The sequence below is a fragment of the Rhizomicrobium palustre genome, assembly GCF_011761565.1.
Classification (GTDB): domain Bacteria; phylum Pseudomonadota; class Alphaproteobacteria; order Micropepsales; family Micropepsaceae; genus Rhizomicrobium; species Rhizomicrobium palustre.
Map to the genome: position 1 here is coordinate 3,496,386 of NZ_JAASRM010000001.1, position 229,054 is coordinate 3,725,439.

Sequence of the window (229,054 nt, forward strand, 5' to 3'; positions counted from 1 at the left end):
GCAGCTTCCCACGGGGCAAGCTGGCTTTAACGGGCTGATCTCGTTGCGTGCCGCGATTGAAGCGTATGCGAATGATTTTCTATTCATGTTCTATCTGACCCTGATAATGTATCCTTTAATCTGGCTCATGCGGCGTCCGTCTTTCACCAGCGGCGCGCAGCGTCCTGCGGTTGAGGCGATGGAATAGCGCCATTTACAGCCGCGACGCGTAAATTGACCGGGTTTAAAGGTTCGCAGCCGCCATAATTTCGCCAGAGCGCGGGAGCGCGATAAGCGAGGCTGCCGCCGATGGATACATCACGCCTGTCGCCCGTTAGGAAGGCTGGAGGCAAAGGTAAGCATGATCATGGATGTACGGTCTACCGGGCCCAAAAGGCCCTATCACCACGGAGACCTTCGCAACGCCCTGTTGGACGCGGCGCGGGCGATATTGGAAGAAGAATCCCTGGGCGCGCTAAGTCTTCGGGCGGTGGCGCGCAGGGCAGGGGTGAGCCACGCGGCTCCCTACCGTCACTTTCCCAATCACGAGGCGCTGCTGGTTGAATTGGCGTCCGAAGGTTTCGCAGAGCTCAAGGCGGAGATTGTCGAAGCTGCCGCAACTCCAGGCGCGGAACCCGATCGTATCGCTGCGGTCGGGGCCGCTTATATGCGGTTTGTGGCACGGCGTCCGGCCCTGGCGCGCCTGATGTTCGGGCCGCAGCTCCCCAACCGTGAATCCTTCCCCAAGCTGGCGGAAGCGGCGGATTCGGTGGGGGACGAGATCGGCAAGGCGCTGCACGATTCCGCACTGGGTTTGGCGGTTTGGGCGGCGGTGCATGGTTTGGCCATGCTTGTTCTCGAAAACGTGATCGATCTGGGCCAGCGCCGCTCCGGGCTGGACGTCCTGCCATCACGCGCTGAGATCTTGCTGCGTTCGCTCTTTGCGGTCAGAGAATAGGAACGGGCTATTTCGGATTTTGGGGCTCGTTGAGCACCCACACCGTTTTGGCGCCGCTTTGCTGGAGCAGCACCACCGCCTTCGCGACGGCTTCCAGCGAGTCCCCGCGCTTGGCGGCGATGGAAAAGCCCATCCCGGGATGAAGGCGCTGTAGATCGGCCACCTTGGTCTTCAGCGCCTCGGGGCTGGTATAGAGAGTGCCCTCCAGCTTTATTCCGCCTTCCGCGGTAACAGAAACCGGCACGGAGTATTTCTCCGCGGCGACCGGAGCCTGACCGGGCATATAGCTGCGCAGAAGATAATAGCCATAGGCCAGCGTAATGGCCGTGAGGACCACTAACACGATCAAACGGTAGCGGTTGGCAGTAAAACGGGGCGTGGCCATTGGGATCTCAGGGTGCAAGGAGGTGTGCGTGCTGACGCACATACTCCAGATCGGCATCCGATTTCCAGATCAGCCAGCCCGTGGTCGCATGTACCGCACCGCCGCCGCCGCGCGTTTCGTCGCCCGCGTCGCCGCCCGCCGCCTCATTGGCGGAATAGCTGAACTTGGTGTCGGTGGTGGGCATCACGGGGCGGCCCTTCAGTTCAACATCGCCTTTGACGAGATCTTCGGTCTTTCCGCTTTTCAAAACCCAGCCGCCGCCATCGATGTGCATCAGCCGGTCAGGTGCGAAGGCGAGGGTAAGCAGATACAGCTTCATCGTCCCGATGGCTGCTTCCTCAGCTTGGCCCATCGCCGCCGCCTCGCTCTGACCGAAACCATGACCATAAGCGATGAAGCGGTCATCGCCTTCCCACAGCGTGTGGAAGGCGTCCTTGCTCATTGGAATGAGCAGCCCGTGGCCGAAATCGACCTTGTCGGGTTTGCCCGGGACGAGTTTGGGGCAGGGGCCACGCTTGAGCACCTCATAGGCAAGACTGGCATGAGCTGCGGACATGCTGGCGACTGCCGCCATAGTGATCAGACAATGGCGTCTGGTGTTCATTTAGGTCCCCCTCGCCAAACACGCGGATCAGCCCGCTTTGAGAAGCCTCGCTGCTTCCAACGCGAAATAAGTGAGGATTCCGTCTGCGCCCGCGCGCTTGAAGCAGGTAAGGCTTTCCAAAATGGTGCGTTCGCGTTCCAGGAAACCGCGTTCAATGGCCGCCATCAGCACCGCGTACTCGCCCGATACTTGATACGCATAGGTTGGCATCAGGAATTCATCCTTCACCCGCCGCACAATATCGAGATAGGGCATGCCAGGCTTCACCATCACCATGTCGGCGCCTTCCTTGATGTCGAGCGCCACTTCGCGCAAGGCTTCGTCGGAATTCGCCGGGTCCATCTGATAGGTGCGCTTGTCGCCGGTCAGCGATTTGCCTGAGCCCACCGCATCGCGGAACGGGCCATAGAAGGCCGAAGCGTATTTGGCGGCATACGCCATGATGAGCGTATTCTTGTGGCCGCCATCTTCGAGTGCTTCGCGAATGGCGCCGATGCGCCCGTCCATCATGTCGGATGGCGCGATGATATCGCAGCCCGCCTCGACCTGTACCAGGCTCTGCTTGACCAGCGCTTCAACGGACTCGTCATTGACCACATAGCCGTCTTTGATCAGCCCGTCATGACCGTGGCTGGTATAAGGATCGAGCGCCACATCACAGAGAACGCCGATACCTGGGGCGGCCTTTTTGATGGCGCGTGTCGCGCGGCAGACGAGATTATCGGGGTTGAAGGCTTCGCTCGCGACTTCGTCCTTCTTCGCCGGATCGGTGTAAGGGAACAGCGCGATGACCGGGATGCCGAGCGCTTCAGCTTCCACGGCTGCTTCGGCGACGAGATCGACCGAAAGCCGGTCGACACCCGGCATAGAAGCCACCGGAACCCGTTTGTTCTCTCCATCCACAACAAAAAGCGGCCAGATCAGGTCTCGCGCGGTGAGTATGTTTTCGGCAACCAGGGCACGGGACCAGGCATTCGCGCGGGTGCGGCGCATACGAGTCAAAGGAAATTGCGGCATGGAAATTCCGGATCAAGTGTTCTTGGTGGGCAGTATAGGCCACTGGGCTGGCCCAGCGCAGCCCTAAGGATATGCCCCGGAGCGCCGCTTGTGCGTGAATTTTGATCAACCTGTCAGCTTTGAAGCCAGCAGGTCGCAGGGGGGCAGGCTTGCGGCTCGCGGTCGACTGCGGCTTACTGCCGAACATCCCCGTTTCTGGTCCGTTTATTGAGGTGATAGCCGTGAGTGAACCCGAGATTCTGTTCGAGAACCGCGGCGTTGTCGGTCTCATCACCTTGAATCGCCCCAAATCCTTGAATGCCCTGACCCTCAATATGGTGCAGAGCATGACGGCCAAGCTCGCGGAATGGGCCGATGATCCGGCGGTTGCAACCGTGGTGGTGCGCGGGGCGGGGGATCGGGCGTTCAGCGCCGGCGCCGATATCCGCGCGGTGCGAGAATCAGGTCTTGCAGGCACCTCCTACGCGGAAGAGTTCTTTCGTGCCGAATATGCCCTCAATGCTCTGATCAAGCGCTACGCCAAACCTTATATCGCGATGGTGCATGGCATCTGCATGGGCGGTGGTCTGGGGCTGTCGGTGCACGGGCGCTATCGCGTGACGGGCTCGTCCTCGATCTTCGCCATGCCGGAAACCGCGATCGGCTTTTTCCCTGATGTTGGGGGAAGCTATTTCCTCTCGCGTCTGCCGGGGCAGGTCGGTCTCTATCTCGGTCTAACAGGGGCACGCGTGAAGGCGGCTGATAGTCTTTATCTCAAGCTCGCTACCCATTGGGTGCCATCTGAGTATTGGGACGGTGTGATTGAGGGAATGGCTTCGGGCGATGATCCGGCCGATGTGCTGTCTGAGATTGCGCGTGACCTTTTGCCGAGCGCGCCCATTTCGGATCGCCGGGTCGAGATCGACCGCGTTTTCGCGGGCTCCTCGGTGGAGGACATCCTGGCCGTTCTCGATCAGGACGAAGAGGATGAGGATGAATGGTCGAGTTCTACCGCCGCGCTTTTGCGTGGGCGTTCGCCGACCTCGCTGAAGCTCACCTATAATGAAATCCGCTTCGGCAAGACGCTCAGCTTCGAGGAATGCATGCGGATGGAATTCCGCATGGTCAAACGCATTCTCGAAGGCAAGGATTTCTATGAGGGGGTGCGCGCCGTCCTTGTGGATAAGGATAATGCCCCAAAATGGGACCCGCCGGCGCTCGGCGATGTCAGTCTCGATGACATACAATCCTACTTCGCGCCGATCGAGAAAGAGCTTGTTCTCTAAGGGTTATCCATAAATTCCATACGCAACGTCATGGTGCGGGGTGCGAGCTCCGCGCCTTTACGCTTTGTTTGCCGCGTGCAAAATTTGCCCGGCAGCAAATGCCGACACGTACAGATTTGCCGCGTGTTCGTCGCGAGTTTTACGGGTCTTTAAGACCTCCCGCCTACGCTGGCATCACAAAATAATTGGTGGGCCCCCAAAAAAATGGGGGGGAAGATGATGACGGCACTGGCAAGACCGCTAGCGGCGGCCGCGGTTGATGGCGCACGCGAGCAAGCAAAGTACTATCTCGAAACCCTCAACCTTGTTGAGCGCCTGCATCGTCAGTTGCTCGACGTGATCAAGGACGAACTCGACCGTCGGGACGAGCGCGAGATCAATTCCGTGCAGGCCCTGCTCCTGTTCAATGTGGGCGACCAGGAACTGACGGCCGGCGAGCTTCGCACCCGCGGCCATTACCTTGGCTCCAACGTCTCCTACAATCTGAAAAAGCTTGTAGATCTGGGCTATATCCACCACGAGCGCTCCGAAGTGGACCGCCGCTCGGTGTTGGTGCGTCTGACCAAGAAGGGCGAGATTGTGCGCGATATGCTGCGCGAGCTGTTCGGGCGCCATCTTGGCTCGCTTGAGGCCGTCGGCAACGTGGCCAATTCGGACCTCGAGAACATGAACGCCTCATTGCGCCGTATTGAGCGCTTCTGGATAGATCAGGTTCGTTTCCGGCTTTAAGCCCGAACGTGAGTTCCTGGTTGCTATGGCCCGCCTCCTTAAGTGGAGCGCGGGCCATAGTCTTATTCAGGGGCGTAATCGGCGCCGACTCATGAGAGGCTTCGCGAGTCACTTCTGGGGGAAGTCGCGTGCGTCTCAACAAGGCCCATCTCTATCATCACACCCGCTTTTACACGGCGGCCGCGGTGGGACTGGCTGTCTTCACGGGGGGCACGTTGTGGCATGGGCCTGAGCCCGTCGTTGCCGCGGGAGATGCCTTCTTCGTGGTTTATCTCCTCGGAGCTTTGCGGATGCTCCTGACCTATACCACCGCCGAATGGAAAAAACGGGCTGCGATGCAGGACGAGGGCATCCTCCTCGTGGTGGCGATCGCGCTCGGCGTGATCGGGATTGACATCGCCTCCGTCGTTCTCGCCCTCGATCACGGATCGGCCATGGGCACCGCCTCGCTCGTGCTTCTGGTTGCGGCGGCTCCGCTGGGATGGTTTGTATTGCATACCATCATGACCTTCCATTACGCCAACCTGCACTACTTCGATCCGCCGGGGCCGGGCGAGCCGGGCAGGGCGCTGCAATTTCCCGGAACAGAAGAACCCGACATATGGGATTTTGCCTATTTCTCCTTCGTCATAGGTATGACAGCACAGGTTTCTGATGTGCAGGTGGCGGGGCGTGACATGCGCAGGGCGGTGACCGGCCATTCCTTGGTATCGTTCTTTTTCAATACCGTGCTCATCGCGCTGGTGGTAAATGCGGTAGCAGGCGGGCATTAACGGCGAGCACAACCTCCCGCCTGTGACAATGTAGGCGCTTTCCGTAATTGCAACCTTGTTTTGAAACGATAAAATTCCAAATCGTACCGCCGTTCGGCTGAGAAGAGTAAAAACAATGGCCTATCCGTACCTTAGTCGGTTTCAGGAATCCCTTTCCGAGCTCAAAAATGAAGGGCGATATCGGGTTTTCGCCGACTTGTTGCGAAAGAGAGGCAATTTCCCGACGGCCGACTTTGTAGCCCCGGACGGCAGCCGCAAAACCATCACCATCTGGTGCTCCAACGACTATCTCGGCATGGGCCAGCACCCCAAGGTGCTTCAGGCCATGCACACCGCGCTGGAAGAGGTGGGAGCCGGGGCGGGCGGTACGCGCAATATCTCGGGCACGACTCATTACCACGTCGAATTGGAGCGAGAGCTCGCGGATTTGCATGGCAAGGAAGCGGCGCTGACCTTCACGTCGGGCTACGTCTCAAATGACACCACCCTGTCGACGCTTGCGAAGATCCTGCCCAATGTCGTCCTGATTTCGGATGCGTTGAACCACAACTCGATGATCGAGGGCATCCGCCGCTCGGGCGCCGAAAAGAAGATCTTCCGCCACAACGATGTGGCCCATCTCGAAGAGATTTTGCAGTCGATCGATCCCAGCCGTCCGAAAGTGATCGCCTTTGAAGGCGTTTATTCAATGGATGGCGATTTCGGTCCTACGGAAGCGATTTGCGACCTCGCCGAGAAATACGGCGCCCTGACCTATATCGATGAAGTGCACGCCGTCGGCATGTATGGGCCGCGCGGTTCGGGCGTGGCGGGCCGTGATGGCACCATGAGCCGCATCGATATCGTGGAAGGCACCCTGGGCAAGGCAATCGGCGTTATGGGCGGCTACATCACGGCGAAGGCCGAGATTGTCGATGCGATCCGCTCTTATGCGCCCGGATTCATTTTCTCGACCTCGCTGGCGCCGGTCATTTGCGCTGGCGCGATCGCCTCGATTCGCCATCTCAAAGAAAGCGATGCGGAGCGCGAAGGCCAACAGGCCGCCGCCGCCAAGCTGAAGCGGATGCTGAAGGAATCGGGCCTACCGGTGATCGAATCGCCAAGCCATATCGTGCCGGTGATGGTGGGCGAGCCGACCTGCTGCAAAGCGGTCTCGGATGCGCTTCTGCGCGACTACGATATCTACGTTCAGCCGATCAATTACCCGACTGTGCCGCGCGGCACCGAGCGTCTGCGCTTCACGCCGGGCCCACTCCACACCGATGCGATGATGCAGAAGCTGGTGGGCGCGCTGAACGAGCTGTGGAAGTATCACGCGCTGCGCCGCGCCGCCTGAGCTCGGCTGGTTTCGGCATTCAGACACAAAAAGGGGCGCTATCGCAGCGCCCCTTTTTCTTTAAGGCCTGATCTACTGATCTATAGGACTGATTAGCTCCGGCGGCGGCTTTTGGCGGCCGGGCGTCCAAGGCCGATCTTTTTGGCGAATTCCGAGCGGCGGGCCGCGTAATTGGAGGCCACCATAGGATAATCGGGCGGCAGGCCCCATTTGGCGCGGTATTGGTCGGGCGAGAGGCCATAGCGCGAGCGCAGATAGCGCTTCAGCATCTTCAGCCGCTTCCCGTCTTCCAGGCAGATCAAATAATCAGGCGTGACCGATTTTTTGACCGGTACGGCAGGTTTCTGGCCACTCGCTTCGGCGTCGGGCAGGGACGCAATACCGCCATTCAAGGTGCCCAGGGTGGCGTGCACGCTTTTGATGACAGCGGGCAATTCGCCGACGGGCAGAGGATTGTTACTCACATAGGCGGCGACAATGTCGCTCGCCAGTTTCAAAAGCTCTGAGCTTTTGCTGCTGTCCATCGGAAAACGCGCCTTACCTTCCGCACCCGTCGCCTGATGCTGAATGTTTGGTCTCGCGAATCAAGTACTCGCAAGATTTGAGTTTGGTATTGAGCGACGCAATGACTGTAATAACAGCTCGCTTGATTTGGCAAATCTTCCTATTAGTAAACGGAAATAATGTCCTCTATTCTTGCTAGAAATCACATCGGAAATGAATTTCCCTAAAGCTAGGGTTGTTTATTTCGATTCGGGCGAATCTGCGCGAAGCGGTAGCGTCCGGTGCGTTAGGGGCTGGCGCTAGATTTGGTAAAGAGGTACGCGTACCACCCCAACATGCTCCGTGGCGCATGAGGCCCGGGCATAAAAGGGTAGTAGCGGCGATTATGGAGGCGAGCGTGGCCGGGCGTAGCGCATTTTTCGAGAAATCTTTGGTTGAAGCCGATCCTGAGTTGGCATCCGCCATCGGTGACGAGCTCAAGCGTCAGCAAGAAAAGATCGAGCTGATCGCGTCCGAAAATATTGTCTCCAAGGCCGTTTTGGATGCGCAAGGCTCTGTTCTGACCAACAAATACGCTGAGGGTTATCCGGGCCGCCGCTATTATGGTGGTTGCGAATACGTTGATGTTGCGGAAGAGCTCGCGATCAAGCGCGCATGCGAATTGTTTGGCGCCACCTTCGCCAACGTCCAGCCCCATTCCGGCGCCCAGGCGAACCAATCGGTCTTCATGGCGCTTCTGCAGCCTGGCGATACCTTCCTCGGTCTCGATTTGTCCTGCGGCGGGCACCTGACGCACGGCTCACCCGCCAACCAGTCGGGCAAGTGGTTCAAGCCGTTGGGCTATAAGGTCCGCCGCCAGGACCACCGCATCGACATGGACGAGGTGGAGGCGCTCGCCAAGGAACACAAGCCGAAGATCATCATCGCGGGTGGCTCGGCTTATCCGCGTATTCCCGATTTCGCGCGCTTCCGTGCCATCGCCGATGAAGTTGGCGCCTATTTCATGGTCGACATGGCCCACTTCGCGGGTCTGGTGGCAGGCGGGGTACATCCCAATCCGCTTGATTTCGCACATGTCGTCACGACCACCACCCACAAGACCCTGCGCGGTCCGCGCGGTGGTATGGTGCTGAGCCGCGATGAAGCGCTCGGCAAGAAGATCAACTCCGCGGTCTTCCCCGGTCTGCAGGGCGGCCCCTTGATGCATGTCATCGCCGCCAAGGCCGTGGCCTTCGGGGAAGCCCTCAAGCCTGAGTTTAAGATCTACGCCAAAGCCGTTGTTGAGAATGCGAAAGTTCTCGCCGAGACGCTGCATGCTGGCGGTCTCGATATCGTCTCTGGCGGCACCGACACCCATTTGATGCTGGTCGATCTGCGCCCCAAGGGCACCAACGGCCGCGCCGCCGAGAAGGCGCTCGACCGCGCCTATATCACCTGCAACAAGAACTCGATCCCGTTCGACACCGAGAAATACACCATCACCTCCGGCATCCGTCTCGGCACGCCGGCAGGGACGACGCGCGGTTTCGGTGCCGTCGAATTCAAGGAAATTGGCAATCTGATCATCGAGGTCGTCGACGCTCTTGGCAAAAAGGGTGATGAGGGCGATGCCGAGGTCGAGGCCAAGGTGCGCGCTCGTGTCCGCGAGCTTTGCAGCCGTTTCCCGATTTACGCTTGAGGGTGAGACTCTAATCCGTCAGGCCCATCCACTCGGATAGTCCAAAGGTCCAACAATGCGCTGCCCCTTTTGTGGTCACGACGACACCCAGGTCAAAGACAGCCGCCCGAGCGAGGACAACTCCGCCATCAGGCGGCGGCGTCATTGCCCGGAATGCGGTGGGCGTTTCACCACCTTCGAACGCGTTCAGTTGCGCGAATTGATCGTGGTGAAGAAAAGCGGGCGGCGCGAGCCTTTCGATCGCGACAAGCTCGAGCGCTCCGTCACCCATGCGCTGCGCAAGCGGCCGGTGGAGCGCGAGCGGGTTGATCGCATGATCACCGGCATTGTGCGCCGCCTAGAAAGCATGGGGGAAAACGAAGTCCCGTCGCCGATGATTGGCGAGCTGGTGATGCAAGCGCTCTCCAGCCTCGACAAAGTCGCCTATGTCCGCTTCGCCTCCGTCTACAAGAACTTTCGCGAAGCCAAAGACTTCGAAACGATCCTCGGCGAAATCCACGGCGGGGTGGAAGACAAGGATTGACGACCACTTTTACCTCCCCCTTGCGGGGAGGTCGAAGCGCGACGCGCTTCGGGTGGGGGCGATGGGAGATATATGAATTTGTCCCATAGGGAACCCAGCCTATTCTCGAAGACAGCTTGGGCGGTGGTCTTTGCCCTATTGTTTTCTTCGGTCGCAATCGCCGAGCATTCTTATACGCCGCCGCAGGGATTTGTGCCGGACGAGCGCACGGCGATTTCGGTTGCTGAGGCCATTCTGACACCCATCTATGGAAGCAATAAAATCCGCTCTGAGCGCCCCTTTAAGGCGATGCTTAAGGGCGATGTTTGGGTCGTATCGGGCTCACTGCCGCGCGGTTGGGGCGGTGGCGTGGCGGTGATAGAACTTCGTAAAGACGATGGACGTGTGTTGCGTGTATCCCATGGTAAGTAGCTCCGCGTCTCCGCGTCTCCGCGTGAACCAAATACCGGTTGGGCCGTAAGATGGGGCAGGATAACCACCTTGATCTCCCCCACATGCAGCACGCCTTGCGCTTGGCGCGGCGGTCGTTGGGGATCGTGGCGCCTAATCCGGCGGTGGGCTGTGTTCTGGTCAAAGACGGCGTTGTGGTTGGCCGTGGGCGCACCGCGCGGGGCGGGCGGCCCCATGCGGAGACTGAGGCCCTGGCCCAAGCGGGCGAAGCGGCGCGCGGCGCCACCGCTTATGTCACGCTCGAGCCCTGTTCGCACATCGGCAAGACGCCGCCTTGCGCCAACGCCCTGATCGCGGCAGGCGTGGTTCGCGTCGTGGTGGCGATCGGCGATCCCGATCCGCGTGTGAATGGCCGGGGCCTCGCCATGTTGCGGGTCGCCGGAATTGAAGTGGAAGAGGGGCTCTGCCGCGCGGAGGCCGCCGAAATCAACGCCGGCTTCTTCCTCAAGACCCTTAAAAACCGCCCGCTGGTGACCCTCAAAATCGCCCAGAGCCTGGATGGCCGTATCGCCACCGCCACCGGCGAAAGCCGCTGGATCACTGGCGAGCCCGCGCGGGCTTATGGCCACCTTCTGCGCGCCACCCATGACGCCATTCTGGTCGGCTCCGGCACGGCGGTGGCCGATGATCCGACGCTTACCTGCCGCCTGCCGGGGCTGGAAGATCGCTCGCCGGTCCGGGTGGTGCTGGATTCCCGTCTCAAGTTGAACGAGTGGTCAAAGCTCGCCCAGACCGCTCAGCAGATCCCGACCCTGGTCTTCACCTCGGCCTCTGAGGGCGGCGGCGGCTTGCTCACCTGCGGGGTGGAGGTTGTGCGGGTCGGGCGCGACGCCATCGGCCGTCCCCGGCTGGAAGAGGTTCTCGCCGCGCTGGCGAACAGGGGCATCACCCGCCTCTTGGTCGAGGGCGGGGCGTCGATCCATGCCTCCTTCCTGGACCATGGTTTCGCCGACCGGCTGGAGGTCTTTTCGGCCCCCCTGATTCTCGGCGGATCGGGCCATCCCTCAGTGGATACCCTGGCGGCGCTGGCGCTTTCCGAGGCTCCCCGCCTCAAAATGACCGCTAGGCGCAGCCTTGGGGCCGACCTACTGGTAAGCTACGCGACCGAGGACTAGATAAGTACCCTCGGATTAGCCGTTTTTCTTCAACCCGGCGGCAAAGCAGGAAGCCATGTTCACTGGAATCGTTACCGATGTCGGCGAGGTCCGGCAGATTGAAAAGCGCGGCGATACCCATATCGTGATCGCCACCCACTACACGATGGATAAGCTGCCCATGGGCGGCTCGGTGGCCTGTGCGGGCACCTGCCTGACGGTTGTGGAACGCGGCCCTGATAGCGATCCTTGGTTCGCCGTGACGGCTTCTGCTGAAACCCTCTCCAAGACCGTGATCGGCACCTGGAAGACGGGTACCAAGGTCAATCTCGAGCTGCCGCTGAAAGTCGGCGACGAGCTTGGCGGCCATATCGTCTCCGGCCATGTCGATGGCCTCGCTGAGCTCGTGGAAATGCACACCGAGGGCGAATCCACCCGCATGCTGTTCGAGGTGCCCAAGCCGCTTGCCAAATTCATCGCCGAAAAGGGTTCGGTGGCGCTCGATGGCGTCTCGCTGACGGTCAACGAAGTGGATGGCAACCGTTTCGGGATCAATGTCATCCCGCATACCCAGGAGGTCACGACCTTCGGGCAGCTCAAGCCCGGCATGAAGGTCAATCTCGAGATCGATACCATCGCGCGCTATGTGGCGCGTCTGGTCAAGGGCTGAGCGGGAGCGCGCATGTATCGCCAGTATATTTCGCCCATCGAAGAAATCATTGATGCCGCGCGTAACGGCAAAATGGTCATTCTGGTGGATGCCGAGGATCGCGAGAACGAAGGCGATCTCTACATCCCCGCGCAGATGGCGACGCCCGAAGCGATCAACTTCATGGCCAAGCATGGCCGTGGCCTGATCTGCCTCACCATTACCCAGGATCGCGCCGAGAAGCTGCAGATCCCGATGATGACGCAGTTCAACGCCGCCCCGCACAAGACGGCCTTCACGGTTTCTATCGAGGCGAAGGAAGGCGTCACTACCGGCATCTCCGCCCATGACCGTGCCCATACCGTGGCGGTCGCCATCGACCCTTCCAAAGGCCCGGGCGATATCGTCATGCCGGGCCATGTCTTTCCGCTGGTGGCGCGCGAAGGCGGCACGCTGGTGCGCTCCGGCCATACCGAAGCCGCGGTCGATATTTCGCGCATGGCGGGGCTCAACCCCTCGGGCGTGATCTGCGAGATCATGAATGACGACGGCACCATGGCGCGTCTGCCGGACTTGGTGTCCTTCGCCCAGCTCCACGGGCTCAAGATCGGTACCATTGCGGATTTGATCGCCTATCGCCGCCGCTATGATCACTTCGTCAAGCGCAGCGCCGAAAGCGTCTTCGAAAGCCATTACGGCGGTGAATGGAAGATGGTGGTGTATGTGAACACCATGGAATATGCCGAGCATATCGCGCTGGTGAAGGGCGACATCTCCGGTGATGAGCCGGTGCTTGTACGCATGCACGCCATCAACGTGCTGTCCGATCTTCTGGGCGAGGCGCATGGCGCTCGCGATACGCTTGCTGAATCCATGCGCATCGTCGCCCATAAAGGTTCGGGTGTGGTGGTGCTTTTGCGCCAGCCGCGCCCCACTTTCGTCACGGATGTCGTGTTGAAGCGGCTCTCCGAAGACGACCGCCGCAATGTCAGGGAGTCGGGCGTAGGCGCCCAAATCTTGCTCGACCTCGGCGTAAAGAACATGATCCTCCTCACCGATACCCCCGAAAAGAAAGTGGTGGCACTCGATGGTTACGGTCTCAACCTCGTCGGCACGCACCCGATCCGCGGACGCGACTGACTTCAAGCCCAACATCCTGATTGTTGAGGCGACCTTTTACCCTGAGATCAGCCGCAAGCTGCTCGATGGCGCCACCGCGGCGCTGGAGCGGGGCGGGGCCTATTTCGACAGTGTGGCCGTTCCCGGCGCGCTCGAAATCCCGCCGACCATCTACTATGCGATGAAGGGCGGCGAGCATGGCGGCAAGCATTACGACGGTTATATCGCGCTCGGTTGCGTCATCCGGGGCGAGACCTTCCATTTCGAGATCGTGGCGGGTGAATCCGGTCGCGCCTTGATGGATCTCGGCCTCAATTACGGCCTCGCGGTTGGCAACGGCATTCTCACCGTCGAGAACGAGGAACAGGCCCTGGTGCGCGCGGATCGCGAGCAGGGCGACAAGGGCGGCGATGCCGCGCGCGCTTGTCTTGCATTGATTGGTTTGAAATCCCGTCTTGGTATGCGTCGATGATTAATAGTGACAGTCTGGCCCGCAGGGCGGCCCGTTTGGCCGTCGTGCAGGCGCTTTATCAAATGGAAATTACCGGCGTGGATGCCGACAGCGTTACGGAGGAGTTTTCCTCCTTCCGCTTTCGCCGCGAGCCCGAGGTGACGCCCGGCGAACCGGATGAGGAGTTCTTCGCCGACCTCGTGCACGGCGTGCCTGCACGTCAGGCTGAGATCGATGATGCCTTGAGCAAATGTCTTGCCGCCAACTGGCGCCTGTCGCGGGTGGATTCCATTGTGCGCGCGATCCTGCGTTCAGGTGCTTATGAACTGATCGCGCGCGCCGATGTTCCGGCCAAAGTCGTGATTGATGAATATGTCGAGCTCGCCAAGGGCTTCGAGGCCGAGCAGGAGATGCCCTTCATCAACGCTGCGCTCGACAAGCTGGCGCATAGGAAGCGCGCCGCAGAGTTCGGCGAGAAAGCCCCAGAAGGGGACTTCTAGAAACGTCGAGGTCTAGTCAGTTAAAGCAATGGCCGCCTCATCGGGCGGCCAAATCGCTTTTAGGCGCACAAAATCGCTGCGATGGCGCAAGAGCGCGATCAATACGTCCAGATGCCCAGTATCTGCATCAGCATCATGCCGGATACGATACCCACCGGGGTCAGGCCCATGGCGCTGACAATCACGGTACGGACGGGGTTCTGGCTATTGCTGCGGTTCATGACACTCTCCATTCTCCTTTGCGCTTTTAACGCCCCGATCTCGTCCTTTGTTTCACGCGCCGCTCCAACAGCTAGGGGCAAAAGCGTGGCGAAATATGGGTGCCAAAATGGCCTTCTGTGACTGCGCCGTTTCGCGGCTGGTTGATCCCGTTTAGGATGGCTTGGATATAAGGGCGGCAAGAGGCCGTTCAAGGCGCCAAGGTCTTCCAGAATTGAACCGCAGCATTTCCGAATTTGCACTGATCGCCCGTTACTTCGCGCCGCTGGCCACCGATAGGGCCGCGCTGGGGCTCAAAGACGACGCCTGCGTGCTCGAGGAAGAGGCAGGGCGCGAGACCATCATCACCGCGGATGCGCTGGTGGAAGGCGTGCATTTTCTGCCCGACGATCCGCCAGAACTGATTGCGGCCAAGGCCTTACGGGTCAACCTCTCCGATCTTGCTTCCAAGGGCGCCACGCCGCGCGGTTATTTGATGGCCCTCGCGCTGCCGCGGCAAATTGAGGAAAATTGGATTGCCGCTTTCGCGCGCGGTCTGGAAGCGGATCAAACCCGCTTCGGCATTTCGCTTCTCGGCGGTGACACAACGGCCACACCTGGTCCGCTCACTATTGCGATCACCGCGCTCGGCACAGCTCCCAAAGGCGTTATGCTCAAACGCGGCGGGGCACGTCCGGGCGAGGCGGTCTATGTCAGTGGAACGATTGGCGACGCTGGCGGAGGCTTGCAGCTTTTGCAGGGCAGAATCGCGTCTTCGCCCGGGAACGAAATTGCCTCCGGGAACTCCTTCCTTATCGAGCGCTATCGCCGTCCCACGCCGCGCTTGGCCTTAGGAAAAGAATTGCGTCGCCTGGCGTCAGCCGCGCTGGATGTTTCAGACGGGCTTATCGCCGATCTCGGCCACATCGCCGAGGTCTCCAAGCTCAGCATCGTTCTCGAGGCGGAGGCTATTCCACGCTCCCCCGAGCTTGCCGCGCTCTGGCCCGGTCAGGACGGAATCGTGCGCGCCGCGACCGCCGGAGACGATTACGAGATCGCCTTCACGGCACCTTTGAGTGCCGGGCTGCCTGCGGCATTTTCGTTAGGTGGGGTAACGGTCACTAAGATCGGTTACACCGCGCCGGGCGATGGCGTTGTGCTGCTGAACGCCGCCGGAAACGTCGTTCCGGTGCCCCGTCCGGGCTTTGTGCACTTCTAGAGTCAGCGGCGATTTTCCGTCTCGACTGCTGAGCAATTTTGTTTCGGTAACCCTCTGTTAGACTCGTTTTGCGAGGCTGACCGCATGCGCGCGCTCCTCTCTCCCTTTCTGGCCTTTGCCCTTCTGGTCTCGGCGGTTCTCGCTTGGCCTGCGCTTGCGTCCGGAGAGAAGGAAGAGGGCGGGGCCAAGGCCAAGAAGCCCGAACCCGGCACCACGGTCGAAATGCCCTATCTGGTCGCGCCCATGAGCCTGGATGGCAAATTGCTCGGCTATTCCTACATTTCCAGCAAGGTGGTCTGCAGCTCGACCGATGCGGCGATTGTCGTGCGCGAGAAGCTGGCCTTCCTTCAAGACGCCAATGTGCGCGAGGTGAACGCGCGCGCCATCAGCCTGGCGAGTGATCCCAAGGCCGTGGACAAGGACCTCTTGGCCCAGCGCCTCACCACCAACGCCAAGCGGATCGCAGGCGACAAGCGCATCGTCACGGTGATCTTCACCGAGATCAAATATGCCCCACTGCATCCCTCCGATTCGACCGATGGCGGGGTGCCGCCGCCGGAACAGGCGCCCGCGGGCAAAGCCGGCGCCGAGACCAAGCCGGGTGCTGAGGGGGCTGCGGCAAAGAGCGGTGCGGACGCTAAAACCGCTCCAAAAGACACCGCTGTCCAGAAGGGCGACACAAAGAAATCGCGTCCGAAATAAGGCAGACTCGTTGCGTCTGCTTTAGCCATTTGGCATACCAACTCCGCCTTCTTCCCGGCAGGATAAAAAACAGCACCCTGTCCCGGACCTCGGCTCTGGCCGCATGCGCCGGCCAAGAATACGACAAGTAAGGGGAGATCATGGAACTTTACATTTATGCAGCCTTGGCCTGCGGCCTGGCAGCGTTGGTCTATGGTTGGCTGACGGTGCGCTCGGTCCTGTCGAAAAGTGCAGGCAATGCCCGGATGCAGGAAATCGCCGGGGCCATCCAAGAAGGCGCACGCGCCTATCTCAATCGCCAATACACCACCATCGCCATTGTCGGCGTCGTGATTTTCGTTCTGGCGCTCATTCTGCTCGGCTGGCAGCCGGCGGTGGGCTTCTTGATCGGCGCGGTGCTTTCGGGGGCGGCCGGTTATGTCGGCATGAACGTGTCTGTGCGCGCCAATGTGCGCACGGCTGAAGCGGCCCGTCAGGGGCTCGCGGCTGGCCTGTCGCTGGCGTTCCGGTCCGGTGCGGTAACCGGTCTCCTGGTGGTCGGCCTCGGCCTCATCGGCGTGGCTGGCTATTATCTGATCCTGACGCAGGTGCTTGGTCTTGGCGCGGATGCCGCCAATGCGGAAGCTGATGCCCGTATCGTGCAGAATTCGCTCGTGTCCTTGGGCTTCGGTGCGTCGCTGATTTCGATCTTCGCCCGTCTCGGCGGCGGTATCTTCACCAAGGGTGCAGATGTCGGCGGCGATATGGTGGGCAAGGTCGAAGCCGGTATTCCGGAAGATGATCCACGCAACCCGGCCACCATCGCCGATAACGTCGGTGACAATGTGGGCGACTGCGCGGGCATGGCCGCTGACCTGTTCGAGACCTATGCGGTGACGACCGTCGCCACCATGGTCTTGGCCTCGATCTATTTCACGGGTGATCAGAAGACCGCGCTGATGCTCCTGCCGCTGGCGATCAACGGTATGGCGATCATCACCTCGATCATCGGCACTTTCTTCGTGAAGCTCGGCAAGTCCAACAACATCATGGGCGCGCTTTATAAGGGCGTTCTGGCCACGGGCATTCTCTCGCTCATCGGCCTTTACTTCCTGATGAACGCGATCCTTCCGGGCGGCGTCAGCGCCGATCTCGTTGCTGCGGGTACCAAGACCTTCACCGGCACCAGTCTGTTCCTCTGCGGTGTCGTCGGTCTGGCCGTCACGGGTCTGCTGATCTGGATCACCGAGTATTACACCGGCACCGGCAAGCGCCCGGTAACGTCGATTGCCAAGGCTTCTGTCACGGGCCACGGCACCAACGTGATCCAAGGCCTCGCCATCTCGATGGAATCGACCGCGCCGGTCGCCCTCGTGATCTGCGTCGGCATTATCGCCACCTATCTGTTGGCGGGCCTTTTCGGTATCGCCATCGCGGTGTCGACGATGCTCTCGCTGGCGGGCATGATCGTGGCGCTCGATGCTTTCGGTCCTGTCACCGATAACGCGGGCGGCATTGCAGAAATGTCGGGCCTCGAAGGCGATGTGCGCAAGACGACTGATGCGCTCGACGCGGTGGGCAACACCACCAAGGCCGTGACCAAGGGCTATGCCATTGGTTCCGCCGGTCTTGGCGCGCTGGTGCTCTTCGCCGCTTATACCGAAGACCTGAAATACTTCATCACCCAGAAGGTAGGCTATTTCGCGGATGTGACGCAGCCGACCTTCGGCCTCAACGATCCTTGGGTCGTGGTTGGCTTGTTCTTCGGTGGTCTGCTTCCCTACCTCTTTGGTGGTATCGCGATGACGGCTGTGGGCCGCGCCGCGGGCGCCGTGGTGGAAGAGGTGCGCCGCCAGTTCAAGGAAATGCCCGGCATCATGGAAGGCACCCAGAAGCCTGACTACGGCAAGGCCGTGGACATGCTGACCAAGGCGGCGATCAAGGAGATGCAGATCCCCTCGTTGTTGCCGGTGCTGTCCCCGATCGTGCTCTACTTCGTGGTCTTCTATGCGGCGGGCGGCGATTCTGCGGCGAAGGTGGAAGCCTTCAACGCGCTCGGTGCCATGCTGCTTGGCGTGATCGTGACCGGTCTCTTTGTCGCTATCTCGATGACCTCGGGCGGCGGCGCGTGGGATAACGCCAAGAAGTACATCGAAGACGGCCATTTCGGCGGCAAGGGCTCCGACGCCCACAAAGCCGCTGTGACGGGCGATACCGTCGGCGATCCCTACAAGGATACCGCAGGTCCTGCCGTCAACCCGATGATCAAGATCACCAACATCGTGGCGCTGCTTCTGCTCGCCGCGCTGGCGAATTTCTGATCATCCGTACACGTATAAATGCGAAGCGCCGGGCGAAACCCCGGCGCTTTTTGTTTGGCCGTAGAGAGAATTTGTCATCCCGGACGCGCCCATGCTGAGTTTGAAGTCCGGCACGCGGGCGCGATCCGGGATCCACTTTTGCGCCTGCGCAGATTTTGAAGTGGATCCCGGCTCTGCGCGCGGCTCGCTTTGGCTCGCACGCGCTGCGGCCGGGATGACAGCCAAAGCTAAGATGTCAGCCTAAACAAAAACGGCCCGCTTGCGCGAGCCGTCTGCCAGGTCGATCCGGAGCTTACCGGCCCGGACCGCCGCCGCCGCCAGGGTTCTGTTCCTGCTGGCTGCCATAGCCGCCAGGAACGCCCGGTGTGGCGTTGAAGAGCTGCTGCAGGAAGGTGAGCTCGCGCCCGCGCGTGGGCGTGGTGCGGGTCTCAAACGCGATCACGTTGCCGTCTTCCAGGCCGTAATGCTTCATGTCGCTGACCTTGCCTTCCTTGTCGAAATAGACGGCCAGGATGTGCCGGTTCAGCACCGAAGGCGTGAAGAAGGCGACCTGCTTTTCGGTCTGGGTGATGTAGTACCAGGCATCGCCACCAAAGGCCGCCTGCACGGATGGATCGCCGAGCTTCTGCTCTATGGCGGTCTTGGTATCGGTTCCGATGGCGACACCCGCTTCCGCGTCGAGATTCTGGATATAGCCGCGGTTGCTGACCACCGGCGTGCAGCCTGCCGAAAGGAGGCCGACCACCAGGACGGCTGTGGAAACGGAAAGGCGGTTCATCGAGTAATCCCTGTCAGGTGAAGTCAGGCGCACACTGTAAAACGCCATCCACAGCCTTGGAACGGCGGTAAATGTGCTAGCCTTGGGCCGAGCCTGTTGCAAGGCTTTCCCGTAGGCAAGACCTATCATGCTGAACGCGCTTCGCCAGAGCAAGCAGATCAAAACCCACGCGGCGCGGACCTATGCGGGCATCGTGGCGCGGTCGCGCGAACCTTTCTTTTTCGTCACCTTGGCCGTGCCGGATAGTTTCGATGGCCGCTTCGATCTTCTCACGCTGCACGCCTATCTTGTGCTCAGCCGGCTAAAGGAGGAGGGGCGCACAAAGCTCGCGCAAGCGCTGGTAGACCGCCTCTTTACCGCCTTTGACGAGGCGCTGCGCGAGCTTGGGGCAGGGGACATCGCCATGGGGCGGCGGATGAAACAGATGGCGGATGCCTTTTATGGCCGTCTTGCGGCCTATGAGGCTGCCACCGACCCAGCCACGATGGGCGAGGCGCTTGTGCGCAACCTCTATCGCGGAGAACTCCCCGCTTGCATCGGCGCTGTGGCAGATTACGTCTTAGCGGCGAAACAGATCCTAAAGGTGAGCCCGGACGGCGGCGTGGATTTCGGTCCCTTGCCGGGCAGCCCTTAACACTTAATCCGAGTACCTCTCATGGCTTCAGGCAGCGATAAAGACGTTGATACCCCCTTCATCCATATGTTCGATCTGGGCGATCTCACCCAGGCCGGCTCCGACATTAAGGTGGAGGCCCCCGCCGATGTTCTGAAGGCGCTTGCCGTCTGGGCCGATGTGCGTGAGGTGAAGCGGTTTTCCGCCGCCGTGCATCTGAAACGGATTGGCCAGAACCGATTTTCCTATGCCGCCGAGCTTACGGCGGACATCGTGCAGGCCTGCGTCGTCACGCTGGAACCAATCGAATCGCATCTCACCCGCGAAATCGCGCGAGAGCTGCATTTGATGCCACGTAAGGTAGAAGAAACCGGCGAATTGACCCTTTCCGCCGGCGATGAGGACGTTCCGGAGGTCATTACCAGCCTGGATTATGACCTTGCGACGCCTTTGCTCGAGGAATTTGTTCTTGCGATTGACCCTTATGCACGCAAGGAAGGTGCGGCTTTTGAGCCACCCCCGGCCACAGAAACCCTGCCAGAAAGCCCTTTTGCAGTGCTCAAGGCCTTAAAGGGCAAGGAATAATCGCAAAATAGACGGTGTTTTTGCCGCTTGAAACTTTGGGCCGTTTCCTGCTACCTCCCGCGCCTGCTTTTACCGCCCCCTGCCGCGAGGCACGGGGCACCGATGGAGTAGGTATCCGCCATGGCGGTCCCAAAGAGAAAAAAGTCGCCGTCTGCGCGCAACATGCGTCGGTCGCATCATGCACTGGCGCCGGTTTCCTACAATGAGTGCCCGAATTGCGGCGAGCCCAAGCGCCCGCATCATGTCTGCGGCTCCTGCGGTCATTACGATGGCCGTGAAGTCGCTGCTGAAGCGAAAGCCTAAGGACCCGGGTCGCGTCATGCGGCCCGCTTTAGGGGCCGCGGCCCTCATTAAGCGGCCCGCATAGGGACAGGTGAATCTTGGCCGGCGAATTGACGGTATCGATTGATGCGATGGGCGGTGATGCCGGCCCTTCGATCGTCATATCCGCATTGGTGCGCTCTTTGCAGCGCCACCCGGAGGTCAAGTTCATCCTGCACGGTGATGAAACCGTGCTGCATGAGCTGATTGCCAAGCGCAAAGGCAGGTTCAGCACGAACGTGTCTGTGCGCCATGCACCGACGCGCGTGGCGATGGACGAAAAGCCGTCCTATGCGCTGCGCCGCCGTCGCGACTCCTCCATGTGGCATGCCATCGAATCGGTGAAGACCGGTGAGGCCGAAGCGGTCGTTTCCGCAGGCAATACCGGCGCGCTGATGGCCATGGGCATGTACAATCTCGGCTTGGTGGATGGGATCTCCCGTCCTGCCATTGCTTCTGTCTGGCCCACCCAGCGCGGTCAGACGGTGGTGCTCGATTGCGGCGCCAATATCGAATGCGATGCCGAACAGCTCGTCGATTTCGCCGTTATGGGTGAAGCCTTCGCGCGCGCTGTGCTCGGCCTGCCGCGTCCCAAGGTTGGCCTTCTCAATGTCGGCTCCGAGGATATGAAAGGCCATGACGCTGTACGCGGCGCGGCTGCTATCTTGCGCGAAGCCAAGCTGCCGATGGAATTCGTCGGCTTCATTGAAGGCAATCACATCGCTGAAGGCGTGGTCGATGTCGCTGTCACCGACGGCTTCACCGGCAATGTCACGCTGAAGACGGTGGAAGGCACGGCTAAGCTGATCTCCTTCTATTTGCGCAGCGCCTTGAAACGCTCCTTCCTCTCGCGGCTTGGTGCCGTGCTCGCCTCTGGCGCTTTGCTCGCCTTGAAGCGTAAGCTCGATCCGCGCGCGGCGGGCGGCGGCTTGATGCTCGGCCTCAACGGCATTGTCGTCAAAAGCCATGGCGGTTCGGATGCGCTGGGCTTCGCCTATGCCATCGATACGGCTATCGATATGGCGGTGGGCGGCGTGAACAAATCCATCGCGGCCGACCGTGCGGGTGTAGTGCCCGAGGCGGCGCTGCCGTGACCCGCTCCGTGATCCGCTCGCATGTTCTTGGCTATGGCGCTTATCTGCCGGAGAACATCGTCACCAATAATGACTTCGCCCAGCGGATGGATACCTCTGATGAGTGGATCCGTACCCGCACCGGCATTCGCCAGCGCCACTTCGCGGCTGAGGGCGAAAAGACGTCTGATCTCGCGGTAAAAGCTGCAGAAGCTGCGCTCAAAAACGCGGGCTGCACCGCCGCCGATATTGATATGGTCGTGGTCGCCACCACCACGCCGGATGAGACCTTTCCGAGTGTCGGCACCATGGTGCAGGCGCGCCTCGGCATAACGCGCGGCTTTGCTTTCGATGTGCAGGCGGTGTGTTCGGGCTTCATCTATGCGCTCGCTACCGCGGATAACTTTATCAAATCGGGACAGGCGCGCAGCGCCTTGGTGATTGGCGCCGAAACCATGAGCCGCTTGCTCGATTGGGAAGACCGTTCAACTTGCGTGCTCTTCGGTGATGGCGCGGGCGCGATCGTGCTCAACGCGGGTGAGGGGCAGGGTACGGCGGCCGATCGCGGTATTCTCAATACGCAGCTCTTCTCCGATGGCCGCATGCATGACTTGCTCTATGTCGATGGCGGGCCGTCTTCGACCGGCACCACTGGCCATCTGCGCATGATGGGCAAGGAAGTCTTCAAGCACGCCGTCAACAACATCTCCGTCGCCATTGAAGCTTCCGCAAAAGCTGCGGGCGTTCCGGTGGAGGAGATCGACTGGTTTGTGCCGCATCAGGCCAACCAGCGCATTCTTGATGGTATCGCCAAGAAGCTGAACGTGGATGCCTCCAAGGTGATTTCCACCGTGGCGCTGCATGGCAATACCTCGGCGGCTTCGGTGCCGCTGGCGCTGGCCACCGCGGTCGGTGACGGGCGCATCAAACCCGGTCAACTCGTCCTGCTAGAGGCCCTCGGGGGGGGTATGACCTGGGGCGCCGGGCTGATTCGCTGGTAGCAGTTCGCAGAAACCTGTAAAGCCCCGTCTTAAACCTTTGATGTTGACGGAAAATCCCTGTTCTGTTTACGTTTACCTCCAGAACCAGGGATTCGGCTTCTGCCATGACCACAACTACTCTCACGCGTGCCGACCTCACCGAGGCGGTGTTCCAGGCGGTTGGGCTTTCGCGTAACGAATCTGCCCAGATGGTGGAAGACATTTTGGAAGAGCTGTGCTCGGCGCTGGTGCGCGGGGAAACGGTAAAGCTCTCCTCTTTCGGGACCTTCGCGGTGCGCCAGAAATCGCAACGCATGGGCCGCAATCCCAAAACGGGCGACGAGGTTCCGATTGCGCCGCGCCGGGTGTTGGTTTTCCGTCCCAGCCATGTGCTGAAGGCGGTAATCAACGGGCAAACGCCGCCCGATGGCTATGACGAGGCCGATTGATGTCGCTTGCGGTGGTAGCCGGCCTTGATGCGAACAAGGCCGCGTCAGTTAAATCTCCTGAAGCGTTCCGTACCATCAGTGAAGTGTCGGTGGAGCTGGACGTGCCGCAGCATGTGCTGCGCTTCTGGGAAAGCCGCTTTTCGCAGATAAAGCCGACCAAGCGCGCCGGTGGGCGCCGCTATTACCGCCCGGAGGACGTCGATCTTCTGCGCGGAATCCGAAGCCTTCTCTATTCCGACGGCTACACCATCAAGGGCGTGCAGAAGCTCTTGCGCGAGAAGGGTGCCCGTTTCGTTGCCGATGTCGGCCGCCAGTCGCTGGTGCCTGCCGCGCCGCGCCCCAAGAAAGAGGGAGCCGTGCTCGCCTTCCGCCGTGGCCGCGATCTGGCTGAGGAAGAGCGTGAGAAGCTCGAGATTCTCCTGGCTGAGCTGGTACAGCTCAAGGCGCGCCTGCGCCAGGCGCCGCGTTTCCAGTTCTGAGAAGCCCGCGTCAGATTTTCTCAAAAATCCTCAAAAAACATGATCTTGCGGCGGTTTCTGCGGTTGCCCTTCGAGGCATCGGCCACTATAGTCCGCCGCCCTTGAGGTACCCCTTCAAGGAATTTCCCCCGGCGGTCGCCCCCTCGAAAGAGGAGTGAGACCGTCAAATTGACCGGTCGCCCAACCAGCGAACCGGTCAGACCCGCGGGTTTCCCGCGATGAGGTCGGAGCGTGGCGCAGTCTGGTTAGCGCACCAGTCTGGGGGACTGGGGGTCGGAGGTTCGAATCCTCTCGCTCCGACCATTCCATTCAAACACATCCATTTCGCCGCCAGTCTGCCTGCGCTCAAGGCGTAGCAGCTCTTCCACGCATGCCCATTCCTTCTCTGGAGTGCCGCTGACGCCTTTGCCTATCTATATCTGACGCTAAATTCTGAAATTGGCCCTATGTGTCGCATTAAAATATCTAGCCTGAATGAAATCATGAAATTATAAGTCGTAAGCGAGGGCGGCGGCCGATCAGGCAGCCCATTCAGCCCATGCGTAATGTTTAGAGGAATGTGATGTCAGATTGGTCCGAGCATTATGCGACGCGTGTTTCCCATATGCAGGCGTCGGAAATCCGTGAATTGCTGAAGCTTCTGGATCAGCCCGACATCATCTCCTTTGCTGGCGGTATTCCGGATCCCGCGCTGTTTCCGCGCGAGGAGATTGCCCAAGCCTATCAGCGCATTCTCGGCGATCCGCAGCTCTCGGCGGTGGCGCTGCAATATTCCATCAGCGAAGGTTATCTGCCGCTGCGCGAATGGCTGGCGGGATATATGGGCCGGCTGGGTGTCGCCTGCACGCCTGAGAACATTCTCATCACCAATGGCTCGCAGCAGGCTCTCGATTTCGTTGGCAAGCTGTTCATTTCGCCAGGAGACAGCATGCTTGTGGCATGGCCGACCTATCTTGGCGCCTTGCAAGCCTTCAGCAGCTATGAACCGCGTTTCGATGTGCTCCCAGGGGAGAATTCCAATCGCACCTTGGAAAGCTATACTAGCCAAGGCGCCGCCAAGCCGAAATTCGGTTATGTGATGCCGGAATTCCAGAACCCGACCGGCACCAGCCTCAGCCTTGCCGAACGTGAGCGCCTGCTCGATACGGCGGCGGAACTCGATTTACCCCTGGTGGAGGACAGTGCTTACGAAAAGCTGCGCTATGACGGCGAACGCGTGCCGTCGCTCTTGGCACTGGCGGCTCAGCGCGCTGGCGGGATCGATCACTGCAAGGTGCTTTATTGCGGCACCTTCTCCAAGAGTATAGTTCCGGCACTGCGCATCGGCTGGATCGTGGCCGCCAAGCCGGTCATTCAGAAGCTGGTGCTGATGAAGCAAGCGAGCGACCTGCATGTCTCCACCTTGAACCAGATGGTCATGCATGAGGTTGCTTCGGCGCGCATTGAAGATCTGGCAGCGAATATGCGGCGGGTTTATCGCGCGCGGCGGGATGCCATGCTGGCCGCGCTCGACCGACACATGCCCAAAGGCATCCACTTCACGCGCCCGGAAGGTGGAATGTTCGTCTGGGTGACATTGCCGGAAGGGATCGATGGTGCAGAGCTTCTCAAGCGCTGCATAGAAGAGGGGCGGGTCGCCTTCGTGCCGGGCGCGGCGTTCTTCGCAGATCGCTCCTGCCGCAATACCATCCGCTTGAGCTTCTCCTTGAGCGAACCTGCCAAGATCGATGAAGGCATCAAGCGTCTGGCGTCGATCCTGAAGCTGGAAATGGCTGAGATGACGCACGCGGCTTGAAGCAAGGGAAGGCTAGTATGCGGTGTTGGATTTGTTGCGCATACGCTTAAAGCGCGTGAAGCCCAAATTCACCAAGGCCGCGGTATCGAATTCGGTCATGCCCTCCGCTGTCAGCCGCGCCTCGGCGTATTCCGGCACATGGTCCTGCGCGCACTTGAATTCCGTATTGGGCACCAGCTTGTTCATGCGTGAGATCGAGCCGTAACACTCCATCGTCGGGCACTGATACATGCAGCCCGCATTGACGAAGAGGCGTATGCGGGACTTGTCGGCGATGGTGGAAAGCCCCGCAAGATCGTCATTCATGATGGGATGCAGCACCACAACATCATAGTTTTCCAGGAAGCTCGAAAGCTTATCGAGCGTGCGCACCTGGTTGATCACGGAAGCTTCAAGTTCGAAATCCGGGAAGTCCTCGCGTATCCAGCGGGCGAGTTCAGCGCGCGCGACGATGACCGAATTACCCTTGCGGTGATATTTGGCAAGAAACGGCTTGCTCGAAAGATATTCCTCGCGCGACGTCACGATATTTTGCAGCGGAATGCGATAACCGATGCCGTTATCGTACATCCAATGAATGTCGGCATCGGAAAGCTCCGGGCCGTGATAGATGCGTCCACCATAGAGTGGGGTGTATTCCCGAAAGGCGAAGACCGACTTGACGGGGATGTCTTCGAAGAAGATAGCGAGAAAGGCGGCAATGGAATTCGACATGGTTTTGCCGCGCGCCGAAACCGAAAAGTCCAATGTCTCTGAAAACATATCGTTCCCCATCCGCATTCAGTCTTTATAGGTGGTCAATGCATCGCCCAGCGCTTCACGCAGCGGCGCAAGCCAGGGCACATAGTTCTGCCATTGGTCGAGGCCATTTCGGCTGATGGGCTGGCGCACTTGCTCGGAGCTTGGCGTTCGCACGCTGCGCCGCGTGTTGTGGAACTCTAAACAGGCTTGCTCGAACGGGAGCCCGGAATACGAGAGCAACCGCTGAACACTGCCTTCAAGGTCTTCCACCACATCCTCGTAGTGCAGTTTCAGAACCCGGTCCGGCAGTACGGCATTCCAATGGCGCATAAGATCGAGATAACTGCGATAGTACCGCGCGATGTGGCGGGCATCGTAGCTGAATTCCTGATTGGTCGTGCCGAAGAGCTGTTTCAGATTGCTGAAGCAACAGGCCATGGGCTCACGGCGCACATCTATGATGGTGGCACGCGGCAGGATCAGGTGAATAAAACCGATGTGCCAGAAATTATTCGGCATCTTGTCGATGAAGAAAGGGCGCCCCAGTTTGAGGTATGCGCGGGTCTCCGCGATGAAGCGCTCACCTAACCCGCGCACATCCTCGACCGAAAGCTCAAGCAGCGCCTTGGGGTTCGATGGCAGGCCGCAATGGCCGTCCTGACCGCAGATTTTGCCGATATAGCCCGCGATTTCCGTCAGTTCCTGCGTGCCTTCGATTTGGGAATGGGAGGCGAGGATCTGTTCGATCAAGGTTGATCCCGAACGCGGCAGCCCCACGACGAAGATGGGAGAAGCATCATCGCTGCCCCAATCTTTGCGCGCTGAGAAAAACTCCGCCGTGAAGGTTTCCTTCAGCCGTGTTACTGCAGCTTCGGCAATATCCGGGCGCCAGCGGCTGGTCGCCCGCCGCACGGCATTGCCCCGCTTGTAATATTGCCAAGAGGATTCAACGTCGCTCCTGTCTTCCAGGGCCTTGCCCAAGGCAAAGCACAGATAGACGCGATCCGTGTCCTCAATACCTTGCTGTGCTTCCGCAGCACGCAGGCGTGAGAGTTCGGTATCGCTGAAGTGATAGGTCTTCAGATTGGCAAGGCCAAACCAGGCCACGCCATAATCCGGCCGAGCCGCCAGAGCGGCGTGATATTCTGCGATGGCCTCATCTCTGCGGCCGATAATCTTCAGCGCATCTGCGCGCCACAAGTGCAAATCCGCCGCTTCCGGTCCTGTTGATGACTGCCCCGCAAGAAGTTTCCCACAGACATCGATGACTGGTTCGTGGTCGCCCAAGCCGATCAAAGCCATGCCGTATTGCTTGAGATAGGCGCGGTTTTTGGGCTCCAGCTTGAGTAGTTTCTCGGTCTCTTGTCTCGCAGCCAAGTGTTTTTGCCGCTCTAACAAAAGCGCGGCGTAGTCAAACTGTGCAGCATGGTAGTCCGGCGCCTGCACCAGCACCGCACGGAAGAGCGTCTCGGCCTCATCCAGCGCGCCGCGGGCTTGGCATATGCGTGCCAAAAGGCGCAAGGCGCCGACATTGCCACTATCTTTGCGCAGGTATTCGCGGATCACATCTTCTGCCGGATCAAGATCGCTATCGGCAAACAGGCTGTTTGCCACAACCACTTCCGGCGGAAGCTGTTTCAAGGTGGAGAGATTTCTTGCCGCCTGCTCAGCCTCTGCCGTGTAGCCCGCGAGCCGGTAAAGCTGTTCCAGCATATCCCAACTTGCTGGTAGAGTGGGGTTGAGGCGTACGGCTTCGCGCAGCGCTTCAAGGGCTGCTGGGCCATCCCTGAGGAGCACATGGCAATGGCCCAGCTCCTGATGGAGGCGGCTAAAGCGGGGATGGACAGAGTGCAATAGTTTGAGGGTGGTCAGAGCTTCCGGCAGGCGCCCTGCGGCGCGAAAGCCGATAGCCTTCTTCAACAGAGCGTCGCGCTCGGCAAAATCGATGGTGTTCATCATTTCCCCTCGAAGCTGTAGCCGAACAATTCCAGGTCTTGGGCATAGCGCGCAGCAACGCCATCGATCAGGTCGCGATCATAATATTGGCGATAATCGCCGCGCGTTGTGCTGTTCACGCGCTCGAGCGGGCGGGACGAAATTCCGATACGGGCGCAGATCCCCTCATAGGAATCCTGCATGTCTTCCACCCGGCCGACCATATCTGTCAGCAAGGTCTTGCCATCATCGTCCAGAAGCAGCGAGGCTTGCGCTTGGAAAAGAATGTGCTGTTCCGGCGGGTCGCGGAACAGGAAATGGCGCATCACCTCACGCGGCTGCTGACGAAAAAGATCCCCGCCGCGCAGCATGAAGGCGCAATAGGAGACGAAGCGGTCGAACGGATTTCGCACAAAGGCGAATTTGAAATATCTGCCGAAGGCATCCTGGCCGAGATGAGGGCGAACCTGTCGCAATGCAAGATGGCCATGTTGAAGCGCAGCCAGATCGGCCCAGGGAAAACGTCTGTCCACGAATAATCCCACCTGCTCGAGGTCGTCACCGCTCATCTGTTCGCGCAAAGCCCGGCGCACGGAATGCGTGCCGGTCTTGGGCACGGCGGCAAAGATGAAGTGATGGCGGTGGGAGATGATCACGGGGCACCTGATATGGGAAACGCGCCCCCTCGAGGGAGGAGGCGCGCTGAGAGTGTATTAAAGGTACATGTCAGAATTTATAGCTGATACCTCCCATATAGGTCGTACCGCTCTGGGTCTGATTATAGAGGTAGCGGTTCTGGCCCCAGAATTGTGTGTCTTTCTGGTTGGTCAGGTTGACCGCATCCAGCGTGGCCTGCAGCTGGTCCGTGATGTTGTAGAAGAGGGCCGCATCGACATAATTGCCGCCCGTAAAGCCCCTCGTATCGGCGCTCATTGGGGTGGCGCCGTGGCCCGTGAACCAGCTGCTACGATGGCTCAAAGACGCGCGTGCGCCCCAGTCGCTGGTTTCGTAATAAAGGGTGGCGTTGTAGGAGGTGTTCGAAATCCCGGTAATGGATTGCGGGAAGTCGACATAGGTGTAGTTCACCACCGCGCCAAGGTTGTTGAATGGTGCCGGCAGGAAGTCGAACTGGCTCTGTGCGGCCAATTCCACGCCGGTGATCTTCTTGGTGCCTGGATCATTGATCGGCATCGAGAAGGATTCGAGCAGTGTGTCAGCCGTCGCACCCGGGGTTGTCGCGGGCGAAATTTGAGCCTGGGCATAGGTCAGCGCATTGCCATTATCGATGCTCCAGGTCTTCGAGGTGATGAAGTTCTTCACGTATTTCTGAAAAACACCGACAGAGATCAGGCCGACTTTGCCGAAATAGTATTCCACGCCGAGATCCAGCGTAGTGTCCAGGAAGGGCTTGAGGTTGGGATTGCCGCGCGAAGCCGTGAAGTCGCAATTGCTCTTGGAGTTTGGCGCGGTGGGATCGCAAGTCGAAGTGTTGTTCTGGAAGGCGCTGCCTTGCGCCGCGATCGAGCCAAGGCTCGGGCGGTTGAGGTTTTGCGTTGCCGTGAAGCGCACCAGCACCTCCGGCGTCAGCTCCAGCACCGTGTTCAGGGCCGGAAGCAGGCCGTCATAGCTCCCCTTCACATCCGCAGTGCCGAGATAGGCGTAGTTCTTGCCCTGGATCCAGCCTTGGCTGCGGGTGTCGGTGCTATAGCCGCGCACGCCGATATTGCCGCGGAACGGCTTGCCGAACATTTCGCTGTCCCAGTCAACCTGCGCGTAATAGGAGACCGTCTTTTCGTCGACCTTGAAGACGTTCTCGATGTCTTTCAGCGCGCCGCCTGTGCCATCCGCCTTAGGCGCAAGACGGTGATATTCCTTGTACTTCGCAAAGGCCTTGTCGTAATCGCCGATCAGCCACGAGCCGTAGCTGTTGTGGAAGACTGTGGTGATATCGGCGACAGAGGTGCCACGCGTGATGGCCGTGGTGCCATTGTCGCCGCCGTCATAGTAGTACGACGCGCCGTTCTGCGAGAAATTGTGATAGGCAACACCCGCGCGCAGCGTCACATGCTCGTCGAGTTTATAGCGCGCGTTCAGCACGCCTTCCTTCAGCTCGGAGGAGTTATTGAAGGCGCGATAGTAGAAGTTATCCATCGCGTAATTGGCCGGATTGGTCGGGTCCCAGTTGGTGTACTGGAACGAGGCTGAACGCCCGTCCGTGCCGTAATTAGCAATGAGACCGCCCTTGGCGCGCATATAGAGCTTGTCGTCGTAAGGCGTCTTATAAAGCGACTTCTCGGCGCCGATATGGCCGTCGATGGTGAGCGCATCGGAAACGTCCCAGGTGCCGGTCAGGACGCCTTGGTTGAACACGTTCAGGTTCTTTTCGCGGCGATGTTCGCTGCCGAAGGTCACGTTGGAGGAATCGGTCATGGTGACATAGCCGTTCGCATCCACCGTGTAGTTGTTGAAGACCGTGGCATTCTGGAAGATGGCGGGCCAGGGCGAACCCTTGGGGCCATCCAAATTGGTCGAACCAAGGCCGTTGAGCGGGCGGGTGGCCAGATGCAGCTCATCGCGATGAACGGTGAATTCGCCGTGCAGCGCATCGAGGGTCAAGAGGATGTTGTTTGTCGGCTTCCACTGCACCGCCGCGGTGAGGCCCAAACGGTCCTGCTTGCCGTTCCAGGACGAGATGCGATTGCCATCGGGGAAATAGAGATTGCCCGCGAGGAAGCGCTGCTGCTTGTCGGCGGAAAGATGCGAGATGTCGACACCGGACGCGACGAGGTCGAGCGCCTTGCCGGTCTGCTTGCCGGTTTTCGCGTCTGTCGTGGTCGCCCCAAGCAGCGAATAGTTATAGGTGTTGTGGCCTTCTTCGGTCGTCCGGCGATGGCCATAGGCGACAGAGACGGCGATGCCGAACTTATCGTCCCAATTATAGCTCGCCAGCGCGGCGATGCGCGGCTGCAAGTCTCCCGTATATTGGTTGCTGCCCGCCTTGGCCGTCACCGCGCCCTTGAAGCCCGTATTGTAATCGAGCGGCTTGCCGGTGAAGAGACCGACCGTACCGGCCATGCCGCCTTCATTCTGCGAAGCCTGGAAGGTCTTTTCGACTTCGACCTTGGAGAACAGTTCCGAGGCAAAGATGTTAAAGTCGAAAGAGCGGTCGCGCGAACGCTGGCCGCGGCTGTCCTGCGCGGAGTCGACGTTCCCCAGCACTTCCATGCCATTCAGCTGCACGCGGGCGAAATCAGGCCCGAGACCGCGCAGCGAAATGCGGCGGCCTTCGCCGGCTTCGCGGGTAATCTGCACACCGGGCAGGCGCTGCAGGGATTCGGCCAGATTGAGTTCCGGGAACTTGGCCATATCTTCGGCGACAATCGCGTCTTTCAGGATGACGGATTCGCGCTTGATATTGCGCGCCGCGGTCAGCGATTCCTGATAGCTGCCGGTGACGACGACCGTCTCAACGGTGTTGCTTGCGACTTGCTGAGCTGATGCAGCAGATGACGTGGCGCCCGCAACCAGCACTGCCGCGCTGGCCATCAATACGCTCTTCAGGCTTGGGCGCGCGGCCCAAGCGAAATGCTCTCGAGACATAATTACCCCTCCACAACCGATGTGACCCAGCCGTTCGATGGAACGGCCACCTCAGGTCACGCCGAATGTGCCAAGCAATTACGGAGCATTTTGTTCTGTCTTATTGCAGGTGTGTGACATTATGTGGAAATGAGCGATTGGTGTGTGGTTTTCGTGTTGGTTTGCGTGATGCTTGCGTTGAGCTTGGGCGATGTTCTGCCTAGGATTGCAGCACCGCGCGGCCATTGCACCAGAGCCTACGCACCACGGGCGTATCGCCCACCTTGCGGAAGCACAACAAATCGGCACGCAGGCCTGGTTTCAGATGGCCGCGATCCGAAAGACCAGCAATATCGGCGATTTTCCAAGTCGCCATGGCGAGCGTCTGATGCAGCGGCAAATCGCAATCCCGTTCCAGTTTGAGGATTGCCTGCAAAAGGCTCGCGGGCACGTAATCGGAAGAAAGCCCGTCGAGCACGCCCAGCCGCGCCAGTTCACTTGCCGAAACGCCGCCGGAATGAGAGCCGCCGCGCACCACATTAGGTGCACCTGCCACCGTCGCCATGCCGCGCTCATGGGCGGCGCGCGCAGCCTCCACCGTGGTCGGGAATTCGGAAATCACCGCGCCCATTTTCTGCGCCTGCTCGACATCTTCTATTGTCGTGTCGTCATGGGTAGCCAGCGGGACGTTCTTGCTCGCTAGCATTTCGGCCAGCTTCGGCCAGTTGCGCGCCACATGGATGGGACCAGTCTGCATCTCCTCGCGCACGCTGGCTTCGAATTCCTCATCGCTCTCGACTTTGGAGATTTTGTTGTAGCGCTTGAGGTCATCAAGATTGCGCCATTGGCGCTGGCCGGGCGTGTGATCCATCAGCGAGACGAGGCGCACCAGCTTGTGATCGATATAGGGCGCGACATCCTCGATCAGATTTTCGCCGCTCAGCTCGCAGCGGATATGGATCAGGTGATCGGTGCGGAACAGATTTTTGGCGCTGCCGGTCGTGATCGCGTCCATGGTGTGGGCGAAGATCGAGCGGCGATACTCTTTCTTGCCATAGGGCGTGCCAGCCGAGACGCTGTCATAGACCGTGGTAATGCCAGCACCAGCTAGATCATTGTCATGGGCCAGCGCCGCAGCAAGCCCATCCGGCCAGAATACACCGGGACGCGGCATGAAGTGCTTTTCGAGGTTGTCCGTATGTACCTCGATCAGGCCGGGGCAAAGATAATCACCCTCGGCATCGATCGCGCTTGGCAAGGCCGTGCTGGTTTGGTCGATCGCTTTAATGCCATTCGCATCGAATACCAGGGTTCCGCGTACCGACTCGTTCTCCAAGACCAAGGTTGCATTGGTGATAACAGTCTCACGCATGATTGCTCAGCCTTATAGTACGAGTGGCAACGCGGTCGCTGACCGCCTCGTCGTGGAAAATACCGGCCATGGCTGCACCGCGTTCGCGGGCATTCGCGATGAGCTCGATCACGATGTCACGGTTCTCTGCATCGAGCGAGGCGGTCGGCTCATCCAGCAGCATCACCGGGGTCGGGTCGACAAAGGATCGCGCGATATTCACGCGCTGCTGTTCGCCGCCAGAAAAGGTCGCAGGCGCAAGTCCCCATATCCGCTCTGGAAGATGTAGCCGTTTCAACATCTCCGCTGCCCGGTCGCTCGCTTCGTCCTTGGGGACGCCGCGCGACAGCATTGGGTCCATGACAATGGCAAGCGTCGAGATGCGCGGGATGACGCGCAGGAACTGCGAGACAAAGGATAACGTCTTGCGGCGGATATCCAAGACAAGGCTGGCGCGCGCGCCGACGATATCGACCATCTCGCTTTGATGCCGAATCCGCACCGTTCCTGATACCGGGCGGTAGTTTCCATAAAGGATGCGCAGAAGTGTGGATTTTCCAGTTCCCGAGGGGCCTTTCAGCACCACCATTTTTCCGGCCGTGATGTCGAGGTCGATGTCTTGCAGCACATCCAGCACAACCCCTTGCTGGTTATGCAGTGTAAAGGTCTTTTTGAGGTTTCGCGCTTCAAGAAGGATGGTCATGGGCTCCTCACGCGCTCAGAACGGCAGAGGTAAGAAGCTGCGTATAGGCGTGATGGGGATCATCGAGAACCTGATCGGTCAGGCCTTCCTCGATGATCCTGCTATCTTTCATCACGATCAGGCGATCCGTCAGAAGCCGCGCCACGGCGAGATCATGGGTCACCACGATAGCGGCAATGCCAAGATCACGCACCAGCACGCGCAAGAGATCGAGCAGTTTCGCCTGCACCGAAACATCAAGCCCGCCGGTCGGTTCGTCCATCAGCACCAGCCGCGGTTCGGCCACCAGAACGCGCGCGATTTGCAAACGCTGCTGCATGCCGCCGGAAAAGCTTTTGGGATTATCGTCGATGCGCGCGGGATCGATTTCGACGCGCGCCAGCCAATCCTGAACGCTTGCACGGATGCGTCCGTAATGGCGCTCGCCTTTGGCCATCAAGGATTCGCCGATATTGGCACCGGCAGAAACTTCCAAACGTAGTCCATCGCGTGGGTTTTGATGCACCATGCCCCATTCGGTGCGCATCAGGGCACGGCGCTTGGATTCGTCCTGAGCATAAATATCGATGGGATCTTCGCCGTGACGAAAAAGGATTCGCCCGGTATCAGGCCGGTCCAGCCCTGCGAGGCTGCGCAGCAAAGTGGTTTTGCCCGAGCCGGATTCGCCCACAATGCCCAAGACTTCGCCCGGCCATAACGAGAGCGATATATCGCGGCAGCCGCCGTACCCGCCAAAGGTTCTGGTCACCTTGGTTGCGGTTAGAAGCGCGTCGTCCATCATGTCTGCGCTCCGGCAAGGTGAATGGCCTTGGCTTTTTCCAATTGCGGCCCGGTATGGCCTTGCGCGCGGCGGCTCTCGCAATAATGGCTATCGGAACAGACAAACATTCGCTCGCCCGCGTCGTTGATGATCACCTCATCAAGATAAGAAGTATCCGAGCCGCACAGGGCGCAAGGCTGGTCCCAGCGCTGCACCTCGAAGGGATGGTCCTCGAAATCGAGGCTTTTCACTTTTGTGTATGGCGGGATGGCATAGATTCGCTTCTCCCTTCCCGCGCCAAACAACTGCAGGGCAGGCGACATATCCATTTTCGGATTATCGAATTTCGGAATTGGCGTAGGACAGGTGAGGAAGCGGTCGTTGACTATCACCGGGTGGGAATAGGTCGAGGTGACATGGCCCGAATGCGCGATGTCCTCGTAAAGCCGCACATAGATCGGACCATATTCCGCCCAGGCATGCATTTTGCGCGTTTCCTGTTCGGAGGGCACAAGCTTGCGCAAAGGCTCCGGCAGCGGCACTTGGTAGACCAAGATCTGGCCCTCTTGCAGTGGCTCTTCCGGAATGCGGTGGCGTGTCTGGATGATGCTGGCCGCGCGCGTGTCTTCGGTTTCCGCCACACCGGTTACGCGCGCGAAGAAACGGCGGATGGAAATCGCATTGGTGGTATCGTCGGCACCCTGATCGATAACTTTTAAAGTGTCTTCGGGGCCGATGATCGCGGCGGTGATCTGAATGCCGCCTGTGCCCCAGCCGCGCGCCAAGGGCATTTCCCTGCTCGCAAACGGCACTTGATAGCCGGGAACGGCAATCGCCTTTAAGAGCGCGCGCCGGATCATGCGCTTGGTGGCTTCATCAAGATAGGCGTAGTTGTAATCGGGATCGTGGCGGCTTTTCATTCCGGCTCTCCGCCCTGTTCAGCCCGCATCCGCCGCACCAACTCCAATTCGCCCTGGAAATCGACGTAATGCGGCAGTTTCAGATGTTCCAGAAAACCCGCTGCTTCCACCGCATCGCTGTGATAGAGGACAAACTCCTGCTGCTGCGCGGGGTATGCGGGCGTTTCGCCGAACTTGTCGGTCTTCAGCGCCCGGTCGACCACGGCCATGCTCATGGCCTTGCGTTCATTATGTCCGAAGACCAAGCCATAGCCGCGGGTGAATTGCGGTGGCGCGTTTTTGGAGCCGGTGAATTGGTTGATCATCTGGCATTCGGTCAGGGTGATGTCGCCAAGCTCGATTTCAAAGCCGAGCTCTTCCGGCGCAAAACAGACCGCCGCATCTCCAACCCGGATTTCCCCGGCAAAAGGATGGTTGTGGCCATAACCGCGCTGAACCGAATAGGCGAGGCCGAGGAGAAAGCCTTCGTCCCCGCGTGTCAGGCTTTGCAGCCGCGCAGCACGTTCCGCCGGAAAGCTGATGGGATCGCGGGTGATATCTTCCGGCGCCGGATCGCCATCCTCTGGTGTTTCGGATTCGATCAGATCTTCCGCACCCAGAATATCAAGCACGCGCGGCATGGTTTCGCTTAAGGGGGCCGGCGCCACGGTTGCTTCCGCCCGGTCTCCGCTGGCTGTCAGGGAAAAATCGAACAGGCGGTGGGTGTAGTCATAGGTCGAGCCCAAAACTTGTCCGCCCGGTAAATCCTTGAAGGTCGCCGAAACGCGGCGGCGGATATGCATCTTGGCGGTGTCGAGCGGCAGCGATGAGCCGAAGCGGGAAAGCGTGGTGCGGTAGGCGCGCAAGAGAAACGCCGCTTCGATCACATCGCCTTGCGCTTGCTTCAAGGCGAGGGCGGCGAGGTCGGGATCATAGAGCGCGCCTTCATTCATCACCCGCGCAATCAGCAGGCTCATCTGTTCGCGCAGTTGCACGCAGTCGAGTTCGGGCACATCCACATTGCCGCGCCGTGTCTCGCTCAGGAGCTTGTGGGTTGCGTCGATCGCCGCTTCGCCGCCTTTGACCGCCAAATACATCAGGCGATCTCCCGGATAGTGCTCGAGCGCGGCAGACCGATCATCGCATTTCCCGCCGTCAGAAACACGTCTACCCCCAGCGGGAAGCGCGCGGCATTGGCTGCCATCTCCGCCCAGAAGCCGGGACGCGGCCCCGTGGGCGTAATGTCGACGGTATCGCGGATGCCCGGACCCGATAAACGTACCCTCGTGCCATATATAAAGTCGCGGCATTCTACGATCAGGGTGGCGGAGCGGTCGGGATAGCAATCCTCGCCCGCCGCGAAATCCCTCAGCAGTGGTGCAGCCGCGCCCAAGGCAAGCACGGCGAATTGCGCGTCTTTAGCTTTGGTTGTTGTGCGCGCGCCGGTGTGGAAGGCGAGCCAGGAGGCAGCCGGATGCTCATTGCCATGCGCCAGCCACACAGGCGTCGTGTAATCGGTCAAGCAAAGAAGAATGGCGGCAGCGGCGGGCGATAAGCCTTCCGCGCTGCCCGGGGGCGCTACAGACTGTGGCAAGCCCGGACGCGCCAAAGCGTCCTGCACGCCGCGAAACACAGCCTGGGCGTCGAAAACGGGATCAGCAAAACCGCTGCGCATCATTCATCGCCTCGGATCAGGGTGAAGAAATCGACCTTGGTGGCCGCGGCCTTGCGCGAGGCCAATTCTCTGGCTTCTTTTTCTTCTTGCGCCAAAGGCGTGATGATCTTGGTGAGCAGCGCCTCTTGCCGCTCCGGGTTTTGCAGCAAAGCATCCAGCGTGGCCGCGAGTTCGGCCTTGGCGCGGTCGCGCCCGAGCGCATAGGAAAATCCCAGCCGCCCATCGACGCGCACCACGCAGCGCGTCGCCGTCACCTCACCAATATTGAAGCGGGCGCCAGTACCACCCGCGCGGCCTTCGGCCATCACCGTGCCGGTCTCTGCCGGGCGCACGATCTCGGGGGCGGGATAGTCGCTAAAATCTGCCATCAAAGTCGCCAAATGGGTTCGGCTGGCGCGGGCCAAAACTGCCATCCAGTGCTGGCGTTTGGCCGTATCTGACGACTCCATCTGGCGGAACCTCTTGGAATTGGTCTATACATATAACGGCAGGAATTAAAAGGTCTAGACATTTTGGGCGAAGGTTTCGTGAAACCGCTCTGGCGGCAGATTGCGGATGATCTGGCGCGCGATATCGAGCGCGGCGCCTATAAGCCGGAAGAGGCCTTGCCCACGGCGCAGGAATTGTCGGCCCGCTATGGTGTGCACCGCCATACGGTGCGGCAGGCCTTTCAGTTTTTGGCGAGCCAGGGCCGCGTCTCGGTGGAGCAGGGGCGGGGCACATTTGTCACCTCGCCACGCATTCCTTATCCGGTGGGACGGCATGTGTCGTTCCGCACCAACCTTGCCAAAAGCGGCATGGAAAGCCGCAACACGGTGCTGGATGCCACGGTTACGGCGGCGGAGTTTGCCCCTGCGATCGGGCTCGATAATAACGCCCGCGCCTGGTGCGTCCGCATTCTGAGCGAGGCGTCTTCCATGCCCTTGTCGCTCTCCACACATTTTCTCTCTGTGGCGCGCTTCCCCGATTTTCCCCAGGCCCTGACCAATGCGGGCGGTTCTATCAGCGCGGCATTGGCAAGCTATGGCATTGCGCAATATCAGCGCCTCTCCACACGTCTTCATGCGCGCGCGGCCACAGCCATAGAGGCAAGGCTGCTGCACATTCCAGAAGGAAGTCCGGTTCTGCATTCCTCTGGCCTTGATGCCGCGCCCGATGGTTCCCCGCTGCAAGCCGTCGACACCGCCTTCGCCGGGGATCGCATCGAGGTCGTTGTCGAACCCGACTAAAGCCGCAAAATGTTGCAGTTCGTGGTTTAGTGCCCGAATTTTGTGGGAAATCTGCAAAATCGGCTGAAAACCAACACGCCTTCGCGCAACTGTCATGCTTTTCGGCTAGGCCTTGGTGCTGTGGTCGCGGTTTCCACAGCGGCTTATAGAACGATGCAGAAGCCAAAATGATGTGCTTGCCCCATGTCGCCGCGAAAAGTTTCCAAACCGTCCGCTCCGGCCAAACGGCTTGAACAGTCAAAATCCATGGACCAGAGCAGCCGTCTGCATGAGATTTTGGAGCTGTTGGAGGAGAATTCCTCCTGCTCCATCGCCGATCTCGCCCAGCGTTTCGAAGTGTCGGAAGAAACCATCCGCCGCGATGTGCGCCAGCTCGAGAATACGGGCCGCGTGCGCAAAGTGCACGGCGGGGTGCGCCTTCCCGATAATGTTTTCGAGGCCGCCTATCATCAGCGCATCAATGAAAACGCGCAGCTTAAGCGCCAGATCGGGCTGAAGGCGGCCGAGATGGTGAGCGACGGCATGACGTTGCTGATCGATTCCGGTTCCTCGGCCTATTGGGTGGCGAAGGCGCTTAATAAGGTGCGCAATCTCACCATCATCACCAATGCCATCGAAGTGGCGCGTGAAATGACCGGGCGCAACAATGCGCGGGTCTATTTTGCCGGCGGGGAGATCTACGAGAATTACTGCTCCAGCTTCGGGCCGGAAACGCAGAATTTCATGAAACGCTTCACGCCGGAAATCGCCTTCTTTTCCATTGGTGCCATGGAAGCCAAGCGTGGCCTGCTCGATTACTTCCTGCCGGAAGCGGAGTTGAAACAGGCCATCGCGCCTTTGGCCCGCAAGATCGTGGTGCTCGTCGATTCCACCAAATTCGAACGTCACGGTCTCATCCGCACCTTCGATTTCAAGGACATTCACGTTCTCGTCACCGATGCCGATCCGGGGCCGGAATTGCGCAAGGTGATGGATGGCGTCGAGATTTTGATTGCAGGCAAGCCTGACTGAATGTCGGTGCGTGCCCTTTTTCGTGGTGTTGCGTTGCGTGAAACGGTCAAGGGGGCAGGCATGAAGTTCAGCGGGATCGTCATTTGTGCCATGGCGCTGCTGCTTGGCGGCTGTCAGGAGCAAAAGCATAAGTTGGTGGTTTATACCGCCGCGGAAGCCGATCAGTTGCCTGCCTACGAGGCTGCATTTCACAAAGCCCATCCTGAAATCGAGCTTGTCTGGGTGCGCGATTCCACGGGCGTCGTCACAGCCAAGCTTCTCGCGGAGAAGAATGCGCCGCAAGCCGATGTGGTTTTTGCCTTAGCGGCGTCTTCGCTTTTGCAGCTTGATGCGGAAAAGATGCTGCAGCCTTACACGCCGAGAGGCGAGCCTGGTCGCGATGCGCGGTTCAATGATCCGCGCACGCCGCCGCATTGGAGCGGTGAGGCGCTGTGGTCGTCCGCGATTTGTGTCAATACCGTCGAGATCGCCAAGCGGAACGTCCCGGTGCCGCAAAGCTGGGAAGACCTCACCAAGCCGATCTATCGCGGCATGATCGTGATGCCGGATCCCGGCTCATCGGGCACGGGTCTTCTGACCATATCGGCCTGGTTGCAGATGTGGGGTGAAGCCAAAGGCTGGGACTATATGAATAGGCTCGATAAGAACATCGCCCAATATGTCCATTCCGGCTCCAAACCCTGCAAGGATGCGGCGCGCGGTGAAATCCCCATCGGCCTTTCCTTTGATTTCCGTGCGGCCAAAACCAAAGGCGAGGGCGCGCCTATCGAGATCGTCATTCCCAAAGAGGGGACGGGCTGGGATATTGAAGCCTCTGCCATCATCGCCGGAACCAAGCATTCTAAAGAAGCCGAGGCTTTCATGGATTGGGCGATGTCGGCCGATGCCATGCGGGTTTATGCCAAAAGCTTTGCCGTGGTCGCGGTGCCCAAGCTTGCCGCGCCGGTGACCAATTTGCCTAGCGATCTGCCTTCGCGCCTTGCCAAAGCGGATCTCAATTGGCTTGCCCAAAATCGCACGCGCGTCATCGATACCTGGTCTGCACGATACGCCGCGCATAAGGCGCCCACGCCATGAACGCGCATCAGGCCATTGCCGCAGAGCCTTTGCTGAAGCTGACCGGAATCAGCAAACGCTTCGGCCATCAGGATGTTCTGAAAGATGTGACGCTAGATGTTGAAGCGGGGTCCTTCACCTGTCTGGTGGGGCCGTCCGGTTGCGGCAAAACCACATTGCTGCGGGTTCTCTGTGGACTCGAAACGACCGAGCAGGGTGCCATTCTATGCGGTGGCCGGGATATCACATTCAGCTCTGCGGCTTCTCGCAATATGGGGTTGGTGTTTCAATCCTATGCGCTGTTTCCCAATCTGACGGTGGCGCGCAACATCGCTTACGGCTTGCCGCGCGGCTGGAGCCGCCGCCAGATCCAGGATCGTGTGGACGCGCTGCTGGATACGGTGGGGCTCGCCGGTTTTGCCAAGCGCAAACCCGAAGAACTTTCCGGCGGTCAGCAGCAGCGTGTTGCGATTGCCCGTGCTTTGGCGCCAGAACCAAGCGTACTCCTCCTGGACGAACCTTTATCGGCCTTGGATGCGCAATTGCGTGTTCAGTTGCGCAGCGAGCTTAAGTCTTTGCAGCAGCGTCTTGGGGTGACCACCGTGATGGTGACCCATGACCAAAGCGAAGCTTTGGCGGTTGCCGATCGTATTGCGCTCATGGAGCAAGGCCGCATTGTGCAGGCGGGGTCACCCTTTGAGCTCTATTGTCATCCTAAAAGCCGTTTCGTTGCGAACTTCCTCGGACGCATGAATTTTCTCGCGGCTAAGGTCCTTGCCGCAGGTGTAGTGCAGCTCGCCAGCGGCTTTTCCTTTCCGGCCGATACGGGCCCCATTTTGCCGGGGGTAGACATCGATCTGGGCATTCGCCCGGAAGACGTCGCGCTCGCCGAAGATGGCGCAGGCGTTGCACTCACCTTGCGTGTGCAGCGCCGCGAATTTTTGGGCAGCACGATGCGCTTGGAAGCCGTGGAACCGCAATCAGGGGCCATGCTCGCGTTGGACCTGCCGCAACGCCTTGGCCGATCCCATATAGAGGGGGCGGAGCTTCAGATCTTTCTGCCCGCGTCACGCCTGCATATCTTCCCGGCGGGTGCGCGTTGATGGCGCGTTTTCGCCTCTCTCTCGCGGCTCTTGTACTGGCGTGTCTCGTCTTGGCCGCAATGATCGCGGTGGCACTGCCCTTAGGGATTTTGGTCTATCGCAGTTTTTCCGGCCCGGATGGTTTCACGCTGGCCCATTACGCCGCGTATATCAAAACGCCCGGGCTTCTCACCGCGCTAGTCAACACCGCTTTTCTGGGCGGTGCGACTGTCGCTTTGGTCGTGCCGCTGGCTTTTGCATTTGCCTATGGCTTGGAGCGTGCGTTATTGCCGGGCAAAGCCATACTTTCGGCCATGGCCGCGGTACCGCTTCTGGTGCCTTCGCTTCTGCCAGCTTTGGTGCTGATTTATCTCTTCGGCCGCCAAGGGATTTTGACGCCACTCCTGGGCGGCGCGAATATCTACGGCTTTCCCGGCGTGCTCTTCGCGGATGCCATCGCCACGCTGCCGCATGCGATCATTATTTTGCGCACCGCGCTCAGAAACGCCGATGCGCGGCTTTATGAGCAGGCGACGCTGCTGGGGGCGGGCAGTTGGCGTAAATTCTGGACCATCACCATTCCCTCCGCGCGCTATGGCTTGGTTTCGTCGGCGTTGGTCGTATTTGCTTTGACCATCACCGATATCGGCGCGCCAAAAGTCATTGGCGGCGATTTCGATGTCCTGGCAATCGTTATCTATAAGCAAGTTCTGGGGCAGCAGAATTTCGAGCTTGGCGCGGTCGCTGCGATACTGTTGATGCTGCCGAGCTTCCTTGCCATTCTGTTCGAGCGTGCGGCTGCTAAGCGCCATGCGGCTTCGGTATCGGCGCGCGCTAAGCGCCTCTCGCCTGTGCGCCATAAGCTGCGCGATCGCCTTGTGGGGCTGGTGTGCTATAGCCTCGCAGGGGGGATTGGCCTTTTCTTGGCAGTCTGCCAGTTGGTGGCACTGGTGCGTCTCTGGCCTTACGATTTGTCGCTGACCACGGCGCATTACGGGCTTGATCGTTATGATGGCGGTGGCTGGGATGCGGTGACAAATTCCGTCATACTGGCTGGGGCGACAGCGCTTTGCGGCACCGCGATTGCGTTTCTGGGCGCTTATATTTCAGAGCGGATGAAAGAGGCAGCATTCCTGCGTGGCCTATTTTCGCGCATCGCCTTGCTTCCGGCGGCTGTGCCGGGATTAGCTCTCGGCCTTGCCTATGTGTTGTTTTTCAACGCTCCGGCCAATCCGTTGCATATTATCTATGGCTCCGTGGCGCTGCTTCTTATCGCCAATATCACGCATTTCTATACCGTGGCGCATTTGAGTGCCGTAGGCGCGGTGAAAGCGTTGGATAAGGAGCTAGAGCCTGTCGCCCAAAGCCTTGGCCGCAGCCGTTTCAGTGTCTTGCGTCTTGTTGCTCTGCCGGTTTCAGCGCCGGTGCTGATGGAAATCGCGCTTTATCTCTTCGTCAACGCCATGACCACGGTGTCGGTGGTGATGTTCCTCTATCCGCCGGGTTTCAAGCTCGCAGCCGTAGCGGTGCTCAATATGGATGACGCAGGCGATCTCGCGCCCGCTGCAGCCATGGGCATGGTGATTTTCTATGTGAATTTGGCCGCGCGCATTCTGGGGCATTGGCTCTTTGCACAGCGTGGCCGTTTCAACCGCCCGGAAATTCTCGTGAGTGAGGCCGCCGCATGATAGAGCCGCTCAAAATGGTGGTCTTTGATTGGGCCGGAACCATGATTGATTTCGGCTGCACCGCGCCGGTGAAAGCCATGCAGGCGGCGCTGGCTGAAGAAGGTCTCTCAATCGGCGAAGAGATTATCCGCGCCGATATGGGCCTTGCCAAAAAAGATCATGTGCGGTGTTTGCTGGGCCGGCTCTCCGACAGGTGGCGTGAGCTCCATGGCCGTCTGCCTGAGGAGATGGATGTCGAACGGATTCACCGCCGTCTCGAACCTTTGATTGCGGCTGCGGCGGTGGAAGCCTCTCAACTCATCTCCGGTGCGGCGGAGACCTACAGCGCTTTGTGCGCGGCCGGGCTTCGTATCGGTTCGACCACGGGATATTCCGCCGCGACTATGGGGCCAGTCATTGCCCGCGCGGGAGCGCAAGGCTATCGACCAGATGCAGTGATGTGTGCGGGTGATACGCGCGCCGGGCGGCCAAGCCCGTTGATGATATATCGTCTTGCGGCTGATCTCGGCATCTGGCCGATGCAGCATATCGTCAAGGTCGATGATGCGCCCTCAGGCATTGCCGAAGGGGTGAATGCGGGCGCGTGGAGCATTGGTGTCGCTGCCTCTGGCAATGGCGTTGGCCTTTCCTTCGAAGAATTGATGGCTCTGCCGCAACAGGAGCGGCTGGTCAAAATCGCTGCTGCGCGCCGCGCACTTGAATTGGCCGGGGCGCATTATGTCATTGAGACGGTCGCTGATCTTATGCCGGTGCTGCACCATATTGCCGCCCGGCTCAGGGTTGGTGCGCGTCCGTAAACTTCTCAACACACGGCATTGGGATGACCCAGGATATTTTCGATTTCGCCGAAGGCGACACCAATCTCAGCCCCAACAAGACGGGTTGGCTGAAGGATCATGTCAGTGCTGAGGCGCGGGGCTTGCTCGAGGAAGATGCGCGCTGGTTTATCCATCAATCTCTCTCCACGCCCTGCCTGGATGCGATCGCGGGCGCCGAAGGCATTTATCTCATCAACACGGACGGGCGGCGCATCATGGATTTCCATGGCAATGCCGCGCATCATGTTGGCTATGGTCATCCGCGCGTTGTGCAGGCCATGCGCGAGCAGATCGAGACATTGCCATTTTGCCCGCGGCGCTACACCAATGCGCCGGCGATTTCGCTGGCCGCGAAACTTGCGTCTTTGGCGCCCGGGGATTTGAGCAAAATCCTCTTTGCGCCAGGTGGTACCAGCGCCATCGGTATGGCCTTGAAGCTCGCGCGCCATGTTACGGGCCGCCACAAGACCGTTTCGATGTGGGATTCCTTTCACGGCGCTTCGCTCGATGCGATCTCCGTAGGTGGGGAAGCGCAGTTTCGCCGCGGCGCAGGTCCGCTTCTTCCGGGCACGGAGCATGTCCCGCCTCCCTCGCTGGCCCGGCGTTTTTTTGGCGATGATGCGGAAGCTCCGCTCCGGCTAGCCGATTATATCGACTATGTTCTGGGCGTGCAGGGTGATGTTGGCGCGGTGATTGCCGAACCGATGCGCTGGACCACGGTTGAGCCGCCGCCGCCCGGATTTTGGCAGCGCGTGCGCCAAAGCTGTGATCGCCACGGGGCTCTGTTGATCTTTGATGAAATCCCAAGCGGTCTTGGCCGCAGCGGCACTATGTTCGTGACGGAACAGACGGGTGTTGTCCCCGACATGCTGGTGCTGGGAAAAGGTCTTGGCGGCGGCATTTTCCCGTTGGCGGCGTTGATCGCTCGTGGCGATCTTGATGCGGTGTCAGATCGCGCTATCGGGCATTACACCCATGAAAAAAGTCCCGTGGGATGCGCGGCGGCGCTCGCAACATTGTCGGTGATCGAAGAGGAGGGGCTGGTCGCCAAAGCGGCTGATCTTGGCGCGTGGGCGCTCGATGATTTGCGTCGGCGTGTGGGCGCTCTTCCCGGTGTGCGCGCGGTACGCGGGTTGGGGCTTTATTTCGGCATCGAAGTTGAGAGTGCCGCGCGGGCCGATAGCGCAATGTATCGCTCCCTGGAACGCTGCCTCAGTTTCAAGATTGGCGGCGGCAATGTCATCACGCTCTGTCCGCCGCTGACGATCAGCGAAGCCGAACTGGCACAAGCATTCGATATTGTGACGGATGTCTTGCGCAACGAGGCTTAATCTTCTTGCCTGTTTGTGTGGGTATTTTGCCGCGGTAACGGCGATATCCAAAAAACTCCACATCACTGTCATACAGCGCGCCTAGCCTTCGCGCTGCATATAAAGGGTGAGGGCACGCTATGGCCGAAGGATCACGTAGAGGTTTTATCAAGCTTGCAACTGCTTCATTGGGCGCTGGTGCGGCGATGGCTATGCTTCCGCCGTCGATCCAGAAGGCCTTGGCTGTCGCGCCGAACCGCAAGACCGGCACCATCAAGGATGTCGAGCATGTGATCATCCTGATGCAGGAAAACCGTTCCTTCGATCACTATTTCGGCACGCTGCGCGGCGTGCGCGGCTTTTCCGATCCGCATCCGATCACGCTTCCTGGGGGCAAGCCGGTGTGGCAGCAGCCTGATGCGAAAGGCAAACCGCTGTCGCCGTTCCATTTTGACACCAAGGCGACCGATGCGCTGGTTGTGCCCAGCACCGATCATAGCTGGAAGAAAAGCCACGACGCCTGGAAGCATCATGACGCCTGGGTGCAAAAGAAAGGTCCGATGACCATGGGCTATTTCACCCGCGAGGATCTGCCTTTCCATTACGCGCTCGCGGATGCCTTCACCATTTGCGACAACTATCATTGCTCGGTGTTCGGCCCCACCAATCCCAACCGCCTGTTCCTCTGGACAGGAACCAGCGGCGTGAATGCGGGTAATGACGGCGAACAGGCCATCACGAATCCGGATGGTGAAAGCAATGGCACGGCCGATGCCGCGCTCGACTCCAAATCCTTCAAGGCCTGGGAATGGACCACCTATGCCGAGCGGCTGGAAGCAGCAGGGATCAGTTGGAAGGTCTATCAGGAATACGATAATTTCGACGATAATCCGCTGACCTATTTCAAGAACTTCCGCTTCATCGATAAGAACTCCAACCTCTATAAGCGCGGGCGCACTTATGCGGCAGGGTCCAATCCGGACACCAAGCTGACCTCGCGTGGTGAATATCTGTTGGCGGAGATGGAAGCGGCGCTGAAGAAGGGTGAGTTCCCGCAGGTGAGCTGGATCGTTACCTCGGCGCTCCTCAGTGAACATCCCGCGACCTCATCGCCCGCCTATGGCGAGGAATTCATCTCCAAGCTGCTCGGCCTTTTGGCTGCCTATCCCGATATCTGGTCGAAGACGGTTCTCTTTGTCAATTTCGATGAGAATGACGGGCTTTTCGACCACATGCCAATTCCGATACCCGCGCCGACGGCGGATATCGGCAAGAGCACGGTCGCGGCGACCGGCGAAGTCTATCATGGCGTGCCTTTCGGGCTCGGCCCGCGCGTACCGATGTTTGTCATCTCGCCTTGGACCAAGGGCGGATTTGTCAATTCGCAGCTCTTTGATCACAGCTCTGTTTTGCGCTTCCTGGAGCAGCGCTTCGGGGTGACGGAAACCAACATCACGCCTTGGCGCCGTGCGGTGTGCGGCGATCTCACCTCTGCCTTCGATTTTTCGAAAGCCGAGGAGCCGTGGGACGTCATTCTGCCCGACACCTCCGATTACTCGCAGCGTGTCGAAGCGGCAAAGAAGTTGCCGAAAACCACGCCGGTGCATGACGCGCCGCTGCCGCGCCAGGAAAAAGGCCAGCGTTTGGCGCGGCCGCTGCCTTATGCGCTGTCCTGCGACGCCAAGATTGAGAACGGAAAATTCGTTCTTCGCATGAGAAATACCGGCACTGCGGGTGCCTGCTTCATTGCTTACGCCGAAGGCCAGAAGGACGGGCCGTGGTTCTACACCGTGGAAGCGGGCAAGACGCTGGAGGATGAGATCGCGGTGAAAGGAAAATATCACTTCACCGTGCATGGTCCGAACGGCTTCTTCCGTGCCTATCAGGGCGAGGCGGGGGAAAGCCCGGTTCTCGCCGAATTGTCGGCCGATGCGGACGCTGTGGTTCTCACGCTGCGCAACACTTCAGCCAAGAATATTCCGGTCACCGTGGTGGATGACTATGCCTCGGGCAATGCGCATGTGCTTTCGCTTCTTGCCGGACAGACCATTCAGGACCGTTGGGAGATCGCAGCCCATGACCACTGGTATGATCTTTCCATCACGGCCGGGGCACAGCGCCTGCGCTTCTCTGGCCATGTCGAAACCGGCAAGGTCAGCCGCAGTGATCCCGCGCTCGGCTAGGCGCGATGATTAAGCGGCTTTGTATATGGTCGCTGCTGGTTGGCGCGCTGTCGGTTTCCGCCGCGCCTGACGGCAGCGACGGCCGCGCGTGGCTCGCGGGTGATCATCATGTCCATAGCCTGTTCAGCGGCGGCTATCCGGAAGGCGCGCGCAAAGGTGATGTCGCGTCCTATGGCTTGGGAACGGATGGTATTTATCCAATCTCGGAAAACGCGCGCCGCGGCTTGAGCTTCGGCCTGTCCTGGATGGCGATGACCGACCATGGCGGGCCCGGCCTTTCGCAATTGCATTTCCAGAAATCCTACGCTGCCTTGCTCCAGTCGCGTGCCGCGGTGCCGGAGGTAATCCAGTTTTACGGGCTGGAACTCGACTCCCCAGGCGGTGATCATGCCAGTTTGATTTTGCCCATCACCGCAGACGAGCGCGAGCGGCTGCTGCGGCTCGAATCCGCCTATGACGCGAACGAAGTCTATCCCCACGATCCGGCCCGTGATCGCACCGAGCTCATGCTGCAGGCTCTGCGGGAGATGAATGGGCTTTCGCCCAAGCCGCTGGTCTTTGCCAATCATCCCTCGCGCGGGTCCGCGTTCGTCGGCGATCCCGAAGGCGGTCATACGCCCAGCGATATGCGCGCCTGGAATGATGCGGCGCCTGAGGTTGCGGTCGGCATGGAAGGCGCACCAGGTCATCAGGCGGGTTCCATGAAGCCTGGGCCGTCTCCGCGTGGCCGTGGCCTTTATAAGAAGCTGCCGACCTACGGCGGTTTCGATATCATGACGGCTCAGCTTGGCGGCGTTTGGGATGCCATGCTGGGCGAGGGGCGGCATTGGTGGATCACAGCCAATTCCGATTCTCATCATAATCTCGCCGATGGTGGCGAGGATTTCTGGCCAGGCCAATACTCCAAGACCTATGTCTATGCCCGCCGTGATCCAGCCGACATATTGGATGGTTTGCGGAACGGGCGCATCTTCGTGACGACGGGTGATCTGATCTCCGCGCTTGCCGTTACAGCCTCGGTTGGCCGCTTACGGGCGGGGATGGGTGAGACCTTGGCTGTGCGCCAAAGTGAGAATGTCACGATTATCATCGCGGTGCGGGAGCCATCGGGCCCCAACGCGAAGGGTGCGCATCCCAAGCTCGCCCGTATTGATCTCATCATGGGAAAAGTTACCGGACGTGACGCGGATCCATCAGCCATCGCCAACCCCAGCACAAGGGTTATTCGCCGCTTCACCGCTAAGGATTGGACACGGAGAAATGGCGTGCTCACGATGCGTTTTGTGCTGAAGCACGTCTTTGCCAATTCCTATTTGCGCGTACGGGGTACGAATGGTTCAGAGTTGGAGCCGCTGCCCGACGCGCGCGACGAAAATCCCTGGACCGATCTATGGTTCTACTCAAATCCCATATTCCTCTCGTTGAAAGAGCAGTCCCATGCCTAGACTCTGGCTTCGTAGCGCCGCGATCGCGATTTTGAGCCTAGTCTCGATCCAAGTCGCGACCGCTGCATCCTGCAGCCCCGCCGCGCTCGAAGGGGCTTGTCCGGCATCGGGTGTACGGCTTAATGAGCTGCAAGTTGTGGGTACCCACAACAGCTACAAGCGCGCCATTCCACCGGCTGAACTTGCGGTGATCCGCAAATATTCGCCTCAGGATGCAATCGAGCTCGATTATGGCCACCGCCCTCTGGCGCAGCAGCTCGATATGGGGATGCGGGCCTTGGAGCTGGATGTGGTCTATGATCCGCAAGGCGGCCGCTATGCGCATCCGATGCTGCCGCAACGTATTTCTCAGAGCGGCGGGACCGATCCCTATGACGCAACCGCCATGGCCGAACCCGGATTCAAGGTGCTGCATGTTCCGGATGTGGATGTTCGCAGCCAATGCGCCACATTGGTGATGTGCTTGCAGCAAATCCGGGCCTGGTCCGACGCCCATCCCCGGCATGTGCCAATCCTGATCACCATGAACGCGAAACAAGGTAAGGCGGATGCACCGGGCGGGGTAGCGCCGCTATCTTTCGATGCGCAGGCCTTTGATGCGCTGGATGGCGAAATTCGATCCGCATTGGGGGCTGATAAGCTGATCACGCCGGATATGGTGCGCGGTAGCCATAAAACACTACGCGAGGCGGTGCTGGCAGGCGGCTGGCCTATACTGGAAAAGGCCCGGGGCAAGTTCCTCTTGGCGCTGGATGAGGGCCCAGAGGTTGTTGAGGTCTATATGCGTGGGCACGCCTCGCTAGAAGGATTGGCAATGTTCGTCAACTCTGTGGGCGAGGATGCGCCGCACGCGGCGTACTTCACGCTTAATGAGCCGATTGCCGAGGCCAAGCGCATCCAAGCGGATGTGAAGGCCGGTTTTGTCGTGCGCACGCGGGCCGATGCTGGAACCCATGAAGCCCGCATCAACGATGAGTCCCGTCGCGATGCGGCTTTTGCTTCCGGGGCTCAATACGTCTCAACCGATTACCCTGAACCAAGGGCCGATTTCGGTCCCTATGCGGTTGTTCTGCCGAGCCATGCGCCCGCACGCTGTAATCCTATCTCATCGACGGAAAACTGCGCGCGATAGCGGGAAAGATCGTCCTTTACCCATCCAAAATCTGCTGGCGTAAGCCGTTCATACACTCGGGTGTCTTGCTGCGTAATCCGCAACAAGAACGGCCAGAGATTCGCGCAGTTTATCCGCCGGAAGATTGCGCCCGATGAAAACGATACGGGAGCGGCGGTCGTCGTCGGGCCAGGCGGGGAGCGATTGCGAGGGGTGGAAGATGTGCTGCACGCCGTGGATGACCACGGGACCAGGCTCGCCAATGATGTTCACCATGCCTTTGATGCGCAGAAGGTCCGGCCCGCGAAAGGCGGCCAGCAGCCCCAGCCAGCCGTTGAACACTTCGGGATGAATGGGATCGTCCACCGTCACGCAGACGGCGCTGATATCCTTGCCATGGCGGTTGACGTCGTGATGATGGTGCTCGTCATGGTCATGGCCGTGCTTGGTTTCATGCTCATAGGCCTCTGCGCTCAGCCAGCGCTTGACGTCTTCCGTTCTGGCGGCCGGCATATGCAGACCGGTGCCGAACAGCAGGGCTGGATCGACAGCACCCTGTGTGGTGCGAACAATAGGCGCGGCGGGATTGAGTTCGTGCAGCCTTGCTTCGACGAACTCGGTGGTTTCGCTTGAGGTCAGATCTGTCTTGGTCAAAAGAAGCATGTCGGCAACGGCGGCCTGCTTGATCGACTCGAACTGGCGATCGAGCGTGGTCAGCGCGGTTGCGGCATCGACCGTGGTGATGACGCCGTCCAGGCGGTACAGCGTCTCGACCTTGGGATCCATCATCAGCGTGTGCATCACTGGAACGGGATCGGCGATGCCGGTGGTCTCAATCACCACGCGTTCGAACCAGCGTTTGCCGTTGCGGGCAAAGCGCCAGGGGGCTTCGCGCAGGGTTTTGGAAAGATCGCCGCGAATGGTGCAGCAAAGGCAGCCGCTCGACATTTCCACAACGACATCCTCGTTGGTGTGCACCAGAAGCGCGTGATCCAGCCCGATCTCGCCGAATTCGTTGATAATGACCAGGGCGTTGGCGAGGGCAGGGTGCTGCAAGAGATGGTTGAGGATTGTGGTCTTGCCGCTGCCAAGGAAGCCGGTCAGCAAGGTTACCGGAATTCGGCTGTCATCGGCGGCGGACATCGGTATTTCCTTTGATGGGGACGAGCGTAGTATGTTATAACATAACAGTGCGCAAGGGACACTCAGTGCTTTGCCTCGGCGGCGCAGGATTTGCAGCGGCCATGCAATTCCACGACAGAGTGGCTCAGTTTGAAGCCGGAGCGCCGGGCGAGCGCCATAAGATCATCTTGCAGCTTGGCGCTGGCGATTTCCTCGGCCTGGCCGCAATCGGCGCAAATCGAGAACATCGCGGTGTGGCTCTTATCCGCACACTCGCAAGCGATAAAGGCGTTGAGGGATTCAAGGCGGTGAACACGGCCTTCGCCCAAAAGCCGTTCCAGCGCGCGATAAACGGTGGTGGGCGCCGTGATACCCTTGGTCTTAAGGCGGGCAAGTAGATCATAGGCCGTCATCGGCTTGCGGCTGGCGTTGAGGGCCGCAAACACGGTCTCATGATTGGCTGCTTGTTCGCTGTTGCGCCGTGCCATGTCGTTCCCATCCACATATCCGGCCGCCGCGGCGGCTGTCATTCCTGAGGGCTGTTATGTTATAACATACTTCAACGGGGTGCTAGTACCTTGGAGGTTTCTATTGGGGGGGGCGATCTGATTGTGCGGCTTCGCCCGCCTTCGCCCACACGCACATTGGGAAGAATACCGTCAGGCCTTCATGGCTGCGACCAACCGGCGCGCCCTTCAAACATGCATTGACGATACCACAATGACCCGGCAGTAATTGGTATATTAAATACCACAATTAAGCTTGGCCGGGCCGGTGAAGAAGCCCGCCAACGCCAGACGGGAGAATCCGATGTTTTGCGTCCAATGCGAGCATACCATGCGCGGTGCCCAGGGACCGGGTTGCGCCTATGTCAAAGGCATGTGCGGCAAGACCTCGGAAGTCTCCGACTTGCAGGATATCCTGGTGCGCATGCTGCAGGCCGTTTCGGCTTATGCTGAGGCGGCGCGCAAGGCAGGGATCATCGATGCGGAAATCGACCGTTTCGTGCCCAAGGCGTTTTTCGCAACCCTGACCAATGTGAATTTCGATCCCGAGCGGATCATCGCTTTCGCGAACCAAGCCGAAGCCTATCGCGACCGGTTGAAGGCCGCCTGCATTGCCGCCGGAGTGGCGCTGCCTGTGGCTGCCGATTTCACCCTGCCCAAGGAACGCGCCATTCTTCTGGCCGAAGCCAAGCTTGTGCCGCTGAACCGCGACAAGGATCAGATCAACGCCGATGTGCTGGGTCTTCGTCTTCTCTGCCTCTATGGGCTGAAAGGCGCAGCGGCATACATGGAGCATGCACGCGTGCTCGGCCAGGAAGACAGTGATGTGGCGGGCGACTTCCACAACTTCATGGCCTATCTCGGCACCGATCCCGCCGATGGCGATGCGCTTCTGAAGACTGCTCTCGATATTGGCCGGATGAATTTCCGCGTTATGGAGATGCTGGATAAGGGCGAGACTGATACCTTCGGTCATCCCGTGCCGGTGCGCGTCAATCTGAAGCCCGTCAAAGGCAAGGCCATCCTGGTCTCAGGCCATGATCTTCACGATCTTGAACTCATCCTGCAGCAGACTGAAGGCAAGGGCATCAACGTCTATACCAATGGCGAGATGCTGCCGGCCCATGGCTACCCCGCGCTGAAGAAATATCCCCATCTGGTCGGAAATTACGGCACCGCCTGGCAGAACCAGCAAAGGGAATTTGCGGTTTTCCCCGGCGCCATCGTGATGACCTCAAACTGTCTGATCGATCCCAATGTGGGGTCTTATGCGGATCGTCTTTACACCCGCTCCATCGTTGGCTGGCCGGGTGTCGCCCACATCACGGGTAAGGATTTCAGCGTGGTGATCGAGAAGGCCTTAAGCCTTCCGGGTTTCGCGGCGGATGAAACCCCCGTCTATACCCACACCGGTTTCGCCCGCAACGCGTTGATGGGCGCCGCGCCTGCGGTAATCGATGCGGTCAAGGCTGGCAAGATCAAGCATTTCTTCCTGATCGGCGGCTGCGATGGCGATAAGAAACAGCGTTCCTATTACACCGAGATGGCCCAATCGGTGCCCAATGACAGCATCATCCTGACGCTGGCTTGCGGAAAGTTCCGTTTCAATTCGCTGGAGTTCGGCGATATCGACGGCATTCCGCGCCTGCTTGATGTCGGCCAGTGCAATGATGCCTATTCGGCGATCCAACTGGCCCTCGCGCTCGCGGAAGCCTTTGGTTGCGGTGTTAACGATCTGCCGCTGTCGCTGGTGCTCTCCTGGTTCGAGCAAAAGGCCATCGTGATCCTGCTGACGCTGCTCTCCCTCGGCGTCAAGAATATTCGCGTCGGGCCGACTGCACCGGGCTTCCTCACCCCGAACCTGCTTGCGGTCTTGAACAAGGAATACGGGCTGAAGCTGATCACGACGCCTGAGCAAGATCTGAAAGACATCTTGTCGGCATAATCACCTGAAGGGCCCGGGTTGTTCCGGGCCCCATTTTCTTGAATTTGGAACCGCCGCTCTCTCCCAAGCATTTGCGCTAGCAACACTTCGGAGAGAAACGCATGAAAAAGTTTTTGCTGACTACCGCCGCTGTCTTCGCGCTTACCACGGCCGCTTTTGCCCAGCAGTCGATGGAGAAGAAGGACAACACCAGCCCCAGGCCTGGCCAGAATTCGGAAACCATGAGCGCCGTAGAGGATACCACGGCGGCATTGGTGGGAAAGGTCTCCGCAGAGATGACCTCGACGACCAAGGGTTTCGTCACTGCGGCGGCTATCAGTGACATGTATGAAGTGGCCGCCGGCAAGATTGCGCTGGAACGGGCTCAGTCGCCGGATGTGAAGGCCTTCGCACAGAAAATGGTCGATGCCCATACCGGCACCACCACCAAGCTCAAGGGCATCATCTCCGCCAACAATATTCAGGTAACGCCGCCGACCACGGTCGACAGCCGCCGCCAGGGTATGCTGGACAATCTGAAAGGCGCCTCGGCTGCCGATTTCGATCACCGCTACATCACCCAGCAAGTGGCGGCCCATAAAGAGGCCGATATCCTGATGCGTGGCTATGCCAAGGATGGCGACAGCACCGCGATCAAGGCCTTCGCGGCGGATACCGATAAGGCGGTGAAGATGCATCTCGCCGATGCGCAGAAGCTGGATAAGGTGATGAAGGCCGCCAAGAAATAATTCGGCTATAAGAGCTCCAAGGCTTGCGCCCGGATGACGATCTCTTCCTGGCGCAAGCTGTCTTCCAGCTCTTGTTTCAGCGCTCGCCACCACGCGCGGTCGAAGTCGCGTGCCATGACTTCAACAACGATAATGTCATCTTTGGTGCGCATGCCGCCGGCTGACCACCAGCCTTCGGCAGGGGCGCGCGAATAGGCCGTCACGCCGCCGAAACGTTCGGTCAAACGGTGTTGGAGCCCCTGCATAAGCTGTTCGTCGTAGGGCTGGCCGTCATTATCGCTGAGCGGCAATAAAATCTGAATGAGGTACATTTTGGCCTCGCTGAGGTGGCCAGCATAGACCTCTCTCAGAGGAACATCACCTCCGAAATGCCGCGTTTGCCGCCGCGCCGCTCCAGTTGCACCACCACATCAATCACGGAGCGCGCGTAGGAAAGCGTGTCGGCGCGCGACAGTCCAAGTCCTGTCTGCATCACCACCAGGGCGAGCTGCTCCAGTGCCGCTTCAGGCGAATTCGCATGGATGGTGGTGAAAGAGCCGGGATGGCCGGTATTGATTACCCTCAGAAACGTCACCGCTTCCGCTCCGCGTATTTCCCCAAGCACCATGCGGTCCGGGCGAAGGCGCAGCGCGGCCTGCAATAGATCATCGGTAGTGATTTTGGCTTCGCCAAGCTCGCCTTTTACCGCCACCAACCCCAGGCCATTTTCATGATGCAGGTGAAGCTCCGGCGTATCCTCCACCAGGATGACGCGCTCGCTCTCGGGTATTTCGCGCAGCAGCGCGTTGAGAAAGGTCGTTTTGCCACTGGAGGTGCCGCCGCTGATGAGAATGGTGGCGCGCGCCTTCACCGCCCGGCGCAGTTGTGTGATGACGTCTTCATCCTGCCGCCGTTCCAGATCGCGTGCACGCGGAGGGCCATGATCTTTATAATCATCCAACGTCAGTTCGCATAAACGATGCTGGCGAATGGCGAGGCACCAATGGCGCACCGCGGGTGGCCCGATCATCTGAATGCGCGCGCCGCCAGGAAGACTTGCGGAGAGAATGGGCCGCTCGCGATTGATGCCTTGATAGGTTACGCGCGCCACCTGTTCGGCGAGCCGCTTCAGCAAAAGATCATCGATGTCAGGTGCGGCAAGCCGTTCTAGAGCGGCTGCGCCTGCGCGCTCAATCCATATCTCGCCGGGCCGGTTGACCAGGATTTCGGAAATTTCCTCGCGCGCCAAAAAAGGCTCGAACGGCTTCAGATAGGCGGCGAGATAAACGGATTCGCCCGCACTCACTTTTCTGATCCGCTCACGGCGAAAAAATCGAGGTCATGCGCGGTGAAGACGCGGATCGGTGTCCCCGCAGGCACGGTTATGGTGGGCGATATCTGGCTGTCACTTTGCGCGGCGACACTTGCGGCGCTCGAAGAGCCGGAAGAAAGGATAACACCCGCGCTGCCCACGGTGGAAAGAAGATTGATCGCCGACAGAAGCATGGCCGAGCCGAAACGCGCGAAGAAATGGCTATTGACCTCGCCGGGAAGCCCGGTCTCACCAGAAAAATCGGTGGCCGGAGAGCCGATGGCAATCGAAACCCCATCGGGCCGGATCAGTCGGGACCACAGGATATAGGCGCGGCGCTGACCGCTCGTCAGCGCGGTACGATATTGCCCGACGAGATGCGAACCGCGCGGGATAAGGATCTCGCCACCGGAGAAGGCTTGCACATCGCGGCTCACAATCGCGCGGGCATAGCCGGGAAGATCGCTGTTCAGCCCCGTCTCCAGCACGGCGGCAATCATGGTGCCTTGCGCCACGGTTTGCGCGGGATGGGCCATCGCGCTCGCGGTCACGGTCTCCGCCGCGCCATCTCCGGCGGTCGGGGGCGGTGCGGGGATGGCTGCGGGCGCCTCGGCCATGTCGATGATCAAGGCGGGGGTGGGGGCGCTGGGCGTTTCAACTGGTAAGACTGGTGCGGCGGCAATAGGAAGAGCTGGTGCTGCTTGCGGAACCGGCTTCGGTACTGCGCGCGCCTGCGGGGCAGGTTTTGGTTTCTCGGCTTGCGGTGCGTGTCCGGAAAGCGACCAGAAGGTGAAGCCGCCAAGCGCGAGAGAAATAAGAAGGCCTAAGGCAAGCCCGGCGCGGTCGCGTCTTTGCACATGGGCGGCAACGAGCGGAAACCCGTTGCGGCTGGCCGCTTCCAAGCTGGTATCATCGATGGTCTGGCGCGGGTCAACCACAAAACGCTTGGATACAAGCTCCATTTTAAGGCTCGCTCCTGATCGTAGCGTTGGTCAACGTCGCCACATCTTTGCCGAGCCGCAGCACCAATGTCTTCGCCGGGCCATCCACCGTCACCATCTCGCCGTCTACATGCGTGTTCACAGGTCCCTCGCGACCTTCCACGGATTTGCTCAAAATCGCGGGCAGGGGGGTATCTTTCGGCCAATGCAGATAGATATGCTTCTCATCGCTGAAGATCTCCGCCGGGAACAGGGCTTTGGCGCCGCTTTTTTGCCAGGCGAAATTGAAATCGCCCTGTGCGGGTTTTGCTTCGGGCGGCGGCGCGGGATAGGAAAAACGCAAGGTGTATATCCCCGCGCTCGCTTTTGCAGCCGTGAGAAGATCAAAGCTATAGACGCGTTTGTCGGTGACCACGGTCATATTTGTGCGAGCATGCGGCCCGAGCGGCTTCAGGAACAGCACCGAGGCGCGTTTGTTCGGCGTCACCTGCCAGCCAGTGCTATCGCCGACAGCGACGTTTTCGATTTTCTCATCGGTACCAAAGACCACCGCGGATTGATAGTTTTCGCGACCCGTCAACTGCACCACGGCGGTTTCGTCATAGGGCTGAGTCAGCACACGGTCATCGGCCAAAGCGGCCCCTGCAAAAAGGAACAAGGCGGTGAGGATTTTCATGAACCGGACTCCGGGCGCACCAAGCCGCGCACGCGCTGGCGGGTGTCAGAGGAGGACGCGGCAAGCGCAGGCGCCGCAAGGCGCATATGGGTGGAAGCCGCCGCTACAATTTGGCTGATGCGGGTATCGTGTGATGCGGAGCTTTGCTCCACGCGGGAGGCGAAGATCGAAGCCTCTGTCTGCTGTGGGTGGCCAGCAGGCATTGGAGAGGACTCTGGCGAAAACATCCGCCACTGCCCGACCAATATGCGCGCCGCCCAGAGCGAGAGAAGCATCAGGAAGGTGAACACGCTCGCATGCAGGAAGAGCGGTACTGCGAGCGTGTTGTGGTCGCTGCTCACGTGCAGGGCTTGCAACAGCGGCGCCATCAGGCGGAATTGAAAGAGTCCCAATACCACGGCAAAAAGCGGTGCCAAGGCGAAGAGCACGGTCGCCTTCAGCCAGCCTTCGAAAAGCCCTCTGGTTGCGGAAAAAAGAGCCAGGGCAACAAAAATTGGTCCCAGGCACAGTAAGCCCATCAACACGATTTTGCTGGTCACCATCACGCCTGCTGTGCCCAAAAGCATCATCAGAGCCGAAACCCAGACAAGATCGTCCGCCGGCATTCCAGATGCTTCTTTTTTCTCTTCCTCTTTGATCTGCTTGTCCGCCGGAATTTCCGAAAGCGATTGGAACACGCCATCCAGCTTACGGGCGAAAAGATCGCTGGCTGAGGCATTGGTGCCCGTGACGATGGTGGCGATTTGATCTGGCGCACCGCTCGCCAATGTCCACACCACTTGCTGATAGGCGCTCCAGGAGGTGCAGAAGGTCAGCACCAGCCCCAGCGTGATCGCGCGCGGCGTCAGGGCGGAAAGCCTCCCGCGCCCGGTCAGCATTGAAAAGGCAAGAAGCGCCACATAGAGCGTCAGCAAGATCGATAATGCCCCGGTCAGCATGCCATGCAGCCCGAACAGGTGCGCGAAGGCAAAGCTGGTGGCGTCGCCGGAAAGGCAATCCGCGTCGCGCAGCAATGCGGCGATGCTGGCGGAGGGCACGGCGGCGCAACTCATTCCGCGGCCTCCTGCAAACCGGATTCCGCAATCGGCCAAGGCGTGCCGGTCAGCGCGGTGTACCAACGGCACGGATCATCGCCGAGTTCGGCACGCAGCTGATCCAGTTTGCGCACCGTCGTCTCGCGCCCCGAAAGCACGGTCAGAATATCGGGCATGCCGGAAAGGTTCAGCCGTAGCACCACGGAGTTGTTGGCGTGGCGAAGCAAAAAGCAGCGGCTATGCGCGGGCAAAGCGCGGATGATGGAAAGCTCATGGCTGCTAAGCCCGAAGCCGCCGCAATAATCTTCTTCGCGCGCTTTGGCATTGGGCATGAACAGCATGGTCGCGGTTTGCTCCACCAGCGCGGCGGAGATCGCGCTGTCGAGGGCGTCGCGCGCGCTCTGGGTGGCAAAGCCGAGGATCGCGTTGCGCTTGCGCAAGGTTTTCAGCCAATCGCGAATGCGCGCGGCGAAAACGGCATCATCCAATGCTTTCCAGCCCTCATCGATCAGGATCATCGCGGGCTCGCCATTCAGGCGATTTTCCACGCAATGAAAAAGATACATCATCGCAGGCGTGCGAAGGGTGGGATTTTCCAGCAGCGCGGTCATGTCAAAGCCGGTGATCTTCTGGTCCAGCCCGACAGCATCCACGGCATTATCGAACAGCCAGGCATGTTCACCGTCGCGCACAAAGGGTGAAAGCCGCGCAGCAAGGTCGCCCTCTTCAGGCCGCCGCCCGCCGCCGAGAAGCTCCTGGAAATAGCGAAGGCGGCGAAAGGCGGGATCATGCGCGAAGGCCGCGTCCACCGCCGCCGCGATGATCGCCATCTCTTCGCTTGTACTTGCCTGCAGAAGCACTTGAAGCCAACCGCGCAAGAAGGCGCGTGTGCCGGGGCTATCTGGCAGCGCTAAGGGATTAAGTCCCGTTGGCGTGCCCGGCACCAGCCGCGTGTAATGCCCCCCTAGCGCACGCAAAAGAATTTCCGCGCCACGGTCTTTGTCGAAGAAAACCAGCTTGGGTGCGAAACGCTGTGCCTGGGCTGCGAGAAAGCCCATCACCACCGTTTTGCCGGAGCCGGAAGGCCCGATCACCGAGAAATTCCCAAGATCGCCTTTGTGAAAGTTGAAGTGATAGGGCGTAGCGCTGGTGGTCTCGAACACCGCCGCCGATGGCCCCCACAAATTTCCCTCCGCCTTGCCGGCGGAAAATCCGTGGAAAGAGAAAAAGCCCGAAGCTGCGGCAGACGAAATCAACCCCCGGCGCACGATATAAGCTTCATTTCCGGGAAACTGCGCCCAGAATCCGGGCTCCAGATTGGTGTCCTCGCGCACCGCCACCGCACCGATATCGGCGAGTACAGCGCCTGCTTCGGCAGAGACGCGATCCAATGCGGGCAGGGTTGGTGCCCGTAATAACAGGCTCAGATGATGGTCGCCAAAGCTGATGGCGCCTGTAGAAAGTGCGTCTTTTGCAGCGAATAATTCTGCATGTTCCGTTACCGCATCGGCATCGGCGGATTTGTGCCGCCGCAAGGCAAGGTCGATGCGTTCGCGTGCGATCTGCCGGTCGGCGGGGGCGAAGCTTTCGGTCAGTACGAATTCTTCAGGAAGGCGCAGCAGTGGATCGAGCAGCCCAGCATAGGTGCTCGTTGGATACTCCTTTATTGAAAGTAGTGCGCCATAACTGCCCCCTTGAGGGCCGCGTGTTTCCAGCGCGGAAAGTCCGAAACTGACCCGGCTATAGGGCAGGTAATGGCCGATATCGCATTCAGGCGGCGGTTCGCAGACCGGACGAAATTCGCCATTATAGAGCGCGGAGAGAAATTCCAGAATCTCCGAGCAACGCTGCGTACCGCGCATATAGCTTGAGAGGCTGCGCGCGCCATATGGTTCCAACCCGCTGACCAGCGTGGTGACGACACCATGAAGCAGGCGAAGGTCATCCGCCATTTTCTCGTCACGCAGGCCTTGGCCCATTTTCTCCAGCCAGCCGGTTTTGCCCCGCGGCGGCCTGCGCAACACGGTGATGAACTGCTGATTGAGGAAAAGCTTGCTGTTGCGCAGTTGGCTGTTCCAGCGCGCATTGACATGCGCCGCGAAGGGGGCTGCGAACACACCGTCGGTGGCAACCTCCACGCGATGACGGATGATGTGATGATAGAGCACAAAGCGCGCATCGAGGCTGCTGCGCAAAAGAAGCTCGCGCACTCGGGCGTAATGGTCCAGGCTCTCGCTGTCATCGGTTTCAAAAGAAAGCCCGGTGAGCTGCAGAGCGCGCAAAAGTCCGCCACCGCGCAGTTTCAGCGTGCCGTCCGGCAGGAGGCGCTCATAGGGTAGGCGGGTTCCTGCCTTGGTCTCGTTTTTCGACCAAGCCGCCAGCCCCGTCCAGTTTTGTAGCGCGCGCTTATGGTGCATAGGAGTTGCAGCCCCAGCGCGACCAGCTTCGCAAACGCGGGCATTTGGTGACTTTCGTCAGCCAGAGGTCGAAGATGCGCGGCTCGCGCAGCGATGCCATATAGCCGATGCCATGCAGCAGCAGCGCGACGGGCAGCGCGAGGAAGGAGTGCGTGATCAGAAAGGCTTCCGTGGTGACTGCGGCATTGAGGATGAAATAGCTATAGGTCACGCCCGCGAACATCTGCGGACGGGTGAGGGCGCGAAACACGGGGGCACGGCTAAGTTGGCTCATCAATGCGCCGCTCCCGCGACGGCTTGAATGCCTGAGACGATGGCGGCTGACCCAAACAGGACGAAACAGCCCAGGATCACGGTCGCGCCCATACGCCAGTTCAGCCGCCCAGTCAGCATCAGGAAGCCGACCATCGCCACCGCGATCACCGCGACGGAGGTCGCCACGCTGCCCAAAAGCGTGCCTTGTATCCAGCTGAGCGCGGCCAGGATGGGGCCAGAGCCTTGAGGGTCCGCCGCGAGGGCGCTTTGGCCAAGGGCGGCAAAAGTAAGCAGGGGCACTGCATGTTTCATGGTGTGTCTTTCAAACGAAAATCTGGCGAAGGAGATTCAGGCAGGCTGATCTCAGCGAGGCGGGCTAAAATGCGATCTACATAGGCCCGGGTCTCCGCGATTTGGGGAACGCTGTTGACAGCGGCGACACGTTCGGGCCCGGCGTTATAGGCGGCCAGCGCCAGGGAAAGATCGCCGAAGCGATCCAGTTGCTGGCGAAGATAGATCGCGCCGCCACGAAGATTGTCCCCTGGCTTATGAGGATCGACGCCGAGCCGCGCGGCGGTGTGGGGCATCAGTTGGGTTAAACCGATCGCGCCTTTTGCGGAAACAGCCGTGCTGCGCCAACCGCTCTCTTGTGAAACCAAGGCGGAGAGGAGCTCTGGGCTTATTTGCGCTGCTTCCGCAGCGCGATTGGAAGCTTCGCGGTATGGCTTATCCACCGCGCGCGTTGTGTTGGCCTGATGAGATGGCCCGGCGCGCAAGATAAAATCCCCGCTATCGCCAACCTCAAAAACATCCGCCTGCGCTGGGTACAGATTCAGCGCGAGGACAAAGCATAGAATCACTTCCGCACGCATGGTGAAGCTCCTTGCACATCACCATGAGGCTTGTTCTTCCAAAAAACATCTCCGTGCGGCTACGGACATTTGCGTTCGTGGCGCGCGCGTCACCAATGAATGACGCATGTGTCGAGAAAGCTGTGACTTTGCTGTGGCATTGCGGCTGAACGTTACGGCGCCTCGCTAGCCAGTCACACAGAGCTGTGAGAATGTTCGCCTGCAAAACAAAAACGCTTCGCACAAAGACGAGGCAATCGGGCGGGACATCCAAAAGGGCCTTTGGGAAAACTACCGTGTGAAGCGCGGAACACTGACGAAGGCTCGTGTGATGAACATTGAATTGCGTCCGTCGGTGGTCACCGGCTCGGAGCCGGCGGCCGAGATCATGGACAAGGCGTCAACGCCATCGCCCCGGGGAGCACCGCATTCGGCGCATCCCTCTATCCGTCAATCCCTGTTGGCCCATCCGGGTATAACGACAGCGCTTTTCGCAATGGATTTTCTGGCCTTCTGGGGTTCCGTCGCCTTGTCGGCGGCAATCTGCTGGATGATCGACCCTGCCTTGTGGAACGGTATGGTTCAGAGCGATGCGCCTGCGCTGACCAGCCGCCTGATGTTCTGCCTTTATTATTCCGTTGGGGTATGCGTCTGGAGCGCGGCGAGCGGCGCCTATAGCGCGCGTTGGACCTTTGATGAGGACGCCAAACGTCTCGTCAGCCTTGTTTTCATGATGTTTCTGATCGACGTTTTCGTCGAATTCGCTGCCATGCAGCAAACTCCACGGCTGTGGGTGATCACGCTTTGGCCGCTTGCTTGCGTGCTTATCCTGTTCGCGCGGATTTTCATCCGGCGCGTACTGGACGCCTTTGGCGTGTGGCGGGTTGGGGCTGCGATTCTGGGCAGCGGTGAGCGCTATGGCGCCGTGATGGAATCGATCGAGACCAACAGCTACACCGGCTATTACGCGGCCTATCACAGCCACATTCCGGTGCGGCGCGACATGTCGCTCTCGGATTTCGCGCGCTGGCTCTCCAAGGATCTCGCCATGCGCGGCGCCGAGACGGCCATTCTGGTGCCAAGCGCATCGGAAATGGAGGCCGCCGATCGCGTCATTGATGCGCTGAATCTCTGCCTTAAGCCTTACATCCTGGTGCCGCCGGTGCAGCGCGTTTCCCTCGCAGGCCTCACGGTGCAGTCGAGCATGGCGTCTGATGCCGTGCTGATGAGTTCGCGCCATGGCCTGATGTCGCCCCTGCGGCGCGCCACCAAGCGCGTGTTCGATGTCGTGGTCTCCTTGTCGCTCATCATCTTCATGGCGCCTGCCTTGGCGGTGATTGCTGCAGCGGTTGCATCGAGCGGCTGGCCCATTCTCTATGGGCATGAGCGCATCGGACGTGGCGGAAAGCCCTTCCGCTGCCTGAAGTTTCGCACCATGGTGGTGAACTCCGACGAGGTGTTGGCCAAGCTCTTGGCGAGTGATCCAGAACGCGCGGCGGAATGGCGTCAAAGCTTCAAGCTCACCAATGATCCGCGCATCACCCGTATCGGCAAGTTTCTGCGCGAAACCAGCCTTGATGAGCTGCCGCAATTGATCAATGTGTTGCGCGGTGACATGAGCCTGGTGGGGCCGCGCCCGGTCATCGCCAAGGAAATCAAATTCTACTATGGCGAGGAAGCTCTCTTCTATGAGCTGGTCCGTCCTGGCGTGACGGGTCTGTGGCAGGTCAGCGGCCGCAGCGAAACCACCTATTCGCGCCGCGTCTTCCTCGATAGCTGCTATGTGCGCAATTGGAGCCTGTGGGCGGATGTGGTGATCCTGTTCAGCACCATTCCCTCCGTGCTTGCCCGTGAGGGTGCGCGCTGATGACAGCCTATAAAGCTTCAAGCGGGGTGGCTGTGCTGCTTTTCGCGCCGCCCAAAAGCCGCCAGCCGCTGGCGCTAGCGCAGCCCGAGCGTGTGGTGGTGATCAACGATTACGCTAAAGGCGGCGGCGGCGCGGCCGCTCTGGCCCGGCTTTCGGCAGAAGGTTTGAAGGCGAAAGGCATTGATGTCGTCTATTTTTCCGGCGATGCCGCGCTGCAAAGCGAGGGGATTGACGCCTTCGCGCTGCATGAAAAGCCGCTGCTGGAAAGCAAAGCCTTTGTGAAAGGGCTTTATAACAGCCGCGCCGCATCGGAACTTGCCCGCTGGATAGATCAGCATGATACGCCGCGCACCATCTATCACCTGCACAACTGGTCACACATTCTGTCGCCAGCGGTATTTACGCCGCTGAAGAAGGTGCGCGGGCGGGTCGTATTGTCGGCGCATGATTTTTTTCTGGCTTGTCCTAATGGCGGCTTCGTGCATTACGGCACAAACGCCCCCTGCGGGCTGGAGCCCTTGTCAGCCGCCTGCTTGCGCAGCAACTGCGACAAGCGCAGCTATGCGCATAAGCTTTGGCGGTCGGCGCGGCAGATGGTGCGCAACGCTGTTTATGATGTTGCCGAGCTCGCGCCGCGCATCCTGACCATTCATCCCGCGATGCATCCCTATTTGCAGCGCAGCGGCATTTCCGAACCGCTTATGCGGGCCTTGCTCAATCCCGTCACGCCCTATCACAATGGGCGTATCGCGGCAGAGGACAATCGCAGCATTCTCTATGTCGGCCGGTTGGATTACGAGAAAGGCGCTGACCTTGCGGCCGAGGCAGCCACCAAGGCAGGGCTTTCGCTGGTCGTGATTGGCGATGGGCCATTGCGGACGGAGCTTGTGGCGCGCTTTCCGTCAGTGCGGTTTCTCGGGCAACAGACGAAGAGCGAGATCGCGGCACATGCGACCAAGGCCGCGGCGCTGGTGATGCCGACCCGCTATCCCGAACCCTTTGGGCTGGTCGCGGTGGAAGCTTTATGGAGCGGTCTGCCGGTCATTTTGCCGAATACGTCGTTTTTCGCCGACGAAATAGATCGCCTCGACGCAGGCGTGCTTTTTACGCCGGGGGATGCGGATGCGCTCGCGCAGGCCATGAAAATTCTTATCGTAGATCCGGAACGGCGCCATGAAATGAGCCTTTCGGCTTTTCACAATACGCGGCATCTGGCGAATACGCCTGAGGTTTGGCTGCAAGAATTGCTTCTGGAATACCGGGATTTGCTTAATCCCGCACAAAATCAAAAAAATCAGGAAACGACCCAGGAAGGCGCAACTTACCGCGTGGGGGCGGCGCCATGAGAACGGCCATTATCCATTATTGGCTTGTAACCATGCGGGGCGGCGAGCGTGTGCTCGAACGCATCGCGCGGCTTTATCCGCAAGCTGACATCTTCACCCATGTTTACATACCCGATGCGGTTTCGCCCTATTTGCGTAGCCGCAACATCAAAACCACCTTCATTCAGTCACTGCCTTTCGCCAATGCGCTATACCAGCGCTATTTGCCGCTGATGCCGCTGGCGCTCGAGCAGATCAATCTCGAGAAATATGATCTCGTCATCAGCACGGAAGCCGGGCCGGCAAAGGGCGTCATTCCCATGCCGGAGGCGACCCATGTCTGCTACTGCCATTCGCCAATGCGGTATTTGTGGGATCAGTATCACCCCTATCTGAATGCCTCTGGCGCGCCTATGCGCATGGCAATGCCGCTCATGGCGCATTGGCTTCGGCAATGGGATTTGGCGTCTTCGGCGCGGGTGGATTCCTTCGCGGCCAATTCCAAATTCGTGGCGCAGCGCATCCGCAAATACTATCGCCGCGAATCCACCGTGATTCATCCCCCGGTCAGTGTGGATCTGTTCTCGCCCAGCGACGTGAAGGAGGATTACTTCCTCTGGCTCAGCCAGCTTGTGCCGTATAAGGGCTGTGAGATCGCTGTAGAGGCCTTTAATCGGATGAAGCTTCCGCTCTTGGTGGTGGGCCAGGGATCGGAAGAGAAGCGTTTGAAGAAAATGGCGGGGCCGACCATTCGCTTCGTCTCGTCTTTGCCGCTCGCCGAGTTGCGCCAGGCTTATGCCAGAGCGCAGGCGTTAATTTTCACGGCCAAGGAAGACTTCGGTATTGTGCCGCTGGAAGCGCAAGCGAGCGGTTGTCCAGTGATCGCCTATGGCGCGGGCGGCGCCTCGGAAACCGTGCGCGATGGTGAGACCGGTCTTCTCTTCGCGGAACAGACGGTGGATCATCTCATCGAAGCGGTGGAAACCTTCTTGAGCTGGAAGGCGCATTTCAATCCGGCAAAGGCGGTGGCGCAAGCTCAGCGCTTCCGGCCCGAGGTCTTCGACAGCCGCTTCTCTGCCTTCGTCAACACCGCTATGATGGGCCCGCAAAATCTCGTGCCCGCGCTTGCCGTGTAATGCCATGGCTGCGCCTATTTATTTTAACGGGAAGTTCTATGCGGGTGAGCTCAATGGCGTTCACCGCGTCGCCGATCGCCTTGTCCGCGAGGTCGACCGGCTGGCGGCGGCGAGTGATAAAAAGCTCGATTTGCGCCTGCTCATCCCCAAGCGGCGCCAATTCTCGCCGCAGGTCAATGTCTTTAAGGTGGAAGAGCAGGAGCTCGGCCACACCCAGCGCTGGGAGCAGGGCATTCTACCCTTCGTGGCCAAGGATGGTCATCTGATCAACCTCGCTAATCTCTCGCCCATCATGCACCGCTCTAAGGTGACGCTGATCCATGACGCGCAGTTTTATATTTCGCCGGGATCATACGCGACGCATTTCAGCATCGGCTATCGCATCCTGACGCCGATCATGGCGCGATCGAGCCGCGCGGTGCTGACGGTCTCCGAGTTTTCGCGCGAAATGTTGGGCGCGTTCGGGGTCGCCAAATGGCAGAAGACCGGCGTACTCTACAATGGTGCCGATCATATTCTGGAAGCTGCTCCTGACGTCTCTGTTCTGCAGAAAAACGGGCTGGAGCAGGGCGGCTATGCCGTGGTGTTCGGATCGACCTTTGTCTACAAGAATGTCGCCACTGCTTTTGCTGCCTTTGCCGATCCACAATTGGCCGATGTGAAGCTCGTGGTAATCGGCCCATCGGCTGAAAAGCTGCGTGCTTCAGGCCTAAATCCACCGCCTAATGCGGTGTTTGTCGGAAAGCTCAACGACGGCGAGTTGCGCGCGCTTTATCAGTCGGCGCTGTGCCTGGTCTATCCCTCGCGTACTGAAGGCTTCGGCCTGCCGCCTCTGGAAGCAATGCTGTGCGATTGCCCGGCCATTGTCGCGCCTGCGGGGGCCATCCCCGAAGTCTGCCGCGATGCGGCGCTTTATGCCGATGTTGCAGACATCGCGGGCTGGGTCATGCTGGTCAATAGCTTGCGGCAAGATGAGGCGCTACGCAGGGCGAAAATAGAACAGGGCCGCAAACGCGCGGCGACCTTCACCTGGGCTTCGGCTGGCGAACGCTTGATGAAGCTGGTGCAGTCCTTGCCGGAGCGGCTATCGTGAAAAACCGCTCTCTCGCAACCTTGGCTACAGCGGGGCTCGGCATTGGCGCCAGAGCCTCCGGCCAGCTTATGGCGCTCGCGGTCACGATCATTGCGGCGCGGTTCTTAGCACCTGCCGATTTCGGTGTTTTCGCGCTGGCGATGGCCTGCGTCACGCTGGTGCGCAATATGCTGTATTCCGGTGGCTACGAATATTTGATGAAATGCAGCGATCCGCGCAGCGCGGCGACGGAATGCCTGCTGCTCAACGCCGCCATGACCGTCGTTTTGAGTCTGATCCTTACGGGTCTCGCCTATGGCGGCCGGGTTGTTTTCGGCATGGGTATGCTGACGACGGTGTTGCTCGCGCTGATCCCTTCTAATTTCGTCTCTGTGCTGACCTCGTGGCAGGAAGCGCAAATCTTGCGTGGCGGGCGGATAAGAAGTTTCTATTTAGCGACCGCCACCGGAGATATCGTGGTCGGCGCGATCGCGATTGGGCTTTTATGGGCGGGGTGGGGCATCTGGGCTTTGGTGGTACAAAGCTATGGGCGCGCCATTCTCCTCACGTGCTTTTATGCAGTGATTGAGCGCCCGTTATTGTCTGAGCGGATCAGCAGGACAAAAATCATCGAGATCGCACACTGGTCATGGAGCCGCTATGGCAGTGTGAGCCTCAGTTTTCTCTCCAACTACGCGGCGGATTTCGTGCTCGGCGTTTTTCTTTCGCCCGCCGCAACCGGCATTTACCGCGCGGGCAGCCGCATCGTTCAGGCCGCGTCCGATCTCTTCCTGCAACCTGCGCAGACCTTCGGGATCACCTTGTTTTCTAAACGCGCGGCGCTTGGGCTTTCGCCGGATGATCTGTGGCCGAAGGTTCTGACGGCCTGGATGGTTCTGGCTTGGCCCGCGTTGATTGGGCTCGCCATCGCGGCGGGCTTGCTGGTGCCCATGATCCTTGGGCCGAAATGGCTGCTCGCGGCACCGGTGGTAAGCATTCTTTGTGTGCGCCAGCTCTGGTCTACCTTCGGTGCGGTTACCAGCGCCATGCTGGTCGCCTTCAATCATCAAAAGACCGTCTTTCATTTTCAGCTCGTCACGATTTTATCGGCGTTGGCTGGTCTTCTGATCTTTGCGCGCTTCGGCGTGATCGCGGCAGCGGCGAGCCTCACGGTGATCGCGAGCATTGGCAATATCTGGCTGCTCTTGCGCGCCTTGCACCTTTTCCCGGGCGCGCGACGTGAATTTGCGCATGCCGTGATTACGGTGATCGCCACCACGGCCGCCACCGCGGCCGGTGCGGAGCTCTTCCTCTTTCTGGCCCATGGCGATTTGGCGAAATGGCAGCTTGTCGCCGCCTTGGCGTTCAGCGGCATCTTCGCTTGGGCCTTCAGTGCATTCTTGTTCCGTCAGCGGATCATTCAATCCATCCACGCATTGGCAGGAGGCTAGACATGACCACCAACACCGGCTTCGGTGCAGGCTTCGAAAAGCTTGATCCTAGAATCCTGTTTTTCCTGAAAGGCAGTGCCCGGCAGAATTTCGGCGATTACCTTTCGGCCCTTCTGATCAAGCACCTCTTCTCGGAGCCGCGCGTGGAGGCAGATATCTTCCGTCTGATCGGCAGCGTGATTTGCGAGACCCGCATCAAGGAGGATTTGCGGCAGATGCTGGGCATCGAAAGCGGGCGCATCGTCTATTGGGGTTGCGGTGCGCGGGAAGACCGTGCCATTCCGCCTTCCGTGCTCGCCAATTGCCGCTTTCACGGCGTGCGCGGCCCGCTGACGCGTGATCTTCTTGGCTTACCGCTGGAAACCGTGCTGGGCGATCCTGGGCTTTTAACACCACTGATCGTGAACCCGTCTGCAACGGCCTCAAGCGCGGGCAAGACCATCTGCATGCCTCATATGCATGATCCGCGCGATCGCAAGGAGCTGTTGGCGCAATCGGGCTGCGATATGCTGGTATCACCCTCAGTGGGGGCAAGCGAGCGCGAGCTGGTGGCCTTGATCGAAACCATCGCCAGCGCGGAGTTCGTGCTGACCGGCTCCTTGCATGGCGCCATTCTCGCTGCGGCTTATCGTAAGCCCTTCGCCTATTGGAACACCGGCTTCATCGACATCGAATTCAAATGGCACGATTTCTCGGCCTCGGCGGGATTTGAGGCCATTTTCGTGCGTGATTTGGCGGAAGGCCGTGCGCTTTATGCGGAGAAGACCGGCCGGAAGATACGTCTACCGCGTCTGTCCAGCCTTTTGGCGGTTGCGCCTTTCGCGCCCAAGGTATCGGCGGTGATGGCGGCGCTGCGCTATGACGGTTTCATCGTGCCCAACAGCACGGATGGCGAGATCGATGTCGCCTTGCGCAATTTCGACGCCGAAGCCGAGTGGATGGCGCAGCAGTGGGATCGCGGCGAGGGTAGTGGGCTGTGGTCCAGCCTTTCCACCAAGATGCTGCGCCGGGCTGGTGCCCTGCGTGAAAAGGTGAAAGCGCCTGCCAAGAGGCTCTTGCATGTCTGAACGCATCGGCATGATTGAGGTCGATTTCACGCTGGCGCTGCATAACCGCACCGGCAAGTATTTCATCGGCCGCGATATCATCAATGCCAATCTCGGCCGCATCTATCAGCTTCGTTATTGGCGGCTGAAAGGCACGCCGGCGGAAGGGCCGCCGCTGGGGCTTAAGGCCAGGATCATCGGGCGGCTCGCGGTTGATGAAATGCGCCTGCGGGCGATGAACCCGGAGTTGCGCGCACTGCGCCTGCGTCCGGCGCGGGTTGTGCTGCATCTTGATCCATTGACGGTGCTGACCCATCGCCTCACGCGGCATGATGCGGTGCTCTGCCACGACGTCGGCCCGTTGACCCATCCTGAACTCTTCGAGCCCGATGTTGTTGCGGGCTATGGCGAGGCTTATCGCGAGATCGCTGAGGCCGGCGCGCATATGGTATTTGTCTCCAAAGCATCGGAGCGCGCGTTTCATAAGGCCGTCCCTGGCCGCTATTCCTCCTCGCAGGTGGTCTATCCAAGCCTGCGCAATGAAGTTGGAAGCGGGGCGTCAACACCGCTGGATATTGAGAAGCCGTTCCTTCTCACGGTGGGATATGTCGGTGCGCGCAAGAACCAGCTCACCGCCATCAGGGCCTTTCAGCAATCGGGGCTTGCGGAAAAGGGTTTTCGTTATGTGATCTGCGGCGGGCGCGAGGCGGGCTATGAGCCAGTAGCGCAAGCGGCGGGGCAAACACCGGGCGTGAAGCTTCTTTCATATGTGGGCGATGGCGAACTCAATTGGCTTTATGCCAACGCCGAGGGATTTGTGCTGCCGAGCCTATTGGAAGGTTTTGGCGTGCCGGTGGCAGAGGCCAATCGTGCCGGGCTGGTGCCGATCGTCAGCCGTGACAGCGTATTGGAAGAAGTGGCTGGCGAGGGTGCGCTGGCGGTGAATCCGCTCGACTGCGCCGAGATCGCCGCCGCGATGCAGCATCTCGCCTTCATGCCCGAGAGTGAAAGGCAAAGCCGCCGCGCCATGTTGGCGCAATCGGTGGCGCGTTTTTCCGAGGAAGCATTCCTCGCGGGCTGGGATCGCGTAACGGCGGAAGCAGCAGAGCGCAGCCTCGTTTTTGCGGAAAGGCAGGCGGCATAATGACGGCTCCGCTGGTCCTGTTTTTCAACGGCACGTTCGTCAATGTGGAAAACGGCGCCCATGCGCGTATGCGCAATCTCTTGCGCTGGGCGATGACGCAGTTTTCCAATCTGGTGCTTTACAGTTTCGCGGATCATCCCGATTGCCCCTGGGGCGAAAAGGAAATCGCACTATTTTATCGCGATTATCCCGGTGTGGAATTGGTGCTGGATCGGCGCAGCAAAGCGCTGGATCGCGCCACAAAGCTCAAGAACGCCTGTCTCACATTGGCGCCGCGATTTGCGGGCGAGGTGCTGCGCTGGCATGTGAAAGGCGCGACCCCGGGCTTTGACCGATTGAAGGCGCGTGGTGCGCGCACCATGATCGTCAATTATGCCGATGCGATTTCGCAGTTGAATGGGGTCGATCCGGCGGACTGCATCATAGAGACGCATGACCTAAAATTCCTCCATTACGCGAAGAAATTCAGCCGTCCGGTCTGGGATGGCCGCGTCATGGGAAAGCTGCGCAGCGAAGCCTATGTTTTAAATGCAGCTGGTGGATTAATCGCCATCGCGCCGCCGGAAAGCGCCATGTTCCGCCTGTGGTTTCCCCATACGCCGGTATTCTACGTCCCATCCTATCCGGAAGCTGCTGCGGTCTCCGCCCGCGCCCGCATGGCGGCGCGTTATGATCTTCTCTTCGTCGGCTCTGAAAATCACTTCAATGTGGACGGGATCACTGCGTTTTTGGCCGCCAATGCCGCTTGGCTTTCGCGCTATCGCATTGCGTTGGCGGGACGGGTCTGCGCGGTGCAAAGCGTGCGTGATTTGGCGGCTCAGAATGCCAACATCACGCTATTAGGCTTCGTGAAGGATTTGGAGGAGGTCTATGGCGCCGCTTGGGCTGCGATTTCGCCCGTAGAGGGTACCGGCCTCAAGATGAAGGTGGTGGAGGCGCTGCGCTATGGCAAGCCCGTCTTTGCCTCCGCCCATAGTGCCAACAGCCTGCCGCCGGGCAGCGAAGGCTGCGTCTTCCCGCTGAATGAAGCCTCTATCGCGCGGCTTTTTAAGAACATTCCCGCTTATGAGGCGGCCTGCCTCAGCGCATTGGCATATGGCGCGGCCATTGATGGCGCGGGTGAAAGCGAAAAGCTGCGCGCTCTTCTGGTGGAGCGGATGGAGAGCAGCGTCCGCCGCGCTGCTCTAGAGCCCCATGCCGTATTGGCGGAGGCAGTTCTATGAGGTCAGCGCGGCGCCAGCACAATCACCAAAGGATCGGCGGCGAGGCTGAGCTCCACGCTCGCCGCAGCCTTATAACTGGTAAGCGGCGTGGCGCTTTTGACAGGATCATACACCGCCGCATCACGCAGGTTGGTGCTGGCGAGCGTTACTTTGGTGGCTGCGGGCGAGACGGCTGCGCGACTGGCGCGGTCCCACAACTGCGCCTCGTTCCAAACCACCACCACGTCGCTGCCATCGGCGCGCTGCAGTACCAGGCTTCTTGCGGTCACGGGAAGGTTTATCACGCTCGCCGGGGTGGCGCGCGGCGTGAAGCTTCTGGCGGCAGCATTGCTGTCGCGCAGGAGGTTCAGGAAATTGCGCACCGCAGTTGCAGCCATTTTGGGCCGGTAATTGACATCGAACAGTCCAAGGCGCGTGTCGTAATCCTTGTTCTGGGTGTCGGCGTAAGCTTCCAGAAGCTGGTAGAGATAAATCTTCTGCGCCCCGAGCGTATAAGCATCCAGAAGTGCGTTCAGGGTCAGAATCGCCTGCGTGTTCTCATCCACCGGATTCCAATCCGCCGGCCCCTTCCATTGCTTAGGATCGGGCATCTGGGGATAGCCGATTTCGGTGATGACGCGCGGATGGCCGGGCAGGGCCGTGGTCACGCTGTTCAGATCGAAGACCAGCGAGGCATAAGGCTGCGCGCCGTATTTGGGATAGGTGTGAATGTTCATGCTGTCGGCTGTGCCAGCATGATACGGATAGTCGGTATAATTATAGACATTGGTGGCGCTGAGCGCGGGTGTCGCTTTCACCGAGTTGAAAAGCTGGGTTTGATAGGCGAGCGCCGCGGTGGTGCCGGTCTGTCCGGCATAAGTAAACTTGAAATTATTGACTTCGTTGGGCCCTTCCACCGCCACGACGCTGCCGGGATAGCTGGTGGTGATGCCCGCGAAACGCTGGGCCAGAATGCCGGTATCGCCGCCATTGACGATGAAGTTGAAGCGGTAGCCCGCATTCGCGAGCGTGTTGTAGCGCGGCAGGTTCTGCGTGTTCGGCGCGCTGTCGCGCAAAAGCTTAATGCCGAGGTAATCAAGCGACTGGGTCACCTTGTCGAGCTTGCCATACGCACCATCGGTATAGGCGACATGCACGTTGACGCCGATAGCATCGACAAAATCCTGCGCGCGCACTGTTTGGGCCGCGGCGGGAAGAGCAAGGAGCCCGGTTGCGGCAGCAAGGGCGGTACTCATCAGCAAAGCATGTTTCATGGCGCATTCTCCGTCAGCGAGACTTTGCTAGCACTACAAGCCAATAACGAGAATACGCGGAACCACTAGTGAAATTTTGTGGAGGTTGAGATGGAAAGCCAAGTTTATCCCGTCATCCTCTCGGGCGGTTCGGGCACAAGATTGTGGCCGCGCTCGCGAGCATCCTTGCCTAAACAGCTTTTGCCGCTTTGCGGTGAGCGCACGATGATCCAGGAAACGGTTTTGCGCGCCGCGCTTCCCGATACCGCCGGCCCGATCATCATCTGCAACGAGGCGCATCGTTTTCTGGTTGCCGAACAGATGGAAGAGATCGGTGTGAAGCCCGATGCCATCGTGCTCGAACCGGTGGCGCGCAACACTGCACCTGCGGCGGCGGTTGCCGCGGCAATTGTCGCTGAAGATGATCCGGAGGGCATTGTGGTGCTGCTGCCGTCCGATCATGTCGTCACCGATGTTGCGGGATTCAAGCTGGCCCTTCAAGCCGCGGTGGACGCAGCGCGTGCAGGAAATATCGTCACCTTCGGTATGACGCCGACCCATGCCGAAACCGGCTATGGCTATATTCAGAAAGGCGCACCTCTTTCGGGAGGCGCCTATGCGGTGGAGCGCTTTGTCGAAAAGCCAGATGCCCCCACGGCGGAGCGCTATCTTGAAAGCGGCGATTATTACTGGAACAGCGGCATGTTCGTATTCCGCGCCGATGTCCTGCTTGAGGAAATCGCGACACACGCTCCCGCCATTCTGCCTGCCATCAAGGAATCTGTCGCGCTTTCCACGCGTGATCTCAATTTCTATCGCCTGGAAGTCGAAAGTTTCGCGCGCGCGCCGAACATCTCTTTCGATTACGCGGTGATGGAGCACACGGCACGCGCGGTGATGGTGCCCTGCGATTTCGGTTGGAACGATGTCGGTTCCTGGTCGGCGTTGCTGGAAGTGCTGGATCGTGATGACGACGGCAATGTGCTGCAAGGCGATGTGCTGGTGGAAGATGTCGAAAACAGCCTGGTATCGAGCGGGCGCGGCGTCACCGCATTGGTCGGCGTGAAGGATCTGGTGGTGATCGTCACCAAGGATGCGACGCTTATCGCCGATAAGAACCGCGCCCAGGACGTGAAGAAGATCGTCGACAAGCTGCAAAAGGATAAGCGTGCGGAGGCGGCGAACCACGCCACTATGTTCCGTCCCTGGGGCAGCTATGAGACGATCGATCATGGCGACCGCTTCCAGGTCAAGCACATCATGGTCAAGCCAGGAGAAAGCCTTTCGCTGCAAATGCACTATCACCGCGCGGAGCATTGGATCGTGGTGCAGGGCACGGCGCGTGTCACCTGTGATGGTGAGGTCCGGATGTTGCGCGAGAATGAATCCACCTTCATTCCGCTCGGCGCGACGCACCGTTTGGAAAATCCCGGAAAGGTTCCGTTGCGTTTGATCGAAGTGCAATCGGGCGCGTATCTCGGCGAAGATGATATTGTGCGCTTTGAAGACATCTATGGCCGTGTCGCCGTGCAAACCTGAGGAGGGTGCCGTGTCTAGCTCTTTCGCGCACATGAAAATCGCCGTCATTGCAGGCTTTCTTGCAATTTTTCCCGTTCAGGCGCTGGCGGGTGGAAGTGTAAATCCGCCCCCCGATGCTACCGTCACTGGAGCATCGGATAAGGGGTTTGTTTTGGGGCCGTCCGACAAGTTGCGAATCGTCTTTTACGGTGAAGATGGGCTCAACACACAGCCGGAATATACCGTCGCCGCTAACGGAAAGATTTCACTGCCGCTGGTCGGTGATATTCAGGCGGCAGGGCTGACGGTTTCCGAACTGCAGACGGAGATCATCAAGACCTATTCCAGCGGGTATCTCGCCGATCCGCGCTTTTCCATTCAGGTCATGACGGCGCGCCCGTTCTATATCCTTGGGGAAGTAAAGACGCCCGGCCAATACACCTATGTGCCGGGTCTGACTGTGCTCAATGCCGTGGCGATGGCGGGAGGCTTCACCTACCGTGCCGTAACCGATGAGGTCAAAATACGACACGCTGCGGACAAATCTGAAAAGAAGGTCAAGATCGATGGAGATACGCCAGTCTATCCGGGTGACACCATTGAAATTCGCGAGCGGTGGTTCTGATACTGTCATTCGTGACGCTTACAATGGGATAAGGGGAAATGGCGTTGGGGAAACTCCGCGCGATCGTCGCTGGGCTGATCGCGGTCAACACAATGGGCGCATGGGCCGCTGCGCCTTCGCAAGTTCCGCCCGATGTCGGCGAACGTGCGCGGCCGGAATACGATCCGGTGGGCGTGCCGCTTGGTGCGTTCGTCTTCTACCCAAAGGTAAACATGGCCACCGAGTATAATGACAATATCTATGCGGCTGAGACAGGCGCAGCGAGCGATCTTATTTTCAGGATCGCGCCAAGCTTGCGTCTGACGACGGCGTGGCCGACCGATAAGATGACGTTGCGTGCTTTTGGTGGCATAAATCGCTATCTCGATCATGCCTCGGAAGACACCGATACCTATGGCGTCAATGGCGACGCGGAATTCAGCATCCACAATGCCACCGCCTTGCGCGGCAGCATCGATTTTCGCCACGCCGTGCTGGCGCGCGAATCCATCTTGTCCTCGCCTGCAACCGAACATCCCGTGGAGTATAACCAAGGCAGTGCCCATCTCGAGGCGACGCAGGGTTTTGGGAACTTTCAGCTCATGGGCTTTGCCGATTGGCTTCGGCTCGCCTATCAGGATAGCGTCGCGCCCGATGGCAGCACCGTTTTCGAAAAGGATCTGAACTACGAAACCATTTCGGGCGGGCTTCGTGGGGGTTATGCCGTCAGCCCCGATAGCTCGGTCTTCGTCTCCGGGCGCATGTTCACAACCGAGTTTCTTGCCAAACCGCCTTTGGTGCCGCTTGATCGTTCATCCCACGGCTATGAGGTTACGGGCGGATTTAATTTACATGTCACCGATGTTTTGAGCGGGGATATAGGTGCCGGATATCTGCATGCGCGGTACCCTCATATCACTGGGTCGCAGCAGGATGTGGGCACGCTCGCGGTGCATGTTGCGCTCGCCTGGTATCCCACGCTTCTTACCACCGTGAAATTTCGTGTCGGCCGCTCGATTGAAGAAGCACCGATGCAGATTTCCTCGGGCTTCCTCGTCACCCGGTATCAGGCCGAAATCGATCACGAATTGCGCCGCAATGTGGTGCTGAATGCCGGTGTTGAATATTCCGATGGCAGCTTCCGTGGCACCGATCGGCGCGATAGCCAGTGGAAGGTGGGAGCCGGCGCGACCTATCTTCTTAATCCCATGATGAGTGTGAAGCTTTCCTACGCGTATCAATCGCGGGAAAGCGAAGGCTTGGCGCGCGGGCCAGGCTTCAATTCCAACACCATTTCGCTGGCTTTTGTGTTGCAGAGATGATGAGCAGGAGTAGTTTGTGATGAACGCACTGGTTGAGCGGCGGAACGGATTTTCTCACGACCACGAGCACGGCCAGAATATCACCATGGATGCGGGCCGCATTGGCGCCGCCTTCCGGCGTCATTTCCGTCTATTCCTCTTGACGGCCGGTATTGTGCTGGTGATAGCGGCCTGTCTGGTGTTCACGCAGGTTCCAAAATATACAAGCTCGGCGACGGTGCTGATTGATCAGCACAAGCAGCAAGTCATGAAGAGCGAAGATTTCGTCTCTGGCTTGCCGGATAATTCCAACATCGTCGACACCGAAACCCAGATCATCCAATCCCCAGCGATTGCCGCATCGGTGTTCGATCGCCTGCACCTGGAAAAGGATCCCGAGTTCTCTCCTGCGCCAAAGGTCAGTCTGTGGCGCCAGATTTTGGGCTCGATTATTCCATCCTTGAAGCCGAAGAGCGTGGTGGATCCCGAAAAGGCGCGCCTGCAAGCGATCGCCAATCTGCAGAACGGGCTTAATGTGCAGCGCGTCGCCGAGACATTCGTGATTACCATTTCCTATACCTCGCCTGATCCCAAAAAGGCTGCGCGCATCGCGAACGCTTTCGCCGATGCTTATCTCGCCGATCAAGCGACGGCAAAAATAGAAGCGGTGAAGCAGACCACCGGCTGGCTGAATGCGCGTCTTGAAAGCCTGCAAGAACAGGCGACCGAGGCTTCCAAGAAACTGCAGGAATATAAGGCGCAGCATAATCTTCTTGATGTCACCACCGACACCACGCTGACCCAGCAGGAGGTTTCGGCGCTGGATCAGCAACTGCAGCTTGCGCGCGCGGACGAGGCGGCGGAAACGGCACGGCTTGACACCGCCAGGGCGCAGCTTCGCAGGGGCAGCGATGGCGGCGATGTGGGCGAGGCTTTGGGTTCCCCCGTTATTCAGGGGCTTCGCGCGCAACGCGCGGGTGTCAGCCAGAGGGTGGCGGATATGTCCGGGCGCTATGGTTCGCGCCATCCAGATCTTTTGCGGGCCAAGCGCGAGCTTGCGGATATCGACGGTCAGATAAATGCGGAAGTGCAGCGCATCATTTCCAGCCTCTCGGCCAGGGTGCAGGTGGCGCATAACCGCGTGGCCTCGCTTGAGGCGAGCATTAACCGCACCAAGGATGCTCTGGTGAAGAGCAATCTTCAGAATGCGCAAGCCGGGGTGATGCAGCTTAATGCGCAAGCCGCTGCCTCGATCTATCAGGCCTTCTCGCAGCGCTTGAAGGAAGGTGTGGCACTTCAAGGTATGACGCCCTCAGATGCGCGCGTCATTTCAGCTGCCGCGCTGCCCATCGGGCCAAGCTTGCCGCGCACCGGCCTTGATATGGCGCTGGCGGTGGTGATCGCGGTCTTGTTTGGCGCTGTGGCCGTCGCCATCGCGGAGATGCTGGATAAGGGCTTTTCCTCAGAGGACGAAGTTGAGCGCGGGCTTGGCTTTCCCTCACTTGGGGTGGTTCCGAGCCTCGGTTCGGTGCTCGACAAGTCGGAAGTCCTTCGTTCGCCTACAGATCATGTGGTGGAACAGCCATGGTCTCCCTTCACCGAATCTTTTCGCGCCATCCGTACCATGCTGGTGCATGGGAGGCAGGGAAATGAGGTAAAGATCATCGCGGTTTCTTCAGCGCTGCCGGGCGAGGGCAAAACTACCACCGCCATGTGTTTGGCGCGGGTCTCTGCGGCGGCGGGGGCCTCCACCGTGGTGGTCGATTGCGATCTTGCCAATCGCGGTCTCAGTGGACTGCTGCAAGCCCCGGCGCAAAAAGGTTTGATTGATGTGCTGGATGGCTCAGCCTCGCTCAGCGAGGTGTTGATCCAGGATGACCGCTCCGGCGCCTATATTTTGCCGGTTGGGGCGCGCCCGCAAACGCCGCGTGATGTCTTCACCAGCCCGGCGATGCGTGGGCTTCTGGAGGAACTGCGCAAGAGGTTTGATTTTGTCATTCTGGATACCAGTCCCATCCTGGCGGTGGCGGATTCCTGTGTTATTGCGCGGCAGGCTGATGCGGTGCTGATGGTGGCGCAGTGGCGCAAGACACCGCGCAAGCTTGCGGAAGCATCGGTGCGCGCTCTGGCTATGACGGATGCGAGCCTTGCCGGAACTGTGCTGTCCCAGGCCGATATCAAGGAGCTGCCGCATTTCGGCTATGGTCGCTATTACGGTTATGCGCGGGGGGCGGCGTGAAAAACCTCCAGAACGTTGCCCTGCTGCCGCCGCGCCCGGTCGGATGGTTATGGCCTATCCTGGGGCAGGTCTCGGCGGTGTTGAACAGCCAGGCTTTATTCCTGCGCCAGATGGCGCTGGTGGTGCTTGTGGGGCAGGTGGTGTTTTGGATCGCCGCGGCGGCGAGCCGGGTAATGTTGTTCGCAGATGGCTCCTTTTTTGCCTACGCTTTGGCGACAGGCCACGCTTGGGAGCTGAAATGGCAGTTTTTAACGACGCGTATCAGTACCTATCTTCTCACCGTGGTGCCGACAGAGGCGGTATGCGCCGCTCTTTCCTGCAATGGCTCGCAAATCGCGGTGGTGAATGGCGCAATCTTCTATCTCGTGCCGCTACTGCAATTTGCCTATCTGGTGCACATCGCCTGGCGGCGGTTTCCTGCGCTGCTGGCCTTCCCGCTGGTGCAATATGCCTTCGCCGTCGGGCTTGGATACGGCTTTCCATCCGAGATTTTGTTGGCGCCGGGATTTTTTTGGATCTGCATGTTTTCAATCCTGCAGCGCCCGCTTCCCCTGGGCGTGTTGCTATTTTCTTTCGCGGGGTTGGTGTTTTCGCATGAAATGGCGCTCGCCGCCGCGCTTGTGGTGGTGCTGCAGTTCTTCATCGAGATGCGCGGGAAAGGCTCCCCTGGCGCTATTTCCCTTTTTCAGGCGCGCCTGTTTGGGGCCGTTGCTGTCGCGCTTTTTGTTCTGGATGGCTTTCTCATCCTCTCAGGGGGAGGCTCCGGCGGCAATGCCAATGCGCTGCATGTTTTTGATCCCAGGCGCCTGTTGATTGACCCGGCGCTTTGGCTGGTCGCGGCGGCCACGCTTGCAGCTGCGGCGTTTTCCTTATTTGCCAAACGCGCGGCGCCGCTGGTCCTGATCGTGGGGTTTACGGCGCTTTGTGCGGTGCTCACCATTCTCGCGGGTGACAAGCTCAATTATGCCCTTGGCCGCTATGACTCCGCGCGCAGCATCATCGGCTTTTCCATGGCGGGGCTCGGTATTCTCTTTATCGGTTTGCGGCTAAAGGGCGAAGCGGGGGCGGCGCTGCCGGGGCCGGTCACCTTTTTGCGGCTCGCGTTGCCCGGGGTACTGGCGGTGATCTTCGCGGCCAATGCGGTATTTCTGGTGCAGTGGACAAAAGGGCTAGCCGCCTTTGAAAAGGGGGTGAATGCGCAAAACCCGTCTTCTATTATCCGCTTTAGCGCGGGGTGGGATGTGATGGACCCCGTCGGCTTTCGTTATAGCGATCGCGCGGGCTTTTCCTGGGCCTGGCCTTACCGCTCCATTGTGCTGGCTGAAAATTACCGGCCCAAAACCATTTTCTATTTGCCGGATTCCATTTCGCCTGCCTGTGGCTCGCCGCGTCTGGCGCGGTTTTCGGATTCACCCGTTCCGGCTTCGGTGACGCGTGACCTGGAAGGCTTTGCCTGCGGCCAAGCGGGGCGCAAGTAATGACACCAACCTTTATCGGGGCCATTCTGATCGCGGTGGCGATCTTTTTGATGTTCCGGGGTTCGGCCACCAATATGCTGGCGCTGGTCCTGGTGGCGACCTTGTTTGGCGGCGCGTCGGCTGTTGATCTGCCCGCGCTAGGCGGCTCCTCCATTCCGCCCGCGAATATGGCCCTTTTGTTCATGGCATTTTATCTTCTGGCATCGCGCGCGGTGACGGTGAACAATCTGGCGCAAGTCACGCGGCCCAACCTGTTCCTCGCCATATTCTGCATTTATGGCGCGATCGGCGCTTTCCTTCTGCCACGGATATTCGCAGGCATGATCGGCGTGGTGCCGATGAATGTGGCAGATGCTGCTTTTCTCAATATCTATCATTTGGTGCCGCTGGGACCGTCTTCGCAAAACATCACGACGGCTGTCTATCTTCTCGGCACTTTGTTCGCGGGCTTGGCAACCGCACTGATCGTGAATATCGAGCGGTCTGAGACGCGCGTGGTGCAAGTTTTCATCGCGCTATGTTGGGCGCATGTTTTCTTCGGAGTGCTCAATCTGGCGCTGTCTACGGTCGGTCATTCCGATTGGCTGATGTTCTTGCGCAATGGCCACTATGCCCAGGTCGATCAGGAGCTCGCGGGCGGTATTCAGCGCGTCAATGGCATATTCCCCGAGCCATCCATGTATGCCGCCTATGGCTTTGGAATTCTGGTGGTGATGGTGGAGCTGTGGTTGCGGGATGTGCGCGCGCGAGCCACCGGTGCGGCGGCGCTCGGCATGGTGGCGGTTCTGATGCTGACGACATCTTCCACCGCTTACGTTTCCTGCGGTATTTACGCGCTGGTGCTCGGCTTCCGTTTTCTCCTCACGCCTGCGCGCGTGTCCTTGCGTAAACTCGCGGTGCTTGGCTGCGTCTTGTTTCTGGTATTGACGGCGGGACTCGCGGTCGCGGTTTTCCATCCCCAGCTCGGCGACAAGCTGGTGCAGGTGGTGGAGAGCATGACGGTACATAAATCCCAGAGCTTTTCGGGGCGTCAGCGGCTGTTCTGGGCGCAGCTTGGTATTTTGGCGTTTAAGACGAGTTATGGGCTCGGCTTTGGCCCGGGGAGTTTTCGCTCCTCCAGTCTGTTCACCGCTATCGCGGGCTCGCTCGGCGTGATCGGCATCGTGACATTTTTTGGCCAAGTCTTCGCGCTGTTGCGCCCCTTTGATAAGCGCGCGCATGATCTGTCTCGTCATGATGGGCAGGAGATCAATATCGCGGCGGGATGGGCGGCAGTGCTCAGCCTGATTCCGGCGGCTATTTCTGCGCCGGGGCCTGATCCCGGAGTCATGTTCGGCCTTTTAGGGGGGCTCGCATTGGCCCGGCGCATTCCAGCGATGCTGCCGCAGCGTCGACACCGGTTATATGTGCATGAAACCGGTGTCAAACCGGCTATGACGCAGTTGTCACAAAAGGACGTAGGCGGAAAATCAGTACCGGTTCTATATGGTTCTAGGTACTAGTCCGTTCTAGGCGAAAAGGATCTGTTAAGACTTACTTACCGCTGGAATTGAAGGTGTTTCGCCCTTGTCCCTCCGGCCCAAGAGAAAAGCAAAACATCCCTCCAGCTACAGCTTTGGCAGCGACAGATTCGGCGCGTCTTTCGGCTCGGCTTATGAAGAGCAGACGATTCTCCTGCGCTCGATTTTCGAATTGTCGAATGATGCGATCTACACCAAGTCGCTGGATGGCATTATCACAAGCTGGAATGGTGCCGCGGAGGCGATGTTCGGCTATTCCGCTGACGAGGTGATCGGGCTGCCGATGTCGATTCTGGTTCCGGCGGAATGCCGCGAAGAGGAGACGGCGGTACGCGAGGCGATTGCTCGGGGCGAGGTGTTGCGCCATTACGAGGCCGTGCGGCTGCGCAAGGATGGCAGCCGCTTTATCGCGTCCATTTCCGGTTCGCCCATCCTGGATCTCAATGGAAATATTGTCGGGATTTCGAAGATCCTGCGGGACATCAGCGAGGCCAAGGCGGCGGAATCTGCGCTGAAACTGCATGCCGATGTTTTCAAGCTCTCATTCGATGCCATCATCCTGTGGCGCCTGGATTCGACCATCGAGGCATGGAATTCCGGTGCCGAGATGCTTTATGGCTTTTCGGAAGCTGAAGCTGTGGGCCGGGTCACTCATGATCTTCTGCAAACCATTCATCCCATTCCCTGGCTGAAGATCCGCGCTGCGCTGTTGGAGAAAGGCTTCTGGCAGGGCGAGCTGCGTCACCGCACGCGTGATGGCAGAGAGGTGATTGTCTCCGCCCGCAAGCAGTTGATGCGTGGCGTAGACGGCATTGCGCGCGTGATCGAAACCAATCGCGATGTCACGGAGCAAAAGTGCTCAGAAGAAGCCTTACGCCGCTCGGAAGAGCGCTATCGCTTGTTGCATGACAGCATGCGCGACGCCTTTGTGCAGACCTCGCTTGATGGAAAAATTCTGGACCTCAACGAGACCTATTGCCAGATGCTGGGCTACAGCGCGGAGGAGCTGCGCGCGAAAACCTACCAGGATCTGACGCCGGAGCGCTGGCATGCTGTCGATGAATCACAGGTCACCGGCGCGGTACTGACACGCGGTTACTCCGACGTCTATGAAAAGGAATACCGCCGCAAGGATGGCAGCATCATTCCGGTTGAGTTGCGGGTAAATGTGGCTACGGATGTGCATGGTAATCCCGAGTCGCTCTGGGCGATCGTTCGGGACCTTTCGGAAAAGAGGCACTTTTCGAGAAACATCGACCGCATGCGGACCGAGCTTGCGCATGTTGGCCGCCTCAGTGAGCTTGGCCAGGTGTCGGCGGGTATAGCCCATGAGCTCAATCAGCCGCTCGCCGCGATGATGAATTATTCCAGCCTCGCCAAGCGCCTCATTTCCTCCGGCGGGAAGAAGGAGCTGGTGCGGGCGCAGTCGGCGATTTCCAAGGCAGTGGGGCAGGCGCAGCGTGCGAGCGAGATCATCCGGCGAATGCGCGGCTTCATCGAGCATCGCGAAACCAAGCGCAAAGACGAGAGCGTCAACGCGATTGTAGAAGAGGCCTTGGCGCTGGGCCTGATTGGCACCCATGGCGAAGGCATCGCGCCGATATTGGAACTGGCGCCGGATTTGCCATCTGTATTTGTCGATCGCCTGCAAGTGCAGCAGGTGCTGGTCAATCTGTTGCGCAACGCGGTGGAAGCCATGGGCGAGTCACCGCGGCGCGAGCTTGTTCTTTCCACCGGCCGCAACAGCCATGGTGAGGTGGAAGTTGCAGTGCGCGATAGCGGCCACGGCATTCCGCAAGAAACCTTACGCAAACTCTTCATGCCCTTCTTCACCACCAAGCCGGGTGGCATGGGCATCGGCTTGTTGATCAGCCAATCCATTGTGGAAGCCCATGGCGGACAGATCACGGTGGAGAGCGAGGAGGGCAAAGGCTCGGTCTTCCGCTTCACCTTGCCAGCCGGAACAGCATAAGCAACGGAAACATGCCCCGCGCAAAAAATTCAGCGACGCGGGAACGGCATAGGCTTAGCACCGTTCTTTCCCTGTAAGATGGGACGATCGAAAGAGAAGACCGCTTACAAAGAGACGGCAAGGTTCTGATCCCTGAAAAAGATCGAACCTTGCCGTTTCATTATGCGCTGAACGGGGTGGCGGCTTCGCGCGTTGTGGCTGCTGAAGCCAACAGAGCAGGGAACGCCATGGACCGTGACGAGCATATTCGCAACCGCGCCCACAGCATTTGGGAATCCGAAGGCCGCCCCCATGGCCGCGATGTCGAACATTGGCAGCGGGCGAGCCGCGAACTCGATGGCCATAAAGGTGATGGCCTCGGCTCAGAGCAGTCACCGGGAGAGGTTTCGCCAAGCGGCACGCTGACCGGCAGCCATCCGCCTGCGGCCACGCCGACGGGGCGCGATCCCAAAGGCACCACGCCACCGGATGCTGATGCTGGCGCGCTGGCAGGCGATCCTGTGTCTGGCCTTAGTGATATTCCCGACCGGATGGCGGTGGATGATCTGAAAATCGATGGTCCTGGTCCCAGCGACAACCAGCCCGCCACGGGGCGGAGCAAGCTGGTGGGGAGCTGACAGCTAGCTGCGAACAATTCCCGCATAGCTTGAAATCCTACCCTCCACCTCCCACCTCTTTTCTGTGGTGCAAGTGGAAGGTGGCAGATTGGATCGGGCGAATATCTTGCCGGATATGATTTTAGAGGCGCTGGCGCGAAAGCGTCCGCGCCCGCTCGCCATTGGCAAATTGGGTGCGGGGGTATCCCCCCTCCCTGCGACGCCCCATAACAATTATCTTGCGCGCAAGAATACCTCGCCGCAGCCCGGCCGCCACCCTGGGGCGCCAAAGCGCAATCGCAACGCCGCCAAGAAAATCTCGCCCTTGGAGGCGAAAATCCTGGCCCATATCGCCCGTTGCAAGGCGGTGATCGCGCGTGTGGAGGCCGAAATCGCGGCCCAAGCGGGCGCAAACCCCCGCCGCCACGTCTTCGTTTATGAGGTTTATGAGGGGGGCAAGCTGGTCCGCCACCGCGAAAGGATCATCGATCTGCCGCCTCGCGCCAAGCCGCCGGAATCGCAAACTCCCGCGTGCCATTCACGGCAGGATCGGCTAGACGGTGCCCATGCCCGCACCACTTCTGACTCTCCAAGATGTCCGCCTCACCATCGGCACGAGCCCGCTTCTGGATGGCGCCGAACTTTTCGTCGAACCTGGCGATCGCATTTGCCTTGTCGGCCGCAATGGCTCGGGCAAATCGACCTTGCTCAAGATCGCCGCTGGCATGCTGGAGCCAGATGCGGGCCGCCGCTTCGCCCAGCCGGGCGCGACCATCCGTTATCTGCCGCAAGAGCCGGACCTCTCGGGCTATCCCGATGCCTTCCATTATGTGGCGGCGGGTCTGTCGCCGGGCGATGGCGAGGCGCGGGCGCATTATCTTTTGGGCAAGCTGGGCCTGACCGGCGAGGAAGACGTCACCACGCTGTCGGGCGGGCAGGCGCGCCGTGCGGCCTTGGCGCGGGTATTGGCGCCGCGCCCCGATATTCTCCTGCTCGACGAGCCGACCAACCATCTCGATCTTCCCGCCATCGAATGGCTGCAGGAGGAACTTGAATCCATGCCGGGCGCGCTGGTCCTCATCAGCCATGACCGGCGCTTCCTCACCGATTTGTCGCGCGCCACTATCTGGCTCGATCGCGGCAAGACGCGGCGCACCGATCGCGGCTTTGGCATTTTTGAGTCCTGGCGCGATCAGCTTTTGGAAGAAGAAGAACGCGACCGCCAGAAGCTGAACCGCAAGATCGCGGCGGAGGAACATTGGGTCCGCTATGGCGTCACCGCGCGGCGCAAGCGCAATGTCCGCCGCATGGCGGGTCTCGCCGAACTGCGCCAGCAGAAGCGTGAAGCCCGCCGCCAATTGGGTCAGGTGAATTTCCAGGTCTCGGAAGCCGCCAATGCGGGCACGCGGGTGATCGAAGCCAACAACATCAGCAAAGCCTACGGCGACAAGCAGGTGGTGAAGGATTTCTCCACCCGCATCCTGCGTGGCGACCGCATCGGCCTCATCGGCGCCAATGGCGCGGGCAAGACGACGCTGCTCAATTTGCTCACCGGGCGGCTGAAGCCGGATAGCGGCTTTGTGCAGCTCGGCACCAATCTGGTGCTGGTGAATTTGGATCAGACCCGCACATTGTTGGATTCGACGGCCAGCCTGAAAGAAGTGCTCACCGATGGGCGCGGCGATCGCGTGGAAGTGGGCGGCGAATGGCGCCACGTCACAAGCTATATGAAGGATTTTCTCTTCACCCCGGAACAAGCGGGTACGTCCGTCAATGTGCTGTCTGGTGGCGAGCGGGCGCGGCTTTTGCTGGCCAAGGTTCTTGCGAAACCCGGCAATCTTCTGGTGCTGGACGAACCGACCAACGATCTGGATCTGGAAACCCTCGACCTTCTGGAAGAGATGATCGACGATTATCCGGGTACGGTGCTTCTCGTCAGCCATGATCGCGACTTTTTGGATCGCACCGTAACTGCGGTGCTGTTTGCGGAAGGCAATGGCAGCTTCACCGAATATGCGGGCGGCTATAGCGATATGATGGCCCAGCGCGGCGGCGGTGTCGAAGCCACGCGTCTGGAAAAAGCCGAGAAGAAAGAAAAAGCCGTCCCGCGTGTGAAAGCAGATGCCCCCAAGCGCAAACTCTCTTTCAATGAGAAGCATGCCTTGGAAAAGCTGCCGGGCGAGATCGATAAGCTGACGGCGCAAATCGACAAGCTGCAATCCCAGCTCAACGATCCCAAGGCCTATCAGGATTCCAAGAAATTCGCAGAACTCACGGCTGCCCTGGGGAAGGCAGAGGCTGAGCGCTCCGCTGCTGAGGATCGCTGGCTGGAACTCGAGGCCTTGCGCGAGGAGCTTGAAGGTAAATAGGGAACCGCCGCTCTAGTGCGGGGTTTAGAAGGGAGTGTCTTTAACGGGAGAAACCATGCATATCGTTGATGCGGCGAAGAACAAGGCCAAGAAAGTTATGGCGGATGTCGAAGAAAACATCGCCGAAACCGATATCTTGCACACCCTGAAGACCGAACACCGCGAAGTTGCGGCGCTCCTCAAGGAAATGGTCGAGGCGGAGAACGGCGCCAGCCGGAAGAAGCTGCTCGGCCAGATCAAGGCTGCGCTGATCCCTCATCTGCGGGCGGAAGAAAAAGTGGTCTATCAGCCGCTCATCGTCGACCGCGATAAGGGTCTGCGGACTGATGGATTCGAAGGCGAAGCCGAGCATCGCTTGGCCGACCGCCTTATGGACGAGTTGTCGGCGATTGAAAACGCTGCCTCGCCGGAATTTGCCGGAACGGCGAAGGTCTTGATGGAAATGATCGAGCACCACGTCAAAGAGGAAGAAGACGACATCTTCGATGACGTGAAGGAGAAGTTCTCCAAAGCCGAGCGCTTCGAGATGAACGAGGCCTTCCTGGCGGAGAAGACGAAAGTCAGCATCTCCTGAATGGTCAGGCGGTGTCCTGCTCGCGCCAGGCTTGCCGCACGATTTGGGTGGACGTACTCAGAAATAGGCTCGCCATCAGCGCAGCTACTCCGAGATCCGCCCATTTCGTGCCGGTGAGGCTCACAATTGCGGCCGCCGCCAGCACCGCTATGTTACCCAGCGCATCGTTGCGGGAGCAGAGCCAGACAGAACGAACATTCGCATCCCCATTGCGGAAACGCAGCAACAGCAATGCGGCCGTGACATTTACCGCGAGAGCCAAGGCACCGACTGCGCCCATGGTCGCCGCTTCGGGGACGCCACTCACAAACGTCCGCCAAACCGCGCTCGCCAATACAAAGATAGCGAAGCCGCCTAGCACCGCGCCCTTTAAAAGCGCCGCTCGCGCCCTTATCTTCATGCTGTGTCCGATGACGGCGAGGCTGATCGCATAGGTCGCGGTATCCCCGGCGAAGTCCAATGCATCCGATTGGAGGGAAAGAGAGCCGGAGAGCCGCCCGGCTATGATCTCGATCAGGAACATCGCCGCATTGAGGACGAGAACGATCCAGACGGTCCGGCGAAAGGCCACCGAGCCAGTTTCAACATTGGAAGCCACGTCCTCACACCCGCAATGGGGTTGCGGGGTCTCGACTTTCGGGGATGCGCAGGCGGAATCGCCACAACAGCTATTCGACATAGCCCTTTTTGCATCCTACAGTGACTGTAGGAGCAAGCCCGATGTCAAAAAAAGCCGAACCTCGCGATTATGCCATTGGCGATCTATCCCGCGAGACGGGCGTCAAGGTCACCACCATCCGCTATTACGAAAGCATCGGCCTTTTGGCCGAGCCGCCCCGTAGCGAAGGGGGCAGGCGGATGTATGGTGCCGCGCATCTGCGTCGTCTGAAATTCATCCGCCATGCTCGTGATCTCGGATTCGAGGTCGATGCGATCCGGGAAATGCTGGCCTTATCGGATGAGCCAGATAAGTCCTGCGCTCGCGTTGACGCCATTACGCGCCAGCATTTACTTGCGGTCGAAGACAAGATTTCTCGGCTGACGCTGTTGCGGAATGAGCTGTCGCGTATGATGAAAGCCTGCCGCCATGGCCGCGTGTCGGAGTGTCGAATTCTGGACACGCTGGCGGACCATGGCCGGTGCGAGAGCGGCCATGGCGCCTTGCGGGTGTGACTACTTGGTGTGTGTGTTGAGCCAGCTCAGCACTTCGTCGTGCCATTGCACCGAGTTCTGCGGCTTCAGCACCCAGTGGTTTTCATCCGGGAAATAGAGCAGCTTGCTCTCAACGCCGCGCCGCTGCGCTATCGTGAAGGCGCCAATCGCCTGATCCAGCGGAATGCGATAATCGCGGCCGCCCTGCACAAACAGGATCGGCTTGTCCCAAGCCTTCACATGATTGATCGGGTTGAAGCGCTCATAATTCTGCGGCACATCATACACCGTGCCGCCGCGCTCCCATTCGTCGAACCACAGCTCTTCTGTGGCGTAGCCCATGCCACGGCTATCGAACACGCCGTCATGGCTGACCAGACACTTGAAGGGCGCGCTCCAATTACCAGCGATCCAGTTGACCATGAAGCCGCCATAGGATCCGCCGAGGGCGCAGGCGCGCTTGCCATCCAGGAAGTCGTACTTATCTAGAGCATAGGACCAGCCTTTCTGCAGATCCTCCAGCGGGCGGTCACCCCAATGCTGGCTGATGCTGTCGGTAAAGGCTTGGCCATAGCCGGTGGAGCCGTGGAAGTCGATCATCACCGCGGCATAGCCTGCGCCCGCATAGACCTGGGCGTTCCAGCGGTAATGGAAGTTATTGGCCATGGAGCCTTGCGGGCCGCCATGGATGAGGAGGGCGACGGGATACTTCTTACCGGGCTGATACCCCGCAGGCTTCACGACATAGCCGTGCACCGTCTCTCCATTCCAACCGGTGAAGCTGAATTGTTCGGGCGCGCCCATCGGCACGTCCTTCAGCTTATCGGCGTTGAGATGGGTGAGCCTGGTGGCTTTGCCGCCGAAGGGCTGAACATAAAGCTGCGCCGGGCTGGTGAGCGTGTCCTGGGCGAAGACGAGGCCCTTGGGCGTCTGGTCGAAGCCGCCGACATGGCCTTGTCCCGTCAGCGCCGAAACCTTCCCGTTCATCGGATCGATCGAGAAGACCTTGTGCTGGCCGATATCATCGCTCGCGACCAGAATGCGTTTGCCGTCATGCGACCATTGCGCGCCTTCGGCGGAGTGGTCCCAATTGGGGGCGACCTCATGGGTTTCGCCGGTGGCGACATTGCGCAGCATCAGGCCGAAGCGGTCGGCTTCGAAGCCCGGGCGCTTCATGGCGGAATAGGCGAGCCATTTGCCATCGGGCGAGAAGGCGGGGGCCGCATCCCAGGCCGGATTGGTCGGCGTCAGATCGACCGGAGCCTTGGAGCCGTCCAGAGGCACCTGCCAAAGGTCGAAATTGGTCGTCCAGGGTTCGGATTTGCCAGCGATCTTGGCGGAGAAGACGAGGGTCTTCGAATCCGGGGAGATGTCGAAGTCGCCATCGCCGCCGAAGGGTTTGGTCGGGGCATCGCCATCAAAGTCAGCCATCAGCGCGATGGGGGCACCTTCGGCGATCCCTTGGGCATTCAGATGCAGCGCATAAAGATGATTGCGGGTGCCGTCCGCCCATTCATCCCAATGGCGCACGAAAACGCGGTCATAGACAACGCCGGTGGTCTTTTGGGTTTCTTTGGCTTTGTTGCGTTCGACGGTGCAGGCGATGTCTTTGCAATCGGGGAAAACGGTCTGGCTGATCACCAGCGTTTTGCTATCCGGCGAAAGTTTGAAGGCGCCGACATCAAGCTCAGCATGGGTGACTTGCACGGCCTTCTCGCCTTTGACACCTGTACGATAAACCTGTGCCGTGCCGCTGCGGCTGGAAATGAAATAGATATTGCCATCCGCACCCCAGCGTCCGCTCGAGGTGCCGCCTTGCGAGATGGCGAGTTTGCGGGTGGCTTTGGTCTTGAGGTCGAGGAGCCACAGCGCATGCGCCGATTTGTTAGCGCCGAAATCGACCGTGCGCAGATCGTAGAGCACGTATTTGCCATCGGGCGAGACGCGCGGATCATCGAGCCGGTCCAGGCTCGCCATCAGTTTGGCGGTGAATGGTTCGGCGGTGGTGGGCTGGGCAAAGAGTGCGGTAAGCGCGGCCGCCGTCAGGGCGGCGGACAACAGACGGGTCATGAAGTAAGTGCTCGGAAAGTGACGCTGCCGAACTTAGCGGCAGTTGCGCCTCCGTGCGAGATGCTGGCCTGCCGCGCCAGTGCCCAAGTCTGGGGAAAACCGCAGCTTTCAGGCGGGGGAATTCTCACTTATTTGTGAATCGCTTCAGGCCTAGCAATCAACCCCAAACTCTGACGGCGCACCAAAGACGCGTAATACCCATTTGAGGCGACCAGATCTCTATGCGTGCCACTCTCGGCGATTACGGCCATGCGCTGGTAATGGCGGTCAACCGTGCCAGCGCAATGGCAATATTGCTGGTCGCGCCAAAGACTGGGTTCATCCAGCCGAAAACACCCGAGTCGTATCGGGTACTTACAAACCGGTTGATCCGCAGGAACGCGTGGCAGACGTTTGTTGCTGGAGAAACTGGCTTCCCTGTGCCGGGCGGAGCGAGTCAGTGTCCTGACACGCTCCGCGCCCGGTCAAGGTCAGCGCGTAAAGCGCCGCAGGCCTTCCATGAAGGCGGCCAGTTCAGCTTTATTGAACTTCGACGACATCCACTTTTCGTGCTCATGGATGGCCGTTTTGGCCTGAGCCAGGACCTTGCGGCCTTTGGCGGTTACGTAGAGTTCCTGACGGCGGCCGTCTTCGGCAGAACGCTTGCGCACAATCAAGCCGCGTTCTTCAAGTCGGTCCACGATCGCCATCATCGAGGCCCTATCCATACCGAGCTCATTTGCGAGCGCGATCTGCGATACAGCCGGATTGGCATCAATGAGCCAAAGCACACCTGTTTGCTTTTGCGTCAAGTCGAGGCGCGCCATAGCGTCCTCAAAGTGGCGGCGGACGGCAACATACGCCCAGCGGAGCTGGTAGCCGACATTATCGTCGAGTTTGTTATGACGAAGCGCGGGTTTTTCGGAGGTCGCGGGGGACGCGGACTTGCGCTCGCGCCGTGTCGAGGTCTGTTCCATTAGCATTGCGTTGGGAGATTTCCTGCTGCGGGGGTACTTATCGCAAAGACATCGTAACGATGCACGTAACCTGACGCAACGCTCAGTATTCGAAACAGTACAGTTGGCTACGCGACATATGGAGGCGTAACCGCGTCAAAGATGCCCTCGAAAGATGCCGCTTTCTTTCTTCCAGCAAGTGCTATGACTGAACTAGACGCGCGCTTGCCGCGAGCAATAATGTTGTGCAATTAAGAATTGCTCATGCTCTAGGGGTTTTCACGCACCTGCTTATGACTTTTCTGCGAGGTTGTGGGATTTCCAGTTTCACCTTTGTTTTCTTTGTTTTTTCCGTCTGTTCCGACTGTTTTTCACGGTGTGTTTGACTTGCTCAGTGCCGCCTTCCGCAGGCTGATCATATTTATTGAGATTGGGCATAGAGTTCCTCGTTGATGTCCATGATGCAACGGCCCGCGGAAGGTACGGGTTCAGCCGCGCTATCCCGTCGCCATGTGCCACGCGCTCGACGAGTTGCTTGATGACAATGATGTGAGTGAGTTTGCAGGCGCTAGTGACGATGAAAGACCCGCGAGCGGTTGTGATCGCGAATCACTTGGCTGCAAAATCAGCAGCCCGTCGTGTTCTGGAGAGTCCGCTGCGATTTCTTTCGCGATGTTTAGACTCGTCCCCGCGAGCTTTATGGACTTATCAGAAAAGCGGAGTATCTCGATGGAGGTTAGCACGTCCGAAACGCCGCTGCCCGTCACCAGGTAGCTACCGTTGCTGTTTTTGGTGAGGCGATAACTGGCGGCTGTTCCGCTATAAACGGCTGTATCCGTTCCAGCTCCACCATTAAGGGTGTTGCTACCTTTACCGCCGCTTAGAACGTCATTACCGCTTCCGCCCGTGATCTTGTCTGCTCCAGCGCCACCAATCACCGTATCGCCATAATTGTTACACATCACGGTCGAGCCGCCTTGTGTGCATACCAGCTTATTTATCTGTGTGCCGAACGCGATCCCGATGTTGTTAGTGAGCCCGCTGGTGCTCGAATAGGTGCCGGGATTGAGATTGATATTAGCTGTTCCCGTGAAGCCGGAGAGATCCAGTGTATTATTGCTGCCTTTGTCCCAAATCGTGATGATGGGTTTTGCATTCTGGGTGAAATCGAAAAATGGTCTAATTGCGCCTGAAATATTGCAGTTAAACCCGAATACTTGGCCACCAGACAGCGGCGTGTTCACCGGCACACCATAAAGGCGCTGGATCGCCTGAATATCGAGAACCATGGGTGTTGTTGGCTCTCCGCCGTACCATTTGGCACCCGTTGAGCCATATTTACTCGCCACATCTGGATTAATGTAGCTCATGACCGTCCATTGGCGGTTGTCATAAGCGCTATATTGTTGCGTCATCGTATTGATGCTGCCGTCATAAGGCCCTGCATGGCCTAAGCCGAGGGCGTGGCCCTCTTCATGCAGCAAATTCTCGATGGTGAAGCCCCCGTTTGTAGCAAGGGTGGAAATAGGGCCAAAAGAGGTGCCTGTAGTGTCGATATTCACCGAAGAGCGGGTGAGGCGGCCAAGAACCTTGCCTCCGGTCACACATGCATCTGCCGATGGACTGTAGAGTGCATAAGCATATGAGCCGTTGTCATTAGTACGGTTGAAAGTAATCCCCGCGCCTGACGCCGTGGTTGTTTTCACAAATGAGATATTGGCGACCGCCGACCACAAGGCCAGCCCTGCGCTCAGCCATTTTTGCTCTGTGGCGGTCCAGGCGGAGGCGGGATTAAAATAGTAAGAGACCGTACCGCCAGATGTCCCGGCCGTCGTACCTCCAAACTTGCGCGCGGTTGTCCAACCGCTGTTGTAGGTTGCAGGTGTCTTTTTATCCCAACCGTAGAAACTAGTGCGGGCGAGAGTGCCATCGGCATTCACACTGGAAAGAAAGGTGACTTCGTCGTTTGAACTCGGCGAGGCCGTCATTTGGTAATTCCCTCAAAGCGCGCAAACGCCCGATACGGCTGCGAAGATCAGTCGCTGCGCGGTTCAGTAGTTGTGGTGGACCCGTTATGCACCCAGCATGGCCCGACCTTTCGGAGGGCCGCGGCGGACATTGGTGGAGTCTTTTCACGCTGTCGCGGGGCAAATGCCGCGGTCACAAACTTCTCACGGCGGCCCGACTTGAGGTTGCGACGGGAGAAAGGCTGGACAACCTTGTGGCGGCTTTGTAAACCCGCGCCCGCATTTTGCCTGGATTCCCGTCATGAAAACTTTCTCGGGCCGCGCCATTCTGGCGGGCGAAGCGCCTCAAGACGAAACTGTCATCGTCAAAGGCTGGGTGCGGACACGCCGCGATTCCAAGGCCGGAATTTCCTTCGTGCAGGTTTCTGATGGCTCCTGCTTTCATCCGGTTCAGGTCGTGGTGCCCTCGACATTGGGCAATTACGCCAGCGAGGTGCTCCGGCTGACGGCGGGTTGTGCAGTCGAAGCCAGGGGCAAGATCGTGCCGTCTCCGGCCAAGGGGCAGCCCTTCGAGATGCAGGCCGAGGAGATCATCGTGGTGGGTTGGGTGGAAGATCCGGACCATTATCCGATCCAGCCTAAGCCGCATTCGGTCGAATATCTGCGCGAAGTCGCACACCTGCGTCCTCGCACCAATATCATCAGTGCCGCGACCCGCGTTCGCCACACCTTGGCGCAGGCCATTCATGGCTTTTTCGATGCTCAGGAATTTGTCTGGGTGAACACGCCCATCATCACCGCGTCCGATGCCGAAGGAGCTGGTGCCATGTTCCGGGTATCGACCCTGGATCTTGCCAATCTGCCGCGGGACGATAAGGGCAAAATCGACTTTACGAAGGATTTCTTCGGCAAGGAAGCGTTCCTGACCGTCTCAGGCCAGCTCAATGTCGAGACCTATTGTATGGCGATGTCCAAGGTCTACACCTTTGGGCCGACGTTCCGGGCCGAAAATTCCAACACCTCACGCCATCTGGCGGAATTTTGGATGGTGGAGCCGGAAATCGCTTTCGCCAATCTCGCCGATGATGCCACCCTTGCCGAAGCCTTGCTAAAACATGTCTTCAAGACGCTGCTCGATAAGCGTGGCGATGATCTTGCCTTCTTTGACGAGCGGGTGGAGAAGGGACTGGTCGCCAAGCTCGAAGGCATCGTGAATTCCGACTTCGTGCGCATGGATTACACCGAAGCGGTGTCAATTCTGGAGCGGACGAAGGAAAAATTCGAATACCCGGTGAGCTGGGGTACGGATTTGCAGTCCGAACATGAGCGTTATTTGACCGAAAAGCATGTCGGCAAGCCGGTCGTGTTGATGAACTACCCCAAATCCATCAAGGCGTTCTACATGCGCGTGAACGACGACGAAAAGACCGTCGCCGCTATGGATGTGCTCGCGCCCGGGATTGGCGAAATCATTGGTGGCAGCCAGCGCGAAGAGCGTCTGGACGTGCTCGACGCCCGCATGGATGAGATCGGGATCGTCAAGGAAGCCTATGATTGGTATCGCGATCTGCGCCGCTATGGGACGGTGCCGCATGCCGGGTTTGGGCTTGGTTTTGAGCGGACGCTGATCTACGCGACCGGTCTTTCCAATGTGCGTGACGCTATTCCGTTCCCGCGTACGCCCGGCAATGCCCGCTATTGAGCCTGCAATACGGCGGGCATAACACAGACAATTGATTGAGCCTTGTATGTTCACACGCTAGTCTCCCTCCGAACCAGTACAAATGGTCTGAGGGAGACGGCGATGCGGGACAATTTCGGCGTGTGTGGGCGTCGGGCCTTTCTGGGCGGCGTCTCTGGCGCGACCATGGCCGCGTTTTCACCATCTCTCGCAGCGATAAAGCACGATGCTTTGAATTTGGCGCTGGTAGCCAAGGTGATGGTCTCTTCCCGCACCAGCAAGGCAGAGCGCGAAAGCCTTAATAGCGGATACACGCCGCAGAGCTCGTCCGATTCCAGCCGAGACGCGTTGCGTTTCTGGGAGCCACCCGCGCCCCAATGGATCGAGTATAGCTGGTCCAAGCCGGTTACCATCGACCAAGCCGAGATCTATTGGCATGCCGCGGGAAGCTGGCTCTATTTGCCCAAGAGCTATCGCATTCTGACTTGGAATGGGCAGGCATTTGAAGCGGTGGTGGCGACCAAGGGGCAGGAAGTCGCCAAAGACAGTTTCAACATCACCAAGTTCAAGCCGGTAAAGACCACTCGCATCCGGCTGGAAGTGACGCCTGATGGGAAAAAGTCCTTTGCGCTTTTGCAGTGGCGTGTGCTCGGGCAGGCGTCCGATCTTCCCCCATTATTGGATGCAGGGCTTGATCGCACGCTGGTCGTCGGTGCCTCGACCTATCTTCAAGGCAAGGCGCGCTGGCTGAGCGAGGGACCCGGTCATGCCGTGTTATGGGCACAAAAAAGCGGTCCGTCTAAGCTGGCATTCGCAGACCCCGCCTCTGCCGAAACCACCGCATCGGCGACTACGCCAGGGGCATATGAGCTGCAGCTTGCGGCACATGATGGCAAAGGCCTCGCCACGTCGACCGTGCGGGTAAAAGTCGAAGAGCCGCCACCGCCGCAGCGTCTCGATGTGGTTTATACCACGCCTTACAGCATCGATAGTCCGTTCTGGAAAGCGCGCACCAAGGCGATGATTGTCAATTGGATTCCGCACTGCATCGCCTATTGCGAGCGGACGGATCTGAAAATCGGTGAGGGCGGTCTGGATAATTTCATTGAAGCCGCGAAGGCTTTGCGTGGAGAACCGCACGCCAAACATAAAGGCTATGTCTTCTCGAACGCCTGGGTTCATCAAACCGTGGAGTCCATGTGTATCGCCCTGATGGTCGATGCTGGGGGTGATCCCGAGATACTTGCGGCGCAGAAAAACATGCGCGCAACTCTTGAGAAATGGATTCCGATCATTCTCTCGGCGCAGCACCCTGATGGCTATCTCCAAACAGCGTATACGCTCGCGGACCGCAAGGAATGGCCTGCACGCTGGTCGCCCGAGCAGCGCGGCAATCACGAAGGTTATGTTTCCGGCTATTTCATCGAATCCGCGATCAATCACTACACGCTGACCGACGGCAAGGATTTGCGCCTCTACAACGCTGCCAAAAAACTTGCCGATTGCTGGGTGGCCAATATCGGTCCGGGCAAAAAGGCATGGTTTGATGGCCATCAGGAAATGGAACAAGCGTTGGTGCGCTTTGGCCGTTTCGTCAATGATATGGAAGGAAAAGGCAAGGGCGACGCCTATATCCAGCTCGCGCGTTTCCTGCTCGAATCCCGTCAAGGCGGCTCTGAATACGACCAAAGTCATCGCCCGCCGCAGCAACAATACGAGGCTGTGGGACACGCGGTTCGCGCCACCTATTTTTATTCCGGCATGGCCGATATCGCAGCCGAAACCCACGACCGCGACTACCAGAGTGCTGTGAAATCGCTCTGGGACAACATGGTCAACCGGAAATACTACGTCACGGGTGGCATCGGCAGCGGCGATACCTCCGAAGGCTTCGGTGACAACTACGTTCTCTCGAATGATGCCTATTGTGAAAGTTGCTCGAGCTGCGGCCTGATTTTCTTCCAATATAAGCTGAACTTAGCTTATCACGATGCGCGCTATGCCGATCTCTATGAAGAGACCATGTACAATGCGCTGCTCGGCTCGATCGATTTGAAGGGCGAGCATTTCACCTACACCAATCCGCTAGAAGACCGCCATCCGCGCTACAAATGGCACGTCTGTCCGTGCTGCGTCGGCAATATTCCGCGCACGCTGTTAATGGTTCCAACCTGGACCTATGTGAAGGGTGAGGATGGGATTTACGTGAACCTGTTCGTCGGCTCGAAGATCGATGTCGGTGCGGTGGCGGGCACGCGCTTGCAAATGGTCCAGGAGACCAATTATCCCTGGGAAGGTGCGGTTGCCATCACCGTCAATCCCGAAAAGCCCGCCGAATTTGCGGTGCGCATCCGCGTGCCGAACCGCAAGACAAGTGCGCTTTACGAGCTTGCACCTTCGGTCGGGGGCATGAAGGCCGTCGCCGTCAACGGCGTCGCTACGCCGGTCAAAATCGAAAACGGTTATGCGGTGATCGTAAGGCGCTGGAAAAAGGGCGACAAGATCGAACTCGAATTACCTTTGGCGGTGCAGACGGTCAAAGCCGATGCGCGGATCGAGGCCACCCGCGGCAAGGTCGCGCTCAAGTATGGGCCGATGGTCTACAATGTCGAAACCGCCGATCAGCCGCGCATCGATGGCGCGATTGGCACAGCGCCGCTGACCGCGACGTGGCGCGCTGATCTTCTCGGCGGCGTGATGGCGATCAGCGGTAATTGGCAAGACGGCTCGCCGCTCACGGCGATCCCCAATTACGCCCGCATGAACCGTGCCGGACCAGGCGGTGAATATCCGCCCGAACACGAAACTGGCCCGATCCTCAGTCAGGTATGGGTGAAGGGGGCCTGACGGGGCGATGACATCGTGGCGCGTTGAAAATGCGCGCGGGCAACCTAAGTCGAAGGTTGCTCTTTGACGCGGTGGATAGATTGCAACGCGTTCGCGCGTGACGGCGCGGGGCAGGGTGCTGGTCGCCCAATCGGCGTTTCAGAGGCCGGCGGGAAGAGCGATGATTATCTAGTTCTTATAGTGGCTTACGACTAAAATTGGCTATTTGAATTCGATTTTTTCTCCACGGGCCGTCTTGGGCGGAGGAGGGTGATGCATCCCTCCCTCCCCGTCGGTAGAAATAGAGATAACAATTACCTTGCTGAAGAAGTGCTCGGCTTAATAGAAAACCACCGTCCGCCGTCCGTTTAGCAGGATGCGGTGTTCGGCATGCCACTGCACCGCGCGGGCCAGCACGCGGTTTTCGATATCTCGGCCCACCGCCGCCATTTCGTCGCCGGACATCGCGTGGGTGGCGCGTTCGACCGATTGTTCGATGATCGGGCCTTCGTCGAGATCAGCAGTGACGTAATGGGCGGTAGCCCCGATCAGCTTCACGCCGCGATCATGGGCCTGATGATAAGGGCGGGCGCCTTTGAAGCTGGGTAAGAACGAGTGGTGGATGTTGATGACCCGCCCGGGCATAGAGGCGCAAAGCTCCGGCGAGAGGATTTGCATGTAGCGTGCGAGCACCACGAGATCGATCCGCTCTTCGGTGATGATCTCCGCCAGCGAGTTTTCCTGGGCTTTTCTGTTCTCTTTATTGATCGGAAGATAACGGAAAGGGATGCCATGCGCTGCGGCCACATCGGCGAAATCGCGATGGTTAGAGACGATCACCGGGATATCGATGGGCAGGGCGCCAATGCGGTGGCGATACAGCAAGTCCACCAAACAGTGGCCGAATTTTGAGACCATCAGGAGTGTGCGGGTTTTTGAGCCGCCACCGTGAATGGCGGCCGTCATGCCAAATTCCTCGGCGATAGGTGCAAAGCCTGTCTGTAGCTCGCTCAGGCCAGCGCCTGTCTCTGATGCAAAGGATATGCGCAGGAAGAAGCGGCCATTTTCAGGATCGCCATATTGCGCGCTGTCGATGATGTTGCAGCCGCTTTCGAACAAAAAGCGCGAGACGCTGGCCACGATGCCACGCCGGTCCGGGCAGGACAGGGTGAGAATGAAGGTTTCTTTCGTCATTGCGCCGTATGCCCCCGCGCGTGGATCGCGCAGGGGCTTTCATACGCAATTATGCATCTCAAATGAAGGGTTATGAGGTCGCGACTTTGGTCCGATCCGCCGCAAGCTTGGCTAGGCTCGCCCAGTCTTTTTCACCCCAGCCCGCAGCCATGGCGGCCAGGAAGTGATCATGCACGAGTGAGGCAAGTGGGAGTGGCGCTTCGAATTCTTTGGCGGCGGCGAGCGTCAGGCCAGCATCCTTGTAGCCCAGGCTCAGTTTGAAGCCGGCTTGGTCGTAGCTCTGCTCGGCGATGATCTTGCCGTAAATCTTGTAGATCGGGGCGTTGAAATTGGCGCTGGTGAGCACGTCGAAAAACACTGCCGGATCCACACCGCCTTTTTGCAGAAGCGCGGCGGCCTCCCCCATGGCTTCGATAGCAGCAGCGATCATGAAATTGCCGGAAATCTTAAATAAATTGGCTTGTACGGGATCGCTGCCAACTACTGCATATTTGGCGCCGATTTTGGTGAGGATCGGCTCGACCTTGGCGATATCCTCGCGGGCGCCCGCTGCAACCACAGTGAGCTTACCCGCCGCCGCCGCATCAGGCCGTCCAAAGACGGGGCTTGCGACATAGCCAAGACCACGCGCGCGATGAGCTTCGGTCAGCGCCTTGGCGAAGGCGGTTGAAACCGTCGCCATATTTACATGGACCAGCCCCTTCGCGGCCTTGTCCAGAAGTGGGCCATCAAGGCCGATGGCCGACACCGCGGCATCATTGGCCAGCATGGTGAAAAGCGCATCGCCGGTGAGGGTCTCCTCTGGGGATTTTGCTACAACCGCGCCTTGTGCCTTGAGAGCTTCCAGCGGGCCGGGCGAGCGGTTCCAAACGACCAGTTCGTGGCCTTCGCGCAGGATATTGGCCGCGATACCGCTGCCCATTGCGCCCAAACCAATAAATCCAACCTTCATTCCGGCCTCCTGTTCAGCGCGGCCATAAGACGTTCTAACGCGCGTAGTGGCAACCAAAACTCTCGACCCGCAGGACGGATGCTATATAAGGCGCGCCGATGGAACAGCGCGAACCCAATCTAGACCCCGAAAACTGGGACAGCTTGCGGCGCGAGGCGCATGCCATGCTGGACGATATGCTCGACTATATCGCTCAGATTCGCACCCGCCCGGTCTGGCAGCCGATCCCCGATGAAAAACGCGCGCAATTTCGCGCGCCGCTTCCGCAAGGGCCGTCTGATCTGCGCGATGTTTATCAGGAATTTGCGCAAGATGTTCTGCCCTATGCGGCAGGCAATGTGCATCCTGGTTTCATGGGCTGGGTGAATGGTGGCGGCACTGCGGTTGGCATGCTGGCCGAAATGCTGGCGGGCGGCATTAACGCCAATCTCGGTGGTCGTGATCACATGCCGGTCGAGGTGGAACGGCAGATTGTAGCCTGGATGCGGGAAATCTTGGGCTTTCCAGAGACGGCCACCGGTTTGTTTGTAACCGGTTCTTCGCTCGCCAACTTCATCGGTATCTTGGTGGCGCGTACAGCCGCTCTGGGTCCGTCGGTCCGCAAGCAAGGAGTGGGAGGTGAGGGAAGCAAGCTGCGCGCCTATGCCAGTGCTGCTGCGCACCGGTGCATCCCGCTGGGTATGGATTTAAGTGGCTTGGGAAGTGATGCTGTCCGCCCCATTCCCTTTGATGGCGATGGCCGCATGGATATCCCTGCGCTAAAAGCCGCGATAGCCGAAGATCGCGCCGCGGGCCTTAAGCCGTTTCTCGTTGTAGGAACGGCAGGCACCGTCGATACCGGTGCGGTTGATGATTTGGATGCTATTGCTGATCTCTGTGCGGCAGAAAAACTTCATTTTCATATCGATGGCGCATTCGGTGCAATGGCGGTGCTGTCGCCCGAGTTGAAGCCTCTTATGAAGGGGCTAGAGCGAGCCGATTCCATCGCCTTTGATTTCCATAAATGGGCTCAAGTACCCTATGATGCGGGCTTCGTGATGGTGCGCGATGGCGCCTTGCATCGCGATACGTTTGCCAGTCCAGCCGCCTATTTGCGGACAAATGCCAAGGGGCTCGCAGCCGGCGCGCCGTGGTTCTCCGATTTCGGGCCAGATCTTTCGCGTGGGTTCCGCGCCTTGAAAACCTGGTTCACGCTAAAGACTTATGGTCTGAAGAAAATGGGTGAGGTCGTCGCCCATAGCTGTGCACTCGCCAAGCATTTGGAAGAACGCATTCGTGCTGAACCGAAGCTGGAACTTCTCACGCCCGCACGCCTCAATATCGTCTGCTTCCGCTATGGCAGCGATGATGCTTTGAATGCCCGCCTAGTGATAGAGTTACAAGAAACCGGTGTGGCTGCGCCTTCGACTACGACAATCAACGGAAAACTCGCAATCCGCTGCGCCTTCGTTAACCACCGTACGCGGTTTTCGGATGTTGATGCGATGGTCAATACCGTCCTGCGGCTTGGTGTAGCGGTTGTGGCACGCTAGGCCATTGCTGGATTTCCTCACGCCAGACAGGCAAGGCTTCGGGATATTCATCGCGCATCCAGGCAATGATTTTTTCGCGCATTTCGCAGCGCATATCCCAGGATTTTCCCGAATCCGCAGAGGTCACCAGGATGCGCACCTGCATGGTCATGCTGTTTTCACTGATATCTGATACCTGCACGTTTATGACACGTCCGTCCCACAGCTTCGAGGCTTTGGCGATTTCGGTAGCCTTGCTACGTATGCGCTCCACGTCGGTGGTGTAGTTCACGTAGATATAAACTGTGCCAATGAGCTGCGAGGATTGGCGTGTCCAGTTCTGGAAGGGATTGGTCATCATGTAGCTCAACGGCACGACAAGCCGCCGCCAATCCCAGCAACGTACAACGACATAGGTGGAGTTGATCTCCTCGATCCAGCCCCATTCATTATTGACGATCACCACGTCATCAATGCGAAAGGGCTGCGTAATGGCGAGTTGCACGCCCGCGACGAGATTTTCCAATAGAGGTTTTGCCGCGAAGCCCACCGCCAAGCCAGCGATACCCGCGGAGGCGAAAAGCGAAACACCGAACTGGCGTACCGCGTCAAAGGTCATCAACGCAAAGCCTACGGTGATAATGCCGATCACTACATCCACAGTACGCTTTAGGAGCTTCATCTGTGTGATGGCTTTGCGCGCCAAGAGGTTATCCGCAGTGTTCGAATGAAAGCGGCTCATATAGCGGTTAATGGCGAGGTCGGAGGCGATGATCGCGACCCATCCCAGCAGGATAATGAATCCCGCAAAGAGAAATCTTTCCACAATCTGATTAGTGCCACGGTCAAGCGGGAGTGCGGGGGTGATCAGGCCCGCAACCAGCATCGTAAACGCATATTGTGCAACGCCGCCGGCGTGCTGCAGCACTGTATGGGTGAGGGTGCGGTCACTCGGCAATAGCCGCCGTAAAGCCATGCGCACAAATCCCAAGGCAATTGCGGTGATAACTGCGATCAATGCGAGCGCGACCACAGCGACTACCCAGTCAGGAATCCAGGCAGGGATGAGATGCATATAGGATTTCTTCATGCGGCGGCCCTGGTAAGTTGAGCTCCCGAAAGAGCTTTCAAAAATTGATCACAATACGCCTGGGCCGAGAGGGTCTGCAGCTTCTCAAACAACCGTTTATGACGCGACTGCCGCTCTTCTTTGCTCATGACCATCGCCTCGTGCATTGCTTCCGCGATCTCATCGGGGTCGTAGGGATTCACGATCAAGGCTTCCTCGAAATAGGCGGCCACGCCTGCGAAATTCGACAAAATCAGGACCCCAGGGTCTTCGGGATCTTGAGCCGCTACATATTCATGTGCGACCAGATTCATACCGTCCCGCAATGGGGTGACGACGCCGATCTGCGCGAAGCGGTAAAAGCCTGCCAAGGTGGAGCGGGCCAAACTTTGGCTCATATAGCGCAAAGGCACCCAATCAAATGCGCCGTGGCGGCCATTGATATCACCTGCAAGACGATTCAATTGGTGGCGCAGGGCGGCATATTCTGAAACATCTTCGCGGGAGGGGGCTGCGATTTGCAGAAAGCTGACGGCGTTTTTGTGTTGGGGAAAACGCTCCAGGAAGCGATTAAAAGCTTCAAAACGGTTTGGCAGGCCTTTGGAATAATCCAGCCTATCGGCCCCGATCATCAGCTTGCGTCCGACAAGGCTTTCTGTAAGGCGTCGGGTATTACGGCTTTTAGCGGCTTGGATAGCTTGGCTTCGGAAGGCACCGGAGTCGATGCCTATGGGGGTCACCACGGCGCGCACTTTTCGTCCGTTGCAGGCCGTAATCACGCCGTCATTATCGGCGGGGAAATCAATGATGCGGCGCACGGAATCGAGGAAGTCGTGTCGATGTTCCTCTGTCTGAAATCCCACCACGTCATAAGCACAAAAATCATGTAGAAGATCTTCGCCGCGGGGTAGGGCCGCGAACATACTCGACGGCACGAAGGGAATGTGCAGAAAGAATCCAAGCGCGTTCTTCACGCCGAGGCGGCGCAGTTCATCTGCAAGCGGGATGAGATGATAATCATGCACCCAGATGATGTCGTCAGGCCGTAGTAATGGGGCGAGGACCTTCGCGAAAATCTCATTGACGGAGCGGTAGCCTTCGAGATTCTCCCGGCGAAATTCCATCAACCCTAAGCGGAAGTGCAGAAGCGGCCAGAGCGTGGAATTGGCAAAGCCGACATAGAAATTCTGATAGTCCTCTTGCTTCAGATCAATGGTCGCATAATCGACCCCTTCAAAGTTTGTGATCTTGGCTTCGCTCGAAGTTTGCGGCGCTTGGTGGCCACTCCAGCCGAACCACAACGTGCCAGGCTGAATGGCATCTTTCAGCGCGATGGCGAGCCCGCCTGCGCGCGCGGCTTTGGATGGAGTTGGGACACGATTAGAAACGATGACGAGCCGAGCCAATACCTTACCCCCGGATTGCCTTGAGGAAACGAGTTACACAGCCGTCAGGTTCCGGCCCATTGAGATAACCAGTTGCGCACTCTGGACGGTTCGCCCGCGAAATCATCCTGCACGTGCAGGCCCTTTCCGCCCATGGCGCGGGTGACCGCGAAGCCATCTTCATCCGTGAAGTCGTCGCCGATGAATACAGGCAGTCGCCCAGCGAAGGGCGATAATGCCATGAAAGACTCTATAGCGGCGCCCTTATGCTGCCCCTTGCGCCGTAACTCGAAGGCCATCTTGGCGGGCAGGATTTCATAATCCTCGTGGCCATTGATGACTTGCTGAAGGAGCCTGCAAACGTCCTCTTCGCGGGAGGGGGCAAGGCGAAAGTGCACGGCTACGCTGTGGGGCTTTTCATCGATCACCACGCCTTCCCATGTGGCGGCCACCTCGCGGATATTCTCTCTCCAAGGTAACGGCAAGCCGCCACCGGCGCGCTGCAGCAACCCGTCAGGATTACGCAGCACGGCGCCATGCTCGGCGGCGGCGGGCAAGGTGAGGGGGGCCAGCAGGGCGTCAATGGAGATCAGAGGTCTGCCGCTGACTACGGCTAGCGCTCCCCCAAGCTTCTGGGAGGCTGCTTCGAGGGAGGCGATCAGCCCTTCCGGCACCACCACGGCTTCGGGGGTGGGGGCGATGTCTAAAAGGGTCCCATCGATATCGAGAAACAGGGCCCAGTTCTGCTCAATGGGCGGGGCTATCGTGGGGGTATTGGCCATACAATGGTAATCCTGGCAAGCCGCTTTGGTTCCATCACTTGAACCAGCCTGACGCAGAGGCAAAGATACACACCCGCCGATTCTCGAAATCCGATGTCCATGCCCGGCCCATTAAGCTCCGTCGATCTTTCCCGCCTCTTGAGCGAAACCCCGCACAAGTTGTTAGAGCAGGCGCAGAACCCCGTGGTTTTAGGCCAGCTCGCTTGGATACTCCTGAGTGGCCTCATCGCTTACAGCGTGTCCAAACGCCTGCATGGGGTACTTACCAGGATTGCGCCAAAGACATTACCAGCCGCATGGCGGGCAGGGCTGGTGCTCACGGCGGAATTCGTAGCCATGCCGGTTCTTTGGCTGGTGCTGTTGTGGCTGGCCGGAGGTGTGGAGCTGGTCTTCGAGGTCCCACTGCATTTTGTTGGCGCGGCCATCGATCTTGTGCTGGCCTGGATCTGTATTCGCCTGCTCAGCTCCACGGTGAAGAGCAAGGCCGCCTCGGTTGTCATCGCCATTTCGGCTTGGTCCATCGCGGCCCTCAGCATCCTCGACCTCTACACGCCGCTGACGCGCTGGATGCGGGCTGTGGACGTCTATGAAAACAAACAGCATCACATCACGCTGTTCGATGCTGTCAGCGCCGTGGCGCTGCTTGTGGTGCTGCTATGGCTGACGCGCCTCCTTTATGGATTCCTGCGTCGTCAGATCGAAACTGCGCAATCTTTGACGCCATCGTTGAAGGTGCTCCTCACACAGCTCCTGCAGATATTCCTGCCTTCGATGGCGGTGGTGATCGCGCTGCAGACAGTGGGTGTTGATCTTACCACGCTTACCGTCGCTTTTGGTGCCATTGGCCTTGGTGTCGGTTTGGGCTTGCAGCGGCTGGTTTCCAATCTTGTGGCGGGTCTTAGCCTGTTGCTGGGTCAGACCATCAAGCCTGGCGATATTCTCGCCTATAAAGGCACTTTCGGCTACGTCACCGGCATGGGCGCGCGCTATGTGACGTTGCGCACCCTGGGCGGGGTCGAGCATCTCATCCCGAACGACCACTTTCTAGAAAATGGGGTGGAGAACTGGACCTATTCGGACAACCGGCTGGCGCTCTCGGTGTCGGTTGGCATCGCGTATGAAAGCGATCCCCACCAAGCTGTCGCGGAATGTCTTGCGGCCATCGCCTCGGTTTCGCGGGTTTTGCCTGAGCCAAAACCCAGTGTTGTGGTGAAGGAATTTGGCGACAGCGCGATCGGTCTGGAGGGGTATTTCTGGATCGCTGACCCTCGCCTAGGCACCTCCAATGTCAAAAGCGAGGTATTGCTAGCCATATGGGATCGCTTCAAGACGGCGGGAATTTCCATGCCGTATCCGCATCGCGATGTGCGGGTGGTGTCAATGCCGGATACGGAAAAGCGGCCCTAAGCCAAAAGCGGGTCTTCACATGTGATGGCCCGCTTCGCGCCGGATCGCAGAGGCTGGAGGAGACCACACCTAAAGGAGTGGATCGGCACCTTGGCCCGGTATCCTCAAGGCTAAGCGAAATCGGCTCCGCGTCCGCACCCCTCTCTGACTAGGGCGATGTCTCGGCCTTTTCCGCTTGGACTTACACGAGATGAAGTCCGCCACCTTTGTATGCACCCATGTACTTGCACTTTTCCCGGCCGCGACCGTCGCCGCGCACCCAACTTCGTAGGTCCGCTCCGTTCAATACCCATGAAAAAGAAATGGGAACTGATCAGCGAAGTTCAAGGGGCGAACTAATTTACCGGATGCTCCAGCGGATTGGCCAAACCCAAATCGCCGCCTAGGCGCTTATTAAAGGGCACTTGGTGCAGCGGATTCTCAGGTACCCACACGCGCTGGCGATCATAGATCAGGAATGCGTCTTCCGCCCCTGCGCCCGGAACGAGTTGCACAATGCCTGCACGCGCAGCGACCATATCGGGGTCTTTCCGTCCGGTACGGCAGAAGGCGACGAGCTTGTCGAGTTTTTCCGAATGCACATCGAGAATGCTTGCGAGCATCACGAGGGGCTCCGCGGAGAAGAAGTGATAGTGCAAGGCCCGTGTGCCGCGCGCCATTTCACGGGGCAGGGTGCCGTCGTCGTTGATTTCGTTCATGGCGAAATCGAATACGTGTCTACCCCAATCGAGATCAGCCTTGTTGCCCGTCACAGCCCCGGTCGCGGCAACCGCTAAGCCTTCCCAATAGTAGTGATTGTTGCGCACGCCTTTATAAGCGTCGGAATGGGCCTTTACGCCATCGGCGAGGCTCTGAAGCCAGTTATCGATCTTGTCGCGCGTTTGAGCGTTGGCTGCGGCGCGCACCTTCGCGTAGCTGAGCGCGAGGCCTGCCAGTACCCATTTGCGTTCATAATGGGCTTGCTCTTTCTCAATCTTGCCGAGCATGGCGCCGCCACCAGCCCAGCTCTGCAGCCACTGCAGGGTGCAGGTGCTGTCTCCCGCACTTGCCATTTTCGCAATGCCGCCGAGATTGGTCTCGATTGGCTCCACCGCCGCTTCATAGGCTGCATGGCGCGCCGGATCGATATGCGAATAAACCGGCGGATCATCATAATAGCTGTCGGCGATAATATCGTGCACAGGCTGGACTGGCGTGGGGCATTGCGCAAAAGCACCACCTGTAACCAGGCTCGCAACAGCAAACGCATAGCCAAGACGCATATCAGGCTCCCGCCTTATTGGCTTCCGCAAGCTGGCTGATGATCATGATCTTCTGCCATATCTTGCGGCCGAGATTGGTGGTGAGGTTTTCGATATCGTTGGTGGCGTTGAGGATTTCATTGTCCTTGCTTTCGCTGGCGTACAGTGCCGCGAGCTTCGCGATCAAAGCCAGCATTTCTGAGCAATAGTCGAGATAACGGGACAATTCGAAATCGCTGAGGACGCGCTCCGGCGAGACCGATGTCTCGGTGTAGGTTCCAAGCTCCACCGACGGGTCTTTGGTGAGCTGGTGCATGTCGATGACATGGGCGAGGGCGCGAAGCTGATAAAGGGCATGAAACACCCGCTTGCGTTTGACTGCAGTCTCTCTTGTCCAGACGAACCATATCGCACCGCCGATCAGGAATGAGAGATTGACCACCGATTCAAGCGCCTGGGCCAAGCTGACGATATCCACGCGATGCAGTACATCGCGCCAATTCACGAAGCTGCCGAGATAGACCATTGATCCGGCCCAGATCGCAGCGAGCGTAATGCTGATCAGCTTTGTACTGACAAATGGCCGGTTGGATTTGCGGGCCCGTTTTGCGGTGTGCTTGGCAAGGTCTAAAAGCTCGGCGCCTACGCGGCCTAAACCTGACCCTGGAAAGCGCGCTTCGATGCGCGCGTGCAGACGATTTATGGTCTCGACGATCATCTGCTCGTCGAGAACGAACTTGTTTTTTCTGCGGCCCATGATGTCCCCCCGCTTCACTATGCCATTGGGCCCATCTTGGAACGAGCAGAATCCTGCCGTTTATCAGTCTTCAATTCGACCGGTTTGTAGGGGAATAGATGAGGGTGCTAGCGCTGCATGCGGCAATGCAAACATCTGTTCGGGCATACTTAAGTACCCGAATTATTGTAGAAATCCGCGAGCTGCGCAGCCGCACCAAAAGGCGGAATAAGCGCCTGAGCAATATCGAGCAGGTAGATTGTATCTGGAGGCAGTAATGTTTCAAGGGTCTGACGAAGGGCGAAATCAAGATACCGCGCTGCCCGACGATGTCGACGGTTTGAAGGGACTCATCGCGAAGCTGCGCTGGGCCGGCATGGACCACGATGCTGAGAAGCTGTGTCAGGAACTGGAAATGCGCGCTCCCGCAGATTGCGTCATTCCGGGCCCGCTCGAGACCGATTGAAGACGCGGGTTAAGACCAGCGTCTGAGTTTTCACCATGCCCGAAGTGGGAAAAGTAGGCCCTGCCGCAAGGTGGGAATGTTTTTTGTCGCCTGCCGGTGCCTATGAATTGCCCGATTTTGTTGAAATTTCGGCTGCTTGCTTGTAATAACTCTAATGTAGGAATCGCGGTATGCGTTACCGCGGATGGAACTCTCGTCTAAAGTCCTGCTTTCCCGCATTGGAGATTCTTCATGACCATTCAGCTTCCCGAACTGCCTTACGCCAAAGACGCGCTTGCTCCACACATTAGCGCCCAGACGCTCGAGTTCCATCACGACAAGCATCACGCGGCCTATGTGACGAACGCCAACAAGATCATTGCTGGCACGCCGCTGGAAAGTGCCTCGCTGGAAGAGATCGTTCAGGCCGCCGCGGCTGATGCCTCCAAGAAGGCGCTGTTCAACAACGCCGGTCAGGTGTGGAACCATAATTTCCTGTGGAATTCGATGACGCCCAATGGCGGCGGAGCCCCGACCGGCGATATCGCCGATCTCATCAAGTCCGATTTCGGTTCCTATGAAACCTTCGTCGAAACCTTCCAGACCACGGCTGTTGGTCAGTTCGGCAGCGGCTGGGCTTGGCTGGTGCTGGATGGCGGCAAGCTGAAGATCGAGGGCACGGCCAACGCCGATACGCCGCTGGTGCATGGCAAGAAGCCGCTTCTGACCGCGGACGTCTGGGAGCATGCCTATTATCTAGATTACCAGAACCGCCGCCCGGATTACGTCAAGACCTTCCTGGCGCATCTGGTGAACTGGAACTTCGCCAACGCAAATCTCAAGAAATAGGCCGGGACTTTGCGACCGGGCTGTAGGGCGATTACGCCTTGGTATAATACAGCCCGGTTGCCACCGCCCAACCGCGCTCGATCGCGGTGTGCAGAGTGACTATCATTTCCAGCTCTTTTTCGAAGGCGCGCAGGCGCTGACCCTTCCAAGGTTCCGAAAGCTTGCGCACATTGGCAAGCATGTTGAGCGAGTTGTGCAGGCCGCGCAGGAGCGAGACGCGCACATCGTCGGTCAGATCAATTTCCGAATAGAACTTCAGGCCAGCCTTCTCTAGCCAGTCTTTGTATTCGGCGGGCTTGTGCTTCCAGAGCGGCATGGTCCTTCCGCTCGGCGCGCACATGATATCCGCCAGAAACACTTGCCCGTCCTTTTTCACGGCGGGGGCGGCTTCCTCGATCAACTGCGCCACGGTTCCGGGCATGAGTGACGGCGAGAGGATGGCCAGATGTGTCATTTTTTTCCCGGCCAGAAGGTTCTTGCCGGGCGCCCAGGTCGCGAGCTTGACCTTGTCTTTGGGCCGCTTCTCCATCTTGGAGATGGTGGGCTCCGCCTCGAAGGCGTCGATCCAGATGCCGCCCTCGCGCGAGAAGGTGAAGAGGCGGCTGCCAAGATGATAGGTGAGGCAGCCGAAATTACCGCCTTGGGTCGGCACAATGGTGCCAATCGCGCGAGAGGCGAAAATACCATCGACAGGGGTGAGATTGGCGAGGCCCCACATATCCTGGGCCACGGCGAGCCAGGATTCAAACGGACCTTCATCAGCCGTCAGTTCAACCTTGCTGTTCGGATCCTTCTGCCCCAGCAGAACGATCTTTGGCTTCCCCACCGCGCTCATGGGCATTCTCCCTCGTAGCGCGATCATCGGCGATCCGCGTTAACGCGATGTAAATCTCGATGCTTGCGATTTTTGGTTTACGCCCCTTAACCATGGCTGGAATTCGCTTACGGCTGTCATCTTAGCGGGGGAGCTAACATTCTTCTGCGCAGGCGGAACGGGGTGTTTCAGGACGCGTTGAGGCCTCGTCACAGCACCCAGGAACGGAGTCGCCATGCCCAGCCCGAAATCGGCCGAAGACGTCCTCGCGACGGAACTGAAAGAAATCTACAGCGCGGAAAAGCAACTGGCACGGGCACTGCCGCGCCTTGCCAAAAAAATCTCCAACGTGCGGCTCAAGGAATGCCTCGATATGCGTGTCGAGCAAGGCGCACGTCTGATGGAGGAGATCGACGAAGCGCTGGAGGAATTTGAAACTTCCAAATCCAAGCCCAAGAATGTGGCGGCTGAGGGGCTTATCAAGGACGCCGAGGAACACGCCACGGAGATCGAGGAAGAGCGCTTCCTGGAACCCGTTCTGGCAGCCTCGGTGCAGAAGCTGGAACATTACTGCATCGCCGCCTGGGGTACCGCCAAATCCCTCGCCGAACTGCTCGGCAAAGACCAGATCGTCGAGACGATGGAACGGACCTTGGACGAGGGCCGGGAGATGGATGAAAACATTACCCAGCTCGTGGAAGAGGAACTCAACCCAGCCATGCAGGAGGACGGGGAAGAGGACGAAGAAGACGACGAAGACGACGAGAACGAGCCGGAAAGCATGGAGGAAGAGGAGGAAAAGCCTCGTCGCCACCGCACCGCGCGCTGAGCATCGTCGGTGTGAATTTTTCGGCAAGGCGCTGGGTCCCCGGCGCCTTGCAGTTTTAGAAAATGTAACTTCTCGCGCCACTTTCCCCTGATGCTTTTTCCGGCGAGCCGCTTCATACTCTCTCAGTCCATCCGTTTTGACCTTCCTGTTTGGGGGGAGGGGAAGGCGGGAGAACCGCGCGTTTGCTGAGCTTTGCTCATGCCCCGCTGACGACTCTAAGGCCGCTCCAAACGGCCGACGGATGGGAATTTGCCAAAATCTGTTCTGCCGAAACGGTGCATGCGCGCCGTCGGCTGTGCTTTTGAGGAGTAGGCAATGGCTGGCAAAAACCGACCCATGTGGATTGTTGTGATGGATGGTAACGCCGCGCGATTTTTCGCCTTGCGCCGCGGCGAGGAGGGGCAAGTCTTCGATGTGGCAGCGGAGACTATTGAGGCCCGGCGTATCGCCAAGAGTGAAAAGCCCGGCCGCGGCTTTTCATTTTCTGGCCGTGATGAACGCGGCGAGAAGTTTGATACCACGCAGCTCGCCCGAGATGTTTGCAGCTTTTTGGACTCCGCCTTTGCGGGAAAGCACTTTGAGGAGCTGGGCTTGGTCGCGCCGGCGCGGGTGCTTGCCGAGCTGCGCGAGCAATTGACGCCGCGTCTCAAGGTGACTGTGGTGCAGCAGCTTTCAAAAAACCTCTCCAAACTTTCCACTGAGCAATTATGGGAAAAACTCTCACCGGTGCTGCGCAAGGCAGCGAAACCGGTGAATGGCGCCTCTACCACCCAACTGGTGGAGCAGGCCGCGATTCCGCTGTCGGTGGTATTCCGCAATATGGCGCCTTCGCAAAGCGCGGAAGCCGAGGCAATGAAACATGCCACCAAGCTCAGCAAAAAAGGCGGGCGTATCCTCAATTGCCGGGTCACAGTGGAAGCGCCCAAGCATGAGCATCGCAAGGTCAAGGAATTCCGTGTGGCCGTGGCCATGAAGCTGCCGGGACGCGAGATTGCCACCAAATCAGGCGAGGGCGAGTCGCATACCGATCTTTCCTCGGCAATGCGGGCGGCGTTCGCCTCCATCCTGCGCCAGATGGAAGGGCATATGCAGCGGATGAAGCGGGAGGTGCTGCGCACCCGCCGTAAAGCCTCACCACGGCTAAGCGTGCTCCAGGCTTAGGGCCGTTCTCTTGGGGCGGGTTCGCGATGCATCCAGGGCAGGGCTAGACCGACCGGTACGATCCAAAGCGTTCCCGCCACAAGGTAATAGAGGAAGGTCAGAATCGCACCTGCGCGCGGCAGGATATGCGCGCCAATCGCCATCGCGATCAGGCTATAAAGGACGAGCCAGGCCAAGAGGCCTATGGTTCCGATGAGTTTTTTCCAATGCGGGGTCATGGCCTGGACGGTGCCGCGCGCTTCGCTTATCACTCAAGGCCATGGGGATAATGGCGTCAACGCAATTTCTGGAGCACCCTGGCCGCAAGGCGGTCGGGCTGTGGCTCTTCGGTCTGGCTGCTTTGATCGTGGCCATGCTCGCGGTGGGCGGGCTTACCCGCCTGACGGGCTCTGGGCTCTCCATTACGGAGTGGAAGCCGATCATGGGCGCCATCCCGCCGCTCAGCCATGATGCCTGGATGGATGCCTTCCATAAGTATCAGCAGATCCCACAATACCGTCTCAAGAATGCGGGTATGACGCTGGAAGGCTTCAAGGCCATTTTCTGGTGGGAATGGGGGCATCGTTTTCTCGGTCGCGCTATCGGCTTTGTCTTCCTGGTGCCTTTCGCCTGGTTCGCGGTGACCGGTGCGATCAAGAAGACCGATTGGCCCCGCATGCTGACGCTCTTTGTGCTGGGCGGGCTGCAAGGCTTTGTCGGCTGGTGGATGGTGATGAGCGGGCTTGAAACCCGCACCTCGGTTTCGCAATACCGCCTCGCCATTCATCTCGGCATGGCGGTGATCCTGCTGGGCGCCATTCTCTGGGTCGCGCTTGAATATTTGCGCGGGCGCCCGCAAGGCAAGGCGACGAAACCCGCATGGCTGGGCATGGGATTTGCCGCACTGGTTTTCGTGCAGATGCTGCTGGGGGCGCTGGTGGCGGGGCTGCATGCCGGGCTGGAATACAATACCTGGCCGTCGATGAACGGTAACTTCCTGCCGGAACATCCGTTCACAGACGGTTTTCTCAGCATCTTCGAGAATCCAGGCCTCGCCCAATTCGACCATCGCATGATGGCGTATGGCGTGGCGGCGGCGGCCTGGCTCTTCTGGAGCTGGCTGAGGACCCGCAGCAAGGCGCCGCTTTCGCTCATGGCTAGGCGCGCCTCCACGGCTGTGCTGATCGTGACGGCGCTGCAGATATTACTTGGGATCGAGACCTTGCTGTATCAAGCCCCTGTCGGCCTGGCGGCTTTGCATCAGGTGCTCGCGGCATTGCTCTTTTCAACGGCTATTTGGCAGGCATTCGAACTGCGCAAACAGGGGGAGTAACATGAAAGCTTGGATTTTCGTTGCTGCGGCATTGAGCTGTTCGGCGGCCATGGCGGACCCGCTCGCCAAAGCCCATGAGGGCCAACTGCAATGCTATCATCCCAATACGCTCACCAAGACCTGCGCGGTGCTGTCAGGATACAGCTTTCAGGGCAAGGTGATTAGCAACAAAGCCGACGTGCTGATGGGCGTCAAACCGCTTCTGATCATGACCACCAACTCGCCGGTGACCATTTCTGGAGAAGCGGTGTGCGGCAAAAGCCGTGAAGCGGATATCCAGTCGGCGAGCTTCACCGCTGATGGAGCGAAAGTGCCGGAAAATCAGGCCGCCGCTATTCGCGCCCAATTGCTTGAGAACATGAAGCCGATGTTCGGCAAGGAAATCTGCACCACCTATGTGCCGAGCAACAATGCGCTCTCGGCAACGGTGACGATCGACGGAAAGCCCCGTCCCGACCTCACCCAAATCGTGATCTGGGTGAAGCCAGGCGAAGGCTATAAGATCGGCCAGTAATTAGGCCGCCAGCAATTACGCGGTCAGGGCCTGATCGAGATCGGCGATGATGTCTTCGACATTCTCGATGCCGATGGAGAGACGCACCACGTCATCACCCGCGCCAGCACGGGCACGTTCTTCGCTCGAAAGCTGGCGATGGGTGGTGGAGGCCGGGTGAATGATCAGGCTGCGGGTGTCGCCGATGTTCGCCAGATGGCTGAAGAGGCGCACTTTGTTGACGAGGCCGAGACCCGCCTCATAGCCGCCCTTGACGCCGAAGGTGAAGACCGCGCCCGCGCCTTTGGGGCAATATTTCTGATGCAGCGCGTAGGAGGAATTGTCCTCCAGCCCGGCGTAATTGACCCATTCGATGCGCGGATCGGCTTTCAGCCAGCGCGCCACGGCGAGCGCGTTATCGCAATGGCGCTGCATGCGCAGACCAAGGGTTTCGACGCCTTGCAGGATGTTGAAGGCGTTGGTCGGCGACAGCGCAGGACCAAGATCGCGCAGCGCCAGCACGCGGCAGGCGATGGCATAGGCCATGTCGCCAAAGGTCTCCCAAAGGCGCATGCCGTGATAGGATGGGCAGGGCTCTGACAGGGTGGGGAATTTATCCGAACCCCAATCGAACTTGCCGCTATCGACGATCACGCCCGCCATGGAGGTGCCGTGCCCGCCGAGGAATTTGGTGGCGGAATGCACCACCACATCCGCACCCCATTCGATAGGGCGGATTAGGTACGGCGAGGCCAGCGTATTGTCGACCACCAGCGGCACGCCGAATTCATGGGCGATCTTGGCGATGGCTTCGATATCGCAAATGATGCCGCCCGGATTGGCGAGGCTTTCGATATAGACCGCGCGGGTGTTCTCATCGATCTGTTCACGGAAGGTCTCGGGCTTGGTGCCGTCGGCCCATTTCACGTGCCAATCGAATTTGGCGAAGGACTGGCTGAACTGGTTGATCGAACCGCCGTAAAGCTGGCGCGCCGAAACGATGTTCTTGCCCGGCGCCATCAGCGTGTGCAGCGCGATGAGCTGGGCGGCATGACCGGAGGCGACCGCAAGGCCCGCACGGCCGCCTTCCAGCGCTGCGACACGCTCTTCCAGCACCGCATTAGTGGGGTTCATGATGCGAGAATAGATGTTGCCGAAAACCTGAAGATTGAACAGGGCTGCGGCATGATCGGAATCTTCAAAAACGTAGGCCGTCGTCTGATAGATCGGGGTTGCGCGCGCGCCGGTCGCCGGATCGGGCTGAGCGCCTGCGTGAACGCTTAAGGTGTCGAAACCGAATTCCGCCATATGCCGCTCCTGGTAGCTCATTGGGTGGGTCTTAAGGCAAAAACCCCGATGGGGTGATTTTGGTTTTTGCGAGTCGCGGTTTTTTACTCCCCGCCACCCTCTGCCGCTATGGGGGAGGGAGCGTTTTTCGTGCGGGGAATTCTCCAGAAAAAGGGGTGTTCAATCGGCCTTTTTCAAGCTGGGGCGATCTTCGCGCATCAAGCTGCCACCCTTCTGGAACAGCTTGGGCTTGCGATTGTCGATGACCTTGCGATTGATGCCCATCCAGCCGATTTCGCCGGAGAGGCGGCCATATTCGATCTTCGGGCAGCGATCCATGATGACGGTGAGACCGGCATCCTCGGCCATCTTGGCGGCTTCCTCGCTGATCACGCCAAGCTGCATCCAGATCACCTTAATGCCGAGCCGGTCTTTTTCTTCCAGCGCTTCGGCGACGATCTTGGGGGCAAATTCGGCGCTGCGGAAAATATCCACGATCTCAATCGGGCCGGGCACGTCTTTCAACGACGCGTAGACTTCTTGATTGAGAATGGTCTTGCCAGCCAGGCCCGGATTCACGGGGCGCACGCGAAAGCCCTTATCGAGCAAATATTTCATCGCGAAATAGCTTGGGCGCATTTCGTTGCCGCTGGCCCCGATCATGGCGATGAACCGGTTGTTGCGCAGGATCGATTTGATGAGGTCGTCGGAATAGGTCGGCATAGCGGATTCCCAAGGGGGATGACGCCCCTATGTAGGCGATGCGGCGCTAAAGCCCAAGCCCTTAGAGGGTACTTGTCGCAGTCTTGGGCCATACCCATATGCGAAACGGCGGTTTACGGGAGATTGTACAATGCGGGTAGGAATAGTCGGTGCTGGTCATATCGGGCAATCCGTGGCACGGGTCGCCGTGAAAGCGGGGCATTCGGTTCTTCTCAGCAACTCGCGCGGGCCCGAGAGCATCTCTGTCGTGGCACTCGCCATCGGCGCGAAGGCCGGCACGGTGGAGGAGGCGGCAGCCTTTGGCGATATCGTGGTGCTGGCAATTCCGCTTCACGCCTATTCCAGTCTGGATGCGCGGCTCTTCGATGGCAAAATCGCGCTCGACACGGGTAATTATTATCCCAATCGCGATGGTGAAATTGGGGTGTTGGAGACCCAGGCGATCACCACCAGCCAGTATCTGGCGCGCTATCTGCCGGGCGCACAAATCGTGAAAGCTTTTAATGCGATCTTGGCGGCGCATATCTTGCGTGATGTTCAGCCCGCCGGATCTCCCGGGCGCCGCGCATTGCCGATTGCAGGCGATGATGCGGCCGCGAAAAGCACCGTATCCGAATTTGTGGATTCGATCGGATTCGATGTTGTGGATCTTGGTCCGCTAAGTGAAAGCTGGAAGATCGAGCGGGCCCGTCCTGCCTATTGCATTCCGTTAGATAAGGTGCGGCTTGAAACGACGCTTGCCGCCACTGAGCGCGACAGCTTTGTTCCGGAAGGCTCCTGGCGCGGCTGACCTAAGACTTGCGTCGTCTCGAAATCACTGTTGTAGTTTTGCGGGACTGGTGATTGGAGGGGCTGATGAAGGCGGTATATTTCGCAGCAGTGCTGGCGTTTTTGGCGGGCGCCGCGCAGGCGGCGGAGATGCCTTTGGGCGAGGCTCTGACCAAAGCGATTGCGGACCAGGACGCCAAGCTGTTCGGGGCCTATAACGCCTGCGATACCGCCACTATGGCGCCGATGGTGGCTGAGGATCTCGAATTTTATCACGACCAATCGGGACTGGCGGTTGGCCGGGAGCCATTCATTGCGTCGATCAAGCAATATGTTTGCGGTAAAACGCGCCGTGATCTTATCGCCAGCACCCTCAAGGTCTATCCCTTGAAGAATTACGGTGCGATCGAGCTTGGCGAGCATGTCTTCTGCGATCCCAAGAAATTCGAGCGCTGCGATCCTGAGAATTCAGGCATCGGCAAGTTCTTCATGCTATGGCGCTGGGCGGATGGCAATTGGCAGCTCACGCGCGTAATCAGCTACGATCACCTCAACGATTGGCAGCGCAAGCCAGCCAAATAGGTTTCTTGCCGCTGCGCAATCGCAGCAGCGACGCGCGCGTCACATCGGCAATGCAAAGCGCAATTGTGCTTGGCGTCACCCAAAAAGCCCCACAGTATTTACGGGTGATCGTTGGGAGGCTTCACATGCGCCAATTTCTATTCGCTGCAGTGATGTCTTTGATGGTGATTGCGCCCGCCAAAGCCGTGCCGATGGTGCATGTCACAGTTTCTGTCATCGCATCGCCGTCGAGCGCCTTCAGTTTCGACATAGCGCGGAGCCCGACGCCTTCATCTTATTTTCCGGGCTTGTCCTTTACGATTCTGGGGCAAAAGACTTGCGAGGCCCAGTTTGACCGCTGCGATTATACCAACATCGATGATTTCACCTATTATCTCGAGCCGGATGGGGGCTTGAAACGTGCCGCTGGCTATGCGGGGCCGGATTTCGGGGGCACGCGGTATTACGGGGATGTACTGTTTAGCGGAGATGTTTCGGCGCCGACGTTTTTGACCGGCGAATTCACTGTCAGGGACAATATCGTATCGGCTTTCGAGACCATCACCATCACGGCGCTGCCGGATGCCTCCGTGCCCGAGCCTGCATCCTGGATTCTGGCTGCCATGGGACTTGCTTCGCTTATGGCTTGGCAGATGCGCCGCAAAGCTCAAAATGCGGCCCCTTGAAGAGTTCCACCTCGAGGCCTACATCGGTGACGATGTGTGCAGAGGTGTTTCATGGCTGATCTTTCGAACTTCCCTATTACCGCAAAATGGCCCGCCAAGAACCCGGACGTGTTGCAGCTTTATTCACTGCCGACACCCAATGGGGTGAAGGTTTCCATCATGCTGGAAGAGATAGGCCTGCCTTATGAGGCCCATAGCATCAACATCGGCGCCAATGAGACCTGGACGCCGGAATTTTTATCGCTCAATCCCAATGGCAAAATCCCGGCGATCCTTGATCCCCATGGGCCGGATGGGAAGCCTTTCGCGCTGTTCGAATCTGGCGCCATCCTGGTCTATCTCGCCGAGAAGAGCGGCAAGTTCCTGCCTGCCGATCCGGTGCTGAAATACGAAACAATGCAATGGGTGTTTTTCCAGATGGCGGCCATCGGCCCGATGTTCGGCCAGCTCGGCTATTTCCACAAATTCGCCGGCAAGGAGATCGAGGATAAGCGGCCCTTGAAGCGGTATACGGATGAATCCGCGCGGCTTCTGGGTGTGCTCGATCAGCGGCTCGCGACACACGCCTATCTGATGGGGGAAGGCTATACCATCGCCGATATCGCGATCCTTGGTTGGGTGCGCAATCTGGTCGGTTTTTATGGCGCCGGTGAGCTCGTCGGCTATGAGCGTTTCAAGAATGTGCAGCGCTGGCTGGAAGACTGCTTAAAGCGTCCCGCTGTCGAACGCGGGTTGCATATCCCCGCGCGCGGCTAACGGATCGGGGCCGTAGCGGTTGTCGCCTGCGGTCCCCTTCTTGGCGAAGCAGACGATCTGCGTGCCAATCACCAAAAGATCGAGAATGGGCACTGGCGCGGTGGCGGTGAGAAGCCACCAGCCGGAAAGCCCGACATCGTGCAAGCGGCGCACCGCGACCGCGGCGAAGGGTACGAGCAAAGCCGCCGGAAGCAATAACACGGGTGCGGCGCCGAGGGCGCGAAGGCTCCAGTCCAAACTCAGGGCAGGGGCGGGCGGCAGATGAAATGCCTTGGCGGCAAAAACCGCCACCAACAGCCAGAAACTCGCGAATGACCAGAACTCCAGCCGTCCGGCGCGGCCGGAAAAGTCGAAGGCTTTCTGCATGGCAATCAGAAGGGCGGAGAGGATCGGCATCGGCTGGTCTCTATGGCGGTGAGCGAGCTTCGCGACGTGGACACTGTCAGCAAAACCGCGCCAATTGACGCTCGGGATAGTGCGTAGCTGGGTGACAACATTGCACTGCGAGGGCCAGCGGCCTTGTAAGTCAATTACGGATAACATATATCCGTAATAGGCAAGCACTAGAGGAGCCCTGCCATGACCCAGCGCCTTAACTATTTCGCGTTATCCAAGACCCTTACCGAAAAGCTGTCCGCGCTTTCGATCGCCACAAAAAAGGAAAGTGCGATTGAGAAGACGCTGTTGCACCTCGTCGATCTGCGCGCCTCCCAGCTCAACGGCTGCGCTTTCTGCGTCGACATGCATTCCAAGGAAGCCAAGATCGATGGCGAGCGCGAATTACGACTCTATCATGTGGCGGTGTGGCGGGAATCGCCCCTGTTCTCTTCGCGCGAGCGGGCAGCGCTGGAATGGACCGAAGCTGTGACCAAGCTTTCGCCGGAAAGCGTCTCGGATGAGGTCTATAACGCGGTCCGGGCGGAGTTCTCCGAGAAGGAGATCGCCGATTTGACCTTCGCCATCGCCACCATTAATGCCTGGAACCGCTTGGGCGTCTCGTTCCGCTCCGTGCCGGGTTCGGCGGATGCGGCTTACGGCCTGACAAAGGCGGGATTACAATAACGGCATGAATCTGAAGAACCAGGTCGAGTGGGCTCTGCATTGCTGCGCCGTGATGATGGCGCTGCCGGACGGGGCCACTCTGCCCGCAAAGGTTCTGGCCGAATTTCATGGTGTGCCGAAGGAATATCTTTCCAAAGCGCTGCAAGCCTTGTCGCAAGCCGGCATCGTGGTCGGCACGCTGGGTCCTACGGGCGGCTATCGCCTCGCCAAGAAGCCTGAGGAGATCACCTTCCTCGATATCGTCGAGGCGGTGGAGGGCAGGCGCTCTACCTTTCAGTGCGGGGAAATCCGCGCCAACAACCCCTGCTTACCTAAGAAGCATCGCGCCAGCGGGCCTTGCACGGTCGCCCGCATCATGTGGCAGGCTGATGAGGCGTGGCGCACGAGCCTGCGCGGCGTGACTTTGGCCGCCATGGGAGAGCAACTCGCTCAGGATGTACCCGCGGAAATCCTGGAAAAAAGCCGCAACTGGCTGGTTTCGCGGGCCTGATTGCTCCGGGATTTATTTGTACGGTATTATAATACCGTATGCAAAATATCGCGCATTTTCGGGCTGTTGCGCTTGACGGGCGCGCGGCAGGCACGTATACGGCCCGCCACTCTAATGGATTTTTCCCTATGACCACTTACTCGGCCAAGGCCTCCGAGATCGAGAAGAAGTGGGTCGTGATCGACGCCACCGGTTTGGTTGTCGGCCGGCTCGCCGCCCTTGTCGCGCTCCGCCTTCGTGGCAAGCACAAAGCCACCTTCACGCCCCATATGGATTGCGGCGATAACGTCATCATCATCAACGCCGAGAAGGTTCTCCTCACCGGCCAGAAGGTGAAGAAGAAGGTGTATTATCACCACACCGGCTATATCGGTGGCATCAAGGAACGCTGGGCGGAAGACATTCTGCGCGGCAACTATCCCGAACGCATCGTCGAGAAGGCCGTGGAGCGTATGCTTCCGCGCGGGCCGCTCGGTCGCCGTCAGCTTGGGAACCTGCGCGTCTATAAGGGCGCCGAGCATCCCCATGCCGCCCAGCAGCCCGAAGTGCTGGACGTCGCCAAGCTGAACCCCAAGAACACCAATTTTCACGTGAAGGCGGCCTGATATGGCGGACGAAGTGAAGAATTTCGGCGATCTGAAGACGACGCTGATCAAGGCCAAGCCCGCTACGCCTGCTGGCCAGTCTGCCGCTGACGGCGAAGGCAAGCGCGATGCCCAGGGCCGCGCCTATGCCACCGGCCGCCGCAAGGACGCGGTTGCCCGCGTGTGGGTCAAGCCGGGTACCGGCAAGATCACCATCAACAGCCGCGACGAGACGATCTATTTCGCCCGTCCGGTGCTGCGCATGATCGTGCGCCAGCCGCTCGTGGCCGCTGGCCGTGACGGCCAGTTCGACGTCGTCGTGACGGTGTCGGGTGGCGGTCTGTCGGGTCAGGCCGGTGCGGTGCGCCACGGCATCTCGCGCGCTCTGGTGGCCTATGAACCGGCCCTGCGTGCGGTGCTGAAGCCGGGTGGCTTCCTTACCCGCGATCCGCGCGCCGTCGAGCGTAAGAAGTACGGCCGCCCGAAGGCTCGCCGCAGCTTCCAGTTCTCGAAGCGCTAAGCGATTTCGCGATATTGGTTTCGGAAACGGCCTGCAGAAATGCGGGCCGTTTTTGTTATTCACCAATCCCAGACCAGTGCCGCGGATCGCTCATTGAGATTCGATTCGTAGGCTGATGGTTCTATTCAGCAATGTAGTTCGCAAAAAAAAAGCCCTGTCCGGTGGTTTGTAGACGCGATAAACTCAAAACGAGTATCGCAACATGTGCTGGTTTAAGTCTGGCCTGGGGCATCAATCGTTTGAAGTGATGCTTGGAGACGACGCCAATATTTTGTTCTGAGGTGGGGCAGAACAATGAAACAGATAAAAGCCTTCGTGGGGCACAGCTTCAATCAGGCAGACAAGCCTGTCGTTGATGCATTCCTCGATTACTTCGATCAGCTGACCGGAATTGTTCCGCACTTCTCATGGGAGCACGCGACAGCTGCAGAACCGAAAGAACTCGCGGAAAAAGTTCTCGCAATTATTGACGGCAAAAACACATTCATCGGTATCTGCACTCGGAATGAATTTGCAGCATCGCCCGCTGTGTTAAAACCGACTTTCTGGGGTACTAGTCACCGCAAAGTCGCGGTGACTAGCCTTCAGGCAAAAACTTCCGATTGGGTCATACAAGAGATCGGCCTTGCTAAAGGGCGCGGCATGGAACTTGTCTTGCTTGTTGAAAAGGGCCTGCGTGCGCCCGGTGGACTACAGGGCAATATCGAATATATCGAGTTTGAACGGGATAAGCCTAGCCTAGTCTTCGGCAAGATAGTGGAGATGATTAAGGCTCTGTCGCCAAAATTCCCAAGTGCGTCCGTTGCGTCGGAGCCACCAGCAACGACTGGGGAAGCGGAAGCGGATGCGGAAGCCGATCCGGTGCCTGACATTGCTCCAAAGCCTGAGTGGAAGCTCGATGAATACAAGTTTGGAGCATTTAGGGCTTATCTACGAAAGGATGATGAAGCGCTCAAAAAAATAGATGCCGCCTTTCGCGAGTCGCCTGTGAATGACGGAGCAGAAACAGTCGCCGAATGGGACGCAAACCTCGAATATATGAAGGTTTTTCTCGGTAGGGGGGGGAGTATTGTGAAGCTCATGGGGCTGGCTCAGCAATATCCTAATTCTGATTCAATATTAGTTCTGCTTGCACGTGCCTATTCGCATTATGACCAATTTGCGGAAGCCGCGAGCGTTTTCGTTCAAGCCGCCGAACTGCCTTTAGGCGCGGGAAAATCGAGTCTGTATCGTGGCTTCGCGGCAGTCGAATATGCTAAGGCGAAGAAGCCAAGTGACGTGATCTTGCAAATCAACATGGTGAAGCCAGCCGTTGCGGGCGATGTAGCCGGTGAATTGAAGCTGCTGTCGGCTTTGCGAGAAATTGCCGAAGCTCAAAAGTCGGATGGTTTACTGATCGCTGCGATGGAGCGCATCGTAGATATTGCTCCAGACGATTTTGAAATACGTTTTAAGCTGGCATTCAAGCACTCGGAAATGGGTAATGAGGAACTGGCGCTCTATCATTACAATAAAATTCCTTGGGAAAGCCGCGAAGCGCACGTGTGGAACAATCTCGGCGTCGCGTTAGATAACCTCAAGATGCCCGTGAAAGCAGTCAATGCTTATCGTGCTGCAGAGGATCGTGGTGAGACATTGGCTATGAGCAATCTCGGGCAGAAGTTCCTCAGAGCAGGCTTTTCAAATGAAGCTAAAGTCATATTTGAAAAAGGCAGAACGTTCGAGAACTATCACAAGAATATCGATGCTGGATTAGCACAGCTCAAGGACGTTCCGGAGGAAGAAAATAAGACGCTCACCGAGACTATGGATAAGCTTCGTCCTAAGGCTGAGTTTTACAAAGCTCTCGGCGAAGCGGTTACGTCAGCGGAGGGCGTTACTATCGGCGAAAAATGGCAACGCGGCGACCGCGTCCTCATCTTTAAATTCGAAGGCAATAACTTTTCCGCCAAGAGTACTTACGAGGTGGCAAGCAATAGCCTGGCCAACGCCTTAACGACAGGGCTTGGCCTGCAGCCTGTGCCGGAAAAATACGAAGAAGTCCTCGAGGGTACGATCAATGGGCGTATAATTGAAGCAATGATCAAGCGAAAAAAGCTTGGTGAGGCTTCAACCCCATCAAGTCTTTTGGGGCTGGGCGGTGACAGTAAAACGAAAGTTCTGATGTGGATCTCGTCAGATAATAAGTCCATTCATGCAGCTGAAAATCCTTACTCTACAAATCCGATCTTCTATGTATTGAGGTCGGTGGTTTAGCGGCGCGAATGCGAATATGGAAACAGCGGGAGGAAACTCCCGCTGTTTTTGTTTTGGGCTGGAGATTTCCGTGACGGCAATTATGTTTCGGCGGTAGGCGCTCGCTTGCCTCGCCGCGGGCTTGTTTGTCAGGCAAATCAATCAAGTCCTTGCCGTCTCGCATGCACGCTGGAAAGCGCTTTCATACAGGTACTTAGTGTGATCCGTTAGGCGTACATGCAGATTATTCGCCTCCTCCCGCGGGCGGCCAATTGCGGCATAACTACGACCAAAGTCGGGGATGTTTGTCGCACCCCCTCTGCCTAATGTCCTAAATTGTAAGCACCACACATCGCCTCGTCAGAAGGCGAGGGCTTGCGAGACCGCGCGAGCGGCAACTGTCCCCGGTGGCACGGATGTGCCCCGGCCATCTTTGGGTGACCCACATTCTCCGGGGGGAGGGATGCTGTCGTTCAGGGCTAATCCGCCAAAACCAAACCGGAAACCCGCGCTTCTGCGCGCTGCTGTCTGCATCGCCGTTCTCCGCATTGCCGGGCGCAACGGTGGATGCGGCGGCCACACGCATATCACCGCAACGCATCATCACGGGACATAAAGGTCCGGCGCACCAACGCCGCGAAATAACAACAAAAGCCAAAACAGGAGAGGGAGAATATCATGACAGAGCATAAGCATTTGCGGGCAGTCTTGCTGGGCGGCATCAGCCTTGCTGCGTTTTACGCTGCACCGGCCTTCGCGCAGGAAACCTTGGAAACCGTGACCGTCACCGGTTCGCGCGTCATCACCGACACCACCTTGTCGCCGACGCCGATTACATCCTTGGATGTTACGCAACTACAGACCACCACGCCGACCGATATCCCGGACGCCCTCAACAAGCTACCCACCATCATTGGCGGGCGCACGCCGCGCAACCAGGGTAACGGCAGCACGAATAATGGTGGCAACACGCTGGCTTTGCGTAACTTCGGCGCCTCGCGCACCCTAGTGCTGCTCGATGGTCATCGCGTTCCGGCGTCCAACCAGGACGGCACAGTCAACGTTGATACGCTGCCCCAAGTGTTGATGCAGCAGATCGATATCGTCACCGGCGGCGCCTCGGCGGTTTACGGCTCCGATGCCGTGGCTGGTGTGATCAACTTCGTGCTCAACAAGAATTTCAACGGCTTCAAGTACAACGTCAACGCCGGTATTTCGAACTATGGCGATGGTGCCCAGCACCAGGTCGAACTGGCCTATGGCACCCCACTGTTCGGTGGCAAAGGCCATTTTGAGACCGCGGGCCGCTATCGTTATCAAGACATGGTTCCGATCAAGAACCGTCCCTATGGCCAGAACGGACAATCATGGCTGCAGGCGGGTGGTGGCACGACCTCCAATCCTTGGGTTGATGTTCCTTACGGGCGCACCTTCAACCAGTCGATGCACGGCACCATCAATTGCGGCTCGGCCTGCCAATATAACCGTTACACCTTCAATGCGCCTGGTGAGATTTCCCCCATGGTCCATGGCGTCATCTCACCGTCAGGTGGTTTGGAAAGCGGCGGTGATGGCGGTTGGGTGCAGAATGGTACCTTCCGCTCCAAAGTTAGAATGGCCGATTTGTTCGCCCGCTTCAGCTACGACATCACGCCGAGCATTAATGCTTATGTTCAGGGCAGTGTGGCGGAGTCGGAAGACTTCTCGCGCTGGATTACCTGGGTGGTAAGCGGCGCGAGCAGCCGCCCCAACACGGTCTTCGCGAACAACCCATTCTTGACTGCTGCCACGCAGCAAAAGCTGGGCGCGAGTATCAACTGTAACGATCCGGTTGCCTCGGCGGGCTGGCGCTGCTTGCCTGCTGTGCCTTCGGTCTCACCGCAGACCGGGACCACGCCGCCGCCGCCGCCGAATGTGCCGTACTTCTCGGCGCCCTCTTACATCTGGAGCCATGTCGGTGGCGTGGACGCGCCGCAGAACCTCTATCAAACCCGCGGCTTGCAGCGGAACGTCAATGTCGAAACGGGCGCCACGGGCACGCTCTCAGGGCTGAATTGGGACGTCTATTACAATCACGGTGAAAGCCGCCTGAAGGTCTTGAACCCCAACAACACCGACAACGCCAAATACCTTGCCTCGTTGGACGCGGTGGTTGCGCCGACCGGTACCAAGGTCAATGGTCAGGACATCAGCGGCAGCATCACCTGCTGGGTGCTGACTCAGCCGCAATATGCGGGCCTCTATCCTGGATGTATTCCATCCAACATATTCGACCCCAACGGGCCTTCGCAGGCCGCCTATGATTATCTGAAAACGCCGACCTGGTGGATTTTGACTCAGAAGGTGGATGACATTGGCGGTTCGATCCATGGCGGGCTCTGGGGCTTTGGCCTTCCGGCCGGTGAAATCACCGCCGCTCTGTCTGCGGAAGCACGCTGGAACACCTACGACCTGACCAATAACGGCCGCTCGCCGACGGAGTTTGTGGATTGCACCGGCCTTCGCATGTGTCTCGCCAATGGCGGCGCCCCGGTGCGCTATGTGCAGAACACCAACGCCCCGGTCAGTGCGAGCAACAGCGTCTATGAATTCGCGGCGGAATTTAACGTACCGCTGCTGAAAGACATGCCGTTGGTGCAATCTTTGTCGGCCGACTTCGCCGGACGCTACACAAACTACTCAAACTTCGGTGGGGTGGAGACGTGGAAAATCGGCGGCGATTGGCACGTCGACGACAACATCCATTTCCGTGGTACGATGTCGTTCGATATCCGCGCACCCAACCTCAACGATCTTTATCAACCGGCTGGTATTTCCTCGACCGGCTTCCAGGATCTTCTCACCGGCAAGAGCGACAACACTCGCCTTGTCACGCGCGGCAACCCCAACCTGAAGCCGGAAAACGCACGTACCTATACTGCGGGCGTGGTGCTGACGCCGACCTTCCTGCAGGGCTTCAATTTCTCGGTCGACTGGTATCAGACCCACATGACCCAGGCGATCACGGGCATCAGCTATCAGAGCAACGACGTGCAGAAGTTCTGCATCAACAGTGCGCCTGCCTATAACTCGCCTTACTGCTCTTTGGCGGTGCGCCCGATCACTAACCCGAGCGATCCTGCCTTTACTTCGCCGGCGAACTATCCAACCGAAGTGTGGTCGGCGGGCTTCAACTCTGCCACCCAGCAGATGGAAGGTTTCGATATCGAAGCCAATTATCGCTGGAATATGGAAGAGCTGCTTCCCTGGTTCCCTGGCGATTTCACCATCCGGCATATGATGACCTATCAGCCGGTGAATACGACGGTGAACTTCCCGGGGGCGCCGCCCGCCTGGGCCTTCGCGCCCAAACTGCGCCAGACCTCGTTCCTGAATTACACCAATGGCAATTTCTCGCTGTCGTTGCAGAACCAGCTCCTCAGCAGCGTGAAGAAGGCCACCAACAGCACCCAGGTCTATACCATCCCGCGGTTGGGCTCGAACGATGTGCTCGACGTGACCGTGTCCGAGCGCTTCGATCTGTGGGGCGCCAGCAACGAGGTCTATCTCTCGGTCAGCAATATCGGCAACACGCGCGCACCGCTCTACACCGCGGGCACGGCGGGTCTTCCGGGCTTGTTCTATCCGACGGCGGGCTTCCACGACGATATGGGCCGCTACTTCACGCTCGGCCTGAAGGGGAATTTCTAACCGCCTTCTTTTAGGCGCACGGGACTTGGTTCAACTCTCCCAGTCGCGAGCTTAGTCCCGGTGATCCCTGCCCCTGTTCTTGAAAGAGAGCAGGGGCTTTTTTATTCGGGTGCATTCACGCGAGTAATTTCGCGATTGCGACTGCAGCCCCGGCAACTTTTGCAACAGAGGGCAGAACCGCAACCAAACCGTCCCAATAGGCTTTCAGGACAGGCTTCGTCGGTTGCGGCTTGGCAACTTCCTCGTTCAGCTTATTTACGAGTTCCCCGGCATCTTTATTGCCGGAGGCATGCACTTCATCGCTGATACGAGCCAGCGCATTGGCAGTCTCCTCGTCATGGTTTGTCTTCACGACGTTGAATGCATTGCGCGCGATTGAATGATTGAGAATGGTGGAATTGCTGATATTCGAGAAAACGTCTCCCATTCTGACCTCCAGTTTTGTGCCGTTTGTAGTGTTGGCGAGCAGGGTCTTGGCGAAGCGTCTCTGCACCCGTCCCGCATCGGGATAAACCGCATCCAGCCAGCCGCCGAGCTGTTCCACGGCATCAGCCAAGGAAGGCGCGATTTCACCCAGGAACGGAATTGCCTGACCGGCTTGCCCCACGATCGCCAATTGTGCGTCGAAGAGGCGGTCACTAAGCCCAGCAAGACGGCGAAGCATGCTCTCGGCCGGTTGGCTTTTCTCGGATTGCCATCGCTGAACGAGGCGGATTACGGCGCTGCCTTCGCTATGCAGGCGCACGAAACTGCGCCGTACCTGCCGCATTAAAAGCCCATAACGCATATCCCCAACAAACAACGTGAGTGCACGGAACGATCCTGCCGCATCGCGAACGACTTCCGTCTGTAATTGCGGTGGCTCATCCAACGCGCCGGGCACGACGAGCAGGATCAGCGGTTCAGTGGCAATCAGCGCGGCACGGGCCTGCTTCAATTTTTCGGCCTCGCTCTCTTGCGTGCGCGCGACTGCGCGGAGGGGTTCGCGGGTCGTGGCTGCGAGATACGCCTCGCGGAAAGGTCTGGACAAAGCCCCCAGACGCACCTTTTGGCGGGATGGGGATCGTTTACTGGGGCGGGAGGTGCGAATTTCGGTGTCTATCGCCAAAATCAGGCGACAGATCTCTGCTGGAGACAGTTTCGCAAGGTCCGCCCCATAATCCAGAACCATAGGAATTTCCAGGCGAGCGGAAATCAACCCGTCCGCAAAGAGCCGTGGGCCTGGAGGCGGCTCGCGGATCGGTAAAGTTGCGCCGGCTTGGTTCAACACCTGCTGAGCGGCGTCTACGGGGATGCGTACAAAGCGTTTTGCAGAAACGAACCAGTTTTCGTCACTAATAAGAGGCGGCGGCAGCTCTGGAGGGCTGTTCTCAATTGCTCTTGACGCATTTTGATGGCGGTAGGTAGCGCGTTGAAGGCTGCGATACTGTCCTGGACCAAAGCGGCGCAAATACACGCTACAGTCGCGCTCTTGGAAGGGGGCGCGCACCAGAGCGAGATCTGCACAGAGAATTGGCCGAAGATCTGCGACCGGAAATACCACCGTCGCAAATAAGGTGCCCTTCAGCCAATCGCTGTTGCGTTCCATAGCGCACCAATTTTGCCCACCGTCTAAACCGGGTCCGGGCTTCACGTCAGGAATGCCTTTGCGGGTTTGTGGTCTGCCCAGGCTTCCAACCGCTCGGCCAGCGCCGCGAGGGCACCAGCACCTCGCTATGTTACTCTCATATGGGCGACTAATTCAATTGTAACTAGTTTGCAAAATTAATTGAACGTGACGCGCGAATTTTGTCGAATCGGTTCTCCGTCGCAACCTAAAACAGGATGCCGCTCATCCTTCGCAGCACCGCCAAATCGAAGGACAGAAATGCAGAAGAGAGCGGGAATGCCGAGCAGATACGCGCAGCAGCGCTGCGTTATCTGACTATATCACCTAATGCGTTGATCGTGCGTCCGGTTTGCAATCATTACTCTTGCGATATCTGCGGCAATATGGCGGATTGCGTGCGACAGGTTGGTGTCGCTGTTTAGAACTCCGATAAGAGTTAGTTTTAGTTTGAGGTAGGGAGAGATCCTTATCGGCCTGAAAACCGCTTGTTCAGGCTTAAGTCGTTCACTTTAGGGCAGTTTCAACGGTCGGTTTGCCCCTCGCAGTCCGGCCAAGAGCATAGGCTGGAGCGTCGTTCGTGCGGATTTCGGATTGGGCTGGAAAAGCCAAATTGGCGTCGCGAGTGGGGCTTCTCACTCTCGCGGCGGTCCTTCTCAGCGGATGTGATTATGTCGTGATGGACCCCAAAGGGCCCGTCGGTGAGGCCGAAAAGAACCTCATTCTTCTGGCGACTGGGATCATGCTTTTGGTCGTGGTGCCGGTGATCATCATGGCCGTGGCCTTTGCCTGGAAGTATCGCGCTTCCAATACTAAGGCGACCTACGCGCCCGACTGGCACCACTCCAACACCATCGAAGCGGTGGTCTGGACCATTCCGGTGCTGATCATTCTGGTCTTGGGCACGGTCACCTGGATCACCTCTCATTCGCTCGACCCGCGCAAAGAGATTCCTTCCGCGGAAAAACCGCTCGAAGTCGAAGTCGTTTCGCTGGATTGGAAATGGCTCTTCATCTATCCGGAACAGGGCGTGGCTTCGGTCAACGAGCTGGCGGTGCCGGTCGGGCGCACGGTGCATTTCAAGCTGACGAGCTCGGGCGTGATGAATGCGTTTTTCGTGCCGCAGCTTGGCACGCAGGTCTATACGATGTCGGGCATGCAGTCCCAGCTGAACCTTCGCGCCGATCATCCCGGCACCTATATGGGCATCTCGGCCAATTACTCAGGCCGCGGCTTTGCCGATATGCATTTCGCGGCCAAGGCGCTGGACACAGCGGCTTTCAAGGCCTGGGTTGCCAAGGCCAAGGCAGCGGGCCCGCTCAGCAATGCCGAATACGCCGCACTGATGAAGCAAGGCACGCATCCGGTCACGGCCTACGGCTCGGTGGAAGAGGGGCTGTTTCACCGCATCCTCAACCGCTGCGCCATGGGCGGGGTTTGCACCGATGATGCCGTCGCGATGGCGAATATGAAAGCCACCGCGCCGGGTAAGCCGATCTGCGATGATCCGGCCAAAAAAGCAGTCAACACCAAACAGATTAAAGGCTGAGCCATGAGCGCAGGCGATCTTCAAACCTTGCTGTTCGGCAAGCTGACCCTCGAAGCCATTCCTTTTCACGAGCCCATCATCATGGGGGCCGTGTCGGGCATGGTCATTGCCGCTGTCACCGTGCTGGGCACGCTGACCTATCTGAAGCGCTGGAAATGGCTGTGGACGGAATGGCTGACCTCTGTCGATCACAAGAAGATCGGCATGATGTACATCATCCTGGCCCTCATCATGCTGCTGCGCGGCTTTGCGGACGCGCTGATGATGCGCGGCCAGCAGGCGATGGCGTCTTCGGGCGGGGCAGGGTTCCTGCCACCGGAGCATTTCGACCAGGTCTTCACCGCCCATGGCGTGATCATGATCTTCTTCATGGCCATGCCCTTTGTGATTGGGCTGATGAATATCGTCATGCCGCTGCAGATCGGCGCGCGCGACGTGGCCTTCCCCTATCTCAACTCCATGAGCTTCTGGCTGACGGCCGCGGGCGCCATGCTGGTGAACGTTTCGCTGGCCGTGGGTGAATTCGCCCATACCGGCTGGCTGGCCTATCCGCCGCTCTCGGAACTGGCTTTCTCACCGGGCGTGGGTGTCGATTACTACATCTGGGCTTTGCAGATTTCGGGTCTGGGCACGCTTCTATCCGGCGTGAACCTCATTACCACGATCCTGAAGATGCGCGCCCCGGGCATGAAGATGATGGAGATGCCGGTCTTCACCTGGACCACCCTCTGCGCCAACATGCTGATCGTGGCGGCCTTCCCGATCCTGACGGTGACCCTCGCCATGCTGGGGCTGGACCGCTATCTGGGTATGCATTTCTTCACCCATGACGGCGGCGGCAACGCCATGATGTATGTCAACCTGATCTGGGCCTGGGGCCATCCCGAGGTCTACATCCTGGTGCTGCCGGCTTTCGGTATCTTTTCGGAAGTGACCGCGACCTTCTCAGGCAAGCCGCTCTTCGGCTACAAATCGATGGTCTATGCCACGGTTTGCATCACCGTCCTCAGCTTCCTGGTCTGGCTGCATCACTTCTTCACCATGGGCTCGGGCGCCAAGGTGAATGCCTTCTTCGGCATCACCACCATGATTATCTCGATCCCGACCGGCGTGAAGATCTTCAACTGGCTGTTCACGATGTATCGCGGACGCGTGCGTCTGGAAGTGCCCGTGCTCTGGACCATCGGCTTCATCATCACCTTTGCCATCGGCGGCATGACTGGTGTGTTGATGGCGGTGCCGCCGGCGGACTTCGTGCTGCATAACTCGCTCTTCCTGATCGCCCATTTCCATAACGCCATCATCGGCGGCGTGGTCTTCGGCGTCATGGCGGGCTTCTCCTACTGGTTCCCCAAGGCGACCGGCATCAAACTTGATCCCTTCCTGGGCAAGGTCTCCTTCTGGTGCTGGTTTGTCGGCTTCTATGTCGCCTTCATGCCGATCTATGCCCTCGGCCTGATGGGCATGACCCGCCGCCTCGACCATGTCGATAACGCCGTCTGGCATGTCTATCTGATCGTGGCCGCGGTTGGCGCGCTGATCATCTTCATCGGCATCAACGCGACCGTGCTGCAGATCGTCTGGAGCATCGTGAAGCACAAGAAGCTCAAGGATAAGACGGGCGATCCCTGGAATGGCCGCACCCTGGAATGGGCGACCTCTTCGCCGCCAGCCTTCTATAACTTCGCGGTTGTGCCCAAAGTGCATGGCATCGACGCCTTCTGGGCGATGAAGCAGGAGGGCAAGGCGCCCAAGCTGGAGCCGCAGTATGAGAAAATCCACATGCCGCATAACACCGGCACTGGTTTTATCATCGGCGTCACCTCCGGCGTGCTTGGCTTTGCGCTCACTTGGCATATCTGGTGGCTGGTCGGCTTGGCCTTCCTGGTGATGCTGGGGGCGGCTGTCGCCCATAGCTTCGACGAAGACCGCGATTATTACGTTCCCTCGGAGACGGTTGCTGCCACCGAAGCGGCCCGCTTCAAAGTCATGGCGGAGGCAGTGCAATGACGGCCCAAGTACTTTCGGACCATCACGGCGACGATCACGCGCACGAGAGCAATATTCCTCTCGGCTTCTGGATCTACCTGATGAGCGACTGCATTCTGTTCGCGACGATTTTCGCGGGTTTTGTGGTCCTTCGGGGCAATCTGGCGGGCGGGCCTTCGGGCGCGGAGCTCTTCGATCTGAATTATGTGGCAGTCGAAACCGCGCTGCTCCTCATCTCGAGCTTGACCTACGGTTTGGCGATGATCGCCATGTTTAAGAATAAGCTGCCGGTCGTACTCGGTTGGTTGGCAGTGACCTTTCTGCTCGGTGCGGGCTTCATTGGAATGGAAATCCATGAATTCGCTAAGCTGGTGGAAGAGGGCGCCGGTCCCAGCCGTTCAGGCTTTCTTTCAGGCTTCTTTACTCTAGTCGGTACCCACGGGCTGCACGTCACCTCGGGCCTGGTGTGGATGGCTGTGATGTTCGCCCATCTCTTCCGCCGCGGCCTGACCCAGGTCAATCAGACCCGTCTGTTGATCCTCAGCCTCTTCTGGCACTTCCTCGACATCATCTGGATCGGGGTTTTCAGCATCGTCTATCTGATGGGAGCCGTCTGATGAACGCGCCCGTAAAACAACCCAGCCATGGCAGCGATCACGCGGGCCACGGTACCGTCACCTCTTATGTGATCGGTTTCGTCCTCTCGGTTATCCTGACGGCCATCCCCTTTGCTCTGGTGATGAACCATATGCTCCCGGCTCAGACTGCCATCCTGGCGGTTGTTGCGATCGGCGTGGTGCAGATCCTGGTGCATCTGTTCTTCTTCCTGCACATGAACACCAGCTCGGGGCAGGTCTGGAACAACACCGCCTTCATCTTCACCGTAGTGGTGGTGGGAATCCTGGTCGTAGGCTCGCTCTGGATCATGTATCACCTCAACATGAACATGATGCCGGGCATGATGCCGACCGAATAGCGGTAATTGCGATAGCACAAACAGAGCGGCGTCCATCTCGGGCGCCGCTTTTGTTTTGGGTGTAGTGTCAATTTAAGGTTGAATTGATGCAGGGAAAACGAGATAAAAAATGGATATTCAGTTACTCCGCCCAGGGTAGGACTCCGCACCACGCCAAATGTTTGGCGTAGATACAATCTGCTGCAGGCGCCCAGGCAGACGTTGCGGAATGGGGCAGGCTTTGCAGGATATAATCTGTAGACTGACTGTAGTGGCCTGGCAGTGGGAACTGGCACCTTATGACGCAGGCCTTCATGGGGCCCTGAAGCCGGTACCCTGTATTATACCGTGTCGCTGACGAGCTCTCGTTGGCCTTGCTGCTGGATTTCCTCGATCAGGGAGAGGATAACCCGGCGCTGCTTGGCTTCCTTGATACCCAGAAAGGCTTCACAGAGACGCAGCCCATCTATGCTGCTGGCGAAAGCGGCAACCTCATTGGTCTGCGCGCTGCGCTTGGCAGCATCATCTGCCACAGGGCCATTTGGGAAGAAGTCCTGCACTGGAATGGCGTAGAGCGATGCGATTTGAAACAGCCGTCCAGCACCGACGCGATTGATGCCCGCTTCGTATTTTTGAATCTGCTGGAAGGTGATGCCGATCTTCTTGGCGACGTCAGCCTGCGACAGTCCAAGCTGGCGGCGGTAGCTGCGAAGGCGCCCCGCGACATAGGTGTCGATCGCGTTGGCGGTTTTCGGGGACATTGAATTCTCCTGCTGCGCCGCAAATCTCGGCGAGCGGACAAAAAAGCGCGTGCTTCAAGGCCGCGCAAGAGCGCTGTGATTTTGATTGTGGGAGGCTTAAACTGCAAGTTGACACTGGTCAAAGTTGCAGAAGCCCACAAGACAATGTTGCCCGTGTACGGAAGTTAATAAAAATCGATATAACCTTCATGAAAAACGCGCGTCGCTAGATGGAGCGAGCTTTTCGCGCTTCAAATCAATCCGCAATACGTACGAAATTTGCGCTCAACCCGTCGCACATAAAGCTGTTCGTACAAGGTCGGAAAGGCTGTCCGCCTTGAGCTTGGTCATGATCTGCGCGCGATATACCTCCACAGTTCGCGGGGATATGCCGAGCTTCTGTGCTACCGCCTTGTTTGATAACCCGCCGACCAGTTCGTCGAGAACATGTTTCTCGCGTGGTGTCAGCGAGCCGACAAGACGCTTTGCTTGTTTAGCCGCCGCGGCTTGGCTTCTGGTCTTTTCGCCTATCTCCAGAGCGCGGCGGATGCATTGGAGCAAAGCCTCGCCATCGCAAGGCTTTTCAAGAAAATCGACGGCGCCAGCTTTCATTGCTTGCACGGCGAGATCGATTTCTCCGAATCCTGAAACGATCACCACAGGCAGGTCATGGCGCCGCCGAGCGACTTCGCGCTGCAAGCTAAGGCCATCCATACCTGGCATCACCATATCGGCGACAACGCAGGATGTGCCGAACACATCATCATCCAGGAAGGCTGTGGCGGAGGCGTAGTCCTTAACCTTGAAACTGGCTGCTTCGAGCAAGACGCGAAGTGCGTCTCGGGCCACGTCGTCGTCGTCCACGATGGAAATATTCAATTGCCTGTCCATACCCAACTGCGCCTTTTGCGCCCGTCACCGTGCCTCCCCTTGGAGATTACCCTTAAGACGTTTTTGATTTTTCTGCGATCCGTAATAGGCCGTACACGTATAAACAACGTACGCGCGTGTAGGGGGCGCAGGGACGGCGATGATCTGGATCAATATACGGCGGGAAATGTAGGCGTAACTCCCAACTGTTTGCCACATTCACGGCGCATAAAATGGGCCGGAAGCGCGCGAAAGCGGGACCATGGCACTCGGCGTTTGTCTCATTACGTCTGAAAACAAAAGCGAAAATGCTGAAGAGCTGCGCGGGCTATTTGAGCGTTGCGGCCTGGAAGTGTCCACGCCGCATTCTCCAGAGGCAGACGACGGCCACATCTATGATGCCGCTGTCTGCTTGGTAATCGATATGCCCCAAGGCGGCGCGCTTCGGACACTGCGCCTCTTTCGCGCCTACGGCATTACCACCCCCGCTTTGCTGATTGTGGATCCAGGGCGCGAAGTCGACCCGGAAACGCTCGATTGCGGTTGGGTGATGGATGTAATTCCGCGCGGTTCCAATCCCTTGAGGGTGCTGCGCTGGGTGCAATCGATGTGTGCCGCACGAAAGCTCTTATCGAGCCGTGCGCGCCAATCCAAAGAGACTGATCGTGCCGCCTGATCTCCATCTGGAAACCTTGCCTGAGACTGGCGCGTTTTCAGGGGCGATGAAAAAGCTTGTGATCATCAATGGACATCCCGACCCTCGGTCGCAGCGCTTCTGTGCCGGTTTGGCACAGGCCTATCAGCAGGGTGCGGAGGAGGCGGGTTGGCGTGTAACGCGGGTGGAGCTTGGGGCGCTGCCACTTACCAGCATCGCTGATCTGGCCGAAAATCGCTGCAGTGCGGATATTCAAGCCATTCTGGCGGGGATCGAATGTGCCTCCAGATTGGCGCTGATTTACCCCTTATGGTTTGACCGACCGCCACAAGCCTTGCTGGCGGTGTTGGGCCATTATGCGCGGCTGCAATGGAGCCCCGCAGGCGGGCGCAAGGCGCATGTGGTCATTACAATGGATATGCCGGGCTTTGCCTATCGCCCGATGATGCGCGGCGGACAGCGTCCACTGATGCTGGATATTCCAGGTATTATCGCGGAAGAGCCGGTCCTGATCGGCTGTGCCTCCAGCATTGCCGCCGCAAGCCGTCAGGAGTGGCTATCTGCTATGCGGGATTTTGGCGGGCGGAGCCATCTTGGTATGTTGTCCCCACCATCGCGGATCGGCGAGCTTGCTGCGGCAGTAGACCGTACCGTCTCGCATTGGTGGGCCGGGCTTTAGACCCGGCCTCACGTTTTCTCCCTACATCCGGGCCAATGCACATTCAGGCCAGCGCTCAGGCGGCTGAAATCACCGGCTCATTGAGCTGCACGGGCGGTAATACCGGCGTCTCGCTGATGGCGACGCTGAAGCGGGACAAATCCGTGACATCGCCAAAAGAAACCATGGTGGCGCCATCAGGCAGCCGGGAGAGGGACAAATTTAGGCTCTTGCCATCGGCCCGCACCAAGTCGCCCCAGGCATTGTAACGTTCCGGATCGGGCGCGCTGATGCCGGCCGCGATCATGCTCCAGATGCCATCCCGGCCCGTGCGGCTGGAGCAAAGGTCGGCAACCTTGGTCAGATGCGGCTCGCCGGCGAGTTCGCTGTCTTCCAGCCGCCACAGTGCGGCAAAGGCCTCGTTGTGAATTCTGAGGCGGCCATCGGGGCCGAACATCGCGGTCGCAGTCTCGACCGTATCCAGCACGGCGCGCTGGGACCGCTTGAGAAGCTGATAGCTTTCTTCCTGGGCCAGCTTCTCGCTGATATCGCGGAAGAGATAGACCGCGCCGCCCGCCAGATAGGGCACAGAGCGCACATCGACGCTGATCCCATTAGGCAGGTGCCAGGTCTCTGTAACATGCTGGCCGGCATGCTCGAATTGGGCGAGGTGCTCCTGCTTCCAAGCGGTGAAGTTGCGCTGCTCCGGCACGCGGCGCATTTCGCGCAGCCGGTCGAGGATATCGTTCAAGGTCGGACGGGTTGCCAGCCAATCCTGCGGCAGGTGCCACATGCGGACATACGCGCTGTTGCACTGTATCAGCCGCTGGTCGGCGCCAAAAATTGCCACAGCCGTCTCGAGGGTATTGAGAATGGCGGTGTGGGATTCGGTGTTGAGCTGGGCGCGCGCTTCGGCTTTGGCCAAATCCGTGAGATCGGTCGCAAAGGCACCCACGCTGCGATCAGGCAGCTTTTTCATGTTGAGGGAGAAGACGCGGCGCTCGCCATCCACCACGGCGAAACGGCGCACGGCGTCAACATCGCCGCCCTCGGAGGCGACGCGCATCAGGTCGCGTTCGGATTTGTCGAGCTTGGCATCACAGAGCTGGGCATCGCGCAAAGTGGCTTGGCCGGTGGCCGCCAGGAAAGCGCGGTTGGCCCAGGTGAGCACGAGGTGGCGATTGCGAATCCAAACCGGAACGGGCAGGGCATCGAGCAAGGCGGTGTAGTCAGCGTCAGCGCTGGAAGCGTCTTTGTCGATGCGGAAAAACACTGCCGCGCGAGAGCCCACAGCACAGCCGCGCACACTCACTTGCGGAAAGGCGGCGGTGCGTACGACGGCGCTGAAGGCCGCCCCATGCGCCAGAAGGGTTTCGAGCCGGGCGGCCAGAAGCGGTGCGTCCGGGCCGTCGAGACAAGCCTGCAGAAGGCCTGCGCCGCCGCGATAGGAGAGCGGGGCGTGCATGTCCGATCCGAGCACTGCGATCGCTTCGGGGCAGGCGGAAATCATCGCCTCGCGAAAGCGGATATCGCCTTGGGCTTTGGCGAGCGCGCTTTTCATTGCCTCGCGATAGGCGTGAAAGCGCAGCCGCAACACCACGGCCCATATAGCGCAGCAAATTCCGATAAGCAGGGCGGAGACAACGAGCGCCGCCGTGGCATAGCTGTCGCCGGCATTGGGCTGGAGCCAGTGAGAAAGCCATGACACCCCGGCGAGAAGCTGGAGATAGGCGCCCATGGCGATTTCAAAAACCTTGTGCATGGTCTGATCCGTTAATCGCTCCGCACCCGGAAAGAACACCCGAACACGGCAAACATAACGCGGCAAACATGGTCACAAATTAAGAACGCTCAACTCTGGTTCTGGGGCCCAACACCCCCTGTTGCCAGCGCCATCAACCCGGCGCTGTCTTTCAGAAGGACGGTGTGGGCGTTGTGCAAATCAATGAGGTTCTGGCGGCGCAGGGCCGTGAGAATCCGGCAGACCGTTTCCACGGTAAGCCCAAGATGGTCTGCCATGTCCTTTCGGCCCATGGGCAGATTCAGGCGGTCGCCATCTTCCAGGCCAAGTTCGGCCACACCGTGTTCCTTACGCATACGGAGAAGAAAGCTGGCGATCCTTTGTGCCGCGCCTTCAGAGGCGAGGAGGAAAAGATGCGCCTCGGTGCGAGCGAGGGCGTTGCTGAGATGGTTCATGAGGTCATTTCGGACTCTCGCATTACCTTCGCTGAAACGCTCGAATTGTGTTTTTGAATAGGCAATGAGTGTGGCCGGGCCGACTGCTTCCAGTGTCAACGGATAACGTTCCGTCGTGGCAAGGCCATAAAGCGCGCCGGCGAAGAGGAATTCGGTGACCACCCGCTTGCCCCCGGGCATATGGCGGCATAGCCGCAAGGTGCCGCCGACCAGCTTGAAAATATCCGTCTGCGGATCGCCTTCCTGCGCAATGACGTCGCCTGACTTGAACCGGAGGCGGCGCGCAGAGCCCGAAAGCTTCTGCAAGAGGAAGTGAACGCCGTCCTGGTTGGGGGCGGCCGCGATGGTTGCCGCGTTCGCTTGCCGGGCTCTGTCGCTCGAAAATATGGCGGATTGCGGTGTCATCCCTACCCCCGTTTTTCTTTCCGGTTGCAAGGGTGGATGTATGGTTACCGAATCGAAAGCTGGGAGTTCCGCGTACGGATAGTCCGCGTGGGGAAAATTAGTAGTTTCCGCAATGGGGCTATTGCGGTGCTTGGATCAAATGGAGCCCATGTAAGCGCTGACAAAACGCGGGAGCGCTAACAATGCGCGAATGCCGGGGTATTGAATACGTATGCAACGCCTAAACGGAATTGATCTAGATCAGCACCGTTCGAGCTATTCGAAGATCGCTTCCGCCCGCTGCTCGGCGCTGAAGTTACTTTCGCTCACATCACAGGCTTTGTTGCCGCCCGATTTCAGTTCCAGTGGCCGCATATCGGCGCCGAGGAATTTGGCGTGTTGAAGTTTGGCGCCCTTGAAGCGCGCCCCGCGAAGATCTGCGCCCTCAAAGCTCGCGCCGCGCAGGTCGGCGCCTTCGAAATTGGCCCCCTGCAATTCGGTGCAGGAAAAGTCGGTCCCCGCCGCGATGACATCGCGCGCCGATATGGCGGTGAGCTTGAACTTGCCGATCAGCGCTGCGACCGGGCGGAGATCTTTGCCGTCCAGCAGGGCGACACTGCCATTGCGTCCATCGCTGCTCACCCAATGCTCATGCATTTTGAGCTGGACGAGAATGGTGCTGCGATTGCGCAGCGCATCGCTATCGGGGGGCAGAATGGCGCCATCCAGAGCCTCAGGTGGAACCCCAACCTCGTTCATATCGACATCGGTAAAAATCGCGTCCTTAAAACGTGTCGCCGCCATGCGGGCACCTTTGAAGCGGGTGCCGGTGATTACCGCGCCGGTGAAATCGGCGCCTTTCAAGTCGGCCCCTTCGAAGGATGCACCGTTCAAGGAGCAGTAGGAGAAATCGGCACCGCCTGCCGATCCGCTGCGGTCTACCACCATGCCCTTGCCGTTTGGCCCGTTGCGCATCAACCGGCCGGGACGAAAATCAGTACGATCAAGCCGCGCATAGGCGAGATTGGCGCCGGTCAGCGCCACGCCACGCAAATCCGCGCCCGTGAAATTGGCATAGCGCGCGTCCACCTTCTTCAGGTCGCAGCAATAAAGAATGGCGCTCGCGAGATTGGCGAATTTGAGGTTGGCGGCGGTCAAATTGGAGCCGGAAAAGTCGGCTTCGGCTAAAATACGATTGGAAAAATCCATGCGTGATAGCTGGCGGGAGAGAAGCTGGGCGCGCATGCCATTGCGCTCCGACTTCAGATAGGCCTCATGCGCGGAAAGTACGGCTTCGACTTCGCGAACCGACAGAATGTTTAGTGTATCGGTGTTAACGCTGTTCAGAGCGCTTCGAGACATTGCCTTGCTCTCCAGCACAGATTGCGCGGCAGATGCCGCCCGGTGGCGTAAAGCCTATCGGAAAAATCTTAGATGCCTTTGAATTGTTCAAACGCCAAGCACGCTTTCGAAAAATTGTTTACCGGATTCTTCACTAGATATTTTGGCCAATACTTTTTTCACCACAGTGGATCAGACTTTGCCTCGATAAATTGCTGGAGCTTCAATTGTCCGAAGGACAAACAATTGTGCGAAAGCGCCTCTCCGAAAATACCGGGGAGGGCGAAAATTACGAGGCGTTGCAGCGCGAGAAGGCGGCGGCGCTGAATGCCATAGCGTCCCAGGCAATTGTCGCTTCCCCCCGCGCGCGCGATGGGGTTGAGGCGTCGCTCAGCCGGATAGAGGCGCGCCTTGCGGCCAGTGAAAAGACCTGTGCCGCCCTGGAAGAAAAGCTCGGCGAGAAGTTGAAGGGGCTTGATATTGAAACCGCCGGGCTCGCCGACCGGCTGCATGCGCTTCGTCAGCGGCTGGATAAGTTCGAGGACAAGCAGCTCGCGGCATTATCGGAAATCCGCTTCGACCTTCTCAAGCTCGGGGCGCAACCGCAAAGTGCGCCCGTATATACGCAAGGCGAGATTGAAGAAGCGCCCGAGGAACCGCCGAGGGAAAAGATCGCGTCGCCGTCCTATCTTGAAAAGGCTCGCAGCGCCGCCAAGGCTGCGCAAATCGCGCTGGAAGAAATCGTGCGCCCGGTCAAGCGCTCGCACAAACGCTTCTGGTGGCGCTATCGCTGGCTGGTGTTGATGGGGCTGGCCGTAGTCGTGGTGTGGTTCGATGCTTATGTCTTTGCCCATTACCAACCGGCACAAGGCGCCATCGTGGCGGAGGCTTCCCCAGTCGCGGGTTCCCAGCACCAAATTGCTTTCGGTTCTCGCGCTCAACTCGTCCGTGGACTGAGATATATCAATGGAACGGGCGTGCCGATCGATCTTGCAAAAGGGCGCGCATATATAGAACTCGCGGCGCGCAGCGGTGATCCGGTCGCGGAAAACATGATGGGTGTTCTCGCGCAGACGGGCACGGGCGGGAACTCTGATATTGCGGCCGCCGCCGGGTGGTTTGAGCGCGCGGCAGGTCACGGTAATCTCAAGGCGATGGCCAATCTCGGCAAGCTCTATGCGGGCGGCTGGCGCGAGGGCACCGATTATAGCAAGGCCGCGATCTGGTTCGAACGCGCTGCGACGCTTGGAGATATCGACGCGGCGTTCGATCTTGCGGTTCTCAGCGAACGCGGGCTTGGCGTGGCGATGGACCTGGCGAGCGCCTATAAGTGGTACGCGATCGCGGGAGTGCGCGGCGATGCCCATGCCGCGGCCCGGGCCCAAGTCCTCGCGGAAAGCCTGCCGGCCCGTACCCGTGCAGCGCTCGACCGGGCGGTTGCCGCCTTTCAACCACGGAAAATAGACCCTGCCGCCAATACAGCGCCGGCTCTTCAGGGCTAGGGTCGGAAAATCCTTGCCTCAGCGGGGAAGGGGGGTAAAAGGACCCTCTTTCTTTCAGGGGTGTACCGGCGTGGCACACAAGATTTTTATCGATGGCGCGGCAGGAACGACGGGGCTCGAAATCCGCCAGCGCCTGTCTTCGCGCAGCGATTTGACCTTGCTGGAGCTTGCCGACAGCGAGCGCAAGGAAGCCGCCGCCCGCGCCCGCGTACTCAACGAGGCTGATCTCGTCATCCTTTGCTTGCCGGATGATGCGGCGCGGGAAGCCGTCTCGCTGATCGAGAATCCAGAGGTGCGGGTAGTGGACGCCTCTACGGCGCATCGTACCGCGCCCGGCTGGACCTATGGCTTTGCCGAACTCGAGAAAGATTCCAGCGAAAAGATCGCCGCCTCCAAGCGCGTCTCCAATCCCGGCTGCTGGGCGACGGCCTTCATCGCGCTGGTTCGTCCTTTGGTGCGCGCCGATCTTCTGCCCGCGGAATATCCTGTCGCGGCGAATGGCGTGTCCGGCTATTCGGGCGGCGGCAAGTCTATGATTGCCGAATTCGAAAACAAGGATGGGCCGACGTACACCGAGACAGTGGTGCGCGGCTATGCTTACACGCTCGCCCATAAGCATCTGCCGGAAATGACCATGCATACCGGCCTTAGCCATCCGCCGGTGCTCGCACCCTCCGTGGGGCGCTTCTATCGCGGTATGATGGTGGAAGTGCCGCTGGCGCTATGGTCGCTTCCCGGCAATCCCGCGCCTCGTGATATCCGCGCTGTGCTGGAAGAGGCCTATGCCGGAGCGAAGCTTGTGGACGTGGCTTCCGAAGGTCCGGTACCGGTGACCCTTGATGCCGAAGCGTTGAAAGGCACCAATGCCCTTCGACTGCATGTCTTCGGCAACGATAAGAGCGGGCAGGTGCGTCTGGTTGCCTTGCTCGACAATCTCGGCAAAGGGGCGGGCGGCGCGGCGGTGCAAAACCTCAACATCATGCTCGGATTGCCGGAGACCGAAGGGCTGGTATAGCCTTCCCGAAAGTCTCGGGGGATTTCATGCGCTGGCTCGCCATTGCGGCATTTCTGTTCGTGGCACCTTGCGCGGCCGGGTATCTTCCGCCTCCAGGCGACGATTGGGCCAAGCACGCCCCTGCACGTGAAGGTTTTGACGTGGCCAAGCTGCAGGCCGCGATCGATTTCGCCAAGGCGCATGAATACAAGCTGAGCCCCGAGCTGGATGGGGTGATCGACCAGCGCGATCTCAGGCTCATCCAGCCGTTGCAATATGCGGGTGAGCCTTTCAACACGCCGATTGGGCCTTTGGCACCGCATGCGCCATTGAGCGGCATCATCCTGCGGCATGGCTATATCGTCGCCGAATGGGGTGATACGGCCGCTGCCGATATGACCAATTCGATTTCGAAGACATTCCTCTCCGCTGTCGCCGGAGTTGCCTTCGACAGGCACATGATTCCGGATGTGCACGCGCCGGTGATCGATCTGGTGCAGCCTTCGCCCGATTTCCTCCTGCCGCATAACCGGTCCATCACCTGGGATATGATGCTGCGACAGACGTCGGGTTGGATCGGTACTATGTGGGGTAAGCCCTGGTGGGCGGATCGGCCGGGCAAACAGGCTTGGGATGAGCTGGCCAAAGGCCCGCCGGAACCTGGTAAGGAATGGAAATACTCCGATGTACGGGTGAACGCGCTTGCCTTGGCACTCACCCATGTTTGGAAGCGCCCGCTTCCCGATGTTCTAAGCGAAACGGTGATGGAGCCGATTGGCGCGTCCAAGACGTGGCATTGGGAGGGGTATGAGAACTCCTATACGCAAATCGGCGGCAAGCGCGTGAAGGTGGTTTCCGGCGGGGGCCATTGGGGCGGGGGCATGTTCATCTCCGGGCGCGATCTGGCGCGGCTTGGACTTCTGGCGCTCAACAAAGGGGCTTGGGGCAAGAAGCGGATTCTCTCGGAGCAATGGATCGCCATGGCGCGTACGCCGACCGGACCGAATCCGGGCTATGGCTACATGAACTGGTTTCTCAATACGGACGGTAGGACCTATCCCGCGGCGCCCAAGGACAGTGTCACCTTCATCGGTAACGGCACCAACATGGTCTATGTCGACTACCAGCATGACCTCGTGGCGGTCGTGCGCTGGATCGACGACAAGCAGCGGCCCGAATTCGTCCGCCTGCTCAACGAGGCGATTGCCCGATAGCCCCTCGCAAAGCTGCGACAGATGGCAATCAGAGGCTGTTTTATCACCAATTTCATGCCCGTAAGGCCCCGGGCCCGCTTGGAAGGCGTTGCCAGGGCCTGTATATGGGCATTCGGTGCCAACAAGGTGCCGAGGAGCATGCGATGAAGCTGGGCATTCGGAAAGTGAAGTTGTTGGGGGTCGCGACGGTGGCCCTGTTGGCGTTGAGCGCCTCCGGCTGCTCCAGCCTTCCCAGCGTTCCTGATTGGGTTGATCCCACCACTTGGTTTGGCGGGAACGATACCGCCGATAACGGCGAAACGCCTGATCTTGCCAGCATTCCTGATAAGCCCGGCGCAGTCTCGCCGGATGAAAAGCAGCAGGTCGCCGATCAGCTCGCGGCGGACCGCAAGAACGCTCAGTACAGCGCCGATGCGCTGCGTGGCGGCACCGAGCCCGCTGCTGCGCCGCCGCCGGATGCCCCGGTCGTCGCCAAGGCGAGTGCCGAATCTGAAGCCGTCGCCACCAAGAAAAAGGTGGCCACTGTGCCCGCCCCCGCGCCGAAGGCCGCCCCGACCACGGTGGATCATTCCATTGCTCAGGATCCGCAGGGTGCCGTCCAGCCAGGCGCGCTGCCTGCGACCGCGCCTGGAGCCGCCGCTGGTGTGCCGCCGCCTGCCGAGCCGGTGCAGACCTCCGCGCTGCCTGAAGCTGCGCCCGCGGCTGAAAAGGTTGCCGAGAAGCCGGTTGAGAAGCCCGCCAAGAAGACCAAGGTTGCCAAGCTGGAAGCCCCCGCCGCTGCGCCGGTCGCGGCTCCCGCTCCGGCTCCCCAAATGACTCCATCCGCCGCTGCGCCGGTTGCGAGTGCGTCTGCTCCCGTCGCCCCACGGGTCGCCGTTCCCGTCGCCACAGTGTCGCCGTCGGATGCCGAACTCGGCTTCAAACCTTCCAGCGCGCCGCCGCTGGATGCCTCCGTCTCGCAATTTGTGGCGGCGCCGATTGTCGATCACTATCGCCGTTCGGCCACTGGGGGATACACCTCCATTCCGCCGACGATGACGGTCGCCCGTAAGCCGGTCCGCCGCGCCACCCAGGTTGCGAGCGCCGCGGCGGAGACGCCGGTGAAAACGGTTGCTGCGCCTCCGAAGATTCGCCGCGGCATTGGCGGTCCCGAAAAAATGACCGGCGCCGTGGTGGCCAATCTTGGTGTTCTGTCGGGCGCCCCAACGGCGACCATGGCAGCTCCGACCTCTGGGGCGCTGGCGGTGGTCTATTTCCCGGGAGACGCGTTGCGTCTCAATGGTGAAGCCAAGGCCCAGGTCGATGCCGCGGCCGAGCAGTTCAAGGCGTCGGGCGGGCAGGGCTTTGTCCGCGTGGTCGGCCATTCTTCCAGCCGCACCCCGAACATGTCGCCGGAAAAGCATATCGAGATCGTCTTCAAGAAGAGCCAGGATCGCGCCAATGCGGTGGCCGCGGAGCTGATCCGGGCCGGTGTTCCCGCCGCTAAGGTTCTGGTCGAGGCGGTCGGTGACACCCAGCCGGTCTATTTCGAATCCATGCCGAAGGGCGAGGAAGGTAACCGCCGCGCGGAAATTTTCCTGCAAGGCTGAGCCAGAACCGGGCTTTTCCGCTACTGCGTCCGTTGGCGCATCGCAAGAATGCGTCGAAAATCATTGACGCGGCGGGCAAACTGCCGTGTCTTGGGGGCCGCAACCCGCCGGAGATGGTTCACGCCTTAAAGGATCATGCAAACCGACTTTTACCGCATCAAGCGCCTTCCGCCCTACGTGTTCGAACAAGTGAACAAGTTGAAGGCGCAGGCCCGAGCTGCGGGCGACGACATCATCGATTTCGGTATGGGCAATCCCGACATGCCCACGCCTCCGCATATCGTCGAGAAGCTCTGCGAAGTCGCGCATGATCCGCGCTCGAACCGCTATTCCGCCTCGCGCGGTATCAAGGGCCTCAGGAAGGCTATGGCGGGCTATTACCAGCGCCGATTCGGTGTCGAGCTCGATGCTGATTCGGAAGTGATCGCCACTCTCGGTTCCAAGGAGGGCTTCGCCAACCTTGCGGCCGCCATCACCGCCCCCGGCGATGTCGTGCTGGTGCCGAACCCGGCCTATCCGATCCATGCATTCGGCTTCATCCTGGCGGGCGCTGCCATCCGGCATATTCCGGCCAATAACCCGGAAGAGTATCTGCGCCAGATCGATCGCGCCGCGCATCACTCCATTCCGTCGCCTTTGGCGGTGGTGGTGAATTATCCTTCCAATCCGACGGCGCAGGTCGTTGGGCTCGATTTTTACAAAGAGCTCTTACGTATCGCGCGTAAGCACGAGATGTGGGTGCTGTCGGATCTGGCCTATGCCGATATCTATTTCGATATCGAGCCGCCGCCCTCGATTCTGCAGATCGAGGGCGCCAAGGACATCGCGATCGAGTTCCAGTCGCTGTCGAAAACCTATGCCATGCCGGGCTGGCGTATGGGCTTTGCGGCCGGCAACAAGACGCTGATTGGCGCCTTGGCGCGCATCAAGAGCTATCTCGATTATGGCGCTTATACGCCGATCCAGGTGGCGGCCTCCGCGGCGCTGAACGGGCCGCAAGAATGCGTCGACGAAATTCGCGCTATCTATAAATCACGCCGCGATGTGCTGGTGGAAAGCATGGGCCGCGCGGGCTGGGAAATCGATTCACCGCCCGCCTCGATGTTCGCTTGGGCAAAACTTCCCGAACAATATCGCGAGCATGGCTCGATGGAGTTCGCCAAACAGCTTCTGGTTCATGCCAAGATCGCCGTCGCGCCGGGCATCGGCTTTGGCGAATACGGCGAAGGCTATGTGCGTATCGGCCTCGTAGAGAATGAGCATCGTATCCGCCAGGCCGCGCGCAATGTGAAGAAGTTTCTCTCCACCCGCTTTAACGAACCTGCGGAACTTTAGAAGATGAATGCGATGAAAATCGGGATCGCGGGCCTTGGCACCGTGGGCGGCGGCGTGGCTAAAGCACTTGGCGCCCATGGCGAGCTTTTGGGACTGCGCGCCAGCACGCCTTTGGAGGTGGTCGCGGTATGCGACCGCGATGCCGATAAGCGCGCCCAGTTCGATGCGCCGCAAAAGTTCGACGACATCAAAGCGTTGGCCGCATCGAATGCCGATCTCATCGTGGAATTGATTGGCGGCGAGAATGGCGCCGCGCCGATGCTGGTGGAAGCCGCGTTGAATGCGGGAAAGCACGTCGTTACTGCGAACAAAGCGATGATGGCACGCCATGGCGCGCGGCTCGCGGCGCTGGCGGAACAAAAGGGAAGGGCGCTGCGCTTCGAGGCGGCGGTGGCGGGGGGTATCCCGATCGTCAAATCGCTGCGCGAAAGCCTGATGGTTTATGGCATCTCGGCAGTGCGCGGCATCCTCAACGGCACCTGCAATTACATCCTGACGCAAATGGAAGCGACGGGACGCAGCTTCGAAGACGTGCTGAAGGACGCTCAAGCGCTTGGCTATGCCGAAGCTGATCCCGAGCTTGACGTTGGCGGCGGAGATACCGCGCATAAGCTCGCGCTTCTGACCTCTTTGGCCTTCGGCGTGAAGCCTGATCTTGATTCGGTTGCGGTGCAGGGCATTCGCAATATCACTCCTGAAGACATCTCTTTCGCGCGCGAATTCGGTTACCGCATCAAGCTTCTGGGTATTGCCAAGAAGACACAGGCGGGCATCGATCAACGCGTACAGCCGGCGATGGTGAAAGCGGGAACCGCGCTCGCCGATGTCGAAGGCGTACTCAATGGCGTTGTTGTGAACGCTAACGAGGCAGGTCCGTTCTTCTTTGAAGGCCGCGGCGCTGGGGAATGCCCCACTGCCAACGCTGTCATTGCCGATATTGTAGACATTGCGCGTGGTAACACCGGATCGGTGTTTGGTCTGCCTGCCGACAATTTGCTAGCGCTGTCAGCCGCGCCAACGGGTAGCGCTTCATCCGCATATTATCTACGTTTCCAGGTGCTGGATGTGCCTGGGGTTTTGGCGGAAATCGCAGGGCATCTGGCCAAGTGGCGGGTGTCAATTGAAAGCATGATCCAGCGTGGACGTGCCCCTGGCGAAGCGGTTTCGATTGTCATGATCACACACGAAACTAAAGCGAGTGACGTGGCGGGAGCTCTCGACACGATTTCGCAATCGGCGAACGTGATTGCCCCTCCTTGCATGATACCGATGGAATCCAAGTAGCTCCGCCATATTGAGGAGTTGTAATGGGTAATTGGTTGGACCGTGCCTTCGCACTGGAAGCAGTGCGGATCACGGAGGCGGCTGCCGTGGCGGTTGCGGATTTGATCGGGCGGGGCGACGAGCATGCCGCCGATCACGCAGCCGTGGAGGCGATGCGGCGTAGTTTCAGTTTTTTGCCGGTCACGGGCACGGTCGTCATTGGTGAGGGCGAGCGCGACGAAGCCCCCATGCTTTATATCGGCGAAGTGGTCGGAACGGGTGGTCTCGAAGTCGATATCGCGCTCGATCCCTTGGAAGGCACGTCGCTGACAGCCAAGGCGCTGCCTAATGCGCTCGCGGTGCTCGCCATCGCCGAACCCGGCACGCTCCTCAACGCGCCCGACGTCTATATGAACAAGATCGCAGTGGGTCCAGGCTATTCGGAAGGCACCGTTGATCTCGATGCCTCGGTGGCGGAAAACATCAACGCTCTGGCGCGAGCCAAAGGCGTGCATCCGCGCGAGATCACCGCGCTGGTGCTGGATCGTCCGCGTCATGAAAAGCTGATTGAGGATATTCGCGCTGCGGGCGCCGCGCTGCGTCTCATCAGCGATGGCGATGTGGCGGGTATCATTGCTACTACCGATCCCAATACCGGCATCGATATCTATTTCGGCCAAGGCGGTGCGCCGGAAGGCGTGCTGGCAGCGTCGGCGTTGCGCTGTTTGGGCGGTCAGATGCAGGGGCGGCTGGTGTTCCGAACCGATGACGAACGCGAGCGCGCCGCCAAATGGGGCATCAACGATCTCGACCGGAAGTATCTCGTGCGGGATTTGGCGAGTGGAGACGTGATTTTTTCTGCTACCGGTGTCACAGATGGATCGATGCTGCGCGGTGTGCGCCGTACGCCGGATCACATTGTGACCCACAGCGTGGTGATGCGGTCTACCTCCGGCACGGTGCGCTGGATCGAGGCTCGTCACGCCCGCAGGCGTCCGCGATAGAACGGAATAAGGCGCGCTCCTGGTGATGCGGGAGCGCGTTAATCCGTCGTCTCTTGCTCGCCGCCCCCAAGGCCCAGGCGTCCGCCGAGGGCTATGCCGACGACATGCCAGAGCGCCAGAAGCGGCTCGAGCATCGCCATACCGAGCAAGATGCCAAGTAGACGCCCAAAGCCTGGGTCGGCTGCCGCGCTGGTGTAACTATCAGGCACCAAGGTCACCAGCACGGCTAGGGTGAATTGCGTGCCGATATAGGCATGGGCGTGTTTGCCGTTTTCGATATGACGCCCGATGATGACGCCGAGTGTGGTGCCGAAAAGCAGCGCGGCCATGCTATGGTGGGCAAGAAGCAGGATCACGGCGGCCATCGAGGCTCCCGCGAGGCAGCCCGCCACGCGATGCAGAAGGCGGCGGCTCACCGGCAGAAATCCCGATACGCCAAGGCTCGAAATGGGCACCAGCATGACACAGATGATGCTGATGGCGCTCTGACCAAGTTGCGGTAAGCCTGTCAACGCTCCCAAAGGCGGCAGCAAGGCGAGGGCTGTTGCCGCCTGTAGGGCATGGCGAAAGGCGTGGATATCGAAGCCAATAGAGTTCCTCCGCGCCATCCGCTTGCCTGGCCAGCGCCGCCGCGCGGTCAGATGCGAAATCACGCTGACCAGCACGCAAGCAAAAGTCCCTGCCGCCACTTCCAGCATTCGCGTTTCCGCGAAAACCGAAATGCTGTGATGTGGCGCCTCCAGCTTGTCGAGCAGGATCATCTCAAAAGTGAGGCCGACGAAAAGCCAGGAATAAGCGTGCTTGCGGGTAAGCGCGCCATAAAGCGCGATGCCGCCCACTACTGCACAGGCAAGCGATGCCAGCAAAAGGGAATGTGTAACGCTCGGCACGATCAGCACTGCGATGAGGACACCGCTGATGGTCCCGACTATTCGCAAGCTGCCGCGCAACAAGCTGTCCAAGACATGCCCGCGCATCACCATATAGCCGGAGAAGGCGGCCCAGGAGACGTTCTCCACGCCGGCGAGATGGCCAAAGAGGATGGCCAGCAGCACCGAGAACACGCATTCGGCCTCGTCAACCATCCGCTCGCCCTCAAGACGGGGCAGGATGGATGGAAAGGCGGGCAGCTTGAGCATGGCGGCGGCTTTAGGCGGGCGTTCTTCCATCGCAAAGCCGACGCCGTTTCACAAGCCAAAAGCCATCCCGGCCGGTGGGGCATTGTGCCTAGGACGCGAGATTACCATTCGCCGCCAGCGTGGCGCGCACTGCCTCGTCCCAATTGGTGTGAGGTTCGCCGCCCAAAGCAGCCATCAGTGCTGTGTTATCGAGCTCAACATTCTTCTGCCAGAGATAGCGCATTTCCTGAAGCTCCCGCAGCATCGGGACAAAAGGCGAGGCAAGCTTGGTCGCCAACCAGGGGAAACGCGAAACCTGCAACGCCGGATTGCCAAGTACACGCCGGATGGCGGTGATCATTTCGCTGCCATCCTTGTCCCAATGGCCTTGAAAATGAAAACGCGCGAAATCGGGCAGGGGACGCTCCAGCAGAAGCATCATGGTTTCAGCCAAATCCGGCAGATAGGCCCAGCTATGTCCTACGCCGCGTGCGCCGGGATAAACGATGCGGGTTACGGGCATTCTCGCTTTCACGATCACCTGTGCGAACCAGTTATTTCCCGCGCCGGGGCCAAAGAAATCTCCCGCCCGAACAATCAAAACCTTGGCGCCGCCCTCTTGAAGATGGCGCTCCATCTCCACGCGGATTTTTCCTTTTCGGGTTTTGGGATTTTGCGGCGAGGTTTCGCGCAGCAGCGGGAACGCATCTGGACCGTAATTATAGACTGTGCCCGGCAAGACAATGCGCGCGCCCGCAGCTTTTGCGGCAGCGATACTGTTGTCGATCATCGGCAGCACCAGCTTGTCCCAATGGCGGTATTGCGGAGGATTGACGGCATGGACGATCACCTCTGCGCCTTCGGCGGCGCGCATCACATCAAGCCCGTTGAAGGCATCGCCGGTGATCCAGGAAATGCCGCCCTCAACACCGCTTTTCTGGCGATGCAGGGCTGAAACCTGAAAGCCCCGGCCGCGCAAAACCCGCGCCATGGCTCCGCCAATTCCGCCAGTGGCGCCTAAAATCAGGGCTTTCGCCATTGTGTCGTCTCCTGCTCTGGGTGTCTCAGAAGATAGGGAGTCTGGAAGGAGAACGAAATTGCATGATATGTTCATCAAACTATGCAAAAATGCATAATGTCTGAGATTAGCTGGGACTATTATCGAAGTTTTCTCGCTGTACTGTGCGAAGGCAGTTTGTCGGGTGCCGCCAAGGCCCTGGGCGTGGCGCAACCCACCATTGGGCGCCATATGGATGCGCTGGAGAAGGCACTAGGGCTGACGCTCTTCACCCGGTCGCGTAACGGTTTCAAGCCCACGGAAGTGGCCTTGGCGGTCAAATCGCGTGCCGAGGCGATGGCTTCGATGGCAGAGGCGCTGCGCCGGGATGCCAGCGGCCATGGCAAGGAGATGGCGGGCAGCGTACGCATCAGTGCCTCGGAGGTGATGGGCGTGGAGGCGCTGCCGTCAATCCTGACCTCTTTGGGTGAAACGCATCCGGGTCTTGGCTTCGAACTGGTTCTTTCGGATGCGTTGAGTGACCTTTTGAGCCGGAGCGCCGATATCGCGGTGCGCATGGCCGATCCGGTGCAAGACTCCCTTATCGCCCAGCGTGCCGGTAGTATCCAGCTGGGATTTTTCGCCCATAAGCGCTATCTGAAAGGCCGCTCCAAGCCGCGCAAGATTGGCGATCTCGCAGACCATCGCGTCATCGGCTTCGATACGGAAACCGGCTATATCCGCGATATGCTGCGCCGTTATCCCGCCTTGATGGGGCTACGCTACGATTTTCGCACCAACAGCTTTCTGGCGCAGCTCGCCGCCATCCGCGCAGGTGCTGGTATAGGTCTGTGCCAAATCCCGCTTGCCGCACGTGATGCCAATCTTGTGCCGCTTCTGCCAAACGCGCTGTCGCTATCGATGCCGTGTTATGTCGTCATGCATGAGGATCTGCGTTCCACGCCGCGCTACCGTATGGTGTTTCAGGCCTTGGTCGCGGGTTTGAAGCGTTTCGCTTCGGGCGTGGCGTAATCATCGCGTCAGGCTTTTCAAAGGTATCGTGATCTGGGCGCGCAGGCCACGACGATCCCAGGTCTTCTCCAGCTTGCCGCCAAATTGGCGCGTAATGGCGTCGCGCAAAAGCTTGCTGCCGAAGCCATTCAGCTCTGGCTGCTCCGCGATTTCCCGCCCGCCATCTTCACGCCAGAATATCTCTACCGCGCCTTCGTTATTTTCCATCCAATTAATGGCGATGTGGCCATGATCAGAGGTTAGCGCACCATATTTCACAGCATTGGTGGTGAGTTCGTGAAAGATTAGTGCCATGCCGTTGAGGGCGCGTTCGCCCAGCGCGATGGTCGGCCCGGTGAGCGTGAAGCGGTCCGTCTCCGCCGTATTATGCGGCTCGACAATCGCCACCAATAGAGTGCGCAGATCCTGCGCCTCCGCCGCGCTAGTGCCGCCAAATCCTTTACGTACCAATGCATGGGCGCGGGCGAGGGCGTAGAAGCGCCCGTTCAGCGTCTCGGCCATTTGATCTTTGCTGAAGGTGGTCTTGGCTGTGAGCCCGACAAGGCTTTGAGCGATGGTGAAGAGGTTTTTCACCCGATGTGCCATTTCCCGGGTCAAGGTTTCCTGTTGCTCCACCGCGTTTTGCAGGAGCTGCTGGGTTTCACGTATGCGCAAGGCGATCCCGGCGAAGCGCGCCAGTTCGCTCGCCGCCTTGGCATGGCCGGCATGGAAATGGCCTTCACGTTCCGAAACGATCCAAAGCGTGCCTATTGGCTTTGCCCCTGCGTAGTGTAACGGCACCAGTAATACTTCAGGTATGGCGATGCCCGCTTCGGCAACCCAGCTATAGAAGCGCTCGGGATGGCGGCAGAGAACCGGCCGGTTTTCATCCAGCGTAACGCCGCAAGGGCTGTAATTGCGCGGGGTCGTGGCGTTTTCAAAGGGCGCGAGGAGTCCTTTAAGGCAGCGCCAGCGGAATACGCCTGCCGTTTCCTCCAATATACTGAGCCCAGCGGAAACCCCTTGGGTTATTTCCTGGGCGCGTTCGACAAAGCGCGGCAGCACCTCTTCGGGCGCGTCCAACATCCGACCGGCGAGGTCTCGCAAGGCGTCCATTTGCAGAGGGTAATCGGCGTCGGTTTCTCGGCGCGTCTGCAATTGCTCGGTAATGTAGAGATCGTCCGGCCATGCGTCGGAGCGGGCCGGGTGTGTTACCGAAGGGTTCATGCACATCCTTGTGCTATTCAATACGCGCTGGCCGTTCGCGTCTTTTTAGCAGCACGGATGCAGAATAGTTGCGGTGTAAAATCGCTTAATGCGCGTATTTATTTCGCCGCTGTTAGGGCAGGATTTGTACCCTTGGCCCGAATCGGCGCTGATAGACCCATGCAGATCGAAAGTTCCTTTTCTGGCCGCAAATGGCAGTCGGTTGCCTGTGACGAAGAGCAGGCGCGTGCGCTTGTCCATGCCCATCAACTGCCAGCCGTGATGGCGCGGTTTTTGGTATCGCGCGGTGTCGCCATTGAGGAGGCGCAGGATTATCTGCATCCGACGTTGAAAAAGCTGCTGCCCGATCCCTTTGTGCTGAAGGACATGGAGACGGCGGTGACGCGCGTGGTCGCGGCCATCGAGGCGGGCGAGAAGATTGCGGTTTTCGGCGATTACGATGTCGATGGATCCTGCTCGGCGGCTTTGTTTTCGGATTTTCTTGAACAGGTCTATGAAAAGCCCCGGCTTTATGTGCCCGACCGCATGACCGAGGGATATGGCCCTAACGCGGCGGCGCTTTTGGGACTTCAGGCGGAAGGCATTTCGCTGGTGGTGACGGTGGATTGCGGCGCGGGCGCGATAGACGCGCTCACCAAAGCCCATGAGGCTGGCCTTGATGTGGTGATCCTGGACCATCACGCCGCCGAAAACCTGCCGCCTGCCGTCGCGCATGTGAATCCCAATGCGGGTGGTGATGCTTCCGGCCTTACCTATGTTTGCGCTGCGGGCATCACCTTCCTTTTCCTCGTCGCGCTCAATCGCGCCCTGCGTCAGAAGGGCTGGTATGTGAGCCGCAGCGAGCCAAAGCTGCTCGACGCCATCGATCTCGTCGGCCTTGCCACGGTCTGCGATGTGGTGCCGCTTCTGGGGGTCAATCGCGCGTTCGTACGCGCAGGCCTCGCCAAGCTTGGTTCTCTTGAGCGGCCTGGCGTTGCAGCGCTGGCCAAGATTGGGGGCGCTACGGCGCCTTTCACGCCTTATCATTTGGGTTTCGTTTTTGGTCCGCGCATCAATGCGGGCGGTCGTGTGGGGCGCTGTGGCCTTGGTGTTGATCTTCTCACCGCGCGCGATCCTGCTTCGGCGGAGGACTTCGCCCAAGCGCTGGACACCCACAACCGCGAGCGCCAGGCGCTGGAGAAGCTCATTTTGGATGAAGCCATCACTATGGCCGCATCCGAAAGCGAGCAGCCTTTCATTCTGGTTTCTGGCGAGGGCTGGCATCCGGGCGTGGTCGGCATTGTGGCGGGCCGCCTGAAGGATCGTTTCAAGAAACCGGCCTTTGTGGCGGGCTTTGACGGTGTGGCGAGCGAGGGCGGCCTTCTGGGGCGTGGTTCGGCGCGTTCGGTGACAGGCGTCAATGTCGGTGCCATGATCCGCGCCGCGCGCGAGGCTGGTGTGATTGAGACTGGCGGCGGCCACGCCATGGCGGCGGGTTTCGGGCTTTACCCAGAGCAGGTCGAGCCCTTCCGTGATTTCCTTCTGGAGGCGTTTGAGGAGGGCGGTGTGCCCGAGCCAGAGCCGCTGCAGATTGATCTCGTGATCGCGCCTGCGGGCGCCACAGAAGGGCTAGTACGGGATCTGGCGCTGGCTGGGCCTTATGGCGCCAGCAACCCCGAGCCGATGCTGGTCGTTGCTGAGGCGATGGTCTCCTATGCGGACATTGTGGGGCAGGGCCATGTCCGCCTGCGCCTCTCAGGCTCGGACGGGGCGCGGCTCGACGCGATTGCCTTCCGCGCGGCCGACACGCCTTTGGGTCAGGCGCTGCTGAAGGCGCGAGGCACCAAGATCCATGCCGCCGGCCGGCTCAAGACTGATTCTTGGAATGGGGCCGTCCGTGTGCAGCTTCAGCTCGAGGATGCTTCTCCCGCTGGGGTTTAACGGTGCCTTTGCACCCCGTAAGAGGGGAGAAACTGGTTCTCATCGGCGTGCTAAAGCCGCTTTTTGGGCCTGCCGCACTCCCGCTAAGTGCCAGATTCTGCTGCAAAGCGTCCTCTGGCGGGAGGGATTGGCCGCATCCAGCAAAAGCGGTCAAATTGCCCCAACTCCGCGCTTGCAATGGCCACAGAGGCCCTATATAGCCCTGCCTCCCGCGGCGATGCTGCGGTAACGGTAGCGCCCTTCGTCTATCGGTTAGGACTCAAGATTTTCAATCTTGCAAGAGGGGTTCGACTCCCCTAGGGCGCGCCAAAATCTCCTAAAATCAATGGGTTAGAAGCACGGGTTTGGGACGCGTTCCCTTTCCGGTTCCATCGCGCAGCCTATCCGGCGGATCGGCGAAAGGTCAGGCCGGAGTAGGTGAGGACGCCGTCTTCGCTGAAGCGAACGAGTTCTCCCGTCGTCTCGGGTCCAAGACCACCGGTGAAGGCGTGCCGTGGTCCGGCGACCACCATCGGATAGGTGAAGGCACCGCTGTTATAGACCAGCTGCAGCTGCATCAGGCGCTCTTGCAGGATATTGATCTCAGCGGCGAGGATCTGTTCGGCGCCGGGTATCTGATAGCCGAAGTGGTCATAGCGTCCGGCGCGCGCGCGCCAAGACTCGGCCAGCGGCGCCGTGACGACGCGGTATCCCGCCTGATGCTCGCCGTCGTCGTCCGATTGGCTGAACAGGACGTGGTAGGGGCCGACCTCGGCAAAGCGGTAGCGCTCCCCGACAACCACCTGCGGCTGGCCGCCATCTGCCTTCCTGAGGGGCTGAAAGCTTCCATCCGAGAGTGGGCGCAACCGGATCCGCCCGTCAGGCTCGTCGAGCGTCAGTCCGTCCCCGTCGAGCGTGATGGTTGCGAAGGTGCGCTTTCGGGGATAGTCGCCGACATGCGCGGCCAGGGCCTCGGTCGCGAGGGTGACCGGCGTGGCGTTCGGATCGACCGGCGGGAGGTGAGGCGAGGGGCGGATATCCTCTGTCTTCAGCCCGTAGTCCTCGAGCACCCGGAAGGCGAACGCGCTCGCCAGGGCATCCCCGCCCACGCTGTTGACCAGGATGGCGGCCGCGATCCGCTTTTGCGGCAAGAGCAGCAGAGCGGCGTTAGCAAAACCGGTGCTTCCCGCATGATACATCGCGAAGGCGCCGCCGCGCTGGAACATGAACCAGCCCAGGCCCTTCTTGTTCGTCTCGATCGCGATGTGAGCGTTGGAAAGGCGGAACATCGCCTGGACCGAGGCCGGGTCGATCAGGGGGCTGGGTGCGCCGCCCCAGGCTTTCATCAGGCCGATGGCGTAGCGCGCCAGATCTTCGACGCTGGAGTAGAGGCCGCCGGCGGGCTGGTCGCGAAGCTCCAGCGGTGGGGTGGGGCGTCCGTCCTGATAGTAGAGGCGCGCGCGTGCCGGAAGACCCGCCTCTGTGGCGAAGCCGGATCGCGCCATGCCCATTGGCCGAAGGATCCGGGACCGCACGTAGTCCGGATAGGCCTGGCCGCTGACGTTGCGTATGACGTTGCCGAGCAGGCTATAGCCAATGTTCGAATAGAGGCCGATCGTCTGGGGCCAGGCCGCGAGTTCCGTGTCGTTCAGGAGATCGACGACGTTGGTGTAGTCGGCGCTCTCCAGTCCCGTGTTCTTGAAGACATCGCTGGGAAGTCCGGACGTGTGGGTCATGACCGATCGCACGGTCACGCGGTTGAAATCGGCGCCGCGCGTACCGATACGCAGATTTGGGACGAAGTCGCGGACGGGCCTGTCAATGTCGACGCGACCCTCGGCCCGCAGTTGCATCAGGGCTAGCGCGGTGAAGGTTTTGGTCACGGAGCCGATCGGCACGATCGTGTCTGGGCGCATGGCGATGCCGTTCTCACGGTCCGCGTGGCCGAAACCTTCCGCCCAGACGACCGCGTTCTCTTGGACCAGGATCGCGCTGGCGCCGGTCAGCCGGTGGCGTGCCATGCCGTCGCCGATCAGCTTGCGATAGTCGTCGATCCGCCCGCTATCGGCGACCGGTTTCGCCAAGACCGCGGGTGCGAGGGCCATCGCGGCGGTCGTTACCCCTGCCTGGATCAAGGCTCGACGATGCATGGTGTTCCATCTCCTCGATGAGCCTGAATCAGATCGCGCCGATTATACCAATGGTCCAGACGCCAGGAACCCGCCGCTCATCGACTCTATAGGGCGCGCCAGCTTTCTCTCAGAACATCGTGATCAGGCAATGCTACGCAAAGCTTTGCGTGGCTCCCTAAAGTCCATATTTCCATTGCGGGATATAATCATCGGATCTATCTTTGGTTGTATAGCCGTAAGGGAGGCCGTTATGCGCTGGGCTCTGATCGTGGCGGTGGGAAGCATTCTTCTCGCAAGTGTTCCGGCATCCGCCGGCACCTTCGTTATTAAAGTCTCGAAACCAAATGGCAGTTGGTCGGCGTATCTCGACGACCAAGGTGATTGCAGCCGGGCCGCAGGATATCGCAACACAAGCTGGATGAGCGGAAATTGGCTAGGCCCGATACACTATTCTGAAGCCGATCGCGCAGCCCAACTAGATCGTTATTGGGCCTGCATGGCCGCGAAGGGCTATCGCGGCGATCCCAATGGCTTCAAGGCGGAAACCATCAGCTATTCCAAAACACCGCCGCGTTATACCCCGTAGCCCCCGTAATCATCGCGCTTGTTTGTACAGCGAACAAATACAACCTCCGCGGAGGATGGGATGTTTGCTGCGGCATTCAATGCGGCTTGTGCTAGCTTTTTGCTTGTTGGCAAAGAGGAGCCCTTCATGCGCGTGATGGTGTTGGTGAAAGCTACCGAAGACAGCGAAAAAGGCATTCTTCCTGCCCCGTCGCTGTTCGAGGCGATGGGGAAATTCAATGAAGAACTCCAGCAGGCTGGTATTCTGCGTGCAGCCGATGGGTTGAAGCCGACTACGCATGCCAAGCGGGTTGCTTTTGATGGTGACGCGCGCAGTGTCATGGATGGGCCCTTCGGTGAACCAAACGATCTGGTAGCTGGGTTCTGGATTTGGGAGGTCACGGATATGGAGGAGGCGGTCGCCTGGGTGAAGCGCTGCCCCAATCCCATGCCGGGCAAAAGCGAAATCGAAATCCGCCCGTTTTACGAAATGAGCGATTTTGAAGGGCTGCTGAAATAGCTCTTTTCCCTACCATTCATGCCACACCGCGTTTTTTGCGCTTGACTTAGAGTGCGCTCTAACTCGTAGCTTCTTGGGCGTTGTGATGAGATTTCGGCCTGGATGACCATCGGCGAGTTGGCAAGGAAAACGGGACTTTCTGCGCATACCATCCGGTATTACGAGCGCATCGGCCTGTTGCCTTATGCGCATCGCGATGGCTATCGCCGCGATTACGACGCCTCGATCCTCACCTGGATCGCGTTTCTTCTCCGCCTCAAATCGACCGGAATGCCTATTCGCGAGATGCTGCGCTACGCGGCGCTGCGGGAAAAGGGAATCGGTACCGAGACGGAGCGGCGTCTGCTTCTGGAACGCCATCGCGCTGCGGTTAAAAAGCAGCTCAGCGATCTGAAGGCCTGGCTTCTCATCCTCGATGACAAAATCGCCGGATATGCCCGCGCGGAAACGAGGAGCAAAGACCATGCAAACGCAAACCGACACAAACCAAAGCCGGCTCGAACGCGGCAAGCGCGCGCTCGCTGAGATAGACGGTGAGGCGGGGCAGAAGGTGGTGGAGGCGCTCGCCGGTATCGCCCCCGATTTCGCCACCTATCTCTTCGAATTCCCGTTTGGCGATATTTATACGCGCCCCGGCTTGAGCCTGCGCGATCGCGAGATTGCCACCATCGCGGCGCTGGCGGCGATGGGGACAGCGCAGCCGCAATTGAAGGTGCATATCGCCGCCGGGCTCAATGTTGGGCTGAGCCGCGACGAGATCGTCGAGATTTTGATGCAGATGGCGGTTTATGCCGGGTTTCCTGCGGCGCTGAACGGCCTCTTTGCCGCCAAGGAGGTATTTTCCGCATTGCCGCAGCCAGAATAAAGCCGCAAAGCTTAAATCTTACGGGGCGGGGCAAAGCATGCTATTGGCCCGCCCATGACTGTGCCTGCGTCCCCAAAGCCCCTATTTTCTTACCGGAAATACTGGGCCCATCGTTTCGGTAAAGCGCCTTTCCTGCCTATGGGCCGGGAAGAGATGGAGGCGCTTGGCTGGGATTCCTGCGATGTGATCCTGGTGACCGGCGACGCCTATATCGATCACCCCAGTTTCGGTATGGCGATCATCGGCCGCCTCTTGGAGGCGCAGGGCTTTCGCGTCGGCATCATCTCGCAGCCCGATTGGCGCGATGCATCTGCCTTCAAGGCGCTGGGCAAGCCCAACCTCTATTTCGGGGTGACGGCGGGCAACATGGATTCCATGGTCAACCGCTACACCTCCGACCGCAAGATCCGCCACAACGACGCCTATACGGCGGGCGGTGAGGGCGGCAAGCGGCCGGATCGTGCCGTCATCGTCTATGCTCAGCGCTGCCGCGAAGCCTATGACGTGCCGATCGTGCTCGGCGGCATTGAAGCGAGCCTGCGCCGCATCGCCCATTACGATTACTGGTCGGATAAGGTGCGCCGCTCGATCCTCTTCGATGCCAAGGCCGATCTTCTTCTGTATGGCAATGCCGAGCGTGCGCTGGTGGAAGTAACCCATCGCATCGCTAAGGGCGGCATCAACCAGGATTTCTCCGATGTGCGGGGCGTGGCGTTTGCGCGCGACAAGCTGCCGGAAGGCTGGAGCGAAGCGCCCGCGGACGATATCGACTCTCCCGAGGAAGGCCGTGCCCGCCGCGGAGAAGAGAACATCGCCATTCGCTTGCCGTCCTTCGATCAGGTGGCGGCGGATAAAGAAACCTATGCCCGCGCCAGCCGCGTGCTGCATAAGGAAGCCAATCCCGGCCATGCGCGCCCCTTGATCCAGCGCCATGGCGATCGCGAGCTGTGGGTGACCCCGCCGCCGATCCCTCTTACCACGCCGGAAATGGATGCGGTTTACGACATTGATTATGCGCGTGCGCCTCATCCGTCCTACAACGGCGCGAAGATTCCCGCCTGGGAGATGATCCGCAATTCGGTCACCATCATGCGCGGCTGCTTCGGCGGCTGTTCCTTCTGCTCCATCACCGAGCATGAAGGCCGCGTGATCCAATCGCGCTCGCATGAATCCATCCTGCGCGAAATCGAAGAGGTGCGCGATAAGACCGAAGGGTTTACCGGCATCATTTCGGATATCGGCGGGCCGACGGCGAATATGTACCGCATGGCGTGCAAGGATAAGGAAACCGAAAGCCTTTGCCGCCGCCCGTCCTGTGTCTTCCCTGATGTTTGCAAAAACCTGAATACCAGCCATGACAGCCTGATCGAGCTCTATCGCAAAGCCCGCGCGATCCCCGGCATCAAGAAGGTGTTTGTCGCCTCTGGCGTGCGCTACGACCTTGCTGTGAAGAGCCCGGCCTATATCAAGGAACTGGTTGAGCATCATGTCGGCGGTTATCTGAAAATTGCGCCGGAGCACACCGAAGAAGGCCCGCTGTCGAAGATGATGAAGCCGGGTATCGGCACATATGACCGCTTCAAGCAGCTTTTCGATGCCGCCGCCCGCGCGGCCAAGAAAGAATACTATCTCATTCCGTATTTCATCGCTGCCCATCCCGGCACCACCGATGAAGACATGATGAACCTGGCGCTGTGGCTGAAGAAGAATGGCTATCGCGCCGATCAGGTTCAGACCTATTTACCGTCGCCGATGGCGCTTTCCACCGCCATGTATCACTCGGGCTTCAATCCCTTGAAGCCGGTCCGCCGCGGGTCTTCGGAAGCGGTGGATGCGGTGAAGGGATTGCGCCAGCGCCGCCTGCATAAGGCGTTCCTGCGCTATCACGACCCGGAAAACTGGCCGATGCTGCGCGAGGCCTTGAAGGCCATGGGCCGTGCCGATCTGATCGGCCCTGGCAAGCGTCATCTCGTGCCCGTCTGGCAACCCGCTGGGACTGGTCGCGGCGGCGAGGGCGCGCGTGCGGGGCGCAAACACGCCCCGCAGGGCCGTAAATTCGTGACCAAGGGGCTGAGCTAGCGCTTAACCCCCATCACTATCGCCAGCGCCAGTAGCAGCCCATCCATCACCCAGGTCATGGGATCGGCGAAGCTGGCGCGCCACAGCGCGATATGGCCGAGTGCCAATGCCGCCAACAGCAGTGCAGATGTGCGGCGCAAGATATTGGCGAGCGTTTCAGCTCTCCATAATGCGGATGACAGGCAGCTTGCGCCTGTGAGCGCGATCCACACTGGCAAAAGCGGCAGTGCAGCCAAGGACGCGAGGCCCGTTCCTGCGAAGGCCAGCGGCTGGCTCCAGACAAACCCCGTCCAGAAACGTTCGAAACGCGGTGCTGGGCGGCCTTTATCTCGCTTACGCGCCAGCCAGATGGTGATACCGGTCGAGGTCAAGAAGGTCAGCAGCGCGCCCAGTACAACATAGGCGATCTTGATCACACCGCCACCGAACCAGCCGAAGTGTAAAGGCCCCAGCGAAGCGATGATGGTCTTGCCGAGCGGCTCTTGGTTTCGCGGCTTCTGCAGCAGCTTGCCATTTCCGTCGAAGAGATATTGTTTGCCGCGCGCCAGTGTGCCGGAACTTTTCATCTCCACCATTGCGCTTTGGCCTTGCGTGCCGGGCCGTATCAGCATCACGAAACGCACCGGCGCGGGCAGGGATTTCAGCATTCCTTCCAGATCGGGAAGTGGCGCAGGGCGCGCGTCCGCTTTCGGCAGCGGCGGGCGGATAAGGGCGTTGGCTTTGCCAAGATCGCCTTTGAAAACAGCAAGTGCCAAAACCGCGAGGATCAGGGTGGAAAGCCCGAGCAAGGCGCCGGTTATTGAAACCGTCAGATGAAACGGCAGCGCCCAGACGCCGATGCGATTATGCAGATCAGCTTCCTGTAAGCGGCGCGCACCACCGAATCTCAGGTAAAACGCGTCCCGGAAAATGCGTGGATGTGCGATCAAGCCGGAGAGCAAGAGCGAGAGCAAAGCAACGCCGGTTAGGCCCACCACGACCAAGCCGATAGTTTGGGGCAGATGCAGGCTGGTGTGCAGATGTACCAGAAACTCGCTGAACTCCGACTGCGCCTCGCCGGTGAACCGCCCCGTCGCATCGAAAAGAAAATCTTCTTCAGCGTGGGGCGAATGTGCGTTTGTTTTGAGCCGCGGTTGATCTGGTTGCGGCGGAAAAATGACAATGCGATCCGGCGTGTTGCTGTGCGACAGCGTGTAATGCGCCGCTGCCGCAATAGCCTGAGGAGACGTTTCGGTCACCACGGGACCTTGCGGGGTTTCCCAGCGCTGCCATTCGTAGACCAGCACCGCCAGCGTGCCGGAGAAGCAGACGAGATAAATCAATGCCGCAAAAGCGATGCCGAGTGAGGAATGCCCGGCCAGAACGGAACGTACCGTGCCAGCGGGAATTTTTGGCCAATTGCTCATGCCAAACCTTTCAACGCGGCGGCAGCAAAGCTCACGATTGTCAGCCCCGAGAGCACCAGTGCAGCGCGGCCAATGCGGTCATCTGCCAAAGTCCAGGCCATGCACGCCGCCCAGATCAGCGGTACCAGGAGCCCGCCAAGTACCAGCGCGGTGACTTTTTCACCCGGCATCCAAACGGCAAAGGCGATACCAGCGCCGATGGCGGCGATGCCGCCTAAGGGGCCTGCGAGTATCCCGCGCACCCAGCCGCGCCAAACTTTGGATCTGCGTTCGGAGGGCTCCGGTGGTGCGTTGCCATTTTTGCGCAAGGTTGCGGTGCGGCGTTCATGGCCTGTTGCCACCAAGGCCAAGAAGGCAAGGCTCATCACGCTTGCGGCGATAAAAGGACCGCGGCCGCTGCCAAAACTCCATATAGAGAAGCCGACAGCGGCCACGATCACCCCCCAGCCGGCCAGCACGCGCCAGCGTGCCGCGCCATTCCAAGCACTCTTCAGGAAAAGCCCTGCGGATACACCGAAGGCGGCGAGAATGATGCAGGCTGCGCTCTGGTTCACAGATGGAACTCCAGCCCGCCGCCGATCACGCGCGGATCGCCCAAAATGGCGACATTCTGCGCCTTATAGCGATAGACCATGTACTGCATGTCGGCGATGTTGTTGGCGTAGAGATAAACCGACCACTGATCGAAGGCGTAGCTGAGTTTGCCGTTCACCAGTGTGCGTCCGCCAAGGAGATAGTCTCTCTGATCGGCGCCGTTGGCCGAGAACACCCGACCGCGATAGCTGGCATTGAGATTCAGCGCGAAGCCATCGAGGAAGCGATAGTTGAAGCCCGCCGCCAAGGTCCAGTTCGGCGCGCTCGCAAAATGCGTTCCGGCAAGCGTAGTCGTCGCCGTGCCGGTATTGACGGTGAAATCGTCGAAGCGGTTCTGGCTGTATCCGGCCGAGCCGTACCAATCGAAATCATCCGTGAGGTGATGATTGAGCTCGAACTCAACCCCATACATATGCGACTTGCCGGCGTTCTCGGTCTGATAATCATAGGTGTTGAGGCCGAGCCGCACGACGACCTGTTGCTTGCTCCAATCGACATAATAGGCATTGGCATTGGCCGTCAGCGTGCCATCCAGCCAGGCGGATCGCAGCGAAAGTTCGTAATTCCAGGTATATTCGGGATCATAGGGCACGATGGTGGAGCGAGCGACATTGACCTGCGCGCCGCCGGAGCGATAGCCGCGCTGTACCACAAAGCTGGTGTCGAAATTCTCGTCCCAGCGATAGGTGAGGCCGAGCTTGGGCAGGAAGGCGCCAAAGCTTTCGCTGCGCGCGGGCGCCGATGATCCCGCCGAGGCGACGATCTGCGAGACGACGTAATTCAGTCCCGTGAAGGCAGGCGCGTAAGCCCCATAGGCATTTGGGGTGGGATAGGTGCCTGCAAAACTCGCCGTCTGTGCCGAGATAAGGTTGTTTTCCTCGTAATCGTAACGAAAGCCCGCCAGCAATGTCAGATCAGGCGTGATCGAATATCGGCCATCGGCAAACACCGCATAGGTGCGGGTCTTCTGGGGCGCGTCGGAAGTATAGGACACCGGGATGACAGGCAGGGCGGTAGTGTAAAGGTTGGCGGCAGTGGTTGCGGTCGCACCATCCAGGCCGAAATTGCTGACGAGGAGGCCGCGCAGCGTTGCCGTCGGCGTCACCACATTGGTCACGCTGGCCGATTTGTTGCCGTTGTTGCGGTCGAAATAGAAGAGGCCGAACAGGCCTTTCAGCCGGTCCCCCTCATATTGCAAACGCAGCTCTTCGGAGAAGGTCTGAACATCGCGCCACAAGGTGCCGTAGGCTTGCGTAACTGCCGAATAATCGGTGTCGTATTGCGAGGTGTCGCGGACCCGGCTCAAGGCGGTGATGGAGCTGATATTCCACGCGGGCGCGATGGCATAGCTGGCTTTGAGGCTCGCCATATCCATCTTGGTATCGGCCTTGTTGGGTGAATCCGAAAAATCCAAACGGTTGTGATAGAAATCCGGCACGGCGGTCGAGATGTACATGAAGACGTAGCCGGATTTGCGGGTGTTATGGGTGTAGTTGGCATCCACCTCCAGGCCCGGCAGCGCTTTGGGCGTCCATTTCAGCTTGCCGCGATAGTTCAGGGTGTAGCGCGGATCGGCATTGGTCTTGTGCGTCGGATTATAGATGAAGCCATCCGAATAGCTGTCATCCACCGCGACGCGAAAAGCGAGTTCATCCTCCACGATCGGTCCGCCCGCGGCCATAGAGAATTGGCGGCCGCCGTTATCATTGAATTGGGAACGCGCCTTCGCATCCCACTGCATGGTCGGCTCCTGGGTGCGCACGATGATGGCGCCCGCTAAGGAGTTTCGTCCTTGTACGGTCGATTGCGGGCCGCGCAGGATTTCGACCTGCGAGACATCCCACATGTCGCGCGGACCGCCGAACACCGCCACGTCGGGCACCGCCACGTCATCGACATAGATGGTGGCAAGCCCGCCTTCACCGCCGCCGGAGACGCCGCGATTGGAGATGCCGCGAATGGAGAAGCCCATGCCGCCATAGACATCGCTGACATTGGCGGTTCGGGTGATGACATCGAAGAGGTCGGTAATGCCTTCCTGGTCGATCTTCTTGGCCGTGGTGACCGCCACGCTGGACACGGTGTCTTGCAGGGAGCGGCTGACCTTTTCGCCGGTCACTACCACCGTCTCATAGCCTGCATCGCCCTCTGTGAAGCTCGTCTCGGCGTAGGAGGGGCTGTTAATGACCGCCAACAAGGCGAGGGAGCTGACACCAGAAAAAAGCCAGTGGCGGCCAGCGGAGGCAGAAAAACGCATAGGAACCCCTTCCAAAGACGATGGTTACATCGCCTAAAGGAAGTTCCATATGCGAGTCAATCGCAGTTGCAAGATCGCGCGCTTAGATCGGGTGAGGCAAAATCCCGCAATAGCTGTGATTGCGATTGACGCGCAAATGCACCTAAGCATGAAAATTACGCTGGGTAAGAAAAAAAGGCGGCGAGCCTTGCAGCGCGCCGCCCATTCACGAGGTTATGCTGCCACTACTTCAGCACGACCTCATTGTTCATCTGGGTGATCTCTTTGAACGGCGCCACAATGCGCAGCTTCGCGCCGGTGGTCTTGAAGCCGGCCGGAAGTGCTAGAGTGACGGTTGCGGTGTGGGGCTTCAGATCCTTCGGCGCGGCAATCGCGGGTGTCGGAGCTTCGGCCACGACCTTGCCCTTGGCATCGACGAGTTCGAGTTTGGCCGCGCCCGCATCCTGCGCGCCAAGGCTATGGACCGTGACTTTCAGCGCGGTACCGTTGATCACCACATCATCCTCGCCAATGCCGAGATCGGCCCGGGTGACCGGATCGCTGCCCGAAGGTGTCTTCAGCGTGAACTCATAGACCGTAGTCTTGCCCGGTGCGAATTCGACCTCGGTGGAGGCCGATTTTTCGAAGGCAATCTCTTTGCTTTTGGTATTGGCGCCGAGATTGTCCAGCGCATCGCCCAGGCCGGATTTCACCGTCCAAATGCCGCTTTCGACATTCCAGCCGGTCATCTTCGCTTTGATCGGCTTGCTGTCGGTGTTGAAGGCAATAACCTTGAAATGCTTGCGGTCGGCATTCGGCACCAGCAGCGCGACTTTCACCGCGTCATCCTTGCCGGGGAAAGCCCAGGTGACCGTCGCGCCGGGATACATGTTGCCGCGCACCAGCTGAACGCCGCCCATGCGCGAGCGCTGCAGATACATGGAGTCGATCTCCACGCGATCCGTCCACCAATGGCCTTCGGTGCGCGAATACATGGTCTCGGCCTGACGGCGTAGTTCTTCCGTATAAAGATCGTCGAGGAACTTTTTGTTGCCGGTCATTTCCCAGGCGACATAGCGTTCCAGCGCGCCGCCCGAGCCTTTTTCCGCCCGCCGCACCGCCGCGCCGCCCCATTCCTTCTGCTTGCCGAGGACGTTGACGAGATCCTCGTTGAGATTGGTGATCGGCTTGATGTTATCGGCTTCGGCCACCACGCGGGCGCCGCCCACGCTGACCGAATCCACCTTATTGGCCTGGTCGACAGAGGCCAGGATCGGCATCAGATATTTGTCGTCGCCGGTCCAGCGCCAGGCCGCCCAGAAGATCTGCATCGGGGCCTGGCCCGCGGGGAGCTTGCCCTTGGTGGCTTCAGTGCGCCAGTTGATCTCATCCGGGAACCACCAGATGCCTTTGTCGTCCTTTTTGCCATGGGCGAGGATGCCATCGGCAAGGCCGATTACGGTTTTGCGCGCGGTCGGATCGGCGTTGAAATCGCCCATCAAGACGCCCGGATGCATGATCACATAGGAATAGTATTTGCCCCATTCCCACGGGCCTTCGCGGAAGCTGTCGCTGCCCGAATACCAGTTGGTATTGAAGTGGAGATGGCCCGCGGAGTTGGTCGAGATGATGCGTTCATAAGCGGCGACCGTGGTCATCAGCCGCTCGACGGCTTTGGGATCGCCGAAGTTCAGATACATCGACTCCGAATTGACGTTGATGCCTTCCTCGTAGACATGCAGCTCGTCTGACATGATGGTCGAGAGCCCGTTGGTGATCATGCCGTTCTTGTAGACCGCATCGTTCAGCCGCTTCAGCGACAGCTTGATTTTATCGCTGTCGATCCCGAGCAGCGCCGCGCCCGGCCATTGGCCGAGGAGGTCGGAGTCATCCGAAATGCCGCCGCCGAAATCGCCATAATCGGATTGGCGGTTGTCGATCCACCAATTGATGAAATGGCGCAGGCCCTTCATGTCCTCAAGCTGCAGGAAGGCCCAGCTCGGCACGCCTTTGGGAGGCTTGGGCGCGTTGAATTCTGAGGCCGGGCCCTGATTGCCATAGGTGATGTCGGCCCAATATTCGCGCCCGATCTTGTTATCGGGATCGACACGCAGAAGGTCCGTAGCATCGGCCACCACGCGCTCATAGAGTTTCTCGCGCTTGGACGCGGTGTGTTCTTCGACGAGATAGCCCCAATTGTCTTTGAGCTGATCGAGCCGGTCGGCGATGTGTTCTTTCAAGGCTTCCTTGCGGTCCTTGAAGACGAGCTTGATCTTGGCGCCATTCAGTTGGTTCGCATCGAAATCAGAACCAGAACCCGCGACAGTCAAATACAGGCTCTTGTTCGGCAGGATGCGGTCGCGCAGGTCCAGCCACACTGTGCGCGCTTCGCCCGGCTTCACGGCGACGGTGATGTCGAACATGTTGCGCATCGGCCAGATCGGGTCTTTGACCTGAATGTTGAGCGGGAAGAGCCCATTCATGGTGGGCTTTACCTTCAGCGCCGGGATGGTGATGGCGATGCCATCGAGCCCGTCATGCATATTCTCCCAGCCATAACCCCAGGAGCGGTAAAGCTGCTGCGCGGCGGGAGCGGCACCGTATTCATACGGGATCAGCACATGAATGAGCGGCAGTTTCACGCCGCTTTCCACGACACGGGTTCGCGTTTGGGCGGCATCAGGCACGGCCACGACGGTAGTTTGCGCATCGGGCGTATAGCGGCCTTTGATGAAGTCGTTCAGATCATCAAGATCGGGGGAATCCGGCGCCGCATTGGCGCGGATGGTGTAGGTCTGGGTGAGGGTGCCTTTAGGAACGCTGCCAGCCTGAATGTTATAGGCCGCGATTTCCTGGATCGGGGTTTCCTGCGCGATGTTGTTGAAGCTGAGCACACCGCCTTTGCGTTCCTGATCAAAGGTCCAATAGCTGCGTTCCTGATCTTTCGCACGGGTGGCGATTTCGACCGGCTTCTCGCCGGGCTTGGCCGCATAGGTGAGATTGCCATAAGCGGCGCCTTGCAGCTCGATATGGTTCCACGGCTCGTTCGGCAAAGTGAGGGTCAGCGTCTTGCCGCCTTCGACATAGACGTTCCAATCGGGAAGCTGGAAATAGTCGTTGCGGCCGGGCAGGCGCGAGCGGTTATAGACGCCGGGCCATGTAGTTTCGGCAATGCCGTCCGTCGCCTTGTACATCCATTCCTTGATGTCCTTGGCGTCGGTGAATTCGACTTTACGGATCGCGGTGACGGGGGCGGTGAGGGCAACCGGGGCGTCGCCCGCGCGGTTCCAGCCATAGCGCCAGAACCATTCGGCTTGTGTCACCGGATTGGAAAGGTCGCCCGCCGGGAAGGCGGCCACTTGCGGCACATCCCCTTTGGCGAGGGTGGCAATCTCGGCATCGCTGACTGCATGATCATAGATGCGCAACTCGTCGTAATCGCTGCCGCGCATGAAGTTGTAACGGCTTTGCACCTGATGCGGAGAGACGGCGCGCGCCGCCATGCCGAACTGATCGAGGCCGCTATCGAGTACAGCGGCTTCTTTCTTCTCGGCGACGAGCTTGCCATTCACATAAAGCTTCACGCCCGAGGTCTCGTCCCAGGAGAACGCGATATGGTTCCAGACATTCGGCGCAGGCAGCTCATCCAGTTTGAAGGAGACACGCACGCGGGCGAGGTTGTTGTCGGTAACGAAGGCATCGTAGCCATGGCCGTTATAATCGATGCGCAGGAACGCCATGTCCCAGCTCGAGTGATCGGCAAACCCGGTGCGGAAGAGTACAAAGGGCGCGCGGCCGAGCGGGGTGCGGGCGCGCCAGAAAAAGCTCACCGTACCGCGCTGCGCGAAGATGTTACCCGGCGCTTTCCAGGCCACCACATTCTCGTCATCGGTGGCGAGGGCGCTGCCCATGCGGCCGTCATTCACGATCTTAAACTTATCCGAGAAGTTCGGCACCGCTTCGCCACGGGCGAAATCCGCGGTCAGGCTTTTGTCGGCCGACATATAGAAGAGCAGCCCCGGCGCCGGCCCGGCAGGCTCCTTGGCATAAGAAATGACACCGGTGGCCAAAAGCAGGCTGGCGGAGAAGCGGGCGAGCGTCGTGGTCTTCATGGTCGGCGTTCCTCGATTTTGGCCTTTGGCTGAGGTGATACCCTGAAATGGGTTGCCGAAGGCTTTTGGCCGGGCGCTCGAGAGTCGCCCGTTCATTTGCCGGAACGCTAAGCCAGCCTCGCGCGGAAGCAAAGAGCCTCTTTCTGCGGCATCCACTGCATTGACCAGATTTCATCTACGCGCAAAGCGGGTGGCACAATCTGCTAACGCTACCATCACGCTAAGCGCCGGGCGCGCAACTCCGTGATCCGACGCCCGGACATGGCGGTGACCTCGAAATGCCAGCCGTCGCTGTCAAAGGCGCTGCCGGTTTCGGGGATCTGTCCAAGCTGAGCGAGCGCGAAGCCTGCAATGGTGTGATAACCACCTTCCTCGGGGTGCAGGCCGAGTTTCTCGAAGGCATCCGAGGCGATGGTCATGCCGTCGAATACCAGCGTGCCATCTTCGGCTTGCGAAATCTCCGGCTTGGCATCGCCGAGTTCAGGCATGTCACCCGCGATCGCTTCCAATAGATCGGTCTGGGTCACGATGCCTGCAAGGGTGCCGTATTCATCCACAATCATCACCAGGCGAATGGGCTGCTGGCGGAAACGCTGCAAAAGATCGAAGACGGGCAGGGCTTCATGTACCACCAGAGGCTCGCTCAGCACCGCCATGGGATCGAGCTTCTTGCCGTCCAGAAGCTGGTTGAGCAGGTCCTTCTTCAAAACCATACCTAATGGTTCATCAATGGTGCCGCGCCCGACCAGCAGCTGCTCATGACGGCTAGTTCGGATGGTGTGCAGCTGCGCCTCGGGGCTGTCATCGAGATCTAGCCAATCTATATCCACGCGCGGGGTCATGATGTCGGAGGCGCGGCGCTGGCCGATATTCAGGGCACGGACGACCACATCGCGCTGGGTATCTTCCAGAATATCCGCGGCATGGCTAGCGCGCACCAGAAGCTTCAATTCCTCGGCGGAATGGGCCGCGCCTTCGCCTTCACCCGCATGCAAGCCGACGCTTTTCAGCACCAGATTGCCGAGGCCGTTGAGCCCCATGATCGCCGGGCGCAAAATGAAGAGAAACAGGCTTAGCGGTCGCACGATGGCCAGCGCCGTGCGCTCGCTTTTCTGCAAGGCCAGGCTCTTAGGCGCGAGCTCTCCGAACACGATATGCAGCGCGGTGATCAAAATGAACGCGATCACGATGGCGACGGAATGCTCGCCTGCCTTGGCGATATCCGAGGGCAAAAAATCGAACATCGGATCGATCAGATGCGCCAGTGCGGGCTCGCCGATCCAGCCCAAGGCCAATGACGAAATTGTGATCCCAAGCTGGGTGGCGGCGAGGTTGGCGTCGAGATGGGTGACGGCTTTTTGCAGCGTGCCCGCGCCGGTGCGGCGCTGGGAGACAAGCTCGGCCACACGGCTGCGGCGCACGGCGACCAAGGAGAACTCAGCGGCAACAAAAAAGCCATTTGCCGCCACCAATAGAAAAACCGCCCCAATCCCGATCAAATCCCAAAAAAGCGCATCACTCAAAGTGCTGTTCCCATCCCGCGCAAGCGGGCCTCTTCACGTTCCGGCACCATCATAGCGGTAATTCCGGCTTATGTGAGGGTATCCCTGCTCACATCAGCGGCAGGACACGTGTGGCGATGTGTTTTTTCCGCGCGTCTTCGCGCAAGCTCGGCGTCTTCGTATTGAGGGGACGCAAATGCTTAAGAGCCTTCAGGCAGCCTTTGCCCTGTTAACGCTTCTCGCGATGCCCATCGCGGCGCAGGCCCAGGCCACCTCGCGCCAATGTTCCGGCCAAGCGGGTGAGGTTCCGGGGCCAGCCTGTCTTGTGACGCGCACGGAGATTGGAACGCTGCCGCAAGGACCGCTCTATTGGGGAATCTATAGTTTTGCGGATGTCGCCACAGCGGAGCGCGCCAAGCCTTTGCGCGGTACGGTCACGGAAGCGTTCGGCAAGGTTTGGCTGTTCACGCTGGGACCGAAAACGGACTCGGTTGGGGAAGGGCAGCATCTTGCCGATATCGGACCGATTCCGCTTGCGGAGGCGCAAGGCAGCTTCAGCGCGGAATATCTGAAATCAACCTTCACGCCTGGCATGACGGCGCCAGTGCATGTGCATTCCGGGCCAGAGGCGTTCTATGCCATCAGCGGCGCGAGCTGCCTGGAAATGCCCGATGGCGCGCAGGTCGCGCGTGGCGCGGGCCATTCCCTAATGGTGCGCCAAGGCCCGCCCATGCTGCTGATGGCGATCGGCAAGGAGACACGGCAGGGCTTCGCGCTGATCCTGCATAACGCAACGCATCCGCCCACGACGCTTACCACAGCCTGGACACCAAAAGGGCTGTGCCCGAAGGAGTGAGGGATATTGAGACGCAGAGATTTGCCCAGGCGGTGGCTCATTTCGCTATCCAGATGCCGACGGGAATAGGTCTCCCCAAATGTCTATGCCTGCACAGCCGGTAGACGAAAGCCGTCAAAGGAGCGTAAAATAGTAGCTGAATGATCATTGGCGGGGGGATCATGATTGTCCAAGAAATAGGCGTCAGAAACTATCGTTCACTAAAAGATGAAAAGATTAGCTGCGATACACTCACAGCTTTGGTTGGCCCAAATGGCGCTGGAAAGTCATGTTTTATTCGTGCGCTAGATCTATTTTATTCGCCCTCTCCAAATCTAAGTAGAGATGATTTCTATAATCACGATATCAGTAGCGATATCGAAATTGCGATCACATTTACCGCCTTAACAGAGAGAGAAAACTCGCGATTTTCTTCTCGTGTGCAGAATGGAATTCTTCCCGTTGTAAGAGTGCTGTCGCTAACTTCGAGAAATACCGGCAGATACTATGGCTTCGTTCGGCAGTTTCCCGGATTTGCGGGCCTTCGCGCATTGTCAGGGCGCGAACAGATTAACTTTTATCGGGAGTTCAGAAAGTCCGATGAATGGAAAGATGTCTTGCCTGTGGCGACATCTGGTGCTGCGGTCGCGGAGGCTCTAGATCAGTGGGAATTTGAGCATCAAGGATTTCTGGAAGTTGGTCGGGATGATGGGCAATTCATTGGATTCGAGAATGTAGCGAGGGGATACCTAAGCGACGCTACTAAGTTTATATTCATCCCAGCCATTCGCGATGCCGCTGACGACGTCCGGGAAGGAAAGGCATCGCCAATCACGCAGCTAATGGACTTAGTTGTCAGATCGACCTTGGCGACCAATGAAGAGATCGCGACTCTTAAGGCTGAGACCCAAAAGAAGTACGTTGAGCTTACTAATCCAGGTAATCTTCCAGCACTTGGTTTGCTCGCGGAAAACCTCTCTGGCACGCTCCATCAGTATTACGAAGAGACTGACGTAAAACTTCGATGGCTTCCCCCTGATGAGTTCTCTTTACCGCTGCCAAAAGCTGACGTACGCCTATTTGAAGATAATCTAGACATACCTGTTTCAAAAGTGGGACATGGTCTGCAGAGAGCATTCATTCTGTCACTGCTGCAGCATTTGGCAATCGCTCGGGCTCCTGTGGCAGCAACAGAAACGAATGCGGAAACAGTATCAGAAGTTGGCCCAACTGAAGGGGAGCTCAATCTGATTTTCGGAATTGAGGAACCCGAGATATATCAACACCCAAATCGTCAGCGGCACTTTGCCAAAGTTTTGCTGGAGTTGACAAAAAACGCCATCCCTGGAGTGGCTGCGAGAACTCAAATTATTTACGCCACTCACTCACCGTTGATGGTTGGAATTGACCGATTTGATAACATACGGCGCATCACACGGATCCAGGCAGAAGCGGAAATGCCAAAGGTGAGTCGAGCTGCACAAACCACTTGGGACGAAGTGGCAGAAATTGTGTGGATCGCTAATGGAGAGCCATTACCCAAGTACACTGGAGCGACAATTCGTCCCCGTGTAGTCTCACTTATGACGCCTTGGATGAATGAAGGTTTCTTCGCTGACGCCACAGTTCTTGTTGAAGGAGAAGATGATAGAGCCGCGCTTTTGGGAGCGGCACTGGCTATCGGAATAGATCTTGAAAGCCGCGGCTACGCTGTAATTCCATGTAACGGAAAGACCAATTTGGACAGATGCAAAACTATTTTTGAAAAACTTGGAATACCAACATTTATTCTCTGGGATAGCGATTTCCATTTGTTAGGTAAGGACAAAGCTGACGCGGAAAATGCGATCAAGCAAAACCGCACCCTTTTACGTTTAGTAGGTCATCAAGAGGAAGACTGGCCGTCGATAATTGAAAATAGGTTTGCTTGTTTCAAAGATTGTCTCGAGGTTACCCTTAGAAATGAGATTGGGGCAGAAGTTTTTGACGCTTTATTGGCGGATGTTCAGACTCGATATGCGATAAGTAAACGAAAATACGCTCTTAAAAACCCGCTTGTTATTTCGGAAGTCCTCAAGTCGGCTGCCTCAGATGCCTGCACATCCAAAACTTTAAATGATATTGTCAACGCAATAGTACAGCTAAAATAGCTTTAGCTGACTAGACGTATGAGCTTGAGCAACGCTGGTCCTTTCTCGTTGCTATTGGGCTACTGGCTAATTTCGGGGTAATGGACTGAAGCGTGGCTGATGCACGGGCCACATGGTGTAGTTCAAGGGAGCTATGCCCCCTCCAAAAACACTTCCTCCTACATTTATGTCGCGAACCGGACTCGGCGCCCGGCTTCCCCTTGGGCGAGCGACCTGGGGCCTAACCGGCCACGAACCCCGCCAATCTCCTCCCCAACTCCTTGTAGAATCAGTCAGATAACCGGACATTAAGCGGCTGGACGCCATGCTGGCAGGATTGTAAGGATGGTTCGTCCTTTCTCCCCCATAGGAGCACGCATGTTTCGCCTCGATGAAGAAGACGACGAGAAGACCAAGGTGGAGCCCAAAGAGGCCGATCCTGTGCCGGTGCAAAAGGCGCTGTTCAAATCGCGCACCGTTCTCATCTTCGGCGAAGTCGACATGAAGATGGCCGAGCGGGTTTCGGCCCAGCTTCTGGCGCTCGCCTCCGAGAACAAGGACGACATCAAGGTCGTGATCAACTCGCCGGGCGGCCATGTCGAAGCCGGCGACACCATGCACGACATGCTGCGCTATATCGGCCCCCGCGTGAAGGTGATCGGCACCGGCTGGGTGGCCTCCGCGGGCGCGCATATCTTCCTCGGCGCCCATAAGGATAGCCGCTTCTGCCTGCCCAATACCCGCTTCCTGCTGCACCAGCCGCTCGGCGGCGTGCGCGGCCAGGCCACGGATATCGAGATCGAGGCCGAAGAGATCATCAAGATGCGCGAACGCCTCAACCGCATCATCGCGCGCGAGACGGGTCAGCCCCTGGAGCGCATCCTGGCCGATACCGAGCGCAATTTCTGGATGGGCGCGCAAGCGGCTGTCGAATACGGCCTGGTGACCAAGGTCATCACCAACGCCTCGGAACTTTAAGGTGGAAGGGCCTGATGGAACGGCGCCCTGGTGGAAAGGGGCTGTCGTCTATCAGGTCTATATCCGCAGCTTTTTTGACGGCAATGGCGACGGGCAGGGCGATTTCGCCGGGCTCGCCGCCAAGCTGGACTACATCAAAGCGCTGGGCGTGGACGCGATCTGGCTGTCGCCGATCCATCCTTCGCCCAATCGCGATTGGGGCTATGACGTTTCCGATTACGAGGACGTCCACCCCGATTACGGCAGCCTCGCCGATTTCGACCATCTCCTGAAAGAAGCCCATGCCCGCGGGCTGAAAGTGGTGCTGGACGAGGTCCTCTGCCACAGCTCCGACGAGCATCCCTGGTTCAAGGATTCGATGTTCCGGGGCGAGAAATCCGACTGGTATGTCTGGGCTGATCCGGCGCTGGATGGCACAGCGCCCAATAACTGGCTTTCGGTGTTTGGCGGCCCGGCCTGGTCCTATCAGCCTGCGCGGCGCCAGCATTATCACCACAAATTCCTCCGACAGCAGCCCAAGCTGAACTGGCAAAACCCAGCCATGCGCGAAGCCGGGCTGAAGGTGATCGATTTCTGGCTGAAGCGCGGCGTGGATGGCTATCGCCTCGATGTTGCCAATGGCTTTCTGCATGACCCGGCCCTGACGCCCAACCCCGCCGTGCCGCTGGATAAGCGCAGCGACGTCCATTGGGCCGATGCCGATAACCAGCAGGAGCATCTTTTCGACTGCAACCTGCCGGAAAATGTCGGCGTGCTGGAACAAATCCGCCACCGGGTGGAAGCTTATGGCGGGCGGTTCGTATTCGGGGAATTCTCCGAAGGCTACGAGCGCGCCGGGGCCTATGCCGCGCCTGACGAGGGGCTGCATGGCGGCTACACCTTCTACATGCTGCGCCAGAAAGAGCTTTCGCCCGCTTTCGTCACCGGCAATTACGCCCTGCTGGAAGGACATCCTCGCCATTGGCCGGTGGTGGCGTTTTCGAACCACGACGTCACTCGTACCGCTAGCCGCTTTGGTGCGCCGCCCGAGGGCGATCACGAGCTTGCCAAGCTGCTTCTGGCGCTGCTGTTCTCGCTGAAAGGTACGGTCTGCCTCTATCAGGGCGAGGAGCTGGGGCTGACGGAAGTCGATCTCCGCCGCGATCAGATGCGCGATCCGGTCGGCGATCTCTATTTCCCGGTCTTCAAGGGCCGCGATGGCTGCCGCACCCCGATGCCTTGGGATGCTGATGCGGCGAATTTCGGTTTTTCGACCGGCACACCTTGGCTGCCGCTGGGGCCAGCCCATCGCGGGCTTTCGGTCTCCGAGCAGGAAAAGGACGAGGGCTCGGCGCTGATGTTTGCCCGCCGCTTCCTGGCCTTCCGCAAAAACCATGCGGCGCTGATCCGGGGCGAGATGGAGTTTCTGTCCGTGACCGGTTCCGTGCTGGCCTTCACCCGCAAGCTGGCGGGCGAGACGGTGCTGTGCGTCTTCAACCTCGGCCGGGAAGATTCGGTGTTTGATCTGGCCGGTTTTAATGGCGCAGCGGCTTTGGATATCGCCTGCGGTGCGGCGCAGGCGAAAGACGGCGCTCTCCGCTTGGCACCCTTAAGTGCTTGGTTCGGCATTCTCTGACACTGGCTCTGAAACTGCCGTCAGCGCGGCTTCGATCGGCAAAAGCACGCAGCGGTGCCGCGCGGGGTGGCGAGCGACATCGGCCAGCACCGCGAAAGGCGCGAAATCGCCTTCGGGCGCGGCGCCGCCCTCCAGCATGATTTCGATGGCATCCTTCAAGGCGGCGAGGTCGGCGATGCCATGACCGGGCAGGGCCTTGGCCAGGATGGAAGCCGCAGCCTGGGTGAGGACGCAGGCCTTGGTGTCATGCGCCACCGCGGTGACGGCGTGGTCCGCCAATGAGAGGTCGATGGTGGTGCGGTCGCCGCAGATCGGGTTCTTGGCGGTGTGACTGCAGCTTGGATGCGGCAGCCGCCCTGCCGTGCTGATGTCAGCCGCGTGGCGCAAGACGGCGGTCGAGTAGGGCAAGTCACTCATAGCGATGAAGGTCATCCGGGGTGTCGATGTCGATGTGGACTGCCGGGTCACCGACTTCAAGGGTATAGACCCAATCTTGATGGGCGGTGATCAGCGCCTTGGCGCCACGGTCGCCGCTGAGGGCCAGAAGCTCCGGGAAGAACTGCCGCCCCCAAAGGACGGGATTTCCTTGCCGTCCCTGGCTCAAGGGAACCCCGATCGCACGCGAAGAAGTCGGTGAAAACATCTCGATGAGCTGATCGATGATTTCGGCGGACACCAAAGGCATGTCGCCGAGCAAGATCAGGGCGCCCGCGCAATCGGGCGGAACACTCTTAAGGCCTTGGATGAGAGAACTGCTCAAACCTGTTGAAAAGTCGATGTTATCCACAAGTTCAACTTTTGTATCCGCTAGCACGGCTTTGACAGCGTGAGACTCGGCCCCCGTGACGACCACGACCGTGCCCGCAGTGCTCGCTTGGGCGCTCTCTACCACATGCCGGATCAAGGGTTTGCCCCGGAACTCTTGAAGCAGTTTGTTGGCGCCAAAACGGCGCGAAAGCCCGGCGGCCAAGACGATGGCAGCGATTTTGGGCATCAGCGGGCCTCGCGGCTTAGGCGCTGACCAGTCGGCGTTTGCTGGCGCGGCAAGATCAGGCGGGCGCGCAAGCCACCGCCAGGACGATCCTCGAGCGCCACGCGTCCGCCATGGCCCTCGGCGATGGCTTTCACCAGAGTCAGGCCAAGCCCGGTGCCGCCGGTCTCTCCATTGCGAGACGTCTCCAGCCGAACGAAAGGTTCGAACACCCGCTGGCGGTCCGCCGCCGCGATGCCCGGCCCGCGATCCTCGACCCAAACCTCGTACACGCCGCCACCCTCCTTCAGGGATATCTCGGCGCTCTTGCCATAAGCGAGGGCGTTTTCCACGAGGTTGCGAACCGCCCGGCGGATCTCATTGGCGCGGCAGAACAGTGGCGCCTGGGTCTCGCTTTCGAAGGCGACTGGCGCGCCAAGGTCATCGAGATCGGCACAGATGCTTTCCACCAAGGCGGCGAGATCGATCTGGCGGCGCACTTCTCCGCCTGTGCCTTTGGCAGCCGACAAGACCGCTTCGGTGAGGTCCTGCAACTCGTCCAGATTATGCAGCAGCCGGTCGCGCAGCTCGGGGTCCTCGACAAATTCGAGGTTGATGCGCATCGCCGTCAGCGGGGTGCGCAGATCGTGGCCGACCGCCGAAAGCAGGTGGCGCTGGCTTGCCAAGGTGCGGGTCACTTGCCCGGCCATGGCGTTGAAGGCTTCCGCCGCGCGGCGCACATCATCCGGCCCCACCTCGGGCACATGCGGCGGCGGATCGCCCTTGGCGACACTCGCAGCGGCCTGGGCAAGTTTGGACAAAGGCCGTGCCACTTTCCGGGCGAGGTAAATGCCGGCCACCGAGGCCATCAGGGTCGACAAAATCCCCGCGATGAACATTTCAGAGGGCCAGGTCGGCCCCTCGGGCCGCACATAGGTGGCAATCAGCTCCGTACCGCGCACGACGGGCAAGGTCATTTCCACGGCTGGCATGGCCGGGGTTGTGTCTGCCTTGTATTGGAGAAGGTGAACCTCCACCGGCTGGCGGGCGGCTTTTTCGGGTAACGCCGCGCGCAGCCTTTCGGCGAGCTTGGCTTCTGCCTCTGACATCGGCCTTGGCACATGTTTGCCGATGTGAAGGCGGTAGTGCCAGTAGCGGCTTTCGAGCGCCTGGGCCGCGGCGACGCGCGCCTTAGGCTGAATAGTCGCCATCAGCGCGGCCAAGGAGGTGGCGCGATCCACCATGCGGTCGGTCACCTGGGCTTCGTTTTGACGCTCGCGCCCCAGCTCGAACCACAGCGCCACGGCGGCATTGGAGAGCACGATCGCCATTGTCGTGACCACGATCAACTGTACGCCCAGGGTGCGCGGCCACAGTTTCATGGCGCTATTCCGTGACCGGATCGACAGCGAAAATGTAGCCCCCGCCCCAGACTGTTTTGATGTAGCGCGGATTCTTCGGATCGGGTTCCAGCTTTTTGCGCAAGCGGCTGACGTGATTGTCTATCGAGCGATCGAAAAGATCGGCGTCGCGCCCCTTGGTGAGATCCAGCAATTGATTGCGCGAGAGCGCGATTTTCGGCCGTTCGATCAGGACCGTCAGAAGCCTGAACTCTCCGCTCGATAAGGGATGCGCCACGCCTTCCTGGTCGATGAGCTCGCGCTGGCCGGTATCCAAGGTCCAATCGCCAAAGGTGACTTTGGCCGCGCTGGGCGGCTTTTGGCGCGGCGGCAGAGCCTGGGTCCGGCGCAGTACGGCCCCAATGCGGGCGATCAGCTCACGCGGTGAAAAGGGTTTGGGGATGTAATCGTCCGCGCCCATTTCCAGGCCGATGATGCGGTCCACCTCTTCGCCGCGGGCGGTGAGAAGGATGACGGGGGTCTGTGAGGTTTCGCGAATGAAGCGGCAGAGGCTCAAGCCATCCTCGCCCGGCATCATGATGTCGAGCACGACGAGATCGATCCCCGCTGATTTCAGCACTTTACGCGCCGCTGCAGCATCGGGGGCGGTAGTGGAACGATAGCCATTTTCGCGCAAATAGCGGGCGAGCGGCTCGCGGATATCGCGCGCATCCTCCACCACCAGGATATGCGGTTTTGAATCGTCCCGGGTCATGACGGGCAAGTCTAGCATGTCCCACTGTCGTCTGGGCGAAAACTACTCGCAATTGTAGCAATGTGTCGAAGTTTGTCGGCCAATAACTACCAGTGTGAATTGCGAAGATTGTTTTTTGTTCTGGGAAAGTTCTGCGACCACCTATGCGGGAATATGAAGCGGCAAAACCATGGGGGTAGGCATGACTTCGAAGCGACTGGTGCTTTCTATCGTGTTCGGCGCGGGACTCGCCGTTTCCGCCTCGGCGCAACCATCTGGGAATGCGCAAAATGATGGTCCGATGCAGGGTCTGGAACGGTCGAGTGAGCGCGGCGCGGAACGGATGCTGCGCAACTTCGACACCAACAAGGATGGGCGCGTCACGCGCGCCGAGATGAACAATATTCTTGGGGCGCGTTTCGCGGCGGCGACACGGCATCAAGCAGGAATGAGCATCGAGCAATATATCGCCGCGCGTGCCGCCGAATTTCGGCCCGCCAATGAAGCGATGTTTCATCGCCTGGATTGGAATGGCGATGGCAAGCTGACTCTCGCTGAATATGTGGCGCCTCAGCATATCCGTTTTGTCGAACTCGACCGCAACGGCCAGGGCTATGTCTTTTGCGGGGTTTCCGATGGCGGCGGGCGCAGCGGGCGGGCAGGGCTTGCCGGTTTCTGCCGGGAAAATGATCTTGATATGGATGGCAAGGTCACGCGTGGCGAACTTGATACTGCCATCGCCAAGCGCTTTGCGGCGGGTGCCGGAAAAGGCCAGACGATGGTTCTGACGCAGTTCGTTGCCTCGGAAGAGCAGCGCTATCTGCCCGTCAATGTGCGTGGCTTCCGCCGCCTGGATCAGGATGGCGATGGGCTTCTGTCCATCCACGAATATGCCGGATCGGAAATCGCGCAATTCGCCAAGCTGGACAAGAACGGCAACGGCATTCTGGAGCCGAACGAGCTTCATCCGAGGCAAATGCGGATGGCGCAAAACGGGCTGCGAAACTACTGAAGCCGGTCAGGCTTGGCGCAAGGTCTTGACGATCTCGGCGAGAATGGACACAGCGATTTCTGCTGGGCTTCTTGATCCAATCGAGAGGCCCACAGGGCCGTGAATGCGGTCGATTTCCGCCTGACTGAAGCCTTCCGCGGTCAAGCGCTGGCGCCGCGCGGCTTGGGTTTTCTGCGAGCCTAGCGCGCCGATGTAAAAGGCATTGGACCGAAGCGCCGCGATCAGGGCGGGATCATCGATCTTGGGATCATGTGCCAGCACGACCACCGCGCTGTGACGCTGCAATGGGGAATGGGAAAATACGGCGTCAGCGTAATCTGTGTAGAGCGCTACACCGGGAAAGCGCTCGGCGGTAACGAAGGCTGGGCGCGGATCGAGCACGCGAACGCAAAAGCCCATCATCTCCGCCATTTTGGCGAGCGCCTGGGCGATATGAACCGCCCCAACTACGACAAGGTCGACGCGCGGATTGAACACCGCGAAGAAACATCGCCTTCCATCGACCTCTGCCACTTGGCTGAGATTGGATCGCGCCGCGATTAACGCCGCTCCGGCGAGCGGTGAGACGTCGGTGTAGGGATCGATCAGCTGTGTCTTGCCGCTTTCGAGATCGACCACACGCACCAACGGCTCGGAGGCGGCGCGCGCGGCATTCAAGGTTTTAATATCAGCGGGATGATCGAGGCGTTCCACCAGAATGGAAATGCGCCCGCCGCAGGTAAGGCCGACTGACCAGGCCGTGCCGTCATCAACGCCAAATTCGAGGCTGCGCAATTTGCCGTCGGCGATAACGGCGAGACCGGTTTCGATGACCGCGCCTTCCACACATCCGTTGGAAACCGAGCCTGCGAAAGCGCCATCATCGCGAATGGCGAGCATGCTGCCGGTTTGACGCGGCGCCGATCCCCAGGTCGACAACACGCTTGCCAGCGCCACGCCATGGCCTTGCGCAAGCCAAGCCTCGGCTGCTTGTAACGCATCGTCTTGCATCTCGTCCTCCCGCGACGTCACTCTGCATCGGGCAAGTGCGCGCTGGGTTCAAGACGCTTTTTTGTGATGACGAAAGAGAAGCACCGCGCCCGCTGCGATCACTGCGCCAGCCGCGGCCCCGGCATAGGCCCACACCTTGCTATGCGCGCCTTTGTGAGGGGGCAGAGCAGGGATATCTTCCGTTGTTTCAGGTCCGCAAGGTGCAATCACGGCGGTGCCGTTCTGCGTCTCAGCTTTAGCCTCAATCTCAGGCTCATCTTCCGGCAAGGCGTCGCGGAAGCGTTCGAAAAACGCATCCATGGCGGGTTTCGCCGCGCGGTCCACCCAACTCCCCGAGAACAAGGCGAGTTTGCCGCCGAGCACGGCTTTGCAATGATAAGAAAGAACTGAACCGCCATTGGCGTCGTTGAGAGATATTGCAGCACTGGCGGTTGCTGTTCCGATAGGGCTGGTTGCTATCGCTTCCAAGGACCAACTCCGCGGGATTTCCGCGTCAGGAGGATCAATATCCGTCAGGGTAATTGCGATGGCGAGCGAGGTCTTCACCGGTCCGGCCTTGATCCTGGCCCTGGCGGAAAACTGACTGGGGCCGGTCTGGACGAAGTCTTCGCATCCGGGAATGCAGCGCGTTAAAACTTCTGCGTTCGTCAGGCCACGCCAAACGGCCCGTCGGCTTCGAGGAATTTCTGTTTTTCCAAGAACTTGCACGGATTGCCCTCGTTTACAGATACAACTTGCGGTTCAATCTCAGATTGTAAAATCGTGATAGTTATGCGACAGATCGGCTTCACTCCCCTGAGGAGTAATGTTAACCTTCTTTCACCCACACGAGTACGGGGACGGGGATGGAAACAACAGTGATGGCTTCTCCTATGAGTGAAGCTGCGCAAGAGATCGTAGGTCAGATTAAATGGTTCGATCTCGCAAAAGGATACGGCTTCATCAAGCCGGTGAGTGGTGCCCAGGGAGATATTCTCCTGCATCAAACGTGCGTGCGGCAGTCCGGGTTCAAAGCTGCCTATGAAGGTGCAAAAGTTGTCTGCGAAGCGGTGCAGGGCCCCAAAGGGTTGCAAGCGCGCCGTCTGATCTCGCTCGACAACTCGACTGCGGAGGTAACCGAGCTGACGCCACCGCGTGGGGCGCGTTATACGGCTGAGCCGCGCGGTCCTGCCTTTGACGCCACGGTGAAATGGTTCAATCGCGGCAAGGGCTATGGTTTTGTTTCGCGAGGCCCCGACACCCCGGATATCTTCGTCCATATGGAAACCCTGCGCCGGAGCGGCATTCGTGAGCTCAGGCAGGGCCAGCGCGTGCGGGTACGTGCCGGAGATGGCCCCAAAGGGGAATTGGCAGCGGAAATTACAATCCTAGACTCCTGAATCGCTCCAATTTGGCGTATGTGGCCCTTCGGTGATCGTCGAAGGTGATTTTCATGCGTCGGTATATCTTGGCCGCCTTGCTTCTGCTGTGCGGCTGCTCACAAGGCGCGGGCGGCACCCCGCAGACTGGGCTTCCGCGCGACCATATCGTGGTGGATGGCAGGAATGGCCCCGCCGCCTTCGATGTGCAGATGGCGACAACCAATGATACCCGCGCCAAAGGGTTGATGTTTGTGACCGCGCTCGGCAAGCACGAGGGCATGCTGTTCGATTACGGCAAGGAGCAGCCAGTCGCGTTCTGGATGAAGAACACGGTCATCTCGCTCGATATGATCTTCATTAAGGCCGATGGCACGATTTCGACCATCGCCGAGAACGCCATTCCCTATTCCGAGGCGCCGGTTCCCTCCAGCGAACCCGTGCGCGCGGTGCTGGAAATCCCAGGTGGCGAGGCCAGAGCGCAAGGGATTGAGGCGGGGGGGAAGGTCCACGCAAAGATTTTCGGGAATGCCCCAAGTCCTTGAGCGGTAAGGGTTGCGCGGCCTGGGCAGTTTCGTGTACGGCGGTGTAGCCAAGACGGGGCGTAGCGCAGTCTGGTAGCGCATCTGCTTTGGGAGCAGAGGGTCGCGTGTTCGAATCACGCCGCCCCGACCAAGCACAGCTTTAGTGAGCTGACGCTTGGCAAGTCGGGTTGTCCTCGCCAGTATCGGGTCTCAGACTCGATCTGAGGGCCACCCGGTTAGGCTTTTGACGGTCATGAGGAGGATCACTTGCGCGCGCGCATCTATCAGCCGACCAGGAATGCCATGCAGTCGGGCAAGGCCCGCACCCGGGCTTGGGTGCTGGAATACGAACCTGCGAGCCCGCGCCAGGCAGATCCTCTGATGGGCTGGACGGGGTCGTCCGATATGCTGAGCCAGGTTCAGCTCGAATTCGTCAGCAAGGAAGAAGCGATCTCCTATGCCGAGAAGAACGGCATTGATTTCGATCTCTTCGAGCCCCACAAGCCGACGCCCAAGCCCAGAGCCTATGCGGATAATTTCCGCTATGACAGAAAGGTTCCCTGGTCGCACTAAGCCGACCGGCACCACTGGCCCCGTAGCTCAACTGGATAGAGCAGCTGCCTTCTAAGCCGCAGGTTGCGTGTTCGAGTCACGCCGGGGTCACCACTGCGCCATCGCGCCGAAACTGAATTTGTCGAGTGGGGGCAGACATTTTGCCGCCCGTTGACCTTGGCGCGAGAGGCGGTAAAAGCCGCGCCCGAATACATTGCAGACAGGTCATGAAAATCGTCGCCGGCAAATGGTCGAACTGGTCTGGCAATGTGCGCTTCAAACCGCGCGGCATCGCCGAACCCAAGGATGAGGTCGATCTCGCCATTGCCGTGCGCAAGAGCGAAGGCCATGTGCGCTTTCCCGGCACCGGCCATTCCTTCTCGCCGCTGAATCAAACTGATGGCACGCTGATCGATCTTTCCGCCTTTGTGGGGCTGAAGGGTTTCGATCCCGAGCGTGAAGTTGCTTCCATTGCCGCCGCCACCCCGCTTTGGGGCCTTGGCTCTCTGCTGCATCCCTTGGGATATGCGCTCAAGAATATGCCCGACATCGACCGCCAGACTCTCGGCGGGGCGGTGGCCACGGGCACGCATGGCAGCGGTCTGACGCTGGGCAATTTCTCCGCCGAGGTCGCGAGCTTTCGCCTGCTGCTCACGACTGGTGAGGTGATTCATTGCTCGCCGGAAGAAAACCCGGAGATTTATGCCGCCGGGCGGTTGTCGCTCGGCCTGTTCGGGGTGATGACCGAAATCGATATGAAGGTGCGGCCGATCTATAAGCTGCAGCGCAAATATTTCGTACATCCCACCGAAGAACTGTTCCGTCAGCTTGATGGGCTGGTGGAGGCGAACCGTAATTTCTCCTTCTTCCTGTTTCCCCATGCCGATGGTGTGGTGTGCCGTTCGCTCAATGAAACCGAATGCCATGCTCCGACACGCCACAGCGCAAATACCTTGATGGCGCGTGGCGAGCGGCGGCGGATCGATGAATATGTCTTCGCCGGGATTTCCGAGGCGATGCGCTATGTGCCGGGCTTGATGAAGCCTGCGCATAAATTCTTCGCCGCCTTTATGGGCAAGCGCCAGAAAGTGCGCTGGAGTCATGAGGTTTATCCCACCGCGCGCACGGTGCGCTACAAGGCGATGGAATATGCCGTGCCGTATGAAAAAGGCGGCGAGGTGATGCAGGAACTCGCCGAAGCCATCCGCAAATCGAAAATTCCAACCGCCTTTCCGCTGACCTTTCGCACGGTGGCGGCAGACGATGTTTGGCTCAGCCCCGCCTATCAGCAGGATATCGCCAGTATTACGGTGCACCAGCATGCGGATATGGATGAAACGCAGCTTTTTGCGCTCTGCGAGGCCATTTTCCGCAACCACAATGCCCGCCCGCATTGGGGCAAGATTCACAATGCGACGCGCGAAGATCTGGCGCGGCTCTATCCCAAATTCGAGGATTTCTGCGCCTTGCGGCGCAAGCTCGATCCCCAGGACAAATTCCTCAACGAGCATCTCGCCAAGCTGTTCGCGTAAAGCGGCCGGACATTCCAATGGAACCACATTTAACCCTCCCTTTGAGGGAGGGTCGAAAAACGCGTTGGCGTTTTTCGGGGAGGGGTATGTCGCGGCCAATTCGGCGTTTGGGCGTGTGAAAAAGGATCAGGTGTCACCGCTTCTGCTCTTTTTGAGCACCACGACAGACCCCTCCCCGAAATTTCCGCTCGCTAAAGCTCGCGATAAATTTCGACCCTTCCTCAAGGGGAGGGTGATCTTGTTTGATTGTCCAACGCTCTAACTCGTCTGCGCCGGCGCAATTTCAGGGATGTATCGGATGTGGGAATTAGGGGCGCAGGGTTCAAGGGCTAATTCGAAATAAATTGCCTGAGCCCTGCCGCGCCTTATTCGCCCGGTTCGCTGAGTTTGCGGAAGAAGCAGTTCGGCGCGCCGGTGTGGCAGGCGGGTCCGATCTGGTCGACCTTCAAGAGCAGGGTATCGCCGTCGCAATCGACATAAGCTTCCACCAGCCGCTGGAGGTGGCCGGAGGTCTCGCCCTTGCGCCACAGGCTCTGGCGGGAGCGCGACCAATAGGTGACATGGCCGGTCGCAAAGGTTTCTTCCAGCGATTGCCGGTTCATCCAGGCCATCATCAGGACTTCGCCGGTACGGTGGCTTTGTGCGATGACGGGCACCAGCCCGTCGGCATTAAATTTCACCGCGTCGATGAAGGCTTGGCGGTCGATCGTGTCGGTCATGCGGCCTCCATGGCAGCGAATCCGGCTTCGAGATCGGCGATGAGATCAGCGGGGTCTTCCAGGCCTGCATGCAGGCGGATCAATGGTCCAGTCGCATCAAACTTCGTCGCGGTGCGCACGTAATGGGCCGGGATCATGAGGCTTTCATAACCGCCCCAGGAATAGCCAAGGCCGAAAAATTCCAGCGCGTCCATGAAGGCGGCGAGCTTGGCTTCCGGGATCGGCTTCAGCACCACGCCGAAAAGCCCGCTGGCGCCTGTGAAATCGCGCTTCCACAAGGCATGGCCTGGATCGCTTTCCAGCGCGGGATGCAGCACGCGGGCGACTTCCGGGCGACCTTCCAGCCAACGGGCCAGGGTGAGGCCATTCCCCCAATGGCGGGCGAGGCGCACGGGCAGGGTGCGAAGGCCGCGCAAAGCGAGGTAGCAATCATCCGGGCCCGCGAAAAGGCCGAGGTCGCGGGCATAGCCCGTTACCTGCTTTGCGAGATCCGGTCCAACGCTGATCGTGCCCATCATCACGTCGGAATGGCCGCCGATATATTTGGTGGCCGCCTGGATCGAAAGATCGACGCCGCGCTTCAGCGCCGGGAAATAAACCGGGGTCGCCCAGGTGTTGTCCATCGCGACGAGGGCGCCGTGCTTGTGCGCGACCTCGGCCATGGCAGGAATATCGCAGACCTCGAAGGTCAGCGAGCCGGGGCTTTCGGTGAAGACGAGCTTGGTGTTAGGCTTGAAGAGTTCTTCGATGCCTGCGCCGATGGTGGGATCGAAATAGGTGGTCTCGACGCCGAGGCGCTTCAGGGCGCCATGACAGAAGCGCCGCGTCGGGCCGTAGACATTGTCGGTGACGAGAATGTGATCGCCCGTAGACACTACCGCGAGGATCGCAGTGGTGATGGCATTGAGACCGGAGGGCACGCTGACGGTGCGCGCGGCGCCTTCAAGCTCAGCCACGGCGCGTTCAAAGCTTTCCGTGGAAGGGGTCCCGCAGCGGCCATAAGAATAGCGCGCCTCGTTCTCCGCCTTCAGCGAAGCGTAGCTTTCATGCAGGATGGTGGAGGTGCGGTAGACCGGGGTGTTGACGGTGCCGAAATGCTCGGCGCTCATGCGCCCAGCCGCTACGGCAATTGTCTCTGGCTTAGATTTATGGCTCACGGCTGCCGCTCACAAAAACTGCAAGCGGCAGCCGTAACCCTGATTAGGCGGTTAGGCAAGCATCAGCGGATGCCATGCATGCCCTTCTTGAGGATCGGCCACAGCACCACGGCGATGCCACCGCAGATGATGCCCGCAATGCCGATGGTTTGGAACACGCTGAGATAGGTCTCCAGGCTGACCTGCGGGTTCAGCGCCTTGCCGCCCACCGTCTCGGTGGAGGCGAGCTGGGCCACGATACCGCCGACATACTGCGCCATCGCCGAAGCCATCAGCCAGACGCCGAACATCATGCCGACCAGTTTGGGGATCGACAGTTTAGAGACCGCCGACAGGCCGACCGGCGACAGGCAGAGCTCGCCCATGGAATGCAGCCAATAGGCCAGCACCAGCCAGATCAGCGGCACGCGGTAATCGGCGCCATGGAAGCGCGCGCCATAGATCAGGGCCAGGAAGCCCAATCCGACCAGCGCCAAGCCAAACGCGAACTTCAGCGGCGCGGTAGGCTCGATGCCGAGCTTGGCAAGCTTGTTCCACATCAGAGTGAACAGAGGCGCAAAGCCCACGATGAAGAGCGGGTTGAAAATCTGAACCTGGCCCGCAGGCATGGTGTAGCTCCATACCGCCGGGATGGTCATCCCAAAGAAATGAAGGTCCTGCGCCAGCACCTGATGCGGCGCCAGAATGACGAGATCGGTGTTGCGATCCGCGAACAGAGTCAGCGAGGAGCCGGCCTGTTCGAAGAGGGTGAAGAAGACCACCGAGTAGGTAGTCAGCACGCAAGCCACGATCATGCGGTCGCGCTCTTCCGGCTTGAGGGTGAAGAAGCCCCAGAGCGGAATGCCGATGATGGCGGCAAAGAAGACGAAGAACATCACCTGGCCGAGGACGGGCAGGGTGAGAAGGAAGCCAATGACACCCGTCGCAGCGACTTTGTGGGCGATGGAGGCCGTCAGCATGGTGTTGTTGAGCAGGAACCACACCACTGGGATCGCCAGCAGCGTGCCGCCATAGAACCAAAGATTGATGTTTCGGGCATTCGCGGGAGGATTGCCATAAGCGGCAAGACGGTCACCGGCAAACTGGAAGCGTGCCCAGGCTAGGATCATGCCGAAACCGGCAAAAGCGAAGCCCCATTTATACCCCCAGGCGATAGCGATCAGCGGCACGAGGCCTTGCGAAATGATCGAGCCGAGGTTGATGCCCATATAGAAGATCGAATAGGCGGAATCGCGGCGGCGGTCGTTGCGGTCGTAAAGCTGGCCGAGGATCGAGGTGATATTCGGCTTGAAATAGCCGTTGCCGACAATCACGAGGCCGAGCGAAAGGAAGAGCAGAACCACGTTGAGGGAATTGCGTTCGCCATCGAATTTGTAATGGCCGTTTTCGACCTTGGCCGGAATGTCGCCCGTGGCGCCTTCGATGCTGATCGATTTATCTTCGTTGCCGGTGATCTTGTAGCGCTGGCCGTTCGCAACCAGATACTGCGTATTGCCGTCGCCAGATTTTGCGGTGGCAACCTCATAACGATGGCTGTCGATAGTGACGAAGGGCTTGGCCGCATCGCCGCCGGTGAAAGCGAGCAGCATGTAGCCGATCGACATCAGGACTGCGCCGGTTTTCACAGCGCGTTTGGGGCCGATAAATTGGTCGGCGACAAAGCCGCCGATCAGCGGGGTCAGGTACACAAGCGAGGCGAAGGCGCCATAAAGTCCGTTGGCGACATTATCCGAGAAGACGAAGTGCTCGACCAGATAGAGCACCAGCACCGCGCGCATGCCGTAATAGCCGAACCGCTCCCACATCTCGGTGGTAAACAGCAAAGAGAGCAGGCGCGGGTGGCCGAACCAGAGCTTTTGGCCCGCTCCGGCTTGGTTAACTGCATTCGTATCGGTCATTGGTACCCCTTGAAGCCGAAGCGCCTACGCCACCCCAATACGGGCGGGCGCCGTGATCCTTTTGGGGCGGGAGTGTTGCGGCAAAACCGGAATCAAAGCAACTCGATGCGACGGTCTTCGCGGGAATAGGGCACGAAGCCCATGCGCTGGTAGAGCGGCAAGGCGCGCGGATGATCCAGGGTACAGGTATTTACCAGGAGCTTGGTAATCGGACGTGTCCAGGCATTTTGCACGGTCTGATAGAGGAAGTAGGCACCGAGCCCACGCCCGATAAATTCCGGCAGAAGCCCGAAATAGGCTAGCAAGCCCGTGGGGCAGTCCTTGTAATCGAGCTCCGCCATGCCGGCCGGGCAACCGTCCACATAGAGCACGTAGAGATCGAGCGTGGGCGCCTCCAGCATCTCTTTCAAGGAAATATCGTCCATCCGGCGCCGGTCGACCCAGTAATAGGGCTCTCCCACGGTGTCATAGAGATAGCGGTAGAAATGCACGGGCGGTTTCTCGGCGCGCAGGATGGCGAGCTTTCCGGGCGGCAAGGGCGGGGGCGGAGCCGCGGGCCGCGCCTTCATGTCGAGGAAGGTCACCGTCATCGGCATGTATCGCTTCGCGCGCGAGCCCGTCATGGCCTACTCCGTTGCAACCGGCGCTTCGGGGCGGGCGCCCCACTCAGCCCAGGAACCATCATAGAGAGAGACATTGTGAGCCCCTGCGACGTTCAGCGCCAGCATGGCGATGGCCGCCGTGACGCCAGAACCGCAACTCGTGACGATGGGCCGCGCCAGATCGATTCCCTTTGATTCGAAGAGGGTGTTGAGCGCCTCCACCGGCTTCAGCTTGCCCTCTGGCGTGAGAAGCTCGGCATAATGGACGTTGACTGCCCCCGGCATATGGCCGCCGCGAACACCGGGCCTCGGCTCCGGCTCGCGGGCGAAGAAGCGGGGGGCGCCACGGGCATCGATAATCTGGGCCGAACCCGTGCGGACGATATCGAGCATGGCTTCAAAGCTGGTGACGAGTTCCGGGACGGGGCGAGCGGTGAAGCGGGCGGGGATGACGTCTGTGGGCCTATCCACGATCGGATAATCCACGCGCTTCCAGGCAGAGAGGCCACCATCAAGGATGCGCACCTTGTTATGGCCCATGGCTCGAAACATCCACCACAGCCGTGGCGCGGAGAACAGCCACGCCGTGTCGTAGACCAGCACCGTCGTTTCGTTATCGATACCAAAGGCGCCTATCACCGCTTCGAATTTTGAAGGCGGCGGCAGCATATGCGGCCAAGGGCTGGTCTCGTCAGAGGTAGCATCGAGATCGAAGAATTGCGCACCGGGAATATGGGCTGCGGCGAACTCGGCTTTAGGATCGCGGGCCGCTTGGGGCAGATACCAGGAGGCGTCGAGCACCTTCACTTTGGGATCGGCGCGTCTCTCAGCGAGCCAAATGGGATCGACCAGCGGGTTCATCATTGGAATGGCACCGTGATGGTGGAGGATTTATTGCCGAGCCAGGGTGGAATGGGAAGATTTTTAGCGCGCAGGAACTCTGGATTGAAGAGCTTGCTTTGGTACCGCGTGCCGTAGTCGCAGAGGATGGTCACGATGGTGTGACCTGGCCCCATTTCTTTGGCCATGCGGATCGCGCCCGCGACATTGATCCCGCTCGAGCCGCCCAGGCAGAGGCCTTCATGCTGCATCAGGTCGAAAACGATGGGCAGCATTTCTTCATCAGAAATCTCATAGGCATCGTCGATAGGTGCGCCCTCGAGATTAGCGGTGACGCGATTCTGCCCGATACCCTCGGTGATCGAGCCGCCATGGGCTTTGAGCTCGCCGGTCTTGATCCAGGAATAGACCGCAGCACCCAAGGGATCAGCAGCAGCGGTACGGATCGCCGAGTTTTTCTCTTTCAGCCCTATGGCGGTGCCAGCCAGTGTTCCGCCTGTGCCGACTGCGGCCACGAAACCGTCCACGCGGCCTTCGGTCTGTGCCCAGATCTCCTGGCTTGTGGTTTCGATATGGGCCTGACGGTTGGCGGTGTTGTCGAACTGGTTCGCCCAGATCGCGCCGTTGGGATCGCTTTTGGCGAGCTCTTCGGCAAGGCGGCCGGAAATCTTCACGTAGTTGTTCGGATCGCGATAAGGCACCGCAGGGACTTCAATCAGCTCAGCACTCAAGAGGCGCAGCGCGTCCTTCTTTTCCACCGACTGAGTCTCGGGGATCACGATCACGGTGCGAAAGCCAAGCGCATTGGCGACAACCGAAAGGCCGATACCGGTATTGCCTGCAGTACCTTCCACGATCACGCCGCCGGGTTGCAGCTTTCCCTTGGCGATGGCGTCTTTCACGATGAAGAGCGCGGCCCGGTCCTTCACCGATTGGCCGGGATTCAAGAACTCAGCCTTGCCGAGAATGGTGCAGCCGGTTTCCTCGGAAGCGCGCTTCAAGCGGATCAGTGGCGTGTTGCCGATGGCGGCGAGGACGTTGGAATGGAAAGGCATGAAACCTCGCGAAATACAGACGCATAAAACCGTAAAGGCCTGCCGCCGGGGGAGCAAGGCAGGTGGGAAATTCCCATTTTTAAACTGCGGAATCCCCACGATGATCTTACCGCGATTTCAGACGCCGGTCAGGGTGGTGCAAACTTCCTCCGCTAAACCTTGTAGCGCGCAATCAAGAAAGGGAGAGACCCGATGAAAACGCTCCTTTTGACGGGCTTGGCGGCTGCCGGTTTGACGGGCCTGGCGCTGGCAGCGGCCCCGGCCATCCACGAGTTAACGGTCGACGTACCGGGAGGCATCGCCCACATCCGCTACTTTGGCGATAAGCCGCCCAAGGTTGAGGTGGTCAATATGACAGAGCAGGGCATTCCGGTGGGCTCATTTGTGCCGTCCCCTTTTGCCGAGATGGACCGGATTTCCGCGATAATGGATCGGCAAATGTCGCTCATGATGGCGCAAGCGGCGATGATGCAGCGTGAGGCCAATGCCATGAGCGCCGCGCCACTATATTCTGCGCAGTACCAAGCCATGGGGCAGGGATCGCCCTTCGCCTTCACGGCGATTGCACCTGGCGGCTCCTATTGCATGAAGTCTGTCCAGATCACCTCCAACGGGTCGGGTGCGCCAAAGGTCGTTTCTCAGACCAGTGGTAATTGCGCCGACACGTCACCGGTGAATAACGCTTCCGCGAACAAGGCGCATGCGGCGGCGCCGGCGGCGCAAGCCCCACTACAGACGATTTCCTACCACCCCTCAACGAACTCCCATCCCCGGTCCGGGATTTAGCTCCGGCCAGTGCGAACTCTCAGGCCCGCCCGAAAAAGGCGGGCCTTTTTGTTTTCATTCCGCAGGCGTGTGGGATCGGGATTTTCCGTGCACCTGTATTTGCCGCTTACAATCGCGCGAGAACTGCATTTTAGTGCATCGCATCGAAGGGTGCGGACGATGAAGCTTTTTTATTGCGATGTTCCGTATGGGAATTTCGGCGATGACCTCAACATGTTCCTGTGGCCGAAGCTCTTACCGGGAGCCTTTGATGGAAGCGTAAGGTTTTGGCCGCAAGAGAAGAAGGTGGTTGACCGCGATGATCCTGCCGACACGCTGTTTGTCGGCATTGGCACGCTTCTCATCGATAAGATGCCTGCAGGCGGACACAAGCTCGTCTTCGGCAGCGGCACCGGCAAAACCAATCATCCCGCCATAGATTCCCGCTGGGATATCCAGTGCGTGCGGGGACCGCTCACCGCCGAGGCACTGGGGCTCGATCCGGCGATGGCGATTGCTGATCCGGCCATTCTGGTGCGGCTATTGCCATCGCCTGCGCGGGAAAAAAGCTACCGTACCTCCTTCATGCCGCATTGGTGCCAAGCCCAATCGGGCGTGTGGCAGAAGATTTGCCGGATGACGAACATTCATTTCATCGATCCGCGCTGGCAGCCCGCCAAGGTGCTCGAAGATATCGCCGCGAGTGATTTCATGATCTCTGAGGCGCTGCATGGGGCAATTGTCGCCGATGCCCTGCGCGTGCCTTGGGTGGCGGTGTCCTCCAAACACCATATTCAGGATTTCAAATGGCGCGATTGGTGCCTATCGGTCGGGCTGGACTACGCTCCAAGGGCGATCCCCGCCATCTGGACGCCGCGCCCCGGCATCTCGGGCCAGATGATCACTGCCGCGAAAATGGCGCAGGGCGCGATGGCGCTTCTGCGGCTCCGCTCCTGCGCGCATCTCTCGAAGGAACGTATCATCGAAGATCTGACCCAGCGCCTGGTGGATAAGCTGGAGACGTTCAGTCGCCAAAGGCATCTCGCCCTGGAGCTGAACCCGCAATTCTAAAGAGCGGGTTCAGGCACAAAGGCCAAGCCATTTTGGCGAGAGAACTGGGCGAGGGTGTCGAGGAGCCGCTCAGTGCGGTTTTCCAGAACGGCATCACGCGACATATGCGGATGGCCCGCGCGCATGAGATAGGCAAGCGTCGCGGCAGCCTGAAGCTGTTTGGCGCCATTGATCAGCTTGCCCGGAAGGCCAGGGCGCGGCTTCCAGAAGGTCGGCACGCTTGTCGGCGCATAGGTGAGGTCGACCGACTGGCACCAATCCTCCCATTTGAAATTGAGAATGGTGTGGTGAGACGAGACCGCCATCCAGGGCACGCGTAAGGCGTCGGCGACAATGGCCCCATGCAGCGCCTCGGTGATCAGGGTGCGGGTGGCGTGGATGTCGCCGATCACCCTGGCCGGGCGCCAGCGCGGATCGATGTAGTGGATGCCGAGAAGGCGGCAGACCTTCTCCCAATCGCCTGAGAGCGCCATCTCCCAATGGGGGATGAAGGAGACACGATGGAGCTTTTTCACTGGCGCGCGGTGGAGGAGGCGCGTGAGGATGGCGGGGTCGGCAATAGCCTTGTCGGCGGTAAGGCCCAGCGCCTTGGCGGTGAGCGGTCCGCGCACACAATGGTAGTGCCAGCTCCCGTCTTTGGCGGGCAGCTTGCCATAGCCATAGCCGCTGCCGAAGACATGCTTGGTGACCCCCGCGGGCAATTCACTGTGGATCAAGGTCCCAATCCCGACAAAGAGCGGGTCTGGGCCATCCAGGGCGATTTTGGGAGAAACCTTGGGCCGGTATTGCAGGGTCCCGGAGAACGCGCCTGGCAGCAGCTTCGGCCATAGATAGGTGTTAAGGTCGTCCCCGAAATTCCCCTCGGGAATGTGGCAGTAGAAAAGCTTCATCGGCCCGCTCAGCTATAGGCCGATCGTATATAGGGCAAAGCTGTGCGGCTGAGGCGACGGGGTTGAAAGATTTATGTCCCAACGGCGAGGGAGGGCCAATAACGAAAAACCCGCCACGAGGGCGGGTTGTCCGATCTTCTTGTCCGTAAAGGACATTAGAAAAATAAGTGGCTCCCCGGGACGGATTCGAACCGCCGACCAACCGGTTAACAGCCGGTTGCTCTACCGCTGAGCTACCGGGGATCACCCTTTCGGGACGCGCGGTGTAGCGCGTCTCGAGGCGGGTGGCTATATCAAACTCGTATCCGCTTACCAAACGAAACTTGATGCCTAACACCCGCGACAAACATTCTTTTTCGTCTGAAGGCCAAAAAAAGCCCCGGGCGACCATCAAACTGGGCAAATATACTGTCCCAATGCCAGGGACTCGTCGCCAGCGGGTGGTTTTGGGCTCCGGATTGGTGGTCGGAGGCTGCCTGGGCTTCCTACCGATTCTCGGCTTCTGGATGATTCCTCTCGGCCTGGTAGTACTCTCGGTTGATAGCCCGAAAGTCAGAAGGCTGCGCCGACGCTCGGAGATTCGCTACGGCAAATGGCGGAAGAATCGGAAGGCCAAATCCCAGCCCCACACCGAAAAGTGACCGGGCGAAACTATCACCCGGAAAACAAGAAAAAAGGGCCGGGAAATTCCCGGCCCCAAGGCGTTGGGTAATGGTGGGGTGTCTTCAAGGGAAGACAAGCGGGATAGTGCCGTCACAAGGTTAACAAACCCTTAACGGATTGATCCAATATCTATATTTCGGGATTTGAGAAAGAAAGTGGAGGCCACGTCCGGAATTGAACCGGAGTACACGGTTTTGCAGACCGTTGCGTAACCACTCCGCCACGTGGCCTCACAGGGGCGCTGCCTATAACAGATGGTTGCGCGAAACGCTATGCCGTGATGCGGCTGACACATTGGCTCACCTGATTGCAGGCGCGATTTTCAGTACCTATATGCGGCGTGGGGTTAAGTTAAAGGCCCTTCGCGTTCATTTTCGCCCGCGAGGCGGACGATTTCTCTCTTATCACGCGAAGTTAGCCGCTTAACCCGCGGGAGGTACCCGGTAAAAGCCGGGCGTGATTCGAATCAGAAGGGGAATTGGTTATGGCTTATGGGCGTGCTCTGACGGCTTTCGCCGCGGTGCTGATGATGACGGCTGCGCCGGGATGGGCGCAGAAGCCCGCGAAGGCCCGGCCACGGCTCGCCCAGGCGGCGCCGGTTGCCGAACCGGCCGTGCCACCAGCCGCCAAGCCCGAACCCGCCAAGGTGAGCCTGCCGCTGATCGATGCCTTAGGCGTGGCCTATGAGACCAATCCGCAGCTTGCGGCGGCGCGGGCGGGGCTGCGCGCGACGGATGAGAGCGTGGCTCAGGCCAATGCCCGATGGCGCCCTTACATCTCGGCGACGGGCACTTACGCCTATAATGAGAACAAAATCAGCGGCGGCGGCGGCGTTGCCCCGCAAAGGGTCATCTCCCATCCCTTGCAGGCGCAGCTCGGTTTTTCCGAGAACATTTTCCGCGGTGGGCGCACTTATGCGGAGATCGGGCAGGCCAAGGCGAATGTGCGGGCGGCCCGCGCCGAGCTGATGGCCATCGAGCAGACCGTGCTCCTCGCGGCCGCGACCGCTTATATGGATACCGTCCGTGATACGGCGATCGTCGATCTTCGCCGTCATAATGTGGATGTGCTCCGCCGCCAGCGTGATGAGACGGCGCTGGAATTCAAAGCCGGATCCCTCACCCGCACCGATGTCGCCCAGGCAGAGGCCCGGCTCGCCGGAGCGCAGGCGGCGCTGACTGCAGCTGAAGGCCAGCTTGCAATTTCCCGGGCGGCTTTTTCGCGTGTGATTGGTCGTCCCGCCGAAACCTTGGAGGCCCAGCCCGCCACGCCGGCCGCGTTACCCTCTAGCCAAGAGGCAGCCGATCAAGCCGCGACGCGCGGAAACCCCGCTCTCGCACAGGCCCAGGAAAACGAGAAAGCAACGAGCTATGCGGTGGATGTCGCCATCGGCGCCATGCTGCCCGAAGTGACCATGCAGGGTGGCTATACCTATTCGCAGCAGTCTTATGCCTCGGTGCTGGGCGCCGGTAAGGTCACGCAAGGGCTTGGGGTTCAGGCTCAGGTGACGGTGCCGATCTATCAGGGTGGCGCGGAGCAGTCGGCCATCCGCCAAGCCAAACAGCTTCATGCCCAGGCCGAGCTGAATGTCAGTGTCACTGACCGCCAGGTTCGGGAGGCAGTGGCAACCACCTGGAACACCTATCAGGCGGCTTTGGCCAACATCACCTCTAATGAAGCAACAGCGCGCTCCAATGAGATCGCCTTTACCGGTGTCAGCAAGGAACAGCGGGTAGGGGGACGCACGGTTTTGGATGTCTTGAACGCCCAGCAAGAACTTCTGAATGCGCAGGTCGCGGTCGTTACCTCGCGCCGGGACGCCACTGTTGCCGCGTATCAGGTGCTTGCCGCATCCGGACTTCTGACCGCTAAGGGCGTTGGGCTGAAGGTGACCCCGTATGATCCGCTGGCCAATTATGAAAGCAACGCGGCGCGCTGGATCGGCTTTGGTGACTAGATAATTCGAGTTTATCGCCTAGGCGTTAACTCGTTCTTTGCCTTCTATGGACGATTGTCTTAGGGTCTAGGCGGAAGACTGGCGGCGGGAGTTGCACATGGTATCGAGCCCTCAACACGAACCGACGATGGAGGAAATCCTAGCCTCCATTCGCAAGATCATTTCTGAGGACTCCTCCGAGCCTCAAGCCGCGTCTGAGGCGGCCAAAGAGGCCGAGCCGGAATCCGACATCCTGGAGCTGACTCATGAAGTCCCACCCGAACCGGTGGTGGAGGCTGCTCCGGAGCCTGTCATGGAAGAACCCGTGCTGGAAACTCCCGCGATCCCCGAGCCGCAGCCGGAGAACGACGTCGTGTTCGAGCCGATCGACGAGCCCGAACCGGCGCCTGTTGCCGAAGCGTCTTCCGACATCTTCTCCTCCAAGACGCGTGAGCATCTGGAAAACGCCTTCGCCGCGCTCGATGAGCCAGAAGAAGAAGAATACGCCGCTCCGGCCTATGCGCCGTCGTCCTCCGCCTCCGGGCTTTCCGTGGAAGCGGTTTTCGAGCGTGCCGTGAATCAGGCCTTCGAACCGGTCGCCAAGCAGTGGCTGGGTGAGAATGCCCCGCAACTTATCGAGCGGATGAAGCCCCTGATCCGCGAGTGGATGGACGAGCACTTCCCGGCCCTTCTGGAAGGGGCAGTGCGCGATGAGGTTGCCCGCGTCGCCAAAGCGCGCGGAGCCAAGCGCTAAATCTAAAGGTTTCCGGGGGATTTCCCCGATAACCCCTTGACGGATCGGTGTCCGGGCTGGTTTCACGCTGGCCCGGACTAGTCTTTTTTGGACGTTGCCGACCGGACGAGGGGAACCCATGCTCGATAAGACCTTCAACCCGCAGGACGTCGAAGCCCGCATTTACAAAGCCTGGGTCGAAACCGGCGCCTTCCGGGGCGGCCACAAGCCCGGCGCGGAGCCATTCTGCATCGTCATCCCGCCACCCAACGTCACCGGGCGCCTTCATATCGGCCATGCCCTGAACAACACCCTTCAGGACAGCGTCACCCGCTTCCAGCGCATGCGGGGCAAGGACATGCTGTGGCAGCCAGGCATGGATCATGCCGGTATCGCCACCCAGCTCGTGGTCGAACGCCAGCTCGCTGAAAAGCAAGAGAGCCGTGTCGCCATGGGGCGCGAGAAATTCCTCGAAGCTGTTTGGAAGTGGAAAGACGAATCCGGTGGCGCCATTGGCGAGCAGCTGCGCCGCCTCGGTGCGTCCGCCGATTGGAGCCGCGAGCGCTTCACCATGGACGAGGGGCTTTCGCGCGCGGTGCTGAAAGTCTTCGTCACGCTCTATAACCAGGGCCTGATCTATAAGGATAAGCGCCTGGTCAATTGGGACCCGCGCCTGCAAACCGCCGTCTCCGATCTCGAAGTCGAAAACATCGAGATGAAGGGCAATCTCTGGTATCTGAAATATCCGGTCGATGGCACGGACGAGTTCATCACCGTCGCCACCACGCGGCCTGAAACCATGCTGGGCGACACCGCGGTGGCGGTGCACCCCGAGAACGAAAAGTACAAGCACCTGATCGGCAAGAAAGTGAAGCTGCCGCTCAGTGGCCGCCTGATCCCAATCATCGCTGACGAATATGCCGATCCCGAAAAGGGCACGGGTGCGGTGAAGATCACCCCCGGCCATGACTTCAACGACTTTGAAGTCGGCAAGCGCCATGGGCTCGAGCTGATCAACATCCTGAACAAGGATGGCACGCTGAATGATGGCGTGCCGGAAAAGTATCGCGGTCTCGACCGTTTCGTGGCGCGGAAAGCAATCGTCACCGATTTCGAAGAGCTGGGCCTGCTCGACAAGATCGAGCCCATTACCCATGCCGTGCCGCATGACGAGAAGACCAAGACGGTCGTGCTCGAACCCTTCATGACCGAGCAGTGGTATCTCAATGTGAAGCCGCTGGCGGATCGCGCGCTGAAGGCGGTGGAAGACGGGCGCACTAAATTCGTGCCCGAGAATTGGACCAACGTCTATTACAACTGGCTGCGTAACATTCAGCCCTGGTGTGTTTCGCGCCAGCTCTGGTGGGGTCATCAGATCCCGGCCTGGTATGACGAAGACGGCAAGGTCTATGTCGCCGAGAGCGAGGAGGAAGCTGTCAAACTCGCAGGCGGCAAGACGCTGACGCGCGATACCGACGTTCTCGACACCTGGTTCTCCTCGGCGCTGTGGCCGTTCTCGACCTTGGGCTGGCCGGATCAGACGGTTGATCTGAAGCGCTTCTATCCTACCAGCGTGCTTATCACCGGCTTCGATATCATCTTCTTCTGGGTCGCCCGCATGATGATGATGGGCCTGCATTTCATGGACGAAGTGCCGTTCAAGACGGTCTACATCCATAACCGCGTCCTCGATGAAAAGGGCGTGAAGATGTCCAAGACCAAGGGCAATGTCGTTGACCCCTTGGAATTGATCGATCAGTTCGGTGCCGATGCGCTGCGCTTTACGCTCGCCTTGGCGGCGGGACAGTCGAAAGACATGCGTATCGGTCCGAGCCGTGTTGAGACCAACCGTAATTTCGCAACCAAGCTGTGGAACGCCGCGCGCTTCTGCGAGATGAATGGCTGCGATACCAATCCGCGCTTTGATCCCGCCAAAGTCACGCACACGGTCAATCAGTGGATCGTGGCGGAAGCGGCCAAGACGGCGGCCGAAGTTACCGATGCCATGGAAGCCTATCGCTTCAACGATGCGGCAGGTGCGGTCTATCGCTTTATCTGGGACGTCTATTGCGATTGGTACCTTGAGTTCATCAAGCCGATGCTGAATGGCACGGACGAGGGCGCCAAGGCCGAAGCGCGCATGACGGCGGCTTGGGTGCGCGATACCGTGCTGAAGCTCTTGCATCCCTTCATGCCCTACATCACCGAAGAGCTGTGGGCACGCACGGTCGAGCATCTTGCCCCGCGCGATAAGCTCCTTATTGAAACCGAGTGGCCGGATCTTTCGCTCTTGCCGGCGAATGATAAGGCGCTGGCGGAAATGCAATGGGTGATCCAGCTGGTGCAGGGCGTGCGCTCGGTGCGTTCTGAAATGAACGTGCCGCCCTCAGCGAAGATCGTCATGGTGCTGAAGGACGCCTCGCCCGAAACCAAAGAACGGCTGGATACCCATCACCACATCATTGCGACGCTCGCGCGTCTTTCCACCATCGCCACGGCGGATGCCTTGCCGCAAGGCTCGGCGCAGTTCGTGATCGGTGAGGCCGTGGCCGCATTGCCGCTCGGTGACGTGATCGATTTCGCCAAGGAACGGGCGCGTCTCGAGAAAGAGCTGAAAAAGGCTGAGGACGAAATATCCCGCTTTGAAGCCAAGCTTGGCAATGCGCAGTTCGTCAGCCGGGCACCGGAAGACGTGCTGCAAGAGCAGCGCGATAAGCTCGCCGAAGCGCAGGCTCTGGCGAGTCGTTTGAAAGAAGCTCTGACGCGCCTGGCCTAAGACGGCGAAAGCATCCGTAGGGTTGCGCGGGGTCACAGGTGCCCCGCGTGGCCAACTTTTGTCACGCGCTGGTAATCTATTGGTGCGCAAGGGCTTTTTCTTAGAGGGAATAGCCCGCCCCAACATCGCCGCTATTCCGTCTGGAACCTGCCTGCCGCCCTCGTCATCGTAGCTGTACGAAATATGTGGACGAGGAGAGCAAAATGCGCAGTTCGATGATCGTGGCGGCGCTCCTGCTTTTGGGGGCTTCGAGTTCGGCAGCTTACGCGGATGCGTGCAGTGGTCGCCGGCACGACACGGGCACAATTCTAGGCGCGGTCGGCGGTGGCTTGATCGGTAATGCGATCACCGGTGGCGGTGCCGTTGGTATTGTTGGTGGCGCCGTTGCAGGCGGTCTAGCCGGTAATGCGATCGCGCGCGACATCGATTGTGATCGCGGCCGTCATTACGATCGCCGCAGCCGCAACTATTACTACTACGACCGTCACCATCGCCGGATCTATGAAGAGCGCGTGGTGCGCTATGACCGCGACGGCCGCCGGTATTACGAGGAACATTACGTGCGTCGCGACTGACGCCGGTTTTCCATCACCTGAAGTGTAAAAATCGAGCGCTCCGCTGTTTTTTGGCGGGGCGCTTGTTGTTTTGAGATTTAGGACTATGTGAGGGGTGAAAGCTTCTGACCCAGGGGTCTCATGTCGTCCTTATTCGAACCGCTGAAAGCGGGCGCCTTTTCGTTTTCCAATCGAATCGTCATGGCGCCGTTGACGCGCTGCCGCGCGCATCCCGAGACGCGCGTTCCCGCGCCGCTTGCGATTGAATATTACCGCCAGCGCGCTTCGGCAGGTCTCATCCTGACTGAAGCCACTGCGGTGGATCCGATGGGCGTGGGCTATCCCGCGACACCGGGCATATGGAGCGACGAGCAGGTGGAAGGCTGGAAGCCTGTTACCGAAGCCGTGCATAAGGCTGGTGGCAAGATCGCTTTGCAGCTTTGGCATGTGGGGCGTATTTCCGATCCCTTCTATCTGAACGGCGCCTTGCCGGTGGCCCCGAGCGCGATCAAGCCGGAAGGCCATGTCAGCCTGGTGCGCCCGATCAAGGATTTCGAAACGCCGCGGGCGCTCGAAACCGACGAGATTCCTGGCATTGTTGCCGCTTATAAGCGCGGTGCGGAGAACGCCAAGAAAGCGGGCTTTGATGGCGTCGAAGTGCATGGCGCCAATGGCTATCTGCTCGACCAGTTCCTGCAGGATTCGACTAATAAACGCAGTGATAAATATGGCGGCTCGATCGAGAACCGCGCCCGTCTGATGCTGGAAGTGGTGGATGCCGCTGCTGAAGTATGGGGTGCGGATCGCGTCGGCCTGCATCTGGCGCCGCGCGCGGATTCTCACAGCATGGGCGACAGCAATCTTCTGGCGACCTTCTCTTACGTAGCTAAAGAGGCAGGCAAGCGTGGTCTTGCCTTCCTCTGCGCCCGCGAAGCCTGGAAGGAAGATTCCATCGGTCCCAAGCTGAAAGAAGCTTTCGGCGGCGTCTATATCGTCAATGAAGGCTTCACCAAGGAAACGGCAGAGAAGGCGCTCGCCGAAGGCATTGCGGATGCGGTTGCCTGGGGCAAACCCTTCATCGCCAATCCTGATCTGGTCGAACGTTTCCGCCACAACGCACCGCTCAATGAATGGGACGCGTCCACCTTCTATGGCGGCACGGAAAAGGGCTACACGGATTATCCGGCGCTTTCGACGGCGCAGTCCTAACGCGATCGATATCCCGCGGCGGCTAAGGCTGCCGCGGTATTCTATTGGATCGATATCGTCCTGAACGCGACCGGTTCGTCTTCCGCCTCAAGGCAGGTTTGAATAAGCCCCGCCACGATGCCGACCACCGCGGCGTAATTCCACTGCCGGATCGCTTCGACCAAATCCGGCTCGGGCATAATCGCCATCATGCGGGCATAGTGTCCCGGCTTTCCGGGTATAGAGATATAGACCGGCTTATTGGCCGCGAGCAGCGACGACGCAAAGAGAATAAAGGGCCGCCAGAAAATCTTGTCGAGGCTGCCGAAGAAGTGGAATTTCCAAGCTTCCGTGATGCCTTTTTCGGGATCGGCTGGCTCTTGGGTCAGCATGATTTGGCAGCGATCCGGGCGCCACTCCTCTGGCAGAGGCAGCATCCGCCAGCCGCAATGAAAATCCCGGCAGGTCTTAGGCCTGGTATGATAGACGGCGCAGCCCGCCTCGCCACGGCAATTGGCGCAAAGCGTTCCGGCGAGCTTTTGCAGCTCCTGCTCGTCGATGATCAGAGCCCGGCAACAGGCGTGGCATTCACCGCACGCCTCATTGACCACAAATGTTTCTTTGTCCGGCATTTGACGGCGCAACTTCTTTGTGACCCGTGGGTTCTCCGCGAGGGCGGATTTTCCGCCAGCCTGCACCGTAACGAGTGAGGCTTAACAATTCTTCGGGCTGGGTGCGCGATCCGGAAAGCTGGTTTCCATTTGGTTATCAAGGCCTCTCACATTTTTGCTGTGAGAGGCCAAAACGCGTGTTTAAGGGTTATTTCCGCTTGCGCCGGAAGGCGCCAAATCCGGCCAGGCCCGCGAGCACCAAGGCGATGGAGGCGGGTTCTGGAACGCGCTGGAAGGCAATTTTCCCGGCCAGCACGGAATCGAGATAGTCCGCATAATAGGAGATGTTGGTCACACCATTGATCTCGCCGAAGCTGGAATCGGTACAGCTTCCGCTATCGACATCGAAGGAGACGTCGATGTCTTTCGGTCCGCCGCAATAGATGTACTGACCATCGAAGCTCAGGATCGCGCCGGTCTGGCCCCAGGAGGTGATGCCCGCGATCTTGCCATCGACAAATAGCGGACCACCGGAATCGCCTGGTGCAGTGCCCGCTTCATGCGCGATGCCAGTCTGCTTCACGCACAGGCTGGCAAGCGCCGGGTCTGGAATGTCGCAAAGCAGGCCGAAGACATCGTTTTGGGCGAGGCCGCTGTCGAAATCGTAGAGCAACACGCCTTTGTCGGGCCCGCCGATGCGCAGATCGATGCCGTAATAGTTGAGGAAGGCATCGTAGAAGTCGCTGGCATATTCATCGAAGGTGTTTTCGCCAACGCGTTTGCGCAAATCCCAAATGCCACCCAAATAACCTGTCTCGCTATCGGCGCCGACAGCACCCCAGCCGCTTGTTCCGGTGCCGACTACGGAAAACTGCCGGCCCATAGGATCCCCACGGAAAAGATCGTAGGTCGGCACGCCTTTCATTGGCGCATCGAGTTTCACCACCGCGAGATCCTCGCCGAGAGTTTTGATGTCCCAGCCGGGCAGGGTCGTGATGGCGCCGCCGACGGCGATATCCAGGGGGCCGGGATTAGGCGCAGGGCTCACCCCATGAAGAATACGCCCGTTCGGCACCGCGAATTGAATCGACTTCAAGGTGCCGACTTCGGGATTGGCCACGCAATGGGCGGCCGTTACGACAAGGGTGGGCGAGATCAGCGAGCCCGTGCAGTAGGTCGCATAACCCGGCTTCAAGGCATCGCCTTTGATCATCAGCGTGCCGACGCCCTCATATCCGGGCGTGCCGCCGACACCGGCGAGATATGGGCTCGATAAATTCAGCCCACCGCCGGGTTTCAACATATCGGACTCTTTGGAGACCACCATGGTAGGGATCGGCTTCAACGCGCTCGTTGTTGCCGGAATAGCGCTGGCCCAGCTCGCCGAGCTCATGAGTACAGCCGCAAATAAAGGCAGATAAGGTTTCGTCATTCTGACATTCCCCAGATCAGTCATGCGCCGCGCGGGCGCTATGCAGGGGGAATTGCAATCACCGGACCATTTCAAAAATGACGGCACGCGTAAGGGGAGTTTTGCCAATCTGTCAGCATGACTTACAATTGTCTGCTCTTGTCATGGGCGAATGGTGTGGATGCAAAAAGAAGGGGCAGTTCGCCCCATGTCCGCACAAATAGGACAAATGTCCTTAAAACCCCTATAGCGCACCTGCGCCGCAAAGTTTCTTGCAAGGGGCGGATAGCAGCGGTACGGAAATATCATGAATCCACCGCCTGATGAGGCGGAATAACATTCTTGCGTGGATGCCCTGATGCCCAGCTTCGACAAATCGAAACTCCCGTCCCGTCACGTCACTGAAGGCCCGGAGCGCGCACCGCACCGCTCCTATTATTACGCCATGGGCCTGACGGAAGAAGAGATTCACCGCCCCTTCGTAGGCGTGGTGTCGGCTTGGAACGAGGCCGCGCCCTGCAATATCGCCCTGATGCGCCAGGCCCAGGCCGCCAAGAAGGGCGTGAAAGAGGCGGGCGGTACGCCGCGCGAGTTTTGTACCATCACCGTCACCGACGGCATCGCCATGGGGCATGAGGGCATGCGCTCCTCGCTGGTCAGCCGCGAAGTGATCGCCGACAGTGTGGAACTGACCGTGCGCGGCCATTGCTATGACGCCGTGGTCGGCATCGCGGGCTGCGACAAATCCCTGCCGGGCATGATGATGAGCATGTTGCGCCTCAATGTTCCCAGCGTCTTCCTTTATGGCGGCACCATCATGCCGGGCCGTCACAAGGGCAAGGACGTCACGGTTGTGGACGTGTTCGAAGGCGTTGGCTCGCATTCCGCGGGCAAGATGGATGTCTGCGAACTCTCCGAGCTTGAACGCCATGCCTGCCCGGGTGCGGGTGCGTGCGGCGGCCAGTTCACCGCCAACACCATGGCCTGCGTCTCCGAAGCCATCGGTCTGGCGCTGCCGTACTCCGCTGGCCCGCCAGCCGAAATCTTGGCGCGTGACGACTATGCCGAGCTCTCGGGCAAGGCGGTGATGAACCTGATCGCCAAAAACATTCGTCCGCGCGATATCTGCACCCGCAAGGCCTTTGAGAATGCGGCGGCGCTGGTGGCGGCCACTGGCGGCTCGACCAATACCGCGCTGCATCTGCCCGCCATGGCGAATGAATGCGGCATTGATTTCGATCTCTTCGATGTCGCCGAAATATTCAAGCGCACGCCCTATCTCGCTTCGATGAAGCCGGGCGGCAAATACGTCGCCAAGGATCTGTGGGAAGCGGGCGGCGTGCCGATGCTTTTGAAGGTGCTGCTCGACGGCGGCTACATCCATGGCGATTGCCTGACCGTGACCGGCAAAACCATTGCCGAAAACCTCACGGATGTCGTGTTCAATCCGAACCAGAAAGTCGTGGTGCAGGTGAAGGACGCGCTGGCCCCGACGGGTGGCGTGGTTGGCCTGCGCGGTAATCTGGCGCCGGAAGGGGCCATCGTGAAAATCGCGGGCCTCAAGCACATCAAGCACCGCGGCCCCGCGCGCGTGTTCGATGGCGAGGAAGCCGCCTTTGCCGCCGTGCAGGCGCGCGATTACAAGGAAGGCGATGTCATCGTCATCCGCAACGAAGGCCCCAAGGGCGGCCCCGGCATGCGCGAGATGCTTTCTACCACCGCGGCGCTGTACGGGCAGGGCGTTGAAAACATCGCCCTCATCACCGATGGCCGCTTCTCAGGCGGCACGCGTGGCCTCTGCGTCGGACATGTCGGTCCGGAAGCGGCTGATGGCGGCCCCATCGCGCTGCTCAAGGATGGCGACATGATCATCATCGATGCCGAGACCGGCGCGATCGAGGTGGAAGTCTCCGACGCGGAATTGTCCGAACGCAAAGCGCAATGGAAGCCGAAGAAGCCGCTTTACGCTTCGGGAGCGCTCTATCGCTATTCCAAGAATGTCGGCCCGGCCCGCTACGGCGCGGTGACGACCCAAGGCGCCAAGGACGAAGTGACCTGCTACGCTGATATCTAGGCTCAGCTTCTCGAGAATGTGGAAATGGCCGGTCATCGCACCGGCCATTTTCGTTACATCGAGAGTTTCAGGCCCAGCATGAAATTGTGGGTCTTGTATTCAACCCGGCCGACACCGGCGAAGTCTGCGTTGTTGGCGGCGATGTAGCGGTATTCGCCGATCAGCGAGAGGCGCCCAGCTAAGGGATATTCCACACCGGCGAGCGCCTGCATACCGAAGCGGGTTTGCGTCTCGTGTGGTCCTCCCATGGCGCCGAAATTCACCGCCACGGCACCTGCGCCAACGCCGACATAAGGCTTCACCGGCAGATCCAGATCATCGAAATGGTAAATCAGGTTCGCCATGAAACTGGTGCCGCCAAGATGGGAGCTGCAACAGGCGTATTGATTTTGGGAGTGCACGATATCGCCGCGCAAATCCCATTCTGGGCCAAGTAGACCGGTGAGGCGAAGCCCGCCGGAAATGCCGATATTATAGCCGGTGTTGAGCTTATACCCGACACCACTGATATCGAGCCAGCTTCCCAGAGTGCCGCCTGCCGTGCCTTGGACATATCCCTGTGCCAGAGCCGGTGTCAGGCTGAGGAGGGCCGCCGCCGCTGCGTATGCCCAGGGTTTCATCACATGCCCACCGCGATAAATACACGCAATTAACACCGCCGAGGCGTCGTAGTTCCCCTCGACTCCGCGCGCAGGCACCGTACACTTGAGCCGGACCGGGGGAGTTCGTGATGCGTTTGAAATCAGTATTTCTAGGAATTGGTCTGGCCGCCATGATTGCCGGCGGTTATGCGGGCTACCGCACCATCTGGGGCACGCCTTTCAAGTTCGATCATCTGCTTTTACGCCAAGCCATCGAAATGGTGGCCGAGAGTCCGCAAGCCTTGACCAGCGCGGGCCTCATTGATGGGGCGTGGTACGACGTCACTAGCGGCAAGCTGGATAAATATTCGTTGGCCCAGCGCGCGAAAAACTATGCCCGCATCGAGCGCTATAAAACCGAGCTTGCGGCCTGGGACCAGAGCGCGTTGACCAAGCAGCAGAAGCTTTCGGCCGCCATCCTCAATTGGAGTTACGATCGCGCCCTGGCGAATGAGAAATATCCTTGGCTTGGCGCCAATGGAAAGCCCTACCCGGTAGAGCAGGCGTTCGGCATCCAGAAGGAAGTGATCAATTTTCTGCTCACCACCCATCCCATCAAGAACGAGCGACTGGCGGAGCATTATGTCGATCGCGTCAAGCGTGTCGGGCCGCTGATCGACGCCGTGCGCGAGGATGTGGCACGGCAGGCCAAGCTGGGCGTTGTGCCGCCGGATTTTATCATCGACCGCAGCGTCGCGCAGATGGAGGCGTTGATCGCGCCGCCAGCGAAAGACCATCCACTGGTGAAGAATTTCATCGCCAAATCCACCAAGCTCGGCTTGAAAGATGAAACCCGCAAGCGGCTGATCGTCGAGATACAAACGGCGGTCGAGAGCGGCATCTATCCGGCCTATCGCCGCCTCATCACCGAGGAAAAAGAGCTGCGCAAACACGCCTCGCATGAGGCCGGTATTTGGCGACTGAAAGGCGGCAGCGCCTATTATGCCGATCAGCTCAAACAGCTCACCACCACCGATATGACGCCGGAGGAAATTCATGCCTATGGCCTCTCGGAAGTGGCGCGGATCACCGCGGAGGAAGACGCGATCCTAAAATCCGTTGGGCTGACGCAAGGCAGTGTCAGCGAGCGGATGAAGAAACTCGTCTCCGATCCGCGCTTTCTTTATCCCGATACGGATAAAGGGCGCGAAGCGCAGCTTGCCCGTTACCGTGAAATCCTCGCGCAGATGAAAGAAGAACTGCCGAAAGTCTTCGCGCATCAGCCCTCTATCCCGCTCGAGGTGGAGCGCGTGCCCGTGTTCTCCGAAAAAGGCGCGGCGGGCGCGTATTACCAGCGGCCATCTTTGGACGGCAAACGCCCTGGCACTTTCTTCGCGAATGAACGCAAGCCCAGCGCGGTGGCGATGTGGATGATGCCGACCTTGGCCTATCACGAAGGCATTCCCGGTCATCACATGCAGATCGCCACCCAGACCGAGATCAAAGAGCTTCCGTATCAGCGGCGCATGGGCGGCAATTCGGCCTTTAGCGAAGGCTGGGCGCTTTATGCCGAGCATCTCGCCAAAGACATGGGCGTCTATGATCACGATCCCTATGGCGATCTTGGCCGCCTGCAAGCGGAGATGTTCCGCGCCGTGCGTCTTGTGGTCGATACCGGCATGCATGCCAAGCACTGGTCGCGCGAACAGGCGATTTCCTACATGGTTGAACAAACCGCGATGGACGAGGGGGAAGTCACTGCCGAAATCGAACGCTATGTCGTGTGGCCGGGTCAGGCCTGCGCCTACAAGATCGGGATGAAGACGATTCTCGATGCACGGGAGAAGGCGAAGGCTGAGCTGGGCCCCAGATTCGATCTCAAGGGCTTTCATGCCGTGGTGCTCGATAATGGCGCCATGCCGCTTCTGCTGCTTCAAAAAAACGTCACGGAATGGGTGGCGGAGAAGAAGCGCTGAGCAGTTAAGGATGTTTTGGGACGGTTCAGCGGGGCCCGTCCCTTGCCCCAATGTAGCCGCTGTCCTAAACTGGCACGGGTTGCGAATGGGGACATGGGGCGCCATGCGCTTTGGGGTAGGGCTTGGGGCGGCGTTAGCGCTCACGACCAGCGCGGCTTTGGCGGCGGGCAATGATGTGGCCTGGTTTCAGGGCTCCACCATCTTTCATTCCGGTCTTCGTGAAGCACACACCATTGCACTCACTTTTGACGACGGTCCCAATGCTGCCACGGGCGCGGTGCTGGATGTCTTGAAGGCACATAACGTCAAGGCGACGTTCTTTGTCGTGGGCGAGATGGCGAAACGGCACCGCGATGTCTTGGCCCGCATTTCGGCGGAAGGCAGCCTGATCGCCAACCACAGCGCCAGCCATCCCCAGCTCACCGGTTCCTATGACGCTGACCCGAACAAGCTGATCTATCAGATCAAGATGGTGCATGAAGAGATCGCGCCCTTCATGAAGACGGGCGATAAATTTTATTTCCGCGCCCCCTTCGGCTATTGGCGCTCGGCGCATGCGCGCATTCTCAATGCCGATCCCGAGCTGAAGAATTACGTCGGCCCGATCTATTGGGATATCGGCGGGCAGATCAGCATGCGCGACGGCTATATCATGAGCTCTGCAGACTGGGATTGCTGGCGCCATAAATGGACCGCCCAGACCTGCGCCAAAGGCTACTTACGCGAAATCCGGCGCTCGGATGGCGGTGTGGTGCTGATGCATTCGGTGGTGGCCAAATCCGCCGAGCTTGCCGAGGTGGTGATCGCGGCGGCGAAGGAAGAAGGCTATCGCTTCGTGCGCCTGGACGAGGTGCCGCAATATCGTCAGTACGAGACTCCGCAACAAGCGCCCGCCATCGCCGCGCTGCCAATGCCCACGAAAGAATGGACACTGGTGCGCAACGAAGACGTCAAATAAGCGCGATCACGGAAAAATCTGATACATCCAGGTTTCGGTGAGCGGCTTGCCGTTCGCCTGGATAAGGCAGCGCAGATTCACCGGCTCCTTGCCTTCGAACACCGCGTCGAAAATGGCGCGCCAGCGATTGGTCCCGACTACCTTGATCGAGTAGGCCGCCGCGATATGGCCGCGCGACAACGTGATGGTCGGCTTCAGATCATAGCGCGGCGGCATATCGCCAAGCGGACCACCTTCGAAATCAATCGCGAAGCGGCGGGCATTGGGCATGCCTTGCGTGCCTGGAGCGCCGCCGCGCCCGATACGGGTCGCCACCACATGCGCAACGGATTTCGGCAGGAAAGGCTCTGGGTCTTGCCAATAGAGCCGGTAGTCCAAAGACATTGATCCGCCCGCGGCGAGCTTTGTCTTGGGCGTCCAATAGACCACGATATTGTCGTGGATCTCGTCATTGGTGTTGATCTCGACGAGCTGCACGGCGCCTTCGCCCCATTGCCCCTTGGGTTCAACCCAAACGCTCGGGCGTTTGTTGTAGAAGGCGCCGTCATCCTCGTAATTGGCAAAATCGCGATCACGCTGGATGAGGCCGAATCCTTTTGGGTTCACATCCATGTAGGAATTGGTTTGCACCCCAGGCGGATTGGCGAGCGGGCGGTAAATGCGCTCGCCGGAACCGGTCCACAGCGCGAGGCCATCGCTGTCGTGAATCTCCGGGCGCCAATCGGCCGCCTGCTGATGATTGGCCTCGCTATACCAGAACATCGAGGTGAGCGGCGCAATGCCGAGACGATCAATGTCGGCGCGCGCGAAAAGCTCGGCATGGATGTCCATCACCTGACCTTTGCCCTTGCGAGTCTCGATGCGATAGGCGCCCGCGAGGCTGGGACCTTCGAGCAGCGCATAGACGGTGATGACTCCATCTGGCGTTTCCGAGAGCCAGAAATTGGTGAAGATCGGAAACTCCTCACGCGTCGCCGTCGCGGTGTTCACCGCTAGTCCGCGCGCGGATAATCCGTACTGATCTTCGCTGCCCGAAGTGCGGAAATAGCTTGCGCCCTGAAACGCCATCCAATCGCGTTCGGTATCGCGCCCATTCATTACACGGAATCCAGAAAAACCCGCCGTCGGCGGCAAGCTTTTGTCGAGACCTGTTCCACCCCAGTCAAAATAGCGCGGATGATAGAGCACCGGGCGCGCGCTATCGCCATTAATCAGACTAATGCGTACCGGCTCTTGCACGGTTTCCCGCAAGGAAAACATGCGCACCGGATAGGGAAGGCCGGCGAACAACGCGCAATCGGGGCGGAAGCGAATCTTTTGCGCGACGTCGTAATTGATCCCGCGTACCACGTCAGGCGCGGGCCGCGTGACCGGTTTATAGGCAGCAGCGGCAATGCTTTTGGCGTGCTTTTTCAGGCGATCAAAGCTGAAAGGATGCGGTGGGCCTATAATAAGGCCATCTTTCACGCCTTTTGCGCCTGCTGCTTTTATGGTCAGCGCAAATGGCAACGCACCCAGAAAATGTCTTCGTGAAAACGGCAAGCTTAAGTCCTTTCGCGAAGGCTGTGACGAATTTCGGTAGGCTAATGCGCAAACGCCGAAAAAGCCGCGAGGCTTTTTGTGGCCCCTCAGAGATTCCGCATTAAGGACGAAATGTCGCCATTTCTTACCTCTACATCCAAACTGTCACGTCGTAACTACAAAAGCTGCGGAGTGACAAATCTGGGGCATATTCGCCTTCTGCCTCTGACATGTGTTTATGTCTTACGACACCTGTCTGGAGCAAGATGAGGAGACCAAGTTGAAACGCGCGCCAGATACACGCACGATCCAGAGACTGCCCACTGCGCTCACGGCTCCGCCGCCACGTCCGCGTGCAATGCCTAAAGCTGAAATCGTAATTTGGACACCTGCGCTAGCTTACAGCGCTGTAATGCGGTCCATCGCCGAACTGTTTGCTAAGCCCGTCCGCGGCGCCCTGCGTGAAGAAGCCTGAAGCTACGCTCTTAACACTGCGCTGGCTCTTTCTGGGCCTTGTGCTTGCCACCACAGCGGCAGGCATGAGCCGCCTCTGGAATCTTTTGCGCATTGACGGGATGAGCCTGCTGGAAGGGCTTTATCTTGTTCTCGTCGCTATTCTCTTTACCTGGATCAGCGCTTCTTTTTGGCTGGCCGCGTTAGGCGCCTATGCGTCCTGGCGCGGCATTGCTGATTCCACTTTGCGCTGGCCAGACCGCCGCAGCATGACCACGCCGCCGCGTGCCCGCACGGCGCTGCTATGTCCGGTGCGCAACGAGGAAACTCGCCGGATCGTCGCTGGAATTGAAACTATCGCTGCTTCTATTCGCGAGGCGGGCGAGGGCGACTACTTTGATTTTTTCATCCTCAGCGATTCCAACGATCCCGAGCGCATTCTTGCCGAAACGATGAGCTGGCAGGACATGCAAGAGGGGGATGGCCCGCATATCTATTACCGCCACCGTGAAGACAACAGCGGCAAGAAAGCGGGGAACATCGCAGAATTCTGCCGTAACTGGGGAGCCCATTATGACTATATGGTGGTGCTCGATGCCGACAGCCTGATGACCGGCGAGACCTTGGCCTCGCTGGTGGCGCTGATGGAAGAAAACCCGCGCGCCGCGCTGATCCAGGTGGCGCCGCAACTTGTCGGGCGGGATTCGCTTTTCGCCCGTATCCAGCAATTCTCCTCCTCCGTTTATGGCCCGCTTTACGCGACAGGACTTTCACTGCTGCAAGGACCGGGCGGAAATTACTGGGGCCATAATGCCATCATCCGTATCCAGCCTTTCATGGAACATTGCGGCCTTCCTGAGTTAAAGGGCCGTGCGCCTTTGGGCGGCGAAATCCTCAGTCATGATTTTGTCGAGGCGGCGCTTTTGCGGCGTGCGGGCTGGCGCCTGCATCTCGTCACCGAACTCACCGGCAGCTATGAGGAACCGCCGCCCACACTGATCGATCATCTCATTCGCGACCGGCGCTGGTGTCAGGGAAACCTGCAACACATGCAGTTGATTTTTGGCCAGGGCTTCACCACCGAAAGCCGCGGCCACTTCCTTAATGGGGTGATGAGTTATCTGTCGTCGCCGTTATGGTTCGCCATGCTGATCGTTTCGGTTTTTGTGATCGTGGATCAGCCAGACATCGCGCCCGTCACTTATGTCGGGCGATATCCTGTGCTGGCGCTCGGCACCTCGCATGTCTTCGATTTCGTCGCGCTGGTGGCGGCCATGGTGCTGCTTTTGTATGGGCCGAAGCTTTTCGCGCTGGCGCTGCTGCTCAAAGACCGTGAGGCGCGCAAAGCCCATGGCGGCGGCATCCGCGCTAGCCTCAGTGTTTTGCTGGAAGCGATTTTCTCGACCCTTTTGGCGCCGATTTCAATGCTTTCCCAAAGCGCTTTTGTGGTGCGCATTCTGATGGGTGAGACGCAAGGCTGGGGGGCGCAGTTTCGCGATGAGCGCCGGGTGCGCACTTTGACGATCGCGCGTGCCTTCTGGGTGCATACGCTGATTGGTCTTTGCGCTGGCGCGGCGATCTATGTCTTTCTACCCGGCACGATCTGGTGGTTCACGCCGCTTCTGGTGGGCCCCATCCTCTCCATTCCCCTGGTGCGGCTCACCTCCAGCGTCAATGCGGGGATCGCAGCGAGGCGCTTGGGGCTTTTCTTAAGCCCTTCGGAGACAGGACGTATCCCGATTGCAGAGGCCTTGCGGGCGCGGCTCGAAGCGCCAGCCGCGTTAGGCCAGCTTCAGAAGTGAAGCGAGGGTTCGAACCAGTTCGTCTGGTGCGGCGGGCTTTTGGACGAGCGGCAGATGCCGCCAGGGATCCAGCGCGCTATGGGTGGTCTTCACACTGTAAAACAGAAACGGGACGCGCCGCTGGGTGAGCAGCTCTGCCACGGGCGTGACCAGTTGCTTGCCGAGATTGAAGTCGAGCGTGGCGCCTGTGATGTCACCTTCCCGGGCGCGCTCCAAGGCCTCGGCTAAGGTGGCGCAGGGCCCAATCACCTCGGCGCCTTCTTCCTCGAAAACGGCCTGAAGCTGCATGCCGATGAGGAACTCGTCCTCCACCACGAGAATGCGCGCGCCGCTCAGCGCCCCGCCGGGGGTAACGGGGGGGCTGGCATTCTGCCCGTCAGATTGGACCGAATTGGTCTGCACACGCGCTCTCCCTCTGGAATCCGCTATTTAGGGTAAGCAATTCCTGGGGAGGCGGATCGTTCCCGACCTAAAGGAAATTACCCCGCTTTTGGGAGGCGATGCACAAAATTGCAACATCGGCGGGCGGGACAATGGCGGCTCTTGGGTGAAGGAAACTGGCGGATGGGGAGGGATTCGAACCCCCGGACCCCGTGAAGGGCCGTCGGTTTTCAAGACCGATGCAATCGACCACTCTGCCACCCATCCGCGATGGCGGGATGACGTAAAGAACCGCGGCCCTCAGTGCAAGCCCGCCGGTTCGTGTTGTGGCGGGCAGGAGGTAAGGGGGGTAGCTGAAGTTTTGTTTACCCGGCGCCGGGACGGCCCTTCGGCCTTTTCCTTGTCATCTCCATCGTTTACGACTGGGGGTGACGATTGGGGCTGATTCCTCAAGATGCGTGCCTTACCGGGAAAAGCCTGTGCCGGACTGATGCTCGCGGCCCTGGCAGCGGGCTGCGCTACAAGCGTGCCGGAAGATACCACCCCGCGCGTGACCGTGCCGCCCAATACGGGCGTCTATCGGGTCGGCAACCCCTATCAAGTGGGCGGGATCTGGTATTACCCGCGCGAACAGCCCGATTATGACGAGACCGGCATCGCCTCCTGGTATGGGCCGGGTTTCTACGGAAATCTTACCGCCGATGGCGAGATGTTCACCTCGCAAGACCTAACCGCCGCGCACAAGACCTTGCCGATGCCGGTCAATGTGCGCGTGACCAATCTCGAAAACGGCCGTTCCCTGATTTTGCGGGTGAATGACCGCGGGCCCTTTGCGCAAGGCCGCGTGATCGACGTATCGGAGCGGGCCGCCAAGCTGCTCGGATTTTTCGAGAAGGGCACCGCGCGGGTGCGCGTGCAATATATCGCCCGGGCCGATCTGCCGAACGGCAAGCCGCAACCCTTTGGCGCCGGAACGCCGGAATCGGTCCAGAACGAGCTGCCGGCCGCGCCAAACGGCGCAGTTGAGACCGGCACGCTTACCCCTGTGCCGGGCATCAATGTCGCGCCGCCTAAACCGGTCAAGCCCGCCGTGCCGGTGCCACAGGAAACCACAATCGGCAGCGCCGATGCGGGCGCCTTGCCAAGCGGGCAAGTGACCAAAGTGCCGGTCCCCGCCGTGACCCATCTTTATGTCCAGCTCGGCGCCTTCTCGAACTACCAAAACGCGCTGCGGCTTGCGACCCGGTTGGGGGGCGATGTCAAGATTTCGACCATTCAACGGAACGGTCAAACCCTCTATAGAGTGCGCTCTGGACCGTTTGCGACGACCGATGACGCGGACCAGGCGCTCTCGTCGCTGCTGTCTCGTGGCGGCGCCGATGCCCATATCGTCGTCGAGTAAAATCACTGCTTAGCCTACCGGAGGCCATTCCATGCCGCGCTTACGCGTTCTGTCTGCCGTTCTTCCCTTAGCCTTGCTCGCTGCTGTTCCCGCGAAGGCCGCGATGAACACGACGGCGGAGCACGCCGTCCTGATGGATGCGGAAACCGGGCAAGTGTTGTGGGCGAAAGACGGCTATGCCCAGATGGCGCCAGCCTCGATGTCCAAGCTGATGACCATCGAGCTTCTGTTCCAGCGCTTGAAGGACGGGCGCGTGAAGCTGACGGATACTTTCGCGGTCTCCGAACGCGCTTGGCGCACTGGCGGCTCCAAAGGCTTTGTGCGCGTCGGTGACCGGCTGACGGTGGAAGACCTCATCAACCGTATCATCGTGGTGTCGGGCAATGATGCCTGCGTGGTGGTGGCCGAAGCGCTCGGCGGCTCGCAGGAAGGCTTCGTCGATATGATGAACAAGCGCGCCAAGGAGATCGGTCTCACCGGCTCGCATTTCGTCAATCCGGATGGACTGCCGGAGCCGGCCGGTCAGCTCATGACCGCGTATGATCTGGCCAAGCTGGCGCGTCATCTCATCAAGGATTATCCGGCTTATTATCACTTCTTCAGCGTGCGCAGCTACACCACCTCCGATCAGGGCAAGTCGATCACCCAGCCCAATCGCAATATGGTGCTGGATAAGTTCCCCGGCGCAGACGGGCTGAAAACCGGCCATACCGATCTTGCGGGCTACGGCGTGACCGCCTCGGCGGTGAAAGACGGTCACCGCTTGATCCTGGTGCTCAACGGACTTCGTTATCCCGACCTCGACAAGGCGGGCCCGGCCAAAGCCGACTGGTTTGCTGAAATCCGCCGTGGCGAGGAAGCTGCGCGCGTGCTCGATATGGGCTTCCGTGAATTCCGCTCCTATCCGCTCTTCAAGGCAGGAGAGGTCGCGGGCACGGTGCCGGTGTTCGGCGGTGCGGCGCAAACCGTTCCGGTCACCGCCAAGGTGCCGGTCAATGTCACCATGCAGGTGGATTCCCGCCAAGCAATGAAGGTTGCCCTGAAATACAAAGGTCCCGTGGCTGCGCCGGTGAAAGCTGGCGATCAGGTTGGCACGCTGACCGTGACGGCGCCTGATTTTCCGGGCCTGACCGTACCGGTCTATGCGACGCAAGATGTCGGCCGTCAGAACATCTTCATCCGCATGTTCACCGGCATCAAAGCGCTTCTCGGGGGCAAGAAATAGTTCATGGCGAAACCGGGCCGTTTCATAACCTTTGAAGGCGGCGAGGGGACGGGAAAATCCACGCAAGCCAAACGCCTGCAAGCGGCGCTGGCCGAGCGCAAGATTTCCGCCCTCGTCACGCGCGAGCCCGGCGGTTCGCCGGGCGCGGAGGAAATCCGCGCGCTGGTGTTGCGCGGCGAACCGGCAAGATGGAGTCCGCTGACCGAAGCGCTGTTGTTTTATGCGGCGCGCGCCGATCATACCGAACGCACCATCAAGCCCGCGCTGGCAGAAGGCAAATGGGTCATCTGTGATCGCTTTTCGGATTCGAGCTATGCCTATCAGGGCGGAGGCCGCGGGCTGGCGCGTGAAACCGTGCGCCGCATTGAGGCCATCGCGATCGACGACTTCAAACCGGATCTGACCTTGATCCTCGATCTGCCGGTCGAAATCGGCTTGAAGCGTTCGCTTGAGCGTCACGGCAATGTCGAAACCCGTTTCGAAGAAATGGATCTCGATGTGCATGCGCGGATGCGCAAAACCTATCTCGATATCGCCAAACGCAACCCTAGCCGCTGCGTGGTGATCGATGCCAATCAGGATATCGATGCCGTGGAAAAAGCGGTGTTCTCGGCAGTGAAAAAGCGTTACCGGCTGAAGTGATGGAATCCTGATGGCCCCGCGCAAACCCAAAGTCCAAGAGAGTGCCGAGCTCGATCGGGTGGAAGGGGCGCCGCATCCGCGCGAAACCATGCGGCTTGTCGGGCAAGACGCGGCGCTCTCTATCGTGTCGCGTGCTTTGCGCGGGCGCCGTCCGCCGCAAGCCTGGCTGATGTGCGGCCCGCCCGGCGTCGGCAAGGCCACCATGGCCTATCGCATCGCACGCTATCTTTTGGCTTACGGCGCCAGCGATCAAGGCCCGGAAGATCTTTCGGTGGCGCCGAACGATCCGGCCGCACTGCAAGTGCTTGCGGGCGCGCATCCTGGCCTGCTTGTCTTGAAGCGCGGCTATAACGACCAGGGCAAGCTGATGACCGTCCTGGGCGTCGACGAAATGAGCCGCCTGAATTCCTTTTTCGGCATGACCTCGGGCGCGGGCGGCTGGCGCGTGGTGATCATCGATACCGCCGATGATATGAACGACAACGCCGCCAACGCACTGTTGAAATTGCTCGAAGAGCCGCCGTCGCGGGCGATGCTGCTGCTCCTCACCAATACGCCGGGCCGTTTGCTGCCGACCATCCGTTCGCGCTGCCAGCGCTTGATGCTGAAGCCGCTCAGCGAAACGGATATGCAAAGCGAGCTCGCGAAACTTCTGCCGGATATGGCGGGCGAAGAACGCAAGAGCCTGGCGGCACTTTCCGGCGGATCGCTCGGCGCGGCGCTGAGATTGGCGCAAGGCGAGGGGCTTGCTCTCGCAGAACAGGCCACAGCCTTGATCGATCGTGCTGGCAATCCGGACATGTTGGCGCTCTATTCGCTCTCCGATAAACTGTCGCGCATCACCGATGGGCTCGACCTGCTCGGCGATTTTCTGGCGCAGAACCTGACCGAACGCATTCGCGCCCGCGCCATGCAGGGCCAGACGGGCTTGCACAAATGGGTGGACGCGCTGGAACGGCTGCGCCGTCACTTTGCCCGTAGCGATGCGTTGCATCTGGACCCGCGCCAGAGCTTGATCGGTGCCGCGCGCGAATTGTCGGCCACCACGCGCCGTGCCGGGCCTGTTTGAGGAAAGAAATGTTCGTCGATAGCCACTGCCATCTGGAATATGACAGCTTCGCCGAGGAAGGCTCGGCGGTGATCGAGCGCGCACAGGCGGTTGGCGTGAACACTTGCGTCACCATTGGCACCAAGCTTTCCACTTTTCCGAAAACGCTGGCGGTGGCGGAGCGCTATGACAATGTGTGGTGCACGGTTGGTGTGCATCCGCATGATGCCGCGACCGAGCCGCTGACCGATCCGGCTGCGCTTCTCGACGCCGCCAAACATCCAAAAGTGATCGGCATCGGCGAGACCGGGCTTGATTACTATTACGATCATTCGCCGCGCGCCGAACAGGCCACCAATTTCCTGGTCCATATCGATGCAGCCACGCAAACCGGCCTGCCGCTGATCATCCATACCCGCGATGCCGAAGACGACACCATCGCCATGCTTGAAGAGAAAATGAAACGCGCGCCCTTTAAGGCGGTGCTGCATTGTTTCTCGGGCACGGCCAAGCTCGCCGAAGCCGGGCTGAAAATGGGCTTCTATCTTTCGGCCTCGGGCGTGATCACGTTCAAGAATGCCGAACCCTTACGCGAGGTGTTCCGCAGTGTGCCGATGGACCGGCTGCTGGTGGAAACGGATTCGCCCTATCTGGCGCCGATCCCGCATCGTGGTAAGCGTAACGAACCATCTTTCGTGGTGCACACCGCCAAGGTCCTCGCCGAGCTCAAAGGCATCAGCCTGGAAGAGCTGGGGCAGGTGACTACCGACAACTTCTTCCGCCTCTTCGATAAGGCCTCGCGCCCACATGTCTGACCGTCTCGTCCTCACCATTCTTGGCAGCGGCTGCTCCTCGGGTGTGCCGCGGCTGGGCGGTGCGGATGGCGCGGGCGATTGGGGTGCCTGCGATCCCACTAACCCTAAGAACCGGCGCCTTCGCTGTTCGGTGCTGGTGGAGCGCCATGGTCCCAGAGGCATCACGCGGGTGCTGGTGGATACATCGCCCGATCTTCGTGAGCAGCTTCTGGCGGCGAAGGTTGCCACGCTGGACGCTGTGCTGCTGACCCATGATCATGCCGATCAGCTTCATGGCCTGGATGATCTGCGCCAAGTCTCGCATGTCATAGAGCGCCGCGTGCCAGTTTTTGCTGATCCTCATTGCGCCCATACGGTGCTGGAGCGCTTCGGCTATTGCTTCCAATCTCCGCAAGGCAGCCCCTATCCGCCGATCGCGGAACTCAATGTCTGGCCGCCGTCGCTGCCGGCATTTGAAATTCATGGGGCAGGGGGCCCTCTTCCGGTTCAGCCTTTCTGGCAGGAACACGGCCGAATCCGCTCGCTCGGATTCCGCTTTGGCGATTTGGCCTATTCGCCCGATGTGAGCGCGCTGCCGGAAGACGCCTTCAAGGTGCTCAGCGGTGTCGATACCTGGATCGTGGACGCGCTCCGCCACAAGCCGCACCCGACCCATGCCCATGTCGCGCTGGCGCTGGAATGGATCGCGCGGGTTCAGCCGCGCCACGCGGTTCTGACCAATCTGCATCAGGATTTGGATTACGAGGTGCTGAAAGCCAACCTGCCAGACGGCATCGAGCCTGCCTTTGACGGCATGCGGCTGTCGCTGCCGCTGTGATGCTTTTTTCGGGATTTACGGGAGATGGGAATTAGACCCTGCGAGTTCAAGGGCTAATTCGTCATTTTTGGGCTTCGCAGGCTTTTTCGAGCTCGGCGGCGGTCTGGCGCCAGGCTTTCTCGCCCTTGGCTTCCATCTCATAGAGGATCAGTGAGCGCGGCGTGGCCTGGCCGTGTTTGGCGCGGCAAGCGGAAATCCGCTCGACGGCATGATCGCGGTCGCGTTGATTGCGGATGAAGGCGATGGTCGGCAGGCCTTCCATGGCGACCACACCGATCAGGACCACGGCCACCACCAGCCATTCCCAGCGAAACCGCTTTTTTTGGGCGGGAGCGGTGACAGAAGGCTGGGTGTCGACGGACATCGGCGCGATTTCCCCAAAATTTCCCATGAAAATGAGAAGCGCGGGCAGGGTGATCCCTTATAGCGCACCCTGCCCGGTATGGGAAGCCAGAAAATCCACTAAGTCACTGAAAATACGCGAAAAATACGCGCTCAGCGGCCCTGATGGCGGAAATTGCGCTGGCCGCCCTTGAGCTGGCCGAAATTACGGGCGCCCTTGTTCGGAAAGGCGTTGGCGATGTTCTCGGGGACGCCGCCGATCTTAGCTTTGAGCGGACGCTTGGTATCGTCGTGCAGATGTTCAGCGACAGGACCGTCTGCGGGTGCAGTGACAGGTTCGTCGGTCTTCTTGTTGGGCATTGTGTTACTCCTGCCTTGATGAGGCTGTGCCAGTATACAACGCTTTGCGGCGTATGTGGGTTTGAGGATTTGAAAAGGCAGATACCCAAGATGGTTCTGGCTGAAATGGGGCCGCTAGGACGAAATCCCACCTAGCCCAGGATTCCACCATCCAATATTTCCCATAATATATCTTATACGAAAAACCTTAGTGCATATATCTTATACGAAAAACCTTAGTGCCGGCGGGCTGGGGGCTGGAGCGGCGCGCTAAGCCGCCGCAGAGACCCCGCCCCCAGCTACTCAGTCCGCCGTGAAAAATAGCGTGTCACGAAAACCGCGCCGGTAAGCTGCAGCCCGGCACAGAAGTAAAACGGCAGGCCCATGCGCCAATCGCCTTTGGGCAGATGCGCCACGATGCCGAGCAAGCTGGCGCTGATGACCGGCGCCAGCACTGCCATCAGGCTGTTTACGGCGGCGACGGACCCCATGGTCTGGCCTTGGCTGCGCGCGTCGGCGGCGTTGGAAACCAGGCTTTGGATCACGGCCATGGCGCCGCCACCTAAGAACGTCCCCACGATGATGACCACGAACATCATCCAGCCCTCGGTGATTGCGCCGAAAGCGAGCTGAGTCAGCGTCGAAGCCAGCAAGCCGCCTACAGCCAGAATCCGGGCCGACAAATGCCGCAGCGCGTATTTGAGCAGAAAGCCCTGCACCACCACCGAGGCCAGACCAGCGGTGAAAAGCGCCAGGCCATTGTCCCGCGGTCCCCAGCCGAATTTGAAGGTGGTATAGAGCACAAAGCTGTTCTGCACCGTGTATTGCGCTAAGGCGGCGAGAGCGATGACGACGACCAGCGACCCTACCCCGCGCAATTGGCTGAGGCCCGTCAGTGCCACAAACGGATTGGCGCGGCGCCATTCAAAGGGTCTGCGCCGCTCCGGCGGCAAGGATTCCGGCAGTACGAAATAGCCGTAGATCCAGTTCAGGATGGCCATTCCGCCAGCCGCATAAAACGGCAAGTGCAGATCAATACTGCCGAGATAGCCCCCCATGACTGGCCCCAAGGTGAAGCCCAGCCCGAACATCGCCCCCATTAAGCCGAAGCGCCTAGCCCTGTCCTCTGGCGCTGTAATGTCGGCCACATAGGCGTTGGCCACCGCCGCGTTGGAGACCATAGCTCCGCTAAAGAGCCGGACCACAATTAGCATCCAAAGCGCGGTGGCGAGTCCCGTACAGATGAAGCTGATGGCCAGGCCCGAAAAGCCCAAAAGCATCAAAGGGCGGCGGCCGAAGCGGTCCGATAAGCCGCCCAGGATTGGTGAAGCGAAAAAATTGGCGACGCCAAAGGTCAAGGCGATGGCCCCGAACCAGAAGGTCTGCTCGTTGGCCGATTTGGTGAATGTTCCCACCAGCAGCGGCAGCACAGGCACAATTAGGCCGATGGCGATAATATCGATCAGTACCGCCAGCATGATAAAAACCATGGCGGGCGCGCGCGGCGAATCCTTGGGGCCGGAATTGCCTAGAGGCGGAGCGGGGGCGTTCACGGGGTCTGCATTTCCATGGTGGATGAGGACGTTTCAGAAGAGGCAGGCACCGCGCGGCGGGCCAGTTCCCATAGATGCGACCGCAGATCGGGCGGCCAGCTCGCGATGAGGTCTCCAAGCTTTTTGAGGTCCCCCCGGAAGAGCGCGCGCGAGGCTTCCTCGAAACCAGCCGCGTCACCCGCCACGGCATGCATGAAGCGGTAGGCCGAGTCCCTCGCCTCGCGTTGGCTGTCGACGTCCCGATTAGCCCGCTGCGCCGCCTCGACGAGTTTGCGCAAAGCCACAGAGGCCCCGCCGGGCTGGCGCCCCAGCCACTCCCAATGGCGCGGCAGCAAGGTCACTTCCCGCGCCACCACACCAAGCTTGGGTCTTCCTGGCGCGCGGTGCGTGGATTCGGCTGGGTGCTCAGATGGCAGGGAATCGTCCGGCAGACGCTCCAGGATCGCAGCAAGGGAGCCGCGCAGATCGATCTCCACCGGCTGGCTGGTATGGGCATCCAAAAGGATGATGGGCGTATCGAGGTGATCTTCCGAGAATGCTTTCAACTGCGCGGCCACCTTTTCGGGGGCGCCAACCGCTATGCGGACATCCTTGGCAAAGGCGATCCAAGTAGTTTTGGGCCATATGGAATTGGGCATAGCCATTCGGGGGCTCAGAAGACGGCGGGAATATACCCGGGTAAAATTAGAAATCAATAACACCCGGGTAAAATTGTGCGTGCTGGTCCCTACCCTGGATTTGCGGCTGTGACGGCGCCAATCGCGCGCCCTCGCCCAAATCCCGCCAAAACCCGCTTGACCCGTCCCCAAGGTCCGCCTTCAGAGGTGTTGCGGTCGATTGAGACCTGACCGATGAACAAGCTGATGACCACGCCGTCCGATATCCATCTTAGCCCAGCCGAAGCCGCGCGGAAGCTCGGCGTCAGCGCCAAGGCGCTCCGTCTTTATGAGCGCCACGGGCTGGTGAAGCCGATCCGGGCCGAAAATGGCTGGCGGGCTTACGGGCCAGCTGAGATGGCGCGGCTGCATCAAGTGCTGGCGCTTAAAGGACTTGGCCTACCGCTCGCCCGGATCGGGACCCTGCTCCAAGGCCAATTCGCCTCGTTGGACGCTATTCTGGAACTCCAGGAAAGCGTACTGGCGCGCGATGTCGGCCGGCTCGGTCATGCGCTGGAGCTGGTGCGGGCCGCGCGCGCCAAGCTTGCCACCGGTCAGGACCTCTCTGTCGACGATCTATCCAACCTGACGACGGAGACCACCATGACCGCAAAACCCACCGCCGAAGAGCTGAACGCGCTGTTCGACCCGATTTCGGCCAAGCATTTCAGCCCCGAGGAACTCGCCGAGATCAAGCAGCGCAAATTCGATCAGAACGCCGCAACCCAGCGCTGGGACGCTTTAATTGCCGAGGCCAAGGCCTTGATGAAGATCGGTGATCCCGCCTCGCCCGCGGCCCTCGATCTGGCCCGGCGCTGGCGCGCGCTGGTGCTGGAGTTCACCGGCGGCGACAGCGCCGTGCAAGGCAAGCTTACCAGCGTCTGGAAGGAGGCTTTCGCAACCCCCGATGTCGCGCCGAAGCTGCCTTTCGGGCCGGAGCTGATGGGCTTTGTCATGCAGGCCCAGGCCAAGCTGAAAGAACTGGAAGCCTAAATTAATGCGGCGGAGCCTTGCCGGTTGCGGGCTCCGCCGCTCTTATCATGGACCATGAGTCTGCCCAGCAAAGACCTCCCCGGCCTCCTCGCTTTAATGGCTAAGCTGCGTTCGCCGGAGGGTGGCTGCCCCTGGGATCGCGAGCAGAGTTTCGCGACCATCGCGCCTTACACCATCGAGGAAGCCTATGAGGTCGCCTCGGCCATTGAGGAAAAGGACTGGCCGCATCTGAAAGAGGAGCTGGGCGATCTGCTGTTTCAGGTCGTGTTCCATTCCCAGATGGCGGCTGAGCAAGGCCTGTTCCGGTTCGAGGATGTGGTCGCGGCCATTGTCGAGAAGATGATCGTCCGCCACCCCCATGTTTTCAGCGATGCTGACACCCCGAAAGATGCCGTCGCCCAGACCGCGGCTTGGGAAGATTTGAAGCGCAAGGAACGCGCCGCCAAGCATACCAGCCTGCTCGCCGATGTTCCGAAAGCCCTGCCCGCGCTGACCCGCGCCGAGAAGCTTCAAAAACGTGCCGGAAGCGTCGGCTTCGATTGGGATAATGCCCGCAAGGTCCTCGACAAGATCGCCGAGGAGGCGGCCGAGGTTGTGGATAGTGTGGATAACGGTAGCGACCCCGCTCATGTCGAAGAAGAGATGGGAGATCTGCTGTTTGTCATGGCAAACCTCGCACGGCACTTGAAGATCGACCCGGAAGAGGCTCTACGCAAAGCGAATCATAAGTTCGTCACCCGCTTCAGGCACATCGAAACGAGCCTTGAAGCCCAGGGCCGCAGCCCGGCCGAAGCGAGCCTCGGGGAGATGGAAGCGCTCTGGGTGGAGGCCAAAGGGCTGCCGAAGAAATCCTAAGCCGTCATGGCCACCCTTGAGGCCGCCGTCCACGCTTAAACCGGGATGGCCGGGTCTAGGCCCGGCCATGACGATTGGATTAAGACTCGGCTGCAACCGTCCGTTCGCGCGCCATTTTCTCGCCGAAGCGGTGCTCGAATTTCTCCAGCTCCGTAGGTGTGGCCGAGAGCGCCAGATCGACCGTGGCGTCGTCGTTATAGGTCTTCTCTATGACCTGACCGTGGCGATAGACCCAGGCCAGACCCTCGCCGTCACCAGCATCCAGGCTGAGAGAGAAGTATATGTTGGCGCCAGATATTTCGGCTTCAAACCTAGCTAAAAGCTGCTCCAGACCTTCGCCGGTGATAGCAGAGACCGCCACCTGACCATCCGGGCGTTCATTGCGCTCGATGAGCCCGTCGCGGATTTCCGGCTCCAAAAGGTCGATCTTGTTCAGCACTTCCACGAAGGGGCGGATGCGATCGTCGCCTGCCGCTGCGGCAGCCGCACCGGGACCAGTTATCCCCGGTTCTATCCCCAGCTCAGAGAGTACTTTAAGAACGTCCACCTTTTGTGCCTCGGTCTCCTCATGGGCGCAGTCGCGGACATGGACGATGAGGTCGGCTTCCAAGACCTCTTCCAGGGTGGCCCGGAAGGCGGCCACCAGCTCATGCGGCAGGTCAGCGATGAAGCCCACCGTGTCCGAGAGGATGACCCGTGTGCCGCCTGGCAGCTTCAGTCCGCGCATAGTCGGGTCCAGGGTGGCGAAGAGCACGTCCTTGGCCAGCACCCCGGCATCGGTCAGCTTGTTGAAGAGGGTCGATTTACCGGCGTTGGTGTAGCCCACCAGTGCGATCACCGGGAACGGCACGCGCTTGCGGGCCCGGCGCTGGAGGTGACGGGTGCGTTTGACGCCCTCGATCTCGCGGCGGATTTTCGCCAGGCGCTCGCCGATCAGGCGGCGGTCGGTTTCGATCTGGGTTTCGCCCGGACCGCCCAGGAAGCCGAAGCCGCCGCGCTGGCGCTCCAAATGGGTCCAGGTCCTGACCAGCCGGGAGCGTTGATAGGAAAGATGGGCAAGCTCGACCTGCAACCGGCCTTCACGGGTACGGGCGCGCTCGCCGAAGATTTCCAGAATGAGCGCGGTGCGGTCCAGCACCTTGGCTTTCCAGGCCTGTTCAAGGTTGCGCTGCTGCACCGGGGAAAGCGCGGCGTTGACGATGACCACTTCAGGCGCGTCTTCGTCGGCTTCCTGGCGGGCATGGATGTCCGCGCCGATCTCCTCGACCTTGCCGGAGCCGATCAGGGTAGCGGGCGTGGGGCGGCTTAAGGGGACGATGTACTCGCCCACCACCACCAGCCCGATGGCCGCGGTCAGGCCAACCGCCTCGGCCAGGCGCGCCGCAGCATCGCGGTCGAGCCCGTCCAGGCGTGATTTCGGCTCTACATGGACGACAACCGCCATGCGCGGCCGCACGGTGTCGGTATCGCGTTCAGCACTCAATGGGGACTGCACTCACTGATAACTAAGCAGACTCGCCCGCGGTTTCCTGCTCCTGGAGCTGAACCGGCCCCATAGGCATGACCGTCGAGATGGCGTGCTTGTAAACAAGCTGGGCCTGGCCGTCGCGGCGCAGGAGCACGCAGAAGTTATCAAACCAGGTGATGTTGCCCTGAAGCTTCACCCCGTTAACCAGGAAGATGGTGACGGACGATTTGCTCTTCCGGACTGCGTTCAGGAAGGTGTCCTGCAGGTTTTGTTGTTTTTCGCTCATTATTGCTTACCCGTCTGGTTATTGGCCCCGCCTTTTTCGCGAAGCATAGTGGCCCCAACATAAGCCCTTATACGGCTTGTGCGAAACCCCTCGGCTAAAAGTAGCGCCAGGCGCTTGGGGCGAGGTTTCAAGCCTGTTTCAGATAGTGCGCTTGTAATGCCAAAGTCACTGGCCCTGGCGTGCCGTCGCCCAGATGAACGCCGTCAATCGCGATTACCGGCATGGCGGCCGAGGTCGCCGAGGAGATGAACGCCTCGCGGGCGGCTTTCGCCTCCTTGACCGTAAAGGCGCGTTCCAAAACGGGAATTTGAAGGTGTTCTGCCACTTGAAGGAGCATCCGGCGGGTGACGCCCGGCAGGATGGCAGAGCTTAAAGGACGGGTGCGAAGCCGCCCCTCCAGGTCCACGATCCAGGCCGTGGTGGAGGCGCCCTCGGTCACAAAGCCATCCCGATCGACCAGCCAGACCTCTCCCGCACCCGCTTTTTTGCCTGCGGTTTTGGCGAGCGCATTGGCCAAAAGCTGCGTGGACTTGATGTCGCAGCGCCCCCAGCGTTCGTCCGCCAAAGTGATCACCGAGATGCCATGGCTCAGTTTTTTGTCGAGCGCGGCGGTATCGAGGCGGCGAGCTGTCAGGATCACAGACGGTTTAGGCGGATTGTCCGGCAACGGATGATCGCGCCGGACTGACCCGCGCGTGACCTGGAGATAGACGATCCCGTCTGTAAGGGTATTGCGGCGGACGATCTCGGAAAGTACCTGCTTGAAGGCGGCGCGGCTCATCGGCATCGCCATCGCGATCTCGCCGAGCGAGCGTTCCAGCCGGTCGAAATGTTCTTCGAGATCGAGGAGGCGCCCTGCCCTTAGGCGCCAGACCTCATAAACGGAATCGCCAAGCTGCAGCCCGCGATCCTCGACATGCACGCCTGCCTCGCCATGCACGACATAGCGCCCATCAACATAAGCGATCCGCCCAGCAGGCTTACGCGGCGACCATTTCATTGCGCTTTCCTACACCCCAACCCCTTCCCGACCGGTGATGCTGGAGCCGACGCCGAGGGATTTGAGTTTCCGGTGCAGGGCGGAGCGTTCCATGCCGATGAAGGCTGCCGTGCGCGAGATGTTGCCGCCGAAGCGGTTGATCTGGGCGATGAGGTAATCACGTTCGAAGATTTCCCGCGCCTCGCGTAGCGGCAGCGAGATGACGAGATCGCTGCGGCTGTTGCTTCCCCACTGCGCGCCCGCACCAAGATCAGACGGCAGAAGGTCGGCGGAGATGGCTTGGGCGGTATCGTCCGTGGCCAGAATAAGCAGGCGCTCGACGACATTCCTGAGCTGGCGGACATTGCCCGGCCAGGAATGGGCCTGCAGCACCGCCATGGCGTCGTCACCGATTTCGCGCATAGGAAGGCCGGAAGCCGCCGATAGCCGCTTCATGAAATGCTGCACCAGGAGCGGAATGTCGTCACGGCGCTCGGCGAGAGGCGGTACGCGCACCGGCACCACATTGAGGCGGTGATAGAGATCCTCACGGAACTGGCCCGCGGAGATCTCGTTGCGCAATTCGCTCGAGGTGGACGAAATCACGCGCGCATCCACCTGCACCCGGGTGGTGCC

Annotated in this window: 211 protein-coding genes and 7 tRNA genes (2 of these 218 only partly in view); 129 read left to right on the plus strand and 89 right to left on the minus strand. The window is 59.4% G+C overall.

Annotated elements, in window-relative coordinates; genetic code table 11:
- On the plus strand, positions 1-187 hold the end of the coding sequence (locus FHS83_RS15435; protein ID WP_208414893.1) for a DHA2 family efflux MFS transporter permease subunit. 1,394 nt of this gene lie to the left of the window's left edge; only the last 187 of its 1,581 coding nucleotides appear in the window; the start codon falls outside the window, past its left edge; its stop codon occupies positions 185-187.
- Positions 188-340: 153 nt separating this feature from the next.
- On the plus strand, positions 341-937 hold the full coding sequence (locus FHS83_RS15440) for a TetR/AcrR family transcriptional regulator (RefSeq protein WP_167083826.1): 597 nt from the start codon (positions 341-343) through the stop codon (positions 935-937).
- Positions 938-944: 7 nt separating this feature from the next.
- Here the strand turns inward: FHS83_RS15440 and FHS83_RS15445 are convergent, their stop codons facing one another.
- Genes FHS83_RS15445 through hemB form a run of 3 tightly spaced genes read right to left on the minus strand, consistent with a single transcriptional unit; the run spans position 945 to position 2,943 of the window.
- The gene (locus tag FHS83_RS15445; RefSeq protein WP_167083827.1) at positions 945-1,322 is read right to left on the minus strand and encodes a hypothetical protein; all 378 of its coding nucleotides are present in this window, start codon (positions 1,320-1,322) and stop codon (positions 945-947) included.
- A gap of 7 nt (positions 1,323-1,329) precedes the next feature.
- Positions 1,330-1,926 (minus strand): hypothetical protein, encoded by a 597-nt coding sequence (locus FHS83_RS15450; protein ID WP_167083828.1) that lies wholly within the window; start codon positions 1,924-1,926, stop codon positions 1,330-1,332.
- A 27-nt stretch (positions 1,927-1,953) separates the two neighbouring features.
- Entirely contained in the window at positions 1,954-2,943 is a 990-nt protein-coding gene (hemB, locus tag FHS83_RS15455; RefSeq protein ID WP_167083829.1) for a porphobilinogen synthase, read from the minus strand.
- A 221-nt stretch (positions 2,944-3,164) separates the two neighbouring features.
- Between hemB and FHS83_RS15460 the strand changes: the two genes are divergently transcribed.
- The 4 genes from FHS83_RS15460 to hemA all read left to right on the plus strand — a co-directional run bounded on the left by FHS83_RS15460 (position 3,165) and on the right by hemA (position 7,046).
- On the plus strand, positions 3,165-4,208 hold the full coding sequence (locus tag FHS83_RS15460; protein WP_167083830.1) for a 3-hydroxyisobutyryl-CoA hydrolase: 1,044 nt from the start codon (positions 3,165-3,167) through the stop codon (positions 4,206-4,208).
- A 216-nt stretch (positions 4,209-4,424) separates the two neighbouring features.
- Positions 4,425-4,937: a MarR family winged helix-turn-helix transcriptional regulator gene (locus tag FHS83_RS15465; protein ID WP_208414894.1), complete on the plus strand. Its 513-nt coding sequence runs from the start codon at positions 4,425-4,427 to the stop codon at positions 4,935-4,937.
- A 128-nt stretch (positions 4,938-5,065) separates the two neighbouring features.
- Entirely contained in the window at positions 5,066-5,710 is a 645-nt protein-coding gene (locus tag FHS83_RS15470; RefSeq protein WP_167083831.1) for a DUF1345 domain-containing protein, read from the plus strand.
- Between the two features lie 115 nt (positions 5,711-5,825).
- Positions 5,826-7,046 (plus strand): 5-aminolevulinate synthase, encoded by a 1,221-nt coding sequence (gene hemA, locus FHS83_RS15475; RefSeq protein WP_167083832.1) that lies wholly within the window; start codon positions 5,826-5,828, stop codon positions 7,044-7,046.
- Positions 7,047-7,138: 92 nt separating this feature from the next.
- On the opposite strand, the gene FHS83_RS15480 is transcribed toward hemA, so the two are convergent.
- Positions 7,139-7,570, minus strand: a complete 432-nt coding sequence (locus FHS83_RS15480) for a Ros/MucR family transcriptional regulator (protein WP_167083833.1) — start codon at positions 7,568-7,570, stop codon at positions 7,139-7,141.
- 365 nt (positions 7,571-7,935) lie between these two features.
- On the opposite strand from FHS83_RS15480, the gene glyA reads away from it, so the two are divergent.
- The 8 genes from glyA (at position 7,936) to nusB (ending at position 14,014) form a co-directional block, all read left to right on the plus strand.
- A complete protein-coding gene (gene glyA / locus FHS83_RS15485) occupies positions 7,936-9,228 on the plus strand; it encodes a serine hydroxymethyltransferase (RefSeq protein WP_167083834.1) in 1,293 nt (430 codons plus the stop codon).
- 55 nt (positions 9,229-9,283) lie between these two features.
- Positions 9,284-9,751, plus strand: coding sequence for a transcriptional regulator NrdR (gene nrdR / locus FHS83_RS15490; protein WP_167083835.1), 468 nt, complete (start codon positions 9,284-9,286; stop codon positions 9,749-9,751).
- 72 nt (positions 9,752-9,823) lie between these two features.
- Entirely contained in the window at positions 9,824-10,162 is a 339-nt protein-coding gene (locus FHS83_RS15495; RefSeq protein WP_167083836.1) for a YbbC/YhhH family protein, read from the plus strand.
- A 50-nt stretch (positions 10,163-10,212) separates the two neighbouring features.
- Positions 10,213-11,316, plus strand: coding sequence for a bifunctional diaminohydroxyphosphoribosylaminopyrimidine deaminase/5-amino-6-(5-phosphoribosylamino)uracil reductase RibD (gene ribD, locus FHS83_RS15500; RefSeq protein ID WP_208414895.1), 1,104 nt, complete (start codon positions 10,213-10,215; stop codon positions 11,314-11,316).
- Between the two features lie 55 nt (positions 11,317-11,371).
- On the plus strand, positions 11,372-11,965 hold the full coding sequence (locus FHS83_RS15505) for a riboflavin synthase (RefSeq protein ID WP_167083837.1): 594 nt from the start codon (positions 11,372-11,374) through the stop codon (positions 11,963-11,965).
- A 12-nt stretch (positions 11,966-11,977) separates the two neighbouring features.
- Positions 11,978-13,084, plus strand: a complete 1,107-nt coding sequence (gene ribB, locus FHS83_RS15510; protein WP_167083838.1) for a 3,4-dihydroxy-2-butanone-4-phosphate synthase — start codon at positions 11,978-11,980, stop codon at positions 13,082-13,084.
- Positions 13,032-13,535 (plus strand): 6,7-dimethyl-8-ribityllumazine synthase, encoded by a 504-nt coding sequence (gene ribH, locus FHS83_RS15515; protein WP_167083839.1) that lies wholly within the window; start codon positions 13,032-13,034, stop codon positions 13,533-13,535. The genes ribB and ribH overlap by 53 nt, the downstream gene beginning before the upstream one ends.
- On the plus strand, positions 13,532-14,014 hold the full coding sequence (gene nusB, locus FHS83_RS15520) for a transcription antitermination factor NusB (RefSeq protein WP_167083840.1): 483 nt from the start codon (positions 13,532-13,534) through the stop codon (positions 14,012-14,014). Before ribH ends, nusB begins: the two co-directional genes overlap by 4 nt.
- 98 nt (positions 14,015-14,112) lie before the next feature.
- On the opposite strand, the gene FHS83_RS19695 is transcribed toward nusB, so the two are convergent.
- The gene (locus tag FHS83_RS19695) at positions 14,113-14,235 is read right to left on the minus strand and encodes a hypothetical protein (protein ID WP_279590105.1); all 123 of its coding nucleotides are present in this window, start codon (positions 14,233-14,235) and stop codon (positions 14,113-14,115) included.
- 212 nt (positions 14,236-14,447) lie between these two features.
- Here FHS83_RS19695 and thiL point away from each other — a divergent pair, with 212 nt between their 5' ends.
- The 3 genes from thiL to FHS83_RS15535 all read left to right on the plus strand — a co-directional run bounded on the left by thiL (position 14,448) and on the right by FHS83_RS15535 (position 18,433).
- Positions 14,448-15,431: a thiamine-phosphate kinase gene (thiL, locus tag FHS83_RS15525; protein ID WP_167083841.1), complete on the plus strand. Its 984-nt coding sequence runs from the start codon at positions 14,448-14,450 to the stop codon at positions 15,429-15,431.
- Between the two features lie 84 nt (positions 15,432-15,515).
- Entirely contained in the window at positions 15,516-16,133 is a 618-nt protein-coding gene (locus FHS83_RS15530; protein ID WP_167083842.1) for a hypothetical protein, read from the plus strand.
- 140 nt (positions 16,134-16,273) lie between these two features.
- The gene (locus FHS83_RS15535; RefSeq protein WP_167083843.1) at positions 16,274-18,433 is read left to right on the plus strand and encodes a sodium-translocating pyrophosphatase; all 2,160 of its coding nucleotides are present in this window, start codon (positions 16,274-16,276) and stop codon (positions 18,431-18,433) included.
- A gap of 292 nt (positions 18,434-18,725) precedes the next feature.
- On the opposite strand, the gene FHS83_RS15540 is transcribed toward FHS83_RS15535, so the two are convergent.
- A complete protein-coding gene (locus FHS83_RS15540; RefSeq protein ID WP_167083844.1) occupies positions 18,726-19,211 on the minus strand; it encodes an outer membrane protein assembly factor BamE in 486 nt (161 codons plus the stop codon).
- 127 nt (positions 19,212-19,338) lie between these two features.
- On the opposite strand from FHS83_RS15540, the gene FHS83_RS15545 reads away from it, so the two are divergent.
- The 9 genes from FHS83_RS15545 (at position 19,339) to FHS83_RS15585 (ending at position 25,506) form a co-directional block, all read left to right on the plus strand.
- The gene (locus tag FHS83_RS15545) at positions 19,339-19,845 is read left to right on the plus strand and encodes a ubiquinol-cytochrome C chaperone family protein (RefSeq protein ID WP_167083845.1); all 507 of its coding nucleotides are present in this window, start codon (positions 19,339-19,341) and stop codon (positions 19,843-19,845) included.
- A gap of 21 nt (positions 19,846-19,866) precedes the next feature.
- Positions 19,867-20,409 carry a YceD family protein gene (locus FHS83_RS15550; protein WP_167083846.1) on the plus strand — a complete coding sequence of 181 codons (543 nt, stop codon included), beginning with the start codon at positions 19,867-19,869 and terminating at the stop codon, positions 20,407-20,409.
- Between the two features lie 120 nt (positions 20,410-20,529).
- Complete coding sequence (rpmF, locus tag FHS83_RS15555) at positions 20,530-20,712, plus strand: 50S ribosomal protein L32 (RefSeq protein WP_167083847.1); 183 nt, start codon at positions 20,530-20,532, stop codon at positions 20,710-20,712.
- A 77-nt stretch (positions 20,713-20,789) separates the two neighbouring features.
- The gene (gene plsX, locus FHS83_RS15560) at positions 20,790-21,824 is read left to right on the plus strand and encodes a phosphate acyltransferase PlsX (RefSeq protein WP_208414897.1); all 1,035 of its coding nucleotides are present in this window, start codon (positions 20,790-20,792) and stop codon (positions 21,822-21,824) included.
- Positions 21,821-22,804 (plus strand): beta-ketoacyl-ACP synthase 3, encoded by a 984-nt coding sequence (locus tag FHS83_RS15565; RefSeq protein ID WP_167083848.1) that lies wholly within the window; start codon positions 21,821-21,823, stop codon positions 22,802-22,804. The genes plsX and FHS83_RS15565 overlap by 4 nt, the downstream gene beginning before the upstream one ends.
- Positions 22,805-22,908: 104 nt before the next feature.
- Positions 22,909-23,232 carry an integration host factor subunit alpha gene (locus tag FHS83_RS15570; protein WP_167083849.1) on the plus strand — a complete coding sequence of 108 codons (324 nt, stop codon included), beginning with the start codon at positions 22,909-22,911 and terminating at the stop codon, positions 23,230-23,232.
- A complete protein-coding gene (locus tag FHS83_RS15575; protein ID WP_167083850.1) occupies positions 23,232-23,711 on the plus strand; it encodes a MerR family transcriptional regulator in 480 nt (159 codons plus the stop codon). Before FHS83_RS15570 ends, FHS83_RS15575 begins: the two co-directional genes overlap by 1 nt.
- Positions 23,712-23,936: 225 nt before the next feature.
- A tRNA-Pro gene (locus FHS83_RS15580) sits at positions 23,937-24,014 on the plus strand.
- Between the two features lie 259 nt (positions 24,015-24,273).
- Positions 24,274-25,506 carry an aminotransferase-like domain-containing protein gene (locus FHS83_RS15585; RefSeq protein ID WP_167083851.1) on the plus strand — a complete coding sequence of 411 codons (1,233 nt, stop codon included), beginning with the start codon at positions 24,274-24,276 and terminating at the stop codon, positions 25,504-25,506.
- A 12-nt stretch (positions 25,507-25,518) separates the two neighbouring features.
- Here FHS83_RS15585 and FHS83_RS15590 read toward each other — a convergent pair whose 3' ends face one another.
- The 11 genes from FHS83_RS15590 to phnG all read right to left on the minus strand — a co-directional run bounded on the left by FHS83_RS15590 (position 25,519) and on the right by phnG (position 37,598).
- A complete protein-coding gene (locus tag FHS83_RS15590) occupies positions 25,519-26,268 on the minus strand; it encodes a hypothetical protein (RefSeq protein ID WP_167083852.1) in 750 nt (249 codons plus the stop codon).
- An 18-nt stretch (positions 26,269-26,286) separates the two neighbouring features.
- Positions 26,287-28,206, minus strand: a complete 1,920-nt coding sequence (locus FHS83_RS15595; protein WP_167083853.1) for a tetratricopeptide repeat-containing sulfotransferase family protein — start codon at positions 28,204-28,206, stop codon at positions 26,287-26,289.
- Entirely contained in the window at positions 28,203-28,838 is a 636-nt protein-coding gene (locus FHS83_RS15600) for a sulfotransferase family 2 domain-containing protein (protein ID WP_167083854.1), read from the minus strand. The genes FHS83_RS15595 and FHS83_RS15600 overlap by 4 nt, the downstream gene beginning before the upstream one ends.
- A 70-nt stretch (positions 28,839-28,908) precedes the next feature.
- Positions 28,909-31,782, minus strand: a complete 2,874-nt coding sequence (locus tag FHS83_RS15605) for a TonB-dependent receptor (RefSeq protein ID WP_167083855.1) — start codon at positions 31,780-31,782, stop codon at positions 28,909-28,911.
- A gap of 199 nt (positions 31,783-31,981) precedes the next feature.
- Positions 31,982-33,133, minus strand: coding sequence for an alpha-D-ribose 1-methylphosphonate 5-triphosphate diphosphatase (locus tag FHS83_RS15610; protein ID WP_167083856.1), 1,152 nt, complete (start codon positions 33,131-33,133; stop codon positions 31,982-31,984).
- Complete coding sequence (gene phnL, locus FHS83_RS15615) at positions 33,126-33,815, minus strand: phosphonate C-P lyase system protein PhnL (protein WP_167083857.1); 690 nt, start codon at positions 33,813-33,815, stop codon at positions 33,126-33,128. Before phnL ends, FHS83_RS15610 begins: the two co-directional genes overlap by 8 nt.
- A 7-nt stretch (positions 33,816-33,822) precedes the next feature.
- Positions 33,823-34,596: a phosphonate C-P lyase system protein PhnK gene (phnK, locus tag FHS83_RS15620; protein ID WP_167083858.1), complete on the minus strand. Its 774-nt coding sequence runs from the start codon at positions 34,594-34,596 to the stop codon at positions 33,823-33,825.
- Positions 34,593-35,495: an alpha-D-ribose 1-methylphosphonate 5-phosphate C-P-lyase PhnJ gene (locus tag FHS83_RS15625; RefSeq protein WP_167083859.1), complete on the minus strand. Its 903-nt coding sequence runs from the start codon at positions 35,493-35,495 to the stop codon at positions 34,593-34,595. Before FHS83_RS15625 ends, phnK begins: the two co-directional genes overlap by 4 nt.
- The gene (locus FHS83_RS15630; protein ID WP_167083860.1) at positions 35,492-36,571 is read right to left on the minus strand and encodes a carbon-phosphorus lyase complex subunit; all 1,080 of its coding nucleotides are present in this window, start codon (positions 36,569-36,571) and stop codon (positions 35,492-35,494) included. The genes FHS83_RS15625 and FHS83_RS15630 overlap by 4 nt, the downstream gene beginning before the upstream one ends.
- A complete protein-coding gene (phnH, locus tag FHS83_RS15635; protein ID WP_167083861.1) occupies positions 36,571-37,152 on the minus strand; it encodes a phosphonate C-P lyase system protein PhnH in 582 nt (193 codons plus the stop codon). Before phnH ends, FHS83_RS15630 begins: the two co-directional genes overlap by 1 nt.
- Entirely contained in the window at positions 37,149-37,598 is a 450-nt protein-coding gene (gene phnG, locus FHS83_RS15640) for a phosphonate C-P lyase system protein PhnG (protein WP_167083862.1), read from the minus strand. The genes phnH and phnG overlap by 4 nt, the downstream gene beginning before the upstream one ends.
- A gap of 78 nt (positions 37,599-37,676) precedes the next feature.
- Between phnG and phnF the strand changes: the two genes are divergently transcribed.
- The 10 genes from phnF to FHS83_RS15690 all read left to right on the plus strand — a co-directional run bounded on the left by phnF (position 37,677) and on the right by FHS83_RS15690 (position 50,103).
- Positions 37,677-38,378 (plus strand): phosphonate metabolism transcriptional regulator PhnF, encoded by a 702-nt coding sequence (gene phnF / locus FHS83_RS15645; RefSeq protein ID WP_167083863.1) that lies wholly within the window; start codon positions 37,677-37,679, stop codon positions 38,376-38,378.
- A gap of 246 nt (positions 38,379-38,624) precedes the next feature.
- On the plus strand, positions 38,625-39,389 hold the full coding sequence (locus FHS83_RS15650; protein ID WP_167083864.1) for a DeoR/GlpR family DNA-binding transcription regulator: 765 nt from the start codon (positions 38,625-38,627) through the stop codon (positions 39,387-39,389).
- A 60-nt stretch (positions 39,390-39,449) separates the two neighbouring features.
- Positions 39,450-40,466: a putative 2-aminoethylphosphonate ABC transporter substrate-binding protein gene (locus tag FHS83_RS15655; protein WP_167083865.1), complete on the plus strand. Its 1,017-nt coding sequence runs from the start codon at positions 39,450-39,452 to the stop codon at positions 40,464-40,466.
- The gene (locus FHS83_RS15660; RefSeq protein ID WP_167083866.1) at positions 40,463-41,548 is read left to right on the plus strand and encodes an ABC transporter ATP-binding protein; all 1,086 of its coding nucleotides are present in this window, start codon (positions 40,463-40,465) and stop codon (positions 41,546-41,548) included. Before FHS83_RS15655 ends, FHS83_RS15660 begins: the two co-directional genes overlap by 4 nt.
- A complete protein-coding gene (locus tag FHS83_RS15665; protein WP_167083867.1) occupies positions 41,548-43,215 on the plus strand; it encodes a putative 2-aminoethylphosphonate ABC transporter permease subunit in 1,668 nt (555 codons plus the stop codon). Before FHS83_RS15660 ends, FHS83_RS15665 begins: the two co-directional genes overlap by 1 nt.
- Positions 43,212-44,012: a phosphonoacetaldehyde hydrolase gene (gene phnX / locus FHS83_RS15670; protein WP_167083868.1), complete on the plus strand. Its 801-nt coding sequence runs from the start codon at positions 43,212-43,214 to the stop codon at positions 44,010-44,012. The genes FHS83_RS15665 and phnX overlap by 4 nt, the downstream gene beginning before the upstream one ends.
- Before the next feature lie 23 nt (positions 44,013-44,035).
- A complete protein-coding gene (gene pbfA, locus FHS83_RS15675) occupies positions 44,036-45,364 on the plus strand; it encodes a (R)-1-hydroxy-2-aminoethylphosphonate ammonia-lyase (protein WP_167083869.1) in 1,329 nt (442 codons plus the stop codon).
- 119 nt (positions 45,365-45,483) lie between these two features.
- The gene (locus FHS83_RS15680) at positions 45,484-47,526 is read left to right on the plus strand and encodes a phosphocholine-specific phospholipase C (RefSeq protein WP_167083870.1); all 2,043 of its coding nucleotides are present in this window, start codon (positions 45,484-45,486) and stop codon (positions 47,524-47,526) included.
- Positions 47,527-47,531: 5 nt separating this feature from the next.
- The gene (locus tag FHS83_RS15685; RefSeq protein ID WP_167083871.1) at positions 47,532-48,971 is read left to right on the plus strand and encodes a CehA/McbA family metallohydrolase domain-containing protein; all 1,440 of its coding nucleotides are present in this window, start codon (positions 47,532-47,534) and stop codon (positions 48,969-48,971) included.
- Positions 48,964-50,103 carry a phosphatidylinositol-specific phospholipase C1-like protein gene (locus tag FHS83_RS15690; protein WP_167083872.1) on the plus strand — a complete coding sequence of 380 codons (1,140 nt, stop codon included), beginning with the start codon at positions 48,964-48,966 and terminating at the stop codon, positions 50,101-50,103. The genes FHS83_RS15685 and FHS83_RS15690 overlap by 8 nt, the downstream gene beginning before the upstream one ends.
- A gap of 48 nt (positions 50,104-50,151) precedes the next feature.
- On the opposite strand, the gene FHS83_RS15695 is transcribed toward FHS83_RS15690, so the two are convergent.
- Positions 50,152-51,225, minus strand: a complete 1,074-nt coding sequence (locus FHS83_RS15695) for a CobW family GTP-binding protein (RefSeq protein ID WP_167083873.1) — start codon at positions 51,223-51,225, stop codon at positions 50,152-50,154.
- A gap of 62 nt (positions 51,226-51,287) precedes the next feature.
- Positions 51,288-51,692, minus strand: coding sequence for a Fur family transcriptional regulator (locus FHS83_RS15700; RefSeq protein WP_167083874.1), 405 nt, complete (start codon positions 51,690-51,692; stop codon positions 51,288-51,290).
- A 322-nt stretch (positions 51,693-52,014) separates the two neighbouring features.
- Between FHS83_RS15700 and hcp the strand changes: the two genes are divergently transcribed.
- Positions 52,015-53,655 (plus strand): hydroxylamine reductase, encoded by a 1,641-nt coding sequence (hcp, locus tag FHS83_RS15705; RefSeq protein ID WP_167083875.1) that lies wholly within the window; start codon positions 52,015-52,017, stop codon positions 53,653-53,655.
- A gap of 101 nt (positions 53,656-53,756) precedes the next feature.
- Positions 53,757-54,383: a DUF4142 domain-containing protein gene (locus FHS83_RS15710; protein ID WP_167083876.1), complete on the plus strand. Its 627-nt coding sequence runs from the start codon at positions 53,757-53,759 to the stop codon at positions 54,381-54,383.
- Positions 54,384-54,388: 5 nt separating this feature from the next.
- Here FHS83_RS15710 and FHS83_RS15715 read toward each other — a convergent pair whose 3' ends face one another.
- From FHS83_RS15715 to FHS83_RS15755, 9 genes are read right to left on the minus strand one after another with little or no spacing between them, the layout of a single operon-like run.
- Positions 54,389-54,694, minus strand: a complete 306-nt coding sequence (locus FHS83_RS15715) for a hypothetical protein (protein ID WP_167083877.1) — start codon at positions 54,692-54,694, stop codon at positions 54,389-54,391.
- Between the two features lie 35 nt (positions 54,695-54,729).
- On the minus strand, positions 54,730-55,668 hold the full coding sequence (gene virB11 / locus FHS83_RS15720) for a P-type DNA transfer ATPase VirB11 (protein WP_208414899.1): 939 nt from the start codon (positions 55,666-55,668) through the stop codon (positions 54,730-54,732).
- Positions 55,665-56,636 (minus strand): TrbI/VirB10 family protein, encoded by a 972-nt coding sequence (locus FHS83_RS15725; protein ID WP_167083878.1) that lies wholly within the window; start codon positions 56,634-56,636, stop codon positions 55,665-55,667. The genes virB11 and FHS83_RS15725 overlap by 4 nt, the downstream gene beginning before the upstream one ends.
- A 1-nt stretch (position 56,637) precedes the next feature.
- Positions 56,638-57,291 carry a TrbG/VirB9 family P-type conjugative transfer protein gene (locus FHS83_RS15730; RefSeq protein ID WP_167083879.1) on the minus strand — a complete coding sequence of 218 codons (654 nt, stop codon included), beginning with the start codon at positions 57,289-57,291 and terminating at the stop codon, positions 56,638-56,640.
- Complete coding sequence (locus tag FHS83_RS15735) at positions 57,288-58,343, minus strand: TrbL/VirB6 family protein (RefSeq protein WP_167083880.1); 1,056 nt, start codon at positions 58,341-58,343, stop codon at positions 57,288-57,290. The genes FHS83_RS15730 and FHS83_RS15735 overlap by 4 nt, the downstream gene beginning before the upstream one ends.
- Positions 58,340-60,742, minus strand: a complete 2,403-nt coding sequence (locus FHS83_RS15740) for a VirB4 family type IV secretion/conjugal transfer ATPase (protein ID WP_167083881.1) — start codon at positions 60,740-60,742, stop codon at positions 58,340-58,342. The genes FHS83_RS15735 and FHS83_RS15740 overlap by 4 nt, the downstream gene beginning before the upstream one ends.
- Entirely contained in the window at positions 60,732-61,016 is a 285-nt protein-coding gene (locus FHS83_RS15745; protein ID WP_167083882.1) for a VirB3 family type IV secretion system protein, read from the minus strand. The genes FHS83_RS15740 and FHS83_RS15745 overlap by 11 nt, the downstream gene beginning before the upstream one ends.
- Positions 61,016-61,309 carry a TrbC/VirB2 family type IV secretion system protein gene (locus FHS83_RS15750; protein ID WP_167083883.1) on the minus strand — a complete coding sequence of 98 codons (294 nt, stop codon included), beginning with the start codon at positions 61,307-61,309 and terminating at the stop codon, positions 61,016-61,018. Before FHS83_RS15750 ends, FHS83_RS15745 begins: the two co-directional genes overlap by 1 nt.
- Complete coding sequence (locus FHS83_RS15755; RefSeq protein WP_167083884.1) at positions 61,306-61,869, minus strand: lytic transglycosylase domain-containing protein; 564 nt, start codon at positions 61,867-61,869, stop codon at positions 61,306-61,308. The genes FHS83_RS15750 and FHS83_RS15755 overlap by 4 nt, the downstream gene beginning before the upstream one ends.
- A 310-nt stretch (positions 61,870-62,179) precedes the next feature.
- On the opposite strand from FHS83_RS15755, the gene FHS83_RS15760 reads away from it, so the two are divergent.
- From FHS83_RS15760 to FHS83_RS15795, 8 genes are read left to right on the plus strand one after another with little or no spacing between them, the layout of a single operon-like run.
- The gene (locus FHS83_RS15760) at positions 62,180-63,715 is read left to right on the plus strand and encodes an exopolysaccharide biosynthesis polyprenyl glycosylphosphotransferase (RefSeq protein WP_167083885.1); all 1,536 of its coding nucleotides are present in this window, start codon (positions 62,180-62,182) and stop codon (positions 63,713-63,715) included.
- On the plus strand, positions 63,715-65,061 hold the full coding sequence (locus tag FHS83_RS15765; protein WP_167083886.1) for a glycosyltransferase family 4 protein: 1,347 nt from the start codon (positions 63,715-63,717) through the stop codon (positions 65,059-65,061). Before FHS83_RS15760 ends, FHS83_RS15765 begins: the two co-directional genes overlap by 1 nt.
- Entirely contained in the window at positions 65,058-66,176 is a 1,119-nt protein-coding gene (locus FHS83_RS15770; RefSeq protein WP_167083887.1) for a glycosyltransferase, read from the plus strand. Before FHS83_RS15765 ends, FHS83_RS15770 begins: the two co-directional genes overlap by 4 nt.
- A 4-nt stretch (positions 66,177-66,180) precedes the next feature.
- On the plus strand, positions 66,181-67,269 hold the full coding sequence (locus tag FHS83_RS15775; protein WP_167083888.1) for a glycosyltransferase family 4 protein: 1,089 nt from the start codon (positions 66,181-66,183) through the stop codon (positions 67,267-67,269).
- Entirely contained in the window at positions 67,266-68,699 is a 1,434-nt protein-coding gene (locus tag FHS83_RS15780; RefSeq protein ID WP_167083889.1) for an oligosaccharide flippase family protein, read from the plus strand. Before FHS83_RS15775 ends, FHS83_RS15780 begins: the two co-directional genes overlap by 4 nt.
- Before the next feature lie 2 nt (positions 68,700-68,701).
- Complete coding sequence (locus FHS83_RS15785) at positions 68,702-69,766, plus strand: polysaccharide pyruvyl transferase family protein (protein ID WP_167083890.1); 1,065 nt, start codon at positions 68,702-68,704, stop codon at positions 69,764-69,766.
- Positions 69,759-70,889 carry a glycosyltransferase gene (locus FHS83_RS15790; protein WP_167083891.1) on the plus strand — a complete coding sequence of 377 codons (1,131 nt, stop codon included), beginning with the start codon at positions 69,759-69,761 and terminating at the stop codon, positions 70,887-70,889. The genes FHS83_RS15785 and FHS83_RS15790 overlap by 8 nt, the downstream gene beginning before the upstream one ends.
- Positions 70,889-72,112, plus strand: coding sequence for a glycosyltransferase family 4 protein (locus FHS83_RS15795; protein ID WP_167083892.1), 1,224 nt, complete (start codon positions 70,889-70,891; stop codon positions 72,110-72,112). Before FHS83_RS15790 ends, FHS83_RS15795 begins: the two co-directional genes overlap by 1 nt.
- Positions 72,113-72,114: 2 nt before the next feature.
- On the opposite strand, the gene FHS83_RS15800 is transcribed toward FHS83_RS15795, so the two are convergent.
- The gene (locus FHS83_RS15800) at positions 72,115-73,365 is read right to left on the minus strand and encodes a hypothetical protein (protein WP_167083893.1); all 1,251 of its coding nucleotides are present in this window, start codon (positions 73,363-73,365) and stop codon (positions 72,115-72,117) included.
- A 90-nt stretch (positions 73,366-73,455) separates the two neighbouring features.
- On the opposite strand from FHS83_RS15800, the gene FHS83_RS15805 reads away from it, so the two are divergent.
- The 10 genes from FHS83_RS15805 (at position 73,456) to FHS83_RS15850 (ending at position 87,515) form a co-directional block, all read left to right on the plus strand.
- The gene (locus FHS83_RS15805) at positions 73,456-74,883 is read left to right on the plus strand and encodes a mannose-1-phosphate guanylyltransferase/mannose-6-phosphate isomerase (protein WP_167083894.1); all 1,428 of its coding nucleotides are present in this window, start codon (positions 73,456-73,458) and stop codon (positions 74,881-74,883) included.
- 10 nt (positions 74,884-74,893) lie between these two features.
- Positions 74,894-75,487, plus strand: coding sequence for a polysaccharide biosynthesis/export family protein (locus FHS83_RS15810; RefSeq protein ID WP_167083895.1), 594 nt, complete (start codon positions 74,894-74,896; stop codon positions 75,485-75,487).
- Positions 75,488-75,525: 38 nt separating this feature from the next.
- Positions 75,526-76,788 (plus strand): outer membrane beta-barrel protein, encoded by a 1,263-nt coding sequence (locus FHS83_RS15815; protein ID WP_167083896.1) that lies wholly within the window; start codon positions 75,526-75,528, stop codon positions 76,786-76,788.
- 19 nt (positions 76,789-76,807) lie between these two features.
- Positions 76,808-79,006: a GumC family protein gene (locus tag FHS83_RS15820; protein WP_167083897.1), complete on the plus strand. Its 2,199-nt coding sequence runs from the start codon at positions 76,808-76,810 to the stop codon at positions 79,004-79,006.
- Entirely contained in the window at positions 79,003-80,484 is a 1,482-nt protein-coding gene (locus FHS83_RS15825) for a hypothetical protein (protein WP_167083898.1), read from the plus strand. The genes FHS83_RS15820 and FHS83_RS15825 overlap by 4 nt, the downstream gene beginning before the upstream one ends.
- Entirely contained in the window at positions 80,484-81,986 is a 1,503-nt protein-coding gene (locus FHS83_RS15830; RefSeq protein WP_167083899.1) for a glycoside hydrolase, read from the plus strand. The genes FHS83_RS15825 and FHS83_RS15830 overlap by 1 nt, the downstream gene beginning before the upstream one ends.
- Before the next feature lie 64 nt (positions 81,987-82,050).
- Positions 82,051-83,976 (plus strand): PAS domain-containing sensor histidine kinase, encoded by a 1,926-nt coding sequence (locus FHS83_RS15835; protein WP_167083900.1) that lies wholly within the window; start codon positions 82,051-82,053, stop codon positions 83,974-83,976.
- Positions 83,977-84,125: 149 nt separating this feature from the next.
- On the plus strand, positions 84,126-84,593 hold the full coding sequence (locus tag FHS83_RS15840) for a DUF2934 domain-containing protein (RefSeq protein WP_208414900.1): 468 nt from the start codon (positions 84,126-84,128) through the stop codon (positions 84,591-84,593).
- Positions 84,594-85,138: 545 nt separating this feature from the next.
- Entirely contained in the window at positions 85,139-86,941 is a 1,803-nt protein-coding gene (locus FHS83_RS15845) for an ABC-F family ATP-binding cassette domain-containing protein (protein WP_167083901.1), read from the plus strand.
- Between the two features lie 55 nt (positions 86,942-86,996).
- Complete coding sequence (locus FHS83_RS15850; RefSeq protein ID WP_167083902.1) at positions 86,997-87,515, plus strand: hemerythrin domain-containing protein; 519 nt, start codon at positions 86,997-86,999, stop codon at positions 87,513-87,515.
- 4 nt (positions 87,516-87,519) lie between these two features.
- Here the strand turns inward: FHS83_RS15850 and FHS83_RS15855 are convergent, their stop codons facing one another.
- Complete coding sequence (locus FHS83_RS15855; RefSeq protein ID WP_341801560.1) at positions 87,520-88,113, minus strand: cation efflux transmembrane domain-containing protein; 594 nt, start codon at positions 88,111-88,113, stop codon at positions 87,520-87,522.
- Positions 88,114-88,235: 122 nt separating this feature from the next.
- Between FHS83_RS15855 and FHS83_RS15860 the strand changes: the two genes are divergently transcribed.
- Entirely contained in the window at positions 88,236-88,688 is a 453-nt protein-coding gene (locus tag FHS83_RS15860) for a MerR family transcriptional regulator (protein ID WP_167083904.1), read from the plus strand.
- Here FHS83_RS15860 and FHS83_RS15865 read toward each other — a convergent pair whose 3' ends face one another.
- The 3 genes from FHS83_RS15865 to FHS83_RS15875 form a co-directional block, all read right to left on the minus strand.
- Complete coding sequence (locus FHS83_RS15865; protein ID WP_167083905.1) at positions 88,689-90,737, minus strand: S9 family peptidase; 2,049 nt, start codon at positions 90,735-90,737, stop codon at positions 88,689-88,691. It abuts the gene before it with no gap.
- A 470-nt stretch (positions 90,738-91,207) separates the two neighbouring features.
- Positions 91,208-91,693, minus strand: a complete 486-nt coding sequence (locus FHS83_RS15870; RefSeq protein ID WP_167083906.1) for a MarR family winged helix-turn-helix transcriptional regulator — start codon at positions 91,691-91,693, stop codon at positions 91,208-91,210.
- A 476-nt stretch (positions 91,694-92,169) separates the two neighbouring features.
- Complete coding sequence (locus FHS83_RS15875) at positions 92,170-93,660, minus strand: M10 family metallopeptidase (RefSeq protein WP_167083907.1); 1,491 nt, start codon at positions 93,658-93,660, stop codon at positions 92,170-92,172.
- Between the two features lie 280 nt (positions 93,661-93,940).
- Between FHS83_RS15875 and asnS the strand changes: the two genes are divergently transcribed.
- Entirely contained in the window at positions 93,941-95,341 is a 1,401-nt protein-coding gene (asnS, locus tag FHS83_RS15880) for an asparagine--tRNA ligase (RefSeq protein WP_167083908.1), read from the plus strand.
- 102 nt (positions 95,342-95,443) lie between these two features.
- Complete coding sequence (locus FHS83_RS15885) at positions 95,444-98,167, plus strand: glycoside hydrolase family 127 protein (RefSeq protein WP_167083909.1); 2,724 nt, start codon at positions 95,444-95,446, stop codon at positions 98,165-98,167.
- A 318-nt stretch (positions 98,168-98,485) separates the two neighbouring features.
- On the opposite strand, the gene purU is transcribed toward FHS83_RS15885, so the two are convergent.
- Complete coding sequence (gene purU / locus FHS83_RS15890; protein WP_167083910.1) at positions 98,486-99,340, minus strand: formyltetrahydrofolate deformylase; 855 nt, start codon at positions 99,338-99,340, stop codon at positions 98,486-98,488.
- Positions 99,341-99,410: 70 nt separating this feature from the next.
- Positions 99,411-100,292: an NAD(P)-dependent oxidoreductase gene (locus FHS83_RS15895; protein WP_167083911.1), complete on the minus strand. Its 882-nt coding sequence runs from the start codon at positions 100,290-100,292 to the stop codon at positions 99,411-99,413.
- A 98-nt stretch (positions 100,293-100,390) separates the two neighbouring features.
- On the opposite strand from FHS83_RS15895, the gene FHS83_RS15900 reads away from it, so the two are divergent.
- Complete coding sequence (locus FHS83_RS15900) at positions 100,391-101,824, plus strand: pyridoxal phosphate-dependent decarboxylase family protein (protein ID WP_167083912.1); 1,434 nt, start codon at positions 100,391-100,393, stop codon at positions 101,822-101,824.
- Here the strand turns inward: FHS83_RS15900 and FHS83_RS15905 are convergent.
- Genes FHS83_RS15905 through otsB form a run of 3 tightly spaced genes read right to left on the minus strand, consistent with a single transcriptional unit; the run spans position 101,781 to position 105,039 of the window.
- On the minus strand, positions 101,781-102,893 hold the full coding sequence (locus FHS83_RS15905) for a mechanosensitive ion channel family protein (protein WP_167083913.1): 1,113 nt from the start codon (positions 102,891-102,893) through the stop codon (positions 101,781-101,783). The genes FHS83_RS15900 and FHS83_RS15905 overlap by 44 nt on opposite strands.
- Positions 102,890-104,278: an alpha,alpha-trehalose-phosphate synthase (UDP-forming) gene (locus FHS83_RS15910; RefSeq protein WP_167083914.1), complete on the minus strand. Its 1,389-nt coding sequence runs from the start codon at positions 104,276-104,278 to the stop codon at positions 102,890-102,892. The genes FHS83_RS15905 and FHS83_RS15910 overlap by 4 nt, the downstream gene beginning before the upstream one ends.
- A 44-nt stretch (positions 104,279-104,322) precedes the next feature.
- Entirely contained in the window at positions 104,323-105,039 is a 717-nt protein-coding gene (gene otsB / locus FHS83_RS15915) for a trehalose-phosphatase (protein ID WP_167083915.1), read from the minus strand.
- Between the two features lie 93 nt (positions 105,040-105,132).
- On the opposite strand from otsB, the gene FHS83_RS15920 reads away from it, so the two are divergent.
- On the plus strand, positions 105,133-106,446 hold the full coding sequence (locus tag FHS83_RS15920; protein WP_167083916.1) for a mechanosensitive ion channel family protein: 1,314 nt from the start codon (positions 105,133-105,135) through the stop codon (positions 106,444-106,446).
- A gap of 335 nt (positions 106,447-106,781) precedes the next feature.
- On the opposite strand, the gene FHS83_RS15925 is transcribed toward FHS83_RS15920, so the two are convergent.
- Complete coding sequence (locus tag FHS83_RS15925) at positions 106,782-107,708, minus strand: alginate lyase family protein (RefSeq protein ID WP_167083918.1); 927 nt, start codon at positions 107,706-107,708, stop codon at positions 106,782-106,784.
- A gap of 1 nt (position 107,709) precedes the next feature.
- Complete coding sequence (locus FHS83_RS15930; protein WP_167083920.1) at positions 107,710-108,444, minus strand: hypothetical protein; 735 nt, start codon at positions 108,442-108,444, stop codon at positions 107,710-107,712.
- Positions 108,445-108,700: 256 nt separating this feature from the next.
- Here FHS83_RS15930 and FHS83_RS15935 point away from each other — a divergent pair, with 256 nt between their 5' ends.
- Together FHS83_RS15935 and FHS83_RS15940 are read left to right on the plus strand one after the other, a co-directional pair.
- The gene (locus FHS83_RS15935; protein ID WP_167083922.1) at positions 108,701-108,889 is read left to right on the plus strand and encodes a hypothetical protein; all 189 of its coding nucleotides are present in this window, start codon (positions 108,701-108,703) and stop codon (positions 108,887-108,889) included.
- A 231-nt stretch (positions 108,890-109,120) separates the two neighbouring features.
- On the plus strand, positions 109,121-109,717 hold the full coding sequence (locus FHS83_RS15940) for a superoxide dismutase (RefSeq protein ID WP_167083924.1): 597 nt from the start codon (positions 109,121-109,123) through the stop codon (positions 109,715-109,717).
- Between the two features lie 31 nt (positions 109,718-109,748).
- Here the strand turns inward: FHS83_RS15940 and FHS83_RS15945 are convergent, their stop codons facing one another.
- The gene (locus tag FHS83_RS15945; protein WP_167083926.1) at positions 109,749-110,552 is read right to left on the minus strand and encodes a hypothetical protein; all 804 of its coding nucleotides are present in this window, start codon (positions 110,550-110,552) and stop codon (positions 109,749-109,751) included.
- A gap of 214 nt (positions 110,553-110,766) precedes the next feature.
- Between FHS83_RS15945 and FHS83_RS15950 the strand changes: the two genes are divergently transcribed.
- The gene (locus FHS83_RS15950) at positions 110,767-111,360 is read left to right on the plus strand and encodes a YciE/YciF ferroxidase family protein (protein ID WP_167083928.1); all 594 of its coding nucleotides are present in this window, start codon (positions 110,767-110,769) and stop codon (positions 111,358-111,360) included.
- Positions 111,361-111,675: 315 nt separating this feature from the next.
- The gene (locus tag FHS83_RS15955; RefSeq protein WP_167083930.1) at positions 111,676-112,521 is read left to right on the plus strand and encodes a baeRF12 domain-containing protein; all 846 of its coding nucleotides are present in this window, start codon (positions 111,676-111,678) and stop codon (positions 112,519-112,521) included.
- On the opposite strand, the gene FHS83_RS19535 is transcribed toward FHS83_RS15955, so the two are convergent.
- Entirely contained in the window at positions 112,518-112,772 is a 255-nt protein-coding gene (locus FHS83_RS19535) for a DUF2842 domain-containing protein (protein ID WP_167083932.1), read from the minus strand. The two genes, FHS83_RS15955 and FHS83_RS19535, sit on opposite strands and share 4 nt — an antisense overlap.
- 17 nt (positions 112,773-112,789) lie before the next feature.
- On the opposite strand from FHS83_RS19535, the gene FHS83_RS15965 reads away from it, so the two are divergent.
- Entirely contained in the window at positions 112,790-113,833 is a 1,044-nt protein-coding gene (locus tag FHS83_RS15965) for a COX15/CtaA family protein (RefSeq protein ID WP_167083934.1), read from the plus strand.
- A gap of 1 nt (position 113,834) precedes the next feature.
- Positions 113,835-114,347, plus strand: coding sequence for a hypothetical protein (locus FHS83_RS15970; RefSeq protein ID WP_167083936.1), 513 nt, complete (start codon positions 113,835-113,837; stop codon positions 114,345-114,347).
- Positions 114,348-114,362: 15 nt separating this feature from the next.
- On the opposite strand, the gene FHS83_RS15975 is transcribed toward FHS83_RS15970, so the two are convergent.
- The gene (locus FHS83_RS15975) at positions 114,363-115,634 is read right to left on the minus strand and encodes an O-acetylhomoserine aminocarboxypropyltransferase (RefSeq protein ID WP_167083938.1); all 1,272 of its coding nucleotides are present in this window, start codon (positions 115,632-115,634) and stop codon (positions 114,363-114,365) included.
- Positions 115,635-115,793: 159 nt separating this feature from the next.
- Entirely contained in the window at positions 115,794-116,336 is a 543-nt protein-coding gene (locus FHS83_RS15980) for a CoA-binding protein (protein WP_167083940.1), read from the minus strand.
- A gap of 130 nt (positions 116,337-116,466) precedes the next feature.
- Between FHS83_RS15980 and FHS83_RS15985 the strand changes: the two genes are divergently transcribed.
- From FHS83_RS15985 to FHS83_RS16000, 4 genes are all read left to right on the plus strand, one after another.
- Complete coding sequence (locus tag FHS83_RS15985; RefSeq protein ID WP_167083942.1) at positions 116,467-117,126, plus strand: NADPH-dependent F420 reductase; 660 nt, start codon at positions 116,467-116,469, stop codon at positions 117,124-117,126.
- Between the two features lie 65 nt (positions 117,127-117,191).
- Positions 117,192-117,686: a nuclear transport factor 2 family protein gene (locus FHS83_RS15990; protein ID WP_167083944.1), complete on the plus strand. Its 495-nt coding sequence runs from the start codon at positions 117,192-117,194 to the stop codon at positions 117,684-117,686.
- Between the two features lie 125 nt (positions 117,687-117,811).
- Positions 117,812-118,351, plus strand: a complete 540-nt coding sequence (locus FHS83_RS15995) for a PEP-CTERM sorting domain-containing protein (RefSeq protein WP_167083946.1) — start codon at positions 117,812-117,814, stop codon at positions 118,349-118,351.
- 51 nt (positions 118,352-118,402) lie between these two features.
- Positions 118,403-119,107 carry a glutathione S-transferase N-terminal domain-containing protein gene (locus FHS83_RS16000; protein WP_167083948.1) on the plus strand — a complete coding sequence of 235 codons (705 nt, stop codon included), beginning with the start codon at positions 118,403-118,405 and terminating at the stop codon, positions 119,105-119,107.
- On the opposite strand, the gene FHS83_RS16005 is transcribed toward FHS83_RS16000, so the two are convergent.
- Positions 119,057-119,503, minus strand: a complete 447-nt coding sequence (locus FHS83_RS16005) for a DUF805 domain-containing protein (protein WP_208414901.1) — start codon at positions 119,501-119,503, stop codon at positions 119,057-119,059. The two genes, FHS83_RS16000 and FHS83_RS16005, sit on opposite strands and share 51 nt — an antisense overlap.
- Positions 119,504-119,686: 183 nt before the next feature.
- Between FHS83_RS16005 and FHS83_RS16010 the strand changes: the two genes are divergently transcribed.
- The 6 genes from FHS83_RS16010 to FHS83_RS16035 all read left to right on the plus strand — a co-directional run bounded on the left by FHS83_RS16010 (position 119,687) and on the right by FHS83_RS16035 (position 127,688).
- Entirely contained in the window at positions 119,687-120,169 is a 483-nt protein-coding gene (locus FHS83_RS16010; RefSeq protein WP_167083950.1) for a carboxymuconolactone decarboxylase family protein, read from the plus strand.
- 4 nt (positions 120,170-120,173) lie between these two features.
- Positions 120,174-120,659, plus strand: a complete 486-nt coding sequence (locus FHS83_RS16015; protein WP_167083952.1) for an RrF2 family transcriptional regulator — start codon at positions 120,174-120,176, stop codon at positions 120,657-120,659.
- Between the two features lie 128 nt (positions 120,660-120,787).
- Positions 120,788-121,264: a 50S ribosomal protein L13 gene (gene rplM / locus FHS83_RS16020; protein ID WP_167083954.1), complete on the plus strand. Its 477-nt coding sequence runs from the start codon at positions 120,788-120,790 to the stop codon at positions 121,262-121,264.
- Position 121,265: 1 nt separating this feature from the next.
- Positions 121,266-121,763, plus strand: a complete 498-nt coding sequence (gene rpsI, locus FHS83_RS16025) for a 30S ribosomal protein S9 (RefSeq protein ID WP_167083956.1) — start codon at positions 121,266-121,268, stop codon at positions 121,761-121,763.
- 294 nt (positions 121,764-122,057) lie between these two features.
- On the plus strand, positions 122,058-124,019 hold the full coding sequence (locus FHS83_RS16030; protein WP_167083958.1) for a tetratricopeptide repeat protein: 1,962 nt from the start codon (positions 122,058-122,060) through the stop codon (positions 124,017-124,019).
- A gap of 657 nt (positions 124,020-124,676) precedes the next feature.
- Positions 124,677-127,688 carry a TonB-dependent receptor domain-containing protein gene (locus FHS83_RS16035; protein WP_167083960.1) on the plus strand — a complete coding sequence of 1,004 codons (3,012 nt, stop codon included), beginning with the start codon at positions 124,677-124,679 and terminating at the stop codon, positions 127,686-127,688.
- 115 nt (positions 127,689-127,803) lie between these two features.
- Here FHS83_RS16035 and FHS83_RS16040 read toward each other — a convergent pair whose 3' ends face one another.
- A complete protein-coding gene (locus tag FHS83_RS16040) occupies positions 127,804-129,276 on the minus strand; it encodes a hypothetical protein (RefSeq protein WP_167083962.1) in 1,473 nt (490 codons plus the stop codon).
- 598 nt (positions 129,277-129,874) lie between these two features.
- Between FHS83_RS16040 and cyoA the strand changes: the two genes are divergently transcribed.
- From cyoA to cyoD, 4 genes are read left to right on the plus strand one after another with little or no spacing between them, the layout of a single operon-like run.
- Positions 129,875-130,843, plus strand: coding sequence for a ubiquinol oxidase subunit II (gene cyoA / locus FHS83_RS16045; RefSeq protein ID WP_208414902.1), 969 nt, complete (start codon positions 129,875-129,877; stop codon positions 130,841-130,843).
- A gap of 30 nt (positions 130,844-130,873) precedes the next feature.
- Positions 130,874-132,853, plus strand: coding sequence for a cytochrome o ubiquinol oxidase subunit I (gene cyoB / locus FHS83_RS16050; RefSeq protein WP_167085568.1), 1,980 nt, complete (start codon positions 130,874-130,876; stop codon positions 132,851-132,853).
- A complete protein-coding gene (cyoC, locus tag FHS83_RS16055; RefSeq protein ID WP_167083964.1) occupies positions 132,850-133,449 on the plus strand; it encodes a cytochrome o ubiquinol oxidase subunit III in 600 nt (199 codons plus the stop codon). Before cyoB ends, cyoC begins: the two co-directional genes overlap by 4 nt.
- Entirely contained in the window at positions 133,449-133,808 is a 360-nt protein-coding gene (gene cyoD / locus FHS83_RS16060) for a cytochrome o ubiquinol oxidase subunit IV (protein ID WP_167083966.1), read from the plus strand. The genes cyoC and cyoD overlap by 1 nt, the downstream gene beginning before the upstream one ends.
- Positions 133,809-134,128: 320 nt before the next feature.
- On the opposite strand, the gene FHS83_RS16065 is transcribed toward cyoD, so the two are convergent.
- Entirely contained in the window at positions 134,129-134,548 is a 420-nt protein-coding gene (locus FHS83_RS16065; RefSeq protein ID WP_167083968.1) for a helix-turn-helix domain-containing protein, read from the minus strand.
- 264 nt (positions 134,549-134,812) lie between these two features.
- Positions 134,813-135,418, minus strand: coding sequence for a response regulator transcription factor (locus FHS83_RS16070; protein WP_167083970.1), 606 nt, complete (start codon positions 135,416-135,418; stop codon positions 134,813-134,815).
- A 241-nt stretch (positions 135,419-135,659) separates the two neighbouring features.
- Here FHS83_RS16070 and FHS83_RS16075 point away from each other — a divergent pair, with 241 nt between their 5' ends.
- The gene (locus tag FHS83_RS16075; protein ID WP_167083972.1) at positions 135,660-136,073 is read left to right on the plus strand and encodes a hypothetical protein; all 414 of its coding nucleotides are present in this window, start codon (positions 135,660-135,662) and stop codon (positions 136,071-136,073) included.
- Positions 136,063-136,731, plus strand: coding sequence for an NAD(P)H-dependent oxidoreductase (locus tag FHS83_RS16080; protein WP_167083974.1), 669 nt, complete (start codon positions 136,063-136,065; stop codon positions 136,729-136,731). Before FHS83_RS16075 ends, FHS83_RS16080 begins: the two co-directional genes overlap by 11 nt.
- Before the next feature lie 55 nt (positions 136,732-136,786).
- Here FHS83_RS16080 and FHS83_RS16085 read toward each other — a convergent pair whose 3' ends face one another.
- The 3 genes from FHS83_RS16085 to FHS83_RS16095 form a co-directional block, all read right to left on the minus strand.
- Positions 136,787-138,472 (minus strand): PAS-domain containing protein, encoded by a 1,686-nt coding sequence (locus FHS83_RS16085; protein WP_167083976.1) that lies wholly within the window; start codon positions 138,470-138,472, stop codon positions 136,787-136,789.
- An 89-nt stretch (positions 138,473-138,561) separates the two neighbouring features.
- Positions 138,562-139,212, minus strand: a complete 651-nt coding sequence (locus tag FHS83_RS16090; RefSeq protein WP_167083978.1) for a Crp/Fnr family transcriptional regulator — start codon at positions 139,210-139,212, stop codon at positions 138,562-138,564.
- A 354-nt stretch (positions 139,213-139,566) separates the two neighbouring features.
- On the minus strand, positions 139,567-140,652 hold the full coding sequence (locus tag FHS83_RS16095) for a pentapeptide repeat-containing protein (RefSeq protein ID WP_167083980.1): 1,086 nt from the start codon (positions 140,650-140,652) through the stop codon (positions 139,567-139,569).
- A gap of 227 nt (positions 140,653-140,879) precedes the next feature.
- On the opposite strand from FHS83_RS16095, the gene FHS83_RS19835 reads away from it, so the two are divergent.
- The 7 genes from FHS83_RS19835 (at position 140,880) to glpX (ending at position 149,532) form a co-directional block, all read left to right on the plus strand.
- A complete protein-coding gene (locus FHS83_RS19835) occupies positions 140,880-142,133 on the plus strand; it encodes an SEL1-like repeat protein (RefSeq protein ID WP_167083981.1) in 1,254 nt (417 codons plus the stop codon).
- Between the two features lie 70 nt (positions 142,134-142,203).
- Entirely contained in the window at positions 142,204-143,148 is a 945-nt protein-coding gene (gene argC / locus FHS83_RS16105; RefSeq protein ID WP_167083983.1) for an N-acetyl-gamma-glutamyl-phosphate reductase, read from the plus strand.
- 26 nt (positions 143,149-143,174) lie between these two features.
- The gene (locus FHS83_RS16110; protein WP_167083985.1) at positions 143,175-144,341 is read left to right on the plus strand and encodes a serine hydrolase domain-containing protein; all 1,167 of its coding nucleotides are present in this window, start codon (positions 143,175-143,177) and stop codon (positions 144,339-144,341) included.
- Positions 144,342-144,484: 143 nt separating this feature from the next.
- Complete coding sequence (locus tag FHS83_RS16115; protein WP_167083987.1) at positions 144,485-145,930, plus strand: OmpA family protein; 1,446 nt, start codon at positions 144,485-144,487, stop codon at positions 145,928-145,930.
- A 135-nt stretch (positions 145,931-146,065) separates the two neighbouring features.
- Positions 146,066-147,265, plus strand: a complete 1,200-nt coding sequence (locus FHS83_RS16120; RefSeq protein WP_167083989.1) for an LL-diaminopimelate aminotransferase — start codon at positions 146,066-146,068, stop codon at positions 147,263-147,265.
- A 12-nt stretch (positions 147,266-147,277) separates the two neighbouring features.
- Positions 147,278-148,549, plus strand: coding sequence for a homoserine dehydrogenase (locus tag FHS83_RS16125; protein ID WP_208414905.1), 1,272 nt, complete (start codon positions 147,278-147,280; stop codon positions 148,547-148,549).
- A gap of 23 nt (positions 148,550-148,572) precedes the next feature.
- Positions 148,573-149,532, plus strand: coding sequence for a class II fructose-bisphosphatase (gene glpX, locus FHS83_RS16130; RefSeq protein WP_167083993.1), 960 nt, complete (start codon positions 148,573-148,575; stop codon positions 149,530-149,532).
- A gap of 38 nt (positions 149,533-149,570) precedes the next feature.
- Here the strand turns inward: glpX and FHS83_RS16135 are convergent, their stop codons facing one another.
- Together FHS83_RS16135 and FHS83_RS16140 are read right to left on the minus strand one after the other, a co-directional pair.
- Positions 149,571-150,701 carry an FUSC family protein gene (locus tag FHS83_RS16135; RefSeq protein WP_208414906.1) on the minus strand — a complete coding sequence of 377 codons (1,131 nt, stop codon included), beginning with the start codon at positions 150,699-150,701 and terminating at the stop codon, positions 149,571-149,573.
- 58 nt (positions 150,702-150,759) lie between these two features.
- Complete coding sequence (locus FHS83_RS16140; protein WP_167083995.1) at positions 150,760-151,689, minus strand: NAD-dependent epimerase/dehydratase family protein; 930 nt, start codon at positions 151,687-151,689, stop codon at positions 150,760-150,762.
- Positions 151,690-151,785: 96 nt separating this feature from the next.
- On the opposite strand from FHS83_RS16140, the gene FHS83_RS16145 reads away from it, so the two are divergent.
- On the plus strand, positions 151,786-152,679 hold the full coding sequence (locus tag FHS83_RS16145; protein WP_208414907.1) for a LysR family transcriptional regulator: 894 nt from the start codon (positions 151,786-151,788) through the stop codon (positions 152,677-152,679).
- On the opposite strand, the gene FHS83_RS16150 is transcribed toward FHS83_RS16145, so the two are convergent.
- A complete protein-coding gene (locus FHS83_RS16150) occupies positions 152,680-153,885 on the minus strand; it encodes a sensor histidine kinase (RefSeq protein WP_167083998.1) in 1,206 nt (401 codons plus the stop codon).
- Positions 153,886-154,044: 159 nt separating this feature from the next.
- Between FHS83_RS16150 and recJ the strand changes: the two genes are divergently transcribed.
- Both recJ and FHS83_RS16160 read left to right on the plus strand, forming a co-directional pair.
- On the plus strand, positions 154,045-155,805 hold the full coding sequence (gene recJ / locus FHS83_RS16155) for a single-stranded-DNA-specific exonuclease RecJ (protein WP_167084000.1): 1,761 nt from the start codon (positions 154,045-154,047) through the stop codon (positions 155,803-155,805).
- Positions 155,806-156,039: 234 nt separating this feature from the next.
- Positions 156,040-156,114, plus strand: a tRNA-Glu gene (locus FHS83_RS16160).
- Positions 156,115-156,185: 71 nt separating this feature from the next.
- On the opposite strand, the gene FHS83_RS16165 is transcribed toward FHS83_RS16160, so the two are convergent.
- A complete protein-coding gene (locus FHS83_RS16165; RefSeq protein ID WP_167084002.1) occupies positions 156,186-157,934 on the minus strand; it encodes a serine hydrolase domain-containing protein in 1,749 nt (582 codons plus the stop codon).
- Positions 157,935-158,166: 232 nt separating this feature from the next.
- On the opposite strand from FHS83_RS16165, the gene FHS83_RS16170 reads away from it, so the two are divergent.
- From FHS83_RS16170 to FHS83_RS16190, 5 genes are all read left to right on the plus strand, one after another.
- Positions 158,167-158,502 (plus strand): hypothetical protein, encoded by a 336-nt coding sequence (locus FHS83_RS16170; protein ID WP_167084004.1) that lies wholly within the window; start codon positions 158,167-158,169, stop codon positions 158,500-158,502.
- Between the two features lie 126 nt (positions 158,503-158,628).
- Positions 158,629-159,000, plus strand: coding sequence for a YciI family protein (locus FHS83_RS16175; RefSeq protein WP_167084006.1), 372 nt, complete (start codon positions 158,629-158,631; stop codon positions 158,998-159,000).
- Positions 159,001-159,102: 102 nt separating this feature from the next.
- Positions 159,103-159,525: a MerR family transcriptional regulator gene (locus FHS83_RS16180; RefSeq protein WP_167084008.1), complete on the plus strand. Its 423-nt coding sequence runs from the start codon at positions 159,103-159,105 to the stop codon at positions 159,523-159,525.
- Entirely contained in the window at positions 159,464-159,865 is a 402-nt protein-coding gene (locus FHS83_RS16185) for a carboxymuconolactone decarboxylase family protein (RefSeq protein WP_167084010.1), read from the plus strand. Before FHS83_RS16180 ends, FHS83_RS16185 begins: the two co-directional genes overlap by 62 nt.
- Positions 159,866-159,919: 54 nt before the next feature.
- On the plus strand, positions 159,920-161,944 hold the full coding sequence (locus tag FHS83_RS16190; protein WP_167084012.1) for a YgiQ family radical SAM protein: 2,025 nt from the start codon (positions 159,920-159,922) through the stop codon (positions 161,942-161,944).
- On the opposite strand, the gene FHS83_RS16195 is transcribed toward FHS83_RS16190, so the two are convergent.
- From FHS83_RS16195 to FHS83_RS16215, 5 genes are all read right to left on the minus strand, one after another.
- Positions 161,941-163,350, minus strand: a complete 1,410-nt coding sequence (locus FHS83_RS16195) for a PepSY-associated TM helix domain-containing protein (RefSeq protein ID WP_167084014.1) — start codon at positions 163,348-163,350, stop codon at positions 161,941-161,943. The genes FHS83_RS16190 and FHS83_RS16195 overlap by 4 nt on opposite strands.
- Positions 163,347-163,904, minus strand: coding sequence for a hypothetical protein (locus tag FHS83_RS16200; RefSeq protein WP_167084016.1), 558 nt, complete (start codon positions 163,902-163,904; stop codon positions 163,347-163,349). Before FHS83_RS16200 ends, FHS83_RS16195 begins: the two co-directional genes overlap by 4 nt.
- Complete coding sequence (locus tag FHS83_RS16205; RefSeq protein WP_167084018.1) at positions 163,901-166,201, minus strand: TonB-dependent receptor; 2,301 nt, start codon at positions 166,199-166,201, stop codon at positions 163,901-163,903. The genes FHS83_RS16200 and FHS83_RS16205 overlap by 4 nt, the downstream gene beginning before the upstream one ends.
- A gap of 224 nt (positions 166,202-166,425) precedes the next feature.
- Complete coding sequence (locus tag FHS83_RS16210; protein ID WP_167084020.1) at positions 166,426-170,292, minus strand: LamG domain-containing protein; 3,867 nt, start codon at positions 170,290-170,292, stop codon at positions 166,426-166,428.
- 215 nt (positions 170,293-170,507) lie between these two features.
- On the minus strand, positions 170,508-171,815 hold the full coding sequence (locus FHS83_RS16215) for a hemolysin family protein (protein ID WP_167084022.1): 1,308 nt from the start codon (positions 171,813-171,815) through the stop codon (positions 170,508-170,510).
- A gap of 175 nt (positions 171,816-171,990) precedes the next feature.
- Here FHS83_RS16215 and FHS83_RS16220 point away from each other — a divergent pair, with 175 nt between their 5' ends.
- From FHS83_RS16220 to FHS83_RS19840, 4 genes are all read left to right on the plus strand, one after another.
- The gene (locus tag FHS83_RS16220; protein WP_167084024.1) at positions 171,991-172,650 is read left to right on the plus strand and encodes a hypothetical protein; all 660 of its coding nucleotides are present in this window, start codon (positions 171,991-171,993) and stop codon (positions 172,648-172,650) included.
- Between the two features lie 161 nt (positions 172,651-172,811).
- Positions 172,812-174,779, plus strand: a complete 1,968-nt coding sequence (locus FHS83_RS16225; protein ID WP_167084026.1) for an ATP-dependent nuclease — start codon at positions 172,812-172,814, stop codon at positions 174,777-174,779.
- A 357-nt stretch (positions 174,780-175,136) separates the two neighbouring features.
- Positions 175,137-175,736, plus strand: coding sequence for an ATP-dependent Clp protease proteolytic subunit (locus tag FHS83_RS16230; protein WP_208414909.1), 600 nt, complete (start codon positions 175,137-175,139; stop codon positions 175,734-175,736).
- 1 nt (position 175,737) lies between these two features.
- On the plus strand, positions 175,738-177,351 hold the full coding sequence (locus FHS83_RS19840) for an alpha-amylase family glycosyl hydrolase (RefSeq protein WP_167084039.1): 1,614 nt from the start codon (positions 175,738-175,740) through the stop codon (positions 177,349-177,351).
- Here the strand turns inward: FHS83_RS19840 and FHS83_RS16240 are convergent.
- From FHS83_RS16240 to FHS83_RS16255, 4 genes are read right to left on the minus strand one after another with little or no spacing between them, the layout of a single operon-like run.
- Complete coding sequence (locus tag FHS83_RS16240) at positions 177,325-177,768, minus strand: iron-sulfur cluster assembly scaffold protein (protein WP_167084041.1); 444 nt, start codon at positions 177,766-177,768, stop codon at positions 177,325-177,327. The two genes, FHS83_RS19840 and FHS83_RS16240, sit on opposite strands and share 27 nt — an antisense overlap.
- Positions 177,761-178,345, minus strand: a complete 585-nt coding sequence (locus tag FHS83_RS16245; RefSeq protein WP_167084043.1) for a nucleotidyltransferase family protein — start codon at positions 178,343-178,345, stop codon at positions 177,761-177,763. Before FHS83_RS16245 ends, FHS83_RS16240 begins: the two co-directional genes overlap by 8 nt.
- The gene (locus FHS83_RS16250) at positions 178,345-179,703 is read right to left on the minus strand and encodes an ATP-binding protein (protein ID WP_167084045.1); all 1,359 of its coding nucleotides are present in this window, start codon (positions 179,701-179,703) and stop codon (positions 178,345-178,347) included. The genes FHS83_RS16245 and FHS83_RS16250 overlap by 1 nt, the downstream gene beginning before the upstream one ends.
- 4 nt (positions 179,704-179,707) lie before the next feature.
- Complete coding sequence (locus FHS83_RS16255) at positions 179,708-180,436, minus strand: response regulator (protein ID WP_167084047.1); 729 nt, start codon at positions 180,434-180,436, stop codon at positions 179,708-179,710.
- Between the two features lie 181 nt (positions 180,437-180,617).
- Between FHS83_RS16255 and FHS83_RS16260 the strand changes: the two genes are divergently transcribed.
- A complete protein-coding gene (locus FHS83_RS16260) occupies positions 180,618-181,427 on the plus strand; it encodes an EF-hand domain-containing protein (RefSeq protein WP_167084049.1) in 810 nt (269 codons plus the stop codon).
- Between the two features lie 6 nt (positions 181,428-181,433).
- Here FHS83_RS16260 and FHS83_RS16265 read toward each other — a convergent pair whose 3' ends face one another.
- Positions 181,434-182,417: an XdhC family protein gene (locus FHS83_RS16265; protein ID WP_167084051.1), complete on the minus strand. Its 984-nt coding sequence runs from the start codon at positions 182,415-182,417 to the stop codon at positions 181,434-181,436.
- A 48-nt stretch (positions 182,418-182,465) separates the two neighbouring features.
- The gene (locus tag FHS83_RS16270) at positions 182,466-183,125 is read right to left on the minus strand and encodes an SRPBCC domain-containing protein (RefSeq protein WP_167084054.1); all 660 of its coding nucleotides are present in this window, start codon (positions 183,123-183,125) and stop codon (positions 182,466-182,468) included.
- Between the two features lie 137 nt (positions 183,126-183,262).
- Here FHS83_RS16270 and FHS83_RS16275 point away from each other — a divergent pair, with 137 nt between their 5' ends.
- The 6 genes from FHS83_RS16275 (at position 183,263) to FHS83_RS16300 (ending at position 186,383) form a co-directional block, all read left to right on the plus strand.
- Positions 183,263-183,796, plus strand: coding sequence for a cold-shock protein (locus FHS83_RS16275; RefSeq protein ID WP_167084056.1), 534 nt, complete (start codon positions 183,263-183,265; stop codon positions 183,794-183,796).
- Positions 183,797-183,849: 53 nt separating this feature from the next.
- Positions 183,850-184,320 carry a DUF192 domain-containing protein gene (locus FHS83_RS16280; protein WP_167084058.1) on the plus strand — a complete coding sequence of 157 codons (471 nt, stop codon included), beginning with the start codon at positions 183,850-183,852 and terminating at the stop codon, positions 184,318-184,320.
- A gap of 53 nt (positions 184,321-184,373) precedes the next feature.
- Positions 184,374-184,450, plus strand: a tRNA-Pro gene (locus FHS83_RS16285).
- 116 nt (positions 184,451-184,566) lie between these two features.
- Positions 184,567-184,872 (plus strand): ETC complex I subunit, encoded by a 306-nt coding sequence (locus FHS83_RS16290; protein ID WP_167084060.1) that lies wholly within the window; start codon positions 184,567-184,569, stop codon positions 184,870-184,872.
- 16 nt (positions 184,873-184,888) lie between these two features.
- A tRNA-Arg gene (locus FHS83_RS16295) sits at positions 184,889-184,965 on the plus strand.
- A gap of 113 nt (positions 184,966-185,078) precedes the next feature.
- Entirely contained in the window at positions 185,079-186,383 is a 1,305-nt protein-coding gene (locus FHS83_RS16300) for a D-arabinono-1,4-lactone oxidase (RefSeq protein WP_167084062.1), read from the plus strand.
- A gap of 365 nt (positions 186,384-186,748) precedes the next feature.
- Here the strand turns inward: FHS83_RS16300 and hisI are convergent, their stop codons facing one another.
- The 6 genes from hisI to FHS83_RS16330 all read right to left on the minus strand — a co-directional run bounded on the left by hisI (position 186,749) and on the right by FHS83_RS16330 (position 192,654).
- Positions 186,749-187,102 (minus strand): phosphoribosyl-AMP cyclohydrolase, encoded by a 354-nt coding sequence (hisI, locus tag FHS83_RS16305; protein ID WP_167084064.1) that lies wholly within the window; start codon positions 187,100-187,102, stop codon positions 186,749-186,751.
- Positions 187,099-188,259, minus strand: coding sequence for a cystathionine beta-lyase (metC, locus tag FHS83_RS16310; protein WP_208414910.1), 1,161 nt, complete (start codon positions 188,257-188,259; stop codon positions 187,099-187,101). The genes hisI and metC overlap by 4 nt, the downstream gene beginning before the upstream one ends.
- 62 nt (positions 188,260-188,321) lie before the next feature.
- The gene (locus FHS83_RS16315) at positions 188,322-190,157 is read right to left on the minus strand and encodes a peptide MFS transporter (protein ID WP_167084066.1); all 1,836 of its coding nucleotides are present in this window, start codon (positions 190,155-190,157) and stop codon (positions 188,322-188,324) included.
- Between the two features lie 92 nt (positions 190,158-190,249).
- Positions 190,250-190,780, minus strand: coding sequence for a GNAT family N-acetyltransferase (locus FHS83_RS16320; protein ID WP_167084068.1), 531 nt, complete (start codon positions 190,778-190,780; stop codon positions 190,250-190,252).
- Between the two features lie 3 nt (positions 190,781-190,783).
- A complete protein-coding gene (sseA, locus tag FHS83_RS16325) occupies positions 190,784-191,623 on the minus strand; it encodes a 3-mercaptopyruvate sulfurtransferase (RefSeq protein ID WP_167084070.1) in 840 nt (279 codons plus the stop codon).
- Complete coding sequence (locus FHS83_RS16330) at positions 191,620-192,654, minus strand: cysteine synthase A (RefSeq protein ID WP_167084072.1); 1,035 nt, start codon at positions 192,652-192,654, stop codon at positions 191,620-191,622. The genes sseA and FHS83_RS16330 overlap by 4 nt, the downstream gene beginning before the upstream one ends.
- A 192-nt stretch (positions 192,655-192,846) precedes the next feature.
- Between FHS83_RS16330 and FHS83_RS16335 the strand changes: the two genes are divergently transcribed.
- Positions 192,847-193,440, plus strand: a complete 594-nt coding sequence (locus tag FHS83_RS16335; protein WP_167084074.1) for a hypothetical protein — start codon at positions 192,847-192,849, stop codon at positions 193,438-193,440.
- 159 nt (positions 193,441-193,599) lie between these two features.
- Positions 193,600-194,490 carry a polysaccharide pyruvyl transferase family protein gene (locus tag FHS83_RS16340; protein ID WP_167084076.1) on the plus strand — a complete coding sequence of 297 codons (891 nt, stop codon included), beginning with the start codon at positions 193,600-193,602 and terminating at the stop codon, positions 194,488-194,490.
- Here FHS83_RS16340 and FHS83_RS16345 read toward each other — a convergent pair.
- Entirely contained in the window at positions 194,487-195,380 is an 894-nt protein-coding gene (locus FHS83_RS16345; protein ID WP_167084078.1) for a polysaccharide pyruvyl transferase family protein, read from the minus strand. The two genes, FHS83_RS16340 and FHS83_RS16345, sit on opposite strands and share 4 nt — an antisense overlap.
- 168 nt (positions 195,381-195,548) lie before the next feature.
- Positions 195,549-195,623 (minus strand) — tRNA-Asn (locus FHS83_RS16350).
- 83 nt (positions 195,624-195,706) lie between these two features.
- On the opposite strand from FHS83_RS16350, the gene FHS83_RS19930 reads away from it, so the two are divergent.
- On the plus strand, positions 195,707-196,021 hold the full coding sequence (locus tag FHS83_RS19930) for a hypothetical protein (RefSeq protein WP_167084080.1): 315 nt from the start codon (positions 195,707-195,709) through the stop codon (positions 196,019-196,021).
- 178 nt (positions 196,022-196,199) lie between these two features.
- Here the strand turns inward: FHS83_RS19930 and FHS83_RS16360 are convergent.
- A tRNA-Cys gene (locus FHS83_RS16360) sits at positions 196,200-196,273 on the minus strand.
- Between the two features lie 254 nt (positions 196,274-196,527).
- Between FHS83_RS16360 and FHS83_RS16365 the strand changes: the two genes are divergently transcribed.
- From FHS83_RS16365 to FHS83_RS16385, 5 genes are all read left to right on the plus strand, one after another.
- On the plus strand, positions 196,528-198,000 hold the full coding sequence (locus FHS83_RS16365) for a TolC family outer membrane protein (protein ID WP_167084082.1): 1,473 nt from the start codon (positions 196,528-196,530) through the stop codon (positions 197,998-198,000).
- A 97-nt stretch (positions 198,001-198,097) separates the two neighbouring features.
- Entirely contained in the window at positions 198,098-198,733 is a 636-nt protein-coding gene (locus FHS83_RS16370) for a DUF2497 domain-containing protein (RefSeq protein WP_167084084.1), read from the plus strand.
- A 118-nt stretch (positions 198,734-198,851) separates the two neighbouring features.
- Positions 198,852-201,488, plus strand: a complete 2,637-nt coding sequence (locus tag FHS83_RS16375; protein WP_167084092.1) for a valine--tRNA ligase — start codon at positions 198,852-198,854, stop codon at positions 201,486-201,488.
- Positions 201,489-201,691: 203 nt separating this feature from the next.
- Positions 201,692-202,063 carry a hypothetical protein gene (locus FHS83_RS16380; protein WP_167084094.1) on the plus strand — a complete coding sequence of 124 codons (372 nt, stop codon included), beginning with the start codon at positions 201,692-201,694 and terminating at the stop codon, positions 202,061-202,063.
- A gap of 120 nt (positions 202,064-202,183) precedes the next feature.
- Complete coding sequence (locus FHS83_RS16385; RefSeq protein WP_167084096.1) at positions 202,184-203,251, plus strand: alkene reductase; 1,068 nt, start codon at positions 202,184-202,186, stop codon at positions 203,249-203,251.
- A gap of 41 nt (positions 203,252-203,292) precedes the next feature.
- Here FHS83_RS16385 and FHS83_RS16390 read toward each other — a convergent pair whose 3' ends face one another.
- Together FHS83_RS16390 and FHS83_RS19270 are read right to left on the minus strand one after the other, a co-directional pair.
- Positions 203,293-203,862 carry a hypothetical protein gene (locus tag FHS83_RS16390; RefSeq protein WP_167084098.1) on the minus strand — a complete coding sequence of 190 codons (570 nt, stop codon included), beginning with the start codon at positions 203,860-203,862 and terminating at the stop codon, positions 203,293-203,295.
- 187 nt (positions 203,863-204,049) lie between these two features.
- Entirely contained in the window at positions 204,050-205,273 is a 1,224-nt protein-coding gene (locus FHS83_RS19270; protein ID WP_208414911.1) for a trypsin-like serine protease, read from the minus strand.
- Between the two features lie 337 nt (positions 205,274-205,610).
- Between FHS83_RS19270 and ilvD the strand changes: the two genes are divergently transcribed.
- The gene (ilvD, locus tag FHS83_RS16400; protein ID WP_208414912.1) at positions 205,611-207,326 is read left to right on the plus strand and encodes a dihydroxy-acid dehydratase; all 1,716 of its coding nucleotides are present in this window, start codon (positions 205,611-205,613) and stop codon (positions 207,324-207,326) included.
- A gap of 53 nt (positions 207,327-207,379) precedes the next feature.
- Here ilvD and FHS83_RS16405 read toward each other — a convergent pair whose 3' ends face one another.
- The gene (locus FHS83_RS16405) at positions 207,380-207,946 is read right to left on the minus strand and encodes an outer membrane protein (protein ID WP_167084102.1); all 567 of its coding nucleotides are present in this window, start codon (positions 207,944-207,946) and stop codon (positions 207,380-207,382) included.
- Between the two features lie 110 nt (positions 207,947-208,056).
- On the opposite strand from FHS83_RS16405, the gene FHS83_RS16410 reads away from it, so the two are divergent.
- Positions 208,057-209,883, plus strand: coding sequence for a DUF885 domain-containing protein (locus FHS83_RS16410; RefSeq protein WP_167084104.1), 1,827 nt, complete (start codon positions 208,057-208,059; stop codon positions 209,881-209,883).
- Between the two features lie 103 nt (positions 209,884-209,986).
- Positions 209,987-210,841 carry a polysaccharide deacetylase family protein gene (locus FHS83_RS16415; protein WP_167084106.1) on the plus strand — a complete coding sequence of 285 codons (855 nt, stop codon included), beginning with the start codon at positions 209,987-209,989 and terminating at the stop codon, positions 210,839-210,841.
- 6 nt (positions 210,842-210,847) lie between these two features.
- Here the strand turns inward: FHS83_RS16415 and FHS83_RS16420 are convergent, their stop codons facing one another.
- The gene (locus FHS83_RS16420) at positions 210,848-212,308 is read right to left on the minus strand and encodes a glucan biosynthesis protein (RefSeq protein WP_167084108.1); all 1,461 of its coding nucleotides are present in this window, start codon (positions 212,306-212,308) and stop codon (positions 210,848-210,850) included.
- Positions 212,309-212,823: 515 nt separating this feature from the next.
- On the opposite strand from FHS83_RS16420, the gene mdoH reads away from it, so the two are divergent.
- Entirely contained in the window at positions 212,824-214,617 is a 1,794-nt protein-coding gene (mdoH, locus tag FHS83_RS16425; protein WP_167084110.1) for a glucans biosynthesis glucosyltransferase MdoH, read from the plus strand.
- Here mdoH and FHS83_RS16430 read toward each other — a convergent pair.
- On the minus strand, positions 214,597-215,019 hold the full coding sequence (locus FHS83_RS16430) for a response regulator (RefSeq protein ID WP_167084112.1): 423 nt from the start codon (positions 215,017-215,019) through the stop codon (positions 214,597-214,599). The two genes, mdoH and FHS83_RS16430, sit on opposite strands and share 21 nt — an antisense overlap.
- A 156-nt stretch (positions 215,020-215,175) precedes the next feature.
- Positions 215,176-215,265: transfer RNA gene (locus tag FHS83_RS16435), tRNA-Ser, on the minus strand.
- 187 nt (positions 215,266-215,452) lie between these two features.
- Here FHS83_RS16435 and FHS83_RS16440 point away from each other — a divergent pair.
- The 6 genes from FHS83_RS16440 to FHS83_RS16465 are packed head-to-tail and all read left to right on the plus strand — an operon-like array spanning position 215,453 to position 220,947.
- The gene (locus tag FHS83_RS16440) at positions 215,453-216,400 is read left to right on the plus strand and encodes a septal ring lytic transglycosylase RlpA family protein (protein ID WP_167084114.1); all 948 of its coding nucleotides are present in this window, start codon (positions 215,453-215,455) and stop codon (positions 216,398-216,400) included.
- Between the two features lie 31 nt (positions 216,401-216,431).
- On the plus strand, positions 216,432-217,625 hold the full coding sequence (locus FHS83_RS16445) for a D-alanyl-D-alanine carboxypeptidase family protein (protein WP_167084116.1): 1,194 nt from the start codon (positions 216,432-216,434) through the stop codon (positions 217,623-217,625).
- A 3-nt stretch (positions 217,626-217,628) separates the two neighbouring features.
- Positions 217,629-218,267 (plus strand): dTMP kinase, encoded by a 639-nt coding sequence (tmk, locus tag FHS83_RS16450; RefSeq protein ID WP_167084117.1) that lies wholly within the window; start codon positions 217,629-217,631, stop codon positions 218,265-218,267.
- Positions 218,268-218,277: 10 nt separating this feature from the next.
- Positions 218,278-219,336, plus strand: coding sequence for a DNA polymerase III subunit delta' (locus FHS83_RS16455; RefSeq protein ID WP_167084119.1), 1,059 nt, complete (start codon positions 218,278-218,280; stop codon positions 219,334-219,336).
- 8 nt (positions 219,337-219,344) lie between these two features.
- Positions 219,345-220,130 carry a TatD family hydrolase gene (locus tag FHS83_RS16460; protein ID WP_167084121.1) on the plus strand — a complete coding sequence of 262 codons (786 nt, stop codon included), beginning with the start codon at positions 219,345-219,347 and terminating at the stop codon, positions 220,128-220,130.
- Complete coding sequence (locus tag FHS83_RS16465) at positions 220,123-220,947, plus strand: MBL fold metallo-hydrolase (RefSeq protein WP_167084123.1); 825 nt, start codon at positions 220,123-220,125, stop codon at positions 220,945-220,947. Before FHS83_RS16460 ends, FHS83_RS16465 begins: the two co-directional genes overlap by 8 nt.
- Positions 220,948-221,008: 61 nt before the next feature.
- Here the strand turns inward: FHS83_RS16465 and FHS83_RS16470 are convergent, their stop codons facing one another.
- The 4 genes from FHS83_RS16470 to FHS83_RS16485 all read right to left on the minus strand — a co-directional run bounded on the left by FHS83_RS16470 (position 221,009) and on the right by FHS83_RS16485 (position 223,825).
- On the minus strand, positions 221,009-221,311 hold the full coding sequence (locus FHS83_RS16470; RefSeq protein ID WP_167084124.1) for a hypothetical protein: 303 nt from the start codon (positions 221,309-221,311) through the stop codon (positions 221,009-221,011).
- A gap of 131 nt (positions 221,312-221,442) precedes the next feature.
- Positions 221,443-221,649 carry a hypothetical protein gene (locus FHS83_RS16475; protein ID WP_167084126.1) on the minus strand — a complete coding sequence of 69 codons (207 nt, stop codon included), beginning with the start codon at positions 221,647-221,649 and terminating at the stop codon, positions 221,443-221,445.
- 278 nt (positions 221,650-221,927) lie between these two features.
- Positions 221,928-223,118, minus strand: a complete 1,191-nt coding sequence (locus FHS83_RS16480) for an MFS transporter (protein ID WP_167084128.1) — start codon at positions 223,116-223,118, stop codon at positions 221,928-221,930.
- 59 nt (positions 223,119-223,177) lie between these two features.
- Positions 223,178-223,825, minus strand: coding sequence for a DUF2239 family protein (locus FHS83_RS16485; protein WP_208414913.1), 648 nt, complete (start codon positions 223,823-223,825; stop codon positions 223,178-223,180).
- Between the two features lie 207 nt (positions 223,826-224,032).
- Here FHS83_RS16485 and FHS83_RS16490 point away from each other — a divergent pair, with 207 nt between their 5' ends.
- Together FHS83_RS16490 and mazG are read left to right on the plus strand one after the other, a co-directional pair.
- Positions 224,033-224,830 (plus strand): MerR family transcriptional regulator, encoded by a 798-nt coding sequence (locus FHS83_RS16490; RefSeq protein ID WP_167084130.1) that lies wholly within the window; start codon positions 224,033-224,035, stop codon positions 224,828-224,830.
- A 54-nt stretch (positions 224,831-224,884) separates the two neighbouring features.
- Positions 224,885-225,685 carry a nucleoside triphosphate pyrophosphohydrolase gene (gene mazG / locus FHS83_RS16495; RefSeq protein ID WP_167084132.1) on the plus strand — a complete coding sequence of 267 codons (801 nt, stop codon included), beginning with the start codon at positions 224,885-224,887 and terminating at the stop codon, positions 225,683-225,685.
- Between the two features lie 79 nt (positions 225,686-225,764).
- Here mazG and hflX read toward each other — a convergent pair whose 3' ends face one another.
- From hflX to ntrX, 4 genes are all read right to left on the minus strand, one after another.
- Positions 225,765-227,129, minus strand: a complete 1,365-nt coding sequence (gene hflX / locus FHS83_RS16500; protein WP_167085580.1) for a GTPase HflX — start codon at positions 227,127-227,129, stop codon at positions 225,765-225,767.
- Positions 227,130-227,190: 61 nt separating this feature from the next.
- Positions 227,191-227,442, minus strand: coding sequence for an RNA chaperone Hfq (gene hfq, locus FHS83_RS16505; RefSeq protein WP_167085582.1), 252 nt, complete (start codon positions 227,440-227,442; stop codon positions 227,191-227,193).
- A gap of 124 nt (positions 227,443-227,566) precedes the next feature.
- Positions 227,567-228,439, minus strand: a complete 873-nt coding sequence (locus tag FHS83_RS16510) for a D-amino-acid transaminase (protein ID WP_167084134.1) — start codon at positions 228,437-228,439, stop codon at positions 227,567-227,569.
- 9 nt (positions 228,440-228,448) lie between these two features.
- On the minus strand, positions 228,449-229,054 hold the 3' end of the coding sequence (gene ntrX / locus FHS83_RS16515; protein WP_167084136.1) for a nitrogen assimilation response regulator NtrX. The gene runs 810 nt beyond the window's last position; the window shows 606 of its 1,416 coding nt (coding positions 811-1,416); its start codon lies off the right edge, out of view — the gene reads right to left on this strand; it ends in the stop codon at positions 228,449-228,451.

Coding starts and splice junctions, on each gene's coding strand:
- asnS (WP_167083908.1), top strand. CDS start 93,941: ATGAAAACTTTCTCGGGCCGCGCCATTCTGGCGGGCGAAGCGCCTCAA.
- FHS83_RS16150 (WP_167083998.1), bottom strand. CDS start 153,885: ATGAACCCTTCGGTAACACACCCGGCCCGCTCCGACGCATGGCCGGAC.
- FHS83_RS15685 (WP_167083871.1), top strand. CDS start 47,532: ATGATTAAGCGGCTTTGTATATGGTCGCTGCTGGTTGGCGCGCTGTCG.
- FHS83_RS16260 (WP_167084049.1), top strand. CDS start 180,618: ATGACTTCGAAGCGACTGGTGCTTTCTATCGTGTTCGGCGCGGGACTC.
- FHS83_RS15830 (WP_167083899.1), top strand. CDS start 80,484: ATGACACCAACCTTTATCGGGGCCATTCTGATCGCGGTGGCGATCTTT.
- tmk (WP_167084117.1), top strand. CDS start 217,629: ATGGCGAAACCGGGCCGTTTCATAACCTTTGAAGGCGGCGAGGGGACG.
- FHS83_RS15885 (WP_167083909.1), top strand. CDS start 95,444: ATGCGGGACAATTTCGGCGTGTGTGGGCGTCGGGCCTTTCTGGGCGGC.
- FHS83_RS15690 (WP_167083872.1), top strand. CDS start 48,964: ATGCCTAGACTCTGGCTTCGTAGCGCCGCGATCGCGATTTTGAGCCTA.
- FHS83_RS15740 (WP_167083881.1), bottom strand. CDS start 60,742: ATGCACCATAAGCGCGCGCTACAAAACTGGACGGGGCTGGCGGCTTGG.
- hemA (WP_167083832.1), top strand. CDS start 5,826: ATGGCCTATCCGTACCTTAGTCGGTTTCAGGAATCCCTTTCCGAGCTC.
- FHS83_RS16095 (WP_167083980.1), bottom strand. CDS start 140,652: ATGTCTCGAAGCGCTCTGAACAGCGTTAACACCGATACACTAAACATT.
- FHS83_RS15995 (WP_167083946.1), top strand. CDS start 117,812: ATGCGCCAATTTCTATTCGCTGCAGTGATGTCTTTGATGGTGATTGCG.
- FHS83_RS16480 (WP_167084128.1), bottom strand. CDS start 223,118: ATGGTTTTTATCATGCTGGCGGTACTGATCGATATTATCGCCATCGGC.
- FHS83_RS16010 (WP_167083950.1), top strand. CDS start 119,687: ATGACCCAGCGCCTTAACTATTTCGCGTTATCCAAGACCCTTACCGAA.
- FHS83_RS16405 (WP_167084102.1), bottom strand. CDS start 207,946: ATGAAACCCTGGGCATACGCAGCGGCGGCGGCCCTCCTCAGCCTGACA.
- FHS83_RS15655 (WP_167083865.1), top strand. CDS start 39,450: ATGAAGTTCAGCGGGATCGTCATTTGTGCCATGGCGCTGCTGCTTGGC.
- phnK (WP_167083858.1), bottom strand. CDS start 34,596: ATGATGGACGACGCGCTTCTAACCGCAACCAAGGTGACCAGAACCTTT.
- FHS83_RS15650 (WP_167083864.1), top strand. CDS start 38,625: ATGGACCAGAGCAGCCGTCTGCATGAGATTTTGGAGCTGTTGGAGGAG.
- FHS83_RS16470 (WP_167084124.1), bottom strand. CDS start 221,311: ATGTCCGTCGACACCCAGCCTTCTGTCACCGCTCCCGCCCAAAAAAAG.
- FHS83_RS15590 (WP_167083852.1), bottom strand. CDS start 26,268: ATGTTTTCAGAGACATTGGACTTTTCGGTTTCGGCGCGCGGCAAAACC.
- FHS83_RS16410 (WP_167084104.1), top strand. CDS start 208,057: ATGCGTTTGAAATCAGTATTTCTAGGAATTGGTCTGGCCGCCATGATT.
- FHS83_RS16460 (WP_167084121.1), top strand. CDS start 219,345: ATGTTCGTCGATAGCCACTGCCATCTGGAATATGACAGCTTCGCCGAG.
- FHS83_RS15920 (WP_167083916.1), top strand. CDS start 105,133: ATGTCCATGCCCGGCCCATTAAGCTCCGTCGATCTTTCCCGCCTCTTG.
- ribH (WP_167083839.1), top strand. CDS start 13,032: ATGGTTACGGTCTCAACCTCGTCGGCACGCACCCGATCCGCGGACGCG.
- cyoC (WP_167083964.1), top strand. CDS start 132,850: ATGACGGCCCAAGTACTTTCGGACCATCACGGCGACGATCACGCGCAC.
- FHS83_RS15570 (WP_167083849.1), top strand. CDS start 22,909: ATGACCACAACTACTCTCACGCGTGCCGACCTCACCGAGGCGGTGTTC.
- FHS83_RS15610 (WP_167083856.1), bottom strand. CDS start 33,133: ATGCGTGAGACTGTTATCACCAATGCAACCTTGGTCTTGGAGAACGAG.
- FHS83_RS15755 (WP_167083884.1), bottom strand. CDS start 61,869: ATGCGTGCGGAAGTGATTCTATGCTTTGTCCTCGCGCTGAATCTGTAC.
- FHS83_RS16365 (WP_167084082.1), top strand. CDS start 196,528: ATGGCTTATGGGCGTGCTCTGACGGCTTTCGCCGCGGTGCTGATGATG.
- FHS83_RS16185 (WP_167084010.1), top strand. CDS start 159,464: ATGCAAACGCAAACCGACACAAACCAAAGCCGGCTCGAACGCGGCAAG.
- FHS83_RS15775 (WP_167083888.1), top strand. CDS start 66,181: ATGGCTGCGCCTATTTATTTTAACGGGAAGTTCTATGCGGGTGAGCTC.
- FHS83_RS16465 (WP_167084123.1), top strand. CDS start 220,123: ATGTCTGACCGTCTCGTCCTCACCATTCTTGGCAGCGGCTGCTCCTCG.
- glyA (WP_167083834.1), top strand. CDS start 7,936: ATGGAGGCGAGCGTGGCCGGGCGTAGCGCATTTTTCGAGAAATCTTTG.
- FHS83_RS15575 (WP_167083850.1), top strand. CDS start 23,232: ATGTCGCTTGCGGTGGTAGCCGGCCTTGATGCGAACAAGGCCGCGTCA.
- ribB (WP_167083838.1), top strand. CDS start 11,978: ATGTATCGCCAGTATATTTCGCCCATCGAAGAAATCATTGATGCCGCG.
- FHS83_RS15735 (WP_167083880.1), bottom strand. CDS start 58,343: ATGAGTTGCGCCGCCGTGCCCTCCGCCAGCATCGCCGCATTGCTGCGC.
- FHS83_RS16490 (WP_167084130.1), top strand. CDS start 224,033: ATGAACAAGCTGATGACCACGCCGTCCGATATCCATCTTAGCCCAGCC.
- FHS83_RS15440 (WP_167083826.1), top strand. CDS start 341: ATGATCATGGATGTACGGTCTACCGGGCCCAAAAGGCCCTATCACCAC.
- ilvD (WP_208414912.1), top strand. CDS start 205,611: ATGCCCAGCTTCGACAAATCGAAACTCCCGTCCCGTCACGTCACTGAA.
- FHS83_RS19930 (WP_167084080.1), top strand. CDS start 195,707: ATGCCTAACACCCGCGACAAACATTCTTTTTCGTCTGAAGGCCAAAAA.
- FHS83_RS15530 (WP_167083842.1), top strand. CDS start 15,516: ATGCGCGCGCTCCTCTCTCCCTTTCTGGCCTTTGCCCTTCTGGTCTCG.
- FHS83_RS15815 (WP_167083896.1), top strand. CDS start 75,526: ATGGCGTTGGGGAAACTCCGCGCGATCGTCGCTGGGCTGATCGCGGTC.
- FHS83_RS16390 (WP_167084098.1), bottom strand. CDS start 203,862: ATGCCGGACAAAGAAACATTTGTGGTCAATGAGGCGTGCGGTGAATGC.
- FHS83_RS16190 (WP_167084012.1), top strand. CDS start 159,920: ATGACTGTGCCTGCGTCCCCAAAGCCCCTATTTTCTTACCGGAAATAC.
- FHS83_RS15595 (WP_167083853.1), bottom strand. CDS start 28,206: ATGATGAACACCATCGATTTTGCCGAGCGCGACGCTCTGTTGAAGAAG.
- FHS83_RS15760 (WP_167083885.1), top strand. CDS start 62,180: ATGAACATTGAATTGCGTCCGTCGGTGGTCACCGGCTCGGAGCCGGCG.
- FHS83_RS15930 (WP_167083920.1), bottom strand. CDS start 108,444: ATGGGCCGCAGAAAAAACAAGTTCGTTCTCGACGAGCAGATGATCGTC.
- FHS83_RS16240 (WP_167084041.1), bottom strand. CDS start 177,768: ATGAGTGACTTGCCCTACTCGACCGCCGTCTTGCGCCACGCGGCTGAC.
- pbfA (WP_167083869.1), top strand. CDS start 44,036: ATGACCCAGGATATTTTCGATTTCGCCGAAGGCGACACCAATCTCAGC.
- FHS83_RS15865 (WP_167083905.1), bottom strand. CDS start 90,737: ATGACCCGTCTGTTGTCCGCCGCCCTGACGGCGGCCGCGCTTACCGCA.
- hisI (WP_167084064.1), bottom strand. CDS start 187,102: ATGACCGACACGATCGACCGCCAAGCCTTCATCGACGCGGTGAAATTT.
- FHS83_RS16245 (WP_167084043.1), bottom strand. CDS start 178,345: ATGCCCAAAATCGCTGCCATCGTCTTGGCCGCCGGGCTTTCGCGCCGT.
- FHS83_RS16145 (WP_208414907.1), top strand. CDS start 151,786: ATGTCTGAGATTAGCTGGGACTATTATCGAAGTTTTCTCGCTGTACTG.
- FHS83_RS15985 (WP_167083942.1), top strand. CDS start 116,467: ATGCGGGTAGGAATAGTCGGTGCTGGTCATATCGGGCAATCCGTGGCA.
- FHS83_RS15715 (WP_167083877.1), bottom strand. CDS start 54,694: ATGTACCTCATTCAGATTTTATTGCCGCTCAGCGATAATGACGGCCAG.
- FHS83_RS16180 (WP_167084008.1), top strand. CDS start 159,103: ATGACCATCGGCGAGTTGGCAAGGAAAACGGGACTTTCTGCGCATACC.
- FHS83_RS16440 (WP_167084114.1), top strand. CDS start 215,453: ATGCGTGCCTTACCGGGAAAAGCCTGTGCCGGACTGATGCTCGCGGCC.
- FHS83_RS16205 (WP_167084018.1), bottom strand. CDS start 166,201: ATGCGTTTTTCTGCCTCCGCTGGCCGCCACTGGCTTTTTTCTGGTGTC.
- FHS83_RS15550 (WP_167083846.1), top strand. CDS start 19,867: ATGGCTTCAGGCAGCGATAAAGACGTTGATACCCCCTTCATCCATATG.
- phnG (WP_167083862.1), bottom strand. CDS start 37,598: ATGGAGTCGTCAGATACGGCCAAACGCCAGCACTGGATGGCAGTTTTG.
- rplM (WP_167083954.1), top strand. CDS start 120,788: ATGACCACTTACTCGGCCAAGGCCTCCGAGATCGAGAAGAAGTGGGTC.
- FHS83_RS16340 (WP_167084076.1), top strand. CDS start 193,600: ATGAAGCTTTTTTATTGCGATGTTCCGTATGGGAATTTCGGCGATGAC.
- FHS83_RS16170 (WP_167084004.1), top strand. CDS start 158,167: ATGCGCTGGGCTCTGATCGTGGCGGTGGGAAGCATTCTTCTCGCAAGT.
- FHS83_RS15750 (WP_167083883.1), bottom strand. CDS start 61,309: ATGAAACATGCAGTGCCCCTGCTTACTTTTGCCGCCCTTGGCCAAAGC.
- FHS83_RS16120 (WP_167083989.1), top strand. CDS start 146,066: ATGCAAACCGACTTTTACCGCATCAAGCGCCTTCCGCCCTACGTGTTC.
- FHS83_RS16040 (WP_167083962.1), bottom strand. CDS start 129,276: ATGGAACGCAACAGCGATTGGCTGAAGGGCACCTTATTTGCGACGGTG.
- FHS83_RS16000 (WP_167083948.1), top strand. CDS start 118,403: ATGGCTGATCTTTCGAACTTCCCTATTACCGCAAAATGGCCCGCCAAG.
- FHS83_RS15665 (WP_167083867.1), top strand. CDS start 41,548: ATGGCGCGTTTTCGCCTCTCTCTCGCGGCTCTTGTACTGGCGTGTCTC.
- FHS83_RS16220 (WP_167084024.1), top strand. CDS start 171,991: ATGCTTAAGAGCCTTCAGGCAGCCTTTGCCCTGTTAACGCTTCTCGCG.
- glpX (WP_167083993.1), top strand. CDS start 148,573: ATGGGTAATTGGTTGGACCGTGCCTTCGCACTGGAAGCAGTGCGGATC.
- FHS83_RS16375 (WP_167084092.1), top strand. CDS start 198,852: ATGCTCGATAAGACCTTCAACCCGCAGGACGTCGAAGCCCGCATTTAC.
- FHS83_RS15970 (WP_167083936.1), top strand. CDS start 113,835: ATGAAAGCTTGGATTTTCGTTGCTGCGGCATTGAGCTGTTCGGCGGCC.
- FHS83_RS16315 (WP_167084066.1), bottom strand. CDS start 190,157: ATGACCGATACGAATGCAGTTAACCAAGCCGGAGCGGGCCAAAAGCTC.
- FHS83_RS15625 (WP_167083859.1), bottom strand. CDS start 35,495: ATGAAAAGCCGCCACGATCCCGATTACAACTACGCCTATCTTGATGAA.
- FHS83_RS15710 (WP_167083876.1), top strand. CDS start 53,757: ATGAAAAAGTTTTTGCTGACTACCGCCGCTGTCTTCGCGCTTACCACG.
- FHS83_RS16415 (WP_167084106.1), top strand. CDS start 209,987: ATGCGCTTTGGGGTAGGGCTTGGGGCGGCGTTAGCGCTCACGACCAGC.
- FHS83_RS15925 (WP_167083918.1), bottom strand. CDS start 107,708: ATGCGTCTTGGCTATGCGTTTGCTGTTGCGAGCCTGGTTACAGGTGGT.
- FHS83_RS15765 (WP_167083886.1), top strand. CDS start 63,715: ATGACAGCCTATAAAGCTTCAAGCGGGGTGGCTGTGCTGCTTTTCGCG.
- FHS83_RS16385 (WP_167084096.1), top strand. CDS start 202,184: ATGTCGTCCTTATTCGAACCGCTGAAAGCGGGCGCCTTTTCGTTTTCC.
- FHS83_RS16280 (WP_167084058.1), top strand. CDS start 183,850: ATGCGTCGGTATATCTTGGCCGCCTTGCTTCTGCTGTGCGGCTGCTCA.
- FHS83_RS15480 (WP_167083833.1), bottom strand. CDS start 7,570: ATGGACAGCAGCAAAAGCTCAGAGCTTTTGAAACTGGCGAGCGACATT.
- FHS83_RS15805 (WP_167083894.1), top strand. CDS start 73,456: ATGGAAAGCCAAGTTTATCCCGTCATCCTCTCGGGCGGTTCGGGCACA.
- FHS83_RS15730 (WP_167083879.1), bottom strand. CDS start 57,291: ATGAAAATCCTCACCGCCTTGTTCCTTTTTGCAGGGGCCGCTTTGGCC.
- rpsI (WP_167083956.1), top strand. CDS start 121,266: ATGGCGGACGAAGTGAAGAATTTCGGCGATCTGAAGACGACGCTGATC.
- FHS83_RS15465 (WP_208414894.1), top strand. CDS start 4,425: ATGATGACGGCACTGGCAAGACCGCTAGCGGCGGCCGCGGTTGATGGC.
- FHS83_RS15870 (WP_167083906.1), bottom strand. CDS start 91,693: ATGGAACAGACCTCGACACGGCGCGAGCGCAAGTCCGCGTCCCCCGCG.
- FHS83_RS15660 (WP_167083866.1), top strand. CDS start 40,463: ATGAACGCGCATCAGGCCATTGCCGCAGAGCCTTTGCTGAAGCTGACC.
- FHS83_RS15680 (WP_167083870.1), top strand. CDS start 45,484: ATGGCCGAAGGATCACGTAGAGGTTTTATCAAGCTTGCAACTGCTTCA.
- FHS83_RS15905 (WP_167083913.1), bottom strand. CDS start 102,893: ATGAAGAAATCCTATATGCATCTCATCCCTGCCTGGATTCCTGACTGG.
- FHS83_RS16230 (WP_208414909.1), top strand. CDS start 175,137: ATGTTTCGCCTCGATGAAGAAGACGACGAGAAGACCAAGGTGGAGCCC.
- FHS83_RS15790 (WP_167083891.1), top strand. CDS start 69,759: ATGTCTGAACGCATCGGCATGATTGAGGTCGATTTCACGCTGGCGCTG.
- FHS83_RS15955 (WP_167083930.1), top strand. CDS start 111,676: ATGGCTGGCAAAAACCGACCCATGTGGATTGTTGTGATGGATGGTAAC.
- FHS83_RS15975 (WP_167083938.1), bottom strand. CDS start 115,634: ATGGCGGAATTCGGTTTCGACACCTTAAGCGTTCACGCAGGCGCTCAG.
- rpmF (WP_167083847.1), top strand. CDS start 20,530: ATGGCGGTCCCAAAGAGAAAAAAGTCGCCGTCTGCGCGCAACATGCGT.
- FHS83_RS16110 (WP_167083985.1), top strand. CDS start 143,175: ATGCGCTGGCTCGCCATTGCGGCATTTCTGTTCGTGGCACCTTGCGCG.
- FHS83_RS16335 (WP_167084074.1), top strand. CDS start 192,847: ATGAAAACGCTCCTTTTGACGGGCTTGGCGGCTGCCGGTTTGACGGGC.
- FHS83_RS15945 (WP_167083926.1), bottom strand. CDS start 110,552: ATGAGCGCGGTGGGGAAGCCAAAGATCGTTCTGCTGGGGCAGAAGGAT.
- FHS83_RS15860 (WP_167083904.1), top strand. CDS start 88,236: ATGTCAAAAAAAGCCGAACCTCGCGATTATGCCATTGGCGATCTATCC.
- FHS83_RS16175 (WP_167084006.1), top strand. CDS start 158,629: ATGCGCGTGATGGTGTTGGTGAAAGCTACCGAAGACAGCGAAAAAGGC.
- sseA (WP_167084070.1), bottom strand. CDS start 191,623: ATGATGAACCCGCTGGTCGATCCCATTTGGCTCGCTGAGAGACGCGCC.
- FHS83_RS15630 (WP_167083860.1), bottom strand. CDS start 36,571: ATGTATTTGGCGGTCAAAGGCGGCGAAGCGGCGATCGACGCAACCCAC.
- FHS83_RS15990 (WP_167083944.1), top strand. CDS start 117,192: ATGAAGGCGGTATATTTCGCAGCAGTGCTGGCGTTTTTGGCGGGCGCC.
- FHS83_RS15980 (WP_167083940.1), bottom strand. CDS start 116,336: ATGCCGACCTATTCCGACGACCTCATCAAATCGATCCTGCGCAACAAC.
- FHS83_RS15505 (WP_167083837.1), top strand. CDS start 11,372: ATGTTCACTGGAATCGTTACCGATGTCGGCGAGGTCCGGCAGATTGAA.
- FHS83_RS15540 (WP_167083844.1), bottom strand. CDS start 19,211: ATGAACCGCCTTTCCGTTTCCACAGCCGTCCTGGTGGTCGGCCTCCTT.
- FHS83_RS16125 (WP_208414905.1), top strand. CDS start 147,278: ATGAAAATCGGGATCGCGGGCCTTGGCACCGTGGGCGGCGGCGTGGCT.
- FHS83_RS16225 (WP_167084026.1), top strand. CDS start 172,812: ATGATTGTCCAAGAAATAGGCGTCAGAAACTATCGTTCACTAAAAGAT.
- FHS83_RS16005 (WP_208414901.1), bottom strand. CDS start 119,503: ATGCCGATCCTCTCCGCCCTTCTGATTGCCATGCAGAAAGCCTTCGAC.
- hcp (WP_167083875.1), top strand. CDS start 52,015: ATGTTTTGCGTCCAATGCGAGCATACCATGCGCGGTGCCCAGGGACCG.
- phnH (WP_167083861.1), bottom strand. CDS start 37,152: ATGATGCGCAGCGGTTTTGCTGATCCCGTTTTCGACGCCCAGGCTGTG.
- FHS83_RS16300 (WP_167084062.1), top strand. CDS start 185,079: ATGAAAATCGTCGCCGGCAAATGGTCGAACTGGTCTGGCAATGTGCGC.
- FHS83_RS16330 (WP_167084072.1), bottom strand. CDS start 192,654: ATGCCTTTCCATTCCAACGTCCTCGCCGCCATCGGCAACACGCCACTG.
- FHS83_RS15605 (WP_167083855.1), bottom strand. CDS start 31,782: ATGTCTCGAGAGCATTTCGCTTGGGCCGCGCGCCCAAGCCTGAAGAGC.
- FHS83_RS19695 (WP_279590105.1), bottom strand. CDS start 14,235: ATGAACCGCAGCAATAGCCAGAACCCCGTCCGTACCGTGATTGTCAGC.
- FHS83_RS16165 (WP_167084002.1), bottom strand. CDS start 157,934: ATGCATCGTCGAGCCTTGATCCAGGCAGGGGTAACGACCGCCGCGATG.
- FHS83_RS16035 (WP_167083960.1), top strand. CDS start 124,677: ATGACAGAGCATAAGCATTTGCGGGCAGTCTTGCTGGGCGGCATCAGC.
- FHS83_RS15495 (WP_167083836.1), top strand. CDS start 9,824: ATGAATTTGTCCCATAGGGAACCCAGCCTATTCTCGAAGACAGCTTGG.
- FHS83_RS16475 (WP_167084126.1), bottom strand. CDS start 221,649: ATGCCCAACAAGAAGACCGACGAACCTGTCACTGCACCCGCAGACGGT.
- cyoD (WP_167083966.1), top strand. CDS start 133,449: ATGAACGCGCCCGTAAAACAACCCAGCCATGGCAGCGATCACGCGGGC.
- FHS83_RS15800 (WP_167083893.1), bottom strand. CDS start 73,365: ATGAAACATGCTTTGCTGATGAGTACCGCCCTTGCTGCCGCAACCGGG.
- FHS83_RS16030 (WP_167083958.1), top strand. CDS start 122,058: ATGAAACAGATAAAAGCCTTCGTGGGGCACAGCTTCAATCAGGCAGAC.
- FHS83_RS16510 (WP_167084134.1), bottom strand. CDS start 228,439: ATGAAATGGTCGCCGCGTAAGCCTGCTGGGCGGATCGCTTATGTTGAT.
- FHS83_RS16380 (WP_167084094.1), top strand. CDS start 201,692: ATGCGCAGTTCGATGATCGTGGCGGCGCTCCTGCTTTTGGGGGCTTCG.
- otsB (WP_167083915.1), bottom strand. CDS start 105,039: ATGGCCAATACCCCCACGATAGCCCCGCCCATTGAGCAGAACTGGGCC.
- FHS83_RS15795 (WP_167083892.1), top strand. CDS start 70,889: ATGACGGCTCCGCTGGTCCTGTTTTTCAACGGCACGTTCGTCAATGTG.
- FHS83_RS16065 (WP_167083968.1), bottom strand. CDS start 134,548: ATGTCCCCGAAAACCGCCAACGCGATCGACACCTATGTCGCGGGGCGC.
- FHS83_RS15535 (WP_167083843.1), top strand. CDS start 16,274: ATGGAACTTTACATTTATGCAGCCTTGGCCTGCGGCCTGGCAGCGTTG.
- FHS83_RS15900 (WP_167083912.1), top strand. CDS start 100,391: ATGGAACAGCGCGAACCCAATCTAGACCCCGAAAACTGGGACAGCTTG.
- FHS83_RS15545 (WP_167083845.1), top strand. CDS start 19,339: ATGCTGAACGCGCTTCGCCAGAGCAAGCAGATCAAAACCCACGCGGCG.
- FHS83_RS15820 (WP_167083897.1), top strand. CDS start 76,808: ATGAACGCACTGGTTGAGCGGCGGAACGGATTTTCTCACGACCACGAG.
- FHS83_RS16255 (WP_167084047.1), bottom strand. CDS start 180,436: ATGACCCGGGACGATTCAAAACCGCATATCCTGGTGGTGGAGGATGCG.
- FHS83_RS15585 (WP_167083851.1), top strand. CDS start 24,274: ATGTCAGATTGGTCCGAGCATTATGCGACGCGTGTTTCCCATATGCAG.
- FHS83_RS15445 (WP_167083827.1), bottom strand. CDS start 1,322: ATGGCCACGCCCCGTTTTACTGCCAACCGCTACCGTTTGATCGTGTTA.
- FHS83_RS15875 (WP_167083907.1), bottom strand. CDS start 93,660: ATGACGGCCTCGCCGAGTTCAAACGACGAAGTCACCTTTCTTTCCAGT.
- FHS83_RS16250 (WP_167084045.1), bottom strand. CDS start 179,703: ATGAAACTGTGGCCGCGCACCCTGGGCGTACAGTTGATCGTGGTCACG.
- FHS83_RS16070 (WP_167083970.1), bottom strand. CDS start 135,418: ATGGACAGGCAATTGAATATTTCCATCGTGGACGACGACGACGTGGCC.
- hemB (WP_167083829.1), bottom strand. CDS start 2,943: ATGCCGCAATTTCCTTTGACTCGTATGCGCCGCACCCGCGCGAATGCC.
- FHS83_RS16485 (WP_208414913.1), bottom strand. CDS start 223,825: ATGGCTATGCCCAATTCCATATGGCCCAAAACTACTTGGATCGCCTTT.
- FHS83_RS15895 (WP_167083911.1), bottom strand. CDS start 100,292: ATGAAGGTTGGATTTATTGGTTTGGGCGCAATGGGCAGCGGTATCGCG.
- FHS83_RS15725 (WP_167083878.1), bottom strand. CDS start 56,636: ATGGAGCTTGTATCCAAGCGTTTTGTGGTTGACCCGCGCCAGACCATC.
- FHS83_RS15940 (WP_167083924.1), top strand. CDS start 109,121: ATGACCATTCAGCTTCCCGAACTGCCTTACGCCAAAGACGCGCTTGCT.
- nrdR (WP_167083835.1), top strand. CDS start 9,284: ATGCGCTGCCCCTTTTGTGGTCACGACGACACCCAGGTCAAAGACAGC.
- FHS83_RS16195 (WP_167084014.1), bottom strand. CDS start 163,350: ATGAGCAATTGGCCAAAAATTCCCGCTGGCACGGTACGTTCCGTTCTG.
- FHS83_RS15845 (WP_167083901.1), top strand. CDS start 85,139: ATGCCCGCACCACTTCTGACTCTCCAAGATGTCCGCCTCACCATCGGC.
- FHS83_RS16140 (WP_167083995.1), bottom strand. CDS start 151,689: ATGGCGAAAGCCCTGATTTTAGGCGCCACTGGCGGAATTGGCGGAGCC.
- FHS83_RS15770 (WP_167083887.1), top strand. CDS start 65,058: ATGAGAACGGCCATTATCCATTATTGGCTTGTAACCATGCGGGGCGGC.
- FHS83_RS16275 (WP_167084056.1), top strand. CDS start 183,263: ATGGAAACAACAGTGATGGCTTCTCCTATGAGTGAAGCTGCGCAAGAG.
- FHS83_RS16345 (WP_167084078.1), bottom strand. CDS start 195,380: ATGAAGCTTTTCTACTGCCACATTCCCGAGGGGAATTTCGGGGACGAC.
- FHS83_RS15850 (WP_167083902.1), top strand. CDS start 86,997: ATGCATATCGTTGATGCGGCGAAGAACAAGGCCAAGAAAGTTATGGCG.
- FHS83_RS15700 (WP_167083874.1), bottom strand. CDS start 51,692: ATGGCACGGCGCAACAGCGAACAAGCAGCCAATCATGAGACCGTGTTT.
- FHS83_RS15695 (WP_167083873.1), bottom strand. CDS start 51,225: ATGTCCGCCGCCGATGACAGCCGAATTCCGGTAACCTTGCTGACCGGC.
- FHS83_RS16370 (WP_167084084.1), top strand. CDS start 198,098: ATGGTATCGAGCCCTCAACACGAACCGACGATGGAGGAAATCCTAGCC.
- hflX (WP_167085580.1), bottom strand. CDS start 227,129: ATGGCGGTTGTCGTCCATGTAGAGCCGAAATCACGCCTGGACGGGCTC.
- FHS83_RS15965 (WP_167083934.1), top strand. CDS start 112,790: ATGGCGTCAACGCAATTTCTGGAGCACCCTGGCCGCAAGGCGGTCGGG.
- FHS83_RS16265 (WP_167084051.1), bottom strand. CDS start 182,417: ATGCAAGACGATGCGTTACAAGCAGCCGAGGCTTGGCTTGCGCAAGGC.
- recJ (WP_167084000.1), top strand. CDS start 154,045: ATGCAGATCGAAAGTTCCTTTTCTGGCCGCAAATGGCAGTCGGTTGCC.
- FHS83_RS16210 (WP_167084020.1), bottom strand. CDS start 170,292: ATGAAGACCACGACGCTCGCCCGCTTCTCCGCCAGCCTGCTTTTGGCC.
- FHS83_RS15745 (WP_167083882.1), bottom strand. CDS start 61,016: ATGAGCCAACTTAGCCGTGCCCCCGTGTTTCGCGCCCTCACCCGTCCG.
- mazG (WP_167084132.1), top strand. CDS start 224,885: ATGAGTCTGCCCAGCAAAGACCTCCCCGGCCTCCTCGCTTTAATGGCT.
- FHS83_RS16015 (WP_167083952.1), top strand. CDS start 120,174: ATGAATCTGAAGAACCAGGTCGAGTGGGCTCTGCATTGCTGCGCCGTG.
- FHS83_RS16455 (WP_167084119.1), top strand. CDS start 218,278: ATGGCCCCGCGCAAACCCAAAGTCCAAGAGAGTGCCGAGCTCGATCGG.
- FHS83_RS15450 (WP_167083828.1), bottom strand. CDS start 1,926: ATGAACACCAGACGCCATTGTCTGATCACTATGGCGGCAGTCGCCAGC.
- FHS83_RS16075 (WP_167083972.1), top strand. CDS start 135,660: ATGGCACTCGGCGTTTGTCTCATTACGTCTGAAAACAAAAGCGAAAAT.
- FHS83_RS15950 (WP_167083928.1), top strand. CDS start 110,767: ATGCCCAGCCCGAAATCGGCCGAAGACGTCCTCGCGACGGAACTGAAA.
- phnX (WP_167083868.1), top strand. CDS start 43,212: ATGATAGAGCCGCTCAAAATGGTGGTCTTTGATTGGGCCGGAACCATG.
- ribD (WP_208414895.1), top strand. CDS start 10,213: ATGGGGCAGGATAACCACCTTGATCTCCCCCACATGCAGCACGCCTTG.
- nusB (WP_167083840.1), top strand. CDS start 13,532: ATGATTAATAGTGACAGTCTGGCCCGCAGGGCGGCCCGTTTGGCCGTC.
- phnL (WP_167083857.1), bottom strand. CDS start 33,815: ATGACCATCCTTCTTGAAGCGCGAAACCTCAAAAAGACCTTTACACTG.
- FHS83_RS16085 (WP_167083976.1), bottom strand. CDS start 138,472: ATGCACAAGGTTTTTGAAATCGCCATGGGCGCCTATCTCCAGCTTCTC.
- FHS83_RS16135 (WP_208414906.1), bottom strand. CDS start 150,701: ATGGAAGAACGCCCGCCTAAAGCCGCCGCCATGCTCAAGCTGCCCGCC.
- purU (WP_167083910.1), bottom strand. CDS start 99,340: ATGACGAAAGAAACCTTCATTCTCACCCTGTCCTGCCCGGACCGGCGT.
- FHS83_RS15785 (WP_167083890.1), top strand. CDS start 68,702: ATGACCACCAACACCGGCTTCGGTGCAGGCTTCGAAAAGCTTGATCCT.
- FHS83_RS16115 (WP_167083987.1), top strand. CDS start 144,485: ATGAAGCTGGGCATTCGGAAAGTGAAGTTGTTGGGGGTCGCGACGGTG.
- FHS83_RS16445 (WP_167084116.1), top strand. CDS start 216,432: ATGCCGCGCTTACGCGTTCTGTCTGCCGTTCTTCCCTTAGCCTTGCTC.
- FHS83_RS15935 (WP_167083922.1), top strand. CDS start 108,701: ATGTTTCAAGGGTCTGACGAAGGGCGAAATCAAGATACCGCGCTGCCC.
- FHS83_RS16320 (WP_167084068.1), bottom strand. CDS start 190,780: ATGACGGGCTCGCGCGCGAAGCGATACATGCCGATGACGGTGACCTTC.
- FHS83_RS19270 (WP_208414911.1), bottom strand. CDS start 205,273: ATGACGAAACCTTATCTGCCTTTATTTGCGGCTGTACTCATGAGCTCG.